General features: G+C 51.1%; 219 protein-coding genes, 2 tRNA genes, 1 other RNA gene, 65 pseudogenes and 1 riboswitch (2 of these 288 only partly in view). Of the genes and pseudogenes, 147 read left to right on the top strand and 140 right to left on the bottom strand.

Annotation, left to right across the window (positions count from 1 at the left end; genetic code table 11):
• From ACD630_RS13105 to lpdA, 6 genes are all read left to right on the top strand, one after another.
• A protein-coding gene (locus tag ACD630_RS13105) for a hypothetical protein (protein WP_430359304.1) crosses the window boundary here: on the top strand, window positions 1-182 show its end. The gene continues 208 nt to the left of window position 1, outside the view; the window shows 182 of its 390 coding nt (coding positions 209-390); its start codon lies off the left edge, out of view; the stop codon is at window positions 180-182.
• Window positions 175-354 carry a hypothetical protein gene (locus ACD630_RS13100; protein WP_430359303.1) on the top strand — a complete coding sequence of 60 codons (180 nt, stop codon included), beginning with the start codon at window positions 175-177 and terminating at the stop codon, window positions 352-354. The genes ACD630_RS13105 and ACD630_RS13100 overlap by 8 nt, the downstream gene beginning before the upstream one ends.
• 425 nt (window positions 355-779) lie before the next feature.
• Window positions 780-1544, top strand: a complete 765-nt coding sequence (pdhR, locus tag ACD630_RS13095; protein ID WP_196907846.1) for a pyruvate dehydrogenase complex transcriptional repressor PdhR — start codon at window positions 780-782, stop codon at window positions 1542-1544.
• A gap of 169 nt (window positions 1545-1713) precedes the next feature.
• Window positions 1714-4377 (top strand): pyruvate dehydrogenase (acetyl-transferring), homodimeric type, encoded by a 2664-nt coding sequence (gene aceE, locus ACD630_RS13090; protein ID WP_430359302.1) that lies wholly within the window; start codon window positions 1714-1716, stop codon window positions 4375-4377.
• Between the two features lie 13 nt (window positions 4378-4390).
• The gene (gene aceF / locus ACD630_RS13085) at window positions 4391-6241 is read left to right on the top strand and encodes a pyruvate dehydrogenase complex dihydrolipoyllysine-residue acetyltransferase (protein WP_430359301.1); all 1851 of its coding nucleotides are present in this window, start codon (window positions 4391-4393) and stop codon (window positions 6239-6241) included.
• Window positions 6242-6457: 216 nt separating this feature from the next.
• A complete protein-coding gene (gene lpdA, locus ACD630_RS13080; RefSeq protein WP_430359300.1) occupies window positions 6458-7882 on the top strand; it encodes a dihydrolipoyl dehydrogenase in 1425 nt (474 codons plus the stop codon).
• A 100-nt stretch (window positions 7883-7982) separates the two neighbouring features.
• Here the strand turns inward: lpdA and ACD630_RS13075 are convergent.
• The 4 genes and pseudogenes from ACD630_RS13075 to ACD630_RS13060 all read right to left on the bottom strand — a co-directional run.
• A pseudogene (locus ACD630_RS13075) lies at window positions 7983-8827 on the bottom strand (IS5 family transposase).
• A gap of 203 nt (window positions 8828-9030) precedes the next feature.
• Window positions 9031-9186, bottom strand: a pseudogene (locus ACD630_RS13070) (IS630 family transposase); the annotation flags it as partial.
• Window positions 9187-9245: 59 nt separating this feature from the next.
• A complete protein-coding gene (locus tag ACD630_RS13065) occupies window positions 9246-10286 on the bottom strand; it encodes an IS481 family transposase (RefSeq protein WP_430359299.1) in 1041 nt (346 codons plus the stop codon).
• A 104-nt stretch (window positions 10287-10390) separates the two neighbouring features.
• Window positions 10391-11263: pseudogene (locus tag ACD630_RS13060) on the bottom strand (IS630 family transposase); the annotation flags it as partial.
• Window positions 11264-11624: 361 nt separating this feature from the next.
• On the opposite strand from ACD630_RS13060, the gene tusE reads away from it, so the two are divergent.
• Window positions 11625-11954 carry a sulfurtransferase TusE gene (tusE, locus tag ACD630_RS13055; protein WP_291969618.1) on the top strand — a complete coding sequence of 110 codons (330 nt, stop codon included), beginning with the start codon at window positions 11625-11627 and terminating at the stop codon, window positions 11952-11954.
• A 7-nt stretch (window positions 11955-11961) separates the two neighbouring features.
• Here the strand turns inward: tusE and ACD630_RS13050 are convergent.
• Window positions 11962-12054 (bottom strand): annotated as a pseudogene (locus tag ACD630_RS13050) (acylphosphatase); the annotation flags it as partial.
• A 45-nt stretch (window positions 12055-12099) separates the two neighbouring features.
• Between ACD630_RS13050 and ACD630_RS13045 the strand changes: the two are divergent.
• From ACD630_RS13045 to ACD630_RS13035, 3 genes and pseudogenes are all read left to right on the top strand, one after another.
• Complete coding sequence (locus ACD630_RS13045; protein ID WP_430359298.1) at window positions 12100-12387, top strand: hypothetical protein; 288 nt, start codon at window positions 12100-12102, stop codon at window positions 12385-12387.
• 56 nt (window positions 12388-12443) lie between these two features.
• A pseudogene (locus tag ACD630_RS13040) lies at window positions 12444-13461 on the top strand (IS5 family transposase).
• A gap of 160 nt (window positions 13462-13621) precedes the next feature.
• Window positions 13622-14662, top strand: a pseudogene (locus tag ACD630_RS13035) (IS481 family transposase).
• A gap of 206 nt (window positions 14663-14868) precedes the next feature.
• Here ACD630_RS13035 and ACD630_RS13030 read toward each other — a convergent pair.
• The 5 genes and pseudogenes from ACD630_RS13030 to yieE form a co-directional block, all read right to left on the bottom strand.
• Window positions 14869-15222 (bottom strand): annotated as a pseudogene (locus ACD630_RS13030) (transposase); the annotation flags it as partial.
• Window positions 15223-15271: 49 nt separating this feature from the next.
• Window positions 15272-15412 (bottom strand): winged helix-turn-helix domain-containing protein, encoded by a 141-nt coding sequence (locus ACD630_RS13025; protein WP_430359297.1) that lies wholly within the window; start codon window positions 15410-15412, stop codon window positions 15272-15274.
• Complete coding sequence (locus ACD630_RS13020) at window positions 15375-15647, bottom strand: IS630 transposase-related protein (RefSeq protein ID WP_430359296.1); 273 nt, start codon at window positions 15645-15647, stop codon at window positions 15375-15377. Before ACD630_RS13020 ends, ACD630_RS13025 begins: the two co-directional genes overlap by 38 nt.
• A gap of 28 nt (window positions 15648-15675) precedes the next feature.
• Window positions 15676-17157, bottom strand: coding sequence for an amino acid permease (locus tag ACD630_RS13015; protein WP_430359295.1), 1482 nt, complete (start codon window positions 17155-17157; stop codon window positions 15676-15678).
• Window positions 17158-17300: 143 nt separating this feature from the next.
• Entirely contained in the window at window positions 17301-18173 is an 873-nt protein-coding gene (gene yieE, locus ACD630_RS13010; protein ID WP_430359294.1) for a DNA-binding transcriptional regulator YeiE, read from the bottom strand.
• Window positions 18174-18324: 151 nt separating this feature from the next.
• Between yieE and ACD630_RS13005 the strand changes: the two are divergent.
• Window positions 18325-18627, top strand: a pseudogene (locus tag ACD630_RS13005) (hypothetical protein); the annotation flags it as partial.
• 21 nt (window positions 18628-18648) lie between these two features.
• On the opposite strand, the gene ACD630_RS13000 reads toward ACD630_RS13005, so the two are convergent.
• From ACD630_RS13000 to mtr, 9 genes and pseudogenes are all read right to left on the bottom strand, one after another.
• Window positions 18649-18777 (bottom strand): hypothetical protein, encoded by a 129-nt coding sequence (locus ACD630_RS13000; RefSeq protein ID WP_430360138.1) that lies wholly within the window; start codon window positions 18775-18777, stop codon window positions 18649-18651.
• 92 nt (window positions 18778-18869) lie between these two features.
• Window positions 18870-19793: pseudogene (locus tag ACD630_RS12995) on the bottom strand (IS5 family transposase).
• 64 nt (window positions 19794-19857) lie between these two features.
• The gene (locus ACD630_RS12990) at window positions 19858-20289 is read right to left on the bottom strand and encodes a transposase (protein WP_430360034.1); all 432 of its coding nucleotides are present in this window, start codon (window positions 20287-20289) and stop codon (window positions 19858-19860) included.
• Window positions 20211-20678 (bottom strand): IS630 transposase-related protein, encoded by a 468-nt coding sequence (locus tag ACD630_RS12985; protein ID WP_430359293.1) that lies wholly within the window; start codon window positions 20676-20678, stop codon window positions 20211-20213. The genes ACD630_RS12990 and ACD630_RS12985 overlap by 79 nt, the downstream gene beginning before the upstream one ends.
• Window positions 20679-20870: 192 nt before the next feature.
• Window positions 20871-21446 (bottom strand): bifunctional murein DD-endopeptidase/murein LD-carboxypeptidase, encoded by a 576-nt coding sequence (mepS, locus tag ACD630_RS12980; protein WP_430359292.1) that lies wholly within the window; start codon window positions 21444-21446, stop codon window positions 20871-20873.
• Between the two features lie 387 nt (window positions 21447-21833).
• Entirely contained in the window at window positions 21834-21971 is a 138-nt protein-coding gene (locus tag ACD630_RS12975) for a hypothetical protein (protein ID WP_430359291.1), read from the bottom strand.
• Between the two features lie 18 nt (window positions 21972-21989).
• A pseudogene (locus ACD630_RS12970) lies at window positions 21990-22771 on the bottom strand (site-specific integrase); the annotation flags it as partial.
• Window positions 22772-22980: 209 nt separating this feature from the next.
• A pseudogene (gene yeiP / locus ACD630_RS12965) lies at window positions 22981-23553 on the bottom strand (elongation factor P-like protein YeiP).
• Between the two features lie 131 nt (window positions 23554-23684).
• The gene (mtr, locus tag ACD630_RS12960; protein WP_430359290.1) at window positions 23685-24935 is read right to left on the bottom strand and encodes a tryptophan permease; all 1251 of its coding nucleotides are present in this window, start codon (window positions 24933-24935) and stop codon (window positions 23685-23687) included.
• Between the two features lie 146 nt (window positions 24936-25081).
• On the opposite strand from mtr, the gene ACD630_RS12955 reads away from it, so the two are divergent.
• From ACD630_RS12955 to ACD630_RS12935, 5 genes and pseudogenes are all read left to right on the top strand, one after another.
• Entirely contained in the window at window positions 25082-25309 is a 228-nt protein-coding gene (locus ACD630_RS12955; RefSeq protein ID WP_430359289.1) for an IS630 transposase-related protein, read from the top strand.
• Between the two features lie 15 nt (window positions 25310-25324).
• The gene (locus ACD630_RS12950) at window positions 25325-25618 is read left to right on the top strand and encodes an IS630 transposase-related protein (RefSeq protein WP_430359288.1); all 294 of its coding nucleotides are present in this window, start codon (window positions 25325-25327) and stop codon (window positions 25616-25618) included.
• A pseudogene (locus ACD630_RS12945) lies at window positions 25542-25961 on the top strand (transposase); the annotation flags it as partial. The gene ACD630_RS12950 and the pseudogene ACD630_RS12945, both read left to right, overlap by 77 nt.
• 28 nt (window positions 25962-25989) lie before the next feature.
• Complete coding sequence (locus ACD630_RS12940) at window positions 25990-26160, top strand: hypothetical protein (RefSeq protein WP_430359287.1); 171 nt, start codon at window positions 25990-25992, stop codon at window positions 26158-26160.
• Between the two features lie 32 nt (window positions 26161-26192).
• A complete protein-coding gene (locus ACD630_RS12935) occupies window positions 26193-26447 on the top strand; it encodes a YkgJ family cysteine cluster protein (protein WP_430359286.1) in 255 nt (84 codons plus the stop codon).
• Between the two features lie 19 nt (window positions 26448-26466).
• Here the strand turns inward: ACD630_RS12935 and ACD630_RS12930 are convergent, their stop codons facing one another.
• A complete protein-coding gene (locus ACD630_RS12930) occupies window positions 26467-27645 on the bottom strand; it encodes a sugar efflux transporter (RefSeq protein WP_430359285.1) in 1179 nt (392 codons plus the stop codon).
• Window positions 27646-27958: 313 nt separating this feature from the next.
• On the opposite strand from ACD630_RS12930, the gene ACD630_RS12925 reads away from it, so the two are divergent.
• The 8 genes and pseudogenes from ACD630_RS12925 to ACD630_RS12890 all read left to right on the top strand — a co-directional run.
• Complete coding sequence (locus ACD630_RS12925) at window positions 27959-28123, top strand: sigma factor-like helix-turn-helix DNA-binding protein (RefSeq protein WP_430359284.1); 165 nt, start codon at window positions 27959-27961, stop codon at window positions 28121-28123.
• Between the two features lie 78 nt (window positions 28124-28201).
• Complete coding sequence (locus ACD630_RS12920) at window positions 28202-28669, top strand: IS630 transposase-related protein (RefSeq protein WP_430359283.1); 468 nt, start codon at window positions 28202-28204, stop codon at window positions 28667-28669.
• Window positions 28582-29025, top strand: coding sequence for an IS630 family transposase (locus ACD630_RS12915; RefSeq protein WP_430360033.1), 444 nt, complete (start codon window positions 28582-28584; stop codon window positions 29023-29025). The genes ACD630_RS12920 and ACD630_RS12915 overlap by 88 nt, the downstream gene beginning before the upstream one ends.
• Window positions 28937-29230 carry a hypothetical protein gene (locus tag ACD630_RS12910; RefSeq protein ID WP_430359282.1) on the top strand — a complete coding sequence of 98 codons (294 nt, stop codon included), beginning with the start codon at window positions 28937-28939 and terminating at the stop codon, window positions 29228-29230. The genes ACD630_RS12915 and ACD630_RS12910 overlap by 89 nt, the downstream gene beginning before the upstream one ends.
• A 17-nt stretch (window positions 29231-29247) precedes the next feature.
• Window positions 29248-30378, top strand: coding sequence for a fused PTS fructose transporter subunit IIA/HPr protein (fruB, locus tag ACD630_RS12905; protein WP_430359281.1), 1131 nt, complete (start codon window positions 29248-29250; stop codon window positions 30376-30378).
• Window positions 30375-31316 (top strand): 1-phosphofructokinase, encoded by a 942-nt coding sequence (gene fruK, locus ACD630_RS12900; RefSeq protein WP_430359280.1) that lies wholly within the window; start codon window positions 30375-30377, stop codon window positions 31314-31316. Before fruB ends, fruK begins: the two co-directional genes overlap by 4 nt.
• 16 nt (window positions 31317-31332) lie before the next feature.
• Window positions 31333-33021, top strand: a complete 1689-nt coding sequence (gene fruA / locus ACD630_RS12895; RefSeq protein WP_430359279.1) for a PTS fructose transporter subunit IIBC — start codon at window positions 31333-31335, stop codon at window positions 33019-33021.
• A gap of 192 nt (window positions 33022-33213) precedes the next feature.
• Window positions 33214-33936: pseudogene (locus ACD630_RS12890) on the top strand (IS256 family transposase); the annotation flags it as partial.
• Here ACD630_RS12890 and ACD630_RS12885 read toward each other — a convergent pair.
• From ACD630_RS12885 to ACD630_RS12870, 4 genes and pseudogenes are all read right to left on the bottom strand, one after another.
• Window positions 33906-34073, bottom strand: coding sequence for a hypothetical protein (locus ACD630_RS12885; protein WP_430359278.1), 168 nt, complete (start codon window positions 34071-34073; stop codon window positions 33906-33908). The pseudogene ACD630_RS12890 and the gene ACD630_RS12885 overlap by 31 nt on opposite strands.
• A gap of 36 nt (window positions 34074-34109) precedes the next feature.
• Window positions 34110-34559: pseudogene (locus ACD630_RS12880) on the bottom strand (TIM barrel protein); the annotation flags it as partial.
• A 22-nt stretch (window positions 34560-34581) separates the two neighbouring features.
• Complete coding sequence (locus ACD630_RS12875) at window positions 34582-34770, bottom strand: hypothetical protein (protein ID WP_430359277.1); 189 nt, start codon at window positions 34768-34770, stop codon at window positions 34582-34584.
• A gap of 359 nt (window positions 34771-35129) precedes the next feature.
• Window positions 35130-35234: a hypothetical protein gene (locus ACD630_RS12870; RefSeq protein WP_430359276.1), complete on the bottom strand. Its 105-nt coding sequence runs from the start codon at window positions 35232-35234 to the stop codon at window positions 35130-35132.
• Between the two features lie 42 nt (window positions 35235-35276).
• Between ACD630_RS12870 and ACD630_RS12865 the strand changes: the two genes are divergently transcribed.
• From ACD630_RS12865 to yejF, 5 genes are all read left to right on the top strand, one after another.
• Window positions 35277-35447 carry a transposase gene (locus tag ACD630_RS12865; RefSeq protein ID WP_430359275.1) on the top strand — a complete coding sequence of 57 codons (171 nt, stop codon included), beginning with the start codon at window positions 35277-35279 and terminating at the stop codon, window positions 35445-35447.
• 191 nt (window positions 35448-35638) lie between these two features.
• Entirely contained in the window at window positions 35639-37447 is a 1809-nt protein-coding gene (locus ACD630_RS12860) for an extracellular solute-binding protein (protein WP_430359274.1), read from the top strand.
• 9 nt (window positions 37448-37456) lie between these two features.
• On the top strand, window positions 37457-38551 hold the full coding sequence (locus tag ACD630_RS12855; RefSeq protein ID WP_430360032.1) for a microcin C ABC transporter permease YejB: 1095 nt from the start codon (window positions 37457-37459) through the stop codon (window positions 38549-38551).
• Window positions 38548-39573, top strand: coding sequence for an ABC transporter permease (locus tag ACD630_RS12850; RefSeq protein ID WP_430359273.1), 1026 nt, complete (start codon window positions 38548-38550; stop codon window positions 39571-39573). Before ACD630_RS12855 ends, ACD630_RS12850 begins: the two co-directional genes overlap by 4 nt.
• A 1-nt stretch (window position 39574) precedes the next feature.
• Window positions 39575-41170, top strand: a complete 1596-nt coding sequence (gene yejF / locus ACD630_RS12845; protein WP_430359272.1) for a microcin C ABC transporter ATP-binding protein YejF — start codon at window positions 39575-39577, stop codon at window positions 41168-41170.
• Between the two features lie 36 nt (window positions 41171-41206).
• Here the strand turns inward: yejF and ACD630_RS12840 are convergent, their stop codons facing one another.
• The 4 genes from ACD630_RS12840 to ACD630_RS12825 all read right to left on the bottom strand — a co-directional run bounded on the left by ACD630_RS12840 (window position 41207) and on the right by ACD630_RS12825 (window position 43350).
• Window positions 41207-41566 (bottom strand): YejG family protein, encoded by a 360-nt coding sequence (locus tag ACD630_RS12840; RefSeq protein WP_430359271.1) that lies wholly within the window; start codon window positions 41564-41566, stop codon window positions 41207-41209.
• A 376-nt stretch (window positions 41567-41942) separates the two neighbouring features.
• Entirely contained in the window at window positions 41943-42551 is a 609-nt protein-coding gene (locus tag ACD630_RS12835) for a hypothetical protein (RefSeq protein WP_430359270.1), read from the bottom strand.
• A gap of 82 nt (window positions 42552-42633) precedes the next feature.
• Complete coding sequence (locus ACD630_RS12830; protein ID WP_430359269.1) at window positions 42634-42759, bottom strand: hypothetical protein; 126 nt, start codon at window positions 42757-42759, stop codon at window positions 42634-42636.
• A 15-nt stretch (window positions 42760-42774) separates the two neighbouring features.
• Window positions 42775-43350, bottom strand: coding sequence for a hypothetical protein (locus tag ACD630_RS12825; protein WP_430359268.1), 576 nt, complete (start codon window positions 43348-43350; stop codon window positions 42775-42777).
• A gap of 201 nt (window positions 43351-43551) precedes the next feature.
• Here ACD630_RS12825 and ACD630_RS12820 point away from each other — a divergent pair.
• A pseudogene (locus tag ACD630_RS12820) lies at window positions 43552-44172 on the top strand (IS6 family transposase); the annotation flags it as partial.
• A 53-nt stretch (window positions 44173-44225) separates the two neighbouring features.
• Here ACD630_RS12820 and ACD630_RS12815 read toward each other — a convergent pair.
• Window positions 44226-45149, bottom strand: a pseudogene (locus ACD630_RS12815) (IS5 family transposase).
• A gap of 75 nt (window positions 45150-45224) precedes the next feature.
• Between ACD630_RS12815 and ACD630_RS12810 the strand changes: the two are divergent.
• Window positions 45225-45308: pseudogene (locus tag ACD630_RS12810) on the top strand (IS6 family transposase); the annotation flags it as partial.
• A gap of 281 nt (window positions 45309-45589) precedes the next feature.
• On the opposite strand, the gene ACD630_RS12805 reads toward ACD630_RS12810, so the two are convergent.
• A complete protein-coding gene (locus ACD630_RS12805) occupies window positions 45590-46135 on the bottom strand; it encodes a metal-dependent hydrolase (RefSeq protein WP_430359267.1) in 546 nt (181 codons plus the stop codon).
• A 207-nt stretch (window positions 46136-46342) separates the two neighbouring features.
• Here ACD630_RS12805 and ACD630_RS12800 point away from each other — a divergent pair.
• A pseudogene (locus tag ACD630_RS12800) lies at window positions 46343-47233 on the top strand (Rpn family recombination-promoting nuclease/putative transposase).
• Here ACD630_RS12800 and ACD630_RS12795 read toward each other — a convergent pair.
• Entirely contained in the window at window positions 47230-47403 is a 174-nt protein-coding gene (locus ACD630_RS12795; RefSeq protein ID WP_430359266.1) for a tail fiber assembly protein, read from the bottom strand. The pseudogene ACD630_RS12800 and the gene ACD630_RS12795 overlap by 4 nt on opposite strands.
• 336 nt (window positions 47404-47739) lie before the next feature.
• Between ACD630_RS12795 and ACD630_RS12790 the strand changes: the two genes are divergently transcribed.
• The 7 genes and pseudogenes from ACD630_RS12790 to ACD630_RS12760 all read left to right on the top strand — a co-directional run bounded on the left by ACD630_RS12790 (window position 47740) and on the right by ACD630_RS12760 (window position 50492).
• Window positions 47740-47964, top strand: a complete 225-nt coding sequence (locus ACD630_RS12790; RefSeq protein WP_430359265.1) for a DinI-like family protein — start codon at window positions 47740-47742, stop codon at window positions 47962-47964.
• A 114-nt stretch (window positions 47965-48078) separates the two neighbouring features.
• Window positions 48079-49014, top strand: a pseudogene (locus ACD630_RS12785) (IS481 family transposase); the annotation flags it as partial.
• A 31-nt stretch (window positions 49015-49045) separates the two neighbouring features.
• Window positions 49046-49513, top strand: coding sequence for an IS630 transposase-related protein (locus ACD630_RS12780; protein ID WP_430359264.1), 468 nt, complete (start codon window positions 49046-49048; stop codon window positions 49511-49513).
• The gene (locus tag ACD630_RS12775) at window positions 49426-49866 is read left to right on the top strand and encodes a transposase (RefSeq protein WP_430360002.1); all 441 of its coding nucleotides are present in this window, start codon (window positions 49426-49428) and stop codon (window positions 49864-49866) included. Before ACD630_RS12780 ends, ACD630_RS12775 begins: the two co-directional genes overlap by 88 nt.
• 16 nt (window positions 49867-49882) lie before the next feature.
• Window positions 49883-49999, top strand: a pseudogene (locus ACD630_RS12770) (IS481 family transposase); the annotation flags it as partial.
• A gap of 66 nt (window positions 50000-50065) precedes the next feature.
• Entirely contained in the window at window positions 50066-50260 is a 195-nt protein-coding gene (locus ACD630_RS12765) for a hypothetical protein (RefSeq protein WP_430359263.1), read from the top strand.
• A gap of 1 nt (window position 50261) precedes the next feature.
• Window positions 50262-50492: a hypothetical protein gene (locus ACD630_RS12760; protein WP_430359262.1), complete on the top strand. Its 231-nt coding sequence runs from the start codon at window positions 50262-50264 to the stop codon at window positions 50490-50492.
• 30 nt (window positions 50493-50522) lie between these two features.
• Here ACD630_RS12760 and pgpB read toward each other — a convergent pair whose 3' ends face one another.
• Complete coding sequence (gene pgpB / locus ACD630_RS12755; protein WP_430359261.1) at window positions 50523-51290, bottom strand: phosphatidylglycerophosphatase B; 768 nt, start codon at window positions 51288-51290, stop codon at window positions 50523-50525.
• A 308-nt stretch (window positions 51291-51598) separates the two neighbouring features.
• Between pgpB and ribA the strand changes: the two genes are divergently transcribed.
• Entirely contained in the window at window positions 51599-52198 is a 600-nt protein-coding gene (gene ribA, locus ACD630_RS12750) for a GTP cyclohydrolase II (protein WP_430359260.1), read from the top strand.
• Between the two features lie 88 nt (window positions 52199-52286).
• Here ribA and ACD630_RS12745 read toward each other — a convergent pair.
• The 5 genes and pseudogenes from ACD630_RS12745 to epd all read right to left on the bottom strand — a co-directional run.
• A pseudogene (locus ACD630_RS12745) lies at window positions 52287-52637 on the bottom strand (aconitate hydratase); the annotation flags it as partial.
• 236 nt (window positions 52638-52873) lie between these two features.
• Window positions 52874-53737 carry a small-conductance mechanosensitive channel MscS gene (gene mscS, locus ACD630_RS12740; RefSeq protein ID WP_430359259.1) on the bottom strand — a complete coding sequence of 288 codons (864 nt, stop codon included), beginning with the start codon at window positions 53735-53737 and terminating at the stop codon, window positions 52874-52876.
• Window positions 53738-53887: 150 nt separating this feature from the next.
• Window positions 53888-54964: a class II fructose-bisphosphate aldolase gene (gene fbaA / locus ACD630_RS12735; RefSeq protein WP_430359258.1), complete on the bottom strand. Its 1077-nt coding sequence runs from the start codon at window positions 54962-54964 to the stop codon at window positions 53888-53890.
• A 136-nt stretch (window positions 54965-55100) separates the two neighbouring features.
• Window positions 55101-56264 (bottom strand): phosphoglycerate kinase, encoded by a 1164-nt coding sequence (gene pgk / locus ACD630_RS12730; protein WP_430359257.1) that lies wholly within the window; start codon window positions 56262-56264, stop codon window positions 55101-55103.
• A 76-nt stretch (window positions 56265-56340) separates the two neighbouring features.
• Window positions 56341-57357, bottom strand: coding sequence for an erythrose-4-phosphate dehydrogenase (epd, locus tag ACD630_RS12725; RefSeq protein WP_430359256.1), 1017 nt, complete (start codon window positions 57355-57357; stop codon window positions 56341-56343).
• Between the two features lie 621 nt (window positions 57358-57978).
• On the opposite strand from epd, the pseudogene ACD630_RS12720 reads away from it, so the two are divergent.
• Window positions 57979-58161: pseudogene (locus ACD630_RS12720) on the top strand (IS256 family transposase); the annotation flags it as partial.
• A gap of 4 nt (window positions 58162-58165) precedes the next feature.
• Here ACD630_RS12720 and ACD630_RS12715 read toward each other — a convergent pair.
• The gene (locus tag ACD630_RS12715; RefSeq protein WP_430359255.1) at window positions 58166-58990 is read right to left on the bottom strand and encodes an IS630 family transposase; all 825 of its coding nucleotides are present in this window, start codon (window positions 58988-58990) and stop codon (window positions 58166-58168) included.
• Window positions 58991-59025: 35 nt separating this feature from the next.
• Here ACD630_RS12715 and ACD630_RS12710 point away from each other — a divergent pair.
• Together ACD630_RS12710 and ACD630_RS12705 are read left to right on the top strand one after the other, a co-directional pair.
• Window positions 59026-59577: pseudogene (locus tag ACD630_RS12710) on the top strand (IS256 family transposase); the annotation flags it as partial.
• Window positions 59578-59655: 78 nt separating this feature from the next.
• Window positions 59656-60579 (top strand): annotated as a pseudogene (locus tag ACD630_RS12705) (IS5 family transposase).
• Window positions 60580-60810: 231 nt separating this feature from the next.
• Here ACD630_RS12705 and ACD630_RS12700 read toward each other — a convergent pair.
• From ACD630_RS12700 to nfsA, 3 genes are all read right to left on the bottom strand, one after another.
• Window positions 60811-61290: a YbjN domain-containing protein gene (locus ACD630_RS12700; protein ID WP_430360031.1), complete on the bottom strand. Its 480-nt coding sequence runs from the start codon at window positions 61288-61290 to the stop codon at window positions 60811-60813.
• Between the two features lie 107 nt (window positions 61291-61397).
• On the bottom strand, window positions 61398-62276 hold the full coding sequence (rimK, locus tag ACD630_RS12695) for a 30S ribosomal protein S6--L-glutamate ligase (RefSeq protein WP_430359254.1): 879 nt from the start codon (window positions 62274-62276) through the stop codon (window positions 61398-61400).
• A gap of 18 nt (window positions 62277-62294) precedes the next feature.
• Window positions 62295-63017, bottom strand: coding sequence for an oxygen-insensitive NADPH nitroreductase (gene nfsA, locus ACD630_RS12690; RefSeq protein ID WP_430359253.1), 723 nt, complete (start codon window positions 63015-63017; stop codon window positions 62295-62297).
• Window positions 63018-63326: 309 nt separating this feature from the next.
• Here nfsA and ACD630_RS12685 point away from each other — a divergent pair, with 309 nt between their 5' ends.
• From ACD630_RS12685 to ACD630_RS12665, 5 genes and pseudogenes are all read left to right on the top strand, one after another.
• Window positions 63327-63794 carry an IS630 transposase-related protein gene (locus tag ACD630_RS12685; RefSeq protein WP_430359252.1) on the top strand — a complete coding sequence of 156 codons (468 nt, stop codon included), beginning with the start codon at window positions 63327-63329 and terminating at the stop codon, window positions 63792-63794.
• Window positions 63707-63919 (top strand): transposase, encoded by a 213-nt coding sequence (locus ACD630_RS12680; RefSeq protein WP_430360030.1) that lies wholly within the window; start codon window positions 63707-63709, stop codon window positions 63917-63919. The genes ACD630_RS12685 and ACD630_RS12680 overlap by 88 nt, the downstream gene beginning before the upstream one ends.
• Before the next feature lie 64 nt (window positions 63920-63983).
• Window positions 63984-64907 (top strand): annotated as a pseudogene (locus ACD630_RS12675) (IS5 family transposase).
• Window positions 64908-65018: 111 nt separating this feature from the next.
• Complete coding sequence (locus ACD630_RS12670) at window positions 65019-65210, top strand: transposase (protein WP_430359251.1); 192 nt, start codon at window positions 65019-65021, stop codon at window positions 65208-65210.
• A gap of 23 nt (window positions 65211-65233) precedes the next feature.
• Window positions 65234-65485 (top strand): GrxA family glutaredoxin, encoded by a 252-nt coding sequence (locus ACD630_RS12665; RefSeq protein WP_430360029.1) that lies wholly within the window; start codon window positions 65234-65236, stop codon window positions 65483-65485.
• A gap of 63 nt (window positions 65486-65548) precedes the next feature.
• Here the strand turns inward: ACD630_RS12665 and ACD630_RS12660 are convergent, their stop codons facing one another.
• Complete coding sequence (locus ACD630_RS12660; RefSeq protein ID WP_430359250.1) at window positions 65549-65896, bottom strand: inner membrane protein YbjM; 348 nt, start codon at window positions 65894-65896, stop codon at window positions 65549-65551.
• A gap of 378 nt (window positions 65897-66274) precedes the next feature.
• Between ACD630_RS12660 and ACD630_RS12655 the strand changes: the two genes are divergently transcribed.
• Window positions 66275-67963, top strand: coding sequence for an aspartate:alanine antiporter (locus ACD630_RS12655; RefSeq protein WP_430360028.1), 1689 nt, complete (start codon window positions 66275-66277; stop codon window positions 67961-67963).
• Between the two features lie 239 nt (window positions 67964-68202).
• Complete coding sequence (gene deoR, locus ACD630_RS12650) at window positions 68203-68904, top strand: DNA-binding transcriptional repressor DeoR (protein ID WP_430360027.1); 702 nt, start codon at window positions 68203-68205, stop codon at window positions 68902-68904.
• Here the strand turns inward: deoR and ACD630_RS12645 are convergent.
• The 3 genes and pseudogenes from ACD630_RS12645 to ACD630_RS12635 all read right to left on the bottom strand — a co-directional run.
• On the bottom strand, window positions 68901-70070 hold the full coding sequence (locus ACD630_RS12645; protein WP_430360026.1) for a serine hydrolase: 1170 nt from the start codon (window positions 70068-70070) through the stop codon (window positions 68901-68903). The genes deoR and ACD630_RS12645 overlap by 4 nt on opposite strands.
• Before the next feature lie 249 nt (window positions 70071-70319).
• Window positions 70320-70472 (bottom strand): annotated as a pseudogene (locus ACD630_RS12640) (hypothetical protein); the annotation flags it as partial.
• A gap of 94 nt (window positions 70473-70566) precedes the next feature.
• Window positions 70567-70962 (bottom strand): annotated as a pseudogene (locus ACD630_RS12635) (PQQ-dependent sugar dehydrogenase); the annotation flags it as partial.
• A gap of 231 nt (window positions 70963-71193) precedes the next feature.
• Between ACD630_RS12635 and rimO the strand changes: the two are divergent.
• Together rimO and sanA are read left to right on the top strand one after the other, a co-directional pair.
• Window positions 71194-72531, top strand: a complete 1338-nt coding sequence (gene rimO, locus ACD630_RS12630; protein ID WP_430359249.1) for a 30S ribosomal protein S12 methylthiotransferase RimO — start codon at window positions 71194-71196, stop codon at window positions 72529-72531.
• A gap of 232 nt (window positions 72532-72763) precedes the next feature.
• The gene (sanA, locus tag ACD630_RS12625; RefSeq protein ID WP_430360025.1) at window positions 72764-73537 is read left to right on the top strand and encodes an outer membrane permeability protein SanA; all 774 of its coding nucleotides are present in this window, start codon (window positions 72764-72766) and stop codon (window positions 73535-73537) included.
• 37 nt (window positions 73538-73574) lie between these two features.
• Here the strand turns inward: sanA and yeiB are convergent.
• From yeiB to ACD630_RS12610, 3 genes and pseudogenes are all read right to left on the bottom strand, one after another.
• Window positions 73575-74836 (bottom strand): annotated as a pseudogene (gene yeiB, locus ACD630_RS12620) (DUF418 domain-containing protein YeiB).
• A 68-nt stretch (window positions 74837-74904) separates the two neighbouring features.
• Complete coding sequence (gene folE / locus ACD630_RS12615; protein WP_222160407.1) at window positions 74905-75573, bottom strand: GTP cyclohydrolase I FolE; 669 nt, start codon at window positions 75571-75573, stop codon at window positions 74905-74907.
• 384 nt (window positions 75574-75957) lie between these two features.
• Window positions 75958-76296, bottom strand: a pseudogene (locus ACD630_RS12610) (methyl-accepting chemotaxis protein); the annotation flags it as partial.
• A 70-nt stretch (window positions 76297-76366) separates the two neighbouring features.
• Here ACD630_RS12610 and ACD630_RS12605 point away from each other — a divergent pair.
• Both ACD630_RS12605 and ACD630_RS12600 read left to right on the top strand, forming a co-directional pair.
• Window positions 76367-77191: an IS630 family transposase gene (locus ACD630_RS12605; protein WP_430359248.1), complete on the top strand. Its 825-nt coding sequence runs from the start codon at window positions 76367-76369 to the stop codon at window positions 77189-77191.
• Window positions 77192-77209: 18 nt separating this feature from the next.
• Window positions 77210-78460 carry an IS256 family transposase gene (locus ACD630_RS12600; RefSeq protein ID WP_430359247.1) on the top strand — a complete coding sequence of 417 codons (1251 nt, stop codon included), beginning with the start codon at window positions 77210-77212 and terminating at the stop codon, window positions 78458-78460.
• On the opposite strand, the gene ACD630_RS12595 is transcribed toward ACD630_RS12600, so the two are convergent.
• Both ACD630_RS12595 and ACD630_RS12590 read right to left on the bottom strand, forming a co-directional pair.
• Window positions 78430-78687: an IS630 transposase-related protein gene (locus ACD630_RS12595; protein WP_430359246.1), complete on the bottom strand. Its 258-nt coding sequence runs from the start codon at window positions 78685-78687 to the stop codon at window positions 78430-78432. The genes ACD630_RS12600 and ACD630_RS12595 overlap by 31 nt on opposite strands.
• Before the next feature lie 35 nt (window positions 78688-78722).
• A pseudogene (locus ACD630_RS12590) lies at window positions 78723-79199 on the bottom strand (methyl-accepting chemotaxis protein); the annotation flags it as partial.
• A 238-nt stretch (window positions 79200-79437) separates the two neighbouring features.
• A riboswitch (Lysine riboswitch) is annotated at window positions 79438-79645 on the bottom strand.
• 181 nt (window positions 79646-79826) lie between these two features.
• Here ACD630_RS12590 and pgi point away from each other — a divergent pair.
• Both pgi and ACD630_RS12580 read left to right on the top strand, forming a co-directional pair.
• Window positions 79827-81476: a glucose-6-phosphate isomerase gene (pgi, locus tag ACD630_RS12585; RefSeq protein ID WP_430360024.1), complete on the top strand. Its 1650-nt coding sequence runs from the start codon at window positions 79827-79829 to the stop codon at window positions 81474-81476.
• Window positions 81477-81531: 55 nt separating this feature from the next.
• Window positions 81532-81873 carry a DUF4156 domain-containing protein gene (locus ACD630_RS12580; protein ID WP_430359245.1) on the top strand — a complete coding sequence of 114 codons (342 nt, stop codon included), beginning with the start codon at window positions 81532-81534 and terminating at the stop codon, window positions 81871-81873.
• A gap of 56 nt (window positions 81874-81929) precedes the next feature.
• On the opposite strand, the gene epmB is transcribed toward ACD630_RS12580, so the two are convergent.
• Window positions 81930-82961 carry an EF-P beta-lysylation protein EpmB gene (gene epmB, locus ACD630_RS12575; protein WP_430359244.1) on the bottom strand — a complete coding sequence of 344 codons (1032 nt, stop codon included), beginning with the start codon at window positions 82959-82961 and terminating at the stop codon, window positions 81930-81932.
• 40 nt (window positions 82962-83001) lie between these two features.
• Here epmB and efp point away from each other — a divergent pair, with 40 nt between their 5' ends.
• The gene (gene efp / locus ACD630_RS12570) at window positions 83002-83568 is read left to right on the top strand and encodes an elongation factor P (protein ID WP_430359243.1); all 567 of its coding nucleotides are present in this window, start codon (window positions 83002-83004) and stop codon (window positions 83566-83568) included.
• A 103-nt stretch (window positions 83569-83671) separates the two neighbouring features.
• Entirely contained in the window at window positions 83672-84712 is a 1041-nt protein-coding gene (locus ACD630_RS12565; protein ID WP_430359242.1) for an IS481 family transposase, read from the top strand.
• Between the two features lie 59 nt (window positions 84713-84771).
• On the opposite strand, the pseudogene ACD630_RS12560 reads toward ACD630_RS12565, so the two are convergent.
• The 3 genes and pseudogenes from ACD630_RS12560 to ACD630_RS12550 all read right to left on the bottom strand — a co-directional run.
• Window positions 84772-85203: pseudogene (locus tag ACD630_RS12560) on the bottom strand (hypothetical protein); the annotation flags it as partial.
• Between the two features lie 28 nt (window positions 85204-85231).
• Entirely contained in the window at window positions 85232-85462 is a 231-nt protein-coding gene (locus ACD630_RS12555; protein WP_430359241.1) for a hypothetical protein, read from the bottom strand.
• A 1-nt stretch (window position 85463) separates the two neighbouring features.
• Entirely contained in the window at window positions 85464-86192 is a 729-nt protein-coding gene (locus tag ACD630_RS12550) for a transposase (protein WP_430359240.1), read from the bottom strand.
• Between the two features lie 110 nt (window positions 86193-86302).
• Between ACD630_RS12550 and ACD630_RS12545 the strand changes: the two genes are divergently transcribed.
• The gene (locus ACD630_RS12545) at window positions 86303-87553 is read left to right on the top strand and encodes an IS256 family transposase (protein WP_430359239.1); all 1251 of its coding nucleotides are present in this window, start codon (window positions 86303-86305) and stop codon (window positions 87551-87553) included.
• Here ACD630_RS12545 and ACD630_RS12540 read toward each other — a convergent pair.
• Window positions 87523-87780, bottom strand: coding sequence for an IS630 transposase-related protein (locus ACD630_RS12540; RefSeq protein WP_430359238.1), 258 nt, complete (start codon window positions 87778-87780; stop codon window positions 87523-87525). The two genes, ACD630_RS12545 and ACD630_RS12540, sit on opposite strands and share 31 nt — an antisense overlap.
• A 32-nt stretch (window positions 87781-87812) precedes the next feature.
• Between ACD630_RS12540 and ACD630_RS12535 the strand changes: the two are divergent.
• Together ACD630_RS12535 and ACD630_RS12530 are read left to right on the top strand one after the other, a co-directional pair.
• Window positions 87813-88535, top strand: a pseudogene (locus ACD630_RS12535) (IS256 family transposase); the annotation flags it as partial.
• Window positions 88536-88934: 399 nt separating this feature from the next.
• Complete coding sequence (locus ACD630_RS12530; RefSeq protein ID WP_430360023.1) at window positions 88935-89594, top strand: DedA family protein; 660 nt, start codon at window positions 88935-88937, stop codon at window positions 89592-89594.
• Between the two features lie 242 nt (window positions 89595-89836).
• Here ACD630_RS12530 and ACD630_RS12525 read toward each other — a convergent pair whose 3' ends face one another.
• Together ACD630_RS12525 and ACD630_RS12520 are read right to left on the bottom strand one after the other, a co-directional pair.
• A complete protein-coding gene (locus ACD630_RS12525) occupies window positions 89837-90061 on the bottom strand; it encodes a hypothetical protein (RefSeq protein WP_430359237.1) in 225 nt (74 codons plus the stop codon).
• A 195-nt stretch (window positions 90062-90256) separates the two neighbouring features.
• Window positions 90257-91354, bottom strand: coding sequence for a hypothetical protein (locus ACD630_RS12520; RefSeq protein ID WP_430359236.1), 1098 nt, complete (start codon window positions 91352-91354; stop codon window positions 90257-90259).
• 19 nt (window positions 91355-91373) lie between these two features.
• Between ACD630_RS12520 and ACD630_RS12515 the strand changes: the two are divergent.
• From ACD630_RS12515 to ACD630_RS12455, 13 genes and pseudogenes are all read left to right on the top strand, one after another.
• Window positions 91374-91547 (top strand): annotated as a pseudogene (locus tag ACD630_RS12515) (aldo/keto reductase); the annotation flags it as partial.
• 34 nt (window positions 91548-91581) lie between these two features.
• Window positions 91582-92403 (top strand): IS630 family transposase, encoded by an 822-nt coding sequence (locus ACD630_RS12510; RefSeq protein ID WP_430359235.1) that lies wholly within the window; start codon window positions 91582-91584, stop codon window positions 92401-92403.
• A gap of 19 nt (window positions 92404-92422) precedes the next feature.
• A pseudogene (locus ACD630_RS12505) lies at window positions 92423-92962 on the top strand (aldo/keto reductase); the annotation flags it as partial.
• A 399-nt stretch (window positions 92963-93361) separates the two neighbouring features.
• The gene (locus ACD630_RS12500; RefSeq protein ID WP_430359234.1) at window positions 93362-93733 is read left to right on the top strand and encodes an IS630 transposase-related protein; all 372 of its coding nucleotides are present in this window, start codon (window positions 93362-93364) and stop codon (window positions 93731-93733) included.
• 9 nt (window positions 93734-93742) lie between these two features.
• Window positions 93743-94186 carry an IS630 family transposase gene (locus tag ACD630_RS12495; RefSeq protein ID WP_430360022.1) on the top strand — a complete coding sequence of 148 codons (444 nt, stop codon included), beginning with the start codon at window positions 93743-93745 and terminating at the stop codon, window positions 94184-94186.
• Window positions 94176-94409, top strand: a complete 234-nt coding sequence (hypC, locus tag ACD630_RS12490; RefSeq protein ID WP_430360021.1) for a HypC/HybG/HupF family hydrogenase formation chaperone — start codon at window positions 94176-94178, stop codon at window positions 94407-94409. The genes ACD630_RS12495 and hypC overlap by 11 nt, the downstream gene beginning before the upstream one ends.
• Before the next feature lie 84 nt (window positions 94410-94493).
• On the top strand, window positions 94494-96413 hold the full coding sequence (locus ACD630_RS12485; RefSeq protein WP_430360020.1) for an FTR1 family iron permease: 1920 nt from the start codon (window positions 94494-94496) through the stop codon (window positions 96411-96413).
• Window positions 96414-96463: 50 nt separating this feature from the next.
• Window positions 96464-96994 (top strand): iron transporter, encoded by a 531-nt coding sequence (locus tag ACD630_RS12480; RefSeq protein WP_430360019.1) that lies wholly within the window; start codon window positions 96464-96466, stop codon window positions 96992-96994.
• Between the two features lie 80 nt (window positions 96995-97074).
• Window positions 97075-98496: a Fe-S-containing protein gene (locus tag ACD630_RS12475; protein WP_430359233.1), complete on the top strand. Its 1422-nt coding sequence runs from the start codon at window positions 97075-97077 to the stop codon at window positions 98494-98496.
• Between the two features lie 2 nt (window positions 98497-98498).
• Window positions 98499-99803, top strand: coding sequence for an ABC transporter permease (locus ACD630_RS12470; RefSeq protein ID WP_430359232.1), 1305 nt, complete (start codon window positions 98499-98501; stop codon window positions 99801-99803).
• Window positions 99793-100947 carry an ABC transporter permease gene (locus ACD630_RS12465; protein ID WP_430359231.1) on the top strand — a complete coding sequence of 385 codons (1155 nt, stop codon included), beginning with the start codon at window positions 99793-99795 and terminating at the stop codon, window positions 100945-100947. The genes ACD630_RS12470 and ACD630_RS12465 overlap by 11 nt, the downstream gene beginning before the upstream one ends.
• 4 nt (window positions 100948-100951) lie before the next feature.
• Window positions 100952-101650, top strand: coding sequence for an ABC transporter ATP-binding protein (locus ACD630_RS12460; RefSeq protein ID WP_430359230.1), 699 nt, complete (start codon window positions 100952-100954; stop codon window positions 101648-101650).
• A complete protein-coding gene (locus ACD630_RS12455; protein WP_430359229.1) occupies window positions 101637-102137 on the top strand; it encodes a TlpA family protein disulfide reductase in 501 nt (166 codons plus the stop codon). Before ACD630_RS12460 ends, ACD630_RS12455 begins: the two co-directional genes overlap by 14 nt.
• 47 nt (window positions 102138-102184) lie before the next feature.
• On the opposite strand, the pseudogene ACD630_RS12450 reads toward ACD630_RS12455, so the two are convergent.
• From ACD630_RS12450 to ACD630_RS12440, 3 pseudogenes are all read right to left on the bottom strand, one after another.
• Window positions 102185-103253, bottom strand: a pseudogene (locus tag ACD630_RS12450) (DMT family transporter).
• Between the two features lie 117 nt (window positions 103254-103370).
• Window positions 103371-104186: pseudogene (locus tag ACD630_RS12445) on the bottom strand (AraC family ligand binding domain-containing protein).
• Window positions 104187-104530: 344 nt separating this feature from the next.
• Window positions 104531-104695: pseudogene (locus tag ACD630_RS12440) on the bottom strand (transposase); the annotation flags it as partial.
• A 257-nt stretch (window positions 104696-104952) separates the two neighbouring features.
• Between ACD630_RS12440 and rsuA the strand changes: the two are divergent.
• From rsuA to ACD630_RS12425, 3 genes are all read left to right on the top strand, one after another.
• Entirely contained in the window at window positions 104953-105654 is a 702-nt protein-coding gene (gene rsuA, locus ACD630_RS12435; protein WP_430359228.1) for a 16S rRNA pseudouridine(516) synthase RsuA, read from the top strand.
• Window positions 105655-105827: 173 nt separating this feature from the next.
• The gene (locus ACD630_RS12430; RefSeq protein ID WP_430359227.1) at window positions 105828-107009 is read left to right on the top strand and encodes a Bcr/CflA family multidrug efflux MFS transporter; all 1182 of its coding nucleotides are present in this window, start codon (window positions 105828-105830) and stop codon (window positions 107007-107009) included.
• A gap of 146 nt (window positions 107010-107155) precedes the next feature.
• Window positions 107156-107308, top strand: a complete 153-nt coding sequence (locus tag ACD630_RS12425; protein WP_430359226.1) for a hypothetical protein — start codon at window positions 107156-107158, stop codon at window positions 107306-107308.
• Between the two features lie 118 nt (window positions 107309-107426).
• On the opposite strand, the pseudogene ACD630_RS12420 reads toward ACD630_RS12425, so the two are convergent.
• A pseudogene (locus ACD630_RS12420) lies at window positions 107427-107825 on the bottom strand (tyrosine-type recombinase/integrase); the annotation flags it as partial.
• Window positions 107826-107885: 60 nt separating this feature from the next.
• Window positions 107886-108428 (bottom strand): hypothetical protein, encoded by a 543-nt coding sequence (locus tag ACD630_RS12415; RefSeq protein WP_430359225.1) that lies wholly within the window; start codon window positions 108426-108428, stop codon window positions 107886-107888.
• A 231-nt stretch (window positions 108429-108659) separates the two neighbouring features.
• Between ACD630_RS12415 and ACD630_RS12410 the strand changes: the two genes are divergently transcribed.
• Window positions 108660-108735 (top strand) — tRNA-Phe (locus ACD630_RS12410).
• Between the two features lie 107 nt (window positions 108736-108842).
• Here ACD630_RS12410 and ACD630_RS12405 read toward each other — a convergent pair.
• The 5 genes from ACD630_RS12405 to ACD630_RS12385 all read right to left on the bottom strand — a co-directional run bounded on the left by ACD630_RS12405 (window position 108843) and on the right by ACD630_RS12385 (window position 110670).
• Entirely contained in the window at window positions 108843-109106 is a 264-nt protein-coding gene (locus tag ACD630_RS12405) for a hypothetical protein (RefSeq protein WP_430359224.1), read from the bottom strand.
• Window positions 109103-109438 (bottom strand): hypothetical protein, encoded by a 336-nt coding sequence (locus ACD630_RS12400; protein ID WP_430359223.1) that lies wholly within the window; start codon window positions 109436-109438, stop codon window positions 109103-109105. Before ACD630_RS12400 ends, ACD630_RS12405 begins: the two co-directional genes overlap by 4 nt.
• Entirely contained in the window at window positions 109435-109962 is a 528-nt protein-coding gene (locus ACD630_RS12395; protein WP_430359222.1) for a lysozyme, read from the bottom strand. Before ACD630_RS12395 ends, ACD630_RS12400 begins: the two co-directional genes overlap by 4 nt.
• Window positions 109959-110237 (bottom strand): hypothetical protein, encoded by a 279-nt coding sequence (locus ACD630_RS12390; RefSeq protein WP_430358462.1) that lies wholly within the window; start codon window positions 110235-110237, stop codon window positions 109959-109961. The genes ACD630_RS12395 and ACD630_RS12390 overlap by 4 nt, the downstream gene beginning before the upstream one ends.
• Window positions 110238-110343: 106 nt before the next feature.
• Window positions 110344-110670, bottom strand: a complete 327-nt coding sequence (locus ACD630_RS12385; protein ID WP_430360018.1) for a tail fiber assembly protein — start codon at window positions 110668-110670, stop codon at window positions 110344-110346.
• Between ACD630_RS12385 and ACD630_RS12380 the strand changes: the two genes are divergently transcribed.
• Both ACD630_RS12380 and ACD630_RS12375 read left to right on the top strand, forming a co-directional pair.
• Window positions 110662-111027: an IS630 transposase-related protein gene (locus tag ACD630_RS12380; RefSeq protein ID WP_430359085.1), complete on the top strand. Its 366-nt coding sequence runs from the start codon at window positions 110662-110664 to the stop codon at window positions 111025-111027. The two genes, ACD630_RS12385 and ACD630_RS12380, sit on opposite strands and share 9 nt — an antisense overlap.
• Window positions 110951-111400, top strand: a complete 450-nt coding sequence (locus ACD630_RS12375) for a transposase (RefSeq protein ID WP_430360017.1) — start codon at window positions 110951-110953, stop codon at window positions 111398-111400. Before ACD630_RS12380 ends, ACD630_RS12375 begins: the two co-directional genes overlap by 77 nt.
• Before the next feature lie 40 nt (window positions 111401-111440).
• Here the strand turns inward: ACD630_RS12375 and ACD630_RS12370 are convergent.
• Window positions 111441-112540: pseudogene (locus ACD630_RS12370) on the bottom strand (IS5 family transposase).
• Between the two features lie 39 nt (window positions 112541-112579).
• On the opposite strand from ACD630_RS12370, the gene ACD630_RS12365 reads away from it, so the two are divergent.
• Both ACD630_RS12365 and pheA read left to right on the top strand, forming a co-directional pair.
• A complete protein-coding gene (locus tag ACD630_RS12365; protein WP_430359221.1) occupies window positions 112580-113317 on the top strand; it encodes an IS110 family transposase in 738 nt (245 codons plus the stop codon).
• A 331-nt stretch (window positions 113318-113648) separates the two neighbouring features.
• Window positions 113649-114806: a bifunctional chorismate mutase/prephenate dehydratase gene (pheA, locus tag ACD630_RS12360; protein WP_430360016.1), complete on the top strand. Its 1158-nt coding sequence runs from the start codon at window positions 113649-113651 to the stop codon at window positions 114804-114806.
• A 44-nt stretch (window positions 114807-114850) separates the two neighbouring features.
• On the opposite strand, the gene tyrA is transcribed toward pheA, so the two are convergent.
• The 3 genes and pseudogenes from tyrA to ACD630_RS12345 all read right to left on the bottom strand — a co-directional run bounded on the left by tyrA (window position 114851) and on the right by ACD630_RS12345 (window position 117245).
• Window positions 114851-116065, bottom strand: coding sequence for a bifunctional chorismate mutase/prephenate dehydrogenase (tyrA, locus tag ACD630_RS12355; RefSeq protein ID WP_430359220.1), 1215 nt, complete (start codon window positions 116063-116065; stop codon window positions 114851-114853).
• Window positions 116066-116071: 6 nt separating this feature from the next.
• Window positions 116072-117130 (bottom strand): annotated as a pseudogene (locus ACD630_RS12350) (3-deoxy-7-phosphoheptulonate synthase).
• Entirely contained in the window at window positions 117105-117245 is a 141-nt protein-coding gene (locus ACD630_RS12345) for a hypothetical protein (RefSeq protein ID WP_430359219.1), read from the bottom strand. Before ACD630_RS12345 ends, ACD630_RS12350 begins: the two are co-directional and overlap by 26 nt.
• Window positions 117246-117341: 96 nt before the next feature.
• On the opposite strand from ACD630_RS12345, the gene ACD630_RS12340 reads away from it, so the two are divergent.
• Window positions 117342-117707 carry an IS630 transposase-related protein gene (locus ACD630_RS12340; RefSeq protein ID WP_430359218.1) on the top strand — a complete coding sequence of 122 codons (366 nt, stop codon included), beginning with the start codon at window positions 117342-117344 and terminating at the stop codon, window positions 117705-117707.
• Between the two features lie 61 nt (window positions 117708-117768).
• Window positions 117769-118080, top strand: coding sequence for a transposase (locus ACD630_RS12335; RefSeq protein WP_430360015.1), 312 nt, complete (start codon window positions 117769-117771; stop codon window positions 118078-118080).
• A 40-nt stretch (window positions 118081-118120) separates the two neighbouring features.
• Here ACD630_RS12335 and ACD630_RS12330 read toward each other — a convergent pair.
• A pseudogene (locus tag ACD630_RS12330) lies at window positions 118121-119044 on the bottom strand (IS5 family transposase).
• Between the two features lie 74 nt (window positions 119045-119118).
• On the opposite strand from ACD630_RS12330, the pseudogene ACD630_RS12325 reads away from it, so the two are divergent.
• Window positions 119119-119760: pseudogene (locus ACD630_RS12325) on the top strand (site-specific integrase); the annotation flags it as partial.
• 15 nt (window positions 119761-119775) lie between these two features.
• Here the strand turns inward: ACD630_RS12325 and ACD630_RS12320 are convergent.
• Window positions 119776-119852, bottom strand: a tRNA-Arg gene (locus ACD630_RS12320).
• 248 nt (window positions 119853-120100) lie between these two features.
• Between ACD630_RS12320 and ACD630_RS12315 the strand changes: the two are divergent.
• Both ACD630_RS12315 and tcdA read left to right on the top strand, forming a co-directional pair.
• Window positions 120101-120324, top strand: a pseudogene (locus ACD630_RS12315) (molybdopterin dinucleotide binding domain-containing protein); the annotation flags it as partial.
• A 91-nt stretch (window positions 120325-120415) separates the two neighbouring features.
• Window positions 120416-121237: a tRNA cyclic N6-threonylcarbamoyladenosine(37) synthase TcdA gene (tcdA, locus tag ACD630_RS12310; RefSeq protein WP_430359217.1), complete on the top strand. Its 822-nt coding sequence runs from the start codon at window positions 120416-120418 to the stop codon at window positions 121235-121237.
• 80 nt (window positions 121238-121317) lie between these two features.
• Here the strand turns inward: tcdA and ACD630_RS12305 are convergent, their stop codons facing one another.
• The 3 genes from ACD630_RS12305 to ACD630_RS12295 are packed head-to-tail and all read right to left on the bottom strand — an operon-like array spanning window position 121318 to window position 122212.
• A complete protein-coding gene (locus tag ACD630_RS12305) occupies window positions 121318-121563 on the bottom strand; it encodes a hypothetical protein (protein ID WP_430359216.1) in 246 nt (81 codons plus the stop codon).
• Window positions 121475-121909 carry a transposase gene (locus ACD630_RS12300; RefSeq protein WP_430360014.1) on the bottom strand — a complete coding sequence of 145 codons (435 nt, stop codon included), beginning with the start codon at window positions 121907-121909 and terminating at the stop codon, window positions 121475-121477. The genes ACD630_RS12305 and ACD630_RS12300 overlap by 89 nt, the downstream gene beginning before the upstream one ends.
• A 42-nt stretch (window positions 121910-121951) precedes the next feature.
• Window positions 121952-122212, bottom strand: a complete 261-nt coding sequence (locus ACD630_RS12295) for an IS630 transposase-related protein (RefSeq protein ID WP_430359215.1) — start codon at window positions 122210-122212, stop codon at window positions 121952-121954.
• Window positions 122213-122324: 112 nt separating this feature from the next.
• Here ACD630_RS12295 and ACD630_RS12290 point away from each other — a divergent pair.
• Window positions 122325-123350 (top strand): annotated as a pseudogene (locus tag ACD630_RS12290) (IS630 family transposase).
• Between the two features lie 30 nt (window positions 123351-123380).
• Here the strand turns inward: ACD630_RS12290 and ACD630_RS12285 are convergent.
• From ACD630_RS12285 to ACD630_RS12275, 3 genes and pseudogenes are all read right to left on the bottom strand, one after another.
• Window positions 123381-123581, bottom strand: a complete 201-nt coding sequence (locus ACD630_RS12285; protein WP_430359214.1) for an IS630 transposase-related protein — start codon at window positions 123579-123581, stop codon at window positions 123381-123383.
• A 33-nt stretch (window positions 123582-123614) separates the two neighbouring features.
• Window positions 123615-124151 (bottom strand): annotated as a pseudogene (locus tag ACD630_RS12280) (SLC13 family permease); the annotation flags it as partial.
• Between the two features lie 328 nt (window positions 124152-124479).
• The gene (locus tag ACD630_RS12275) at window positions 124480-125157 is read right to left on the bottom strand and encodes a YtjB family periplasmic protein (protein WP_430359213.1); all 678 of its coding nucleotides are present in this window, start codon (window positions 125155-125157) and stop codon (window positions 124480-124482) included.
• A 141-nt stretch (window positions 125158-125298) separates the two neighbouring features.
• Between ACD630_RS12275 and serB the strand changes: the two genes are divergently transcribed.
• From serB to nadR, 3 genes are all read left to right on the top strand, one after another.
• On the top strand, window positions 125299-126279 hold the full coding sequence (serB, locus tag ACD630_RS12270; protein WP_430359212.1) for a phosphoserine phosphatase: 981 nt from the start codon (window positions 125299-125301) through the stop codon (window positions 126277-126279).
• A 17-nt stretch (window positions 126280-126296) separates the two neighbouring features.
• On the top strand, window positions 126297-127679 hold the full coding sequence (gene radA / locus ACD630_RS12265) for a DNA repair protein RadA (protein WP_430359211.1): 1383 nt from the start codon (window positions 126297-126299) through the stop codon (window positions 127677-127679).
• A 96-nt stretch (window positions 127680-127775) separates the two neighbouring features.
• Window positions 127776-129035: a multifunctional transcriptional regulator/nicotinamide-nucleotide adenylyltransferase/ribosylnicotinamide kinase NadR gene (gene nadR / locus ACD630_RS12260; protein ID WP_430359210.1), complete on the top strand. Its 1260-nt coding sequence runs from the start codon at window positions 127776-127778 to the stop codon at window positions 129033-129035.
• 11 nt (window positions 129036-129046) lie between these two features.
• Here the strand turns inward: nadR and ACD630_RS12255 are convergent, their stop codons facing one another.
• The 3 genes from ACD630_RS12255 to zapA form a co-directional block, all read right to left on the bottom strand.
• On the bottom strand, window positions 129047-129652 hold the full coding sequence (locus ACD630_RS12255) for a 5-formyltetrahydrofolate cyclo-ligase (RefSeq protein WP_430360013.1): 606 nt from the start codon (window positions 129650-129652) through the stop codon (window positions 129047-129049).
• Between the two features lie 30 nt (window positions 129653-129682).
• A non-coding RNA gene (gene ssrS / locus ACD630_RS12250) (6S RNA) lies at window positions 129683-129866 on the bottom strand.
• A gap of 114 nt (window positions 129867-129980) precedes the next feature.
• Window positions 129981-130310, bottom strand: coding sequence for a cell division protein ZapA (gene zapA / locus ACD630_RS12245; RefSeq protein ID WP_430360012.1), 330 nt, complete (start codon window positions 130308-130310; stop codon window positions 129981-129983).
• Window positions 130311-130497: 187 nt separating this feature from the next.
• Between zapA and ACD630_RS12240 the strand changes: the two genes are divergently transcribed.
• The 4 genes from ACD630_RS12240 (at window position 130498) to ubiI (ending at window position 134937) form a co-directional block, all read left to right on the top strand.
• The gene (locus ACD630_RS12240) at window positions 130498-131082 is read left to right on the top strand and encodes a YecA family protein (protein ID WP_430359209.1); all 585 of its coding nucleotides are present in this window, start codon (window positions 130498-130500) and stop codon (window positions 131080-131082) included.
• Between the two features lie 76 nt (window positions 131083-131158).
• The gene (gene pepP, locus ACD630_RS12235) at window positions 131159-132508 is read left to right on the top strand and encodes a Xaa-Pro aminopeptidase (RefSeq protein ID WP_430359208.1); all 1350 of its coding nucleotides are present in this window, start codon (window positions 131159-131161) and stop codon (window positions 132506-132508) included.
• A 5-nt stretch (window positions 132509-132513) separates the two neighbouring features.
• Complete coding sequence (gene ubiH / locus ACD630_RS12230; RefSeq protein ID WP_430359207.1) at window positions 132514-133692, top strand: 2-octaprenyl-6-methoxyphenyl hydroxylase; 1179 nt, start codon at window positions 132514-132516, stop codon at window positions 133690-133692.
• A gap of 24 nt (window positions 133693-133716) precedes the next feature.
• Window positions 133717-134937, top strand: a complete 1221-nt coding sequence (ubiI, locus tag ACD630_RS12225) for an FAD-dependent 2-octaprenylphenol hydroxylase (protein ID WP_430359206.1) — start codon at window positions 133717-133719, stop codon at window positions 134935-134937.
• 233 nt (window positions 134938-135170) lie between these two features.
• On the opposite strand, the gene ACD630_RS12220 is transcribed toward ubiI, so the two are convergent.
• Window positions 135171-135674: a TIGR00645 family protein gene (locus ACD630_RS12220; RefSeq protein ID WP_430359205.1), complete on the bottom strand. Its 504-nt coding sequence runs from the start codon at window positions 135672-135674 to the stop codon at window positions 135171-135173.
• 133 nt (window positions 135675-135807) lie between these two features.
• On the opposite strand from ACD630_RS12220, the gene ACD630_RS12215 reads away from it, so the two are divergent.
• Window positions 135808-136512: an RBBP9/YdeN family alpha/beta hydrolase gene (locus tag ACD630_RS12215; protein ID WP_430359204.1), complete on the top strand. Its 705-nt coding sequence runs from the start codon at window positions 135808-135810 to the stop codon at window positions 136510-136512.
• 57 nt (window positions 136513-136569) lie between these two features.
• Here ACD630_RS12215 and barA read toward each other — a convergent pair whose 3' ends face one another.
• Window positions 136570-139344, bottom strand: a complete 2775-nt coding sequence (barA, locus tag ACD630_RS12210) for a two-component sensor histidine kinase BarA (protein WP_430359203.1) — start codon at window positions 139342-139344, stop codon at window positions 136570-136572.
• 60 nt (window positions 139345-139404) lie between these two features.
• On the opposite strand from barA, the pseudogene rlmD reads away from it, so the two are divergent.
• The 7 genes and pseudogenes from rlmD to ACD630_RS12175 all read left to right on the top strand — a co-directional run.
• A pseudogene (gene rlmD / locus ACD630_RS12205) lies at window positions 139405-140905 on the top strand (23S rRNA (uracil(1939)-C(5))-methyltransferase RlmD).
• Window positions 140906-140914: 9 nt separating this feature from the next.
• Window positions 140915-143146, top strand: a complete 2232-nt coding sequence (gene relA / locus ACD630_RS12200) for a GTP diphosphokinase (protein WP_430359202.1) — start codon at window positions 140915-140917, stop codon at window positions 143144-143146.
• A 226-nt stretch (window positions 143147-143372) separates the two neighbouring features.
• Window positions 143373-144125, top strand: a pseudogene (gene mazG, locus ACD630_RS12195) (nucleoside triphosphate pyrophosphohydrolase).
• A gap of 349 nt (window positions 144126-144474) precedes the next feature.
• Window positions 144475-146112: a glutamine hydrolyzing CTP synthase gene (pyrG, locus tag ACD630_RS12190; protein WP_430359201.1), complete on the top strand. Its 1638-nt coding sequence runs from the start codon at window positions 144475-144477 to the stop codon at window positions 146110-146112.
• A gap of 80 nt (window positions 146113-146192) precedes the next feature.
• On the top strand, window positions 146193-147488 hold the full coding sequence (gene eno, locus ACD630_RS12185; RefSeq protein ID WP_430359200.1) for a phosphopyruvate hydratase: 1296 nt from the start codon (window positions 146193-146195) through the stop codon (window positions 147486-147488).
• 185 nt (window positions 147489-147673) lie between these two features.
• A pseudogene (locus ACD630_RS12180) lies at window positions 147674-148462 on the top strand (helix-turn-helix domain-containing protein); the annotation flags it as partial.
• Window positions 148457-149213, top strand: a pseudogene (locus ACD630_RS12175) (MFS transporter); the annotation flags it as partial. The pseudogenes ACD630_RS12180 and ACD630_RS12175, both read left to right, overlap by 6 nt.
• On the opposite strand, the pseudogene ACD630_RS12170 reads toward ACD630_RS12175, so the two are convergent.
• The 3 genes and pseudogenes from ACD630_RS12170 to ACD630_RS12160 all read right to left on the bottom strand — a co-directional run.
• Window positions 149163-149894 (bottom strand): annotated as a pseudogene (locus ACD630_RS12170) (IS630 family transposase); the annotation flags it as partial. The pseudogenes ACD630_RS12175 and ACD630_RS12170 overlap by 51 nt on opposite strands.
• Before the next feature lie 58 nt (window positions 149895-149952).
• Window positions 149953-150876, bottom strand: a complete 924-nt coding sequence (locus ACD630_RS12165; RefSeq protein WP_430359199.1) for an IS5 family transposase — start codon at window positions 150874-150876, stop codon at window positions 149953-149955.
• Between the two features lie 56 nt (window positions 150877-150932).
• The gene (locus tag ACD630_RS12160; RefSeq protein ID WP_430359198.1) at window positions 150933-151082 is read right to left on the bottom strand and encodes an IS630 transposase-related protein; all 150 of its coding nucleotides are present in this window, start codon (window positions 151080-151082) and stop codon (window positions 150933-150935) included.
• Window positions 151083-151119: 37 nt separating this feature from the next.
• Between ACD630_RS12160 and ACD630_RS12155 the strand changes: the two are divergent.
• Window positions 151120-151299: pseudogene (locus ACD630_RS12155) on the top strand (tyrosine-type recombinase/integrase); the annotation flags it as partial.
• Window positions 151300-151371: 72 nt separating this feature from the next.
• Window positions 151372-151470: pseudogene (locus tag ACD630_RS12150) on the top strand (hypothetical protein); the annotation flags it as partial.
• A 161-nt stretch (window positions 151471-151631) separates the two neighbouring features.
• Here the strand turns inward: ACD630_RS12150 and fre are convergent.
• On the bottom strand, window positions 151632-152333 hold the full coding sequence (fre, locus tag ACD630_RS12145; protein WP_430359197.1) for an NAD(P)H-flavin reductase: 702 nt from the start codon (window positions 152331-152333) through the stop codon (window positions 151632-151634).
• 54 nt (window positions 152334-152387) lie between these two features.
• Window positions 152388-153875, bottom strand: coding sequence for a 4-hydroxy-3-polyprenylbenzoate decarboxylase (gene ubiD, locus ACD630_RS12140; RefSeq protein ID WP_430359196.1), 1488 nt, complete (start codon window positions 153873-153875; stop codon window positions 152388-152390).
• Between the two features lie 147 nt (window positions 153876-154022).
• On the opposite strand from ubiD, the gene rfaH reads away from it, so the two are divergent.
• Window positions 154023-154511, top strand: coding sequence for a transcription/translation regulatory transformer protein RfaH (rfaH, locus tag ACD630_RS12135; protein WP_430359195.1), 489 nt, complete (start codon window positions 154023-154025; stop codon window positions 154509-154511).
• Between the two features lie 81 nt (window positions 154512-154592).
• On the opposite strand, the gene hemB is transcribed toward rfaH, so the two are convergent.
• The 10 genes from hemB to ACD630_RS12085 all read right to left on the bottom strand — a co-directional run bounded on the left by hemB (window position 154593) and on the right by ACD630_RS12085 (window position 164294).
• Window positions 154593-155615, bottom strand: a complete 1023-nt coding sequence (hemB, locus tag ACD630_RS12130) for a porphobilinogen synthase (protein ID WP_430359194.1) — start codon at window positions 155613-155615, stop codon at window positions 154593-154595.
• A gap of 15 nt (window positions 155616-155630) precedes the next feature.
• Window positions 155631-156413, bottom strand: coding sequence for a 3'-5' ssDNA/RNA exonuclease TatD (gene tatD / locus ACD630_RS12125; protein ID WP_430359193.1), 783 nt, complete (start codon window positions 156411-156413; stop codon window positions 155631-155633).
• Window positions 156414-156520: 107 nt separating this feature from the next.
• Window positions 156521-157303: a Sec-independent protein translocase subunit TatC gene (gene tatC, locus ACD630_RS12120; protein WP_430359192.1), complete on the bottom strand. Its 783-nt coding sequence runs from the start codon at window positions 157301-157303 to the stop codon at window positions 156521-156523.
• Between the two features lie 3 nt (window positions 157304-157306).
• Entirely contained in the window at window positions 157307-157897 is a 591-nt protein-coding gene (gene tatB / locus ACD630_RS12115; RefSeq protein WP_430359191.1) for a Sec-independent protein translocase protein TatB, read from the bottom strand.
• A gap of 3 nt (window positions 157898-157900) precedes the next feature.
• Entirely contained in the window at window positions 157901-158182 is a 282-nt protein-coding gene (tatA, locus tag ACD630_RS12110; protein ID WP_430359190.1) for a Sec-independent protein translocase subunit TatA, read from the bottom strand.
• A 240-nt stretch (window positions 158183-158422) separates the two neighbouring features.
• Complete coding sequence (ubiB, locus tag ACD630_RS12105) at window positions 158423-160066, bottom strand: ubiquinone biosynthesis regulatory protein kinase UbiB (RefSeq protein ID WP_430359189.1); 1644 nt, start codon at window positions 160064-160066, stop codon at window positions 158423-158425.
• The gene (ubiJ, locus tag ACD630_RS12100; protein ID WP_430359188.1) at window positions 160063-160671 is read right to left on the bottom strand and encodes a ubiquinone biosynthesis protein UbiJ; all 609 of its coding nucleotides are present in this window, start codon (window positions 160669-160671) and stop codon (window positions 160063-160065) included. The genes ubiB and ubiJ overlap by 4 nt, the downstream gene beginning before the upstream one ends.
• A gap of 24 nt (window positions 160672-160695) precedes the next feature.
• Window positions 160696-161451, bottom strand: coding sequence for a bifunctional demethylmenaquinone methyltransferase/2-methoxy-6-polyprenyl-1,4-benzoquinol methylase UbiE (ubiE, locus tag ACD630_RS12095; RefSeq protein ID WP_430360011.1), 756 nt, complete (start codon window positions 161449-161451; stop codon window positions 160696-160698).
• Window positions 161452-161714: 263 nt separating this feature from the next.
• On the bottom strand, window positions 161715-163265 hold the full coding sequence (gene rmuC / locus ACD630_RS12090; protein ID WP_430359187.1) for a DNA recombination protein RmuC: 1551 nt from the start codon (window positions 163263-163265) through the stop codon (window positions 161715-161717).
• A 204-nt stretch (window positions 163266-163469) separates the two neighbouring features.
• On the bottom strand, window positions 163470-164294 hold the full coding sequence (locus ACD630_RS12085) for an IS630 family transposase (RefSeq protein ID WP_430359186.1): 825 nt from the start codon (window positions 164292-164294) through the stop codon (window positions 163470-163472).
• A 31-nt stretch (window positions 164295-164325) separates the two neighbouring features.
• Here ACD630_RS12085 and ACD630_RS12080 point away from each other — a divergent pair.
• A pseudogene (locus ACD630_RS12080) lies at window positions 164326-164526 on the top strand (hypothetical protein); the annotation flags it as partial.
• Window positions 164527-164606: 80 nt separating this feature from the next.
• Here ACD630_RS12080 and bcp read toward each other — a convergent pair.
• From bcp to ACD630_RS12065, 3 genes and pseudogenes are all read right to left on the bottom strand, one after another.
• Entirely contained in the window at window positions 164607-165074 is a 468-nt protein-coding gene (gene bcp, locus ACD630_RS12075) for a thioredoxin-dependent thiol peroxidase (protein ID WP_430359185.1), read from the bottom strand.
• Between the two features lie 2 nt (window positions 165075-165076).
• A pseudogene (gene gcvR / locus ACD630_RS12070) lies at window positions 165077-165226 on the bottom strand (glycine cleavage system transcriptional repressor); the annotation flags it as partial.
• Window positions 165195-165944 (bottom strand): IS630 family transposase, encoded by a 750-nt coding sequence (locus tag ACD630_RS12065; protein WP_430360010.1) that lies wholly within the window; start codon window positions 165942-165944, stop codon window positions 165195-165197. The gene ACD630_RS12065 and the pseudogene gcvR, both read right to left, overlap by 32 nt.
• A 79-nt stretch (window positions 165945-166023) precedes the next feature.
• On the opposite strand from ACD630_RS12065, the pseudogene ACD630_RS12060 reads away from it, so the two are divergent.
• Window positions 166024-166947, top strand: a pseudogene (locus ACD630_RS12060) (IS5 family transposase).
• A 40-nt stretch (window positions 166948-166987) separates the two neighbouring features.
• On the opposite strand, the gene ACD630_RS12055 reads toward ACD630_RS12060, so the two are convergent.
• Window positions 166988-167140 carry a helix-turn-helix domain-containing protein gene (locus ACD630_RS12055; RefSeq protein WP_430359184.1) on the bottom strand — a complete coding sequence of 51 codons (153 nt, stop codon included), beginning with the start codon at window positions 167138-167140 and terminating at the stop codon, window positions 166988-166990.
• A 95-nt stretch (window positions 167141-167235) separates the two neighbouring features.
• Window positions 167236-167568, bottom strand: a pseudogene (locus tag ACD630_RS12050) (ACT domain-containing protein); the annotation flags it as partial.
• Window positions 167569-167791: 223 nt separating this feature from the next.
• Here ACD630_RS12050 and dapA point away from each other — a divergent pair.
• The 9 genes and pseudogenes from dapA to ACD630_RS12005 all read left to right on the top strand — a co-directional run bounded on the left by dapA (window position 167792) and on the right by ACD630_RS12005 (window position 175275).
• Window positions 167792-168670 (top strand): 4-hydroxy-tetrahydrodipicolinate synthase, encoded by an 879-nt coding sequence (gene dapA / locus ACD630_RS12045; RefSeq protein ID WP_430359183.1) that lies wholly within the window; start codon window positions 167792-167794, stop codon window positions 168668-168670.
• 16 nt (window positions 168671-168686) lie between these two features.
• Window positions 168687-169724: an outer membrane protein assembly factor BamC gene (bamC, locus tag ACD630_RS12040; RefSeq protein WP_430359182.1), complete on the top strand. Its 1038-nt coding sequence runs from the start codon at window positions 168687-168689 to the stop codon at window positions 169722-169724.
• A 128-nt stretch (window positions 169725-169852) separates the two neighbouring features.
• Window positions 169853-170566, top strand: coding sequence for a phosphoribosylaminoimidazolesuccinocarboxamide synthase (gene purC, locus ACD630_RS12035; protein ID WP_430359181.1), 714 nt, complete (start codon window positions 169853-169855; stop codon window positions 170564-170566).
• Window positions 170567-170759: 193 nt separating this feature from the next.
• On the top strand, window positions 170760-171212 hold the full coding sequence (locus tag ACD630_RS12030; protein ID WP_430360009.1) for a DUF441 domain-containing protein: 453 nt from the start codon (window positions 170760-170762) through the stop codon (window positions 171210-171212).
• Window positions 171213-171225: 13 nt separating this feature from the next.
• A complete protein-coding gene (locus tag ACD630_RS12025) occupies window positions 171226-173307 on the top strand; it encodes a tRNA(Met) cytidine acetyltransferase TmcA (protein ID WP_430359180.1) in 2082 nt (693 codons plus the stop codon).
• Between the two features lie 63 nt (window positions 173308-173370).
• The gene (locus ACD630_RS12020) at window positions 173371-173955 is read left to right on the top strand and encodes a TIGR00730 family Rossman fold protein (protein ID WP_430360008.1); all 585 of its coding nucleotides are present in this window, start codon (window positions 173371-173373) and stop codon (window positions 173953-173955) included.
• A 120-nt stretch (window positions 173956-174075) separates the two neighbouring features.
• Window positions 174076-174141 carry an NUDIX domain-containing protein gene (locus ACD630_RS12015; protein WP_430360007.1) on the top strand — a complete coding sequence of 22 codons (66 nt, stop codon included), beginning with the start codon at window positions 174076-174078 and terminating at the stop codon, window positions 174139-174141.
• 413 nt (window positions 174142-174554) lie between these two features.
• Window positions 174555-174674, top strand: a pseudogene (locus tag ACD630_RS12010) (esterase); the annotation flags it as partial.
• Window positions 174675-174696: 22 nt separating this feature from the next.
• A complete protein-coding gene (locus tag ACD630_RS12005; protein WP_430359179.1) occupies window positions 174697-175275 on the top strand; it encodes a LysR substrate-binding domain-containing protein in 579 nt (192 codons plus the stop codon).
• 85 nt (window positions 175276-175360) lie between these two features.
• Here the strand turns inward: ACD630_RS12005 and ACD630_RS12000 are convergent, their stop codons facing one another.
• Window positions 175361-176407, bottom strand: coding sequence for a LacI family DNA-binding transcriptional regulator (locus ACD630_RS12000; RefSeq protein ID WP_430359178.1), 1047 nt, complete (start codon window positions 176405-176407; stop codon window positions 175361-175363).
• 351 nt (window positions 176408-176758) lie between these two features.
• Between ACD630_RS12000 and ACD630_RS11995 the strand changes: the two genes are divergently transcribed.
• Genes ACD630_RS11995 through ACD630_RS11985 form a run of 3 tightly spaced genes read left to right on the top strand, consistent with a single transcriptional unit; the run spans window position 176759 to window position 179223 of the window.
• The gene (locus tag ACD630_RS11995) at window positions 176759-177466 is read left to right on the top strand and encodes a metal ABC transporter ATP-binding protein (RefSeq protein ID WP_430360006.1); all 708 of its coding nucleotides are present in this window, start codon (window positions 176759-176761) and stop codon (window positions 177464-177466) included.
• Window positions 177463-178314, top strand: coding sequence for a metal ABC transporter permease (locus ACD630_RS11990; RefSeq protein WP_430359177.1), 852 nt, complete (start codon window positions 177463-177465; stop codon window positions 178312-178314). Before ACD630_RS11995 ends, ACD630_RS11990 begins: the two co-directional genes overlap by 4 nt.
• 30 nt (window positions 178315-178344) lie before the next feature.
• Entirely contained in the window at window positions 178345-179223 is an 879-nt protein-coding gene (locus ACD630_RS11985) for a metal ABC transporter substrate-binding protein (RefSeq protein WP_430359176.1), read from the top strand.
• A 21-nt stretch (window positions 179224-179244) separates the two neighbouring features.
• Here ACD630_RS11985 and ACD630_RS11980 read toward each other — a convergent pair whose 3' ends face one another.
• Window positions 179245-180576: a D-serine ammonia-lyase gene (locus tag ACD630_RS11980; protein ID WP_430359175.1), complete on the bottom strand. Its 1332-nt coding sequence runs from the start codon at window positions 180574-180576 to the stop codon at window positions 179245-179247.
• Between the two features lie 426 nt (window positions 180577-181002).
• Between ACD630_RS11980 and ACD630_RS11975 the strand changes: the two genes are divergently transcribed.
• The gene (locus tag ACD630_RS11975) at window positions 181003-182607 is read left to right on the top strand and encodes an EAL domain-containing protein (RefSeq protein ID WP_430359174.1); all 1605 of its coding nucleotides are present in this window, start codon (window positions 181003-181005) and stop codon (window positions 182605-182607) included.
• A gap of 33 nt (window positions 182608-182640) precedes the next feature.
• On the opposite strand, the pseudogene ACD630_RS11970 reads toward ACD630_RS11975, so the two are convergent.
• From ACD630_RS11970 to ACD630_RS11950, 5 genes and pseudogenes are all read right to left on the bottom strand, one after another.
• Window positions 182641-182901 (bottom strand): annotated as a pseudogene (locus ACD630_RS11970) (DeoR/GlpR transcriptional regulator); the annotation flags it as partial.
• Between the two features lie 14 nt (window positions 182902-182915).
• Window positions 182916-183737, bottom strand: a complete 822-nt coding sequence (locus ACD630_RS11965) for an IS630 family transposase (RefSeq protein ID WP_430359173.1) — start codon at window positions 183735-183737, stop codon at window positions 182916-182918.
• Window positions 183738-184025: 288 nt separating this feature from the next.
• Window positions 184026-185084 carry a nickel/cobalt transporter gene (locus ACD630_RS11960; RefSeq protein WP_430359172.1) on the bottom strand — a complete coding sequence of 353 codons (1059 nt, stop codon included), beginning with the start codon at window positions 185082-185084 and terminating at the stop codon, window positions 184026-184028.
• Window positions 185075-185749 (bottom strand): DUF1007 family protein, encoded by a 675-nt coding sequence (locus ACD630_RS11955; protein ID WP_430359171.1) that lies wholly within the window; start codon window positions 185747-185749, stop codon window positions 185075-185077. The genes ACD630_RS11960 and ACD630_RS11955 overlap by 10 nt, the downstream gene beginning before the upstream one ends.
• A gap of 177 nt (window positions 185750-185926) precedes the next feature.
• Window positions 185927-186337, bottom strand: a pseudogene (locus ACD630_RS11950) (MFS transporter); the annotation flags it as partial.
• Between the two features lie 104 nt (window positions 186338-186441).
• Here ACD630_RS11950 and ACD630_RS11945 point away from each other — a divergent pair.
• Window positions 186442-187650 (top strand): IS256 family transposase, encoded by a 1209-nt coding sequence (locus tag ACD630_RS11945; protein WP_430360005.1) that lies wholly within the window; start codon window positions 186442-186444, stop codon window positions 187648-187650.
• A 181-nt stretch (window positions 187651-187831) separates the two neighbouring features.
• Here the strand turns inward: ACD630_RS11945 and ACD630_RS11940 are convergent, their stop codons facing one another.
• Complete coding sequence (locus ACD630_RS11940) at window positions 187832-188197, bottom strand: IS630 transposase-related protein (RefSeq protein WP_430359170.1); 366 nt, start codon at window positions 188195-188197, stop codon at window positions 187832-187834.
• The gene (locus ACD630_RS11935) at window positions 188198-188338 is read right to left on the bottom strand and encodes a hypothetical protein (RefSeq protein ID WP_430359169.1); all 141 of its coding nucleotides are present in this window, start codon (window positions 188336-188338) and stop codon (window positions 188198-188200) included.
• Window positions 188339-188647: 309 nt separating this feature from the next.
• Here ACD630_RS11935 and spy point away from each other — a divergent pair.
• Window positions 188648-189137: pseudogene (spy, locus tag ACD630_RS11930) on the top strand (ATP-independent periplasmic protein-refolding chaperone Spy).
• 174 nt (window positions 189138-189311) lie between these two features.
• A complete protein-coding gene (locus tag ACD630_RS11925; protein WP_430359168.1) occupies window positions 189312-189677 on the top strand; it encodes an IS630 transposase-related protein in 366 nt (121 codons plus the stop codon).
• A 185-nt stretch (window positions 189678-189862) separates the two neighbouring features.
• Here ACD630_RS11925 and ACD630_RS11920 read toward each other — a convergent pair whose 3' ends face one another.
• Window positions 189863-191077: an IS256 family transposase gene (locus ACD630_RS11920; protein ID WP_430359167.1), complete on the bottom strand. Its 1215-nt coding sequence runs from the start codon at window positions 191075-191077 to the stop codon at window positions 189863-189865.
• An 81-nt stretch (window positions 191078-191158) separates the two neighbouring features.
• Between ACD630_RS11920 and ACD630_RS11915 the strand changes: the two genes are divergently transcribed.
• Together ACD630_RS11915 and ACD630_RS11910 are read left to right on the top strand one after the other, a co-directional pair.
• On the top strand, window positions 191159-191347 hold the full coding sequence (locus tag ACD630_RS11915) for a hypothetical protein (protein ID WP_430359166.1): 189 nt from the start codon (window positions 191159-191161) through the stop codon (window positions 191345-191347).
• 474 nt (window positions 191348-191821) lie between these two features.
• Complete coding sequence (locus ACD630_RS11910) at window positions 191822-193000, top strand: tyrosine-type recombinase/integrase (RefSeq protein WP_430359165.1); 1179 nt, start codon at window positions 191822-191824, stop codon at window positions 192998-193000.
• On the opposite strand, the gene ACD630_RS11905 is transcribed toward ACD630_RS11910, so the two are convergent.
• Together ACD630_RS11905 and ACD630_RS11900 are read right to left on the bottom strand one after the other, a co-directional pair.
• Window positions 192997-193185: a helix-turn-helix transcriptional regulator gene (locus ACD630_RS11905; protein WP_291969447.1), complete on the bottom strand. Its 189-nt coding sequence runs from the start codon at window positions 193183-193185 to the stop codon at window positions 192997-192999. The genes ACD630_RS11910 and ACD630_RS11905 overlap by 4 nt on opposite strands.
• Window positions 193182-194566 (bottom strand): annotated as a pseudogene (locus tag ACD630_RS11900) (SNF2-related protein). The gene ACD630_RS11905 and the pseudogene ACD630_RS11900 overlap by 4 nt, the downstream one beginning before the upstream one ends.
• Window positions 194567-194683: 117 nt before the next feature.
• Between ACD630_RS11900 and ACD630_RS11895 the strand changes: the two are divergent.
• Complete coding sequence (locus tag ACD630_RS11895; protein ID WP_430359164.1) at window positions 194684-194926, top strand: hypothetical protein; 243 nt, start codon at window positions 194684-194686, stop codon at window positions 194924-194926.
• A gap of 79 nt (window positions 194927-195005) precedes the next feature.
• Window positions 195006-195886 (top strand): annotated as a pseudogene (locus tag ACD630_RS11890) (DNA adenine methylase).
• A 325-nt stretch (window positions 195887-196211) separates the two neighbouring features.
• Here the strand turns inward: ACD630_RS11890 and ACD630_RS11885 are convergent.
• Together ACD630_RS11885 and ACD630_RS11880 are read right to left on the bottom strand one after the other, a co-directional pair.
• Window positions 196212-196724 carry a hypothetical protein gene (locus ACD630_RS11885; RefSeq protein ID WP_430359163.1) on the bottom strand — a complete coding sequence of 171 codons (513 nt, stop codon included), beginning with the start codon at window positions 196722-196724 and terminating at the stop codon, window positions 196212-196214.
• A 105-nt stretch (window positions 196725-196829) separates the two neighbouring features.
• Window positions 196830-197015 (bottom strand): ORF6N domain-containing protein, encoded by a 186-nt coding sequence (locus ACD630_RS11880; protein ID WP_430359162.1) that lies wholly within the window; start codon window positions 197013-197015, stop codon window positions 196830-196832.
• Between the two features lie 117 nt (window positions 197016-197132).
• On the opposite strand from ACD630_RS11880, the gene ACD630_RS11875 reads away from it, so the two are divergent.
• A complete protein-coding gene (locus ACD630_RS11875; RefSeq protein ID WP_430359161.1) occupies window positions 197133-197537 on the top strand; it encodes a hypothetical protein in 405 nt (134 codons plus the stop codon).
• On the opposite strand, the gene ACD630_RS11870 is transcribed toward ACD630_RS11875, so the two are convergent.
• The 10 genes from ACD630_RS11870 to ACD630_RS11825 form a co-directional block, all read right to left on the bottom strand.
• Window positions 197524-197775, bottom strand: coding sequence for a hypothetical protein (locus ACD630_RS11870; RefSeq protein WP_430358488.1), 252 nt, complete (start codon window positions 197773-197775; stop codon window positions 197524-197526). The two genes, ACD630_RS11875 and ACD630_RS11870, sit on opposite strands and share 14 nt — an antisense overlap.
• On the bottom strand, window positions 197772-198041 hold the full coding sequence (locus tag ACD630_RS11865) for a VRR-NUC domain-containing protein (protein WP_430359160.1): 270 nt from the start codon (window positions 198039-198041) through the stop codon (window positions 197772-197774). The genes ACD630_RS11870 and ACD630_RS11865 overlap by 4 nt, the downstream gene beginning before the upstream one ends.
• Window positions 198025-198255 (bottom strand): ANR family transcriptional regulator, encoded by a 231-nt coding sequence (locus ACD630_RS11860; RefSeq protein ID WP_430358487.1) that lies wholly within the window; start codon window positions 198253-198255, stop codon window positions 198025-198027. The genes ACD630_RS11865 and ACD630_RS11860 overlap by 17 nt, the downstream gene beginning before the upstream one ends.
• A gap of 5 nt (window positions 198256-198260) precedes the next feature.
• The gene (locus ACD630_RS11855; protein WP_430358486.1) at window positions 198261-200363 is read right to left on the bottom strand and encodes a DNA polymerase I; all 2103 of its coding nucleotides are present in this window, start codon (window positions 200361-200363) and stop codon (window positions 198261-198263) included.
• Window positions 200364-200426: 63 nt separating this feature from the next.
• On the bottom strand, window positions 200427-201188 hold the full coding sequence (locus ACD630_RS11850; RefSeq protein WP_430359159.1) for an antA/AntB antirepressor family protein: 762 nt from the start codon (window positions 201186-201188) through the stop codon (window positions 200427-200429).
• Window positions 201189-201540: 352 nt separating this feature from the next.
• Entirely contained in the window at window positions 201541-202089 is a 549-nt protein-coding gene (locus tag ACD630_RS11845) for a DUF2815 family protein (RefSeq protein ID WP_430358484.1), read from the bottom strand.
• A gap of 11 nt (window positions 202090-202100) precedes the next feature.
• Window positions 202101-203339: a DUF2800 domain-containing protein gene (locus tag ACD630_RS11840; RefSeq protein ID WP_430358483.1), complete on the bottom strand. Its 1239-nt coding sequence runs from the start codon at window positions 203337-203339 to the stop codon at window positions 202101-202103.
• Between the two features lie 3 nt (window positions 203340-203342).
• Window positions 203343-204038: a hypothetical protein gene (locus ACD630_RS11835; RefSeq protein ID WP_430358482.1), complete on the bottom strand. Its 696-nt coding sequence runs from the start codon at window positions 204036-204038 to the stop codon at window positions 203343-203345.
• 8 nt (window positions 204039-204046) lie between these two features.
• Complete coding sequence (locus ACD630_RS11830; protein ID WP_291973386.1) at window positions 204047-204190, bottom strand: hypothetical protein; 144 nt, start codon at window positions 204188-204190, stop codon at window positions 204047-204049.
• 357 nt (window positions 204191-204547) lie between these two features.
• Complete coding sequence (locus ACD630_RS11825; RefSeq protein ID WP_430360004.1) at window positions 204548-205177, bottom strand: LexA family protein; 630 nt, start codon at window positions 205175-205177, stop codon at window positions 204548-204550.
• Between the two features lie 112 nt (window positions 205178-205289).
• Between ACD630_RS11825 and ACD630_RS11820 the strand changes: the two genes are divergently transcribed.
• The 9 genes from ACD630_RS11820 to ACD630_RS11780 all read left to right on the top strand — a co-directional run bounded on the left by ACD630_RS11820 (window position 205290) and on the right by ACD630_RS11780 (window position 213310).
• A complete protein-coding gene (locus tag ACD630_RS11820; protein WP_430359158.1) occupies window positions 205290-205511 on the top strand; it encodes a helix-turn-helix domain-containing protein in 222 nt (73 codons plus the stop codon).
• Window positions 205512-205514: 3 nt separating this feature from the next.
• The gene (locus tag ACD630_RS11815; protein WP_430359157.1) at window positions 205515-207773 is read left to right on the top strand and encodes a VapE domain-containing protein; all 2259 of its coding nucleotides are present in this window, start codon (window positions 205515-205517) and stop codon (window positions 207771-207773) included.
• Between the two features lie 217 nt (window positions 207774-207990).
• Complete coding sequence (locus ACD630_RS11810; RefSeq protein ID WP_430359156.1) at window positions 207991-208272, top strand: hypothetical protein; 282 nt, start codon at window positions 207991-207993, stop codon at window positions 208270-208272.
• 84 nt (window positions 208273-208356) lie between these two features.
• A complete protein-coding gene (locus tag ACD630_RS11805; protein WP_430358478.1) occupies window positions 208357-208593 on the top strand; it encodes a hypothetical protein in 237 nt (78 codons plus the stop codon).
• 234 nt (window positions 208594-208827) lie between these two features.
• The gene (locus ACD630_RS11800) at window positions 208828-209274 is read left to right on the top strand and encodes a hypothetical protein (RefSeq protein ID WP_430359155.1); all 447 of its coding nucleotides are present in this window, start codon (window positions 208828-208830) and stop codon (window positions 209272-209274) included.
• 235 nt (window positions 209275-209509) lie between these two features.
• Complete coding sequence (locus ACD630_RS11795) at window positions 209510-211141, top strand: portal protein (RefSeq protein WP_430360003.1); 1632 nt, start codon at window positions 209510-209512, stop codon at window positions 211139-211141.
• Window positions 211138-211359: a hypothetical protein gene (locus ACD630_RS11790; RefSeq protein ID WP_430358476.1), complete on the top strand. Its 222-nt coding sequence runs from the start codon at window positions 211138-211140 to the stop codon at window positions 211357-211359. The genes ACD630_RS11795 and ACD630_RS11790 overlap by 4 nt, the downstream gene beginning before the upstream one ends.
• 6 nt (window positions 211360-211365) lie before the next feature.
• Complete coding sequence (locus ACD630_RS11785; RefSeq protein ID WP_430359154.1) at window positions 211366-212154, top strand: hypothetical protein; 789 nt, start codon at window positions 211366-211368, stop codon at window positions 212152-212154.
• A gap of 250 nt (window positions 212155-212404) precedes the next feature.
• Window positions 212405-213310 (top strand): phage capsid protein, encoded by a 906-nt coding sequence (locus ACD630_RS11780; protein ID WP_430358474.1) that lies wholly within the window; start codon window positions 212405-212407, stop codon window positions 213308-213310.
• Between the two features lie 56 nt (window positions 213311-213366).
• On the opposite strand, the gene ACD630_RS11775 is transcribed toward ACD630_RS11780, so the two are convergent.
• The 3 genes from ACD630_RS11775 to ACD630_RS11765 are packed head-to-tail and all read right to left on the bottom strand — an operon-like array spanning window position 213367 to window position 214766.
• Window positions 213367-213495 (bottom strand): hypothetical protein, encoded by a 129-nt coding sequence (locus ACD630_RS11775; RefSeq protein ID WP_430358740.1) that lies wholly within the window; start codon window positions 213493-213495, stop codon window positions 213367-213369.
• 15 nt (window positions 213496-213510) lie between these two features.
• Entirely contained in the window at window positions 213511-213681 is a 171-nt protein-coding gene (locus ACD630_RS11770; protein WP_430359153.1) for a hypothetical protein, read from the bottom strand.
• Window positions 213612-214766 (bottom strand): hypothetical protein, encoded by a 1155-nt coding sequence (locus tag ACD630_RS11765; protein WP_430359152.1) that lies wholly within the window; start codon window positions 214764-214766, stop codon window positions 213612-213614. Before ACD630_RS11765 ends, ACD630_RS11770 begins: the two co-directional genes overlap by 70 nt.
• A 59-nt stretch (window positions 214767-214825) precedes the next feature.
• Between ACD630_RS11765 and ACD630_RS11760 the strand changes: the two genes are divergently transcribed.
• From ACD630_RS11760 to rplI, 5 genes are all read left to right on the top strand, one after another.
• The gene (locus ACD630_RS11760; RefSeq protein ID WP_430359151.1) at window positions 214826-215089 is read left to right on the top strand and encodes a hypothetical protein; all 264 of its coding nucleotides are present in this window, start codon (window positions 214826-214828) and stop codon (window positions 215087-215089) included.
• A 191-nt stretch (window positions 215090-215280) separates the two neighbouring features.
• Entirely contained in the window at window positions 215281-215673 is a 393-nt protein-coding gene (rpsF, locus tag ACD630_RS11755; RefSeq protein ID WP_430359150.1) for a 30S ribosomal protein S6, read from the top strand.
• A gap of 5 nt (window positions 215674-215678) precedes the next feature.
• A complete protein-coding gene (priB, locus tag ACD630_RS11750) occupies window positions 215679-215999 on the top strand; it encodes a primosomal replication protein N (protein ID WP_430359149.1) in 321 nt (106 codons plus the stop codon).
• A gap of 4 nt (window positions 216000-216003) precedes the next feature.
• Window positions 216004-216231: a 30S ribosomal protein S18 gene (gene rpsR, locus ACD630_RS11745; RefSeq protein ID WP_000135199.1), complete on the top strand. Its 228-nt coding sequence runs from the start codon at window positions 216004-216006 to the stop codon at window positions 216229-216231.
• Between the two features lie 41 nt (window positions 216232-216272).
• Window positions 216273-216722 carry a 50S ribosomal protein L9 gene (gene rplI / locus ACD630_RS11740; RefSeq protein ID WP_196907796.1) on the top strand — a complete coding sequence of 150 codons (450 nt, stop codon included), beginning with the start codon at window positions 216273-216275 and terminating at the stop codon, window positions 216720-216722.
• 129 nt (window positions 216723-216851) lie between these two features.
• Here rplI and ACD630_RS11735 read toward each other — a convergent pair.
• Window positions 216852-217384: pseudogene (locus ACD630_RS11735) on the bottom strand (IS5 family transposase); the annotation flags it as partial.
• A gap of 94 nt (window positions 217385-217478) precedes the next feature.
• On the opposite strand from ACD630_RS11735, the gene ACD630_RS11730 reads away from it, so the two are divergent.
• On the top strand, window positions 217479-217640 hold the full coding sequence (locus ACD630_RS11730) for a helix-turn-helix domain-containing protein (RefSeq protein ID WP_430359148.1): 162 nt from the start codon (window positions 217479-217481) through the stop codon (window positions 217638-217640).
• On the opposite strand, the pseudogene ACD630_RS11725 reads toward ACD630_RS11730, so the two are convergent.
• The 5 genes and pseudogenes from ACD630_RS11725 to ACD630_RS11705 form a co-directional block, all read right to left on the bottom strand.
• Window positions 217608-218531 (bottom strand): annotated as a pseudogene (locus ACD630_RS11725) (IS5 family transposase). The gene ACD630_RS11730 and the pseudogene ACD630_RS11725 sit on opposite strands and share 33 nt — an antisense overlap.
• A 56-nt stretch (window positions 218532-218587) precedes the next feature.
• Complete coding sequence (locus tag ACD630_RS11720) at window positions 218588-218680, bottom strand: helix-turn-helix domain-containing protein (RefSeq protein WP_430359147.1); 93 nt, start codon at window positions 218678-218680, stop codon at window positions 218588-218590.
• A gap of 77 nt (window positions 218681-218757) precedes the next feature.
• Window positions 218758-219507 (bottom strand): 16S rRNA (guanine(1516)-N(2))-methyltransferase RsmJ, encoded by a 750-nt coding sequence (gene rsmJ / locus ACD630_RS11715; RefSeq protein ID WP_430359146.1) that lies wholly within the window; start codon window positions 219505-219507, stop codon window positions 218758-218760.
• Complete coding sequence (gene prlC / locus ACD630_RS11710) at window positions 219504-221546, bottom strand: oligopeptidase A (protein ID WP_430359145.1); 2043 nt, start codon at window positions 221544-221546, stop codon at window positions 219504-219506. Before prlC ends, rsmJ begins: the two co-directional genes overlap by 4 nt.
• Window positions 221547-221780: 234 nt before the next feature.
• Complete coding sequence (locus tag ACD630_RS11705; protein ID WP_430359144.1) at window positions 221781-222047, bottom strand: DUF2623 family protein; 267 nt, start codon at window positions 222045-222047, stop codon at window positions 221781-221783.
• 23 nt (window positions 222048-222070) lie between these two features.
• Between ACD630_RS11705 and ACD630_RS11700 the strand changes: the two are divergent.
• From ACD630_RS11700 to ACD630_RS11690, 3 genes and pseudogenes are all read left to right on the top strand, one after another.
• A pseudogene (locus ACD630_RS11700) lies at window positions 222071-222768 on the top strand (IS5 family transposase); the annotation flags it as partial.
• 34 nt (window positions 222769-222802) lie between these two features.
• The gene (locus tag ACD630_RS11695; RefSeq protein ID WP_430359143.1) at window positions 222803-223270 is read left to right on the top strand and encodes an IS630 transposase-related protein; all 468 of its coding nucleotides are present in this window, start codon (window positions 222803-222805) and stop codon (window positions 223268-223270) included.
• A complete protein-coding gene (locus tag ACD630_RS11690) occupies window positions 223183-223623 on the top strand; it encodes a transposase (RefSeq protein ID WP_430360002.1) in 441 nt (146 codons plus the stop codon). The genes ACD630_RS11695 and ACD630_RS11690 overlap by 88 nt, the downstream gene beginning before the upstream one ends.
• A gap of 114 nt (window positions 223624-223737) precedes the next feature.
• On the opposite strand, the gene ACD630_RS11685 is transcribed toward ACD630_RS11690, so the two are convergent.
• The 3 genes in view from ACD630_RS11685 to ACD630_RS11675 are tightly spaced (at most 47 nt apart) and all read right to left on the bottom strand, a layout consistent with a single transcriptional unit that may run on beyond the window.
• Window positions 223738-223956, bottom strand: coding sequence for a protein SlyX (locus tag ACD630_RS11685; RefSeq protein ID WP_430360001.1), 219 nt, complete (start codon window positions 223954-223956; stop codon window positions 223738-223740).
• A 47-nt stretch (window positions 223957-224003) separates the two neighbouring features.
• Window positions 224004-224435: a transposase gene (locus ACD630_RS11680; RefSeq protein WP_430360000.1), complete on the bottom strand. Its 432-nt coding sequence runs from the start codon at window positions 224433-224435 to the stop codon at window positions 224004-224006.
• A protein-coding gene (locus tag ACD630_RS11675) for an IS630 transposase-related protein (protein WP_430359142.1) crosses the window boundary here: on the bottom strand, window positions 224357-224485 show its 3' portion. It continues 288 nt past the right edge of the window; the window shows 129 of its 417 coding nt (coding positions 289-417); its start codon lies off the right edge, out of view; it ends in the stop codon at window positions 224357-224359. The genes ACD630_RS11680 and ACD630_RS11675 overlap by 79 nt, the downstream gene beginning before the upstream one ends.

Below are 224485 nucleotides of genomic sequence, written 5' to 3'. Positions count from 1 at the left end.
CTCAACGGGCTTATGGCCGAAGAAAACATATAGAAAGGGAAATACCCAGCCTATATGGAAAGCAATGGCAGACCGCTCTCATCGATTATTGCCATGCACATGATGTATTGAAAGCGTATCAACATGCCTTGAAAAAAGAGACCCATGATGGGTGTCTCTGGCCGAACGGCGTTGATGAGTGACATCATCCAATCTATTGATGCGTATCATGCAAGGTACAGCACTTACACCAAGCGGGCAGAAAAGACTGCCGATCACCTAACCAACCTCAAGATGAAATCAATGGCCTATAACGTGGCGATTAACAATGTTAATCGTCAAATCGAGAGAGTAAAATTGATGGGTAATAGCTGATTTTTATCGGCAAAAGTGAGGAGGGTGGTGATGTTGTGTATAGGTTTTTGTTGCTGAAAATATCACCATTCGGAAAAAGAAGAATGTTAACAATAAGTATCATCATCGCCAATGTTATGGTATTCCTTTGATTTTTAATTTAAATAAAATGAATTTTTATTCATTTTATTGCAGATTGAACGGTTCAGCATCGATTGGTTTTCGTTTCATAAAAGTTAAAACATTTATAGGGTTGAAGCCGCTACTTGCTAGTGAATATAGGGTTTTGACCTAATCGGATCGTGCAATTGTTAAAATTTGGTGGAGAACATGATTTAGCGCAACGTCCGTATGGACAGAAGGTGAATACTTTGTTACTTTAGCGTCACGTTTTTGAAATTGGTATTACCAATTGACTCCGCGCACTTCGCAGAGAAACACTTACCATGGCCTATAGCAAGATCCGTCAGCCCAAACTGTCAGATGTGATTGAACAACAGCTGGAGTTTTTGATCCTCGAAGGAACCTTGCGCCCCGGCGAGAAACTCCCCCCGGAGCGCGAACTGGCGAAACAGTTTGATGTCTCCCGTCCTTCTTTGCGAGAAGCCATCCAACGTCTGGAGGCAAAAGGCCTGCTGCTACGTCGTCAGGGTGGGGGAACGTTTGTCCAGAACAACCTGTGGCAAAGCGTGAGTGATCCGTTGTCGGAACTGCTGAGCACCCATCCTGAATCTCAATTTGATCTGCTGGAAACCCGTCATGCGCTGGAAGGCATTGCTGCCTACTATGCGGCGTTGCGTGGTACGGAAGAAGATTTCCAGCGTATCCGTGAGTGCCATACCCAGATTGAGCAGGCGCGTGCTTCTGGCGATCTGGTCGCGGAGTCAGAAGCTGTTATGCATTATCAAGTGGCTGTCACAGAAGCAACGCACAATGTGGTTTTGCTACATTTGCTACGCTGTATGGGACCGTTACTGGAACAGAACGTGCGGCAGAATTTTGAATTGTTGTACCTGAGCCGAGAAGTTCTGGCCCAGGTAAGCAGTCATCGCGCCGGGATTTTTGAGGCGATTGTCGCTCGCGAACCTGAAAAGGCACGCGAAGCGTCGCATCGTCATCTGGCGTTTATTGAGGAAGTACTGCTGGATCTTAACCGGGAACATAGCAGAAGAGAGCGTTCGCTACGTCGGCTCCAGCAACGCAAGGATTGAGCGCTCTGATTGGGGCGTTTAACGCGTAAATGACGAGATTGGACCTGTCTTACTGTGCTTTGACAACTGTCGATGATACGGCAGCCGTCAGTGATATGACGACAATGACAGAGTACAGCAAGACAGGCTCCAGAAAATTAACTGATTAGAAACAGATAAGGAATACACCATGTCAGAACGTTTGAATAATGACGTGGATCCGATCGAAACTCGCGACTGGCTACAGGCGATCGAATCGGTTATCCGTGAAGAGGGTGTTGAACGTGCGCAGTACCTGATCGATCAGGTATTGTCAGAAGCGCGCAAGGGTGGCGTAAACGTAGGGGTAGGCAGTGCCGTTAGCAACTACGTAAACACCATTGCTGTGGAAGACGAACCCGCCTATCCGGGTAACCTGGACCTTGAGCGCCGCATTCGTTCCGCTATTCGTTGGAACGCCATCATGACCGTGCTGCGCGCATCCAAGAAAGATCTGGAACTGGGTGGCCACATTGCGTCCTTCCAGTCTTCCGCGACCTTCTACGAAGTGTGCTTTAACCATTTCTTCCGTGCACGCAGTGCTCAGGATGGCGGCGATCTGGTGTATTTCCAGGGCCATATCTCTCCGGGCATCTATGCACGTGCCTTCCTAGAAGGGCGTCTGACCGAAGATCAGATGAACAACTTCCGTCAGGAAGTACACGGCCAGGGGCTTTCCTCTTATCCGCACCCGAAATTGATGCCGACCTTCTGGCAGTTCCCGACCGTCTCCATGGGGCTGGGTCCAATTGGTGCTATTTATCAGGCTAAATTCCTGAAATATTTGGAAAACCGTGGTCTAAAAGACACGTCCAAACAAACCGTTTACGCCTTCCTAGGCGACGGTGAAATGGATGAGCCGGAATCCAAGGGGGCTATCACCATCGCGACCCGCGAGAAACTGGACAACCTAGTCTTCGTGATCAACTGTAACCTGCAACGTCTAGACGGACCAGTTACTGGTAATGGCAAGATTATCAACGAGCTGGAAGGCATCTTCGGTGGTGCTGGCTGGCAAGTGATCAAAGTCATGTGGGGCGAGCGTTGGGACGAACTGCTGCGTAAAGACACCAGCGGTAAACTGGTCCAACTGATGAACGAAACCGTTGACGGTGACTATCAGACGTTCAAATCCAAAAACGGTGCCTACGTGCGTGAGCACTTCTTCGGCAAATACCCGGAAACGGCTGCGCTGGTTGCCGACTGGAGCGACGATCAGATTTGGGCCCTCAACCGCGGTGGTCACGATCCGAAGAAAGTCTTTGCTGCACTGAAAAAAGCGCAAGACACCAAAGGCAAACCGACCGTTATTCTGGCGCACACCATCAAAGGTTATGGTATGGGTGATGCGGCAGAAGGCAAAAACATCGCTCACCAGGTCAAGAAAGTTAACATGGACGGCGTGCGTTACTTCCGCGACCGCTTCAATGTGCCGGTGGCTGATGCTGACATCGAAAAACTGCCGTTCATCACTTTCGACAAAGATTCTGATGAATACAAATACCTGCATGAGCGCCGTCAGGCTCTGGGTGGTTACCTGCCGTCTCGTCAGCCGAACTTCGACGAGAAACTGGAGCTGCCGACTCTGGAAGATTTCAGCTCTCTGCTGGAAGAGCAAACCAAAGAAATCTCCACCACCATCGCCTTTGTGCGTGCCCTGAACGTGATGCTGAAGAACAAGTCGATCAAAGATCGTCTGGTTCCGATCATCGCTGACGAAGCGCGTACCTTCGGTATGGAAGGTCTGTTCCGCCAGATCGGTATCTACAGCACGAACGGCCAGCAGTACACCCCGCAGGACCGTGAGCAGGTGGCTTACTACAAAGAAGACCTGAAAGGTCAGATCTTGCAGGAAGGCATCAACGAACTGGGTGCAGGCTCATCTTGGCTGGTGGCGGCAACGTCTTACAGCACCAACAACCTGCCGATGATCCCGTTCTACATCTACTACTCCATGTTCGGGTTCCAACGTATTGGCGACCTGTGCTGGGCAGCGGGTGACCAACAGGCGCGCGGCTTCCTGGTCGGCGGTACTTCTGGCCGTACCACGCTGAACGGCGAAGGTTTGCAGCACGAAGATGGTCACAGCCACATTCAGTCGCTGACCATCCCGAACTGCATTTCCTACGATCCGTCCTTCGCTTACGAAGTGGCTGTGATCATGCAGGACGGTCTGGAGCGCATGTACGGTGAAGCGCAGGAAAACGTCTACTATTACATCACCACGCTGAACGAAAACTACCACATGCCAGCCATGCCGCAAGGCGCGGAAGAAGGTATCTGTAAGGGTATCTACAAACTGGAAACGGTAGCGGGTGCGAAAGGCAAGGTTCAGCTGCTGGGCTCGGGTTCTATCCTGCGTCACGTTCGCGAAGCGGCACAGATTCTGGCCAACGACTACGGCATCGGTTCCGATGTTTACAGCGTGACTTCCTTCACGGAGCTGGCGCGCGATGGTCAAGACTGCGAACGCTGGAACATGCTGCACCCGACCGACGCACCGCGCGTACCGTACATTGCTCAGGTGATGAACGATGCACCGGCTGTTGCGTCCACTGACTACATGAAACTGTTCGCCGAGCAGGCACGTACTTACGTTCCGGCCAGCGATTACCGCGTACTGGGTACTGATGGCTTCGGTCGTTCTGACAGCCGTGAAAACCTGCGTCACCACTTCGAAGTGGACGCTTCCTACGTAGTAGTTGCCGCACTGGGTGAATTGGCTAAACGCGGTGAAGTTGAAGCTTCTGTGGTGGCTGAAGCCATCAAGAAATTCAACATCGATCCTGAAAAAGTTAACCCGCGCTTAGCATAAGAGGGAAAGAGTAATGGCTATCGAAATCAACGTACCGGATATCGGTACAGATGAAGTTGAAGTCACCGAGGTGATTGTGAAGGTGGGCGACAAAGTAGAAGCTGAACAGTCGCTGATTACCGTGGAAGGCGACAAAGCCTCCATGGAAGTGCCTTCTCCTCAGGCTGGCGTGGTGAAAGAGATCAAAGTGGCTGTCGGCGATAAAGTGGCGACGGGCAAACTGATCATGGTCTTCGACGCTGAGGGTGCGGCAACTGCGGCACCGGCTCCGGCGGCAGCCGCCAGCGCAGCGAAAGAAGTGGCCGTGCCGGATATCGGTGGTGATGAAGTTGAAGTTACTGAAATCATGGTGAAAGTGGGTGACAGCGTGAGCGCTGAGCAGTCGCTGATCACTGTGGAAGGTGACAAGGCTTCCATGGAAGTGCCAACACCGTTCGCGGGCGTGGTGAAAGAGATCAAAATTAACACCGGCGACAAAGTGAAAACCGGCTCGCTGATCATGGTGTTTGAAGTCGCAGGCGCTGCTGGCGCGGCAGCTCCGGCCCAGCAAGCGGCGCCGGCTGCTGCTCCTGCCGCTGCGGCATCTGATCCGAAAGAAGTGAACGTACCGGATATCGGCGGCGACGAAGTTGAAGTCACTGAAGTGATGGTGAAAGTCGGCGACAAAATTGCCGCTGAACAATCTCTGATCACCGTAGAAGGCGACAAAGCCTCTATGGAAGTTCCGGCACCGTTCGCGGGCACTGTGAAAGAGATCAAAGTCAGCACTGGCGACAAAGTGAAAACCGGCTCGCTGATCATGGTATTTGAAGTGGAAGGCGCTGCGCCTGCCGCCAAACAAGAAGCCGCTCCGGCAGCGCAACCGGCGAAAGCCGCTGCACCTGCACCGGCTGCTGCCAAGGCAGATGCCAAAGGCGAGTTCGCTGAAAACGATGCTTACGTTCACGCAACGCCGGTTATCCGCCGTCTGGCGCGTGAGTTTGGCGTAAACCTAGCGAAAGTGAAGGGCAGCGGCCGTAAAGGTCGTATCCTGCGCGAAGACATCCAGGCTTACGTGAAAGACGCGGTTAAACGCGCTGAATCTGCACCTGCGGCGAGCGCAGCGACCGGTGGTTCTCTGCCGGGTCTGCTGCCGTGGCCGAAAGTGGACTTCAGCAAGTTCGGTGAAGTGGAAGAAGTTGAACTGGGTCGCATCCAGAAGATCTCTGGTGCCAACCTGAGCCGTAACTGGGTGGTTATCCCTCACGTTACGCACTTTGACAAAACCGATATCACCGATCTGGAAGCGTTCCGTAAACAGCAGAACGTCGAAGCGGAAAAACACAAACTTGATGTGAAGATCACCCCTGTGGTGTTCATCATGAAAGCCGTTTCGACTGCGCTTGAGCAGATGCCGCGTTTCAACAGCTCGCTGTCTGAAGATGCTCAACGTCTGACGCTGAAAAAATACATCAACATCGGTGTTGCCGTTGATACGCCGAATGGTTTGGTGGTTCCGGTGTTTAAAGACGTGAACAAGAAAGGCATCATCGAGCTGTCTCGCGAGCTGATGGCTATCTCCAAGAAAGCCCGTGATGGCAAGCTGACTGCGGGCGAAATGCAGGGTGGTTGCTTCACCATCTCCAGTATTGGTGGCCTCGGTACCACGCACTTCGCACCGATCGTCAACGCGCCGGAAGTGGCTATCCTAGGTGTGTCCAAGTCTGCGATGGAACCGGTCTGGAACGGTAAAGAGTTTACGCCGCGTCTGATGATGCCTATCTCTCTGTCCTTCGACCACCGTGTCATTGACGGTGCTGATGGTGCTCGCTTTATCACCATCATCAACAACACCTTGTCTGACATCCGCCGCCTAGTGATGTAATCGAAAAAGCCGGCCTTACGGTCGGCTTTTTTCTGATAAGCTGTTATTTGTTACAGCTGTCAGTGATTAAGAACAAATCGTTAGTTGCTTGTTGTTTCAAAATTGTTAACGATTTTGTAAACTACAGTGGCAAAAGACACGTCCCGGTGGAAGAGGGCGTTAAGACTCAATAATAATGACGTCACAGACCCGCCGGAAATCAATTAAGAGGTCATGATGAGTACAGAAATTAAAGCTCAGGTAGTGGTACTGGGTGCTGGCCCTGCGGGTTACTCTGCGGCGTTCCGCTGCGCGGACCTAGGGCTGGAAACCGTACTGGTAGAGCGCTACTCCACGCTGGGTGGTGTGTGTCTGAACGTGGGCTGTATCCCTTCTAAGGCGTTGCTGCACGTAGCAAAAGTTATCGAAGAAGCGAAAGCGCTGGCGGAGCACGGTATCGTGTTTGGCGAACCGCAAACCGACATCGACAAGATCCGTCTGTGGAAAGAGAAAGTTATCACCCAGTTGACGGGCGGTCTGGCCGGTATGGCGAAAGGCCGTAAAGTGAAAGTGGTCAACGGTCTGGGTAAATTTACCGGTGCGAATACGCTGGAAGTTGACGGTGCCGAAGGCAAAACCGTGATCAACTTTGATAACGCAATCATCGCCGCAGGTTCTCGTCCGATTCAGCTGCCGTTTATTCCTCATGATGACCCGCGCGTATGGGATTCCACCGATGCGCTGGAACTGAAAAACGTTCCAGGACGTCTGCTGGTCATGGGCGGCGGTATTATCGGTCTGGAAATGGGCACCGTGTACCATGCGCTGGGCTCTCAGATCGATGTGATTGAAATGTTCGATCAGGTGATCCCGGCTGCGGATAAAGACATTGTTAAAGTCTTCACCAAGCGCATCAGCAAGAAATTCAACCTGATGCTGGAAACCAAAGTCACGGCGGTAGAAGCCAAAGAAGACGGTATCTACGTTTCGATGGAAGGCAAGAAAGCCCCTGCGGAACCGCAGCGTTATGACGCGGTGCTGGTGGCTATCGGCCGTGTGCCGAACGGTAAAAACCTCGATGCCGGTAAAGCAGGCGTGGAAGTTGACGAGCGTGGCTTTATCCACGTTGACAAACAATTGCGCACCAACGTGCCGCACATCTACGCTATCGGCGATATCGTCGGTCAGCCAATGCTGGCGCACAAAGGCGTACATGAAGGTCACGTGGCCGCTGAAGTTATCGCGGGCAAAAAACACTACTTCGATCCGAAAGTGATCCCGTCCATTGCCTACACCGAACCAGAAGTGGCATGGGTTGGTCTGACAGAGAAAGAAGCGAAAGAGAAAGGTATCAGCTTCGAAACGGCGACCTTCCCGTGGGCGGCGTCTGGCCGTGCCATCGCTTCTGACTGCGCGGACGGCATGACCAAGCTGATTTTCGACAAAGAAACGCATCGTGTTATTGGTGGGGCGATTGTCGGCACCAACGGCGGCGAACTGCTAGGTGAAATCGGTCTGGCGATCGAAATGGGCTGTGATGCGGAAGACATCGCACTGACCATTCACGCTCACCCGACGCTGCACGAATCTGTTGGCCTAGCGGCTGAAGTGTTCGAAGGCAGCATCACCGACCTGCCGAACCCAAAAGTGAAGAAAAAATAAGTTTTCAGGTTTGCAGGCATGAAAATCCGGCGCTTAGACGCCGGATTTTTTTTATCTCTGTTTTATCCCCGACAAAAGCTAGCACGCTAGGGTGTGTCCCTTAATTGCGTAACCGGCGGTAAAACAAGCGGATACAGCCCAGTTTCACCATTGCTAGATAGTTTCTTGCCATTTTTTCATAACGTGTGGCGATCCGTCGATATTCCTTTAAACGGCCAAAACACCTTTCCACAACGTTGCGACGGCGATAAGCATCACTATCAAGTTACGAGCGTCCATCTGAAGCCAGTTTTTTATTTGATTTTCGGGGAATAACCGTTTTTATCCCTCTTTTTTTCAACTCGTTACGTAGTGCATTCCCAGAGTAGGCTTTGTCAGCCAGTACTGCATGGCCACGACGCTTCATGCTGCCGTTCTGGCGTTGCACGCCAATTCCGTCCAGGAGTCGTAACGCAAACAGGCTTTCGTGACCCTGCCCAGCACTCAGTTCGATGTTTAGCAGGATGCCGCTTCCGTCAGTCGCCATGTGGATTTTGGTGCCATAACCACCTCGTGAGCGACCCAGGCTATTATCGTTGGTAATATCGAGATGTTTTTTTGAGCGCCAGCCGCACATTTGAGCGCACGGATATTACTGCCATCCAGCGCAGTGGCTGACCAGTCAACAACTCCATGAGTATCAAGAAATGAAAGTAACTTATTGAAAATAATGTTAATAATTCCAGACTTTGACCATCTGTTGAAACGGTTATAAACGGTTTTCCATGGGCCATAACGTTCAGGTAAATCACGCCATGGTGCGCCTGAACACAGTATCCAGAACATGCCGTTGAAGATTTTTCTATGTTCTGCCCACGGCCGGCCGGCCCGCGGAGATGTCAAAACGGTTGGCAACAAGGGCTCAATGATTGCCCATGCTTCATCAGAAAGATCGTAGCGAGCCATAATAAAAAGTGTCGTAGAAACAGATGGATACTATAGATCAAGCAATTAAGGGACACAGCCTAGTATTGTTAGTAAACTCTGTAATACGAATCATTTAAGACTAATCTGACTTGATTGTAAATCCTACTCCCAAATAAGTAATGTTTGATCTACAACAAGAAAAATTTTATTCAATAAAATAATGCAAATATACCCAATAAACCTTAAGATACAGGTTTGAGCACCTGAAAACGATCGTGAATTCTGGACGTCAGCGAGTCCGCTATTTCTGGTAGCGTATTGTTGAAAAAATTGAATATTGCATCCCGAAAATCGCGGGTGTTTTCAAAATAGCGATTATTCCGTGCATGCTCATTTATCTGTACTAGCTCAGACCTGATCTGACAGTTACCGATTATTTATACAGGTGTCTGTCAGATTACATCTGGTTCAGATTCTTTTCTGCCCAGATCCGTTTTCCATCGAGTAAACTGGCCATCGGCGTACGCCCGCAGCACATTTTTCCCTGATGAGTTCGCTCATTATTGTAATGCCACAACCAGTTGTCCAGATCTACCTGCAGACTTTCCAGGTCTCCATATAACTTCTTGCCGAACGTAACCTGATAAAAATCCTGCAAAATGGTTTTATGGAAGCGCTCGCAGACGCCGTTCGTCTGCGGAGACATCGCCTTCGTTTTCGTATGCTCGATATCGTTGATAGCCAGATAAAGCTGATAATCATGCTGCTCCACTTTACCACAGTACTCCGTACCCCTGTCGGTCAGTATTCTCAGCACCGGCAGTCCCTGAGTCTCGTAGAACGGGAGTACGCGATCATTGAGCAGGTCGGCGGCGGTGAGCGGTGTTTTATTCGTATACAGCTTGCAGTGCGCCACTTTCGAGTACGTATCCACGAACGTCTGCTGGTAGATACGGCCCACCCCCTTCAGATTGCCCACGTAGAAGGTGTCCTGCGAGCCCAGATACCCGGGATGTGCCGTCTCGATTTCACCGCAGGCCTCATCATCGTGCGCCTTCTTCTCCAGGGCTGCGATTTGAGCGTCGGTAAGGACAATGCCTTCTCTGGCGACCTTTTCCTCAAGCGCCTTCAGGCGTTTACGGAAGTTCTCCAGGTCGTGTCGTTGCCAGATGGAGCGCACGCCGCTGCCGGAGATAAACACGCCTTTTTTACGCAGCTCATTATTGGTCCGGTGCTGCCCATGGGGCGGGAACTCAATAGCATAATCAACAACCGCGCGTTCAGTGGCTTCGTCGGCGCGGTTCTTCAGGTTCGGAACCCGGCGGTTCTGGTTAACCAGCGCATCAATGCCGCCTTCAGCAGCCAGTTCCTGATAACGGTAAAATGTATCGTGTGACACGCCCATGCTCTTGCAGGCTTTTGATACGTTACCGAGTTCTTCGGCGAGATTGAGCAGGCCGGCTTTGTGTTTGATAATGGGATTGTTAGTATGAAGCATGAGAGTTACCTCGCGTTTTGTTTAAGGATTAGACACCCATATCAAAACCGGTAACTCTCAACCTTTCAAGGTCCAGTGTCAGATCTAGTCGCGACTAATACAATCATCACTTTCCGCAGGCGTTCTATCACGTTCAGATTCGGACTGTAAGGCGGTAAATAGTGAAGCTCTATGTTCACGACAAAGGCCCAATCCTTAATCAATTGGGTTCGGTGATAACCCGCACCGTCCAGTATTACATGGATTCTCTGTCGGTAATCAGGGTAACGTTTGCGTATCTCAATGAAAAAACGAGCAATGTTGTAGTCATTAATTGTTTTGTAATCGTGAATAACCGTACCGCCGATATCGCTCAGATTCAGCGCACCCAGTATATTCAGACGGGTTCGACTTCTCCTTGTTTTAACTGACTTTTTATACCCTTTTCGTATCCATCCATAACTGAGCTTTGTGGCTTGTGTCGGATGAACCGCATCGATAAACAGAATCGGCTCATTGCCGGCTGTTTTCTTTAAATTCTCATAATATTCAATGAAATGCTTCTGATTTTCTTCACTGAATTTATGGGGGACGCCCGCCGGTTTTTTGTAGGAGAAACCATGACGGTGCAACCACTTGTTCATGCCGGGAATACTGAATCGGATAGCCCAGCGATGTTCGACATAAGCCACGATGTCGTGGGTATGATGGAAGAGATGTTGAGATAACTAGCTGATTAAGAGCGCAGTCTTTTCAGCACAAAGCCGACTTGCAGACCCACCGTTTTCAGGTTTAAGTTTGCGAGTGTTGACGTAATCGTTGATATGTTGGTTTACCGTCGTTTCGTGCAGACGCAGAGCTTGCGCAATCATCGCAGAGCTCCAGCCTTCGGAGGCCAGCAGGACGGCTTTGATGCGATCACAAACACGCTTATCACGACTGGTGTCATGAAGGTGTTCGAGTTCGGCTTTTTGCTTGTCGGTAATAAATATCTTCATAGTGGGTGAGCATGATCTTCTTACCGCGTAAAATCAAGCATCTTCAATGATCACGGGTATATATAGCCAAGCGACATTATTTTGATAACAATTAGCTGTATTTTTTGCCACATATCAGGGCATTGGCTGTAATCATTTTTAAGTCGGTTGGCTATAACTTGTTCGTGAGCTTGTTGAGCATTTTAGGCATCATGCGCAACGACTAACCGGATTGAGGCTTCTGCCTTTATCATTGCATTGATGTAACGGGCCTGAGTGTGGCGTCTCTGCCGCTCAGGCCTTTTTATTCCCCCCTGCTCCCCCATTCTTCCGACTGAATTTCTTTGCTACACTTCGCTTAAAACAGGGGTTACGAGGCACTATGTTGGAGTTTGAAGGGCGTTTTATAGAAACGGATGCACAGGGATACTTGCTTAACAGCGCTGATTGGAGTGAGTCTCTCGCACGGCTACTGGCAAAGCAGGAAGATATCGCGTTAACGGATGCGCATTGGGAAGTGGTGCGCTTTGTTCACCACTTCTATCTAGAGTTCAACACCTCACCGGCGATTCGCATGCTGGTAAAAGCGATGGCACAAAAGTACGGCGAAGAAAAAGGTAATAGCCGCTACCTGTATCGGCTCTTCCCGAAAGGCCCCGCCAAACAGGCAACCAAAATTGCAGGACTACCTAAGCCGGTAAAATGTATCTGATATTCGGCTAATAGCGGATTGAAAAACCCGTGTAATCCATCATCACGTAGGGCTCGACAAGAACGCGCTCAACACGAGCACTGCTCGCTCCCCCCCTTTTAGCCCCATAGGTATCTACACATCTTTTGCAATATCTGCTATTACGTTGCTGCATGATCTCAACTTATCCATCGGCGGGATTGATGCCCGCCTTAACCGGCGTTATCAGCGTCTGCTTAAGCAACACATGACTCCCGCAGCACCATTGGCGTCAGCCGTTAAAGACCTTGCTTGCGGGCAGAAAACAACATTCGCCACTACTCAGGCCGTTTGGCGTTTTTTTAATATAGCCACCCGACTTAATTTTGATTACACCATATGGACTGAGAACAAAATCTCTGTATCGCAACCACTCTCTCTTTTTTTGCTTTTTGCGGCTTTGTTGAATAAATAGAACTTTTGGGTAATCATCGGAGCAGATCAACACAGCTGTTTCAAAATCAGGTCTCCATGGCAAAACAAAATTTTAAAATCACCAACTGGCCCTCTTATAACAAGGCCCTCAAGCAGCGCGGTTCTCTAACCGTATGGCTAGATGAATCAGCCATTGCTGCATGGACGGAAAAAAACACTACTGAACGGCGTGGACGACCGCTCCACTACTCAGATATGGCCATCACCACAGTCCTGATGATGAAACGCGTGTTTGGCCTTTCATTGAGGGCTTTACAGGGTTTTGGTGACTCGATTTTTAAACTGATTAAATTGTCGCTCCATTGTCCAGACTATTCGCTGCTCAGCAAGCGAGCAAAGACAGTGAACATCAGCATAAAAACGCCAACCCGTGGTGAAATCTCACATCTGGTCATTGATAGAACCGGCCTGAAGGTCTTTGGCGAAGGCGAATGGAAAGTCCGGCAGCATGGTGCCGACAGACGCAGGGTATGGCGTAAGCTGCACCTGGCAGTAGACAGTGTGACGCATGAGATTATCTGTGCGGATTTGTCGCTCAGTGGTACGACTGATGCCCAAGCTCTACCGGCGCTGATAAACCAGACCCACCGGAAAATCAGAGAGGCATCGGCTGACGGCGCTTACGATACAGTTTACTGCTATGATGCTCTGCTGAGGAAGAAAATATAGCCAGGCGACATTATTTTGATAACAATTAGCTGTATTTTTTTGCCACATATCAGGGCATTGGCTGTAATCATTTTTAAGTCGGTTGGCTATAAGGCCGCTTATCCCGCCACGAAGGGGGGCGCAATATTGGCAAGATCGCTACCACGAGCGTAACCACGCTGTTGCAAATCAGCGCATTAGTGGTAGTAACGCTATCTGGAAAAAGAAAGTGGGCTATCACCGGCGCTCAGTGGCTGAAACGGCCATGTTCCGGTTCAAAAGGCTTCTGGGTGGTCATCTAAGTCTGAGAGACTACGATGGTCAGGTGGGTGAAGCCATGGCCATGGTCAAAGCGCTTAACCTGATCACGCTATTAGGAATGCCGAACAGTATTCGCATCACGTAACAATCGACCCGTATGGGGCGCAGTCGTTACAAGTTCTGATCGGCTTTGTTGAATAAACTGTATTAGTCGCGACTAGATCTGACACTGGACCTTGAAAGGTTGAGAGTTACCGGTTTTGATATGGGTGTCTAATCCTTAAACAAAACGCGAGGTAACTCTCATGCTTCATACTAACAATCCCATTATCAAACACAAAGCCAGCCTGCTCAATCTCGCCGAAGAACTCGGTAACGTATCAAAAGCCTGCAAGAGCATGGGCGTGTCACGCGATACATTTTACCGTTATCAGGAACTGGCTGCTGAAGGCGCCATTGATGCGCTGGTTAACCAGAACCGCCGGGTTCCGAACCTGAAGAACCGCGCCGACGAAGCCACTGAACGCGCGGTTGTTGATTATGCTATTGAGTTCCCGCCCCATGGGCAGCACCGGACCAGTAATGAGCTGCGTAAAAAAGGCGTATTTATCTCCGGCAGCGGCGTGCGCTCCATCTGGCAACGACACGACCTGGAGAACTTCCGTAAACGCCTGAAGGCGCTTGAGGAAAAGGTCGCCAGAGAAGGCATTGTCCTTACCGACGCTCAAATCGCAGCCCTGGAGAAGAAGGCGCACGATGATGAGGCCTGTGGTGAAATCGAGACGGCACATCCCGGGTATCTGGGCTCGCAGGACACCTTCTACGTGGGCAATCTGAAGGGGATGGGCCGTATCTACCAGCAGACGTTCGTGGATACGTACTCGAAAGTGGCACACTGCAAGCTGTATACGAATAAAACACCGCTCACCGCCGCCGACCTGCTCAATGATAGCGTACTCCCGTTCTACGAGGCTCAGGGACTGCCGGTGCTGAGAATACTGACCGACAGGGGTACGGAGTACTGTGGTAAAGTGGAGCAGCATGATTATCAGCTTTATCTGGCTATCAACGATATCGAGCATACGAAAACGAAGGCGATGTCTCCGCAGACGAACGGCATCTGCGAGCGCTTCCATAAAACCATTTTGCAGGATTTTTATCAGGTTACGTTCCGCAAGAAGTTATATGGAGACCTGGAAAGTCTGCAGCTAGATCTGGACAACTGGTTGTAGCATTACAATAATGAGCGAACTCATCAGGGAAAAATGTGCTGCGGGCGTACGCCGATGGCCACTTTACTCGATGGAAAACGGATCTGGGCAGAAAAGAATCTGAACCAGATGTAATCTGACAGACACCTGTATAAATAATCGGTAACTGTCAGATCAGGTCTGAGCTAGTACAAATAAACATATTTTATGCTGCACCCCCGGTGAAACGACAGATCCTCGCAACGCAAAATCATGCAGTTAGGCCTCATAAGAAAACTGTAAACCTGAGGTGACAAGCATTTTCTACCAAAACTGGCTTGGCAAAACAGCATGACTCACTATTATTCAACAAAGCCGCTTTTTGCTTGTGCCCATTTATGCTCAATGGGGTTAAGATCTGGCGAATATGTAGGCAAATACTCCACCATATACCCTGCATCGATGATGACTTGTTGAATATTATGTTTTTTGTGAAAAGTTGCATTGTCCATCACGATTACACTGTTTTTAGGGAGTACTGGGATAAGGACTTGTGTGACCCAGGAATAGAAAACATCGCTGTTAATATTGATATCAAATAATCCGATAGCAAACAGCGTTGTGCCTAATAAAGCGCCGATAACATTTGTTCTTCCCTTGGCTCCCCCGTTCTTCAGGCCAAAACACCGTTGACCTTTTGGGGAATAGCCGTGAGTCCGTGGGGTATCGTGTTAAAAACCACTTTCATCAATAAAAACAATAGGCTTACCTTTTTTCATACTGTTGTATTTTTTGTTGAAATGCTCGCCGGGCGCTTTCGTCGGCTTTCGGATGACGTAGCGTTTTTTTATAGGTCAATCCCAACTTTTTAAGAGCGTGCCAAATGGCCTTCTGAACAAACGCCAAAACGCTCTGCACGTTCTTTTTGGTAAGCATCTGGATATGGTTCAACATCTTTCATCAACTCGGATTTATCGATCTTTCGCTGACGCGTGGTCGATGCTTTTGACGCTGTTTGATTAATCCAACGCGATACAGAGGCAGGGCCAATCCGAAATTGCTTCGCTGTTTCTCGGATACTCAACCCTTCTTCTTCCCGTGTAGATATCACTTTACGTCTAAAATTAATTGAATAGCTCATTTAAATAATGTAATCAAAATTAAGTCGTTTAGCTATATTTGTGAAAGTCAGGAAAAGTCATTTTTGAATATTTAACAAAACGCGTCCCGCGAGACAATTTATAACCGAACCAAATCAGCAAAAATAATGGAATGCCAATATAGGTTGCGGTGACGCCATACCAGTCAATGTTATCTTGCAAAAATGCCTGGTAGTTTTGCCCCAGAGTGATCAGCAGACAAAGCACAAACGCGAAGATCGGCCCAATCGGAAAGAATCCCGAGCGGTATGGCAGCGCGTTAAGATCCACCCCTTGCTGCACATAGCCACGACGGAAACGATAGTGGCTAATCGCAATCCCCAGCCAGGCGATAAAACCGGTCATGCCGGAGGTATTCAGCAGCCAGAGGTAGACCGTTTGGTTACCAAACATCGAGGTCAAGAAACAGAGTCCCGCCACAACGGTGGTCGCATACAGCGCATTGCGCGGGACGCCGCCTTTCGAGAGTTTGGCAAACATACGCGGCGCTTTGCCTTCCTGCGCCAGAGTAAAGAGCATACGTGTTGAAGCGTACATTCCGGAGTTACCCGCAGAGAGCACCGCCGTCAGGATCACTGCATTCATCACCGCCGCCGCCGACAGCAACCCGGCATTCTGGAACACCAGCGTAAACGGGCTAACCGTAATGTCTTTTACATCATTACGCAGCAAGTTGGGGTCGGTATAAGGAATAATCAGGCTGATAATCAGAATGGCAAACACGTAGAACAGCAATATACGCCAGAACACCTGACGAATGGCACGTGGAATATTTTGCGCAGGATATTTTGACTCGCCTGCCGCTACGCCGATCAGTTCCGTGCCCTGAAAGGAGAAACCGACAATCATCGTCACGCCAATCATCGCGGAGAAGCCACCAGAAAAAGGCGCATCGCCAATTTGCCAGTTGTGCCAGCCTGCGTTCTCTGCACCGCGCAGAATGCCAACGATCATCAGCACGCCAACGGCGATAAAGACCACGACGGTAACCACTTTGATCAGTGAGAACCAATACTCGGCCTCACCAAACCCTTTTACCGAGATGTAGTTAAGCAGAAACATCAAGACTAAAAACATGGCGCTCCAAATCCAGCCGGAAACCTCAGGGAACCAGTAGCCCATCACCAGCTGCGCCGCGACCAGATCGACGGCTATCGTCACCGCCCAGTTATACCAGTAGTTCCATCCGAGCGCGAAGCCGAAACCCTCTTCTACGTATTTGGCAGCGTAAGTGGAAAACGATCCTGAAACGGGCATAAATGCGGCCAGTTCGCCTAGGCTGGTCATCAAAAAGTAAACCATCAGCCCGATAAGCGCATAGGAGAGCAGCGCCCCACCGGGGCCGGCCTGCGAAATGGTCGCGCCTGAAGCGACAAACAGCCCGGTGCCGATGGATCCGCCAATGGCAATCATGGTGAGATGCCGCGCTTTAAGCTCACGGCGCAGCGTAGGCGCGCCCTGAGATGTGCTATGTAATTGTTGCAGACCCATAATATCCTGCGCTCTATCTAAAATGAGGCGGGATTGTAGCAAATCGTTTTCTACAGAATCGCTATCATTATCGAGTTATAAGAGAGCTTCATAACTGCCTCGCCATCATTAGCAATAAGAAAGTCGAATGGCCGCAGTTAACTCTACTTTGCTGGCTGACAGTATTCCAGAAAGCGTTGCAACACATTGGAAAGGTGTTTTTGTCTGTGGTGCACCAGATAAAGTGTACGCACCAAGCGCGGTTGCTCCAGCTGCAACGCCACCAGTGACTCCGCAGCCAACTGATCGGCAATGACACGACGTGACAGGCAACTGATACCAATGCCGTGACGCACGGCATGCTTGATCGCCTCGGAGTTCCCCAACTCCATCACCAGTTTAAAATGGGGTAATTGTGCCAAGAGCTGGTGATCCAATACTTCCCTCGTGCCTGAGCCACGTTCACGCAAGATCCACGGTGCTTCCGCTAGCATCGGGACGGTAAGCGTTTGCTGTACGAGAGGATTCTCAGGGGCGCAAAAGACCACAAGTTCATCCTCCAGCCAAGGTTGCGTCACCAAATCCGGATGATGACAAGGCCCCTCGATAAAACCGAGATCGACGCTGAATTCCGACACCGCCATCACCACATCCTGGGTGTTGCCCACATGCAGCTCAAAAGGGATAGAGGGATAATCACGGCGATAGCGGGCAATCATGGCAGGCAACAGATAGTTACCAATGGTGCTGCTGGCGAACACGCGTAACGCACCATTCTCTTGCTGGAACATTTTTTCTATCTCCAGCGACTGCTCCAGGATGGCCAACGCTTTTGGATAAAGCAATCGCCCATGCTCATTCACCACCAACCGCTTACCGACGTGATCGAACAGTTGTACGCCCAGTTGCGTTTCCAAATCCGATAACGCTGCGCTCACGGCAGACTGAGAAAGGGCCAGCATAACGGACGCTTGTGTGCTCGATCCGCTTTTCAGGACCTCTGCAAAAACTTCAAGTTGTCTTAACGTGATGTGCATCGTTAGCCCTTACCGGAAATATAGCCAACCGACATTATTTTGATAACAGCCAGCTATGCTTTTTTGCCGCATATCAGGGTATCTGTTGTAATCATTTTTAAATCGGTTTGCTATAGCAATAGGTTATAAGCATATAATCAATTTCTCTTTTATGGCTACTCATCATAGGCTGTGTTCCTGGTTAGCTCGACTTCAAACAGGTATTACAATGGCATCTCTTTTTATAATTCAAGGTGATAAATCTATCCACCCGCTTTTACGCAAGCTACTTGGCCTGCTTTTTATTGCCCTTATGACCGCCGGGTTTCTGCAGCTGACCGCGCTCCCTTCGGTTGCCCACATGGAATTGGGTTCACTGACCCTTGCCATGGTGGGCGGCGCATTGATTGGCAACACGCTTTACCCACGCCTGCAACGCTACTGTGATGAGGGTGTTAATTGCTCAAAGCATCATCTGCTGCGTTTGGGCATTGTGCTATATGGTTTTCGTCTCAGCCTGCAACATATAGCCAAGCGACTTAATTTTGATTACACCATATGGACTGAGAACAAAATCTCTGTATCGCAACCACTCTCTCTTTTTTTGCTTTTTGCTTGTGCCCATTTATGCTCAATTGGGTTAAGATCTGGCGAATATGTAGGGCTTTGTTGAATAAATCAGAACTTGTAACGACTGCGCCCCATACGGGTCGATTGTTACGTGATGCGAATACTGTTCGGCATTCCTAATAGCGTGATCAGGTTAAGCACTTTGACCATGGCCATGGCTTCACCCACCTGAGCATCGTAGTCTCTCAGACTTAGATGACCACCCAGAAGCCTTTTGAACCGGAACATGGCCGTTTCAGCCACTGAGCGCCGGTGATAGCCCACTTTCTTTTTCCAGATAGCGTTACTGCCGCTAATGCGCTGATTTGCAACAGCGGGGTTACGCTCGTGGTAGCGATCTTGCCAATATTGCGCCCCCCTTCGTGGCGGGATAAGCGGCCTTATCTTCTTCCTCAGCAGAGCATCATAGCAGTAAACTGTATCCTAAGCGCCGTCAGCCGATGCCTCTCTGATTTTCCGGTGGGTCTGGTTTATCAGCGCCGGTAGAGCTTGGGCATCAGTCGTACCACTGAGCGACAAATCCGCACAGATAATCTCATGCGTCACACTGTCTACTGCCAGGTGCAGCTTACGCCATACCCTGCGTCTGTCGGCACCATGCTGCCGGACTTTCCATTCGCCTTCGCCAAAGACCTTCGGGCCGGTTCCATCAATGACCAGATGTGAGATTTCACCACGGGTTGGCGTTTTTATGCTGATGTTCACTGTCTTTGCTCGCTTGCTGAGCAGCGAATAGTCTGGACAATGGAGTGACAATTTAATCAGTTTAAAAATCGAGTCACCAAAGCCCTGTAAAGCCCTCAATGAAAGGCCAAACACGCGTTTCATCATCAGGACTGTGGTGATGGTCATATCTGAGTAGTGGAGCGGTCGTCCACGCCGTTCAGTAGTGTTTTTTTCCGTCCATGCAGCAATGGCTGATTCATCTAGCCATACGGTTAGAGAACAGCGCTGCTTGAGGGCCTTGTTATAAGAGGGCCAGCTGGTCATTTTAAAATTTTGTTTTGCCATGGAGACCTGATTTTGAAACAACTGTGTTGATCTGCTCCGATGATTACCCAAAAGTTCTATTTATTCAACAAAGCCAATATGTAGGCAAATGCTCCACCATATACCCTGCATCGATGATGACTTGTTGAATATTATGTTTTTTGTGAAAAGTTGCATTGTCCATCACGATTACCCTGTTTTTAGGGAGTACTGGGATAAGGACTTGTGTGACCCAGGAATAGAAAACATCGCTGTTATAGCCAAGCGACATTATTTTAATAACAATTAGCTGTATTTTTTGCCACATATCAGGGCATTGGCTGTAATCATTTTTAAGTCGGTTGGCTATAATATTGATATCAAATAATCCGATAGCAAACAGCGTTGTGCCTAATAAAGCGCCGATAACATTTGTTCTTCCTTTGGCTCCCCCGTTCTTCAGCCCAAAACACCGTTGACCTTTTGGGGAATAGCCGTGAGTCCGTGGGGCATCTTGTGGAAAACCACTTTCATCAATAAAAACAATAGGTTTTCCTTCTTTTTCATACTATTGTATTTTTTGTTGAAATGCTTGCCGGGCGCTTTCGTCGGCTTTCGGATGACGTAGAGTTTTTTATAGGTCAATCCCAGCTTTTTAAGAGCTTGCCAAATGGCCTTCTGACAAACGCCAAAACGCTCTGCACGTTCTTTTTGGTAAGCATCTGGATATGGTTCAACATCTTTTATCAACTCGGATTTATCGCTCTTTCGCTGACGCGTGGTCGATGCTTTTGACGCTATTTGATTAATCCAACGCGATACAGAGGCAGGGCCAATCCGAAATTGCTTCGCTGTTTCTCGGATACTCAACCCTTCTTCTTCCCGTGTAGATATTACTTTACGTCTAAAATCAATTGAATAGCTCATTTAAATAATGCAATCAAAATTAAGTCGTTTAGCTATGTCAGAGAGTTGAACAGCTTTTCATCAAGCGTTACGTTCAGCCTAGAGCGCGGCGGTTGGTGTATGCCTCATCATGATAAAAAAAATGCCGCTGATTAAGCGGCGCTCTGTTTTCGTTTTGCACATCAAGGGAAATGTGACTAACTGGTCATACCGTTAACTGGTGGCGCCTTTGCTGAAAATGCGACGACCTTCCTGATAACGTTTGTTCCAGTAGGCATCGTCCATGCTGGAAATCATCACACCCGCACGGGTGGAGGCATGAACAAACTGGTTATTACCAATGTAGATGCCAACGTGACGACCGGTGGAACCAGCCCGGAACAGCACCAAATCGCCGGGGCGAAGTTTGCCGCGCTGAACCTGAATGCCCGATTCCTGCTGTTCATAAGTCGAACGTGGGAGTTCCATGCCAAATTGTTCACGGAAGGTACGTTGAACAAAGGCAGAACAATCAATACCTTTGCGGCCGTCACCACCTAAACGATAACGTACACCTTTCCAACTGGCATATTGATCCATCAGTTTGGATTTGATGTCCAGGTTACGCACCATGGCTTCAAATTCGTCCTGAGAGGCCTGCAATAAAAGACTGTCTTTATCATTTATTGCAGAACGATCAGTTTGTGCTTGATGAGATCCTGTATTTGTACAGGCAGATAGCGCAAGTGCCATCGCCAAGGCGGGAATTGCCCGCCAGATATATCTCAGGCTCGGTTGAGATTTGACCATTATCGTTATGTTCCCTTGATTTCCTTAACGACCACCATCGTCATGTGTGCAACTACGCCATATATAAACGCCGAAACGAGAGTCAGACTAAAACAGAGTTTTACTTGGACCAACCACTTGAGGATGAAAATGTGTGGAATCGCACATAATTTCTTCCATTCCAAGAATAACCGCGTTCGGTAAAACTCAAACTTTACCGAGACCACCCTAACGCTCCGGCGATTGCAAGCCTTTTTAGGCTTTGTTGAATAAACATATTTTATGCTGCACCCCCGGTGAAACGACAGATCCTCGCAACGCAAAATCATGCAGTTAGGCCTCATAAGAAAACTGTAAACCTGAGGTGACAAGCATTTTCTACCAAAACTGGCTGGCAAAACAGCATGACTAACTATTATTCAACAAAGCCGTCTTTTTATGGAAATTCTTTATAAGAATTAATGATGTAATATAGCCAAGCGACTTAAAAATGATTACAGCCAATGCCCTGATATGTGGCAAAAAAATACAGCTAATTGTTATCAAAATAATGTCGCTTGGCTATAACGGTATCAGTATATGGTTACCGTCTTTCTTTCGGGGATCCTTCCTATCTCTTACCATCACGGCCTTTTGCTTCTCGTCGATATCATCCCAGCGAATACGACATACCTCTCCAATACGCATACACGACAATATTGAAAAGTTGAGAATATCCACAAAAGGAATAGCTGCCGCACGATGTTCTTGCCGCGTCCGAAGTCCCGCCTCTAGGCGCGCCAACTCATCACCGACGGGGCGACGACTGCGCCGCTGTGATTTCCCAACCATCCCTAAGTTAACCAATATCACGCGCGCATCAACGACCAGATTTGCCGTGTACTCGATACCAAAAATTGGTTTAGCGGCGGAAAGTACGGAAGAAAGGTAGCTTAAGTCGTGGGAAACTGTCGCCGGGCCAGCACCAGCACCTGCTCGCAAGCGCCCATGCTCAACGACATCATTAACAGACAGGTCCGCCAGTGTAATCTCTGCGATATCACAATCCACCAGCATATTGAGAACATAGCTCTTTGTACGTCCTGCTTTGCCGGCTAAGTCCGGATCGTTGAGGTACTTCATCAGCAGCTGACGAACAGTTATTTGGCTTGCATCTGAATCGGACGGGACACCATGCTCCTCAAGTTCAGCAGCACGACGGGTACCCTAGGTCTTTGCTACAGCTAATTTCCCAACGTTTTACTTTCGCGGTAAAGGTGTTTACCCTGCTCCTTCACGCCCACTGTGCAGCGGTATCTGACTGACCCATCTGCGCGAGGGCGTTTAGCAATCGTAAAGTAGGCCATTTCGTTATTTTCTCCGCATATCAGGACACCAAATTGTGGTGTCTCTTATGGTGTCCCGTGAATGCAAAAATATAACAAAACCGCCCAAAATGCTCGAGAAAATGACAGAAGTAAAAAACCCTACAAACAGCGTAATGACTAAGAACAGTGATAGTTTTAGCCTGAATCGCTTCTCCATCGCGCCAGTCAATGACCGGCGCGAGAGAGACTTAGTCGGCGCGGCCCATATAGCGACGCTCGGCGATATGAATACGAATGTTTTCACCTGCGCTCAGGTATTCTGGCACCTGAACCACCAGACCGGTGCTCATGGTCGCCGGTTTGTTGCGGGCGCTGGCTGAAGCACCTTTGATGCCTGGTGCGGTCTCTACAATTTCCAAATCTACCGTTTGCTGCAGTTCCAGCGCCAAGATTTGTCCATCCTAGGTCAGTACCTGAATGCCCGGCATCCCGCCTTCCGGTATAAACAGCAGTCCATCTTCAATTTGCTCTTTTTTGAAGATATACGGCGTGTAATCTTCATCATCCATAAAGACGTACTCATCACCGTCCATATAGGAAAACGTGACAAAACGGCGTGTCAGGGTGATGGTATCGAGAATGTCGTCACCCTTGAAACGTTCCTCAACCTTCAGGCCGGTACGTACATCGGAGAAGCGCATTTTGTACAACGTGCTGGCACCGCGAGCGCTGGGGCTTTGGATGTCGACATCCTTTACCAACAGCAGCTTGCCACCGTAATTGATCACCATGCCACGTTTGATTTCGTTCGCTCTTGCCATGAAAAAAACCTGTTATAAAGAAAAAGACATTTTTGTGGCGACACGTTACTCGCGCCGCTAAATTCAGGCAAGCGGCATTTTATCATCCGCTCGCGCATTCATCGCAGTCGTTCTATTTTATAGCAGGTCGGTCAGGCGTACACCGGCAGAGCGCCCAATAGTGTAAGCAGGTGCGCCACGATGTTAATGGCGCCAAACGCCAGAACGATAACCACCAGCCACATTCCACCTGGTGCGCGATAGGTCGTGCTATCAGGAGCAAAGCGCTTGCGGGCGGCGGCGACCATACAGGCAGGAATGATCACTGCCCACAGCGTCGCCGCCAGCCCTGCGAAACCGATGGCATGCAGAAAACCATCCGGATACAGCAAGGCGGCAAGCGTTGGCGGAATAAAGGTGATGCTGGCTGCCTGTGTACGGCCTCGTGGTGTATCTGCCAGTGAAAAAGAGTCTTGAATATAGTCAAACAGTCCCAGGGATACGCCGAGGAAGGAACTGGCCAGTGCCATATAAGAAAAGGCGTTCAGCAAGGGGATCAGATAGGCACTTTGCGCAGTGTTGCCCATGTGCTGAAGTAAATTGCCGATGTTACCGCCCTCGGCGACCACGGCTTTAAATCCTTCACGTGGAATGTTGCCTTGAATCACATACTGCCACAGTAAATAGATCGCCAGTGAAAGTAAGGTGCCGTAGAACAGGCTGCGCGCCACCGTGCGCCCGTCCTTGTGATAGTACTTCACCAAACCGGGTACATTGCCATGGTAGCCAAAAGAGGCCAACAGGTAGGGTAGCGCTGCCAGTGCATAGGGAAAGTAGGGCGCATCCGCGGGCGCGCTCATCAACAGACGAGGGGGGTTGACCTGAGTGAGCAGGTCGCTCACTGACAGCACAAAAGTAATCACCATACCGCCAATCAGAAGAGTACTTAGCCGATCCACGGCGCGCGTGGAGAGCCAGACAGTAAAGGCAACCAGTAGAGAAAATATTAACCCTGATGTAGCGTGCCCTATGGGAAAAACATCTGCCAGCGTGTGCGTGATGATTGAACCACCCGCTGAGATATAGGCATAGGTTAAAATATAAAGTACAAAGGCCACGGACAGACCGTTCAGGGTATTCCAATGTTTCCCGAGCAGATCTTTCACCATGGTATGGAAGCTGGCACCGGCGGGGTAGTGCAGGTTGGTTTCCAGGATCATCAGTCCGGAGGCAAACATGCAAAACCAAGTGGCAACCAGCAACAGCACCGAGCCACTAAACCAGACACCGCCGGTAACAATCGGAATCGAAAACATGCCTGCACCTACGGCAGTGCCAGCAATGATCATGGCTCCGCCAAAGGCAGAGCGCGAACGAGAAAGCGGGAAAACGTCGGCTGACATTGCAGCTCCAAGGTAAAGTCATTGTACTAGTTTAATGATACAAGAAACTTATGGTTAAGTAAATCGTCGATCTGCCAGTAAAACGTGAAATAGCCAACGCTTATGACGATATAGCTAAACAACTTAATTTTGATTACATTATTTAAATGAGCTATTCAATTGATTTTAGACGTAAAGTGATATCTACACGGGAAGAAGAAGGGTTGAGTATCCGAGAAACAGCGAAGCAATTTCGGATTGGCCCTGCCTCTGTATCGCGTTGGATTAATCAAATAGCGGCTTTGTTGAATAATAGTGAGTCATGCTGTTTTGCCAGCCAGTTTTGGTATAAAATGCTTGTCACATCAGATTTACAGTTTTCTTATGAGGCCTAACTGCATGATTTTGTGTTGCGAGGATCTGTCGTTTCACAGGGAGTGCAGCATAAAATATGTTTATTCAACAAAGCCTCAAAAGCATCGACCACGCGTCAGCGAAAGAGCGATAAATCCGAGTTGATAAAAGATGTTGAACCATATCCAGATGCTTACCAAAAAGAACGTGCAGAGCGTTTTGGCGTTTGTCAGAAGGCCATTTGGCAAGCTCTTAAAAAGCTGGGATTGACCTATAAAAAAAACTCTACGTCATCCGAAAGCCGACGAAAGCGCCCGGCAAGCATTTCAACAAAAAATACAACAGTATGAAAAAGAAGGTAAACCTATTGTTTTTATTGATGAAAGTGGTTTTCCACACGATACCCCACGGACTCACGGCTATTCCCCAAAAGGTCAACGGTGTTTTGCCCTGAAGAACGGGGGAGCCAAGGGAAGAACAAATGTTATCGGCGCTTTATTAGGCACAACGCTGTTTGCTATCGGATTATTTGATATCAATATTAACAGCGATGTTTTCTATTCCTAGGTCACACAAGTCCTTATCCCAGTACTCCCTAAAAACAGGGTAATCGTGATGGACAATGCAACTTTTCACAAAAAACATAATATTCAACAAGTCATCATCGATGCAGGGTATATGGTGGAGTATTTGCCTACATATTCGCCAGATCTTAACCCCATTGAGCATAAATGGGCACAAGCAAAAAAAGAGAGAGTGGTTGCGATACAGAGATTTTGTTCTCAGTCCATATGGTGTAATCAAAATTAAGTCGCTTGGCTATAAAGGCGGGGGAAATGGTAAATTTCTCTGCATTACGCTGGTGTTATCGGGCAAATTTGCTAGGCTTTAGCAGCCATTAAACCCGCCTTGCGAGTAAACAGGATGGAATGTCGTTCAGGCTGTGGGGCCTGCTGTATTGCTCCGTCAATCTCCAGTCCGTTGCCGGGAATGCCGGAGGGGAAACCCGCCAACGTACGCTGCCTGCACCTTGATGCCGCGATGCGCTGTGGCTTGTTTGGCTCGCCGTTGCGACCTGCGGTGCGCGCGACGCTGCAACCGCAGGCGGAGATGTGTATGACAACGCGGGATGATGCGCTGACTTATCTTTTACAGCTTGAGGCAGAAACGGCTCCCTGATAGGGGCAGTATCGTTTGTTTATACGTCCTTGATTTTCCACATACAGTAAGCCGCTCCCACGCTCATCAGCAGGGAAATAGAGAAGACGGCGTGATAACCCCAAAATTGTGCCACGATGCCGGCCAGCGATCCGGAAATGATCCAACCTACGCGCGTGGTGTTGGTAAATAGCGTGGTGGCGGTGCCCGCTTGCCCTAGCATTAAATCCTGAAAATAGAGCATGCCGATACCTGCCAAAATACCGATAAAAATGGCGTTCAGCATTTGTAATCCTAACAGCACCCACTCTGCGCTGAACAGCACCAGCCCGACATAAAAAAGCAGTCCTGCGCCGACGGCAATGCGCATCAAAATGCGTTTACCAACGCGTTTTGCCACATAGCCCGCAATCAACATAACAGGAATTTCCAGCCCGGCCGCCGTGCCCATCATGATCCCTGCCAGCTTCTCAGACAGCCCCAGTGCGTTGACTACATATAAAGGCATCGTAATCAGGTAAACCCCGTTACAGGTCCACATGGCGGTGCAAGCGAAAAAAAGCAGCAGCGTGTCATGTCGATTCTGACGCGGTGATGTCAACGTCGTGTCTGTTTGCAAGGCCGATTTCTGCATTGAGGGGAGCAGAAAGGTCACCAGCGCGCCACACAGCAAAAATACCACTGCTGCGGTGAGGTACATCACTGGGAAGCCAAAACCCAGCGCCAGGGCAAAAGCCACCGGCGGGCCGATCACCCAAGACAGGGAGATCTGGGTACGCATCACTGAGCTAAACATCGCGGCTTCGCCCCCGGTACGATCGGCGTGCTCGCGCGCCAACGCGAATAGCTGTGGGTTAGCGGTCGAACCAAAGCTTGAGAGAAGGACGCCGAGAATCAGCAAGATAAAGTAATTACGGTTCCAGGCATACAGCACGCATCCCAGTGCACCCAGTATGCAGCAGTGCAGAATCAGCCGTTTACGGTCGCCCTGCTTGTCGGAGCGTGTGGCCAGCATTTGGCTCACGACAATGCCGATAACAGCACTACCCGTGTAGTAGAGCCCCACCATCAGCGGGTTTACTTTCACTTCGGTCGAAAGGAACAGGCTCAACGTTGGCAATTGCAATGCCCCGGCAATACCGGTCAGGAAAGCAATGACCAGGAATGCAAAGGAGGTCAGATCGGGCTGACGCCGCAATACGGAGTTCAATATAGACATAATTAACAATCTAGGGCAGTGCGTTTGTGTGTCAGAAAACGTATGGAAGATACGCGCGTGCAAAAAACGTGCAAGATGAGAGTCAGTACCGTTTGAGTCAGAAAATGCAAACCGTGATACCACAGCGCGCGTATTTTACGCGAGCTGTGCGCTTTCTGAAAAGATGCTTCATCTTTTTTGCTTCAGCAAGCCTTCAGCTGGTGCGACTTTCTATAGCCAACCGACATTATTTTGATAACAGCCAGCTATGCTTTTTTGCCGCATATCAGGGTATCTGTTGTAATCATTTTTAAGTCGGTTGGCTATAGATCGCATGCTCAGTACGCTGTCTGCCAAGGCTAGGCAGGCGTTTCTTTGGGGGCATATTGATGGACTGACGTACCAGCAAGTGGCCGATCGCCTTGCTGTCTGCGATCGTATGGTGAAAAAATACATGGCACAGGCGATGTTCGCTTGCCTGACCTGTAAGGATCGCTAATTTCGGCCATGCGATCTGACGATATTCCTCAGGATGTGTTCTATAGCTAAACGACTTAATTTTGATTGCATTATTTAAATGAGCTATTCAATTGATTTTAGACGTAAAGTGATATCTACACGGGAAGAAGAAGGGTTGAGTATCCGAGAAACAGCGAAGCAATTTCGGATTGGCCCTGCCTCTGTATCGCGTTGGATTAATCAAATAGCGTCAAAAGCATCGACCACGCGTCAGCGAAAGATCGATAAATCCGAGTTGATGAAAGATGTTGAACAATATCCAGATGCTTACCAAAAAGAACGTGCAGAGCGTTTTGGCGTTTGTCAGAAGGCCATTTGGCACGCTCTTAAAAAGCTGGGATTGACCTATAAAAAAACGCTACGTCATCCGAAAGCCGACGAAAGCGCCCGGCAAGCATTTCAACAAAAAAACAACAGTATGAAAAAGAAGGTAAGCCTATTGTTTTTATTGATGAAAGTGGTTTTCCACACGATACCCCACGGACTCACGGCTATTCCCCAAAAGGTCAACGGTGTTTTGGCCTGAAGAACGGGGGAGTCAAGGGAAGAACAAATGTTATCGGCGCTTTATTAGGCACAACGCTGTTTGCTATCGGATTATTTGATATCAATATTAACAGCGATGTTTTCTATTCCTGGGTCACACAAGTCCTTATCCCAGTACTCCCTAAAAACAGTGTAATCGTGATGGACAATGCAACTTTTCACAAAAAACATAATATTCAACAAGTCATCATCGATACAGGGTATATGGTGGAGTATTTGCCTACATATTCGCCAGATCTTAACCCAATTGAGCATAAATGGGCACAAGCAAAAAAAGAGAGAGTGGTTGCGATACAGAGATTTTGTTCTCAGTCCATATGGTGTAATCAAAATTAAGTCGCTTGGCTATACTATGAATTCAGCATGCTCAATGGCTAAAATGTGCGTGATGTCAAAAATTCATCACATGAAATACGTGGAATATTTGCATAAAAGCAACATTAGGCCCAGACTTAGTGAAACGTTTCAGCCATCCTTTTCTTTGCATTGTTCGCCATTCGTGGCCTTATATCTTTATTTGTTTACTGAAGCGATTCAATAAAAGCGGAGAGGAGCGTCATGTTCCAGTTATCACAGAAAGATATTCATATGGGTGCGGCTGCCAGCGATAAGCAGGACGCTATCCAGCAAGTGGCGGCCGCACTGGCTGCTGGCGGGGGTGTCAGCCCTGCGTATGTCGAGGGCATGTTGCAGCGTGAACTGAAAACGTCGACCTATTTAGGTAATGGTATTGCTATTCCACACGGCACAGCTGATACGCGTGATCTGGTGCTGAAAACTGGTGTTCAGGTGTTTCAATTTCCGCAGGGGATCGCTTGGGGAGAGGAGACCGCCTATGTGGTGCTGGGCATCGCAGCTCGCTCGGACGAGCATCTGGCGTTATTGCGTCAGCTAACCCATGTGCTGAGCGACAAAAACGTTGCAGCGCGTATGGCAAAAACCGCGTCAGCAGAAGAGTTGCGCAGTTTGCTGATGGGGGAGCAGCAGAGCGCGGATTTCCGTTTTGATACCTCGTTGATCACGTTGGACGTTGCCACGGACAGCCTGCTGACGTTACAGGCGTTGAACGCGGGTCGTTTGCAGCAGGTCGGTGCCGTTGATGCCGGGTTTGTCAGCGCGGTCGTCAGCCAGAAGCAGCTTTATCTGGGACAAGGCGTGTGGTTGAGCGATAACGCACAGGGCAATCTGGCGAGTGCTGTCGCTGTAAGCCGCCCAGTCACCGCGTTCACCGCCTATGACGAGCCGGTGGCACTGCTGATTACGGTTGCCGCCGCGGATGAACAAGCGTTGGCCCCTATCGATTATTTAAGCAACCTGTTGATCGCACAGAAAGCTGAACGCTTGCTGAATGCTGATGCTGCCACGCTGCTGGCATTGCTGACCAGTGACGTACCGGAAGAAAACGATGTGCTGACCGCAGATTACACCATCCGCAACGAGCACGGGTTGCACGCCCGCCCGGGAACCATGCTGGTGAATGTTATCAAACAGTTCACCAGTGAGATCACGGTGACCAACCTTGATGGAGCCGGTAAACCGGCCAACGGGCGCAGCCTGATGAAGGTGGTGGTGCTGGGCGTTAAAAAGGGCCATAAGCTGCGTTTCACCGCAGTGGGCAGCGATGCTGAACAGGCATTGGCGGCGATTGGCGAAGCAATTAATTCTGGATTAGGAGAGGGCGCAGCATGAGCAGGCGAGTTGCCACCATTACCCTGAATCCCGCGTATGACCTAGTGGGATATTGCCCCGAAATTGAACGGGGTGAAGTCAACCTGGTGCAAACGGCGGGTCTTCATGCCGCAGGCAAAGGTATTAATGTTGCCAAGGTGCTGAAAGACCTCGGGATTGACGTCACGGTGGGTGGATTTCTGGGCAAAGACAATCAGGACGGCTTTCAGCAATTGTTCAGCGAACTGGGCATTTCCAACCGTTTTCAGGTTGTCCCCGGTCGCACGCGTATCAACGTCAAGCTGACAGAAAAAGCCGGTGAAGTGACCGATTTCAACTTCTCCGGGTTCGATGTCACACAACAAGACTGGCAGCGCTTCGTCAATGACTCGCTCAGTTGGTTAGGGCAGTTCGACATGGTTGCCGTCAGTGGTAGCTTGCCCGCAGGCGTCGATCCGGATGCGTTTACTGATTGGATGTCACGTCTGCGGACCCAATGTCCTTGCATTATTTTCGACAGCAGCCGTGAGGCGCTGGTAGCGGGGCTGAAAGCCGCGCCCTGGTTGGTGAAACCCAACCGTCGTGAGCTGGAAATCTGGGCTGGCCGCAAGTTGCCCACGCTGGAAGATGTGGTAGACGCTGCCCATGCGCTGCGTGAGCAAGGTATCGCTCATGTGGTGATCTCGTTGGGGGCGGAAGGTGCCCAGTGGGTTAATGCCTCGGGTGCCTGGTTGGCCAAGCCACCGGCTTGCGATGTTGTCAGCACCGTAGGTGCCGGTGATTCCATGGTCGGCGGATTGATTTATGGCCTGTTAATGCGTGAATCGAGTGAACACACCTTACGATTGGCAACCGCAGTGGCTGCGCTGGCCGTAAGCCAAAGCAATGTTGGCATTACCGATCGACCTCAGCTGGCCGCGATGATGGCGCGTGTCGACCTGAAACCCTTCAATCACTAACAGCAAGAGATAGATCATGAAAACGCTGTTGATAATAGATAAATTACTGGGGCTTGCCAGAAGCCACCTAGTGAAAAAACTGCTCGGCGCGGCGGCTGCGAAAGCGGACCTGACGCTGACTGACAAGATCGATGAAAGCGAACTGGTGATAGTCCTAGGCGGTGTACTGTCTGCTGACAGCGCGCTCAATGGCAAAAAGGTGTATGTCGGTGATATTGAACTGGCAGCAAGTCAGCCAGAACAATTTCTGACGCAGGCAAAAGCAAAGGCGGAGCCGTATCAGGCCCCTGCGGCGGCTACGGTGAGTGCACCTTCAGTGCCGCGTATCGTGGCGGTGACGGCGTGCCCGACCGGCGTGGCTCACACCTTTATGGCGGCAGAAGCCATCGAGCAGGAAGCGAAAAAACGCGGCTGGTGGGTGAAAGTGGAAACGCGCGGCTCCGTTGGTGCGGGTAACGCTATCACGTCGGAAGAAGTCGAGCAGGCCGATCTGGTTATCGTGGCAGCGGATATTGAAGTGGATCTGTCGAAGTTTGCCGGCAAAAAAATGTACCGCACCTCAACCGGTCTTGCGTTGAAGAAAACGGCGCAGGAACTGGATAAAGCGCAGGCGGAAGCTATCGTTTACCAGCCAACAGCGCAAAGTGGTGCACAACCAGCCAGTGCCGAACAGAAAAAGGGTGGCACTGGACCGTACCGCCATTTGCTGACGGGCGTGTCCTATATGCTGCCGATGGTGGTGGCGGGTGGTTTATGTATTGCGCTTTCTTTTGTGTTTGGTATCGAGGCGTTTAAACAGGAAGGCACGCTGGCTGCCCACCTGATGAAGATCGGGGGCGGCTCCGCGTTTGCTCTGATGGTTCCGGTGTTGGCGGGTTATATCGCATTCTCCATTGCTGACCGTCCCGGTCTGGCACCGGGGATGGTCGGCGGTATGTTGGCCGTGAGTACCGGCGCGGGATTCCTTGGTGGCATTATCGCTGGCTTCCTGGCGGGTTACCTGGCGAAAGCGCTCAGCGACCATGTCAAGCTACCGCAAAGCATGTCAGCTTTGAAGCCGATACTGATTATTCCGCTGGTGGCGACGCTGATTACCGGCCTAATCATGATCTACGTGGTAGGTACTCCGGTGGCGAAGATCCTGACGGGCTTGACCAGCTGGTTGCAATCCATGGGCACGGCTAACGCAGTGATTCTGGGGGCAATCCTAGGCGGCATGATGTGTACCGACATGGGCGGTCCGGTGAACAAGGTGGCCTATGTATTTGGTACCACACTGCTCAGTAGCCAGATTTACGCGCCGATGGCGGCCGTTATGGCCGGAGGCATGGTTCCGCCGTTGGCGATGGGCCTTGCGACGTTGGTGGCCGCGAAGAAATTCAGCGCGTCCGAGCGTGAAGGGGGTAAAGCAGCGTTTGTGCTAGGCCTGTGCTTTATCTCTGAAGGTGCGATCCCTTACGCGGCCAGTGACCCGATGCGCGTACTACCGTGCTGTATTCTGGGCGGAGCCGTTACCGGGGCGCTGTCGATGGCCGTGGGCGCACACCTGATGGCACCGCATGGCGGGTTGTTTGTGTTGTTGATTCCTAGAGCGATCACGCCGGTACTAGGCTACCTGTTCGCGATTCTGGCGGGCACAGCGGTGGCGGGTCTGCTGTATGCCGTGCTGAAACGCCCTGACGAACAGCTGGTGAAAGCGGCGTAAGTGGTAAGTAAAAACTGAACGTAATGCAAAAGCGCCAGCCGTAAGGCTGGCGCTTTTTTATGCGGTTTGTGGCTTCAGCCAAGCAATTTCATCAGCCCAGATATAGCCAACCGACTTAAAAATGATTACAGCCAATGCCCTGATATGTGGCAAAAAAATACAGCTAATTGTAATCAAAATTAAGTCGCTTGGCTATACAGCCATGTCAGGCAAGATGATCGCCTTTGCCTGCTGGTCATTATCGGCGTCACTGAGCATGGACGTAAGGAGCTGGTTGCGGTCGAAGATGGTTATCGAGAGTCAGAAGCAAATTGGGCCGAACTTCTTAATGGTCTGCGAGCACGTGGCCTAACCGTATCTCCCAAGCTGGCTACGGGAGACGGTGCCCTTGGTTTTTGGAATGCAATGGCAAAGATATTCCCGGACACGCAGCACCAACGCTGTTGGGTGCACAAAACCGCTAATGTGTTGGCTTCACTCCCCAAAGCCATGCAACCGAAAGTTAAGGCTGAGCTGCGGGAGGTTTGGCTAGCAGAGAGCCGCGAGGCCGCTAATGAAGCCTTTGATGTTTTGTTGGCAAGGTTTTCAGCGAAGTATCCTGCAGCGATGAAGAAGCTTGAGAAAGCTCGAGAAGAACTGCTGGCATTCTACGACTTCCCGTCAGAGCACTGGGCGTCAATAAGAACGACAAATCCGATTGAATCGGCTTTTGCGACTGTGAGGCTACGAAGCAGAGGCGCGAAGAACGGTGGTTCGAGAGAAACAAGCCTGTCAATGGTATTTAAGCTGCTCCAGTCAGCTCAGAAAAGCTGGAACCGACTAAGAGGATTTGACCTGCTGACCCTGGTTGTAAGCAACGTCCAATTTAAGGATGGAGAACAGATTCACGAAGCATCAGAGCGGAACGTAGCCTGATCGCCATACACCAGATTTGCTAATAACTCTACAGAGGCAGGGCCAATCCGAAATTGCTTCGCTGTTTCTCGGATACTCAACCCTTCTTCTTCCCGTGTAGATATCACTTTACGTCTAAAATCAATTGAATAGCTCATTTAAATAATGTAATCAAAATTAAATCGTTTAGCTATATCCTCGACGTCCTCGATGATTGCCGCCAGATGTTCAAAGCGGAATCCTAGGTTGGTGCCTTGGAGTGGCATTGAGAGCAATATTGATCGACTCGGCAATGCATGCCAGACAGTCACGCTCATCAATCTGTTTTAAATGGCTGCCGGGATGAGGTGAAAGTTAAGTAATGACAGCCCCAATTGTTGGCAACGCGCCATTTCATCAATAAAAGCGCTGCGTGATTTCTCCAACGCCTCTGTGTCCGGATGACCGAGGTTGATCAGATAGCTGTCGTGCGGAAGGATCTGCCCCGGTTGGTAGCCGTACTGCTGGCAGGCGGCCTTGAACTGCGCAATGACCGTTTCGGATAACGGTGCGGCCTGCCATTGGCGCTGATTTTTGGTGAACAAGGGCTTTGTTGAATAAACATATTTTATGCTGCACCCCGGTGAAACGACAGATCCTCGCAACGCAAAATCATGCAGTTAGGCCTCATAAGAAAACTGTAAACCTGAGGTGACAAGCATTTTCTACCAAAACTGGCTTGGCAAAACAGCATGACTCACTATTATTCAACAAAGCCGTGAACAAGGCAAATGCGGTTGCCTTAAGTTCGTGGGCTCTAATGACCGCATGATCCACACCGCCGGCAGCGCTGACGTGTGCGCCTACATATTTCATGCTGTTCTCCTTATTGTTCTGGCGCACAGTATGCCACTGTTATTAACCAAAGGTGATCGCTTGAACTAAAAAGCGTAACAACATGCTAAGCGCGCAGCGCAAAAAAGGCGCATTTATGCCAACAACGCCGTGATGCCAAGGTTGATACTGGCACCGCCAACAATCAGCTAGATAAACAGTAATAGCGCCAGCAGCAACGGTTTGGTACCTGCACGGCGTACGGCGCTGAGGCGGGTTGTCACGCCCAAAGCGCCCATCGCCAATAACAGATTATCAATCTGGTTGACGGTGGTTAACTAGGTATCCGGCAGCCAATGGCACGAATTAAACCCGGCTACGGCGATAAAACCCACGGCAAACTAGGGGAAGGCCATTGGCGCTTTTTCTGTTGTGCTGCTGGTGCGGCGTTGCAGAAATCCCCCCAATAGCATCAGAAATGGAGCCAGCAGCATGACGCGTAACATCTTGCTAATAACTGGGGTGTTTTCAACCTGCGGTGAAATGCTGTGGCCTGCCGCTACAACCTAGGCCACTTCGATGCAGGGTATATGGTGGAGTATTTGCCTACATATTCGCCAGATCTTAACCCCATTGAGCATAAATGGGCACAAGCAAAAAGCAAAAAAAGAGAGAGTGGTTGCGATACAGAGATTTTGTTCTCAGTCCATATGGTGTAATCAAAATTAAGTCGCTTGGCTATATTAAAGTAGGTTACGCGTAATTTTCATGGTAAAAAGGGACGCGCTGATCTATTACCCATAGGCGGCAACATCGGTTTGACCTATATTCAAGTGATCCAAATGAAAATCACCGCAACTTTGGTCTAATGCCAGATCATTGCACGGCTTTGCAGGAGAAACACAGCGCAATGCTAAAACGTGTGGCCACCCTAGCTTTGCTCGGTTCTCTTTGTTGGGGAGCCCTTGCCGACACCATCCAACAGAACACCTCGTTCGCCTTGTTGGGAGAGCCTAAATATCCCGAGGGATTCACGCATTTTGGTTACGTCAATCCTGACGCCCCCAAAGGGGGGAACATCACGCTCAGCACTCTGGGAACGTATGATAACTTCAACCGTTTTGCGTTACGCGGCGTGGCGGCTGAGCGTACCGAACGCCTGTACGATACGCTGTTCACTTCATCTGATGATGAGCCGGGTAGCTTTTACCCGCTGATTGCACTGCATGCACGCCATGCTGACGATTTTCGTTGGATGGAAGTGGAACTGAACCCCAAAGCCACGTTTCAGGACGGCTCACCGATTTTAGCCTCTGATGTGGCCTTCACCTTCACTATGTTTATGACACAAGGGGTTCCACAGTTCCGCGTGGTGTACAAAGGCGTCACGGTGACTGCTATCGGGCCGCGCAACGTGCTGCTGGAAATGCCTGAGCCGGATAAAGAACGGCTGCTGGGACTGCTGACATTACCCGTTATGCCTGAAAGTTTCTGGAAAAATCACAGTCTTGCCGATCCGTTGTCCTATCCCCCACCGGCCAGTGGCCCCTACCGCATCACCTCCTACCGCACCGGCCAATATGTGACCTACAAACGGGTACAAGACTATTGGGGTGCCGATCTTCCGGTGAATCGCGGTTTGAATAATTTCGACCAAATCCGTTACGACTACTATCTGGATGACAGTGTCGCGCTGGAAGCGTTCAAAGCGGGCGCTTTCGATCTGCGTGTCGAAGGATCCCCCAAGCACTGGGCAACGCAGTATCAGGGCGGTAACTTCGCTCGGGGTTATATCGTCAAGCGCGATCGGACAAATCAAGCGGCGCAGGATACCCGCTGGCTGGTGTTCAATATAGATCGTCCGCTGTTTCAGGATCGCCGCATCCGACAAGCCATTGGGCTTAATTTTGATTTTAACTGGATGAACAAGGCGTTCTATTACAACGCTTATCAGCGCGTTAACAGCCTGTTCCAAAACACAGAATATGCCGCGCAAGGTACCCCCAGCCCAGAGGAATTAAAATGGCTGGAGCCGCTCAGGGACAAAATACCGCCTGAAGTCTTTGGCCCCAGCTTTCAACCACCAGAGAGTGATGGCAGCGGCTACGATCGCGCCCATTGGCAACAAGCTTTACAGCTGCTTGAGGAAGCGGGCTGGGAATTGAAAAACCAGAAGTTGGTCAATCGCAAAAACGGACAACCATTTACCTTCGAATTATTGCTCCCCAGCGCTGCCAACGTGCAGTACGTACTGCCGTTCCAGCAAAATCTTAAACGTTTGGGCATCGACATGAAGCTGCGCCTGATTGACAGCGGGCAGTTCACCAATCGTCTGCGTGCCCGGGATTTTGATATGCTCGCCCGCCTTTACCCGGCAAGAATTTATCCGGATGGCAACCTGAAATTTGGCTGGCATACCAAATACCTCGACTCAACCTATAACACAGCGGGCGTGAGCGATCCGGCCATTGATGCACTTATTGAGCAAATCGATGCGCATCAAGGCAATAAGGCGGAATTGCTGGTATTAGGCCGCGCGCTGGATCGGGTGGTGACCTGGAATCAATTTATGATCCCCATGTGGTACTCCAATCACGATCGCTACGCTTACTGGGATAAATTCGCCATGCCAGCAACCCGACCGGCCTATACGTTAGGGTTGGATAGCTGGTGGTACGATGCACAGCGGGCGCAGTCATTGCCGCCTGAACGCCGTTAAGGAGCCATGGTGGGAACCTATTTACTACGCCGACTTTTGCTGGTGATCCCCACGCTGTGGGCCATTATTACCATTAACTTTTTTATTGTGCAGATAGCCCCAGGTGGCCCGGTTGATCAGGCTATTGCCGCCATCGAGATGGGTCATGGCAGCGGGTTTGGTGCCGGTGGCGGCATGGATGGGGCGATGGGGCGCAGCGGCGGTGGCACGCTGACCGTGGAAAATGCCTACCGTGGCGCTCGCGGGCTGGACCCAGAGGTGATTGCGGAGATCACCAAACGTTACGGGTTTGATAAGCCGATTCACGAGCGCTATTTCACGCTGCTGTGGAACTATGCCCGATTGGATTTTGGCGATAGCCTGTTTCGCGGCTCCTCGGTGATGGAGCTTATCAAGCAGAGTATGCCGGTTTCTATCACGCTGGGATTATGGAGCACGCTGATCATTTATCTGGTCTCAATCCCGCTTGGCATCAAAAAGGCGGTCAAGAACGGTACACCGTTTGATACCTGGAGTAGTACCCTGATTATTGTCGGCTACGCTATCCCGGCGTTCTTGTTTGCCATCTTGCTGATTGTGCTGTTTGCCGGCGGCAGCTATCTGGACTGGTTCCCGCTGCGCGGACTGGTATCGAGTAATTTCGACACCCTGCCTTGGTACAGTAAAATCACCGATTATCTGTGGCACATCACGCTGCCCGTACTGGCAACGGTGATTGGCGGCTTTGCAACGCTGACCATGCTGACCAAAAACTCGTTTATGGACGAGATTCGCAAGCAATATGTGGCCACCGCACGTGCCAAAGGGCTGGACGAAAACAGCATTCTGTACCGCCATGTCTTCCGCAACGCCATGCTGCTGGTGATTGCCGGGTTCCCGGCGACCTTTATCAGCATGTTTTTCACCGGTTCGCTGCTGATTGAAGTGATGTTCTCACTCAACGGGCTGGGTCTGTTGGGTTATGATGCCACACTGCAACGCGACTACCCGGTGATGTTTGGTACGCTCTACATCTTCACGTTAATTGGTCTGCTGTTGAATATTGTCAGCGATATGACCTATACGCTGGTCGATCCGCGCATTGATTTTGAGGGACGCCAATGAGCCGAATCAGCCCAATAAATTTGGCGCGCTGGGCCCGTTTTCGCGCCAATCGCCGTGGCTACTGGTCACTGTGGATCTTTCTGGTGTTGTTTACCCTCAGCCTGTTCGCCGAACTGCTGGCCAATGACAAACCGCTGCTGGTGCGCTACGACAACCGTTTCTATACGCCATTGCTGGTGAATTACCCTGAAACCACCTTCGGCGGCCAGTTTGCCACCACCACTGATTTTCGCGATCCCTACGTGGCGGCACGTATCGCGCAACATGGCTGGAGTATCTGGCCGCCGATCCGTTATCGCTACGATACCATTAACTATGCCACTACCCAGTCATTCCCCTCCCCGCCTTCCGGACTGAATTGGCTCGGCACAGACAGTCAGGGAAAAGATGTGGTAGCGCAAGTGCTGTACGGCTTTCGCATTTCCCTGCTGTTTGGGCTTTCACTGACCTTGTTCTCCAGCCTGATTGGCATTGTGGTCGGCGCAACGCAGGGTTACTACGGTGGCAGGCTCGATTTGTGGGGGCAGCGCTTTATCGAAGTTTGGTCGGGCATGCCGACCCTGTTCCTGATTATCTTGCTGTCCAGTGTTATCCAACCTGATTTCTGGTGGCTGTTGGGCATCACTATCCTGTTTGGCTGGATGAGCTTGGTGAGCGTGGTACGCGCAGAATTCCTGCGAACCCGTAATTTCGACTACATTCGCGCGGCACAGGCGATGGGGGTAAACGATCGGGTAATCATGATGCGCAGTATGCTGCCTAACGCCATGGTCGCGACGTTAACATTTCTGCCCTTTATTTTGTGCAGCTCAATCACTACCCTTACATCGCTCGATTTTCTGGGGTTTGGACTTCCACTCGGTTCGCCCTCACTGGGGGCACTGCTGCTGGAGGGCAAGAACAATCTTCAGGCTCCCTGGCTCGGCATTACCGTATTTCTGGTGTTGGCAACCCTGTTGTCGTTACTGATTTTTATTGGCGAAGCGGTGCGCGACGCTTTTGATCCCAGCAAGGCACATTGATATGAATCAAACTCCGTTGTTACAGATTCAGGATCTCAGCATCGCGTTTCACCAGGGTGAGCAGGTGCATCAAGTGGTGGATTCAGTATCCTTCAACGTCGAGCGCAGTGAAACGCTGGCGCTGGTGGGTGAATCCGGCTCGGGCAAGAGTGTCACTGCGCTGTCGGTGCTGCGCCTGCTGCCTTCTCCACCGGTTATCTATCCTCAAGGGGATATCCTGTTTGACGGTGAATCGCTGCTGCATGCGCCAGAAACACGGTTACGCGAACTGCGCGGCAACCGTATCGCCATGATCTTCCAGGAACCGATGGTGTCACTTAACCCGCTGCACAGCATTGAAAAGCAATTGATGGAAGTGTTGACGTTGCACCGTGCAATGACACGAGACGTTGCGCGCAGTGAAGTGCTTACCTGTTTGGATCGCGTTGGCATACGGCAGGCACACACGCGCCTGAAGGACTTTCCTCATCAGCTGTCGGGCGGTGAACGCCAGCGGGTGATGATCGCGATGGCCCTGCTGATGCAGCCAGATTTGCTGATTGCTGATGAGCCAACTACCGCGCTGGATGTCACCGTACAGGCACAAATCCTCACCTTGTTGCGTGAACTGAAACACGAGTTAGGTATGAGCCTGCTGTTCATCACGCATAACCTGAATATCGTCAAGCAACTGGCAGACAAGGTTGGCGTGATGCAGGGTGGGCGCTGCGTAGAACAAAATCGTTGCCGTGACCTCTTTGCCGCGCCGCAGCACAGCTACACCCGAGAGTTGCTGGATGCCGAACCCTCCGGTTCCGCGCTGCCTCTGCCGGATGATACACCGACGCTGCTACGCGTAGAAAAGCTCTCGATTTCATTTCCCATCAAGCGTGGGCTATTGCGCCGTACAGTGGCAGAAAAAACCGTCATCAATGGGTTGAATTTCACCTTACGTCGTGGCGAAAGTCTGGGACTGGTGGGGGAATCCGGTTCAGGGAAAAGTACTACAGGACTGGCATTGTTACGGCTCATCGCCTCACGCGGTAACATTGTGTTTGATGAACAACCGCTGCACCAATTTAATCGCCGTCAAATGTTACCACTGCGTAGCCAGATCCAAGTGGTGTTTCAGGATCCCAATTCGTCGTTGAATCCACGGCGCACCGCGCTGCAAATTATCGAAGAAGGGCTGAAAGTGCACCAGAAGATGAGTACCTCCGATCGAGAACAGCGGATCATTGAGGTGATGCGCGAAGTCGGCCTTAATCCCGAATTTCGTCACCGCTACCCGTCTGAATTCTCCGGTGGCCAGCGGCAGCGTATTGCTATCGCTAGGGCGCTAGTGCTTGAACCCGCACTACTGATCCTTGACGAACCCACCTCGTCACTGGACAGAACCGTACAGGCGCAGATTCTGACATTATTGAAAACCTTGCAGCAAAAACGCCAACTGGCTTATCTGTTCATTAGCCATGACCTACAGGTGGTGCGTGCGCTGTGCCATCAGGTTATCGTGCTGCGTCAAGGTGAGGTGGTAGAACAAGGGCGTTGTGAACAAGTTTTTTCCGCGCCTCAGAGCGCCTATACACAAGAGCTGCTGCGCATGGCTACCCTGTAGAGGCACACGCGCCATGTCATGGCAGAAGCACGGCGTTTAAAACGGATAGAGCGCACTCAGGGGTTCCGCGATGGCGACGCCCATATTTTTAAGACGACACAATGCTGTACTTTCATCATCGCGGTGTAAAAACAGACAGGGTTCCCCTTCCCATTCCAACACGGCACAAGCAATCTGAATTTCAGCCAGGGACTGGTTCAACTGACGTAAAATAACCCAAGCTATTTCACCATCGTGGCTTAATAATTTAAAGCCAATCAGGTTGTTGTCCTCATCTCGTCCCCGCAGGGGAATACCGCTCAGCGGAATCGGTTCCACCTTGATACCAGCGAAGCCCGATAGCCAACGATAACTTTGCGGCAAACGATGCACTACCGAAAGTTGGAGAGTGTCCACTATTACTTTCCCTCAGGTATGATGATGGTGAACAAACGCAATGACATTGGCGTCAAAGAAAAAACGTTTACTCTTAGTGTCCAAATATGGCGGCACTGCTGAATGAGCATTTCTACAAGAATCCGTGTTGCAACAGTCATAAGTCACCCTTCTTAGCGAATGGAAATGATTGCAATACTGATTAATGCCACGTTGATCACATTTTAAGATTTTATAGGTTGCCCTATATTTAACGCTTTCCCTGCAATATCTCAACCACTTTTATTTACATTGTTCACTTTCAAATCATACATTTTACATTTTTAGAACAACATTCCAAAAAAAGACAATGTGACATCGATAACACTTGACCGTGAACAAAAAGGAAAGATAAAAATTAATGGAGCCCGACGTTGAAGGCATAGGTATCTACACATAATAAAGGGTTAAAAACCACCATAGCTAAGTGGGCAAGTTCTTCCGGGGTATAGTCTGCTAATAACGTCAAGGTATTTAGCAGGATGGATAGTCCGGCAAGCAGCGCTGGGGCGCTTTCTTTACACCCTCGTTTTTGTTGTCGTCCGGATAATCGGCAAATTAACTGACGGGCTGCCGCATTGTCGTCTCCTTCAGCGCGTTGCAGCCGCCATACCAGCACACATGCCATGCTAGCTATCAATAACCTGCGTAGCAGGGCACCAGCACTGCGCTGAAGGCATTTTTCTACATCATGACCGGCACCTTTCAGCAGCTTAAAAAAGGATTCAATACCCCAGCGCCAGTAATACCAGCGAGCGACTTCCGCGCTGGTGATCTCGTTGCTAACGTTTGTGAGCAGCGTCCAGCGTCCGATAAATTTACCGTGAGTATCGGTAAGGCGAACCACAACTAATCTGAGTGTCAGAGCTACGCCTGGCTGAACTTTCACTCGCCGTCCGGTGTTCTTGTCTTTCCGCTTCGGTTTTGCTGTTCGCGTTATGATCACGGATGTTTCCCCGATCTCCATATTGGCTTTTTTCCCTTTCCAGCCAACCTGTCCGTTTGCAATAAATGGCAGATCGTCTGCAATTTCACCAATTTTACGGGTGTCACCGCCCCACTCGGCCCGATGCCCTTCCTTTCCCCGGATAAGCCAACATATAGCTAACCGACTTAAAAATGATTACAACAGATACCCTGATATGCGGCAAAAAAGCATAGCTGGCTGTTATCAAAATAATGTCGGTTGGCTATATTCCCTGGGAGCTTAATGTGCGCATATGCCCGATAGAGTTACCTTCACGGTCAATGAGATGAACTAACTTCTTTCCGGTATCAAGAGACTCAACGCGGGCGATATCAGCCGTCAAAGCATCCATATGAGTCAGACTCTCAGACAAGCCCTCGGTTAGCGTTGAACGACAACCCGCCCTATCGGTTAGAGTTTGAGACAGGGGCGCTATTGGTAAACCATTTGCAGCATCAACCAGTAGGCGGGTTTGTAGTTCATAACCGACGTCGCCACCATGCGTCATTTTCAAACGTTCTTCTTTCCCATTGTGGGTACGAAACTGTAAATGAGACCAGTCGTGAACGACGGGAGCGTATGGATGCGGGCTAAGTGCAACCTGCCGGAGAGCCAGCGAAATAATCGGTTCATTGAGCTGACTGAAGCTAATACGTTCATTATTAAAAAAACGCCAAACGGCTTGAGTAGTGGCGAATGTTGTTTTCTGCGCGCAGGCAAGGTCTTTAACGGCTGACGTCAATGGTGCTGCGGGAGTCATGTGTTGCTTAACCAGTGGTTCCCTGCATTCTATGCGCATTTTGTGGCGACACAAATACGACACAAAAAATCCTACCTGATAACGCATATTGCTCAGCTAGCCTCAACAGCCTTTATGGTATTGGGGGGCTTTCAATCACCTCGTTATACACATCTCTGTTCGTGCCTGAACGCGCGTAGGGTTCTGTCGCATTAAGGAGTCATCAGGTAATATGCTATTTTTTTGCGATGTTACCTGCCCATGTCTCTGATTCGAAAATCCTTCAAACGCCTGCATTATCCCGTCGATATTATTGCTCAGTGTGTACGCTGGTACCTGGCTTACTCACTTAGCATGCGAAATTTGGAAGAGATAATGGCTGAGCGGGGGATTGTCGTTGACCATTCCACGCTTCACCGTTGGGTCATCCTGCTGGTACCACGCCTGGATAAGGTGTTTCGCCGGCATAAACGCAATCCTGACCGACGGTGGCGAATGGACGAAACCTACATCAAAATCAAAGGTCAGTGGCAATACCTGTACCGTGCAGTCGACAGTACGGGGCAGACCATCGACTTTCTGCTGACCGCTAAGCGGGATGTGGCAGCTGCTCTGCGTTTCTTCCGCAAGGCTATCCGGCACCACGATGAACCTGAAGTGGTGACCATTGATAAAAGTGGTGCTAATACGGCGGCTCTGGGCACACTTAACGCGGGTAAAGCTGATGAAGAAACCATTACCGTCAGGCAAAGCAAATATCTGAACAACCTTGTTGAACAGGACCACCGGAACATCAAACGGCGGATACGGCCGATGCTGGGATTCAAATCATTTCGCCGGGCGCAGACGATACTGGCCGGCATTGAGTTAATCCATATGATAGGCTTTGTTGAATAAATCAGAACTTGTAACGACTGCGCCATACGGGTCGATTGTTACGTGATGCGAATACTGTTCGGCATTCCTAATAGCGTGATCAGGTTAAGCGCTTTGACCATGACCATGGCTTCACCCACCTGACCATCGTAGTCTCTCAGACTTAGATGACCACCCAGAAGCCTTTTGAACCGGAACATGGCCGTTTCAGCCACTGAGCGCCGGTGATAGCCCACTTTCTTTTTCCAGATATCGTTACTACCGCTAATGCGCTGATTTGCAACAGCGGGGTTACGCTCGTGGTAGCGATCTTGCCAATATTGCGCCCCCCTTCGTGGCGGGATAAGCGGCCTTATTTTCTTCCTCAGCAGAGCATCATAGCAGTAAACTGTATCCTAAGCGCCGTCAGCCGATGCCTCTCTGATTTTCCGGTGGGTCTGGTTTATCAGCGCCGGTAGAGCTTGGGCATCAGTCGTACCACTGAGCGACAAATCCGCACAGATAATCTCATGCGTCACACTGTCTACTGCCAGGTGCAGCTTACGCCATACCCTGCGTCTGTCGGCACCATGCTGCCGGACTTTCCATTCACCTTCGCCAAAGACCTTCAGGCCGGTTCCATCAATGACCAGATGTGAGATTTCACCACGGGTTGGCGTTTTTATGCTGATGTTCACTGTCTTTGCTCGCTTGCTGAGCAGCGAATAGTCTGGACAATGCAGCGACAATTTAATCAGTTTAAAAATCGAGTCAACAAAGCCCTGTAAAGCCCTCAATGAAAGGCCAAACACGCGTTTCATCATCAGGACTGTAGTGATGGCCATATCTGAGTAGTGGAGCGGTCGTCCACGCCGTTCAGTAGTGTTTTTTTCCGTCCATGCAGCAATGGCTGATTCATCTAGCCATACGGTTAGAGAACAGCGCTGCTTGAGGGCCTTGTTATAAGAGGGCCAGTTGGTGATTTTAAAATTTTGTTTTGCCATGGAGACCTGATTTTGAAACAACTGTGTTGATCTGCTCCGATGATTACCCAAAAGTTCTATTTATTCAACAAAGCCCATATGATACGCAAAGGGCAGTATCAGCATCCGCAGGGAGATGGGTTGTCACCAGCAGAACAATTTTATCTGTTGGTTGCCTGAGAAACAGGCAACGCAACTTTTGCTGACTTACCGCCGTTAACGCGACACAGCCGCATTTTATGCCAAAAATGGCATGAAAAAACAGCATGATTACCTATTATTCAACAACACCCCTCATTTCATGAAATCAGAAGTTTGGCGGCGCTAGGGCACCTCGAAAAACCTCATGCTCGATAATTATCGGCGGTAAGCTACAGTAGAATCAAAAGAAATTGTTTGTTTTCTGTGCGCAATATGCGCAAAAATATTCTAATTGGAGGATGAGTAATCGTTTTTAAAAATCAAAAGTGAAAGAGTCTAGGTTTTTCGAGGTGCCCTATTAATATATCGAAGGGATACAGGAAAGCACACGCCAGTACGAATGCACAAAATACCCGTTCCCACAGAGGATATTTACTCGGGCTCAATATTGGAATACAAAAACGCCAACGACATGGCCATAGCAACGGTACTCCTGCTGGTGTTAACATATCGGCTACAACATGGCTAATATATCCAACGACCATGCCATGGACGAAGTCTATCGGTATTGAAATGATAATTCGTGACAAAAAGCCTGAAAAAAGAAATGTGCAGCACCCTGCAATAGCCAAAAAACTGTGGGTAATACCTCTATGACCGAACACCTTGGCAATAGGTATAGAAAGCCATTTTAATCGCTGACCTAACAAAGATTTAGGGTGATCAATGTCTGGCAGAAGGCAGGTCAATATTCCACCAATAATAATATGCCCCCAGTTCCCTTGAGCTAAGACTGGTGATAACTCCAATTTCTTCGCAAAAATAGCGCTTGCTAAAGCAAAGATGAAATGCCCGCCAGCAGTCATAGTAACCACACATAGCTATACTTGAATATAATTATTTATTCGCATGCATTATGCATATAAAAAGTTAAATAATCAATAGGTTACTCAGTAAAAAAGCTCCGACCACGCTAGATAGCTGCTGATGACATCCGTGAGAAGCGATCCGGCTTATTTGAGCTTCAGTAGTTTCAATGGTAGGTCATCCCCTTAACGCGGTATACTACACCCATGACAAAATCCTTTCTCTCAAAACATGACTCCCTGTTCAAAAAATTCCTCGGCGATATCACGGTCGCCCGAGACTTTCTGGAAATCCATTGCCTCCTCATCTACGGGAACGCTGCGATTTCAGTACGCTGGCAATGGAGTCGGGCAGTTTTATCGAAGACGACCTGCGCACCCAGTGTTCGGATATGCTCTATTCCGTGCAGACAAAAACGGGGAAAGGCTATATCTACACATTGATCGAGCACCAGAGTAGGCCCGAGAAGTTGATGGCGTGGCGTTTAATGCGTTATAGCATGGCAGCCATGCAGCGGCACCTGGAGCAAGGCAACGAGACCTTGCCCGTGGTCATCCCGCTCCTGTTCTACCACGGCACCACGTCGCCCTACCCCTACAGCACCCAATGGCTCGATTGCTTTGCTGACCCTGAACTAGCAGAATCAGTCTATACACAGGCATTCCCGCTGGTTGATATCACCGCCATGTCGGATGATGAAATACTGTCCCATCGGCGGGTAGCCCTGCTGGAATTTGTGCAAAAACATATTCGTACACGGGACATGCTGGAATTAGCCGGAGATATTGCTCGCCTGCTCAATCTGTGGGCGATACCCAAAGAGCAGTTCCGTAGCCTGATGTACTATGATGTACTATATTGTTGGTCGAGGTGAAACCTCAGACACCCGACAGTTTTTACATACCATAGCAGCACAGACACAAGATTATCAGGAGGATGTCATGACGATTGCGAAACAGCTACGGCAGGAAGGCGAGCATAGCGCCTCGCTCAAAATTGCAAGGCAAATGCTTACCCGAGGAATTAATCGTGATGCCGTTAAAGCGTGCACCGGCCTGTCCGACGACGAACTGGCAAGCCTCGACGACCGACGCTAATTCCCCGTTTTTTCACCTTCAGGCACTTCCGGCCACGCAATATCAGGCGCTGTGCGGACATCTACCCGGTAAAGCAGCACATGGTATTTTTTCCACGCAATAAGGGCTTTGTTGAATAATAGTGAGTCATGCTGTTTTTCCAGCCAGTTTTGGTAGAAAATGCTTCTCACCTCAGGTTTACAGTTTTCTTATGAGGCCTAACTGCATGATTTTGCGTTGCGAGGATCTGTCGTTTCACCGGAGGGGCAGCATAAAATATGTTTATTCAACAAAGCCCGCGATAAGCTGCCCCCTTTTTGCCTCTGTGGCCATATCGAGGTCTACCGCATCTCCGGTTGATGAAATACATCAATAATAACAACAAATTAAAAATATAATGGTGTCCTATCGGTGTCCCCACCGTAAATAACATCCCGTTCATACCCCCCACTTTTTCTATCAGCCGCCCTTGATAACTGGTTATACATACAGTATAAATATCTCATTATCTTAATGAGGATCTCGCCATGAAAGTCGAAGTTACGATCGCTAAAGAGAAGAAGCTACCTAAAGGTGCAGTTGAAGCATTACAAAAGGAGTTTGGCCGCAGACTGGAATCCCGGTTCCCCGACTGCCAATTAACAGTGCGTAGAGCGGGTAGTGATGGATTAACGGTATTCGGTGGGGATAAGGACGAGGTGAGTGAACTGCTACAGGAAACGTGGGAATCGGCGGACGATTGGTTTAATTGATTGTCATTTACATGTATTAGTCGCGACTAGATCTGACACTGGACCTTGAAAGGTTGAGAGTTACCGGTTTTGATATGGGTGTCTAATCCTTAAACAAAACGCGAGGTAACTCTCATGCTTCATACTAACAATCCCATTATCAAACACAAAGCCGGCCTGCTCAATCTCGCCGAAGAACTCGGTAACGTATCAAAAGCCTGCAAGAGCATGGGCGTGTCACGCGATACATTTTACCGTTATCAGGAACTGGCTGCTGAAGGCGCCATTGATGCGCTGGTTAACCAGAACCGCCGGGTTCCGAACCTGAAGAACCGCGCCGACGAAGCCACTGAACGCACGGTTGTTGATTATGCTATTGAGTTCCCGCCCCATGGGCAGCACCGGACCAGTAATGAGCTGTGTAAAAAAGGCGTGTTTATCTCCGGCAGCGGCGTGCGCTCCATCTGGCAACGACACGACCTGGAGAACTTCCGTAAACGCCTGAAGGCGCTTGAGGAAAAGGTCGCCAGAGAAGGCATTGTCCTTACCGACGCTCAAATCGCAGCCTTGGAGAAGAAGGCGCACGATGATGAGGCCTGCGGTGAAATCGAGACGGCACATCCTGGGTATCTGGGCTCGCAGGACACCTTCTACGTGGGCAATCTGAAGGGGGTGGGCCGTATCTACCAGCAGACGTTCGTGGATACGTACTCGAAAGTGGCACACTGCAAGCTGTATACGAATAAAACACCGCTCACCGCCGCCGACCTGCTCAATGATAGCGTACTCCCGTTCTACGAGGCTCAGGGACTGCCGGTGCTGAGAATACTGACCGACAGGGGTACGGAATACTGTGGTAAAGTGGAGCAGCATGATTATCAGCTTTATCTGGCTATCAACGATATCGAGCATACGAAAACGAAGGCGATGTCTCCGCAAACGAACGGCATCTGCGAGCGCTTCCATAAAACCATTTTGCAGGATTTTTATCAGGTTACGTTCGGCAAGAAGTTATATGGAGACCTGGAAAGCCTGCAGGTAGATCTGGACAACTGGTTGTGGCATTATAGCTAAAAGACTTAATTTTGATTACATTATTTAAATGAGCTATTCAATTGATTTTAGACGTAAAGTGATATCTACACGGGAAGAAGAAGGGGTGAGTGCCCGAGAAACAGCGAAGCAATTTCGGATTGGCCCTGCCTCTGTATTGCGTTGGATTAATCAAATAGCGTCAAAAGCATCGACCACGCGTCAGCGAAAGATCGATAAATCCGAGTTGATAAAAGATGTTGAACCATATCCAGATGCTTACCAAAAAGAACGTGCAGAGCGTTTTGGCGTTTGTCAGAAGGCCATTTGGCCAGCTCTTAAAAAGCTGGGATTGACCTATAAAAAAACGCTACGTCATCCGAAAGTCGACGAAAGCGCCCGGCAAGCATTTCAACAAAAAATGCAACAGTATGAAAAAAAGGAAAAACTATTGTTTTTATTGATGGAAGTGGTTTTCCACACGATACCCCACGGACTCACGGCTATTCCCCAAAAGGTCAACGGTGTTTTGGCCTGAAGAACGGGGGAGCCAAGGGAAGAACAAATGTTATCGGCGCTTTATTAGGCACAATGCTGTTTGCTATCGGATTATTTGATATCAATATTAACAGCGATGTTTTCTATTCCTGGGTCACACAAGTCCTTATCCCAGTACTCCCTAAAAACAGGGTAATCGTGATGGACAATGCAACTTTTCACAAAAAACATAATATTCAACAAGTCATCATCGATGCAGGGTATATGGTGGAGTATTTGCCTACATATTCGCCAGATCTTAACCCCATTGAGCATAAATGGGCACAAGCAAAAAGCAAAAAAAGAGAGAGTGGTTGCGATACAGAGATTTTGTTCTCAGTCCATATGGTGTAATCAAAATTAAGTCGCTTGGCTATACAATAATGAGCGAACTCATCAGGGAAAAATGTGCTGCGGGCGTACGCCGATGGCCACTTTACTCGATGGAAAACGGAGCTGGGCAGAAAAAAATCTGAACCAGATGTAATCTGACAGACACCTGTATAAATAATCGGTAACTGTCAGATCAGGTCTGAGCTAGTACAGATTAGTTGTGGTTCGCCTTACCGATACTCACGGTAAATTTATCGGACGCTGGACGCTGCTCACAAACGTTAGCAACGAGATCACCAGCGCGGAAGTCGCTTGCTGGTATTACTGGCGCTGGGGTATTGAATCCTTTTTTAAGCTGCTGAAAGGTGCCGGTCATGATGTAGAAAAATGGCTTCAGCGCAGTGCTGGTGCCTAGCATGGCATGTGTGCTGGTATGGCGGCTGCAACGCGCTGAAGGAGACGACAATGCGGCAACCCGTCAGTTAATTTGCCGATTATCCGGACGACAACAAAAACGAGGGCGTAAAGAAAGCGCCACAGCGCTGCTTGCCGGACTATCCATCCTGCTAAATACCTTGACGTTATTAGCAGACTATACCCCGGAAGAACTTGCCCACTTCGCTATGGTGGTTTTTAACCCTTTATGATGTGTAGATACCTATGCATCATAAGAGGGGTCACTGATGCTCCTTTTTCACGTCATCATCACTTTGCTTTTCCTGAGGCGATCGCGTTAATGGACCACACCAGCGCTGCGCCAGTGTACAAGCCAGCACCACCAACACCCAGCTCATCAGGGTCGCCGCAATCAAATCCTGCGGCCAGTGCATGCCCAACGCCAAACGACTGGCCATTACCCCCGACGCCCACACCATCAATACCACCACGGTTTTATAGTGCCGCCGCGCCCACAACAACCCTACCGCCAGCAACGCCCAGGTTGCCGCGAATAGGGTATGCCCTGACGGGAAGGCAAAACCCGTTTCAAATTGCCAATGGGCTCGCAGCCATTCAGGTATCTGCGTCTGTGCGCTCAGTTGTTCCGCCACCAGCCGCGCACGCTCGGGGCGTGGCAAAGAATAGAAATAGCGTTCATCGACCTGATACACTTTTTCCAACCAGACCACAAAGGGGCGCGGCTCCTGAAGCCGCTCTTTAATTAACGACTTCATGCCCTGACCTACCAGTACAGTCAGTGCCATGATTGCCAACACGCCCAGTGCCGGTTTGAAACGAAAACGTAAGCACCACAGAAACCAGCGCGCCAACAGCGCGCTGGTCACTATCCCCCAAGGTCGCGTCACCGTTTCCGTGACCCAGAACAGTCCGCGAAGCCACAGTCCCTGTGTTTCAGGTTGCCATTGCCAGCCGCTCAACCCTACGGCAACCGGCAATATCAGCAAAATTCCCGCACCGAGGGCAGTGCGTTTGGCAATGTCGTACATAGCTTCCCCTGTTTCACCTTTCACTCACCAACGCAGAAAAACACGGTTAAAGAGTGGGTGTAAATCACAATTTTTCATAAAGTTATCATGAAATCTCCCCGCCTTCGTCAATGGAACGTAAACTACTCCATCGTTATGTCAGTACCTGTGCTGCTGTACAAACATCGTGCTGTGGCACAAACCTGATGAATACATGCAGAACACCTGCGCGGTTTGCGTTTGGTTTTATTGCGCAATGGCGTTTTTACTGGTTAATTGCGTTATCCGGCAGTAGGATATGCTCAATCTTTTTGTGTTGGAGATGTAAAATGCAGCTTAAACGGGTGGCCGAAGCAAAATTACCCACCCCCTGGGGCGATTTCCTCATGGTAGGATTCGAAGAGTTAGCCACAGGACACGATCACCTCGCGCTGGTTTTCGGTGATATCTCCGGTCCAGCGCCTGTTCTGGCACGTGTCCATTCCGAATGTTTAACCGGTGATGCATTGTTCAGCTTGCGCTGCGATTGCGGATTCCAACTGGAAGCCGCATTGTGCCATATTGCTGAAGAGGGGCGGGGTGTGCTGCTCTATCACCGACAAGAAGGGCGTAATATCGGCTTGTTGAACAAGATTCGTGCCTATGTGTTACAAGACCTGGGGGCCGATACCGTCGAAGCAAATCATCAACTCGGGTTTGCGGCTGATGAGCGCGACTTCACGCTATGTGCGGATATGTTCAAGCTATTGGGCGTGAATGAAGTACGTTTGCTGACCAACAATCTGCAAAAAGTAAAAATCCTCAACGATGCAGGCATCAACATTGTTGAACGAGTGCCGTTAGTCGTGGGACGCAACCCTAAAAATGAGCGCTATCTGGCAACGAAAGCGGCCAAAATGGGCCATATGTTGGATCTCCCTCCGCGTTAATGTGTGTCTATAGTGACTTGCCGCTATCAACAACACACTGACGTTGCTATCGGGGCCTTCGGGCCCCGATATTTCCGCCCACTGACCATCACAACATCTTGCGAATGACGTAGTGCAAAATACCACCGTGCTGATAATAGGTCAGGGTATCGATACGGCAACGAGTTTGAATAACCTGCACGTGTCCCTGACTGTCCGTGAGGGTGACGTCCACCGTAGCTCCCGGCATCAAGGCTTGCAGGCCCGCTATCGAGATACGCTCTTCCCCCGTCAGCCCTAAGGTTTTACGCGTCACGCCGGGAGCAAACTCCAGCGGTAAAATCCCCATGCCAATCAAATTGGAGTGGTGGATGCGCTCAAACGACTCCGCAATCACCACTCTGACCCCGAGCAACCGCGGCCCTTTTGCTGCCCAGTCACGGCTGGAGCCCGAGCCGTATAGCCAAGCGACATTATTTTGATAACAATTAGCTGTATTTTTTTGCCATATATCAGGGCATTGGCTGTAATCATTTTTAAGTCGGTTGGCTATATCAATTTTCATAACGCGACACATATCAACCAATAACGACGGTTAGGGTAGGTCGATACGCTGGCTGTTTTTTTGCTTTTCGAGTGAAAGCGTTTAGGCATCCGTGCGCTTAGCACCGGATGCCTAAAAAGGACTAACGAAAATTACGCCTTGGTTGATGTTGACGGGTGTTGATGCAAATGCACATCCATTTGCGGATAAGGAATGCCGATCTGGTGCTCATCCAACGCCCGTTTAAAACTTTCTAACAGATCCCATTTCACCGCCATGGCATCACCGTTGCTCGTCCAGACCCATACGACAAAATTCAGTGATGACGCGGCCATTTCATTCAAACGGATGGTGACACCACGCTCATGCTGGATGCGCTTATCAGCCGCGACGATATCCCCCAGCACCGTTTTGACCTGGTCAATATCAGCATCATAGGCCACGCCAACGATAATTTCAGTGCGTCTGTCCGGCTCACGACTGCTGTTAATGATGTTTCCGGCAATGATTTTCCCATTGGGAACAACGATGATTTTACCATCCGGCGTACGCATCGTAGTGGAGAAGATCTGCACCTGCGTCACCGTACCAGAAACCCCGCCCAGATCGACAAACTCACCGGTACGGAACGGGCGGAACATCACCAACAGTACACCAGCCGCGAAGTTTGACAGCGAGCCTTGCAGCGCCAAACCCACTGCTAAGCCAGCGGCACCCAGCACCGCAATCACCGATGCGGTTTGCACGCCAATACGGCTCAATACTGCAATCAGCGTAAAGGTAATAATCCCGTAACGCACCAATGCAGCGAGAAAATCCGCCACGGTGGTATCAATGCCACGCGCCACCATCACTCTGCTGATACCGTTAGATACCACACGCGCCACCAGCAAGCCGATGAGCAAAATGATAATGGCGGCCACCACGTTCACCGCATACTGAATCAGCAGAGCCTCATTATTGACCACCCATTGCCCCATACGGCTCAGGCTTTCGGTCACATCCAGTTCTTCCATTTGCACTCTCCCCTTTTTTGCATTTCACCCTTTGAAAGGGATGGTTCACACCCAAAATGGCCGCAAAGCGGGCCAGAAAAAATTAAGGCTCCTGATAAAAGGAGCCTCTTATTTTCATGCATTGCTTATCAATGCACTTATTAATATAGATTACAGTACGTCGATCGTGTTCAGTTCTTTAAACGCTTTTTCTAAACGAGCCACCATGGTTGCCTGACCAGCACGCAGCCAAACGCGCGGATCGTAGTACTTCTTGTTCGGCTTGTCTGCGCCTTCCGGGTTACCCAACTGACCTTGCAGGTAGCCTTCGTGCTTTTTGTAATACGCCAGCACGCCTTCCCAGGTTGCCCATTGGGTGTCGGTGTCGATGTTCATTTTGATCACACCGTAGCTCACCGCTTCGGCGATCTCTTTTGCCGTAGAGCCGGAACCGCCGTGGAACACGAAGTCCAAGCTGTTATGCGGCAAGTTGAATTTCTTGGAGACATATTCCTGCGAATTGTGCAGGATTTTCGGCGTCAGTTGCACGTTACCCGGTTTGTATACGCCATGCACGTTACCAAACGATGCCGCGACGGTGAAACGCGGGCTGATGGCGTGCAATTTTTCGTAGGCGTAAGCCACGTCTTCCGGCTGGGTGTAGAGTGCGGAGTTATCAAGGTGGCTATTGTCCACGCCATCTTCTTCACCGCCGGTGCAACCCAGTTCGATTTCCAGCGTCATGTTGATTTTTGCCATGCGCTTGAGGTATTCGCTGCAAATCTCGATGTTCTCTTTCAGAGACTCTTCCGACAGGTCGATCATGTGGGAGGAGAACAGCGGTTTGCCGGTTGCGGCAAAGTGTTTTTCACCGGCTTCCAGCAGGCCATCCAACCAAGGCAGCAGTTTTTTCGCACAGTGGTCAGTGTGCAGGATAACAGGAATGCCGTAGTGTTCAGCCATCAGGTGAACGTGTTGTGCGCCAGAGATGGCACCGAGGATAGCGGCTTTCTGACCTTCCGCTTTCAGGCCTTTACCCGCTGTAAACGCGGCCCCCCCGTTAGAGAACTGAACGATAACCGGTGCGCGAACTTTCGCTGCCGCTTCCAGCACCGCATTGACGGAGTCAGTACCGACGCAGTTGACTGCGGGCAGAGCAAAGCCATTTTCCTTTGCTACTGCGAAAACTTTCTGAACGTCATCGCCAGTGATGACACCAGGTTTTACGAAATCAAAAATTTTAGACATGTTAAGTGTCCCGTCTCGTTGGCCGTGGAGGGTTGAGATAATTGACTACGGGCCGGACGCACAGCGTCCGAACCCACCGTTGCCCACTCGAAGAGGGAGCAACGGGTTGCCGGGTGACACCCCCGGCAAAGCGGCATTACTGCTTAGCACGCTCTTCCAGCATGACTACCGCAGGCAGTTTTTTACCTTCCACGAACTCCAGGAAAGCACCGCCGCCGGTAGAAATATAAGAAATCTTGTCTGCAATACCGAACAGGTCAATCGCGGCCAGCGTATCGCCACCGCCAGCGATGGAGAACGCTTCGCTGTCTGCAATCGCCTGAGCGATGATTTCAGTCCCTTTGTGGAAGTTCGGGAATTCGAACACGCCAACCGGGCCGTTCCACAGGATAGTCTTGGCGTTTTTCAGAATATCGGCCAGACGCTCAGCGGAGACATCCCCCAAGTCCAGAATCTGTTCATCATCTTTGATGGCAGTAACAGACTTCAAGGTTGCGGTTGCGGTTTCGGAGAATTCCGTCGCCACGCGCACGTCGCTCGGTACCGGAATATCACAGGTTTCCAGCAATTTTTTCGCTTCAGGGATCAGATCCGCTTCGTACAGCGATTTGCCCACGTTGTGACCCTGTGCCGCCACGAAGGTGTTGGCGATGCCGCCGCCGACGATCAGCTGATCAGCAATTTTGGACAATGAGCCCAACACGGTCAGTTTGGTAGACACTTTAGAACCGCCGACGATAGCCACCATAGGACGCTCTGGGTTGCTCAGCGCTTTACCCAACGCTTCCAGTTCGTCTGCCAGCAGCGGGCCTGCACAGGCGATATCAGCAAACTTGCCTACCCCGTGCGTAGAAGCCTGAGCGCGGTGCGCCGTACCAAAAGCATCCATGACGAACACGTCACACAGCGCTGCGTATTTCTTCGACAGCTCTTCGTCGTCTTTCTTCTCGCCTTTGTTGAAGCGAACGTTTTCCAGAACCACCAACTCGCCTTCGGCAACATCAACGCCATCCTGATAATCCTTCGCCAAACGAACTGGAGAAGAAATTTTATCTTTCAGATAGTTAACAACCGGCAGCAGGGAGAATTCTTCGTTGTATTCCCCTTCGGTCGGGCGTCCCAGGTGGGAAGTCACCATGACACGCGCGCCTTGTTTCAGGGCGATTTCAATGGTCGGCAACGACGCACGGATACGCGCATCAGACGTCACTTTACCTTCTTTAACCGGCACGTTCAGATCCGCACGAATCAGTACGCGTTTACCCGCCAGATCCAGATCGGTCATCTTAATTACAGACATGGTGAATCCTCTTGTTGATTCTCTTATAAAGTTGTGTAATCAAGATTAAAATCCCTGTAAATTCAATTACATATAACTAAAAACCGCAGACTGCCATCGCGCGTGTTGTATCCAGCATACGATTGGCGAAGCCCCATTCGTTGTCGCACCAGACCAACGTTTTTATCAGGTGCGATCCACTGACCCGCGTCTGCGTACCGTCGACAATGGCACTGTGCGGATCGTGATTAAAATCAGCTGAAACTAGAGGTAATTCCGTATAGTCAACTATACCACGAAATGCTCCATGCGCTGATTTTTGAAAAAGTTCATTGATTTCATTAACATTTATCGCTTGCCTTACCGTTACGCTTAAATCAATAGCTGTGACATTGATGGTTGGCACGCGTACCGAAATCGCCTCAAAACGGTCAGTAAACTGCGGGAAGATACGCGTAATGCCTGCCGCCAGTTTGGTATCCACGGGAATGATGGACTGGCTGGCCGCGCGGGTGCGACGCAAATCGCTGTGGTACGCGTCAATCACCGGCTGATCGTTCATCGAAGAGTGGATCGTGGTGACTGTGCCGCTTTCAATGCCGAACGATTCATCCAGCAATTTAATAATGGGAATAATGCAGTTGGTGGTACAGGAGGCGCTAGACACAATGTGGTGTTCTGGCTTCAACGTATCGTGATTGACGCCAAACACCACGGTGGCATCAATATCGTTGGTACCGGGGTGAGAAAACAGCACCTTCTTCGCACCGGCGGCCAGATGTGCTTCGCCGTGCGCACGACTGCCATAGACGCCGCTGCAATCAAGCACCACGTCGACACTCAACGCGCGCCAAGGCAGCCCCTCAATTTCACGCTGATGCAATAGCAGAATGGCGTCATAGCCCACGTAGAGCTGGTCACACTCCTGGCGCACATCCCAGGCGAAGCGTCCATGGCTAGTGTCATATTTAAGCAGGTGTGCCATACCTTCCGCGCTCGCCAGCTCGTTGATCGCCACCACGCTCATATCGGCCCAGCTTCCGGATTCGTACAGCGCCCGTAACACGCTGCGGCCAATACGACCAAAACCGTTTATCGCAATACGAATTGTCATCACATTCTCTGTATCAAGCTGAACACCCGAATTATGTAGGGTATATACCCGTCATACTTCATGTTGCAGGTGTGTTGGCTGCGCTCACTCACCCGAATCACTTACCTGAGTAAGCTCATCAGGATTCACTCACTTGCCACCTTCCTGTAACATGAATTATTTAGGGTATAGAATAATCAGTACCAACAGCGGAATAAACTGTTAAGTAAGACTATTTTTGGGCAACCCCCCTGCCCTTGACGATCCATCTGCGGGATAAATTCGCCGCTATTCGGGATCAATCGCCCTAATTACGCCAACTGAAACGCTTCAGCTAGCATAATGCAAATTTTCATCAAAAGAAATATCTCGGCCAGAGCGCTTGCAGAACAGTGACGTAGTTCAAAGAAAAGGGTAAATCAGCATGACAAGAAACGGTGTCTTGCCATGCAAACCGATGTATAGCCAACCGACTTAAAAATGATCACAGCCAATGCCCTGATATGTGCCAAAAAAATACAGCTAATTGTTATCAAAATAATGTCGCTTGGCTATATCGGCGCCTTATTAGAGCCTGTAGACGAGATTGTGTAATTGCCTGATTTTGATATGTTCAATCCAACATCAAAAGCAGGTTACTTTATGGACGAAAAACAGTTACAGGCTCTGGCTAACGAGCTGGCCAAAAATCTCAAAACCCCTGACGCTCTCAAGCAGTTTGATCGCCTGCTGAAAAAGATCAGCGTTGAAGCTGCCCTTAATGCTGACATGACCCATCACCTCGGGCATGAGAAGCACCAGTCCAAATCTGGAACTATATCAAAGCGACTTAATTTTGATTACACCATATAGACTGAGAACAAAATCTCTGTATCGCAACCACTCTCTCTTTTTTTGCTTGTGCCCATTTATGCTCAATGGGGTTAAGATCTGGCGAATATGTAGGCAAATACTCCACCATATACCCTGCATCGATGATGACTTGTTGAATATTATGTTTTTTGTGAAAAGTTGCATTGTCCATCACGATTACCCTGTTTTTAGGGAGTACTGGGATAAGGACTTGTGTGACCCAGGAATAGAAAACATCGCTGTTAATATTGATATCAAATAATCCGATAGCAAACAGCGTTGTGCCTAATAACGCGCCGATAACATTTGTTCTTCCCTTGGCTCCCCCGTTCTTCAGGCCAAAACACCGTTGACCTTTTGGGGAATAGCCGTGAGTCCGTGGGGTATCGTGTGGAAAATCACTTTCATCAATAAAAACAATAGTTTTGCCTTCTTTTTCATACTGTTGTATTTTTTGTTGAAATGCTTGCCGGGCGCTTTCGTCGGCTTTCGGATGACGTAGAGTTTTTTTATAGGTCAATCCCAGCTTTTTAAGAGCTTGCCAAATGGCCTTCTGACAAACGCCAAAACGCTCTGCACGTTCTTTTTGGTAAGCATCTGGATATGGTTCAACATCTTTTATCAACTCAGATTTATCGCTCTTTCGCTGACGCGTGGTCGATGCTTTTGACGCTATTTGATTAATCCAACGCGATACAGAGGCAGGGCCAATCCGAAATTGCTTCGCTGTTTCTCGGATACTCAACCCTTCTTCTTCCCGTGTAGATATCACTTTACGTCTAAAATCAATTGAATAGCTCATTTAAATAATGTGATCAAAATTAAGTCGTTTATCTATACGTTTATTTCTGGGCCGATGGCATATACAGCCATGTCAGGCAAGATGATTGCCTTTGCCTGCTGGTCATTATCGGCGTCACTGAACATGGACGTAAGGAGCTGGTTGCGGCCGAAGATGCTTATCGAGAGTCAGAAGCAAACTGGGCCGAACTTCTTAATGGCCTGCGAGCACGTGGCCTAACCGTATCTCCCAAGCTGGCTACGGGAGACGGTGCCCTTGGTTTTTGGAATGCAATGGCAAAGATATTCCCGGACACGCAGCACCAACGCTGTTGGGTGCACAAAACCGCTAATGTGTTGGCTTCACTCCCCAAAGCCATGCAACCGAAAGTTAAGGCTGAGCTGCGGGAGGTTTGGCTAGCAGAGAGCCGCGATGCCGCTAATGAAGCCTTTGATGTTTTGTTGGCAAGGTTTTCAGCGAAGTATCCTGCAGCGATGAAGAAGCTGGAGAAAGCTCGAGAAGAACTGCTGGCATTCTACGACTTCCCGTCAGAGCACTGGGCGTCAATAAGAACGACAAATCCGATTGAATCGGCTTTTGCGACTGTGATGGGCTTTGTTGAATAAATAGAACTTTTGGGTAATCATCGGAGCAGATCAACACAGTTGTTTCAAAATCAGGTCTCCATGGCAAAACAAAATTTTAAAATCACCAGCTGGCCCTCTTATAACAAGGCCCTCAAGCAGCGCGGTTCTTTAACCGTATGGCTAGATGAATCAGCCATTGCTGCATGGACGGAAAAAAACACTACTGAATGGCGTGGACGACCGCTCCACTACTCAGATATGACCATCACCACAGTCCTGATGATGAAACGCGTGTTTGGCCTTTCATTGAGGGCTTTACAGGGCTTTGGTGACTCGATTTTTAAACTGATTAAATTGTCGCTCCATTGTCCAGACTATTCGCTGCTCAGCAAGCGAGCAAAGACAGTGAACATCAGCATAAAAACGCCAACCCCTGGTGAAATCTCACATCTGGTCATTGATGGAACCGGCCTGAAGGTCTTTGGCGAAGGCGAATGGAAAGTCCGGCAGCATGGTGCCGACAGACGCAGGGTATGGCGTAAGCTGCACCTGGCAGTAGACAGTGTGACGCATGAGATTATCTGTGCGGATTTCTCGCTCAGTGGTACGACTGATGCCCAAGCTCTACCGGCGCTGATAAACCAGACCCAGCGGAAAATCAGAGAGGCATCGGCTGACGGCGCTTAGGATACAGTTTACTGCTATGATGCTCTGCTGAGGAAGAAAATAAGGCCGCTTATCCCGCCACGAAGGGGGGCGCAATATTGGCAAGATCGCTACCACGAGCGTAACCACGCTGTTGCAAATCAGCGCATTAGCGGTAGTAACGCTATCTGGAAAAAGAAAGTGGGCTATCACCGGCGCTCAGTGGCTGAAACGGCCATGTTCCGGTTCAAAAGGCTTCTGGGTGGTCATCTAAGTCTGAGAGACTACGATGGTCAGGTGGGTGAAGCCATGGCCATGGTCAAAGCGCTTAACCTGATCACGCTATTAGGAATGCCGAACAGTATTCGCATCACGTAACAATCGACCCGTATGGGGCGCAGTCGTTACAAGTTCTGATTTATTCAACAAAGCCAACAATTAGCTGTATTTTTTTGCCACATATCAGGGCATTGGTTGTAATCATTTTTAAGTCGGTTGGCTATAACTCTTGGCAGTGGAATATATCGAAAAAAAAGATTTTTAGCAGAATAAACCAAAGGCGACAGGGAAATAAGAAAAAATGATTGCTGCCCGTAGGCAGCAACAGAATCAATGCAGACTGTGTGACAGAGTGCGCGCAGGAGAGGTCTCTTCTTCTTCACCGAGAAACAGCATATTGTTAGCACAGGCTTCCAAAATAACCATGGAGATCTGCTCTTCTGACTGCTGCATAAAGTGTCGGAACTGCTCAATGACCACGCCTGCCACCACGTCGAGCGTCTGACAAACGATAAGCTTTGGCAGATTATCGTCTTGCACATCAAGAAAGGCTTTCACCGTCAAGGAGCTGGCATTGATTTGGCTCAGGTTGCCCGCCAGTGAAATCAAGGCGCTGGGCTTCACCTCGGCCAGCGCAGAAAATAAAACAACACCGTCCACCAGATCGACCTTGGCATCGAAAATACCATCGAAATTCTGCATATGGGGCAAATGCAACGCCTGACAGGAGTCACATTCAAAATAGAGAATATTGAGTTGATCCAACCACCGCCGCAGCAGATTCAGATCCGGAACGATGAGTGAATCCATCATAATTTGCCTCATTTGCGCCTGTAACGTAAAAACCTTACTAGCTTACGTAAAATTTGCGTACGATACCAATAGAAAAGCGGGATTGCCTATCATGCTGGTGATATTCAATCGCGCGCATACTGCTCAATGAAATCCATCATCATGTCGGCAATATCCAGTTGAGTAGTGCGTTCTATCCCTTCCAGACCGGGTGAAGCGTTTACCTCCATCACCAGCGGCCCACGCGTCGCGCGCAAAATATCCACGCCCGCCACGCTCAAGCCCAGTGTTTGCGTTGCTTTCACTGCAATGGCACGCTCACGCTCCGTGATAATGACCGGGTGCGCGGTGCCGCCACGGTGCAAATTGGAACGGAAATCCCCTTCTTTGGCCTGACGTTCGATGGCCGCGACGACTTCATTGCCAATCACCAGACAGCGGATGTCCCTACCCTGCGCCTCGCGCACATACTCCTGAACCAGGATGTGCGCATTCAGGCCGCGAAATGCATCAATCACGCTTTCGGCCGCCTGACGCGTTTCCGCCAACACCACACCTATCCCCTGAGTACCCTCCACCAGTTTAACCACCAGCGGTGCTCCGCCCAGCATATCGATCAGATCGCTGGTATCGTCCGGTGAATGCGCAAAACCGGTGATTGGCAAATCGATGCCCTCGCGCGCCAGCAGCTGCAGCGAATGCAACTTATCCCGTGCACGAGTGATTGAGAGCGCGTTGTTCAACGCAAAGCTTCCCAGCATTTCAAACTGGCGCAACACTGCGGTGCCGTAAAAGGTAATTTGCGAGCCGATGCGAGGAATTACCGCATCGTATTTTACCAACTGGCGGCCGCGATAATGCACCGTAGGTGCAGCAGAGTTGATGTTCATATAGCACGAGAGCGGATCAATAATATCAACAACGTGCTTGCGGACTTCTGCGGCCTCACGCAGCCGCTTGCAGGAGTACAGACTGCCGTCCCGTGATAAAATGGCGATCTTCATCAGTTCCTCACCCACGTTTTAGCGGATTGCCCAGCCTTGCTGATGCAAGTAGTCCAGAATAAAAGGCCTCAGCTCTTTTTGCAGTGTGCGCTGCACGTGCTCACTCCAGGTGTCGCGACGACGATTACTACCACGCTGCTGGTAGTAATCTCCTAATTGCTGGTCATACTGTGCCAACGCCGCTTTATCTAACGGTTGATAACCATTCTCGTGTACCACCAGCGAGGCGGGCAAGCGCGGTTTGAGATCGGGCGTCGCGGCAGGGTAGCCCAGACAGAGGCCAAATAGCGGTAAGACTTGCGGTGGCAACGCCAACAACGCGGTAACATCGGCAATGTGATTGCGAATACCGCCGATGAATACCCCGCCCAGCCCCAGCGATTCAGCCGCGACCAGTGCGTTCTGCCCCATCAGCGCTGTATCTACACATCCCAGCAGCAGTTGCTCTGCCATCCCGGTTTGCGCCTGCGGGAAAATGTCTAGGTGGCGATGGAAATCGGCACAAAACACCCAAAACTCGGCGGCGGCGGCTACATGCTGCTGATCGCCACAATAATGGGCCAACGTTTGGCGCAGCGTAGGATCGGTAATGCGAATAATGGAGCTGCATTGTAAAAAACTCGAACTGGACGCGCTCTGGGCAGCAGCAATAATGGCGTCGCGCGCATCTGGCGCAATGGGCTGTGTGCTAAAAGCACGAATAGATCGATGGTTTAGCAGCAGATCGATAGTTGGCGTCACGCTTCGTGTCCTTATGATGGTGTGTCCTGAAGATCGCGGGGTCGGCTGAGTGAACCGGATAACCAGGCGCTTAGCAGGCAGTATAAGTCAGCCGTCGCAGCTGACCAATGCTGCTCAGCGTATGTTATGTGGTTTGATAGCCATCACATATTAATGTAACAGGGATTTACTACTTTTTTCAGCGCAGATGGGGGCATAGTAGCCCCACAGAAAGACGAGGATAATATCGTTTACAGCCTTTTGTTTTGATCAGGAGTTAACATTTTTGCTGTTATAGCTAAACGACTTAATTTTGATTACATTATTTAAATGAGCTATTCAATTGATTTTAGACGTAAAGTGATATCTACACGGGAAGAAGAAGGGTTGAGTATCCGAGAAACAGCGAAGCAATTTCGGATTGGCCCTGCCTCTGTATCGCGTTGGATTAATCAAATAGCGTCAAAAGCATCGACCACGCGTCAGCGAAAGAGCGATAAATCCGAGTTGATAAAAGATGTTGAACCATATCCAGATGCTTACCAAAAAGAACGTGCAGAGCGTTTTGGCGTTTGTCAGAAGGCCATTTGGCAAGCTCTTAAAAAGCTGGGATTGACCTATAAAAAAACGCTACGTCATCCGAAAGCCGACGAAAGCGCCCGGCAAGCATTTCAACAAAAAAACAACAGTATGAAAAAGAAGATAAACCTATTGTTTTTATTGATGAAAGTGGTTTTCCACACGATACCCCACGGACTCACGGCTATTCCCCAAAAGGTCAACGGTGTTTTGGCCTGAAGAACGGGGGAGCCAAGGGAAGAACAAATGTTATCGGCGCGTTATTAGGCACAATGCTGTTTGCTATCGGATTATTTGATATCAATATTAACAGCGATGTTTTCTATTCTTGGGGGCTTTGTTGAATAAATAGAACTTTTGGGTAATCATCGGAGCAGATCACCACAGTTGTTTCAAAATCAGGTCTCCATGGCAAAACAAAATTTTAAAATCACCAGCTGGCCCTCTTATAACAAGGCCCTCAAGCAGTGCGGTTCTCTAACCGTATGGCTAGATGAATCAGCCATTGCTGCATGGACGGAAAAAAACACTACTGAACGGCGTGGACGACCGCTCCACTACTCAGATATGACCATCACCACAGTCCTGATGATGAAACGCGTGTTTGGCCTTTCATTGAGGGCTTTACAGGGCTTTGGTGACTCGATTTTTAAACTGATTAAATTGTCGCTCCATTGTCCAGACTATTCGCTGCTCAGCAAGCGAGCAAAGACAGTGAACATCAGCATAAAAACGCCAACCCCTGGTGAAATCTCACATCTGGTCATTGATGGAACCGGCCTGAAGGTCTTTGGCGAAGGCGAATGGAAAGTCCGGCAGCATGGTGCCGACAGACGCAGGGTATGGCGTAAGCTGCACCTGGCAGTAGACAGTGTGACGCATGAGATTATCTGTGCGGATTTGTCGCTCAGTGGTACGACTGATGCCCAAGCTCTACCGGCGCTGATAAACCAGACCCACCGGAAAATCAGAGAGGCATCGGCTGACGGCGCTTAGGATACAGTTTACTGCTATGATGCTCTGCTGAGGAAGAAAATAAGGCCGCTTATCCCGCCACGAAGGGGGGCGCAATATTGGCAAGATCGCTACCACGAGCGTAACCCCGCTGTTGCAAATCAGCGCATTAGCGGTAGTAACGATATCTGGAAAAAGAAAGTGGGCTATCACCGGCGCTCAGTGGCTGAAACGGCCATGTTCCGGTTCAAAAGGCTTCTGGGTGGTCATCTAAGTCTGAGAGACTACGATGGTCAGGTGGGTGAAGCCATGGCCATGGTCAAAGCGCTTAACCTGATCACGCTATTAGGAATGCCGAACAGTATTCGCATCACGTAACAATCGACCCGTATGGGGCGCAGTCGTTACAAGTTCTAATTTATTCAACAAAGCCATTCCTAGGTCACACAAGTCCTTATCCCAGTACTCCCTAAAAACAGTGTAATCGTGATGGACAATGCAACTTTTCACAAAAAACATAATATTCAACAAGTCATCATCGATGCAGGGTATATGGTGGAGTATTTGCCTACATATTCGCCAGATCTTAACCCCATTGAGCATAAATGGGCACAAGCAAAAAGCAAAAAAAGAGAGAGTGGTTGCGATACAGAGATTTTGTTCTCAGTCCATATGGTGTAATCAAAATTAAGTCGCCTGGCTATATTTTTGGCCGCCTTGGCTGCCCTTACTGTGTTCGCGCCAAAGCGCTGGCAGAAAAACTGACCGAACAACGTGACGACTTCAGTTTCCGCTACGTTGATATTCACGCAGAAGGAATCACCAAAGACGACCTTTCTAAAACCGTGGGTAAGCCGGTTGAGACGGTTCCGCAGAGCTTTTTGGACGAAAAACACATTGGCGGTTGCACCGATTTCGAAGCCTATGCCAAAGCGAACCTGAACCTGTTTCAGTAAAACGGTAACGCATCGACAACATACTGACCAAAGGCGCACCCTGCGCCTTTGGTGTTTTTATCTTCAGCTAAAATACCGCTGGCACGAGGCGTAGACGAACAAAAACCCCATCGCGCCCATCAGACTCCAGAACACGGCGCTCATCACATAGGCCAATTCCTGCCAGAACGAGTTTATCGGTGTGCGCCAAAAATGCAGGATAATCAGGCACAGCGGCATGGCCATCAGTGCGCAGAGAAAGGGATAACGCAAGCGGCCGCGTGCCGATAAACCGCTGGCTACAATGCCGGGCAGCAAAAACAACAGCATTCTAGGCTCTCCCCGAAATCCCGTTTCCGTTGTGGAAAAGACATCCATTTTTTGACTCAAAAACACCACGGTAAACAACAAAAAACAGCAGGTTGCACCCACCCCTTATTGCTTCCCATATTCGCCTCTCTTTGCCCCACGCCGACATCGCAAGACGAGGTCGAGTAAGGTGTATTTAATCGGAACAACATCGGAATATCCCTGATATAACAACAAGCAAGGCGGCATCACTTTTTATAAAACAAAGGCTGGCTGTAACACAAACACCCAACTAAAATGGCAGCACTCTTGCTACGCTTCAGGCAATTTATTTTCAGGAAACGGATGGTACCTGTGCCGAATCACGCGCTTTCTCTGCCGGATTCTTCACGCTCTGTTCCGCCATTGCCCTACAGTGAGTATTCTGAGTGAATGGCAATAAATTTAGCCCTTACCTTCATTAATATCAAGAACTTAATAGTAAACAACACGTTACAGGCCATGAATATAAACGTCGCTGAGTTGTTAAACGGGAATTACATACTGCTGTTATTTGTGGTGCTCTCATTTGGGCTGTGCTTGGGGAAAATACGGCTAGGCAGCGTTCAACTGGGTAATTCCATTGGTGTTTTAGTGGTGTCGTTATTATTAGGGCAGCAACATTTTGCCATAAATACCGATGCGCTGAATCTTGGTTTTATGCTGTTTATTTTTTGCGTCGGTATCGAAGCTGGCCCTAATTTTTTCTCCATTTTTTTTCGTGACGGTAAAAACTATTTCGCCCTGGCCTTAATGTTGGTCAGCTCAGCGCTGGTGCTGGCACTGCTGTTGGGCAAGCTCTTCGGTTGGGATATCGGCCTGACAGCAGGCATGCTGGCGGGGGCAATGACGTCAACGCCCGTGCTGGTCGGAGCAGGAGATGCGCTGCGCAATGCTAACAGTGTCGATCCGCAGCTCAGCGTCGAGTTGGATCACCTGAGCCTTGGCTATGCGCTTACCTATCTGATCGGTCTGGTCAGCCTGATTTTTGGCGCGCGCTATCTGCCGAAACTGCAACATCAGGATCTGCCGACCAGCGCGCAACAAATCGCGCGTGAACGCGGCCTCGATCCCGACAGCCAACGTAAAGTGTACCTCCCCATTATCCGTGCTTATCGCGTCGGACCGGAGCTGGTCGCCTGGGCTGACGGAAAAAATCTGCGCGAGCTGGGCATTTACCGGCAAACCGGCTGCTCCATTGAGCGTCTGCGCCGTAACGGCATTCTCGCCACGCCCGATGGGGATGCCACCTTGCAACTGGGTGATGAAATTGCGCTGGTGGGCTACCCGGATGCCCATGCTCGCCTCAATTCCAATTTCCGTGACGGCAAAGAAGTGTTCGATCGCGACCTGCTCGATATGCGCATCATCACCGAAGAGATAGTGGTCAAAAACAACAACGGAGTTGGCAAACGCCTCAGCCAGCTAAAACTGACCGACCACGGCTGCTTTTTAAACCGCATCGTACGCAACCAGATCGAAATGCCCATTGATGACGGCGTGGTGCTGAACAAAGGGGATGTACTACAGGTGAGTGGCGATACCCGGCGGGTGAAAAGCATCGCCGATCGCATCGGGTTTATTTCCATCCACAGTCAGATTACCGATCTGCTCGCGTTCTGCGCCTTCTTTATCATCGGCATCATGGTCGGGCTTATCACCTTCCAGTTCCGTAACTTCAATTTTGCCATTGGCAGTGCAGCCGGATTGCTGTTTGCCGGGATCATGCTGGGCTTCCTACGCGCAAACCACCCGACCTTTGGCTATATCCCACAGGGCGCGCTGAATATGGTAAAAGAGTTTGGTCTGATGGTGTTTATGGCGGGCGTTGGCCTGAGCGCTGGCAGCACCATCGGCACAAGTTTTGGCTCCGTGGGCGTACAAATGTTGTTTGCAGGACTGGCGATCAGCCTGATCCCGGTGGTGGTCTGTTTCCTGTTTGGTGCCTATGTGCTACGCATGAATCGTGCGCTGCTGTTTGGTGCCATTATGGGTGCGCGTACCTGTGCGCCCGCCATGGATATCATCAGTGATACCGCACGCAGTAATATCCCGGCGCTCGGCTATGCGGGCACTTATGCCATCGCCAACGTGTTGCTGACATTAGCCGGTTCGCTGATTGTCATTATCTGGCCTGAACTGCCGTTTTAAGCGGGTTGAAAAAAATTGTCACTATTCTTTAAATAAAACCGAACTTTTTCGCATGCAGAGCGTCTGAATAAGTGCCGCTGCTTTTCTTTGAAATCCCCTTATTGAGGAGCCCGTCGTTCCCGCCTTTTCAGGTTCAAGAATGATGGGCCTTTTCTTTTCTTACCCACCAGACTTCTCTTTGCGACCCGATTCTATTGGATGGTACTATTTACGCCGGACTCACAGGGGATCACCACACGATGGAAACACGGCGCGCAGCACGGATCAACAAACTGACTCAGGCATTGAAGAATGGCGATCGGCTGCACTTGAAACAAGCGGCAGAATTGTTGGACGTATCCGAAATGACCGTGCGTCGCGACCTGAACGCCACGCCAGCCAGCGAGATTCTCTTGGGCGGCTATGTGGTTAACGATCCGCAGAGCAGCGCCATGGGTCACTACTTTGTGTCCGATCAGCAGAACCAGCAGGTGCCGGAGAAACGTGTGGCGGGCCGTCTGGCGGCACAACTGGTCGAGGCGGGCAACACCGTTTTTTTTGACTGCGACACCACCCTGCCCTTTGTTATCGATGCCATCGATGAAGATCTGCCGTTTACCGCTGTCTGCTACTCCCTGAACACCTTTCTGGCACCGCAAGCCAAACCCGCTGCCAAAGTCATTTTGTGCGGCGGGGAATTCCACCCCGATAATGCGATTTTCACGCCGCTGACCCGGCAGAGTGAACTGGACCCGATCTGCACCAACAAAGCGTTCATCTCGGCGGCAGGGTTCGATCTCAAGCGGGGAGCAACCTGTTTTAATTTTGCAGAGCTGGATATCAAACACCGGGCGATGGCGCTATCTCAGCGCACTACTCTGGTGGCAGACTGCGCCCCGCAGGGCACCTATCAGGATTTCGCGCTCGACAACGGCATCATGCTGATCTATCCCGGCTGTTAAAACCAGCCGCCAAACCATTTGGTCAGGGTTAGCCATATCGCATCCCACAGTCGCCCGAACATACCGGCTTCAGGCACGTCATCCAGCACCACCAGCGGTCGTTGGGCAATCACTTTGCCATCCAACTGGAAATCCACGGTACCGACTGCCTGGTTTTTCGCCAACGGAGCCTGTAGATGTGGAGACGTCAGAGTAAAACTGGCTTTCAGGTTGCGCATTTGCCCTTTAGGCACCGTCAGTGTGACATCGTCAGCAACCCCTAACCGTGCTTCACTCTGCGCACCGTACCAGACACGCTGTGTGGTAAACGTGGTATTTGCCTGAACTAGCGTGACTGTTTCGAAGAAGCGGAAACCCCAAGTCAGCAGCTTTTCGCTATCGCGAAAACGAATGGCATCCGTCGGTGCGCCCAGTACCACAGAAATTAACCGCATGTTACCTTCCGTCGCGGATGCCACCAGATTGTGTCCAGCACCACTGGTATGCCCGGTTTTGATGCCGTCAACATTCAGGTTGCTGCTCCACAACAAACGGTTGCGGTTGGGCTGCTTAATGTTATTGAAGGTGAATTCTTTTTCTTTATGCAGGGCATACTCTTCCGGCACATCGCGAATCAACGCCTGCCCCAGCAGCGCCATATCACGCGCCGTGCTGTACTGGCCAGCAGCATCCAGTCCGTGCACGGTGAGAAAATGGGTATTGGTGAGGTTGAGTGATTTGACATAGTTGTTCATCAGGCTGACAAACGCATCCTGACTGCCCGCCACATAGTCGGCCAACGCAATGCTGGCATCATTGCCCGATTGGATAACGATGCCTTTATTCAGTTCCAAAACCGGAATTTTATCGCCGGGTTTCAAAAACATCAGAGACGATCCCCGCAGCACCGGATTACCCGTTGCCCAAGCATCTTTACCGACGGTAACCAGATCGTCTGGTTTAATTTTTTCCGTTTTTATCGCCTGACCGATAACGTAGCTTGCCATCATTTTCGTCAGGCTGGCGGGATCTAGTCGCTCATCCGCTCGCTGTTCCGCAAGAACCACGCCGCTGTGGTAATCCATGAGAATAAAGGCTTTAGCTTCGATCTGCGGCGCGGCAGGTGCCTGTTCGGCGTATACGTGTGGGGTTAGCGCCAGCCACAGCAGCGTTGCGCTGCATAGCATCAAGCGGGAGCACGCGGCCTTGGAAAATCGCGCTTGGGGGAAATGGGCCGTGGTGTTCATGCGTCCTCCATGTCGTAAGTCGTGCAGTTAATCTGATCAGATTTCGATATTCTTTGCAACGAATGGCAATAAGCTGTAAACGTTACCGCCCGCCGCCCGACAATGAAACGCCCTACTCTGTAAAGATACTCAAAGAAATGAAAACGTCTAGAAAATACGCTCATTTATAAATATGTTATGAGAGTTATCTCATGGAAGGAAGGGATAACCGACAAGCGGCATGCGCCGATCGCGTTTATCCGCACACTTGGCAAACCAGTCACCCAGCATCTGCACCACTTGCAGCAGAATAACCAGCGCCACCACGGTCACCACCATCACCTGCGTTTCATAGCGGTAATATAGCCAACCTACTTAAAAATGATTACAGCCAATGCCCTGATATGTGGCAAAAAAATACAGCTAATTGTTATCAAAATAATGTCGCTTGGCTATAATCCTCAGATAAACGCCCATAGCCCACGGCTGTACCCGCGTTGCCATAATCGCCCACTTCGGCAAAGCTCAGGTAAATGCGACGGCTTTGTGCAAAATCCGGGACTAAAGCGACTTCCAGCAAGCCTCCCTGAGAGTTGGCAAATACCGCCGATACGCCTTCAATCGGTGCAGAAAGCCCCTTTCCCTCCTGCCAGTGCCGCAATTGCCCGGCACGTTCAGTGATCAACATGCCATTATTTCCCGGCAAGAAGGCCAGTGACCAGGGGTGGTCCAGTTTATCTTGCAACTCGGTCACCGTAGGCTGTGCCACCAGCAACGGCGTTGCCACAGTAAGCACAAATAACAGCAAACCGCGAGCAAGGGCAGTAACGATGCGGGTCAATGGAAACAGCATGGTAGGGCTCCTTGGCAAGGCATTTCACTAACTGTAGGCAGCGTGACCATGGCACACAAAAAAAGCGGCGACGTTTTACTTTTCTTGACGTTAGCGCGTCCAGAACACGTAAATCGCGCACCTGATAGCACATGTCGCCACGTTCTCGCATTACCCCCACACTTAGCTGTATAATGTTTGCCGTAATGCCATTAAAATCCCGCGCCATTGATGCAAAGTGAGTAACGTTGAATGTCCCACACAAAAACACCTGTCGCCGCGCCGAAAGTCGGTTTTGTCAGTCTCGGTTGCCCGAAAAACCTAGTCGATTCCGAGCGTATCCTGACCGAATTACGCAATGAGGGCTATCAGGTTGTGCCAACCTACGATGACGCCGAAGTGGTTATCGTCAATACCTGCGGTTTCATCGACAGCGCGGTGCAAGAGTCGCTGGAAACCATTGGCGAAGCACTGAACGAAAACGGCAAAGTGATCGTTACCGGTTGCCTCGGTGCCAAAGAGAACCAAATCCGTGAAGTGCACCCGAAAGTGTTGGAAATCTCTGGGCCGCACAGCTATGAGCAGGTGATCTCGCATGTGCATCACTATGTTCCCAAACCGGCGCACAATCCCTTTACCAGTCTGGTACCGGCGCAGGGCGTCAAGCTGACCCCCAAGCATTATGCCTATCTGAAAATTTCTGAAGGCTGCAACCATCGCTGCACCTTCTGCATCATTCCGTCGATGCGCGGTGATTTGGATAGCCGCCCCATTGGCAGCGTGCTGGATGAAGCCAAACGCCTGGTTGAAGTGGGTGTGAAAGAGCTGCTGGTGATTTCTCAGGATACCTCGGCCTACGGTGCCGATGTAAAACAGCGCACTGGCTTCTGGAACGGACAACCTGTAAAAACCAGCATGGTCAGCTTATGTGAACAGCTTGCCTCACTGGGCGTGTGGGTGCGGTTGCACTATGTTTACCCCTATCCACATGTGGATGACCTGATCCCGTTGATGGCCGCAGGCAAGATCCTGCCCTATCTGGATATTCCATTGCAGCATGCCAGCCCGAAAATTCTCAAGCTGATGAAACGTCCCGGTGCGGTAGAACGCACGCTGGGGCGAATCAAACAGTGGCGCGCGATGTGTCCCGAGCTGACGCTGCGCTCCACCTTTATTGTCGGTTTTCCCGGTGAAACCGAAGAAGATTTCCAAATACTGCTCGATTTTCTGAGCGAGGCGCGGCTGGATCGCGTGGGCTGTTTCCAATACAGCCCGGTTGAAGGCGCAACGGCAAACGAACTGCCGGATCAGGTGCCGGAAGCGATCAAGGAAGAACGTTTTCATCGCTTTATGGCGCTGCAACAGCGTATCTCCGCGGAGCGCTTGCAGGAGAAAATCGGCCGCACATTGCGCGTACTGATCGATGAAGTGGATAACGAAGGCGCGATTGGCCGCAGCATGGCCGATGCTCCGGAAATCGATGGCAGTGTCTACCTTAACGGCGAAACCAACGTCAAAGTGAGCGATGTTGTCCAAGTGGTTATCGAACACGCCGATGAATACGACCTGTGGGGCCGTCGGGTAAACTAACCGGGTCTTTTACAGCATAAACCGACCTGCTGACAGAGATGGGAGCACTGTCTTAGCTAGGTTTCTCATCAACCTCTCCGGTTCGCTGGCCGGTTTTTTTGCCTGCTTTTCGCGCATTCGCACAACAATCAATAAATAATCGGCTATTACCTTGGCTATGGCTTGCTTACGCCAGACGGGTAAAGTAGCCTTTGTTCATGATCATTTTTCTCATTTTGATACCCGTATGAGCATATGGAAGCGCCTGATAGTCGGTTCAGGTATTGTTCTTTGCGTATCATTACTGTCAACATTCGCTCTGGACCGGTGGATTGGCTGGAAAACTGCTCCCTACATCTATGACGATTTAGCTGCACTGCCGGAGCGTCAAGTGGGAGTAGTGCTGGGCACGGCAAAATATTACCGTGTTGGCGCATTGAATCAGTACTACCTGTTCCGTATTCAGGGGGCTATCAATGCTTACAACGGTGGGAAAGTCAGCTATTTGCTGCTCAGCGGCGACAACGCGCTACAAAGTTATAATGAGCCAATGACCATGCGGCGCGATTTGATCGCGGCAGGCATTTCACCCAGCGACATTGTGCTTGATTACGCGGGGTTCCGCACGCTGGACTCCATTGTGCGCACGCGCAAAGTGTTTGATACCAACGATTTCACGATTATTACCCAACGCTTCCACTGTGAACGCGCGCTGTTTATCGCTATGTATATGGGCATTCAGGCACAGTGTTATGCGGTACCCTCACCGAAAAACATGATGACGATCCGGCTGCGTGAGGTGGGTGCACGACTAGGGACGCTGTTCGATCTCTACATTCTCAAACGCGAACCCCGCTTCCTTGGTCCATTGGTGCCTATCCCGGCAGAGCACAAAATTGCCAAGGATGAGCCTGATTATCCTGCTGTCCCCCCCGAATTGCTCAGTACGTTAGGCAATCCACCCGCTGAAAAAGAGCATGACAGTAGCACCGACGCAAACGGCGCTAGCACACCACAACAACCATAATGTGGGGCCCACTATCAGACGAGGGTATCGTGCCAGATTAGCGCGAAGGCCCGGCAACCAGCCTCGTTAAACGTCGCCATCCCCACTCCAGCGGACCTTGTTCGAAATTACGCAGCCAGTAGTGCGCCGCTAAACCGTTAATCAACCAGATAAATGGCACAATGCCCAGCAATTGCAAACGGTCGAACTGCATAAAACCGCCCCAGTGATAAAAGAATCGGGTGCAGATCAGCGTCTGCAACAGATAGCTACTCAACGCCATCCGTCCGATGTCTCCTATCCAGGAGGATACCCGCCATTGTCGTAACGTTGACCAATACCCGTAGCAGAGTGCCAGATAACCGATCGCCTGAATCGGCGCGGCAATATCGCGAGGAATTTGCAGCAACAGCCCGCTCCAGCGGTACTCCCAGGCAAGATGCCACTGCAACACCATGCCGACGGCATCAATCAATAATCCCCCTGCGATGAACCACAGCACAACCTTGCGATAGTGCGCCGTACTGAATTCACCGCGCAGCCAACCGCTGCGCATCAACCCGGCCCCCAACAGTAACAAGCCTGCCAGCAGCCAACCATATTGCACACCCAGCGACAATAAACTCTCGATCAGCAGATCCACGCGATTGCGCCACGCTTCTACGCCCCCCAGTTGGAGCCAATAGGCCTCGTAGGGCATGTCTGCATCACCCGGCAACCAGTAACGCCCCGGTTCCGGGCTGAAAATCTGGCTTAACACCACCAGCATGCCAACGCCTACGGCGTACATTACCGTGCCCATACGTATAGCCAACCGACTTAAAAATGATTACAGCCAATGCCCTGATATGTGGCAAAAAAAATACAGCTAATTGTTATCAAAATAATGTCACTTGGCTATATCAGCATGCGGCTGCTGTCCGCCTGTCTAATCATGGCATAGCAGAGCAAACCGATCAGGCCGTAATCCAGCAAAATATCGCCATCCCACAGAAAAATTCCGTGCAACAAGCCAATCAGCATCAACCAGAACAGACGCGCATGCACCCAACGAGCACCTCGCTGCAGCAGCAGCTGTAAGCCTGCACCAAACAACAAGGCGAACAATGTCAGAAACTTCGCCTGCGCCAGCAGATCCATCACAGCCTAGGTCAGAGCATCACGCAGTGCGGGATAACCAGCGTAAGCAGGGTTAAGATAGGCAGCTTTGGGCAGACCGAATGCGGTGATATTGAGCAATAAGATGCCCAATACGGCAACGCCACGCACGAAATCCAACGTGGCGATACGGCGCGGCGATGACAGCGAGTGAGACTTCATAGGCGTTTGTGCCAATCCAATGGGACGCATGCCGCCGACAGCCACACCCGGTGGCTGCGGCACAACGATCAGTGCTGGTGGTGGCGCACGGCGCGCAAGAATTCCTGACGCGTATTCTGGCTTGATTTGAACAAACCACCCAGCGATGTGGTGGTTGTCGCACTGGTCGCATCACAAATACCGCGTGCCTTGACACAGTAGTGCACGGCATCAATCGATACGGCGACGTTGCTGGTGCCCAGCAGAGTTTGCAACGCGACAAGAATCTGCTGGGTCAAACGCTCTTGTACCTGCGGACGCTGTGCAAAAAACTGCACGATACGGTTGATCTTCGACAGGCCAATCACCCCTTCCTTCGGAATATAAGCGACGGTTGCCTTGCCATCAATGGTGACAAAATGATGCTCGCAGGTGCTGGTCAGTGTGATATCGCGCACGGTAACCATTTCATCCACTTTCATTTTGTTTTCAATGATGGTGATTTTTGGAAAATTGGCATAGTCCAACCCGGCGAAAATTTCGTCCACATACATTTTTGCGATGCGATGCGGCGTTTCTGCCAGGCTGTCATCTTGCAGATCGAGACTCAGCAGATTCATGATTTCGGTCATGTGTTCGGCGATGCGCGCCTTGCGGGTAGCGGCATCCAGTAGCGCACCGCGCAGCGGGGTTTCCAGACCGCGCGCCAGCAACGCTTCATGAACCAGTGCCGCTTCGCGACTCAACGTGGGGGTCATTCTCTTTCTTCTCCGGCAGGTGTGACATTCCAAGCGCGTTCACCCTAGTGGAGTGACGCAGGATTATCCAGTGATTGTACTTCATCATGGGTGAAATAGGTTCAACTTCATGCCGGGGGATAACGGAGCGTGGAAAGAAAAAAAGCGCCAGATTTATCTGACTGGCGCTGAGGTTGCTGACAAACCACCCTACTCCCACCGTCATGCCCGCGAAGGCGGGAATCTCTTGCCGAAAAGATGCGTTTATTCAGACAGGAATCCCCGGCTTTCGCAGAGGATGACGAGGGAGGAAATGACGTTGTCATCAGTCTGAGCGTCAGACGAGTCCGTCTGACGCCATAGGATAACAGGTTGCTTATGGCGGCAGTGTTACGCCGCTGGTCGTCAGAACGTCTCCCAGTTATCGTTTGCTGAGGCACTTTTCTTGCTGCTGGTTAACAGTGCAGGCGCGGGAGTCGCACTTTTACGCGGCAGCGCAACGGCAAGTAACAGATGTTTATCCTGCCCAGAGAGTTTGAACAGCGCAACGGCTTCGGTAAGCTGACGCGCCTGATCCTCCAGCGATGCAGCCGCCCCCGCCAATTGCTCCACCAGCGACGCATTCTGCTGCGTCACGCCGTCCATCTCAGCAACCGCTTGTCCGACCTGACTGATACCACGACTCTGCTCATCAGATACATTGGCGATCTCCCCCATCAGATCGTTAACCCGCGTCACCACAACAATAATGGCATTCATCACATCGCCGGTTTGAGCTATAGCTAAACGACTTAATTTTGATTGCATTATTTAAATGAGCTATTCAATTGATTTTAGACGTAAAGTGATATCTACACGCGAAGAAGAAGGGTTGAGTATCCGAGAAACAGCGAAGCAATTTCGGATTGGCCCTGCCTCTGTATTGCGTTGGATTAATCAAATAGCGTCAAAAGCATCGACCACGCGTCAGCGAAAGAGCGATAAATCCGAGTTGATAAAAGATGTTGAACCATATCCAGATGCTTACCAAAAAGAACGTGCAGAGCGTTTTGGCGTTTGTCAGAAGGCCATTTGGCAAGCTCTTAAAAAGCTGGGATTGACCTATAAAAAAACGCTACGTCACCCGAAAGCCGACGAAAGCGCCCAGCAAGCATTTCAACAAAAAATACAACAGTATGAAAAAGAAGGTAAGCCTATTGTTTTTATTGATGAAAGTGGTTTTCCACACGATACCCCACGGACTCACGGCTATTCCCCAAAAGGTCAACGGTGTTTTGGCCTGAAGAACGGGGGAGCCAAGGGAAGAACAAATGTTATCGGCGCGTTATTAGGCACAACGCTGTTTGCTATCGGATTATTTGATATCAATATTAACAGTGATGTTTTCTATTCCTGGGTCACACAAGTCCTTATCCCAGTACTCCCTAAAAACACTGTAATCGTGATGGACAGTGCAACTTTTCACAAAAAACATAATATTCAACAAGTCATCATCGATGCAGGGTATATGGTGGAGTATTTGCCTACATATTCGCCAGATCTTAACCCCATTGAGCATAAATGGGCACAAGCAAAAAAAGAGAGAGTGGTTGCGATACAGAGATTTTGTTCTCAGTCCATATGGTGTAATCAAAATTAAGTCGCTTGGCTATACCCCATGAAAAAGTCTACCCTACAGGTCTCCGCAGAGCCAGATATTGCCGGTGATCCCTTGCATGAACTCATTCGTAATGGTGCCAGGCAGCTGATAGCTGCCGCCGTTGAGGTTGAGATCGAAGCCATGCTGCAACAACATGCTGAACGCCGCCTTGACGACGGGCGTCATGCTGTCGTTCGTAACGGCTATTTTCCACACCGAACCATACAGACGGGTATTGGGGATGTTGAAATTAAAGTGCCTAAGGTCAGGGAGCGCAGCGGCAACGGAATATGCTTCAACAGCGAGTTGTTGCCGCCTTATCTGAAACGTGCAAAAAGCGTCGAAGAGTTGCTACTATGGCTGTACCTGCGAGGCATATCCACCGGTGATTTTCACGAAGCCCTGAGGGCGCTTCTCGGTGAAAAAGCTAATGGCCTCTCTGCCAGTATCATCAGCAGACTGAAACAGCAGTGGCTTGAAGAGCACAGGCAATGGTGCCTGCGTGATTTAAGCGATACGTGCTACGTTTATTTCTGGGCCGATGGCATATACAGCCATGTCAGGCAAGATGATCGCCTTTGCCTGCTGGTCATTATCGGCGTCACTGAGCATGGACGTAAGGAGCTGGTTGCGGTCGAAGATGGTTATCGAGAGTCAGAAGCAAACTGGGCCGAACTTCTTAATGGCCTGCGAGCACGTGGCCTAACCGTATCTCCCAAGCTGGCTACGGGAGACGGTGCCCTTGGTTTTTGGAATGCAATGGCAAAGATATTCCCGAACACGCAGCACCAACGCTGTTGGGTGCACAAAACCGCTAATGTGTTGGCTTCACTCCCCAAAGCCATGCAACCGAAAGTTAAGGCTGAGTTGCGGGAGGTTTGGCTAGCAGAGAGCCGCGATGCCGCTAATGAAGCCTTTGATGTTTTGTTGGCAAGGTTTTCAGCGAAGTATCCTGCAGCGATGAAGAAGCTGGAGAAAGCTCGAGAAGAACTGCTGGCATTCTACGACTTCCCGTCAGAGCACTGGGCGTCAATAAGAACGACAAATCCGATTGAATCGGCTTTTGCGACTGTGAGGCTACGAAGCAGACGCGCGAAGAACGGTGGTTCGAGAGAAACAACCCTGTCAATGGTATTTAAGCTGTTCCAGTCAGCTCAGAAAAGCTGGAACCGACTAAGAGGATTTGACCTGCTGACCCTGGTTGTAAGCAACGTCCAATTTAAGGATGAAGAACAGATTCACGAAGCATCAGAGCGGAACGTAGCCTGATCGCCATACACCAGATTTGCTAATAACTCTTGTTCAACATCTTTTATCAACTCGGATTTATCGATCTTTCGCTGACGCGTGGTCGATGCTTTTGACGCTATTTGATTAATCCAACGCGATACAGAGGCAGGGCCAATCCGAAATTGCTTCGCTGTTTCTCGGATACTCAACCCTTCTTCTTCCCGTGTAGATATCACTTTAACTCTAAAATCAATTGAATAGCTCATTTAAATAATGTGATCAAAATTAAGTCGTTTAGCTATACCTGCTCGGAGCCTTTACCCACCCGTTGTACCGACTCGGCAATCAGCGTTTCAATCTCTTTAGCCGCCTGAGCGCTGCGCTGTGCCAGATTGCGTACCTCACCGGCGACGACCGCAAACCCACGCCCTTGTTCACCCGCTCGTGCGGCTTCCACCGCAGCGTTCAACGCCAAGATATTGGTTTGGAACGCGATGCCGTTAATCACACTGGTAATATCAGCAATCTTTTTCGAACTGGTGGTGATGCTGGCCATGGTTTCTACCACGTCAGAGGCCACTTCGCCACCGCGCCGCGCGGCCACTGCCGCATCTTGCGAAAGCGTACTCGCCTGATGCTCGTTGTCGGCATTCTGCTTCACCGTGGCGCTCAATTGCTCCATGCTGGCAGCGGTTTCGGCCAAAGCAGCGGCCTGCTGTTCGGTACGCGCCGAGAGATGGTTATTCCCACTCCGAATCTTGCTCGAGCCTTGATATAGCCAAGCGACATTATTTTGATAACAATTAGCTATATTTTTTTGCCACATATCAGGGCATTGGCTGTAATCATTTTTAAGTCGGTTGGGTATAGTTGTAGACATAAATAAAAAACACCTCGTGTCAGGGGCGCTGTGGCGATAACAGTTGTCTCACATCAGCTGTCCATAAAATCAGCCTTGGCACAAGGAAAGAGCGGTAAGCAGGGAGCAGGCGTAGATAAGTAATCATCACTACGGTACACCTAGAAGAGCTCCACCTTGCTGAACGTGCAGTTTACATTGATAGCCTGCACGTTGCTGGTGACAACCCAGAGGATTCAGCCCCTGTAGTCGATGATGGCATTCCCATATTGCCCATCATCTCGGCGGCGCTCCCCCTGGTTTATCGTCACTGGATTTACGGATCCTCGGATAAATTACCTAGGCGGCGCTCCTCTTCTGGCTTATGCAACCGCCTTCGGCGTGGATGCATAAGTTTACGCTTACAAGTAACGGGTTATCTTGCGGCTGTCAACCAGTAACCGCAGGGAAATGCGTAATTGCAAGAAAAGGGATCGCAACTGGTGGTATAAGGGATACAATCGATTCAGCCTTAGCGATTTTATTATCGGAGACAAGAGTGTTGTTATGAAAAATATCAATCCCAGCCAAACTGCCGCATGGCGCGCTCTGCAACAGCATTTTTCCACGATGGAACAGGTGCAAATCAGCGAACTGTTTGCTCAGGACCCGGATCGTTTCTCACGCTTTTCCGCCACGTTTGATGACCTGATGCTGGTGGACTACTCCAAGAACCGTATTACCCAGGAAACGCTGGATAAGTTGCTCAGTCTGGCGCGCGAAACGCAGCTGAGCGAGGCCATTGCCTCGATGTTCTCTGGTGAGAAAATTAACCGCACCGAAGATCGCGCGGTACTGCACGTTGCGCTGCGTAACCGTAGCAATACGCCCATTGTGGTGGATGGCAAAGATGTGATGCCAGAGGTCAATGCGGTATTGCAGAAGATGAAAGGCTTTAGCGAGCGTATCATCAGCGGTAGCTGGAAAGGCTATACCGGCAAGGCGATTACCGATGTGGTGAATATCGGCATCGGTGGTTCGGATCTCGGCCCCTTCATGGTGACGGAAGCGCTGCGGCCGTTTAAGAACCATCTTAACATGCACTTCGTGTCCAACGTTGATGGCACACACATCGCTGAAACCCTGAAAACGCTGAACCCGGAAACCACGCTGGTGCTGGTTGCCTCAAAAACCTTCACCACGCAGGAAACCATGACCAACGCCCATTCGGCGCGCGACTGGTTCCTGAAAACCGCGCAGGATGAGCAGCATGTTGCCAAGCATTTCGCCGCGCTCTCCACCAATGCCAGCGCGGTCAGCGCATTCGGTATTGATACCGCCAATATGTTTGAATTTTGGGATTGGGTCGGCGGTCGCTACTCTCTGTGGTCTGCCATCGGATTGTCGATTATCCTCTCTATCGGTTTTGACAACTTTGAGCAATTGCTGAGCGGCGCGCACGCCATGGATCAGCACTTTGCCACCACGCCTATCGAGAAAAACCTGCCAGTGATGTTGGCGCTGATCGGGATCTGGTACAACAATTTCTTTGGCGCGGAAACTGAAGCGATCCTGCCTTACGATCAGTACATGCACCGTTTTGTGGCCTACTTCCAGCAGGGCAACATGGAGTCCAACGGTAAGTATGTCGACCGCGACGGTAATCCAGTGACCTACCAAACCGGGCCGATTATCTGGGGCGAGCCGGGTACTAACGGGCAGCATGCGTTTTATCAGTTGATTCACCAAGGGACAAAACTGGTGCCGTGTGATTTCATCGCACCGGCGGTGAGTCACAACCCGTGGTGCGATCACCACGGTAAGCTGCTCTCTAACTTCTTTGCCCAGACTGAAGCGCTGGCATTTGGTAAATCCCGTGAGGTGGTGGAGGCCGAGTTTGCCGCGCAGGGAAAAACGGCGCAGCAGGTTGAGCATGTTGCACCGTTCAAAGTGTTTGAGGGCAATCGTCCAACCAACTCCATCCTGTTGCGCGAAATAACGCCTTACAGCCTGGGCTCGCTTATCGCGCTGTATGAACACAAGATCTTCACCCAGGGTGCGATTCTGAACATCTATACTTTCGATCAGTGGGGTGTTGAGTTGGGCAAACAACTGGCCAACCGCATTTTGCCGGAATTGGAAAATGACCAGCCGGTGAGCAGCCACGACAGTTCGACCAACGGTTTGATTAACCGCTTTAAAAACTGGTGCGCCTGAGTCGTGGACGCCGATAGGGGTATATCCCCCTTTTGTCATCAACATGGAGGGATGTATGCAGAAATGTGCTTTATTGAGCATCGCCGTGGCGGTTTTACTGGCAGGATGCAGCACCAGCAAGGAATTGAGTTCAGCCGGGCAGTTGGTCAAGTTTACTGATAAGCAACCCGGCAGCGAATGCCGTCTGGTGGGGCAGGTGACAGGCTCGCAGTCCACTTGGTTAACGGGTCATGATGAGGGTAACGCTCAGCGCGGCGCGGCCAACGATCTGCGTAACAAGGCGGCGGCGCTCGGCGGTAACGTCATCTATGGCGCCACCAGTTCCAGCGAAAGCTTCTGGTCGAGCTTTGCACCGCTTGATAGCAAGCTGGTCGGGCAGGTTTATCACTGCCCCTAAGCGACAGGCCTTCACAGGCGGATGCTTGCTGAGCTGCCGTCTGTGAAGAATTTCTGTTAGTTGGGCTTCAGCAGCTGCAAATCCAGCAGCGTTTTGCTGGCTTCTCCGCCAATCTCGCGCGTCAAACGCGGTACCAGATAGCCGGAGACCTGCGACAGCAGTTTTTTCATGATGTTGCGTGCTTCTTCATCGCTCACCAGAAAATGCGCTGCGCCTTGTACTTTGTCCAGCACGTGCAGGTAGTAAGGCAGTACGCCTGCGTTAAACAGCGCGTTGCTCAGCGCCGCAAGCGTCGAGGCGTTATCATTCACGCCGCGCAGCAATACGCTTTGATTCAGCAGCGTAACGCCAGCCTGACGCAAACGTGCCATACTTTCACTCAGTTCGCTGTCAATTTCGTTGGCATGGTTGATGTGTGCCACCAGCAGTACGCGAAGGCGCGTTTGCGATAAGCGTTGACACAACACCTCGGTAATTCGCGCCGGGATCATCACCGGCAACCGGCTGTGAATACGCAGGCGTTGCACGTGGGGAAGGGTTTCCAGTTCGGTGATAAGCCAGTCCAACTCATGGTCTTTCGCCATCAGCGGATCGCCTCCGGAGAAAATAATTTCATCCAGTTCAGGATGCTGGCGAATATAGTCCAGCGCCTGACGCCAGTTGCTCTTGTTGCCCTGATTGTCCTGATAGGGAAAGTGGCGACGGAAGCAATAGCGGCAGTTGACCGCGCAGCCGCCTTTGACCAGCAACAAGGCGCGGTTGTGGTATTTATGGAGTAATCCAGGCACCACGCTGTGCTGTTCATCAAGCGGATCGACGCTGAACCCGGGAGTTACCTCGAATTCGTCCTGTGCAGTCAGTACTTGCAGCAATAGCGGATCGAGAGGGTCCCCTTTGCGCATCCGCGCGGCAAAGGACCAAGGTACGCGTAGGGGAAATAGCGTGTGCGCTTGTGCCCCTTTACGTAGCTCAGTGTGGTCATCCAGCGCCAAAAAGTGCAAAAGTTGGAGAGGGTCGGTAATGACATCCGCAAGTTGATGCAACCAATCTTCTCTGGGATGGGGTTTTAGGGTTACAATGTGTGCCATTTTTTGGCTGAGTACCAGTATCAAATAGTAGAGGGCCTTTATGGCGACTTATTTTAGCAACGATTTTCGTTCCGGTCTTAAAATCATGTTTGAAGGCGAGCCTTACGCTGTCGAATCCAGTGAATTCGTTAAGCCAGGTAAAGGGCAGGCTTTCGCGCGCGTGAAAATGCGCCGTTTGCTGACCGGCAAACTGATTGAAAAAACCTTCAAATCCACCGACAGCGCCGAAAGTGCTGATGTGGTCGATATGAACCTGACCTACCTGTATAACGACGGTGAGTTCTGGCATTTCATGAACAATGAAACGTTTGAACAACTGGCCGCTGATTCCAAAGCTGTTGGCGATAACGCCAAATGGCTGCTGGATCAGGCTGAATGTATCGTGACGTTGTGGAACGGCCAACCGATTTCGGTAACGCCGCCAAACTTCGTGGAACTGGAGATCGTGGATACCGATCCGGGTCTGAAGGGCGATACAGCAGGGACTGGCGGTAAGCCGGCAACGTTGACCACAGGTGCCGTTGTAAAAGTGCCGTTATTTGTTCAGATTGGCGAAGTGATCAAAGTGGATACGCGTTCTGGCGAATACGTTTCCCGCGTGAAATAGCTGTATTAGTCGCGACTAGATCTGACACTGGACCTTGAAAGGTTGAGAGTTACCGGTTTTGATATGGGTGTCTAATCCTTAAACAAAACGCGAGGTAACTCTCATGCTTCATACTAACAATCCCATTATCAAACACAAAGCCGGCCTGCTCAATCTCGCCGAAGAACTCGGTAACGTATCAAAAGCCTGCAAGAGCATGGGCGTGTCACGCGATACATTTTACCGTTATCAGGAACTGGCTGCTGAAGGCGCCATTGATGCGCTGGTTAACCAGAACCGCCGGGTTCCGAACCTGAAGAACCGCGCCGACGAAGCCACTGAACGCACGGTTGTTGATTATGCTATTGAGTTCCCGCCCCATGGGCAGCACCGGACCAGTAATGAGCTGTGTAAAAAAGGCGTGTTTATCTCCGGCAGCGGCGTGCGCTCCATCTGGCAACGACACGACCTAGAGAACTTCCGTAAACGCCTGAAGGCGCTTGAGGAAAAGGTCGCCAGAGAAGGCATTGTCCTTACCGACGCTCAAATCGCAGCCTTGGAGAAGAAGGCGCACGATGATGAGGCCTGCGGTGAAATCGAGACGGCACATCCTGGGTATCTGGGCTCGCAGGACACCTTCTACGTGGGCAATCTGAAGGGGGTGGGCCGTATCTACCAGCAGACGTTCGTGGATACGTACTCGAAAGTGGCACACTGCAAGCTGTATACGAATAAAACACCGCTCACCGCCGCCGACCTGCTCAATGATAGCGTACTCCCGTTCTACGAGGCTCAGGGACTGCCGGTGCTGAGAATACTGACCGACAGGGGTACGGAATACTGTGGTAAAGTGGAGCAGCATGATTATCAGCTTTATCTGGCTATCAACGATATCGAGCATACGAAAACGAAGGCGATGTCTCCGCAAACGAACGGCATCTGCGAGCGCTTCCATAAAACCATTTTGCAGGATTTTTATCAGGTTACGTTCGGCAAGAAGTTATATGGAGACCTGGAAAGCCTGCAGGTAGATCTGGACAACTGGTTGTGGCATTACAATAATGAGCGAACTCATCAGGGAAAAATGTGCTGCGGGCGTACGCCGATGGCCACTTTACTCGATGGAAAACGGAGCTGGGCAGAAAAGAATCTGAACCAGATGTAATCTGACAGACACCTGTATAAATAATCGATAACTGTCAGCTCAGGTCTGAGCTAGTACACATCACCCATTGAGCCTGTCGCTTCCTGGCCTTTTTCGCCCAGTACGCGCACAATCTGGTCCAGCTCTTCGCTACTGTAGCCGAACTGCTTCTGGTAGGTTTCCAGCAGGTTGTCATCCAGCTTACAGCTGCCGACCTGATCGTCCGGCAGTTATTCAAACGGCACCAGACGCTTGACGTTGCGTTCCATCCACTCTTTGTACGGGGGGCGGCCTTTGAGGTCGTTGTCGGTTTCGTTGGAGTGCAGAATGCGGCCTTCGAGGGTATCGATAACCATCAGTTCGCCGGGGCCAACGCAGCCTTTTTCCACCACTTCGTCCGGCTGATAATCCCAAATCCCCACTTCAGAGGCATAGGTATAGCCAACCGACTTAAAAATGATTACAACAGATACCCTGATATGCGGCAAAAAAGCATAGCTGGCTGTTATCAAAATAATGTCGGTTGGCTATATCTACACATCATAAAGGGTTAAAAACCACCATAGCTAAGTGGGCAAGTTCTTCCGGGGTATAGTCTGCTAATAACGTCAAGGTATTTAGCTGGATGGATAGTCCGGCAAGCAGCGCTGGGGCGCTTTCTTTACGCCCTCGTTTTTGTTGTCGTCCGGATAATCGGCAAATTAACTGACGGGCTGCCGCATTGTCGTCTCCTTCAGCGCGTTGCAGCCGCCATACCAGCACACATGCCATGCTAGGCACTAGCACTGCGCTGAAGCCATTTTTCTACATCATGACCGGCACCTTTCAGCAGCTTAAAAAAGGATTCAATACCCCAGCGCCAGTAATACCAGCGAGCGACTTCCGCGCTGGTGAGCTCGTTGCTAACGTTTGTGAGCAGCGTCCAGCGTCCGATAAATTTACCGTAAGTATCGGTAAGGCGAACCACAACTAATCTGAGTGTCAGAGCTACGCCTGGCTGAACTTTCACTCGCCGTCCGGTGTTCTTGTCTTTCCGCTTCGCTTTTGCTGTTCGCGTTATGATCACGGATGTTTCCCCGATCTCCATATTGGCTTTTTTCCCTTTCCAGCCAACCTGTCCGTTTGCGATAAATGGCAGATCGTCTGCAATTTCACCAATTTTACGGGTGTCACCGCCCCACTCGGCCCGATGTCCTTCCTTTCCCCGGATAAGCCAACATATTTCCTGGGAGCTTAATGTGCGCATATGCCCGATAGAGTCACCTTCACGGTCAATGAGATGAACTAACTTCTTCCCGGTATCAAGAGACTCAACGCGGGCGATATCAGCCGTCAAAGCATCCATATGAGTCAGACTCTCAGACAAGCCCTCGGTTAGCGTTGAACGACAACCCGCCCTATCGGTTAGAGTTTGAGACAGGGGCGCTATTGGTAAACCATTTGCAGCATCAAGCAGTAGGCTGGTTTGTAGTTCATAACCGACGTCGCCACCATGCGTCATTTTCAAACGTTGGAGTTATGCTCATTTCTGGTGTACGGGGTTTCGGGGAGGGTGGCGTATCCTGCTGATTGATTTCGTGGATGATTTCAACAACAGAGAGATGATACCCCATGAAAAAGTCTACCCTACAGGTCTCCGCAGAACCAGATATTGCCGGTGATCCCTTGCATGAACTCATTCGTAATGGTGCCAGGCAGCTGATAGCTGCCGCCGTTGAGGTTGAGCTCGAAGCCATGCTGCAACAACATGCTGAACGCTGCCTTGACGACGGGCGTCATGCTGTCGTTCGTAACGGCTATTTGCCACCGCGAACCATACAGACGGGTATTGGGGATGTTGAAATTAAAGTGCCTAAGGTCAGGGAGCGCAGCGGCAACGGAATATGCTTCAACAGCGCGTTGTTGCCGCCTTATCTGAAACGTGCAAAAAGCGTCGAAGAGTTGCTACCATGGCTGTACCTGCGAGGCATATCCACCGGTGATTTTCACGAAGCCCTGAGGGCGCTTCTCGGTGAAAAAGCTAATGGCCTCTCTGCCAGTACCATCAGCAGACTGAAACAGCAATGGCTTGAAGAGCACAGGCAATGGTGCCTGCGTGATTTAAGCGATACGCGCTACGTTTATTTCTGGGCCGATGGCATATACAGCCATGTCAGGCAAGATGATCACCTTTGCCTGCTGGTCATTATCGGCGTCACTGAGCATGGACGTAAGGAGCTGGTTGCGGTCGAAGATGGTTATCGAGAGTCAGAAGCAAACTGGGCCGAACTTCTTAATGGCCTGCGAGCACGTGGCCTAACCGTATCTCCCAAGCTGGCTACCGGAGACGGTGCCCTTGGTTTTTGGAATGCAATGGCAAAGATATTCCCGGACACGCAGCACCAACGCTGTTGGGTGCACAAAACCGCTAATGTGTTGGCTTCACTCCTCAAAGCCATGCAACCGAAAGTTAAGGCTGAGCTGCGGGAGGTTTGGCTAGCAAAGAGCCGCGATGCCGCTAATGAAGCCTTTGATGTTTTGTTGGCAAGGTTTTCAGCGAAGTATCCTGCAGCGATGAAGAAGCTGGAGAAAGCTCGAGAAGAACTGCTGGCATTCTACGACTTCCCGTTAGAGCACTGGGCGTCAATAAGAACGACAAATCCGATTGAATCGGCTTTTGCGACTGTGAGGCTACGAAGCAGACGCGCGAAGAACGGTGGTTCGAGAGAAACAACCCTGTCAATGGTATTTAAGCTGTTCCAGTCAGCTCAGAAAAGCTGGAACCGACTAAGAGGATTTGACCTGCTGACCCTGGTTGTAAGCAACGTCCAATTTAAGGATGAAGAACAGATTCACGAAGCATCAGAGCGGAACGTAGCCTGATCGCCATACACCAGATTTGCTAATAACTCTTGTTCAACATCTTTTATCAACTCGGATTTATCGATCTTTCGCTGACGCGTGGTCGATGCTTTTGACGCTATTTGATTAATCCAACGCGATACAGAGGCAGGGCCAATCCGAAATTGCTTCGCTGTTTCTCGGATACTCAACCCTTCTTCTTCCCGTATAGATATCACTTTACGTCTAAAATCAATTGAATAGCTCATTTAAATAATGTGATCAAAATTAAGTCGTTTAGCTATACAGCCATGTCAGGCAAGATGGTCGCCTTTGCCTGCTGGTCATTATCGACGTCACTGAGCATGGACGTAAGGAGCTGGTTGCGGTTGAAGATGGTTATCGAGAGTCAGAAGCAAACTGGGCCGAACTTCTTAATGGCCTGCGAGCACGTGGCCTAACCGTATCTCCGAAGCTGGCTACGGGAGACGGTGCCCTTGGTTTTTGGAATGCAATGGCAAAGATATTCCCGGACACCCAGCACCAACGCTGTTGGGTGCACAAAACCGCTAATGTGTTGGCTTCACTCCCCAAAGCCATGCAACCGAAAGTTAAGGCTGAGCTGCGGGAGGTTTGGCTAGCAGAGAGCCGCGATGCCGCTAATGAAGCCTTTGATGTTTTGTTGGCAAGGTTTTCAGCGAAGTATCCTGCAGCGATGAAGAAGCTGGAGAAAGCTCGAGAAGAACTGCTGGCATTCTACGACTTCCCGTCAGAGCACTGGGCGTCAATAAAAACGACAAATCCGATTGAATCGGCTTTTGCGACTGTGAGGCTACGAAGCAGAGGCGCGAAGAACGGTGGTTCGAGAGAAACAACCCTGTCAATGGTATTTAAGCTGCTCCAGTCTGCTCAGAAAAGCTGGAACCGACTAAGAGGATTTGACCTGCTGACCCTAGTTGTAAGCAACGTCCAATTTAAGGATGGAGAAAAGATTCACGAAGCATCAGAGCGGAACGTAGCCTGATAGCCATACACCAGATTTGCTAATAACTCAAAATCAATTGAATAGCTCATTTAAATAATGTAATCAAAATTAAGTTGTTTAGCTATATCGGGCTTGAAGACTGTGATGATATGATCGATGATTTGACAGCCGGATTCAACAGAATTCACAAAGTGTGACGGCGATATCTCTTGATATGGCTGCAGTGGTGTGTGTAAAGCGTGTATGATGAACGGAATAAGCAAGACAAAAAAACCGCTTTACACGAATAACAGAGCTTATGTCTGTCGCCGAAAGGCGTTCGTATTGGCGACACTAAGATCTTGGCCCTACGCTATTGCTTAGCGACACAGATTGATCCGTTCGACATTTGTGCGAGCAGGGTTGTGCTTTGGGCCCCTACACCTGGCAGGAAGTAATATGAGTGTGGTTCACGACATCATTCAGGCGCTGTGGCAGCAAGATTTCAGTGCGTTGGCCGATCCCAATGTTATCTGGGTTATCTATGGCATTCTTTTCACGACATTGTTTCTGGAAAATGGCTTGCTGCCAGCCTCGTTTCTGCCGGGAGACAGCCTGCTGTTGCTCACCGGGGCCATGATCGCCAAAGGTGTGATGAGTTTCGTGCCCACCATGTGCCTGCTTACTGTCGCAGCCAGTCTCGGCTGTTGGCTCAGCTACCTGCAAGGTCGCTGGTTGGGGGATACGCGCATCGTGAAAGGGTGGCTGCTGCAACTGCCCGCACACTATCACCAACGTGCCTACCATATGTTCCATCGTCACGGTCTGGTGGCGTTGCTGATTGGCCGTTTTCTGGCTTTTATCCGCACCCTGTTGCCGACCATGGCGGGCATTTCTGGCCTTAACAGCCTGCGTTTTCAGTTGTTTAACTGGCTCAGCGGCTTTCTGTGGGTGTTTGGTATCGTCACACTGGGTTATGCCATTAGCCATGTGCCACTGGTCAAGCGCTATGAAGACCAAGTGATGACCGCGCTGATCATTCTCCCCATTGTGTTGCTGATCAGTGGATTGGTTGGCATGCTGGTGATGTTGTGGCACAAAAGGCGCTCCGCCGCCTAACGCGGGATCTTTCTAGGCTATTCTGCAACGATAACCGCTACTATCTGATTTTCTTGATGTTACGCGCAAGAAAAGCAGGTACCGTTATATCTCCTCGCCGCTTTGCTGCTATTTTCGGCTAGACTTAACCGACATGTCCTGTCCATTACGAACAGGGTTGAAGGGGTACCATTCATCACCGTATCCGGTGGCTGAAATCCAACCGAGCCCTTGCCGACCTCGGCAGCATAGGTATCTACACATCATAAAGGGTTAAAAACCACCATAGCTAAGTGGGCAAGTTCTTCCGGGGTATAGTCTGCTAATAACGTCAAGGTATTTAGCAGGATGGATAGTCCGGCAAGCAGCGCTGGGGCGCTTTCTTTACGCCCTCGTTTTTGTTGTCGTCCGGATAATCGGCAAATTAACTGACGGGCTGCCGCATTGTCGTCTCCTTCAGCGCGTGCAGCCGCCATACCAGCACACATGCCATGCTAGCTATCAATAACCTGCGTAGCAGGGCACCAGCACTGCGCTGAAGCCATTTTTCTACATCATGACCGGCACCTTTCAGCAGCTTAAAAAAGGATTCAATACCTCAGCGCCAGTAATATAGCAAACCGACTTAAAAATGATTACAGCCAATGCCCTGATATGTGGCAAAAAAATACAGCTAATTGTTATCAAAATAATGTCGCTTGGCTATACCAGCGAGCGACTTCCGCGCTGGTGAGCTCGTTGCTAACGTTTGTGAGCAGCGTCCAGCGTCCGATAAATTTACCGTGAGTATCGGTAAGGCGAACCACAACTAATCTGAGTGTCAGAGCTACGCCTGGCTGAACTTTCACTCGCCGTCCGGTGCTCTTGTCTTTCCACTTCGCTTTTGCTGTTCGCGTTATGATCACGGATGTTTCCCCGATCTCCATATTGGCTTTTTTCCCTTTCCAGCCAACCTGTCCGTTTGCGATAAATGGCAGATCGTCTGCAATTTCACCAATTTTACGGGTGTCACCGCCCCACTCGGCCCGATGCCCTTCCTTTCCCCGGATAAGCCAACATATTCCCTGGGAGCTTAATGTGCGCATATGCCCGATAGAGTCACCTTCACGGTCAATGAGATGAACTAACTTCTTCCCGGTAGCAAGAGACTCAACGCGGGCGATATCAGCCGTCAAAGCATCCATATGAGTCAGACTCTCAGACAAGCCCTCGGTTAGCGTTGAACGACAACCCGCCCTATCGGTTAGAGTTTGAGACAGGGGCGCTATTGGTAAACCATTTGCAGCATCAAGCAGTAGGCGGGTTTGTAGTTCATAACCGACGTCGCCACCATGCGTCATTTTCAAACGTTCTTCTTTCCCATTGTGGGTACGAAACTGTAAATGAGACCAGTCGTGAACGACGGGAGCGTATGGATGCGGGCTAAGTGCAACCTGCCGGAGAGCCAGCGAAATAATCGGTTCATTGAGCTGACTGGAGCTAATACGTTCATTATTAAAAAAACGCCAAACGGCCTGAGTAGTGGCAAATGTTGTTTTCTGCGCGCAGGCAAGGTCTTTAATGGCTGACGCCAATGGTGCTGCGGGAGTCATGTGTTGCTTAACCAGACGCTGATAACGCCGGTTAAGGCGGGCATCAATCCCGCCGATGGATAAGTTGAGATCATGCAGCAACGCAATAGCAGATATTGCAAAAGATGTGTAGATATAGCAAAGCGACATTATTTTGATAACAATTAGCTGTATTTTTTTGCCACATATCAGGGCATTGGCTGTAATCATTTTTAAGTCGGTTGGCTATACCGCCGCGATTTACAAAAACGAAGCAGGCGTTGGAGAGGCGCTACAGGCCAGCTCGCTGCCCCGCGCTCAGCTGTTTATCACCACCAAACTGTGGAATACCGATCAGTCCGATCCGCAAAAAGCGCTGGAAGAGAGCCTGCAAAAACTGCGGCTGGATTTTGTCGATCTCTATAGCTAAACGACTTAATTTTGATTACATTATTTAAATGAGCTATTCAATTGATTTTAGACGTAAAGTGATATCTACACGGGAAGAAGAAGGGTTGAGTATCCGAGAAACAGCGAAGCAATTTCGGATTGGCCCTGCCTCTGTATCGCGTTGGATTAATCAAATAGCGTCAAAAGCATCGACCACGCGTCAGCGAAAGAGCGATAAATCCGAGTTGATAAAAGATGTTGAACCATATCCAGATGCTTACCAAAAAGAACGTGCAGAGCGTTTTGGCGTTTGTCAGAAGGCCATTTGGCAAGCTCTTAAAAAGCTGGGATTGACCTATAAAAAAACTCTACGTCATCCGAAAGCCGACGAAAGCGCCCGGCAAGCATTTCAACAAAAAATACAACAGTATGAAAAAGAAGGCAAAACTATTGTTTTTATTGATGAAAGTGATTTTCCACACGATACCCCACGGACTCACGGCTATTCCCCAAAAGGTCAACGGTGTTTTGGCCTGAAGAACGGGGGAGCCAAGGGAAGAACAAATGTTATCGGCGCGTTATTAGGCACAACGCTGTTTGCTATCGGATTATTTGATATCAATATTAACAGCGATGTTTTCTATTCCTGGGTCACACAAGTCCTTATCCCAGTACTCCCTAAAAACAGGGTAATCGTGATGGACAATGCAACTTTTCACAAAAAATATAATATTCAACAAGTCATCATCGATGCAGGGTATATGGTGGAGTATTTGCCTACATATTCGCCAGATCTTAACCCCATTGAGCATAAATGGGCACAAGCAAAAAGCAAAAAAAGAGAGAGTGGTTGCGATACAGAGATTTTGTTCTCAGTCCATATGGTGTAATCAAAATTAAGTCGCTTGGCTATATCTGATCCACTGGCCGGTGCCGGATCAGGATACTTATGTTGATGCCTGGCGCGGCCTGCTGCGTTTGCAGGAGCAGGGGCTGGTGAAAAGCATTGGCGTGAGCAATTTTCATCCACACCATTTACAACGCCTGAAAGCTGAAACCGGCGTATTCCCGGTCATCAATCAGGTTGAGCTACACCCTCTGTTCCAGCAGCGCCAATTACACGCCTGGAATGCCACGCACCAGATTCAAACCGAGTCCTAGAGTCCGCTGGCACAAGGAGGAGAAGGGGTATTCGAACAGCCGCTGATCCGTCAGCTCGCGCTGAAATACGGCAAAACGCCTGCGAAGATTGTGATCCGCTGGCACCTAGATTCTGGTCTGGTGGTGATACCGAAATCCGTTACCCCCGCGCGCATCCGAGAAAATTTTGATGTGTTCGATTTCCGTCTCGACAAAGACGAACTGGGCGAGATCGCCAAGCTGGATGCAGGCAAACGGCTGGGACCAGACCCGGATGTCCCACGCACCACGTTTCCGACCAAAGACTAACGTGGTTTCCGCCACTGTGAGTGGCGGAAATCCTTTTTTCCGCTGCACTCGCCCCGCTCTTAAGATCGCTATCAAATAACAATCAGAATTCCCTCCAACATTAACAGACACCAAACGAGCTTCCCGCATCCATTGATAGGGTAAAGACCCTATTATATTACATGCTTCATGGCGCAGTTCAGGCGTTCGAGTATAGCCAACCGACTTAAAAATGATTACAACAGATACCCTGATATGCGGCAAAAAAGCATAGCTGGCTGTTATCAAAATAATGTCGGTTGGCTATAATACCCAAACCCTATGAATGATGGAGATGTTACCGATGAAAAATGCAATCAAATATCTGCTCTTGGCGAGCATATTATAGCTAAACGACTTAATTTTGATTGCATTATTTAAATGAGCTATTTAATTGATTTTAGACGTAAAGTGATATCTACACAGGAAGAAGAAGGGTTGAGTATCCGAGAAACAGCGAAGCAATTTCGGATTGGCCCTGCCTCTGTATCGCGTTGGATTAATCAAATAGCGTCAAAAGCATCGACCACGCGTCAGCGAAAGAGCGATAAATCCGAGTTGATAAAAGATGTTGAACCATATCCAGATGCTTACCAAAAAGAACGTGCAGAGCGTTTTGGCGTTTGTCAGAAGGCCATTTGGCAAGCTCTTAAAAAGCTGGGATTGACCTATAAAAAAACGCTACGTCATCCGAAAGCCGACGAAAGCGCCCGGCAAGCATTTCAACAAAAAATACAACAGTATGAAAAATAAGGCAGACCTATTGTTTTTATTGATGAAAGTGGCTTTCCAGACGATACCCCACAGACTCACGGCTATTCCCCAAAAGGTCAACGGTGTTTTGCCCTGAAGAACGGGGGAGCCAAGGGAAGAACAAATGTTATCGGCGCCTTATTAGGCACAACGCTGTTTGCTATCGGATTATTTGATATCAATATTAACAGCGATGTTTTCTATTCCTGGGTCACACAAGCCCTTATCCCAGTACTCCCTAAAAACAGTGTAATCGTGATGGACAATGCAACTTTTCACAAAAAACATAATATTCAACAAGTCATCATCGATGCAGGGTATATGGTGGAGTATTTGCCTACATATTCGCCAGATCTTAACCCCATTGAGCATAAATGGGCACAAGCAAAAAAAGAGAGAGTGGTTGCGATACAGAGATTTTGTTCTCAGTCCATATGGTGTAATCAAAATTAAGTCGCTTGGCTATACAGCGTGGGTAGATGTATGCGGTGTTAAGCGTGAAGTGAATGTTGCGCTGGTGGCGGATGGCGTTGCCAGTCTGATCGGCAGTTGGGTGTTGGTACACGTCGGGTTTGCCATGAGTCGGTTGGATGAACAGGAAGCGCTCGACACGCTGGCAGCATTGCGCCAAATGGAAGAGGTAGAGCACGATGTTACAATGTTTCTGAAACAGTGAGCCCTTTTGTGATTTACGTCAAGAAATGTGGATGTTAAAATGTGATAACGAAAATAATTCTCATTGTCGATGACTATCGTATTTATGTTTATTTGGCAGAAGTGTTTGACTGTACTGTTTTTTATGTTCTCCAGTTTGTCGGCGTTAGCCGCAACGGATTACAACACCTTCATCCATGATATTCAGGGCCGCCTAGATAAGACCGCTGAACTCTACCAGCAGCAGAAGCCGGATGAAGCCCGTACCGAAGTTCAGATGGCCTACTTCGAGGTGTTTGAGAACTTGGAAGGGCCGATTCGTATCAACATCTCCGCGCAGAAAAGCTATCAACTGGAAGCCACCTTTGGTGAAATTCGCCGTATGATTGGCGAAGGTAAGCCGCAAGCCGACATTCAGGCCAAGGTGAACTGGCTGAAAGGCGAGTTGGATCGCGTGTTGCCGGTGTTGACTGACGGTCACAAATTAGTGGCGCAGGAGCAGCACGGGGCTTATGGCAACCGCGATATCGCCCTCTACTGGCAGCAAAGTTTCAAAACCATTGACGATGGGTTGGCACAGGCAGTGGCTCACTATCAGGCGGGCGACTATCAGAAAGCCAGTCAAAGCGTACAGCAGGCACACTATCAGGGATTTAAAAACTCCGAGATGGAAATGTCGGTGCGCCAAAACCGCTCCTCGCAGCAAGCTGCCTCAATCAACCAGCAATTCAGCGCACTGATTGCGCTGACCGCTCAGCCGAATCAAATGAGCGAAGTGGCTTATCGGGTCACCACGCTGTTGCAAGATATCGAAGATGTGCTGCCGGGCTTGTCCACCACCCGCGACGACCAGCCGGTATCAGCGGCACCGGATAGCAGCATCGCAGGCGCTGACGTCCCGGATGCGGACTGGGCCAGCGTAGTGAATAACATCAACCAGGCTATCGCAGCGGCGATTGCACAGTATGAAAGCGGGCAGGCAAAACCGGCCATTATGGCGGTGCAGGATGCCTACTTCGATCTGTTTGAAGCCAGCGGTATGGAGAACAAAGTCGGCTCGCGTGATTTCTCATTCAAATCCACGCTGGAAGGCTACTTCACCCGACTGGTCAGTATGATGAGCGCCGGACAGCCAGTTTCTGAGCTGCATGCGCAGGCCGGTGCGATGCAACAGGACTTGGCTAACGCGGTCACTATGCTTGACAGTGGCAGTGAAACGCACTGGAGCCTGCTGATTTACAGTCTGTTGATCATCGTGCGCGAAGGGCTGGAGGCGCTGCTTATCGTGGCGGCCATTGTCGCCTATCTGGTGAAAAACAATCACCATGACAAGCTGCCGTTGATCCGCCAGTCGGTGTACGTGGCGCTGGTGTGCAGCGTATTGACCGCCGTGCTGTTCCAGATGCTGTTCAGTAATTCCGGTGCCAGCCGTGAATTGCTGGAAGGGTTCACCATGCTGATTGCGGTGGTGATGTTGTTCAGCATGAGCTATTGGCTACTGTCGAAAGTCGAAGCCCGACATTGGAAAGCGTATCTGGAAGGAAAGCTGTCGCACTCCCTGAGCAGCGGTTCGGTAATTGGTTTGTGGCTGACCAGCTTCCTGGCGGTGTACCGCGAAGGCGCGGAAACGGTACTGTTCTACTTTGCGTTAGTGGGTGATGCCAGCAACATGGCGGGGCACCTCTCTATTTTGGCGGGCTTCCTGATTGGCTGCGTGATATTGCTTATCGCTTATCTGGTGATGCACTTTACCGTAGTCAAACTGCCGCTGAAACCCTTCTTCATGTTTACCGGCTGTTTCATGTATCTGATGGCGTTTGTGTTCGCCGGTAAAGGGGTACTGGAGTTAATTGAAGGCAAGCTGTTTGAGCCGACGCTGTTGACGTGGGTTCAGGAAATCAGCGTGTTGGGGATCTACCCCTACGTCGAAACGCTGATACCGCAAGTCGTATTGGTGTTCGCTGCTCTGGCCGCGCTGTGGATTATGCGTCAGCGCGCTGAGACGTTCGAATACCGGAAGCAATGATAAGCAAAAATCAAAAACAACATGATATTGATGATATGAGGATCGGTTTGATGAAGATGCAAAAAAGTTTGATTGCCAGCGCGATTATTGCCGGAGTATTAACGGCACCTGCCGCGTTCGCGTTTACCGAACATCCGGCTGGCGAGCCGATCACCATTAACGAACTGGAGATCGCTGCGGTCTACTTGCAGCCGATTGACATGGAACCGCGCGGCATGGGTCTGCCAGCGGCTAAATCCGATATTCACCTGGAAGCCGATATCCACGCTGTGGAGGGTAACAAAAACGGCTTCGGTGCAGGCGAATGGATGCCGTACCTGACTATCGCTTACACCTTGGTGAACACCGATACCGGTGCCAAACAGGAAGGCACCTTCATGCCGATGGTGGCGAGCGATGGCCCGCACTACGGTGCCAACATCAAGATGATGGGCGTAGGTAACTACAAAGTGACCTACCACATTGAGCCACCGTCAAAAGCCGGTATGCACCGCCATACCGATGGCGAAACCGGTGTTGGCCGCTGGTGGAAATCGTTTGATGTCAGCTATGACTTCAAATACGTTGGTCTGGACAAATAATCCGATCCTAGATTGCGTAAGGCCGTTACGGAAACTCCCCCTGCCGCCCTGGGCGCGGGGGCTTCGCCTGAGTGTGCGTTATGAGTAGTTTTTTTGTTACCGTGCTACAAGCGTTTTTACCTGTTGCACTGCTGTTAGGGCTCCACTGGAGTCACCGTTCTGCTCCTCGTCTGCGCCCGCTAGTGTGGACCACGCTACTGGCGTTGCTGGTCGGTACGTTGGTGGGAATTCGCCTGCCTTCCAGTCAAACCGTTCAACTCATCTTTACCGTGATTCAAGTGGTCGCGCTGGCGCTGTTTTTACTGAGCCAATTCACGCAGAGTAGCAAACTCAGCTACCTCTGGCAGGGGACATTGATCATCGGGGCCGCCGTGCATTGGGGCGACGATCCCAATCTAACGGCACTCACTACCACTCATGTGGTGAACACCGATTTACTGTTGAACATCAGCGCGGTGATTCTGGCCTTTGGTTGGGTCGCTTTTAGTGCTGTGCTGTGCAGCATGATGGCGCGGCGTTTACCGCGTCTGCGCTGGCCGCTACTGCTGCTGCTGGTGGCATTGCTGGTGCTGCCGCTGAGCGGCGGTCTGATGTTACTGTTGATGAAGCTGCAAGCGCTGGGTTTGACCAAACCGCGCCTGAGCTTTGTGGCGCGCGTCACCAATAACGGCGCGGCGCTTAACTATTTCTGTGCACTGCTGTTGGGGCTGCTATCGGCCGGTTTCATGTTGCCGTTGCTGAAAACCCGTCAGCAGATGCAGGCAACCGATGAGGCGATAGCCAAGCGCAAGGCAACGGCTGATTACCGGAATACACGCCGGACCTTTACCGCCGCGTTGCTGGCGCTGCTGGTGGTGACGCTGGGGCAGCTTTATTGGGACAAAGTGGCATCGCAGCCTCCGCGTTTATCGGAAGCGCAACCCGTAACACTGGGCCCGGATAGCAAAGTGCATATTCCTATCGAGCAGGTGCGTGACGGCAAACTGCACCGTTTTGTCTGGATTGCTGATGACGGCAAAGCCGTTCGCTTCTTTGTGATTAACCGCTATCCCGACCGACTTCGCCTTGGCGTGGTGTTTGATGCTTGTCTGCTGTGTGGCGATCAGGGTTACGTGATGGAAGGCAATCAGGTGATTTGTGTGGCTTGCGGTGTGCGGATCTTTATTCCTTCCATCGGTAAAGCTGGTGGATGTAACCCGGTACCGATTGAAGGCTGGAGCAACGACGACAACGAACTGGTGATCAGCTACGCGTCGCTGGCGGTGGGAGCGAACTACTTCACCACCGTGGTTTTCATGGATGTGGTGGATCCGGTTGACGGCAGCAAGCTGACCAACCTGAAAGCCGAGCACAAATACCGCTATGCCGGGAAGACCTACTTCTTTGCATCGGAAGCCAACTACAACAAGTTCCGTGACAATCCCCGCAGCTTTGTGACAGCACATCCAGCGGGTAATACCGAGTCTGCGACGGATAACGCCGCAGCGGACGAGGAGGAATAATCATGTTATGGCGCATGCTACGTCAGTCATGGAGTCGCAATGTGCGGCGCAAATCGCTGGCGATATTGACGGTGTTTCTGGCTGCCGGGTTGATCTCAGCGCTGCTGGCGGTATCGATCGATATTGGCGACAAAATGGCGCGCGAGCTGAAATCCTACGGTGCCAATATTCTGGTTGAACCCGCCGGTCAGGCAGCGCTGCCTGCGCTCTTTGGTGAAAATAGCAATCCGCTGGCCAGTGAAGAGTTTCTTGATGAATCAGAACTACTCAACATCAAGGATATCTTTTGGCGTAACAATATTGTCGGCTTTGCACCGCTGCTCAGCGGGGATGTGATCGTTGCCGGCAAGCACATTTCCGTGCTCGGCACCTTCTTTTCTCAACCGATCACCATCCCGGATGAAGAGGATTACCACACCGGACAACAGAGCCTCAGCCCTTACTGGCAGGTGACCGGTAATTGGCCTACTGAACCGGTGAGCGAAAGCGCCTTGCTGAGCGGGCAGGGGATTGACGTGCTGGCGGGAAAACAACTGGCACAGCAAAACGGCTGGCAGGTGGGGCAAACGTTACGTTTACAAGGGCCTGAACGCACGCTGGATGTGCGTATCAGCGGCATTCTTGCCAGCGGTGGCGATGAAGAGAACCGCTTGGTGATGCCGCTGGCAGCGGTGCAGAACATGCTGGGACTGGAAGGCAAGATTCAGGCCGTGCGTGTGTCTGCACTGACGGTGCCGGAAAACGAGCTGTCACGCCGGGCGCGGGAGAATCTCGAAGCGCTCAACGCGGAAGAGCATGACTTGTGGTATTGCACCGCTTACGTGTCGTCGATTGCCCACCAGTTGGAAGAAGCCATATCAGGATCGGTGGTTCGGCCTATCTGGCAGGTGGCGGCGTCAGAAGGTGTGGTGATCGACAAGATTCAGTTGCTGCTGGGCGTGGTGACCTTTGCCGCACTGGTCGCTGCCGCCATGGGCATCGCGTCCTTGATGACCAGTACCATCATGGAGCGTTCCAAGGAAATCGGTTTGATGAAAGCGCTCGGCGCACGGCAGTGGCAGATCATGCTGCTGTTCTATCTTGAAGCGGCGATGAGCGGCTTGCTCGGCGGCGCATTAGGATGTATTGCAGGTTGGGGATTGGCGCGTGCGATTGGCTTGATGCTGTTTGGCGTACCGCTCAGTTTCGCTTGGGTGGTGATCCCGTGTGTACTGGTGATCGCCATGCTGATTGCCGTTATAGGCACTTGGTTCCCGGCGCGGCGCATTGCCCGACTCTACCCGGTGGAGGTGCTGTATGGCCGTTAAACACTCGGGTTCAGAGCGTAGGATCGGCAGTATGTTCTGGCGACTGGTGATTCGCGCATTGCGCTTGCGCATGCAGCGTGTCAGCGTGGTGTTTGCTGCACTGACCGTCGGTGCCGCCATCGTTACCGCCATGTCGGCGGTGTACTTTGATATCAACGCCAAAATGAGCCAGGAGCTGCGTACCTTTGGTGCCAACTTTTATATTGGCCCGGCACACGGTGGCTCCCTGGCACAAAGCGGCTTTCAGCCGATTCTCGACAACGCTCCGCCGGGGTTAATCAATGCCACCAGCCCGTATTTGTACGGTATGGCGCGTACCGAGTTGGAAAAAGTGGTGTTGATGGGCGTGTGGTTTGATGCGCTGCGCCAACTCTCTCCCTACTGGCAGGTAACCGGTGACTGGATTGGCGTTAAGTTTGACGATCGTAACGCGATGATCGGCGTCAAGCTGGCGGAACGACTGCATGTCAAAGTCGGCGATAATGTTACGCTGATCGATGGCAGCGAGCGTCAGCGCCTGCGTATCAAAGGGATTGTTGAAGCAGGTGACGCTACCGATAATATGCTGATTGTGAATCTAGAGCTGGCGCAAAAATGGTTGCAAAAGGAAGGCACCATCAGTAACGCCCTGTTGAGTGTCAGCAACGATCTGGGGCAGGTGGATCGCTTTGCCGCCAGCCTGCAACAACAATATCCTGACCTCGAGATCCGGCCTATCCTGAAAGTTTCCGCCTCGGAAGGGCAGGTGCTGGACAAGATTAAAGGGCTGATGGGATTGGTTTCTGCCGTTATTCTGGTGCTCTCTTCGCTGTGTGTGAACACCACCTTGATGGCGATTGTCGGTGAGCGTGCCAAAGAGTTTGCGTTGCAGAAAGCGTTGGGCGCGAACGGCAAAGATATCGTACGCCAGATGTTGGCAGAAACCGGTGTGATTGCGCTTGCGGCGGTAGTGTGTGGTTGCCTGCTCGGTTATCTGTTGGCACAGGTGCTGGGACTGACGGTGTTCAATGCCAGCATTTCGCTGCGTGCGCCGGTGCTGCCGTTAACGCTGCTACTGTCCTTGCTGGTGGCCGCCGCTGCCGCTGTGTTTCCTACCCGGCGCGCGATCCACGTCGAGCCCGCAAAAGTGTTAAAAGGGGAGTGATTCAATGGGTGTTGCACATAACCCGCAAGAGGCGGTGATTGAAACCCGCCAGCTGTACAAACGCTTCGGGCAGGTCACTGCGCTGGAAAACATCAATATCCGTATTCAGCGCGGTGAATTTGTCGCCATCATGGGCGCATCCGGCTCGGGGAAAACTACGCTGATGAATATCCTGACCTGCCTCGATACCGTGACGGAAGGGCAGGTGCTGCTGGATGGCGTCTATGCTGCGGCGCTGGATGAAGAAGGGCGGCGACGCTTTCGCGCGGACAAAATCGGGCTGGTGTTTCAGCAGTTCCACCTGATCCCGTTTCTCACTGCGCTGGAAAACGTGATGCTGGCACAGCATTACCATAGCGTGATGGATGAAACCGCGGCGCGCCAAGTGCTGGCGCAGGTCGGGCTGGAGCATCGAACCGATCACCTGCCGAGTCAGCTTTCCGGTGGGGAACAGCAGCGCGTCTGTATTGCTCGCGCGCTGGTGAATGAGCCGCCGGTGATCTTTGCCGATGAACCGACCGGTAATTTGGATGAAGAGAACGAACAGCGCGTGCTGGCGCTGTTGCAGGATCTACATCATCAGGGACGTACCATTGTCATGGTGACGCACAACCCGGAACTGGGGTGTTTTGCCGATCGTATTATCCGCTTGCAGCACGGCAAGTACCTGAGCGAGGAGGTTCAACAACATGCAGTGGCGTAAACTGATAACGCTAGGGTGTCTGATAGGCGCGCTGGCACTGCTGTCGGCCTGCAAAGAAGAGCAGGTACAGGTTGGCGCACGCGCACCTGCGCTGGCGGCCTACGATCTGGCCGGACAACAGGTGGAACTGGCACACTGGCAGGGCAAACAGATTTATCTCAACTTTTGGTCTTCTGGCTGTGGTGGTTGTCTGGCAGAGATGGCCACGTTGGAGAAATTGAGCAAAACCTACGCGGATAACGTGGTGGTGCTCGCGGTGAATACCGATCCTGATGGTGTGGATATTGCTGCACTGTTGGCGCAGCAGCACATTAGCTACCCGGTCATTCGTGACCAGCTGGGCATTACCAAGGAACGCTATCAGGTGGTGGGTACGCCAACCTCGTTCATGATTGACGCGTCGGGTAAAGTGACAGCCCAGCATGAAGGTGCCCGCAATGAGCAACAGTTAACGGCGCTGTTCAAACAACTCGCCACCGGGGCCTAATCCCCTTTAGCTCGTGGCGCAGGGGGAACTCTGCGCCGCCTTCGGGTTTATTTTTCCGGCACAGCCGTATCCACCTTCACCACGACAGGTTTTGGTTTGATGCGCATGGCACCCACCACACCCACCAACAAACAGAAGATGCCGCACAGTGTCAGCAGCGGTGGCCACGCCTGACGCAGCATAAAGGTGTAGGTCAGCCCGGCCAGCATTTCGAATACGATCAACGGTCCAACCAGCACTGTCGGCAGACGTTGACTGGCCTGATTCCAGCAGAAGGTGCCAAGCCAGGAGCAGAGCAACCCAATCGCTAGCATTAAGCCAATAAACACCAGTGGGCGCGGGCCAAACGGTAGGGAAAAATCCGGTTTGGTCAGGGCGAGTTGTCCGCTGACAATCACATAGGCCAGCAAGGCCATGGGTAACGTCACCATCCCTTGTGCGGTGGCCCAAGTGGTGGATTTTTTATCCAGATTACGGTGCAGCCAGCGTGCATTACGCAGCGGATACCAAGTCCAGCAGATGACCGCGATAATCGCCATGCCGAGCCCACTCAGATAACGCTCCATATCGACCTGCTGATTCTGAGCGCTCAGTTCTGCCAGATTCACGCATAACAGCCCAAGCAAAATCAGCAGCAGCGGTGGCGTTAATCGCCGCTAGGAGAGCATGCCTTCCTGCCGCCCGTACAGCAGATTAGCGGTAACGGCAATCACCACCGGCAGCGTGCCGATAATCATGGTAGAGACGGGAGCGCCGGTACGCTGAATAGCGCTGGCAAGGAAAAAGTAATAGAGCAGATTACCCACCGCTGAAAGCTTCAGCGCTTCGATCCAGTCCGCACGGTTCAACCGACGCAGACGTTTCCTGTCAGCCCATGCCAATGGCAGCGCTATCAGCCCAAACACCACATATAGCCAAGCGACATTATTTTGATAACAATTAACTGTATTTTTTTGCCACATATCAGGACATTGGCTGTAATCATTTTTAAGTCGGTTGGCTATAACGGCCCGCAGACTGCAACGCGGCAGGGTATTCCGGCACCATCAACGGGCCCACAAAAATAAGCCCCCACATCAAACCCGCCGTCAGGGCGAAAACGATACCGCTTAACATATCACACCCGTTACCCATTTATGCTTGAAGGGCCAAGCCCTTGTGTTGTCGTATCACGGGAAGCCTAACCGGTAAGCCGAATGACATAATGACATATTGTAGGATATTGCGCTTTTTTTAGCGGAGGCGGCCGTGCGGCATAACCTGTTTTTGATAGCGAACTGGCGTAATGCCATAACGCTGGGCAAAGGTGCGCGTCAGATGGGCCTGATCCGTCAGCCCAACCTCCGCCGCCACCTGTGCGGCGGGCATGCCGTGGCACAGAAATTGTTTGGCCCGCTGTAAACGAATCGCCATCAGCATTTGGTGTGGGGTGACGTGATAGTGCGCTTTAAAGCGCCGCTGAAAATGATAAGGGCTGAGGGATGCGACGGCGGCTAACTCGTTAAGCGTGATGGCCTGAGCAAAGTTATCGTTAAGGTAGTGCTTTACTTCGTCAAAGCGCGACAGACCTTGCGTTTGTAACGGCTGTGCTACGCGGGCAAAGGGACGAAAAAGATCGATGATGCTCAGCTGTCACAAGCCAGCGGGTCGTGAGCACGCCACAGTGCGGCCAGCAGCGCAGAAAGTTGGCGGGCTGCCAGTGGGTCATGCCGCACCACATCGCTAAACCACCAGCCTTGCTCAGCAGAGATCACCTCCAACTGTGTGGGATCGATATAGATCATGCGATAACGCCATCCTTCCTCGCCGACAGCCTGCCCAGTATGCAGTTCATCTGGATTCATCAACACCAGCGTATCCTGCGCTGCCACGTGCTGAGCCCCCCGATAGCGAAACTGGCTCGGCACCAAAGTCGATAGTACCGATACCAAAGGCGTCATGGGTATGGGGTTCAAAAGCACAGTGGGCAATGTGCGCCTGATATAATTCAACGCCGGGTTGCTGCGGCACATGACGAAATTGCGCGCGATCCAATGGACCTTGGAACATCTCGCGATCGACGCCTTCTTTTTTATCCAACAGCGAGAGAGGGGCGTTATTCATGTGCAGGTCCATGACGTATTTTTGAAGGAGTAAGACCGGATTTATCTAAATCATAACAAAAAGATTTATCGAACCGCGAAAGAAATTAAACCCACATAAAGAGTGATTATTTTAATGCATTGATTATAAATGTTTTTGTTTCTTTATGCATCAAAGAATATTGCTCAGATGGCCACGGCTTATTTTCTTAGTAGAAAATAATATAGCCAAGCGACATTATTTTGATAACAATTAGCTGTATTTTTTTGCCACATATCAGGGCATTGGCTGTAATCATTTTTAAGTCGGTTGGCTATATCTGAGTAGTGGAGCGGTCGTCCACGCCGTTCAGTAGTGTTTTTTTCCGTCCATGCAGCAATGGCTGATTCATCTAGCCATACGGTTAGAGAACTGCGCTGCTTGAGGGCCTTGTTATAAGAGGGCCAGTTGGTGATTTTAAAATTTTGTTTTGCCATGGAGAGCTGATTTTGAAACAACTGTGTTGATCTGCTCCGGTGATTACCCAAAAGTTCTATTTATTCAACAAAGCCTATATTTTTATGCGCCAGGGGCGAACCTTCGCCTACGGTTAATGAAAAGCAATCGCACATTTTGTGCGTATCCATGATCACAGATGGGGGAAAACGTCGGACATTCTAGGAGCAATCGTCATCACTCGCTATACTACGACATGATTTTCCTTCCTTAACACAGACAGGCACTTGATTTTCTCATGCGATTGGACAAATTTTTATCCCAGCAACTCGGGATCAGCCGTGCATTGGTAGCACGGGAGCTGCGTGCGCAGCGCGTTACCGTTGATGGTGAGGTGGTTAAAAGCGGCGCATTCAAATTGGCACCTGAACATCAGGTTGAGTTCGATGGCAACGCGCTGGTGCAGCAGAATGGCCCGCGCTACTTCATGCTTAACAAGCCGCAAGGGTACGTGTGTTCAACGGAAGATCCGGATCACCCGACCATTCTCTATTTTATCGATGAACCAGTTGCGCACAAACTGCATGCTGCGGGTCGACTGGATATTGACACCACCGGACTGGTATTGCTGACTGACGATGGACAATGGTCGCACCGCATTATGTCGCCCAAGCATCACTGTGAAAAAACCTATCTGGTCACGCTCGAACTGCCGCTGGCAGAGGATACGGCACACCAGTTTGAGCTGGGGGTGCAACTGCACGGTGAAAAATCGCTGACCAAACCCGCGCAACTGGAAAAGCTGGATGACCATCAGGTCCGGTTAACCATCAGGGAAGGGCGCTACCACCAGGTCAAACGGATGTTCGCCGCCGTGGGAAATCGCGTGGTTGAGTTACACCGTGAGCGCATTGGTGCCATTGCACTGGATGACACGCTGGAGCTGGGCGAGTATCGCGCACTGACGGAAGAAGAAGTGGCCAGCGTTTTGCCGCATTGAGGCGATTTGCGCCATACTGCATGCAGTATGCGTTATCCGCTTGTCATCCACCTTATGTAAACACGATGCGCCGCTGAACCGGTCATCAAGCCTATTTCAACCGTCACCGTGGTGGAGGCCTGCCGCTGCGGTGAATTTTTTTGTTTTGCGGGCAACACGCTGGGAGACATGCAGTGGGGAAAGCGCCATCACATAGTGGCTTGATTTTTATTCTTGGCTTGTTGTCGATGCTGACACCGTTTGCCATCGATATGTACCTGCCGGCGCTGCCGGTGATTGCCAAAGAGTTCGGCGTGGAGCCGGGCCAGGTGCAGATGACGTTAAGCGCCTACATCATGGGGTTTGCTATCGGTCAGTTATTCTATGGCCCGATGGCGGACAGCCTAGGACGTAAACCCGTGATACTGGGGGGAACGCTGATCTTTATGTTGGCTGGCGTGGCCTGCGCGCTGGCGCAAACCATTGAGCAGCTTACCGTGCTGCGGATGCTGCACGGCTTGTCTGCGGCTGCGTCTGCGGTGGTGATTAATGCGCTGATGCGTGACACCTTCGCCAAAGATGAATTTTCGCGCATGATGTCATTTGTGATGCTGGTCATGACGGTCGCACCGCTGTTGGCGCCGATGTTGGGCGGCGTGTTGCTGCTATGGTTTAGCTGGCATGCGATTTTCTGGACGCTGGCCGGACTGTCACTGATTGCCTCGGTGCTGGTGATGCGCTTTGTCAAAGAGTCGTTGCCGGTAGAAAAACGCCAGCCGTTCCATTTTCGTACCACCGCCGGGAATTTCGCCTCCCTGTTTCGCCACAAAAAAGTCTTTAGCTACATGGTGGCAAGCGGGTTTTCGTTTTCTGGCATGTTTTCTTTTTTAAGCTCTGGTCCTTTTGTCTATATCGATCTCTACGGTGTGTCTCCGCAGCATTTCGGCTATTACTTTGCCCTGAACGTGGTCTTTCTGTTCCTGACCACCTACACCAATAGCCGTGTGGTGCGCCGCTTGGGCACGAATCAAATGTTTCGCATCGGGCTGCTGATACAGTTTGTTGTCGGTATTGCGTTGGTGGTTATCTACGCGTTGGATCTGGGCTTCTTGCCGTTGGTGTTGGGAGTGGCTATCTATGTCGGCTGTATTGCGATGGTGATGTCAAATGCCATGTCCGTGATACTGGGTGATTTTCCACATATGGCGGGCACTGCGTCCTCGCTGGCTGGCACGCTACGCTTTGGCATGGGCGCACTGGTCGGAAGCCTGCTGTCACTGGTGAGTTTTACCAGCGCCTGGCCGATGATCGTCTCCATGTCACTCTGTTCCATTGCTGCCTTCCTGCTTTACGGTTACGCAGCCCGCTCTCGCTGATTCCGTCCCTTTTTTCTATTTGCCGCAGTGATGCGACAAATGGAACCCTCTCGTTGCTGACCTTCAACGCATAGGTATCTACACATCTTTTGCAATATCTGCTATTACGTTGCTGCATGATCTCAACTTATCCATCGGCGGGATTGATGCCCGCCTTAACCGGCGTTATAGTCAAACGACTTAAAAATGATTACAGCCAATGCACTGATATGTGGCAAAAAATACAGCTAATTGTTATCAAAATAATGTCGCTTGGCTATATCAGCGTCACTAAAGAACCTCAAATGACACAAAACTAAGCGCGAGCGTGGATAATTTGTTTATTTACAGTGTATTACGTTTGGAACTTCGATCTTTTAAGCCGTAGGTCATAGGTTCGAATCCTATAGTGCGTACCATTTAAATCAACAAGTTATGCTATTCACCGAGCGCTATACTTTCCAAAAGTGCCAGATTAGTGACATCGCCCGCCAAGACTTCGTCAATTTTTCTGGCATGTTCGGTTAAGTGAACCGGTGATAAATGAGCGTAACGTTGTACCATCTCGATACTCTCCCAGCCCCCCATTTCTTGCAATGCAGACAGGGGCACGCCTGACTGAACTAACCAACTTGCCCAGGTATGTCGCAGATCATGAAATCTGAAGTCAGTTATTCCCACTCTCCGTTTACCTGTGTTCCATGCAGAATTGTCATCCACTCGCATTTTTCGTACTGCTGCTGTAGCCCCGCCTCCAAGAGGTGTATGTGCTTTGGTGTGAACAAAGACAAAGCGTGAGTGCCTGCCTATCTGATCGCGAAGCACTTTGCAGGCAGTATAGCAAAGCAACTTAAAAATGATTACAGCCAATGCCCTGATATGTGGCAAAAAATACAGCTAATTGTTATCAAAATAATGTCGCTTGGCTATATCAGCCGTCAAAGCATCCATATGAGTCAGACTCTCAGACAAGCCCTCGGTTAGCGTTGAACAACAACCCGCCCTATCGGTTAGAGTTTGAGACAGGGGCGCTATTGGTAAACCATTTGCAGCATCAAGCAGTAGGCTGGTTTGTAGTTCATAACCGACGTCGCCACCATGCGTCATTTTCAAACGTTCTTCTTTCCCATTGTGGGTACGAAACTGTAAATGAGACCAGTCGTGAACGACGGGAGCGTATGGATGCGGGCTAAGTGCAACCTGCCGGAGAGCCAGCGAAATAATCGGTTCATTGAGCTGACTGAAGCTAATACGTTCATTATTAAAAAAACGCCAAACGGCCTGAGTAGTGGCGAATGTTGTTTTCTGCGCGCAGGCAAGGTCTTTAACGGCTGACGCCAATGGTGCTGCGGGAGTCATGTGTTGCTTAACCAGACGCTGATAACGCCGGTTAAGGCGGGCATCAATCCCGCCGATGGATAAGTTGAGATCATGCAGCAACGTAATGGCAGATATTGCAAAAGATGTGTAGATATCTATGCCGTCTTTCGGAGGATGTATTGCGTTTTGCACTATGCCGCAAAAACGGTGCACTGACCTGATAGAACCGGGGTCACAACGCTGAGAAATGCGTCATCCTGACTGAAAAGTCGGCAATCAACGTGGTTTTGATGCTTTTCCTGCACAAACCCGTTGACGGCAAGCGGCCAATACGGTTTAATGCGCCCCGTTGCCCGGATAGCTCAGTCGGTAGAGCAGGGGATTGAAAATCCCCGTGTCCTTGGTTCGATTCCGAGTCCGGGCACCATATTTTCAAGGGGTTACATACGTAGTCCCTCATCTTTCAGAATATTTCAGAATACCCGTTCAGAATTCCCCATTTCACAATGTGCATAATCATTCAATCAAAACCTATTAATCTCGACACGCATAAACCGCCGCTTCTAATTCCTTCTCGTAGCCTATACGCTGGTGACGTTCTGCACGTAGCGCGCGCATCTGCTGATCGATGGGCGCACCGATTTTTAACTGCTCTACAGCGAAAGCCGGTTTTGATACCTCGGCAGTTTTACACGGTACCGGCACAGGAACTTTAACCTCGACATAAACAGGATAAGGGCGCGGCGTTTCACCACAACCCGCCAGCACCAAAACACCCACCAGAATTACGCGATTCATTTCGAACGCTCCCGCCGTAGCTCATCATCAAACGCCGCTGCGCATGCTTCACCCATGGTTTGTTCAGACAGAACGGCATTCGCGGCGGCATACTCCGTTTGTGCCGATTTGCGGGCTTCCTCTTGTTTTGCTTTTGCACTGGCTTCTCGCAGGTCGGCTAAAAGTTTTAATGCCGCCAGGCCGTTCTGGCGCTTCTCCGTTTTGCAGGTTGTCAGCAGCCCATTGAGGTTATCAATGGTGGGTTGGTAGTGGCGCGCCGCCAGCCAGGCACCCGCGCCGACGATGGACGCCAGCGCTAACAGGAAAACAACAAGTCGCGTAGCCGTGTTCATTTATCCAGCCCCCAGCAGGTTAATGCAGATTCCTGCTCGCGCCGTTCAATCTGCCCGTAACAGTTGTTTGAGCGGATACGGCAATCTTTCCCACCGTCCCAAATCCAGCGCTTAATTTCTTTACAGGCACCAATCAGATCGCCTGCATTTAATTTGCGGTAGAACGTTGATGTGAAGCAATTAGCCGGGCCGATATTCCACGGACAAAATGAGGCAATGCCGACTTTCTGAGGTTCGTTGAGCGGCACGCTAACGTTGCGCTCCACCCAATCGAGCGCCTTTTTCTGCTCTATGGCATCAACTTTTGCGCACTGCTCAGCGGTCAGCTTCATGCCCTTCACTACCGGCTTGCCATCTACCCGCATTACACCACCGCAAATCGTCCATACACCACCATCTGGGTATGCAATTAAATGGTTGCCCTCTTTTTCATCAAGAAATCGGTCAAGAATAACCGATGCGGGAGCGCCGGCCAGTATGAGCCCGAAAATGACGGCACTTAGCCGCGTCTTTAAGGCACTCATTTCTGCTCTCTTAATGTTTTTTTCAGGTGGGAAATTATTTCGACAAGCACGTCAGGCTCTACGTTGTACTTACCATCGGCTATTTGTTCCAGAATGTCAGTTTGTCGCCGGGCTTCCGATGCGAGCGCCTTGTTTTTTCTGTCGTTTGAGCGATAGGTGTAGACCGTGAAGATTGCCGTAAAAACTGCACCCGCGGCAAAGATAATATCCTGTAGTGACAGCGCTGCCAGTACGCCCGTCAACCAGCCCCAAAAGTATGACCCTTTGTCATTCATTTGCATACGCATCCCGTGTCTGTTGGTAATGCGTATGCTCGACTGTTATGCGTTCGGTTTCCTGACTAAAGGTTGATTGTCTATGATGCCGTTTGCGACCTCAGCATCACTGGCGGCCTGAGTCTGGCGCTTCCGGCCACGCAATATCAGGCGCTGTGCTAACGTCGATACGGTTAAGCAGCACGCGGTATTTTTTCCACGCGACAAGCTGCGCCCTTTCTGCCTCCGTGGCCATATCGAGGTCTGCTGCATCCTGTAGCGGCTGAATTCGCGCATTCGCAACGGTCAACCGTGACGCTAATTCCTGCTTTGCCGCCTGCTGCGCCGCCTGGACTTCTGCTTTGTGCTGGGCCGCTTTGTCTGTTACCCATTCCTTTCCGTTCCAGGTATAGATAAACGACTTAATTTTGATTACATTATTTAAATGAGCTATTCAATTGATTTTAGACGTAAAGTGATATCTACACGCGAAGAAGAAGGGTTGAGTATCCGGGAAACAGCGAAGCAATTTCGGATTGGCCCTGCCTCTGTATCGCGTTGGATTAATCAAATAGCGTCAAAAGCATCGACCACGCGTCAGCGAAAGAGCGATAAATCCGAGTTGATAAAAGATGTTGAACCATATCCAGATGCTTACCAAAAAGAACGTGCAGAGCGTTTTGGCGTTTGTCAGAAGGCCATTTGGCAAGCTCTTAAAAAGCTGGGATTGACCTATAAAAAAAACGCTACGTCATCCGAAAGCCGACGGAAGCGCCCGGCAAGCATTTCAACAAAAAATACAACAGTATGAAAAAGAAGGCAAACCTATTGTTTTTATTGATGAAAGTGGTTTTCCACACGATACCCCACGGACTCACGGCTATTCCCCAAAAGGTCAACGGTGTTTTGGGCTGAAGAACGGGGGAGCCAAGGAAAGAACAAATGTTATCGGCGCTTTATTAGGCACAACGCTGTTTGCTATCGGATTATTTGATATCAATATTAACAGCGATGTTTTCTATTCCTGGGTCACACAAGTCCTTATCCCCGTACTCCCTAAAAACAGGGTAATCGTGATGGACAATGCAACTTTTCACAAAAAACATAATATTCAACAAGTCATCATCGATGCAGGGTATATGCTGGAGTATTTGCCTACATATTCGCCAAGCTTTGTTGAATAAATCAGAACTTGTAACGACTGCGCCCCATACGGGTCGATTGTTACGTGATGCGAATACTGTTCGGCATTCCTAATAGCGTGATCAGGTTAAGCGCTTTGACCATGGCTTCACCCACCTGACCATCGTAGTCTCTCAGACTTAGATGACCACCCAGAAGCCTTTTGAACCGGAACATGGCCGTTTCAGCCACTAAGCGCCGGTGATAGCCCACTTTCTTTTTCCAGATATCTTTACTACCGCTAATGCGCTGATTTGCAACAGCGTGGTTACGCTCGTGGTAGCGATCTTGCCAATATTGCGCCCCCCTTCGTGGCGGGATAAGCGACCTTATTTTCTTCCTCAGCAGAGCATCATAGCAGTAAACTGTATCCTAAGCGCCGTCAGCCGATGCCTCTCTGATTTTCCGGTGGCTCTGGTTTATCAGCGCCGGTAGAGCTTGGGCATCAGTCGTACCACTGAGCGACAAATCCGCACAGATAATCTCATGTGTCACACTGTCTACTGCCAGGTGCAGCTTACGCCATACCCTGCGTCTGTCGGCAACATGCTGCCGGACTTTCCATTCGCCTTCGCCAAAGACCTTCAGGCCGGTTCCATCAATGACCAGATGTGAGATTTCACCACGGGTTGGCGTTTTTATGCTGATGTTCACTGTCTTTGCTCGCTTGCTGAGCAGCGAATAGTCTGGACAATGGAGCGACAATTTAATCAGTTTAAAAATCGAGTCAACAAAGCCCTGTAAAGCCCTCAATGAAAGGCCAAACACGCGTTTCATCATCAGGACTGGCTTTGTTGAATAATAGTGAGTCATGCTGTTTTGCCAGCCAGTTTTGGTAAAAAATGCTTGTCACCTCAGGTTTACAGTTTTCTTATGAGGCCTAACTGCATGATTTTGCGTTGCGAGGATCTGTCGTTTCACCGAGTGTGCAGCATAAAATATGTTTATTCAACAAAGCCATCAGGACTGTGGTGATGGCCATATCTGAGTAGTGGAGCGGTCGTCCACGCCGTTCAGTAGTGTTTTTTTTCCGTCCATGCAGCAATGGCTGATTCATCTAGCCATACGGTTAGAGAACCGCGCTGCTTGAGGGCCTTGTTATAAGAGGGCCAGTTGGTGATTTTAAAATTTTGTTTTGCCATGGAGACCTGATTTTGAAACAACTGTGTTGATCTGCTCCGATGATTACCCAAAAGTTCTATTTATTCAACAAAGCCTATTCGCCAGATCTTAACCCAATTGAGCATAAATGGGCACAAGCAAAAAGCAAAAAGCAAAAAGCAAAAAGCAAAAAGCAAAAAAAGAGAGAGTGGTTGCGATACAGAGATTTTGTTCTCAGTCCATATGATGTAATCAAAATTAAGTCGGTTTGCTATATAGCAAACCGACTTAAAAATGATTACAGCCAATGCCCTGATATGTGGCAAAAAATACAGCTAATTGTTATCAAAATAATGTCGCTTGGCTATATTTACCTCAACGGGGAAATTGATGAAATCGATAAGGAACTGAAAACCCACCTTGCGGAGGATGAAACTGCCCAACGCCTGCTGACCATTCCCGGCGTCGGGCCGATAACAGCGAGCCTGTTAGCCACCCCCCTGGGGGATGGTAAAAACCATGCCAGCAGCCGTGATTTTGCGGCTTCGACAGGGCTGGTTCTCCGTCAGTACAGCACGGGTGGGAAGACGACACTGATGGGCATCAGCAAGCGGGGTGACAAGAATCTGCGACGGCGGCTGGTGCAATGCGCGCGGGTGTTTATGCAGCGGCTGGAACACAACCCAGGGCGTCTGGCAGAGTGGGTTAAAAAGCAGCTTGTCAGCCATCACTCGAATGTGGTGGCGTGTGCGCTGGCGAACAAACTTGCGCGGATAGCCTGGGCGGTGACAGTCCATCAGGCGGCGTTCAGCAAATAAAAGAGCCACCGAAAAAAAATCGCTGGCTCAGTGAGTTAACAGATTACTTTCTGGTTTTGCGACGACAGATAATTGATGACATGAACGGCATATCGGCCTGCTGATGAACCTGACATAAAAAATGGCTCTATGAAGCCGAGGCTTTTTTAAGGTTCGGCAGGTGCGGAACTCATCGTGGCGCGGGCATTAATGCCCACCAGACGCCGAATAGATTTACGCAAGCCCATCATAAATCAAAATCTGTGTTGCAAAAACGGGGGTGACCATAGATTTTTATGCACTTATTTATACGCACTGTATGGATAAAAATGAGTTTACAGGTAACACAACCATGACAGACAACCCTTTACTGGCCTTACGTGAACGTATCACCGAGTTGGATTTAAAACTGCTTGAACTGCTGGCCGAACGGCGAGAGTTGGCATTGGAAGTGGCACGCGCAAAGTTACATACGCACCGCCCGATTCGCGACAAAGAACGAGAAAGAGATTTGCTGGATAAGCTCATCGCAGCGGCAAAATCTCATCATCTTGATGGGCATTATATTACGCGCCTGTTTCAACTAATTATTGAAGACTCAGTGCTAACGCAGCAGGCGCTGTTGCAGCACCATCTTAACCCCACCGGAGCCCACTCGGCGCGTGTCGCCTTTCTTGGCCCCAAAGGCTCCTACTCCCATCTAGCTGCCCGGCAGTATGCCGCACACCATTTTGAACAGTTGGTTGAGTGCGGCTGCCAGAAGTTTCAGGATATCTTCGCGATGGTGGAAACCGGCCAAGCCGACTACGGCGCTCTCCCCATTGAGAACACCACATCGGGTGCAATCAATGACGTGTACGATCTATTGCAACATACCGGGCTGTCGATTGTGGGCGAACTTACCCACCCCATCGATCACTGTATGCTGGTCGCTACCGACACTGATTTAAGCCAAATTACGACCGTCTACAGCCATCCACAACCCTTCCAGCAGTGCAGCCATTTTATCCAGCGTTATCCACAATGGAAAATCGAATATTGTGAAAGCACGGCGGCTGCGATGGAAAAAGTCGCATCATTGAATTCACCCCACGCCGCCGCGCTGGGCAGCGAGGCCGGTGGATTACTTTATCAATTGCGCGTGCTGGAACATAACCTGGCAAACCAGACCCAAAACACCACCCGCTTTATCGTGTTGGCACGTAAGCCGATTGATGTCTCTGAGCAAGTCCCCGCCAAAACCACCTTAATTATGGCGACGGGTCAGCAATCGGGAGCATTGGTGGAAGCACTGCTGGTGCTGCGCGAACACAGCATCATTATGACAAAACTGGAATCTCGTCCTATTTACGGTAACCCTTGGGAAGAGATGTTTTATATTGATGTGCAGGCTAACCTGCGCGGGGATGGATTACAAAAAGCACTGAAAGAGTTATCGGGCATCACACGCTCACTGAAAGTGCTCGGCTGTTACCCCAGTGAGAACCTCGTCCCCGTTGAGATGCACTGAGTGTAGCGCTCCCAGCTGCCTGGCTGGGAGCGCCTCTCCGCTATCTAGATGCGGCTGTCGTTAGCCTGTTTCAGCAAGGCTCGACTTTCCACCTGAAAACGCTTGGCATAATCACCAAACCAATGCTCTACTTTCTTGAAGCTGGCGATAAACGCCGCCTTGTCTTTGCCTTCCAACAGTGCAATCGCTTCACCAAAACGGGCGTAATAGCGTTTGATCAAGGCCAGATTATTTTCGGATGACATGATGATATCGGCATAAAGCTGCGGGTCTTGTGCGAACAGCAGCCCTACCATCACCAGCTCGAACCGGTAAATGGGTGAAGACAATGCAAGTAATTGCTCAAGCTGCACATTCTCTTCCGCCAAATGCAACCCGTAGGCAAAAGTGGCAAAGTGACGCAACGCCTGAATAAACATCATATTTTGATCGTGTTCAACCGCACTGATGCGATGCAGCCGGGCGCCCCATACCTGAATTTGCTCCAACAGCCATTGATACGCTTCAGGCTGGCGAGCATCGCAATACACCACGACTTGCGTGGCAAGGCTACCGCTGTCTGGTCCAAACATCGGGTGTAAACCTACGACCGGGCCAGAATGTGCCGCCAGCATCGCCTGCAACGGCCCATTTTTCAGCGAAGCCAGATCCACCAGAATATAGCCAAGCGACATTATTTTGATAACAATTAGCTGTATTTTTTGCCACATATCAGGGCATTGATTGTAATCATTTTTAAGTCGGTTGGCTATACAATCCTCCAGCAAACGCGGTAACTGTGTAATCACCTGTTCCGTCACGTGAATGGGCACACTAACGATCACCATACCAGCATCCGCCAACAGGCTGTCAGCCTGCGGCCAATCGTCTTTTTCCAACAGCCTTACTTCATAGCAGGACAGACGCAACATTTTTTCGAACATACGCCCCATCTGCCCGCGTCCACCCACAATGACGACAGGCCGCAGCTGCGAACACAGTGTTTTAAAGCCGTTGTCATTTTCACTGGCGTAGGATTCTCGCATCACCCGGCGCAGAACGTCCTCAATGAGATCCGCTGGCACGTTGAGGGCCTCGGCCTCTTCACGACGAGAACGCAGCATCGCAGCCTCGCGATCGGGAGCATAGATAGGGAGACCATAGCGGCTTTTTACTTCTCCGACTTCTGCCACTAATGCCAGCCTGCACGCCAACAAACCAAGCAGCGCCTTATCCACCTCATCAATCTGATCCCGCAACGCGGTCAGTTCTGCAACCATGTTCTGTTATTCTCCCAACGATGAACGGCGTACCGCACCTAGCTCCTGATGCACCGATCTCAGCAACGCATCGGTGCTTTCCCAATTGATACAGGCATCCGTCACCGATACACCATATTGCATTGCCGAACGCGGTTTTTCCGACGACTGATTGCCTTCATGAATATGACTTTCCAGCATCATGCCAATAATGGAACGGTTACCCGCTTTAATTTGCTCAACAATGGATGACACCACCTGCGGTTGGCGACGGTAATCTTTATTCGAGTTGCCATGGCTGCAATCTATCATGAGTGAAGGCGTTAAGCCCGCAGCCTGCATCTGTTTTTCACATTCCGCTACGTCTTGTGCGCTGTAGTTAGGCTGCTTGCCGCCACGCAAAATAACATGACCGTCGCTGTTACCCTGAATTTGCAGCAGGCACACCTAGCCGGTTTGGTTGATACCCACAAAACGGTGCGGCATTGCTGCGGCTTTCATCGCATTAATGGCCGTGCCCAGGCTTCCATCGGTGCCGTTCTTGAAACCCACTGGCATCGAAAGGCCAGAAGCCATTTCGCGGTGCGTTTGCGATTCAGTGGTCCGCGCACCAATCGCTGACCAACTGAACAGATCGCCCAGATATTGTGGACTGTTGGGATCCAACGCTTCTGTCGCCAAAGGCAGCCCCATGTTCACCAAGTTTAGCAGCAGCTCACGTGCAATGTGTAACCCCGCCTCCACGTCGAAGGAGCCATCCATGTAGGGGTCATTGATAAGACCTTTCCAACCTACAGTAGTACGCGGTTTTTCAGAGTAAACGCGCATTACGATATACAACCGATCGTTCAATTCGGCTGATAGCGTATGCAAGCGGCGGGCATACTCCAACGCAGCATCCGTGTCGTGAATGGAACAGGGTCCACACACCACCAATAACCGGTTATCGCGACCGTGGATAATATCGGAAATGGTACGACGTGCCGTGGCAATGGCCTGCTCTTCTTGCACATTGAGCGGAAATTTTGCCTTGAGCTCATCGGGCGTAATCAGTACTTGTTCATCGGCAATATAGCCAAGCGACATTATTTTGATAACAATTAGCTGTATTTTTTTGCCACATATCAGGGCATTGGCTGTAATCATTTTTAAGTCGGTTGGCTATATTGATGTTGTTGAGCGAATCTTTTTGCATGTTCATTTTCCTGGACAGTTCTTGAGTAGCGTAGCGCGTTTTCCGCCGCCACATTGAGTTCAAGATATAGCTAAACGACTTAATTTTGATCACATTATTTAAATGAGCTATTCAATTGATTTTAGACGTAAAGTGATATCTACACGCGAAGAAGAAGGGTTGAGTATCCGGGAAACAGCGAAGCAATTTCGGATTGGCCCTGCCTCTGTATTGCGTTGGATTAATCAAATAGCGTCAAAAGCATCGACCACGCGTCAGCGAAAGAGCGATAAATCCGAGTGGATAAAAGATGTTGAACCATATCCAGATGCTTACCAAAAAGAACGTGCAGAGCGTTTTGGCGTTTGTCAGAAGGCCATTTGGCAAGCTCTTAAAAAGCTGGGATTGACCTATAAAAAAAACTCTACGCCATCCGAAAGCCGACGAAAGCGCCCGGCAAGCATTTCAACAAAAAATACAACAGTATGAAAAAGAAGGTAAGCCTATTGTTTTTATTGATGAAAGTGGTTTTCCACACTATACCCCACGGATTCACGGCTATTCCCCAAAAGGTCAACGGTGTTTTGGCCTGAAGAACGGGGGAGCCAAGGGAAGAACAAATGTTATCGGCGCTTTATTAGGCACAACGCTGTTTGCTATCGGATTATTTGATATCAATATTAACAGCGATGTTTTCTATTCCTGGGTCACACAAGTCCTTATCCCAGTACTCCCTAAAAACAGGGTAATCGTGATGGACAATGCAACTTTTCACAAAAAACATAATATTCAACAAGTCATCATCGATGCAGGGTATATGCTGGAGTATTTGCCTACATATTCGCCAAGCTTTGTTGAATAAATCAGAACTTGTAACGACTGCGCCCCATACGGGTCGATTGTTACGTGATGCGAATACTGTTCGGCATTCCTAATAGCGTGATCAGGTTAAGCGCTTTGACCATGACCATGGCTTCACCCACCTGACCATCGTAGTCTCTCAGACTTAGATGACCACCCAGAAGCCTTTTGAACCGGAACATGGCCGTTTCAGCCACTAAGCGCCGGTGATAGCCCACTTTCTTTTTCCAGATATCGTTACTACCGCTAATGCGCTGATTTGCAACAGCGGGGTTACGCTCGTGGTAGCGATCTTGCCAATATTGCGCCCCCCTTCGTGGCGGGATAAGCGACCTTATTTTCTTCCTCAGCAGAGCATCATAGCAGTAAACTGTATCCTAAGCGCCGTCAGCCGATGCCTCTCTGATTTTCCGGTGGCTCTGGTTTATCAGCGCCGGTAGAGCTTGGGCATCAGTCGTACCACTGAGCGACAAATCCGCACAGATAATCTCATGTGTCACACTGTCTACTGCCAGGTGCAGCTTACGCCATACCCTGCGTCTGTCGGCACCATGCTGCCGGACTTTCCATTCGCCTTCGCCAAAGACCTTCAGGCCGGTTCCATCAATGACCAGATGTGAGATTTCACCACGGGTTGGCGTTTTTATGCTGATGTTCACTGTCTTTGCTCGCTTGCTGAGCAGCGAATAGTCTGGACAATGGAGCGACAATTTAATCAGTTTAAAAATCGAGTCAACAAAGCCCTGTAAAGCCCTCAATGAAAGGCCAAACACGCGTTTCATCATCAGGACTGTTGTGATGGCCATATCTGAGTAGTGGAGCGGTCGTCCACGCCGTTCAGTAGTGTTTTTTTCCGTCCATGCAGCAATGGCTGATTCATCTAGCCATACGGTTAGAGAAGCGCGCTGCTTGAGGGCCTTGTTATAAGAGGGCCAGTTGGTGATTTTAAGATTTTGTTTTGCCATGGAGAGCTGATTTTGAAACAACTGTGTTGATCTGCTCCGATGATTACCCAAAAGTTCTATTTATTCAACAAAGCTCCAAGAAACCGGTTAGTAAACGCATACGCTGGCTGACGAGAGAGGAAGCATCACGCCTCATTGAATGCATGCCGGAGATTATCAGACCCGTTGTGGTTTTCGCTCTTTCGAGCGGGTTACGCCGATCAAACATTCTCGATCTCGAGTGGGCACAGGTTGATATGCAGAGAAAGGTTGCCTAGATCAATCCAGAAAACGCCAAAGCGGGCAATGCTATTGGCGTGGCTCTGAATGATACGGCATGCCGGGTGCTGAAGGGGCAGATCGGAAAGCATTCTCGCTGGGTGTTTGTCCACACCAAGGCAGCAACGAGAGCAGACGGAACCAAGACAGCTGCTATACGTAAAATGTGGTGTGACGATAATAGCGCATGGAAAGTCGGACTTAAACGTGCAGGTATAGAAGATTTCCGCTTCCACGATTTGCGGCACACCTAGGCAAGTTGGCTGATTCAATCTGGCGTTCTACTTTCTGCTTTGCAGGAGATGGGCGGGTGGGAATCTATCGAAATGGTCCGCCGTTATGCACACTTGGCACCCAACCACCTTACTGAACATGCGCGTAAAATTGATTCACTTTTAGGTAGTAACGACACAAATACGACACAAGGTGAAAATCAGGTAGGTTTGAAGTTAGCATAACCCATTGTTTTTAAATGGTACGCCCTATAGGATTCGAACCTATGACCTACGGCTTAGAAGGCCGTTGCTCTATCCGACTGAGCTAAGGGCGCATAGCGAGATGCGGTTGTGTCGTTTGATAACAGTGGGCTGGATTATACCCACACGCCTCAGTGAGTCAACGAATTTGGCCCGATTTTCTGCCGTACGGTGAATCACTGTACAGTTCTATTGCTGAGCCCACCATTCAGTATGCTGTGTGTTAAAGCCGTTATAACCAAGCGACATTATTTTGATAACAATTAGCTGTATTTTTTTTCCACATATCAGGGCATTGTCTGTAATCATTTTTAAGTCGTTTGGCTATATTTATGCCGGTGTCCGCGTGACCGAAGGGGTGGCTCTTGGCGTAGTGATCATGTCTACCGGTGCCTGGTTCGAGCCGGGTTTCGGTCAGAAAGAGTGGCACGCGGTGGAGCAGTCCGGCAATGCCAACGTGCTGACGCTGGATATTGGCTTGGCACCTCACCGCTCACGCAGGGGTCTAATGCCATGAGCTGCCTAGTGGATGTAGCGGCAGGCTGATTTTCATCACACCAGTAGCGCAACAGGCCCGATCGCTTTATGATCGGGCCTGTTTTTTTACAGCAGTTATCAGAGTTAAGGGTTAGTGGTCATGAGTGGTACGTTATCCGAAGCCTATCTGCAACGCTTCAGCGGCACAGCGCGGTTATACGGTCAGCAGTCGTTGGCGCTGTTCGCACAGGCGCACGTGTGTGTTATCGGCATTGGCGGCGTAGGCTCCTGGGCCGCAGAGGCGCTGGCGCGTACCGGCATTGGTGCGATTACGCTGATTGATATGGATGACGTCTGTGTCAGCAACACCAACCGGCAGATTCACGCGCTGCGCGAGCATACCGAACAGGCGAAAACGGAAGTGATGGCGGAGCGTATCCGTGCCATTAACCCTGAATGTCAGGTTACCTGCGTGGATGATTTCGTTACGGTGGATAACGTGGCGGAATATCTCAACCGTGGCTTCAGCTATGTGATTGATGCGATTGACAGCGTGCGCCCGAAAGCGGCGCTGCTGGCATACTGTCGCCGTTATAAAATTCCGGTCGTGACGACCGGCGGGGCTGGTGGGCAAATCGATCCGACACGCGTCAGCGTGGTGGATCTCGCCAAAACCATTCAGGACCCGCTGGCGGCCAAGCTGCGTGAGCTGCTTAAACACGATTTCAACGTGGTCAAGAACAGCAAAGGCCGCTTAGGCATTGACTGCGTATTTTCCGATGAGCCTCTGGTGTACCCACAGGCAGATGGATCGGTGTGCGCATCGCGCAGCACGGCGGAAGGGGTAAAACGTATGGATTGCGCCTCTGGCTTTGGGGCTGCCACCATGGTGACCGCGACCTTTGGATTTGTTGCGGTATCCCACGCGTTAAAGAAAATGATGGCGAAGGCGGCGCGCGAAGTGCAGCAGGTTGGTTCCTGAGCGGTACGACAATCGCTGCGTAGATGCTGAGGACGACCCAAAAAAATAGCGTAAAGCCGCATGATTTGAATGGGTTGACGTTATAGCGCGTAAAAAATAACGGTGAGGGGAACGAGACCACAGGGTGAGCGGCAGGACGCCGCGAAAGTCAGCGCCGAGTCGGGAACACGTCGCTGGCGGCCCGCCAGTGGGCTCGGGCCCCAAAGGCACCGGGTAGCGGCGTTATAGCCAAGCGACTTAATTTTGATTACACCATATGGACTGAGAACAAAATCTCTGTATCGCAACCACTCTCTCTTTTTTTGCTTGTGCCCATTTATGCTCAATGGGGTTAAGATCTGGTGAATATGTAGGCAAATACTCCACCATATACCCTGCATCGATGATGACTTGTTGAATATTATGTTTTTTGTGAAAAGTTGCATTGTCCATCACGATTACCCTGTTTTTAGGGAGTACTGGGATAAGGACTTGTGTGACCCAGGAATAGAAAACATCGCTGTTAATATTGATATCAAATAATCCGATAGCAAACAGAGTTGTGCCTAATAAAGCGCCGATAACATTTGTTCTTCCCTTGCCTCCCCAGTTCTTCAGGCCAAAACACCGTTGACCTTTTGGGGAATAGCCGTGAGTCCGTGGGGTATCGTGTGGAAAACCACTTTCATCAATAAAAACAATAGGTTTACCTTCTTTTTCATACTGTTGTATTTTTTATTGAAATGCTTGCCGTGCGCTTTCGTCGGCTTTCGGATGACGTAGCGTTTTTTTATAGGTCAATCCCAGCTTTTTAAGAGCTGGCCAAATGGCCTTCTGACAAACGCCAAAACGCTCTGCACGTTCTTTTTGGTAAGCATCTGGATATGGTTCAACATCTTTTATCCACTCGGATTTATCGCTCTTTCGCTGACGCGTGGTCGATGCTTTTGACGCTATTTGATTAATCCAAGGCTTTGTTGAATAATAGTGAGTCATGCTGTTTTGCCAAGCCAGTTTTGGTAGAAAATGCTTGTCACCTCAGGTTTATATACCCGTGATCATTGAAGATGCTTGATTTTACGCGGTAAGAAGATCATGCTCACCCACTATGAAGATATTTATTACCGACAAGCAAAAAGCCGAACTCGAACACCTTCATGACACCAGTCGTGATAAGCGTGTTTGTGATCGCATCAAAGCCGTCCTGCTGGCCTCCGAAGGCTGGAGCTCTGCGATGATTGCGCAAGCTCTGCGTCTGCACGAAACGACGGTAAACCAACATATCAACGATTACGTCAACACTCGCAAACTTAAACCTGAAAACGGTGGGTCTGCAAGTCGGCTTTGTGCTGAAAAGACTGCGCTCTTAATCAGCTAGTTATCTCAACATCTCTTCCATCATACCCACGACATCGTGGCTTATGTCGAACATCGCTGGGCTATCCGATTCAGTATTCCCGGCATGAACAAGTGGTTGCACCGTCATGGTTTCTCCTACAAAAAACCGGCGGGCGTACCCCATAAATTCAGTGAAGAAAATCAGAAGCATTTCATTGAATATTATGAGAATTTAAAGAAAACAGCCGGCAATAAGCCGATTCTGTTTATCGATGCGGTTCATCCGACACAAGCCACAAAGCTCAGTTATGGATGGATACGAAAAGGGCATAAAAAGTCAGTTAAAACAACGGGAAGTCGAACCCGTCTGAATATACTGGGTGCGCTGAATCTGAGCGATATCGGCGGTACGGTTATTCACGATTACAAAAAAATTAATGACTACAACATTGCTCGTTTTTTCATTGAGATACGCAAACGTTACCCTGATTACCGACAGAGAATCCATGTAATACTGGACGGTGAGGGTTATCACCGAACCCAATTGATTAAGGATTGGGCCTTTGTCGTGAACATAGAGCTTCACTATTTACCGCCTTACAGTCCGAATCTGAACGCGATAGAACGCCTGTGGAAAGTGATGAATGAGCATACACGGAATAATCGCTATTTTGAAAACACCCGCGATTTTCGGGATGCAATATTCAATTTTTTCACCAATACGCTACCAGAAATAGCGGACTCGCTGACGTCCAGAATTCACGATTGTTTTCAGGTGCTTAAACCTGCATCTTGAGGTTTATTGGGTATAGTTTTTTTATGAGGCCTAACTGCATGATTTTGCGTTGCGAGGATCTGTCGTTTCACCGGGGGTGCAGCATAAAATATGTTTATTCAACAAAGCCTTAATCCAACGCGATACAGAGGCAGGGCCAATCCGAAATTGCTTCGCTGTTTCTCGGATACTCAACCCTTCTTCTTCCCGTGTAGATATCACTTTACGTCTAAAATCAATTGAATAGCTCATTTAAATAATGTAATCAAAATTAAGTCGTTTAGCTATATACACCATCCCCATATCCGCATGGAATGCGGTCACCAGCGCCGTGGAGCTAGGCTGAGGAGGGAACAGGCTGTGCGCCGTGGTTGCGGCGGCAACCATGGTGATACCCAATTTCAGGAAAGGGATTTTTGCTTCTCGGGCAATACTGATAACCAAAGGTGCTAAAATCAGGAAAGCCACTTCATAAAACATGGCCAAGCCAAAAATTAATCCGATAACCAAAATAGCCCATTGGACTTTCTGCGGCCCGAATCTTTTCAGTAGCGTTGATGAAACCCGCTGCGCCGCACCGGAATCCACCATCAATTTACCCAGAATGGCACCAAACAAAATAATTAATGCCAAATGCCCAAGCGTACTGCCGACGCCGTTTTCAATCGATTTACCAATTGCCTCAAGTGGTAACCCTTCACACACACCGACAAACATTGCCGCGAGCAGCAGTGCCAACATCCCGTTAATTTTAAATTTCATATTTAAAATTAACAGCAAAACGACGCCCAGAGCCACCCATATAATGGGCAGCGCCTCAATGATAAAATTCATATTTTCCCCGTCAACATTGAATAAAAAACAAAATTAGTCAGACATTTCTTTTCTACATATATGAACATAACAAAATATAGCATACCAATTAAGCGCCCGTAATGCGCCAAAAACTGTGATGGAGATTAAAATTTTTTTATAAGGGAAAATGACCACAGAGATGATGTGATTGAAATCACAAGAATAAATGTAACGTATACGACAAACACGCAATTAATGAGAAATGTATTATACCAATAAGGCAGGAATGGTAACCAAAAGCCGAGAAGTGCCACAGCAGCACGCCACAACGCGCGCCACCGTTACTGATCTATAGTTATGACTCAGGCTTGTCCGTTTTTTCTTCCAGCACAGGCGATGAGGTATTCTCGTCATCTTCCTTTACCGGTGTGTTGGCGGTGAGCAGATAGGGTGACTGCTGCCAGCGGCTGCGACGGTGCTGCAACAGCGTGCGGGCCAGAATAATGCCGATCGCTAACGCCAGCAGAATCATCAGGCGCAAGATATTGGTAGTGTTATCGACCTGCTTGGCTTCGGTCGCCAACACGTGAGTATCGAGCGTCATGCGCAGAAACCCGATCGGGCCATCCTTGCCGTTGATGGGCTGCACAATCTGGTGGTTGAAATAACTCCCCACCCGCTTGCCATCCAGCGCCAGCCGATCGCGCACCACAACCTCTTCTCCAGTACGGGCAATCAATGAACCGTCCTGCTGATAGAGTGCCGCGTCGAGAATGCGACTATTTTGCGTTAACTGCGCCAGCATTGTGCTGATTTTCTGGCTGTTATCATCGTTGCTTTCCATCAGCGGCGTCAGGCTGAATGCCACCTGCCGCGCCAGCGTGCGTGCAATGTCTTCAAGCTGCTCGGAACCCGCCATTTGATGACTCAGGCTGAAATAGGACGCCCCCTGCATCAATGCAACCAGCAGCGCCAAGCAGATCAGTACAATAGCGGTGCGGTGTAAGCGGAATTTTAACCGGGTGTGGACCATGAGAATCCCTGAGCGATTTGCATACTTTCATGTTGCCAGAAGCGATAGCGATAGGGTAGCTTGTTGCCCTGTTTTCTGAGTGATGTTCTGTTATGTTTACCTGCGTCAATACGCGCTATTTTTGCCAGAAGAGGATGCCCCATGCCGAATAGTCAGACCTACCGCGATCTCCCTAACGAGATTAACTGTTGGCCGGGACTGCCGTTATCACTCAGCGGTGATGATGAAGTGATGCCGCTCGACTATCGCGCGGGGGACACCGGCTGGCTGCTGTACGGCGACGTACTGGATAAAAACTTGCTTTCGCGTTACCAGCGCAAGCTCGATGCGGTGATGGTAATCGTCAGCGCCTGGAACGTGGAAGATTATCAGGTGGTGCGTTTGGCCGGTTCGCTCACGCCACGCGCCACTAAACTGGCTCATGAACTGGGGATGGATGTGGCACCGATGTGCAACACCCCGACGCTGCGTGCGCCCGGTTTACTGGTGATGGACATGGATTCCACCGCCATTCAGATTGAGTGTATTGATGAAATCGCCAAACTGGCCGGCACCGGAGAGAAGGTGGCGGCGATCACCGAACGGGCGATGCGCGGTGAGTTGGATTTCTCCGCCAGTCTGCGCGAGCGCGTGGGCACCCTTAAGGGAGCCGATGCTGATATCCTGCAAAAAGTGCGCAAAAATCTGCCGCTGATGCCGGGGCTGACCTACATGGTAGAGCAGTTGCAGGCGGCGGGCTGGCACATCGCCATTGCGTCCGGCGGCTTCACCTATTTCGCCGATCATCTGAAAGAGAAACTCGGCCTGGTGGCGGCAGTGGCCAACGAAATGGGTTTGCGCGACTGTAAGCTGACCGGCGAAGTGGTAGGCCCGATCGTCGATGCCAAATATAAAGCCAAAACCCTGCGCCAATTGGCGGAGAAGCTGGAGATCCCCGAAGAGCAGACCATTGCCATCGGTGACGGGGCCAACGATCTGGTGATGATCAAGGCATCCGGGCTCGGCATCGCCTATCATGCCAAACCCAAAGTGAATGAGCAGGCCCCCGTCAGCATCCGTCACGCCGATTTGACCGGCGTAATGTGCGTACTGAGCGGCAGCCTGCGGCACGAAAAACGCTAAGAGCAGTGAGGTGAACCGTGGCAAAAGCCGTTAAACGCGCCTTCGTTTGCAACGAATGTGGTGCAGATTATCCGCGCTGGCAGGGCCAATGCAGCGCCTGTAACGCTTGGAACACCATTACCGAAGTGCGGCTGGCCGCCGCCGCTACGTCTCGCACCGATCGCCGTACTGGCTATGCGGGCGACCATGAAGGCATCAGCCGCGTACAAAAACTCTCTGATATCAGCCTAGAAGCGCTACCGCGTTTTTCCACCGGCTTTAGCGAGTTCGATCGCGTGTTGGGTGGCGGCGTGGTGCCCGGCAGCGCCATTCTGATCGGGGGCAACCCCGGTGCGGGGAAAAGTACCCTGCTGCTGCAAACATTGTGCAAACTCTCTGAACAGATGAAAACCCTGTACGTCACAGGAGAAGAGTCGCTACAGCAGGTGGCGATGCGCGCACACCGCTTGGGCCTGCCAACCCAGCATCTCAATATGCTGTCCGAAACCAGCATCGAGCAAATCTGTCTGATCGCCGAACAGGAGCAGCCCAGGCTGATGGTGATCGACTCGATTCAGGTGATGCATCTGGCCGATATCCAATCCTCACCCGGCAGCGTGTCACAGGTGCGGGAAACCGCCGCCTATCTCACCCGCTTGGCCAAAACGCGCGGTGTCGCTATTGTGATGGTGGGCCACGTTACCAAAGATGGTTCATTGGCTGGCCCCAAGGTGCTGGAGCACTGCATTGACTGCTCCGTGCTGCTCGACGGTAATGCAGATTCCCGTTTTCGTACCCTGCGCAGCCATAAAAACCGTTTCGGTGCCGTCAATGAATTGGGAGTGTTCGCCATAACCGAGCAGGGATTGCGCGAAGTCAGCAACCCCTCTGCCATTTTTCTCAGCCGGGGTGATGAAGTGATGTCCGGCAGCTCCGTTATGGTGGTGTGGGAAGGCACGCGTCCTCTGCTGGTGGAGATTCAGGCGTTGGTGGATCACTCGATGATGGCCAATCCTCGCCGCGTCGCCGTCGGTCTGGAACAGAACCGACTTGCGCTCCTGCTCGCCGTGTTACACCGCCACGGCGGACTGCAAATGGCGGATCAGGATGTGTTCGTGAACGTGGTTGGTGGTGTAAAAGTCACCGAAACCAGCGCCGATCTGGCACTGCTGCTATCGTTGGTCTCCAGCCTGCGCGACAGGCCGCTGCCGCAGGATCTGGTGGTGTTCGGCGAAGTGGGGCTATCCGGCGAGATAAGGCCAGTGCCCAGCGGTCAGGAACGTATTTCCGAAGCGGCCAAACACGGCTTCAAGCGCGCCATCGTCCCGCATGCCAATGCGCCAAAACGCCCCCCCGCCAACATGCAGGTGTTTGGCGTGAAAAAGCTGACTGACGCACTGGCGATCCTCGACGATCTTTAACGCCTAACCTGCGGGAACATGCGTGCAGGTTGAGAATGCTTGTGGTATCTTGGTTTAGCATGCTAAACACACGTGCTAAACCAAGAGTGCCTGACAATGTCATCTTTTGATTACCTGAAATCCGCCATCCGCAAGAAAGGGTGTACCCTTCAGCAGGTTGCCGACGCAACCGGTATGACCAAGGGCTATCTCAGCCAATTGCTGAATGCCAAGATCAAAAACCCCAGCGCTCAAAAGCTGGAAGCGCTGCACCGTTTTCTGGAACTGGAATTTCCCCGCCACGACAAAACCATCGGGGTGGTGTTCGGAAAGTTTTATCCTCTGCATACCGGCCATATCTACCTGATCCAGCGCACCTGTAGTCAGGTTGATGAATTGCATGTGATCCTGGGTTACGACGGATCACGCGACAGCCTGCTGTTTGAGCACAGCGCCATGTCGCAGCAGCCCACCGTAAGCGATCGTCTGCGTTGGCTGCTACAAACTTTCAAATATCAGAAGAATACCCGCATTCACGCCTTTAACGAAGAAGGCATGGAGCCTTACCCGCACGGCTGGGATGTATGGAGTCGCGCTATCAAGGCCTTTATGCAAGAGAAGGCGATTGAACCCAACTTTGTCTATACCAGCGAAGCCAAAGATGCCCCGCAGTACCGCGAACAGTTAGGCATCGACGCGGTGTTGGTTGACCCAGAACGCTCATTTATGAACATCAGCGGCGCACAGATCCGTCACGATCCGTTCCGCTATTGGGATTATATTCCCACCGAAGTGAAGCCCTTTTTCGTGCGCACCGTTGCCATTCTCGGCGGCGAATCTAGCGGTAAATCGACGCTGGTCAACAAGCTCGCCAATATCTTCAATACCACCAGCGCCTGGGAGTTTGGCCGGGACTATGTCTTTTCCCATCTGGGCGGCGACGAGATGGCGCTGCAATATTCCGACTACGACAAAATCGCGCTAGGACAAGCTCAATACATTGATTTTGCAGTGAAATATGCCAATAAAGTGGCCTTTATCGATACTGATTTCATTACCACACAGGCATTTTGCAAGCAGTATGAAGGACGCGAACACCCTTTTGTCCAGGCGTTGATTGACGAATACCGGTTTGATCTGGTGATTCTGCTGGAAAACAATACGCCGTGGGTCGCGGATGGTTTACGTAGCCTGGGTAGCAGTACCGCACGCAGCGCGTTCCAAACGCTACTCAAAACCATGCTGGTGAAGAATAACGTCCCTTACGTACACGTAACCGAATCAGATTATGATTCGCGCTTCCTGCGCTGCGTGGAACTAGTACAACAAATGCTGTCGCACCGTACGTCTGGCGGGCCAGATACGGCGACGCTGTAATCAACGACGGATTACCACTGCCAGCGGCGAGAGGGGGTTAGAATGGCGGGCAACGGGATGTCCCACGCTTCGTTCGGGATGGCATCGACCTGCTGGCAGTCATGGGCCAAGCCAATCGGGTATGGCCCCCGCTGTTGCCAGCGCTGTAAGGTCCGGTCATAAAACCCGCCGCCCATGCCCAGCCGTTGTCCCTGCGCATCGAACGCCACCAACGGCGTAAACAGTACATCGAGTTGGATTAGCGGCAACACGCGGCGCACATCCAGACGCGGCTCAAAGATCTTCAGGCGATTCTTCACCAGCGGTGTCTGCGCATCGTAGTGTAAAAACAGCAAATGTCCCGGCGAAAACGGGTGCAGTACCGGCAGATACACCGCCTTTCCCTGCTGCCACAAACGGGCAATCAACGGCTGGGTATCCAGCTCACCGTCAAACGACAAAAACAGCGCAATCCGCTGTCCCTGCTGCACTTCAGGTTGTTCCAACGCACGTTCGGCAATCTGCTGGGCAAACCGGGCTTGTTGTTCCTGCGTGAGCGCACGGCGCAGCTGACGCACGCGATCGCGTATGGCCTGACGCTGTTGCTGTGGCAAAATGGGCATGGACGCAGAAGTCATAGACAATAACAGGGAAAAGAAAGGAGAGAAGGGATCTCCGAGATGCCGCCGCAGGTGGTAACCCTTGAACCCTTGGTTCAAGGTGAACATACCGTCGCAACCTTAAGGCTTCTCGGACGAACCGAGCATGCTCACCGGCTGCGGAGCGTTACATTCTGTTGGTTTGAAATATCGGCTCAGGGGACTGACCCGCAGACAAACACCTCAGAGAAATTTTATTCTTTACTGTGAATAACTCTATCACGCTTTATAGCGAAAAACATCGGGCAACTAACAAAAATCAATTTAAAAAACCAAAACGCGGAGCAAGGCGCTAGCCCCTCTCGACTCACTCGAAAAGCGTGCCCTGACGCTCGGTTATGCGCCCTTGTTCCAGCAAAGCCTGCTCGATGGTCTGCTGCAACATACGGATGCGCTGCTCCATATTTGCCGCGTAATCACGCGTTTTCAAGCGCTCTTGTGCCAATTCATGGCACACGTTAAGTGCAGCGATAAACACCAATTGTTCCGTGTTGGTCACGCGTGTGCGCACTTTGAGATCCTGCAACCGCTGGTTAAGATCTTCCGCAGCCTGATTCAACGCTTCCTGTTGTTCCGGCGGACAATTGACTCTTAAGGAACGGCCAAAGATTTGAATATCTACTGGTTGTGCAGACATGCCCCTTTCCTGCCTCATTTCGTTTTCTGCGCCGCAGAAAAAATTCATATCACGGACTGGCGACAGCCCCTTCACGCGGGCGCCACTATAATAACTCAACATAGAAGAAACAAGCCCTTTCTGGCATAGCAGCCGAGCTTGGTGGTAGCATAACACGATACCAACCCGCCAACGATGAACAAAGCACATGTCCATAGAAACCACGTATCCCGGCTATGAAACCCTAGACGTGTTCCTGACACAGCAACAAGTTGCACTGACGGCAGCGGAAATGCACGGGCTTATCAGCGGTATCCTGTGCGGGTGCAACACCGATGACAGCTGGGAAACGTTGTTACACGAACTGACTAACGATGGTCTGGCGTTCTCTCACTTGGTTTCTCAGCCGCTGCAAACGCTGTATCAGGTCACTAAAGAAACTCTAGAAGAGAGCGAATTTGAATTCCAACTGCTGCTACCGGATGACGACAACACGGCGGTAAGCGTGTTTGATCGTGCCGACGCGCTGGCCGGATGGGTCAATCACTTTCTACTCGGGCTGGGCGTCGTTCAGCCACGTCTGAACAAGGCGCAGGGCGAATTGAAAGAAGCCATCGACGATTTGCGCAATATTGCCCAGCTTGGCTATGACGAAGATGAAGATCAGGAAGAGCTGGCGCAATCGCTGGAAGAAATCATCGAATACGTCAGAGTTTCCGCCATTCTCTGCCACAGTGAATATACACGCCCGGTACAGACAGTACCGGAGAAGAAAAAACCAACGCTACATTAATCGCGCATCCAGCCTTACCCGCAGGGGTTCCCACGCAGGAGGGAATTACCGAATGCGCATCACACAGGAGCAGGTGATGATTCAACAAGACGCTTTTGGTCAGGAATATACTCGCCGCCGCCAGCAGTTGCTCGAAAAAATGGCTCCCGCCAGCGCGGCGATATTTTTTGCCGCACCGGAAGCCACGCGCAGCGCTGACAGTGAGTACCCTTATCGTCAGAACAGCGATTTCTGGTACTTCACCGGATTTAACGAGCCGGAAGCGGTGCTGTTACTGGTAAAAAGCGATGAGCACCATCACCACACCGTCCTGTTCAACCGCGTGCACGATGTCACGGCGGAAATCTGGTTTGGACGCCGTCTGGGGCAGGAAGCGGCCCCTTCGCGCTTGAATGCCGATCGCGCCTTGCCATTTAGCGACATCAATGCGCAGTTGCACCTGCTGCTCAACGGACTGGACGTGATTTACTACGCACAAGGGCTGTACGAGTACGCGGACCGCCTGCTGTTCAACGCACTGGAGACGCTGCGAAACGGCACGCGTCAGGGGCTTATCGCACCGCCGACGCAGACCGACTGGCGCCCCTGGGTGCACGAGATGCGCCTGTTTAAATCCCCGAAAGAGCTAGAGCTGATGCGTCGGGCTGGAGAGATCACCGCCAAGGCCCATACTCGCGCCATGACAAGCTGTGAACCTGGGATGTACGAATACCAATTGGAAGGGGAAATTCATCATGAATTTACCCGCCACGGTGCGCGCTATCCTTCGTATAACACAATTGTCGGCAGCGGTGATAACGGCTGTATTCTGCACTACACCGAAAACGAACGGCAAATGCACGAGGGCGATTTGGTGTTGATTGACGCGGGCTGCGAATATCAGGGCTATGCCGGTGATATCACGCGGACCTTCCCGGTAAGTGGAAAATTCAGCCACCCGCAGCGCGCGATTTACGATATTGTGCTGGCTTCACAGCGCAAAGCGCTGGCGCTATTCAAACCCGGTGTCAGCATTCGTGAAGTGAATGAGCAGGTGATTCGTATCATGGTCGAAGGGTTGGTTAAACTCGGCGTGCTGAAAGGTAGCGTCGATGAACTGATCGCCGAACAGGCACACCGCGCGTTCTACATGCACGGACTCAGCCATTGGCTGGGGCTGGACGTGCACGATGTTGGCGATTACGGCACGTCAGAGCGCAGCCGTTTGCTGGAACCCGGCATGGTACTCACCGTCGAACCGGGGCTCTATATCGCGCCAGACTCCAAAGTGCCCCATGAATATCGCGGCATCGGTATCCGCATTGAGGATGACATTCTGATTACTGACAGCGGTAACGAAGTATTGACGGCGGGCGTCGTAAAAGACGCCGACGACATTGAAGCGTTGATGGCACAGGCCCGTGCCGTACGCCAGGCAGCGAGATAATCGCGATGACGATCCTGATAGTTGGCGGAGGCATGGCGGGAGCAACGCTGGCACTGGCCATTTCCTCCCTTTCCGGCGGCACCCTACCCGTCGAGGTGATAGAAGCACACTCGCCGCTGGACAGCGCGCATCCCGGCTTCGACGCCCGCGCTATCGCGCTGGCTCAAGGCACTGTGCAGCAGCTTAAGCGTATCGGCATCTGGCAAACTATCGCCAGCGAAGCGGAACCCATCACCGCGGTGCACGTCAGCGATCGCGGCCACGCCGGTATGGTCAACATGCAGGCCAGTGATTATCGTACCGCCGCATTGGGTTACGTGGTTGAGCTACATCAGGTTGGTCAAACCCTGTTTCGGTTACTCCACAGTGCGCCAGGCGTACGCGTGCACTGCCCACGCAAGGTAGTACACGTTGAACGCAGTGCCGAACAGGCCACCCTGCAACTGGATGACGGCAGTACGCTGTGCGGGCAGCTCTTGGTGGCAGCAGACGGCTCCGCCTCCGCGCTGGCTCGGGCCTGCGGCATGCAGTGGCAGACAGAGGAGTATCCGCAGTTTGCCGTTATTGCCAACATCCGCACCCGCTTGCCTCATGCGGGAAAAGCCTTTGAGCGCTTTACCCCTGACGGCCCGTTAGCACTATTACCCATGCGCGGTGGACGCAGTTCGTTGGTATGGTGCCACCCGTTATCAAACCAGACGCAGGTGAGCGCCTGGAGCGAGGCCGAATGCCGCGCTGCGTTGCAACGCGCCTTTGGCTGGCGATTGGGCGCAATTACCCACATCGGCGAACGTCACACCTATCCGCTGCGACTGGTGACGGCGGCACGGCATATCGCGCACCGCGTGGCGCTGGTGGGCAATGCGGCGCAAACGCTGCACCCGATTGCCGGACAGGGGTTCAATCTCGGGCTGCGCGACGTGATGTCGCTGGCAGAAACCCTGACACAGGCCGCCACGCAACAGGAAGAAACCGGCAGCTATCGCGTGCTGAGCCGCTATGCCCAGCGCCGAGAACCCGATCAGCAGGCGACCATTGCGCTGACAGACGGTCTGGTACGCCTGTTTGCCAACAGTGTTACCTCGCTGGAAGTGGGTCGCAATCTGGGTTTGATGACCATGAATACCGTTGCGCCCGTGCGTGATACCTTTGCACGCCGCACGTTGGGTTGGGTCGATTGTTAATGCAAGCAACAGGAAACAGGGCTTATGCAATCATTTGATGTGGTTATCGCGGGCGGCGGCATGGTCGGTCTGGCATTAGCCTGCGGGCTGCAACAATCCGGGCTACGCATTGCCGTTCTGGAACAGCGTACGCCACCACAGACGGCCGCGGACGGGGCTTATGCGCTGCGCGTCTCCGCCATTAACGCGGCCAGCGAATGCCTGCTGCGTCATCTCGATGTCTGGCAAGCGATCGAAGCACAGCGCATCAGCCCCTATAACGCCATGTACGTGTGGGACAAAGACAGCTTTGGCAATATCCATTTTGAGGGCGAGGCCCATGGTTTTTCCCGCCTCGGCCACATTATCGAAAATGATGTCATTCAACGCGCCCTGTGGCAACGAGCCGAAAAAGCAAAAGACATTACCCTAGTGGCACCGGCGGTATTGCAGCAGGTGGCCTGGGGCGAGAACGAAGCATTTATCACGCGGGACGATGGCACCATGCTCACGGCGCGCCTAGTGGTCGGCGCAGACGGTGCGCACTCCTGGCTACGTCAGCAGGCCGATATCCCACTGACGTTCTGGGATTACGGTCATCATGCACTGGTGGCAACGGTACGCACCGAACGCCCGCACGACGGCGTGGCACGCCAGGTGTTCCACGGCGATGGCATTCTGGCGTTTCTGCCGTTGGCGGAGGCAAACCTGTGCTCGATTGTCTGGTCGCTGCCACCGTTGCAGGCAGAATCCATGCTGGCACTGCCCAAGGAGGCTTTCGATCAGCAATTGGCGATCGCCTTTGACACGTATCTTGGGCGGTGCACCACCATCAGTGCCCGGCAAACACACCCGTTAACCGGACGCTATGCGCGCAGCTTTGCCGCGCATCGACTGGCGCTGGTGGGCGATGCTGCACATACCATCCACCCTCTGGCCGGACAGGGCATCAACCTCGGGTTTATGGATGTCTCCACGCTGATCGCCGAAATCAAACGCTTACAGGGGCAAGGTAAGGATTTCGGGCAATACCTCTACCTGCGACGCTATGAACGCCAACGTAAGCACAGTGCCGCGCTGATGTTGGCCAGCATGCAAGGGTTCAGGGAACTGTTTAACGGAGAGAACCCAGCGAAAAAATTGCTACGGGATATTGGCCTGACGCTGGTGAACCGCCTGCCGGGGGTGAAACCGGTGCTGCTGCGTCAGGCGATGGGATTAAATGACCTGCCGGAATGGCTGGCGCACACCGCTACGCCGCAGTAAGTAAAACGGTACGCCAGAGCGGACGAACTGTCAGACCGCTGGCAAAGTCACTTTCCTCCTCGTCATCCTCGGCGAAAGCCGGGGATCTCTGTGAGAAGAAACGCATTTCATCTGCACGAGATTCCCACCTTCGCGCGAATGACGGAGGTGGCGGAAATGCCGGAGGTCGGGAAGCGTTACTGTTTTCGGTAGGTTTGTCAGTAAATTCTCGGTACGCCTGAGGGGGCGTACCGTTAACATTGCTTCTTTTCGTGACGCCTCGCTTTGTCCAGATAGCCCATCAGAAACGCCGACAACACAAACGTCAGGTGGATAATCATATACCACATCAGCTTGTTATCCTGCGTATTGCGCGCATCCATAAACACGGGCAGCAAATGAATGGAAGAGATGGCGACGATCGATGCCGCCACTTTATTTTTGAGTGAGCCGGAATCCATTTTGCCGAGCCAGCTCAGTTTCTCCCGATCCTCATCAATGTTCAGCGTCGAAACAAAGTTCTCATAGCTAGACAGCATCAGCATTACCAACAGACCGCCTACCAGCGTCATGTCAATCAGCGACAGCAGTACTAGGATCAGATCGGCCTCTGCCAATGCAAAGACGCTTGGCAGAATGTGAAACACTTCCTGGAAAAATTTGAGCATCAGCGCCAGTAACCCGAGCGACAGTCCTAGGTAGATCGGGGCCAGCAACCAACGCGAGGTGTACATCAGGTTTTCAATAAAACGTTCCATAGTTCTTCTTTTCGCAGGTGAATAACCACCGTCGCGTAATGGGCACACGACGGCAAAACGCACAGTTTACTGATCGACCACTGAACCATCTATAGTCAACCGACTTAAAAATGATTACAGCCAATGCCCTGATATGTGGCAAAAAAATACAGCTAATTGTTATCAAAATAATGTCGCTTGGCTATATATGAACAAATTCGTCGCGCTACTCCTTTCGATGGCAGCCGCCTTGTCGGGCTGTACCTCTCCCGTAAACACACAGCAGTCAAACAGGCATATCTACATTGTTCACGGATACGACGCTTCACCGTCAGAGCATTGGTTCGCGTGGCTGAAAAGCGAGATGGAGAAAACGGAAGCCAGGGTGTCGATCATTGATTTACCCACCCCTGACGATCCCCAACCGCAGGCGTGGCAACGGGCCCTCGAAACACAGGTGACATCGCTGGATAGCAACACCTATTTTGTCGCGCACAGTCTTGGCAGCATTACGCTGTTGAGATTCCTTGAAAAACACCCGGGCAACGCACCTATCGGCGGCTATATTCTGGTTTCCGGTTTCAATGAGCGTCTGCCGACGCTTCCGCAGCTCGACCGCTTCATAAAACCGGATATTGATTATGGCAAACTGGTGCAGAGGGCAAGCAGCCGCGTTGTCATCTCTGCACCTGATGATAGTGTGGTTCGTTACCGATTCAGTCAGGCGTTGGCGAAATTCCTTGATGCCCGGTTCATTACGGTTGAGCAGGGTAACCACTTTCTGGCAAGTGATGGATTTACCGAATTCCCTCTGGTGCTGGCTGAGCTACAGAAGGCCATAGCCGCATCAGGGCGGTGAGCCGCTGGCGTCAGACGAGCAGCAGAATCAGGATACGCTCGGCACAATGCCTGTGGGCTACGAGAAATGCGCCTGCGCAGCCCGCCGTACATTGGCGATTTCGTCGAGCAATTCCAACCACTCCTGCTCCAGTTCCAGCACGTCCGTTCCCTTACGCAGTGCGGTTTCCAGCGTGTAACACAGTTGCTTCAAGCGTGGCACGCCGCTGTAGCCGCAACTGCCGTGCAGTTTATGAATCAGAGGCAGTGTATCTGCCACCGGGTGGCCCGCCAACAGCGTTTCGATGTGTTGCTGCACGTCGGGCAGGGAATCCAGCAGCATTTGCAGCAGATCGCGCGCCAGATCGGGTTTATTCGCTGCCTGACGGGTTGCCAGCGACCAGTCGAGCGAGAGCTGGCTGTCATCATGTTCAGCCAGCAATTGCGCCATGCTGCCGTTCTCGCTCTCAATCGGTATACCCGGTTGTTGGGTATAACGCGTCAATACCGACGCCAGCATCTGCTCATCAATCGGTTTAGCCAGATAACCATCCATTCCCGCTTGCAACAATGATTTGCGCTCGTCACTCAGCGAATGGGCGCTGACCGCAATAATCGGCGTAGTAGCGTGGCGGGAAAGCTGACGGATGTGTTCGCTGGCGCGAATGCCATCCATGCCGGGCATTTGGATATCCATCAGGATGACGTCGATATCCTGCATTGCCGCCTGTGCGATAGCCTCTTCACCGCTGTCGCACAGCAGGGTGTTTTCCACCTGCTCTTCCAGCAGCGTGCCGATCAGTTTCAGGTTAGCCGGATTGTCATCCACCGCCATCACACACAGCGGCAAGCGCTGTATGGGCAGCGTTGCTGGTTGCGTTGCTGGCAGCAACGATAGCTGCTGGATCAACAGACCTTCCTGTATTAAGGGCAACAGGCGTACCGAGGAAAGGGGTTTACTCAGACAGGCGTGGATACCGAAGGATTTCAACTGTTCAGCATCCATTTGTGCCAGACTGGGCAAGGCCAAAATAACACAAGCTGCTTTGCGGCTCATGTCGCGCAACTGTGAGGTGTAATCCAGCAAGTTATTACGATGCCGAACGGGAACGCCGAGCAGCAAAATATCGAAATGTTGCGGCGGTAACTGTTCAAGGGTCACGCTAAAGTGCACCTGCAACGGCGTTTGCCCCAGAATATCTAATCCGGCTTGCGCGGCGGAGGCGTTGGCTTCCACATAGGCAATGCTGTGTCCTTGCAGTACGGAGAGATTGTTCTCTGCCATGCTGCTGTGCGGATCGCAGGTTAACGTAATGTGGAACCAAAAGGTGGAGCCTTGGTTTACCGCGCTTTGGAAGCGAATATCGCCGCCCATCTCTTTCACCAGTCGCTGGGTGATAACCAGCCCCAGCCCGGTGCCGCCATGGCGGCGGGAAATGCTGGTATCTGCCTGCCGAAATGCCTGAAACAACTGTGTCTGCTGTCCCTCGGCGATGCCAATACCGGTATCTCGGATCTGAATTTCCAACTCCAGCTGTTTATGGCTTTGACGGTGGCGTTCAATGCGGATATCGATATTGCCCTTTTCGGTGAATTTGATGGCATTGCTCAGCAGATTGGTGATCACCTGTTGCAGACGCATCGGATCGCCGATAAAACGTTCGGGTACGCCTGACTGAATGTTGAGCGTCAGCTCTAATCCCTTCTCATGGGCAGTGTGCGCCAACAGCGTGATGACATCATCCAGCGTGTTATGCAATGAGAATGGGATGTTTTCCAACACAAGTTTGCCCGCTTCGAGCTTGGAGAAATCCAGCACGTCATTGATGATGGTCAGCAGGTTGTTGGCGGAACGCTCGATAGTGCGCAAATAGTCGGTCTGGGTTGCGGTTAACGTAGTTTTCAGCGTTTGACGGGTGAAACCGATCACGCCGTTAAGCGGGGTACGCAGCTCGTGCGACATGTTGGCTAAAAACTCGGACTTGATACGCGCGGCCTCTTGCGCCCGCTTTTTCGCCAAATCCAGCTCGACGTTCTGGATCTCCATCTGTTCCAGCGTCTCTCTCAGATCGTAAGTGGCCTGATCGATGTTTTGCCGCATCTCCTCGTGGTAGGCCGTCAGGGACATCGCCATGGCGTTAATGCCATTCTTCAGCATATCCAACTCGCCCAGCATGCACCCTTCTGCACGGCTGTCCAATTGACCGCGCCGGATACGATCGACGGTATCCACCATATTGTGTATCGGCATGGTGACATCACGCACCAGACGGTAGGCGAACAGACCTGCAATCGCCATGCACAGCAGCATCAACAGCGTGGCGATAAAGGTCTCCTGATACTGTTGCAGCACGATGGAGTCGGTATCCAGCTCCAGCAACACATACCCCACGGTCGCGCCGGGGCGCTCAACCTTGCCCGCATGACGGGTGAATTCCGGGCCGATGGTGATAGGCATATGCAGTAACAGCTTGTCATCAACCTGGTGAGAATGTAGCTCTGACGGCATCGACTGCTGTTTTACCGCATCAATCAGTTGGGTGATATGGCGCGAATCGGTGCTGAATAACACCTGATGTTGTGCGTTAGTGATGATAATGGCGCGTACAATGTCGGAATGACGCCGATGCAGCATATTGATTAGCTGCTGAATCATCTCCTGCTGGTTGGCTACCAGCGAATAGGCAGCGACGGCGGAAAGCGGCTCAATAATACTGGCCCCCGCGCTGGCAAGCTGGTCCTGCAACTGATTGCTGCGGTGAATAACGAAGAAGGTACTGAGCAGCAACCCGATAATCAGTGTCGGAGCCAGAATCAGTATCATCATGCGGGCACGCAGACTGTATTTGGTCATGAGGTTCCAATGTGGGAGAATTAGGCACAGATGTTCAGCTTAAAGACACAATAGCAAACTATGGCGCAATTCTACTCTCCAAACCTGCGTGTGACGACCCGGCAAACCATTAACGTGACCGATCTCGATCCCTTCGGACAGGGTGTAGCGCGTCATCAAGGCAAAACCGTTTTCGTGCCCGGCGCGCTGCCGGACGAGCAGGCGGAAGTCCGGCTGACCGAGGATAAACGTCAGTATGCGCGTGCTGAACTTAAACGGCTGCTGACGCGCAGTGCGCAACGTGTGGAAGCGCGCTGTCCGCACTTTGGCGTGTGCGGTGGCTGTCAGCAGCAGCATGCCGATGTCGCGTTGCAACAGCGTAGCAAATCGGCCGCGCTGCAAAAGCTGATAACGCGAGAAACCGGATAAACGCTGATGGATATTGGACTGATTGCGGGGCCGGCCTATAGTTACCGTCGGCGTGCGCGTCTTGCGTTATATAGCCAACCGACATTATTTTGATAACAGCCAGCTATGCTTTTTTGCCGCATATCAGGGTATCTGTTGTAATCATTTTTAAGTCGGTTTGCTATACTTTTTGACGGGAGACAAACCTGCGTCAGCGGGTGGAAAAGCAGCAGCCCGCGCCAAATCAGTGCCTCAACCCGCGTCGGGTTTGCGCATGGGATACCGCCAGGAGCAATCGCACGATGTGGTGGATATCGCGACCTGCCCGGTGTTGGCACCGGAACTGAATGCACTGTTAGCCCCACTGCGTCACTGCCTCAGCCAGTTGCAAGGGGTGAAACGGCTCAGCTATGTGGAACTGGTGCTGGCGGATAACGGCCCGCTGCTGGTGTTGCGCCATCTTGATGCCCTGAGCGCGGTGGATACCGATGCTTTACGCGCGTTTTCCGCAGCCCAGCAGGTGGCTATCTATCTGGCACCGGAGGCTGATATCGTCATCCCTCTGACGGGCGAAACGCCGGTTTATCGTGTGAACGACATGACGCTCGCCTTCAGCCCGCGCGACTTTATTCAGGTCAATGACGCGGTGAATCAGCAGATGGTGGCACAGGAACTGGCGTGGCTGGATGTACAGCCGCAAGACCGTATTCTGGATCTGTTTTGCGGCATGGGCAATTTCACATTGCAGCTGGCAACGCGTGCGGCAGAGGTGATCGGTGTCGAAGGTGTGCCGGCGCTGGTGGAGAAAGGACGAGAGAATGTGCGCCGTAACGGCTTGTCTAACGTCACATTTTCTCACCAAAATCTCGACGAGGATGTGGCACAACAGTCTTGGAGCGCCTAGGGATTTGATAAGATACTGCTAGATCCGGCACGCGCCGGGGCGGCGGAAGTGATGCCGCAAATTGTTAAACTTGCACCACAGCGTGTGGTCTATGTTTCGTGTAACCCCACCACGTTGGCGCGGGACAGTAAAGTGCTGTTGGCCGCAGGTTACACGTTGGCGCAGGTCGCCATGTTGGATATGTTTCCTCACACCGGCCACCTTGAATCGATGGTACTGTTTTTGCAGCGTTCTGGTAAGGCGGCACGCTCTGGCAAAGCGGCATTGTAGGGAGAGTTTATGGTTGCGGTAAGAAGTGCGCATTTGAATACGGACGGCGAGTTTGTGCCAGATGCCTGGATTGCATCGTTGGGCATCAATAATCAGCAGTCGTGTGAACGCTTAGCCGAGACCTGGCGCTATTGTGAACAGCACACGCAGGGGCACCCCGATACGATGTTGCTGCTGTGGCGCGGTATTGAAATGGTGGAGATCCTCTCCACACTCAGCATGGACAACGACAGCATGCGCGCGGCGATGCTGTTCCCGTTGGCTGACTCCGGCGTGGTGGATGAAGACACGCTGCGTGACGCTTTTGGCAAGAATATCGTCGATTTGGTGCACGGCGTGCGCGATATGGATGCGATTCGTCAGCTGAAAGCGACGCAACACGATTCCGTTGCCTCCGAGCAGGTAGACAATATCCGCCGTATGCTGCTGGCGATGGTGGAAGATTTCCGCTGCGTGGTGATCAAGCTGGCGGAGCGCATTGCGCACCTGCGTGAAGTGAAAGATGCGCCGGAAGAAGAGCGCGTGCTGGCGGCCAAGGAATGTACCAACATCTACGCGCCTTTGGCGAACCGCCTCGGTATCGGCCAGCTCAAGTGGGAGCTGGAGGATTTCTGTTTCCGTTATCTGCATCCGGATGAATACAAAAAAATCGCCAAACTGTTGCACGAGCGACGTATTGACCGTGAACAGTATATTGACGATTTTGTTAAAACCCTGCGCACCGCGATGGCGGGAGAGGGCGTCAAGGCTGAAGTCTATGGCCGACCCAAGCATATCTACAGCATCTGGCGCAAGATGCAGAAAAAATCCCTGTCGTTTGATGAACTGTTTGATGTGCGCGCCGTGCGTATTGTGGTTGAACGCTTGCAGGATTGCTATGCGGCGCTCGGTATCGTTCACACCCACTACCGTCACCTGCCCGACGAGTTCGACGATTACGTGGCAAACCCGAAGCCTAACGGCTACCAGTCCATCCACACGGTGGTATTGGGGCCGAGGGGCAAAACCCTTGAAATCCAGATTCGCACCAAACAGATGCATGAAGATGCAGAATTGGGTGTTGCTGCGCACTGGAAATACAAGGAGGGCGCGGTTGCGAGGGGACGCTCCGGTTACGAAGGGCGCATTGCCTGGCTGTGCAAGCTGCTCACTTGGCAAGAAGAGATGGCCGATTCAGACGAAATGCTGGACGAAGTACGCAGCCAGGTGTTCGACGATCGTGTCTACGTGTTTACGCCAAAAGGCGACGTGGTCGATCTGCCAATCGGCTCTACGCCGCTGGATTTTGCCTACCACATTCATAGCGATATTGGGCATCGCTGCATCGGGGCCAAAATTGGCGGGCGCATTGTGCCCTTTACCTACCAGTTGCAAATGGGCGATCAGATTGAAATCATCACTCAGAAGCAGCCGAACCCGAGCCGCGATTGGTTGAACCCGAACCTAGGTTATATCACCACCAGCCGTGGCCGTTCCAAGATCCATAACTGGTTCCGCAAGCAAGATCGTGACAAGAATATCCTAGCAGGGCGCCAGATTCTGGATAACGAGCTGGAACATTTGGGGATCAGCCTCAAAGCGGCAGAGAAGCTGCTGCTACCGCGCTATAACATCAACTCGCTTGATGAACTGTTGGCCGGTATTGGCGGCGGGGATATTCGCCTTAACCAGATGGTGAACTTCCTTCAGGCGCAGCTCAATCAGCCCAGCGCTGAGGAGCAGGATCGCGAAGCGCTGCGTCAACTTACCCAGCAGAAAGCGCCAGCGCAGAACAGCCGCAAAGACAGCGGCCGTATTGTGGTAGAAGGGGTTGGCAATCTGATGCATCATATCGCGCGGTGCTGCCAGCCGATCCCGGGCGATGAGATCATCGGTTTCATTACGCGCGGACGCGGTATCTCTATCCACCGCGCTGACTGTGAGCAGCTGGACGATCTGCGCAGCCATGCGCCTGAGCGGATTGTCGATGCCGTCTGGGGGGAAAGCTACTCCAGCGGCTATTCGCTGACGGTGCGCGTAACCGCCAACGATCGTAGTGGGTTACTGCGCGATATCACCACCATTCTGGCAAACGAAAAGGTGAACGTGCTGGGCGTGTCCAGCCGCAGTGATACCAAACAGCAGATAGCGGTGATCGACATGGAGATCGAGATCTACAACCTTCAGGTATTGGGACGGGTGCTGGCGAAGCTCAACCAACTGCCGGATGTCATTGACGCGCGTCGCCAGCAAGGGGCGTAATTTTTTACGTAGGTCCTCACTTTGTCATCCCCGCGTAGGCGGGGATTTATCACGGAATATACTCAAAATAATTCGCGTTGCAGGAAGGCGGCCAGTGAGGGAATCCTCAGGTAAGTGATTCGGTCAGCGAAAGCAGTCAACGCACCTGCAACATGAGGTATGACGGGTATAAACGCGTTTCTCCAGTAAGGGGGGCACGCGATTTTTATTGATTCAGGAATCAGGCATGACAGCAGCGGCTATTGAACGTCTTCTTTCCATTATGAATACATTGCGCGATCCGAAAAACGGTTGCCCGTGGGATCGCAAACAAACCTTTGACACGATCGCGCCCTACACGCTGGAAGAGACCTACGAAGTGTTGGATGCTATTGCGCGTTAGGATTTCGACGATCTGCGCAGCGAATTGGGCGATCTGTTGTTTCAGGTGGTGTTTTACGCCCAGATGGCGCAAGAGCAGGGGGTGTTTGATTTTTCTGCGGTATGCGACGCTCACCGACAGTGACGCGGAGCTTGCCAACTGGGAGCAAACCAAAGCCTAGGAGCGCGCTGAAAAAGCCCTATACTCTGCGTTGGACGATATTCCTGACGCGTTGCCCGCTTTGATGAAAGCGTACAAAGTCCAGCAGCGTTGTGCGTCAGTCGGTTTCGACTGGAACAGTCTGGGGCCAGTGGTCGACAAAGTGTATAAAGAGATTGATGAAGTGATGTATGAAGCCCGGCAGGCAGTCGTCGATGAAGAGATGAAGAAAAGCTGGCCGAAGAAGTGGGCGATTTATTGTTTGCTACGCTCAATCTCTCACGCCATCTTGGTCAAAAAGCCGAAAATGCGCTTCAGGCAGCAAACCGCAAATTCAGCCGCCGTTTCCGTCAAGTAGAACAAATTGTTATCGCCTCGGGAAAAACAGTTGAACAGGCGACGCTTGAGGAAATGGACGCGGCTTGGGAACAGGTAAAACGTCAAGAAAAGGCCAGTTAAGATATTTTTATCGTATTACTGCATTTTTTTGGTGGCTTTGTTATTTATCTTTATGATTTTTAATCCGATGTTTCATGCCATTTGTGCGTGATACATCGGTTTAGCCACGACGTTATGATCGCCACAATGATGAAAAGCAACATTTGTAGCCTTCATCAGGTTCAGGTATACTACTTTCCCGTCTTGGTACTCCATCGTTATACCCGTCATACTTCAAGTTGCAGGTACGTTGGCTGCGCTCGCTCACTCTAGTCACTTACTTGAGTAGGCTTCTAGGGATTCGTTTGCTTGCCGCCTTCCTGCAACTCGAATTATTTTGGGTATATAAACCTAAACTCTCAGGTTCAGCATGACAACTAATTATATTTTTGTGACCGGCGGGGTCGTATCCTCTCTGGGTAAAGGCATTGCCGCAGCCTCTCTGGCGGCTATTCTCGAAGCCCGTGCCCTCAACGTTACCATCATGAAACTGGACCCGTACATCAACGTGGATCCGGGCACGATGAGCCCAACGCAGCACGGTGAAGTGTTTGTCACCGAAGACGGCGCGGAAACCGATCTTGACTTGGGCCACTACGAACGCTTTATCCGTACCAAAATGACGCGCCGCAACAACTTCACCACCGGCCGTATCTACTCTGATGTGCTGCGCAAAGAGCGCCGTGGCGACTACTTGGGTGCAACCATTCAGGTGATTCCGCACATTACCAATGCCATTAAAGAACGCATCATTGAAGGCGGTGAAGGCCATGACGTGGTGCTGGTGGAAATCGGCGGCACCGTCGGCGATATCGAATCTCTGCCGTTCCTTGAAGCGATTCGGCAGATGGCGGTGGAAGTGGGCCGCGAGCATACCCTGTTCATGCACCTGACGCTGGTACCGTACCTGGCGGCAGCAGGCGAAGTGAAAACCAAGCCGACTCAGCACTCGGTAAAAGAGCTGCTTTCTATCGGTATTCAACCGGACGTGCTGATTTGCCGTTCCGATCGCACAGTGCCCGCCAACGAGCGTGCAAAGATTGCTTTATTCTGTAATGTGCCGGAAAAAGCAGTAATCTCCTTAAAAGATATTGATTCGATTTATAAAATCCCGGCGCTCTTGAAATCGCAGGGATTGGACGATTATATTTGTAAACGATTCAGCTTGAGTTGCGCCGAAGCAGACCTGTCCGAATGGGAACAGGTTGTCTATCAGGAAGCCAATCCGGGTGGTGAAGTCACCATTGGTATGGTCGGCAAATATGTCGCACTGCCGGATGCCTACAAGTCGGTGATCGAAGCCCTGAAGCACGGCGGGCTGAAAAATCGCCTGACCGTCAACATCAAGCTGATCGATTCGCAGGATGTAGAAACCCGCGGCGTCGAAGTTCTCAAAGATCTTGATGCTATCTTGATCCCAGGGGGATTCGGCTACCGCGGTGTTGAAGGTAAAATCATGGCGGCGCGTTACGCCCGTGAGAATAGTATCCCTTATCTGGGCATTTGCCTGGGAATGCAGGTCGCTTTGATGGAATTTGCCCGTAACGTTGTGGGTATGGAAGCGGCAAACTCTACGGAATTTGTGCCAGACTGTAAGTACCCGGTTGTTGCGCTGATCACCGAATGGCGTGATGAAGACGGTAACCTTGAGGTGCGCAGTGAAGAGAGCGACTTGGGTGGCACCATGCGCGTGGGCGGTCAACCGTGCCACTTGGCGGAAGGCAGTCTGGTGCGCGAGATGTACGGTGAGGCAACCATTATTGAACGCCACCGTCACCGCTATGAAGTGAATAACATGCTGTTGAAACAAATTGAAGCGGCGGGATTGCGTGTTGCTGGTCTTTCCGCCGACCGCAAGCTGGTGGAGATTGTTGAACTCCCTGAGCATCCATGGTTCGTGGCCTGTCAGTTCCATCCGGAATTTACGTCGACGCCACGAGATGGGCATCCCCTGTTTGCCGGTTTTGTTAAAGCCGCTGGCGCGTATCAAAAGCGTCAGGTGAAGTAAGGGTTTTTCAGCAACGCGCGGTCCAGTACCGCGCGTTGTTCGTCTAAGGTTTTAGTTTAACTTGTACTGAGGAAAATCTAATGTCCAAAATCGTTAAAGTCATTGGCCGTGAAATCATCGACTCACGCGGAAACCCGACCGTTGAAGCGGAAGTGCACCTGGAAGGTGGTTTCGTTGGTCTGGCTGCTGCTCCATCAGGCGCTTCCACAGGCTCTCGCGAAGCGCTGGAACTGCGTGATGGCGACAAATCCCGTTTCCTGGGCAAAGGAGTAACCAAAGCCGTTGCCGCTGTGAACGGACCGCTGGTGCAGGCAATTCTGGGCAAAGATGCCAAAGATCAGGCTGCCATCGACCAGGTAATGATCGACTTGGACGGTACTGACAACAAATCCAACTTTGGTGCTAACGCCATTCTGGCGGTGTCTCTGGCTAACGCCAAAGCAGCAGCAGCATCCAAAGGTCAACCGCTGTACGAACACATCGCTGAACTGAACGGCACCCCGGGCAAATTCTCCATGCCTCTGCCGATGATGAACATCATCAACGGTGGCGAACACGCTGACAACAACGTTGATATTCAAGAGTTCATGATTCAGCCGGTTGGCGCGAAAACGGTGAAAGAAGCGATCCGTATCGGTTCTGAAGTGTTCCATCACCTAGCGAAAGTGCTGAAAGGCAAAGGCCTGAACACCGCTGTTGGCGACGAAGGCGGCTACGCGCCGAACTTGGGCTCCAACGCAGAAGCACTGGCTGTTATCGCTGAAGCGGTAAAAAATGCCGGTTACGTGCTGGGCAAAGACGTTACGCTGGCTATGGACTGTGCCGCTTCTGAGTTCTACAACAAAGAAACCGGCAACTACGAACTGAAAGGCGAAGGCAAAACCTTCACTTCTCAAGAGTTCACTCACTATCTGGAAGGTCTGACCAAAGAGTACCCGATCGTTTCTATCGAAGACGGTCTGGACGAATCTGATTGGGACGGTTTTGCTTACCAGACCAAAGTACTGGGCGACAAAATCCAGCTGGTTGGTGACGACCTGTTCGTAACCAACACCAAGATCCTGAAAGAAGGCATCGAAAAAGGCATCGCTAACTCCATCCTGATCAAATTTAACCAGATCGGTTCTCTGTCCGAAACTCTGGCTGCTATCAAGATGGCGAAAGATGCGGGCTACACTGCCGTTATCTCTCACCGTTCTGGCGAAACCGAAGACGCTACCATCGCCGATCTGGCGGTAGGTACTACGGCTGGTCAGATCAAAACCGGTTCCATGAGTCGTTCTGATCGCCTTGCCAAGTACAACCAGCTGATCCGTATCGAAGAAGCACTGGCTGGCCGTGCTGCATTCAACGGTCTGAAAGAAGTGAAAGGCTAGGCGTAATCGCCTGTCTGCTGCCGGGACTTATCGCCCGGCTATCGAAGCCCGGAAACGTGTATGCATCTCCGGGTTTTATTATTTGTATTAGTCGCGACTAGATCTGACACTGGACCTTGAAAGGTTGAGAGTTACCGGTTTTGATATGGGTGTCTAATCCTTAAACAAAACGCGAGGTAACTCTCATGCTTCATACTAACAATCCCATTATCAAACACAAAGCCGGCCTGCTCAATCTCGCCGAAGAACTCGGTAACGTATCAAAAGCCTGCAAGAGCATGGGCGTGTCACGCGATACATTTTACCGTTATCAGGAACTGGCTGCTGAAGGCGGCATTGATGCGCTGGTTAACCAGAACCGCTGGGTTCCGAACCTGAAGAACCGCGCCGACGAAGCCACTGAACGCACGGTTGTTGATTATGCTATTGAGTTCCCGCCCCATGGGCAGCACCGGACCAGTAATGAGCTGCGTAAAAAAGGCGTGTTTATCTCCGGCAGCGGCGTGCGCTCCATCTGGCAACGACACGACCTGGAGAACTTCCGTAAACGCCTGAAGGCGCTTGAGGAAAAGGTCGCCAGAGAAGGCATTGTCCTTACCGACGCTCAAATCGCAGCCCTGGAGAAGAAGGCGCACGATGATGAGGCCTGCGGTGAAATCGAGACGGCACATCCCGGGTATCTGGGCTCGCAGGACACCTTCTACGTGGGCAATCTGAAGGGGGTGGGCCGTATCTACCAGCAGACGTTCGTGGATACGTACTCGAAAGTGGCACACTGCAAGCTGTATACGAATAAAACACCGCTCACCGCCGCCGACCTGCTCAATGATAGCGTACTCCCGTTCTACGAGGCTCAGGGACTGCCGGTGCTGAGAATACTGACCGACAGGGGTACGGAGTACTGTGGTAAAGTGGAGCAGCATGATTATCAGCTTTATCTGGCTATCAACGATATCGAGCATACGAAGGGTAAACGCTTTGGCCGCCGTAACTTCTTTATTTTGCTCGGTATTCCCTGTATGTTTAGCTACAGTTTTATGTGGGTGGGCGACATGGGGTACTGGTACTATCTGCTGACCTATTTGGTGTTTGATGTGGTCTACACCATGATTCTGGTACCGTATGAAACGCTGGTACCAGAAATGACCGATGATTTTAAACAGAAAACCAAATTCTCCGGTGCACGTATTGCGCTGGCGCAGCTTTCTGCCATTCTGGCGGCGTTCCTGCCAGGCATTCTGCTCAGTCACTTTGGCAAAGACAACTCCATTCCCTTCTTCTACTCAAGACTGGTGTTCTCGGTGATTTGCGCCACAGTGCTGACGCTGGTCTATTTCTTTACTTGGGAACGGCCGAGCGAAGAGATGTCAGCGGCGTCACTACAGGCAGAAAAGGAACTCACTGACGCTGGGACAAAGCCTGAAGCGCTTGAGCGTCGAACTCTCTTCCACGCTGCGCATTCGTATTTTCCGTCAACATCTCGGGATGTACCTCGGCGGCTACATTGCACAGGACGTGTTTAATGCGGTGTTCACCTACTACGTCGTCTTTGTACTGATGCAAAGCCCCACGGTGGCTTCCAACCTGATGGGTACCATGGCTATCCTGCAATTCCTAGCGGTGATTTGCATGATCCCGCTGTGCATTCGCTTCGGACCGGCTCCCTCTTACCGCTTAGTGGTTTGCCTGTTCGGTCTGGCGGCGATGTCTTACGGCGTGCTCTATAGCCAAGCGACTTAATTTTGATTGCACCATATGGACTGAGAACAAAATCTCTGTATCGCAACCACTCTCTCTTTTTTTGCTTTTTGCTTGTGCCCATTTATGCTCAATGGGGTTAAGATCTGGCGAATATGTAGGCAAATACTCCACCATATACCCTGCATCGATGATGACTTGTTGAATATTATGTTTTTTGTGAAAAGTTGCATTGTCCATCACGATTACCCTGTTTTTAGGGAGTACTGGGATAAGGACTTGTGTGACCCAGGAATAGAAAACATCGCTGTTAATATTGATATCAAATAATCCGATAGCAAACAGCGTTGTGCCTAATAACGCGCCGATAACATTTGTTCTTCCCTTGGCTCCCCCGTTCTTCAGGCCAAAACACCGTTGACCTTTTGGGGAATAGCCATGAGTCCATGGGGTATCGTGTGGAAAACCACTTTTATCAATAAAAACAATAGGCTTACCTTCTTTTTCATACTGTTGTTTTTTTTGAAATGCTTGCCGGGCGCTTTCGTCGGCTTTCGGATGACATAGAGTTTTTTTATAGGTCAATCCCAGCTTTTTAAGAGCTTGCCAAATGGCCTTCTGACAAACACCAAAACGCTCTGCACGTTCTTTTTGGTAAGCATCTGGATATGGTTCAACATCTTTTATCAACTCGGATTTATCGATCTTTCGGGCTTTGTTGAATAAATCAGAACTTGTAACGACTGCGCCCCATACGGGTCGATTGTTACGTGATGCGAATACTGTTCGGCATTCCTAATAGCGTGATCAGGTTAAGCGCTTTGACCATGACCATGGCTTCACCCACCTGACCATCGTAGTCTCTCAGACTTAGATGACCACCCAGAAGCCTTTTGAACCGGAACATGGCCGTTTCAGCCACTAAGCGCCGGTGATAGCCCACTTTCTTTTTCCAGATATCGTTACTACCGCTAATGCGCTGATTTGCAACAGCGGGGTTACGCTTGTGGTAGCGATCTTGCCAATATTGCGCCCCCCTTCGTGGCGGGATAAGCGACCTTATTTTCTTCCTCAGCAGAGCATCATAGCAGTAAACTGTATCGTAAGCGCCGTCGGCCGATGCCTCTCTGATTTTCCGGTGGCTCTGGTTTATCAGCGCCGGTAGAGCTTGGGCATCAGTCGTACCACTGAGCGACAAATCCGCACAGATAATCTCATGCGTCACACTGTCTACTGCCAGGTGCAGCTTACGCCATACCCTGCGTCTGTCGGCACCATGCTGCCGGACTTTCCATTCGCCTTCGCCAAAGACCTTCAGGCCGGTTCCATCAATGACCAGATGTGAGATTTCACCACGGGTTGGCGTTTTTATGCTGATGTTCACTGTCTTTGCTCGCTTGCTGAGCAGCGAATAGTCTGGACAATGGAGCGACAATTTAATCAGTTTAAAAATCGAGTCACCAAAGCCCTGTAAAACCCTCAATGAAAGGCCAAACACGCGTTTCATCATCAGGACTGTGGTGATGGCCATATCTGAGTAGTGGAGCGGTCGTCCACGCCGTTCAGTAGTGTTTTTTTCCGTCCATGCAGCAATGGCTGATTCATCTAGCCATACGGTTAGAGAAGCGCGCTGCTTGAGGGCCTTGTTATAAGAGGGCCAGCTGGTGATTTTAAAATTTTGTTTTGCCATGGAGACCTGATTTTGAAACAACTGTGTTGATCTGCTCCGATGATTACCCAAAAGTTCTATTTATTCAACAAAGCCTCTATTTGATTAATCCAACGCGATACAGAGGCAGGGCCAATCCGAAATTGCTTCGCTGTTTCTCGGATACTCAACCCTTCTTCTTCCCGTGTAGATATCACTTTACGTCTAAAATCAATTGAATAGCTCATTTAAATAATGCAATCAAAATTAAGTCGTTTAGCTATATCAGGACTAACGTGGCAAGGAAAAGCCCCTTCATTTCACGAAATCAGGAGCCTTGCAGCGCGTCTCTACACTAATGAGAAAGGGAGGGATTATGCGCAAAAACTGCTGGGACATAAGTCATCCGAGATGAATGATAGGTACCGGGATGTAAGAGGGTCGGAGTGGGGTGAGATTGAATAGTTTCGACTAAATTTCGAGTAATTTCGATCAATTGCTTGTAACTCTCTGAATCTAAATGCCATAATTTTCATCCCGCTGTTTAACGAACAGCTGGAACTGCACGATGGGCGGATGTGGGTCTCTGACCGTCCGGGATTGGGCTTCACCATCAGCGAGCAGGCGCGGCGCTAGACGGTGCAAACCTGTGAATTCAAGTAATCGGTAGCGCATCCCATTGCGGCTCGTGCGGGTCTGCCTAGTCACAACGTAAGATGCTTTGGTGCACCTTTAGCACACGTGCTGTTTCCATCCGTTGATGAACTCCATCGGAAACAGCACGTTTTTTAAGGCACTCAAATGAAGGAGAAGGCGTCGCTGTAGAGGTGGTCAATCAACGCACCACGCTCGTTGCAGAAGCGCTCGCGGGCAATTTTTGCCATTTCAAAGCGCCCTGCAATGTAGATATCATGACCTGACAGTGTGCCGTAATCCTGCAATACCGTGCTAAGTACCGTACCCGTTCTGCCACACCACTCCTGTTCCAGCTGCTCAACCACAGGGATAACCTTCAAGTTCGCGTGTTGGCTCGCCAGAGCCTGTAGCTCGGTCAAATCATACAGATGCTTGATCTCCCGCCCTCCCCAGTAGATCGCTATCTCGCGCTCAGGTTGATGTGCCAGCACCGTCAGCAGGATAGAACGTGCATAAGAGAACCCCGTGCCGCCGGCAATCAGGATCAGCGGACGATCGCTCTCTTCGCGCAACCAAGCCTCACCGTGGGGGATATCCACCGTCAGCGCGCGCTCTTTCAGAATACGATCCATCACCGCCATCGCATACAAGTTCAGCTCTGAGGCACCCACGTGCAGCTCGATAAACTGCTGTTCCATCGGCGTTGATCCCATTGAGAACGGGCGCTTATCACGCTCATCCATTACCACCATCAAATACTGACCGGCACGGAAAGAGAAAGGGGCTTCCGGCAACAAACGTACCCGATAAACCGTATCCGTTATCGCCTCTACGGATGTCACTTTACAGCTCAATGTTGTCATGCATTCCCTCTAAGGGTGATAAAAGCAAAACGAGTAACAGCGGCACACCATACATCAAGCACGCGGTGGGCTGTCGTTAAAAATGGCAAGCTCATCCCATATGGCATCAATACGGGCACACACATCAGGATCCTTCTTGATGGGATGCCCCCACTCGCGCTGAGTTTCAGCGGGCCACTTATTGGTGGCATCCAGTCCCATTTTGGAACCCAGCCCCGACACCGGCGACGCGAAATCCAGATAGTCTATTGGCGTATTTTCCATCAATACCGTATCTCGTGCCGGGTCCATACGGGTGGTAATCGCCCAGATAACATCTTTCCAGTCACGCGCATTGATGTCGTCATCGCAGACAATGACAAACTTGGTATACATAAACTGGCGCAGGAAAGACCATACGCCCATCATCACCCGTTTGGCATGACCGGAGTACTGTTTTTTCATGGTGACGACTGCCAGACGGTAGGAACACCCTTCCGGCGGCAGGTAAAAATCGACAATTTCCGGGAATTGCTTTTGCAAAATCGGCACGAACACTTCATTCAGCGCCACCCCTAATACGGCGGGTTCATCGGGTGGGCGTCCGGTATAGGTGGAGTGGTAAATGGCGTCCTGACGCTGCGTCACATGCGTAACGGTAAACACCGGGAAGTTATCCACCTCATTGTAATAGCCGGTGTGATCGCCATACGGCCCTTCCGCCGCCATTTCTCCCGGTTCAATGTACCCTTCCAGCACAATTTCTGCGCTGGCGGGCACTTCCAAATCATTGGAGAGACATTTCACCACTTCGGTTTTATAACCGCGCAGTAGCCCGGCAAAGGCGTATTCGGAAAGCGTATCTGGCACCGGGGTTACTGCAGCAAGGATAGTCGCCGGATCGGCACCGAGCGCGACAGAAACCGGGAAGCGTTGACTGGGATTTTCCTGACACCACTCCTGGAAATCTAACGCGCCGCCGCGATGAGATAACCACCGCATGATCAGCTTATTTTTACCAAGCACTTGCTGGCGATAAATACCGATATTCTGACGCGCCTTGTGCGGCCCGCGAGTAACCGTTAAGCCCCAAGTGATCAAGGGAGCAGCATCTTCCGGCCAGCACTGCATCACAGGAATACGAGTCAGATCGACGTCTTCCCCAGACCAGACCTGCTCCTGACAAGGAGCCGATGACAGCCGTTTGGTGGGCATATTGAGCACCTGACGGAATTTGGGCATGTTTTCCATCAAGTCTCGGAATCCTTTGGGCGGCTCAGGCTCTCTCAAAAAGGCCAGCAGCTTGCCGACATCACGCAGCGCCGTCACGCTATCCTGTCCCATGCCCATTGCCACCCGCTCCGGGGTGCCAAACAGGTTGCACAGCAGGGGCATGGTATAACCGGTGGGATTTTCAAACAGCAACGCCGGACCGCCCGCACGCAGCGTTCTGTCGGCAATCTCCGTCATTTCCAAGTGGGGGCTGACAGGGTGACGAATGCGTTTCAGTTCCCCCTTCTGTTCAAGAAGCGCGAGAAATTCACGTAACTCACGATATTTCATGCTGATTGTCAATGCAGTCTGTGAAAACGACATTATAAGGTTTCTTGCCAATTCTGTCGCTTCCTCATGCCGCTATTTATCCACACAGGGTTTTGTTATGCTTCCCTGCAATGCTCATCGACTGACAGATCATCGACACAACACATTATGGAAGCTTGGTATTTATTGTATTGCAAACGTGGGCAGCTGCTGCGCGCCAAGGAACATCTTGAACGCCAAGCCGTTAACTGCCTGAGCCCGATGATTAAAATGGAAAAGATCGTGCGGGGAAAACGCGCGGAAGTTAGCGAGCCACTGTTTCCCAACTACCTGTTTATTGAATTCGATCCCGAACGCATCCATACCACCACGATTGCCGCCACACGGGGCGTCAGCCACTTTATCCGTTTCGGCGCTCTGCCTGCCGTCATCCCCCTGACCGTCATTACCGAACTGACACAACACCCGGTACAGATGATTCACGATCCACAAACACCGTATCCCGGGGACACCGTGCTGATCACCGAAGGGGTGTTTACCGGGCTACAGGCGATTTACAGTGAACCTGACGGTGAAGCACGCTCCATGCTGCTGCTCAATTTTCTCAACAAGCAGGTGCCGCAAAGCCTCGATAATCGCCAGTTCAAAAAGCTGTAGTCAGGCGTAACCGACAAAATAAACGCCGCCGGTAAGAACACTCACGGACGGCGAACGGACAGGTCTGAGCGGATAGGACGATTAGCGGGAAAGCTGTTCGTCACGCAGCCATTGTGCGACCTGCTTGGCAAAATAGGTCAGTACTCCGTCTGCCCCTGCGCGTTTGAAGCACAGCAGTGACTCCATCACCAGCGGCTGCTCCTGAAGCCAGCCGTTGCGAATGGCCGCCATGTGCATGGCATATTCACCAGAGACCTGATAGGCAAAGGTCGGCACGCCAAACGTTTCTTTAACACGATGCAGCACATCAAGATAGGGCATACCGGGTTTCACCATCACCATGTCCGCGCCTTCCTGCAAATCCTGGGCAACTTCCTGTAAGGCTTCATCCCCGTTGGCCGGGTCCATCTGATAGGTTTTTTTGTTACCCCCCTTCAGATTGCTTGCCGAACCTACCGCATCGCGGAAAGGCCCATAGTAGCAAGACGCATATTTTGCCGAGTAAGCAATGATCTGGGTGTTCACCAGATGCTGCGCTTCCAACTCGGCGCGTATGGCACTAATGCGGCCATCCATCATGTCGCTTGGTGCAATGATTTCTGCCCCCGCTTGTGCATGACACAGCGCCTGACGCACCAGAACGGATTTGGTGATGTCATTGATCACATAGCCATCCTCATCAATAATGCCGTCTTGCCCATGCGTGGTATAAGGATCCAGGGCAACGTCTGTCAGCAACCCCAGCTCCGGCACTGCATCTTTGAGCGTGCGGATCACACGCGGCACCAGCCCTTCGGGGTTATAGGCTTCTTCAGTGTTCAGCGACTTCTTGTCGGTATCGATCACCGGAAACAGTGAGAGCACCGGGATACCCAGCTTGGTGAGTTCTTCCGCCTCTTTCACCAGTAGATCGAGCGTCATGCGGTATACGCCCGGCATCGAAGACACTTCCTGACGCTGATTTTTGCCTTCCATCACAAAGACAGGATAAATAAGGTCATTGACCGTCAACTGATTTTCAGCAACAAGGCGACGGCTGAAATCATGACGGCGTAAACGGCGCAGGCGACGGTCGGGAAAAGCGCCAGGAAAAACATTGCTCATAATTATTCTCCAGAATCATGGCAGCCGGAAAATCCGGCGTGCGTTTTCATCTACTTTTTGCCCCAACATACTGGCGTCTTCATCGCGCCAAGCAGCAACCTGCTGAACGATATGCGGCAAAAAGCAGGGTTCATTACGCCGGGATGCAGGTTTTGGTGATAAATCCCGGGGTAACAAATAGGGCGCGTCTGTTTCCAATAACAGGCGGTCGATGGGAATCTGTTTTAGCAGATGGCGAAGTGCAATTCCGCGTCGCTCATCGCACACCCAACCGGTGATGCCAATCGAAAGCCCAAGACGCAAGCACTCATCCAACTCCTGTTCAGTCCCCGTGAAACAGTGCAGCACTGCTCCCGGCAGCTTATCCAACCAGGGGGAGAGTAGCGCGATAAAACGCTCATGGGCGTCACGACAATGCAAGAATACGGGTAACTCCCGCTCTGCGGCCAACGCTAACTGCGCGGAAAAAGCGTGTTCCTGCTCATCAGGCGTTGAGAAATTGCGATTAAAGTCCAGTCCACACTCGCCCAGCGCTACCACTGCAGGCTGTTGCGCCAACTGCGAAATCCGTTCCGCCACCGCCGTCGACCAACTACTGGCATCATGGGGATGCACACCCGCCGTCGACCAGCAATAGTCTGGGTATTCCTGTGCCAGCGCCAGCGCCTGCTCACTTTCATGCAGGTTGGTTCCGGTGATGATCATTCCACTTACCGCAAACGCCTGAGCACGCTCAATGACCAGAGCACGATCGTGAGCAAATTGGCTATTGGTCAGATTGACGCCGATATCAAACATGGACATTCCTGAATGGTAATGACACTCCCGCTCCGGCGAGCGTGTCCCGAAGGGAAGCAGATGCAGATTGGAGGAAATCCCCGCCTAAGCGGCGATAACAACAGGATTCAGGACGATGGATCTTCGTTGCTTTCTTCTGCCTCGCGCTCTTCCGCCTCATACTGACGGCGTCCTTTCCCCACGTAAAAACGTGAGCAGAACAGGCCGACTTCAAACAACAGGTACATCGGAATAGCTAACAACGTCTGTGAGAACACGTCCGGCGGCGTCAGCAGCATACCGACAACGAAAGCGCCAACCAGCACATAAGGCCGCTTCTTCTTCAAATCTTCCGTGTTGGTCACACCGCTCCAGCACAGCAGTACAATAGCAATAGGTACCTGGAAAGAGACGCCAAACGCCATAAACAGCGCCATCACGAAATCGAGGTAGTTATTGATATCAGTGGCGATTTGCACACCCTGTGGCGCTGTCTTGGCAAAAAAGCCAAACGCCAGTGGGAACACGACAAAGTAGGCAAATGCCATACCCGCATAGAACAGCAGGCTGCTGGAGAACAGCAACGGCATCATCAGGCGACGTTCATGTTTGTACAGCGCTGGAGCGATAAACGCCCAGACTTGATACAACACCAACGGTGCAGCGACAAACACCGACACGATCATCGTGAGTTTAATCGGCGTAAAGAACGGGGAAGCCACATCGGTGGCAATCATACTGGCCCCGGCAGGCAGTTGTTCAATAAGCGGTGCCGAGACAATCTGATAGATGTCGTTAGCAAAAAAAACCAGCACGACAAATACGCCCAGCACACAAAGAATGCTGTTTAACAGGCGCTTGCGAAGCTCAATCAGGTGACTGATTAACGGTTGTGTATCTTCAACGACCATAGATTAGCGTTCATCAGCAGAGGGTTGGGAAGGCGCGACAGCCGGAGCAGGCGCTGCACGCTTATTGGGTACATCATCGGTCGGTGCCACGGCAGCGACAGCTGGCGTATTGTCAGGCACAGCCGTTGCAGAAGGCGCTTCTGGTGCGCGATTCACTGCCGCAGGCGGTGCCACATCGATAAGGGATGAGGATGGCGAAGAGGCTTGCTCGGTGCTGATAACCCCATCATGAGCTGCTTCAGCATCAGCCAGCGGTTTATGTGGCACCTCACCCAGCTGCGCCGTGGCGCTGTCACCGGGTTTCACATATCCGCGCCACATCGCGTCCGCCGCGTCTTTGAGTTCGTCCATAGAGGCTTTCAGCTCTGGGGAAAGGTTTTTCAGGCTAGCCTGCTCCACCTTCTTCAAACTGTCCTGCAACTCTTGCAACTTCAACTCTTGGGTCAGCTCATTTTGCACCGTAGACGCCAGCGAGCGCAGCGTTCTGACCCAACCAGCAATCGTTTTAACCGCAACAGGCAGGCGTTCAGGCCCGAGTACTACCAGGCCGATCACCATTATGAGCATCAGCTCACCAAATCCGATATCAAACACCGATTATACCTGCTCTTTATGCTGGCTCTTCGTTTCTTCTGATTTTGCGTTAGCCTGTTGTTCCGTGATGGACTTCGTCGCGAAATCGGCATCCTGCTGTGTTTTTTCATTCTGGTTTGCAGATGCGCTGTCAGCGTACGAAGGTTGGTCATCGCTGATGGCTTTTTTAAAGCCTTTAATCGATGCGCCCAAATCGGAGCCTAGCGTTCTCAGCTTGTTAGTACCAAACAGCACCACCACGATCACCGCAATGATCAACAAGTTCCAAATACTAATACCACCCATACCAATTACCTCTTTTCTACAAAGGGGAGTTATCTATCATCTTTCACACCGCAAACGTTCGTGTGTGCATTTTGTCCAAAAACGAGTCACCGCGCGTTATTCTTACCTAGAGAATGCATGCCCAGAGGATGTGCTCGGTTTGCGTTTCCTGCAACGCCTTTTTCCTGTGGCGGAAAGGCATATAAGGTCAAAACCGTAACTATTATGTACGGCTATTAATAGCGCCTGTCATGATCTGCTTCAACGTGTACGATGCCAACCAATGACCCAGCTCACAACACCAGCGGCCATTAACCCCGCCGAAATCACTTCCGGGAGATCCTGACGCCCCACCAACATGAGTAACCCAGCCAGCAGCAACGTCGCGCCAACACCAAGTAAATAATGCGACTGGCTTTGACGCACTCGCTGCACGCACAGTTCATCTGTCAGTTGTGTCACACTGCGACGCAGCAGCCGATGCTGCCGCAAACCATCGTAAATCAACTCGGGAATTTCCGGCAGTTTTTCCGCCCAGAAGGGGGCCTTTTCTTTCAATCCGCGAATCAGTGCAGCAACCCCCATTTGATCTTTCAGCCACGACTCCAGAAAAGGCTTGGCTGTTTTCCATAAATCCAGCTGCGGGTAAAGCTGGCGGCCTACACCTTCAACGTAGAGCAACGTCTTTTGCAACAAGACCAACTGTGGCTGCACTTCCATGTTGAAGCGGCGCGCGGTATTGAACAAGTTTAATAACACATGCCCAAAGGAGATCTCTGCCAACGGCTTTTCAAAAATGGGTTCGCACACGGTGCGAATCGCAAATTCAAACTCTTCAACATTAGTATCGGCAGGCACCCAACCGGAATCCACATGCAGTTCAGCAACGCGACGATAATCGCGATTGAAAAAGGCAATGAAGTTTTCTGCCAGATAGCGCTTATCTTCTTTGTTCAATGACCCAACGATGCCACAATCAATACCGATATATTGTGGGTTTTCAGGGTGTTCATAGCTGATAAAAATATTTCCCGGATGCATATCGGCGTGGAAGAAGCTGTCGCGGAACACCTGAGTAAAGAACACCTGCACGCCACGCTCCGCCAGCAGCGGCATATTGGTGCCGTTGGCTTTCAGCGCCTCAACGTCTGAGACCGGAATACCGTAGATACGCTCCATCACCAGCATGTTTTCACTGCAATAATCCGAATAGATTTCCGGAATATACAGCATCGGGCTGCCATCAAAGTTACGGCGCAATTGAATGGCATTTGCCGCTTCACGCAGCAGGTTTAATTCATCAAGCAGGGTTTTTTCGTACTCATGCACGACCTCTCGCGGGCGCAAGCGTCGTCCATCCGGTAACAGCATCGGCAACCAGCCCGCCAAACGGTTCATCAGCCGCATATCAGCCTTGATGACAGGGAGGATATCAGGACGAATGACCTTGATAACCACTTCCTGGCCATTTGTTTTGAGCCGCGCAGTATGTACCTGTGCGATAGATGCAGAGGCCAGTGGCACTATTTCAAAATCATCAAACCAGCTTTCGAGTGGAATGCCCCCCATCGAAAGTTCGATCTGCTCACGAGCCAGTTTACCGTCAAAAGGATCGACGCGATCCTGAAGGATAGCGAGCTGATCGGCAATCTCCGGTGGAAAAAGATCGCGTCGAGTAGAGATCATCTGACCGAACTTGATCCACACCGGGCCCAATTCCTGCAACGCCAAACGCAAACGTTCACCAAGCGGTTTGTCCTTATGTCGGTTTGGCATCCAGAACAGGAATTTGCGCCAGATACGCAACGGTAAGGTGATGCGCAAATGCGGGATCAATTCATCGAGCCCATAGCTCAACATGACGCGAATAATGTGGTAAAGGCGTAGCAATTCACTTGGCGTCATGCGGCAGACTCCAGCTTCGCCAGTCGTGCCGCCAGCGTATCGACGTCATCGCTTAACGCGGCCACTTCATCATACCACCAGGCCGCTTCTAAACGCCCAGGCGTAAGCCGCCACTCTTCCGTTACGGTTTCTGCCAAATAACGCCGCTGGCGATCGAACAAACGGGCCGCACCGCGAAACGCGCCTTGTACTGTCTGACCAATGCCTTGCGCAAAAACATCGCCCGTGTAAGGCGCAAGCCACTCTGCAGGGTCGCACTCTGCCAAATCCAATAGATTGACAAGGTGTTGGACAACCTGCATATCCCCTTCAATGAGCAGTTCACCACGACGCATCAGCGATGAAAGCTGCTGGCGATCGCGCAACGTGAGCAATGCGGGTATCCGGGTTTCTAACTGACAATCCGCCGTATCAGCCCACTGGCTTACCACATCAACGCGGTGCTCACCAAAGACCAATACCAGCGGCACTGGCAGTTCTGCTAACACAATTTTGAGCGTTTTTCCCTGTAGTCGCTGGCGCGCCGCTTTCAAGCTACGTTCGCGAAAAAGCAGGCTATTTAACGCCGTTTCCAGCGCGGCAGTCAGCACAGACGTTATCAGCATCAGCGTTTCCCACTATAAAACAACTTAAAATTTGAACCCACGGTGTAACGCGACAATGCCTCCCGTGAGGTTGAAGTAGTTTACACTGTCAAAGCCCGCATCCACCATCATGCCCTTCAGCGTTTCCTGATCCGGATGCATACGTATCGATTCCGCCAAATAACGGTAGCTGCCCGCATCTTTGGTCACCATATCGCCAATACGCGGCAAAACATGGAATGAGTAGAAATCGTAGACTTTGCTGAGCGGTTTCAACGTCGGTTTGGAAAACTCCAGCACCAGCAAACGGCCGCCGAGCTTCAGGACGCGGAACATGGAGCGCAGCGCTTTGTCTTTATCCGTCACGTTGCGTAAACCGAAAGAAATGGTGATGCAGTCAAAGTAGTCATCCGGGAAGGGCAGCGCCTCCGCATTGGCCTGCACATAGCTGACGTTATCAATAATCCCCAGATTGCGGAGCTTTTCGCGTCCCACTTTCAGCATGGAAGCATTGATATCGGCCAGCACCACTTCCCCCGCTTCGCCGACCAGACGTGAGAATTTAGCCGTCAAATCCCCCGTTCCGCCCGCCAGATCCAGCACGCGCTGGTCGCGCCGGACGCCGCTGCACTCAATGGTAAATCGTTTCCAGGCACGATGAATCCCGAAGGACATCAAATCGTTCATCAGGTCATATTTTCCCGCTACGGAGTGAAATACGCCCGCTACCATGGCCTCTTTATCGTTTTTATCGACAGTACGAAAACCAAAATGCGTGGTTTTCTCCGGATCGTTCGTCATGTTCTTCGCCCTACTTTTCCAAATCAGAATTGTGGTCAATCCCCTTTGCGCACTCTCGGCTAGACTCACCGCTCACATTGCGCTGTCGAGCGTTATGCGCAACACGAGCTTGGCGTGTCTGTGTGCGTTTCGCATCAACAATCGAAGGGGTACATCGAATTTTGAAACTACCCCTTAATGGGGAGAGTGTAACAGACCAGGCTTAAAAACCCATCGCTCTTATGCACTGAATAAAGTTGTAAAACGTGAACATACGCAACGCATCACAGCTTGTTCGATATTCCCACGTCTGCACTGGCAGGTTGTTCTCCGCTGGTCGGGATGTCAGTTTGCATTGCTTCAGGCTGCTGAGACAGCCGCCCGGTCTCGTCGTTAGCCTCAGCAGAGAGCAGCGCTTGCTCTGCCACGTTGGTGCTTATGGTACGCTTAACCTCAACACCAAGGGAACGGAAACCTTCTACCTGGGCTATCAGATTGCCGCGCCCGGAAGCCAGTTTGTTCATAGCCTGCCGATAGCTAACCTGTGATTTATCCAGATTTTGCCCCAACGCCGCCATGTCTTCCACGAAGAGACGCAGTTTATCGTACAGCCGAGAGGCACGATCGGCGATCTGCTGCGCATTGCGGCTTTGCTGTTCATAACGCCACAGATTGGTGATGGTTCGTAACGCGACGAGCAGCGTGGTAGGGCTTACCAACATGATGTTGTGTTGCAGGGCTTCGCTGATCAATTCAGGATGGCGGTCGATAGCAACCAGAAAGGCAGGCTCGACGGGGATAAACATCAGCACATAGTCCAACGAGCGCAGCCCCGGCAATTGCTGATAGTCCTTATTGCTCAGCAGACGGATATGCCCGCGCACGGAGGCGATATGCTCGCTGAGTGCGCTGGCGCGTTCCCCGTCGTCCTCACTGTTAAAGTAGCGCTCATAGGCCACCAGCGACATCTTGGCATCAATCACCACATCTTTGCCCTGCGGGAGACGAACGATCACATCCGGCTGCATGCGTCCGTTTGCGCCCGTCTGGATACTGACCTGCGTTTGGTATTCATGGCCTTCACGCAGGCCCGAAGCCTCAAGCACGCGTCCCAGCACCACTTCGCCCCAGTTCCCTTGGGTTTTATTATCGCCTTTCAAGGCTTTCGTCAGGTTGACCGCTTCTCGCGCCATTTGCACGTTGAGTTGCTGCAGCTGGCGAATTTCATGCGCCAGCGTGTGGCGCTCACGCGCTTCACTGCCGAACCCCTCTTGGACCTGACGACGAAAACCGTCCAGTTGTTCCCGCAGCGGCGTCAGCAGTTTATCAAGGCTCTGTTGATTTTGTTCATCCACCCTGCGACCGCTGTGCTCAAAAATCCGGTTAGCCAGATTTTCAAACTGTGTCGTCAGGCGTTGCTCACTGTTGATTAACAAGCGCTGTTTTTCCTCAGCAGCGAGGCGCGTCTCTTCCAAACGGATGGTGACTTCACGCAGTTCCGCTTCCTGCGCACCGTTTGCTTCGCGCAGCGCGCGCAATTCCTGGTTGAGCTGGTTGCACTCCTCTTGCAACCGGGAGATGACCAGCAGCTTTTCCTGATGGGCGGTGAGTTTACCGTGCATCAAACGCAGTTCCATATCATCCTGACGCAGGCGCTGTTCGTCCTTATCACGCGCAAGCTGAAGCTCACGTACCGCGCTTTGCGCCTGCTGTAACGCTTGTTCTTGTATACGTTGTTCCGTTTCTTGCCGGGCGCGGCGTTGCTGGTAACGCAGACTGGCAACCAGCCATCCCACCAGCACGCCGCCTACACAGTAAAAGAGGGTGATATCCACGTCGCATTCCTTTCGTTATCGCCACTGTCCGTTAAGGTAAAGTGATACTGTATGTATGTCCAGAAAGAATAACGCAGGCCAACGTAAAGCGGCATCGTTGTCGGCGGTGAAATGGTTAAAATGCGAGGCGTCTTGTGTTATGGCTTATGGTTATTGGCTGAATAAAAAAGGGCCGGAAATCCGGCCCTGATATAGCTAGGCGACTTAACTTTGATTACACCATATGGACTGAGAACAAAATCTCTGTATCGCAACCACTCTCTCTTTTTTTGCTTGTGCCCATTTATGCTCAATGGGGTTAAGATCTGGCCAATATGTAGGCAAATACTCCACCATATACCCTGTATCGATGATGACTTGTTGAATATTATGTTTTTTGTGAAAAGTTGCATTGCCCATCACGATTACCCTGTTTTTAGGGAGTACTGGGATAAGAACTTGTGTGACCCAGGAATAGAAAACATCGCTGTTAATATTGATATCAAATAATCCGATAGCAAACAGCGTTGTGCCTAATAACGCGCCGATAACATTTGTTCTTCCCTTGACTCCCCCGTTCTTCAGGCCAAAACACCGTTGACCTTTTGGGGAATAGCCGTGAGTCCGTGGGGTATCGTGTGGAAAACCACTTTCATCAATAAAAACAATAGGTTTACCTTCTTTTTCATACTGTTGTTTTTTTGTTGAAATGCTTGCCGGGCGCTTTCGTCGGCTTTCGGATGACGTAGAGTTTTTTTTATAGGTCAATCCCAGCTTTTTAAGAGCTTGCCAAATGGCCTTCTGACAAACGCCAAAACGCTCTGCACGTTCTTTTTGGTAAGCATCTGGATATGGTTCAACATCTTTCATCAACTCAGATTTATCGCTCTTTCGCTGACGCGTGGTCGATGCTTTTGACGCTATTTGATTAATCCAACGCGATACAGAGGCAGGGCCAATCCGAAATTGCTTCGCTGTTTCTCGGATACTCAACCCTTCTTCTTCCCGTGTAGATATCACTTTACGTCTAAAATCAATTGAATAGCTCATTTAAATAATGTGATCAAAATTAAGTCGTTTAGCTATAGAATCACTGAACAGCGTGATCCGGCATGCAATCAAGAAACGCAAGGTGTTCCCGACTGATGACTTGGTGAAGAAGGTCGTATGGCTGGCAATCCAGGCGGCATCACAGAAATGGACGATGCCCTTACAGGACTGGCGTATGGCAATGAGTCGCTTTATTATCGAGTTCGGTGACCGCCTTAACGGTCACTTCTGAGGAAAGGCATTTACACAAAATCTTAAACAGGCTCAAAAACACCGACACCATAACAGTGCCGGTGGATACTTGGCGCGCTATCAGGCGCTTTTCAGATAGTTCAGTACGATATCGTGGTGATCGCTGGTTTTGAAATCATCAAACACGTGCGCCACTTTACCGTCTTCATCAATCAAAAAGCTGATACGGTGGATGCCGTCGTAGGTTTTTCCCATAAATGTCTTTTCGCCCCACACGCCGAAGGCTTGTGAGATCTGATGATCTTCGTCGGACAACAACGTAAAGTTCAGCAGCTCTTTTTCCGCAAAGCGAGACAGTTTTTCCGGTTTGTCGGTGCTAATACCCAACACTTCCACGCCATGTTTCTTCAGATCGTCCATGTTGTCACTCAAACCGCAGGCTTGCACGGTACATCCCGGCGTCATCGCTTTAGGGTAAAAATAGACCAACACTTTTTGTCCCTGGAAGTCGGTTAAATTTACTTGTTCGCCATCCTGGTCGGGCAAGCTAAATTTCGGTGCGGTATCACCGGCTTTCAGTGTGTTCATCACTACTCTCCATCTTTCTTTTCATACTGTGGATAGTTCACGACGCTAATACTGCCTTGTGCGTGCAGTTCTGTACATAGCTGATGAAAGGCTGGCTCAATAATTGCGCCATTAAACGTTTCAGAGCTGTGTGCGGTGATTTGAATATATATAGCCAAGCGACTTAATTTTGATTACACCATATGGACTGAGAACAAAATCTCTGTATCGCAACCACTCTCTCTTTTTTTTGCTTTTTGCTTGTGCCCATTTATGCTCAATGGGGTTAAGATCTGGCGAATATGTAGGCAAATACTCCACCATATGCCCTGCATCGATGATGACTTGTTGAATATTATGTTTTTTGTGAAAAGTTGCATTGTCCATCACGATTACACTGTTTTTAGGGAGTACTGGGATAAGGACTTGTGTGACCCAGGAATAGAAAACATCGCTGTTAATATTGATATCAAATAATCCGATAGCAAACAGCGTTGTGCCTAATAAAGCGCCGATAACATTTGTTCTTCCTTTGGCTCCCCCGTTCTTCAGGCCAAAACACCGTTGACCTTTTGGGGAATAGCCGTGAGTCCGTGGGGTATCGTGTGGAAAACCACTTTCATCAATAAAAACAATAGGTTTACCTTCTTTTTCATACTGTTGTATTTTTTGTTGAAATGCTTGCCGGGCGCTTTCGTCGACTTTCGGATGACGTAGCGTTTTTTTATAGGTCAATCCCAGCTTTTTAAGAGCTTGCCAAATGGCCTTCTGACAAACGCCAAAACGCTCTGCACGTTCTTTTTGGTGAGCATCTGGATATGGTTCAACATCTTTTATCAACTCGGATTTATCAATCTTTCGCTGACGCGTGGTCGATGCTTTTGACTCTATTTGAGGCTTTGTTGAATAAATAGAACTTTTGGGTAATCATCGGAGCAGATCAACACAGTTGTTTCAAAATCAGCTCTCCATGGCAAAACAAAATTTTAAAATCACCAACTGGCCCTCTTATAACAAGACCCTCAAACAGCGCGGTTCTCTAACCGTATGGCTAGATGAATCAGCCATTGCTGCATGGACGGAAAAAAACACTACTGAACGGCGTGGACGACCGCTCCACTACTCAGATATGACCATCACCACAGTCCTGATGATGAAACGCGTGTTTGGCCTTTCATTGAGGGCTTTACAGGGCTTTGGTGACTCGATTTTTAAACTGATTAAATTGTCGCTCCATTGTCCAGACTATTCGCTGCTCAGCAAGCGAGCAAAGACAGTGAACATCAGCATAAAAACGCCAACCCGTGGTGAAATCTCACATCTGGTCATTGATGGAACCGGCCTGAAGGTCTTTGGCGAAGGCGAATGGAAAGTCCGGCAGCATGGTGCCGACAGACGCAGGGTATGGCGTAAGCTGCACCTGGCAGTAGACAGTGTGACGCATGAGATTATCTGTGTGGATTTGTCGCTCAGTGGTACGACCGATGCCCAAGCTCTACCGGCGCTGATAAACCAGACCCACCGGAAAATCAGAGAGGCATCGGCTGACGGCGCTTAGGATACAGTTTACTGCTATGATGCTCTGCTGAGGAAGAAAATAAGACCGCTTATCCCGCCACGAAGGGGGTCGCAATATTGGCAAGATCGCTACCACGAGCGTAACCCCGCTGTTTCAAATCAGCGCATTAGCGGTAGTAACGCTATCTGGAAAAAGAAAGTGGGCTATCACCGGCGCTCAGTGGCTGAAACGGCCATGTTCCGGTTCAAAAGGCTTCTGGGTGGTCATCTAAGTCTGAGAGACTACGATGCTCAGGTGGGTGAAGCCATGGCCATGCTCAAAGCGCTTAACCTGATAACGCTATTAGGAATGCCGAACAGTATTCGCATCACGTAACAATCGACCCGTATGGGGCGCAGTCGTTACAAGTTCTGATTTATTCAACAAAGCCCAAAGCCTCTATTTGATTAATCCAACGCGATACAGAGGCAGGGTCAATCCGAAATTGCTTCGCTGTTTCTCGGATACTCAACCCTTCTTCTTCCCGTGTAGATATCACTTTACGTCTAAAATCAATTAAATAGCTCATTTAAATAATGTAATCAAAATTAAGTCGTTTAGCTATATCACTTTACGTCTAAAATCAATTGAATAGCTCATTTAAATAATGTGATCAAAATTAAGTCGTTTAGCTATGTGCGGTGAATCAGCCAGTTCAACCTTGACCCATACCGTCGAGGGCATCGGCGGGCGAGCCTAGGATTCCGTGCGCTTCATCACGATCAACAATTCCATTTCCGCCCCTTTGAGCGGCAGCGTGGATTCGATAAGCGTGATGGCATTCCAACTTCCCGACAGCAGCATGATGAACGTGAACTCTTTGCCCAGCATCGCAAGACGACTATCTTCAATATTACAGCCACAGCTACTGACGTGACGTGTGATGGCGTTCACAATCCCGGGACGATCGACGCCGAGGGCGGTGATAACCAGAAAATGTTCTTGTTGGCTCGGCAAAATCTTGCTTCCTCTGCATCGGGTTGAGAGTAACATGGTAAACACAAAAAACTGTATGGGGTAATTTTGAGTTTGTTCTGCGTGCGTTTTCCGGCGCCGCCGTCAGTCGCGGCACGCAGAAAGAAAAAAACCGCATGTCAGACGCCGACAACGCGGTTGCGCGCTTGCTTTTGCAGTGAAGTCAAAAGTACCATGAAGAACTTGTTTTTGGAGGGGATGGCGAATGTTTACGGGAAGTATTGTTGCACTGGTTACGCCGATGGACGACAACGGAGCCGTCGATCGTGCAAGCTTGAAAAAACTTGTTGATTATCATGTTGCTAGCGGAACCGTGGCGATAGTGTCTGTCGGAACCACCGGAGAGTCCGCCACCTTGAGCCATGATGAACATGGCGATGTGGTGGTGATGACGCTGGAACTGGCAGACGGACGTATCCCGGTGATAGCCGGAACGGGTGCCAATGCGACGTCGGAAGCCATCTCTCTCACCAAGCGTTTTCACGGTACCGGCGTGGTGGGCTGCCTGACGGTAACCCCTTACTACAACCGCCCGACGCAGGAAGGGTTGTTCCAGCATTTTAAAGCGATTGCCGAGCACACCGATTTACCGCAGATTTTGTATAACGTACCGTCGCGTACCGGTTGTGACATGCTACCGGAAACCATCGCTCGTCTTTCCGAAGTAAAAAATATTGTTGCGGTTAAAGAAGCTACCGGGAACTTAAGCCGTGTGAGTCAGATCCAAGAGTTGGTTGATGATAAATTCATTCTGCTGAGCGGTGATGACGCCAGCAGCTTGGATTTTATGCAACTCGGTGGTCGAGGCGTGATTTCCGTGACGGCGAACATTGCAGCGTGGGAAATGGCACAGCTGTGCGCACTGGCGGCACAAGGTGATTTCGCTGCAGCGCGCCGTTTAAATCAACGCCTGATGCCACTGCATCAGAAATTATTTGTTGAACCTAATCCGATCCCAGTGAAATGGGCATGCAAGGCATTAGGATTGATGGCGACTGATACGCTTCGCTTGCCGATGACACCACTGACTGACACCGGTCAGGCGGTGATGGAGCGCGCATTGAAGCAAGCTGGTTTGCAGTAACCCTTAGGGAGATTTGATGACTTCTTCAGTGCAAAAGTCCATGGTGGCAAAAGTGGTTGGTTTGTCGCTGGTTATGCTGTTAGCAGCATGTTCTAGCGATCAGCGTCACAAACGTCAGGTCAGCGGCGATGAGTCCTATTTGAAAGCGCCACAACCGAGGACGTTAGTGGCACCGGCGGGAATGATCCTTCCGGTGCAGAATGGGGATTACGAGATCCCGGCAGCCTCATCAACCGGTGAGTTGGGTAAAGCGTTAGATATTCGTCCTCCTCTCCAGCCATTGGCGTTGTTAAGCGGATCGCGCACGCAAATTTCCGGTGATACAGCCACCTTGCTGATCGAAAACAGCGCGCAGGCGAACCGTCTGTGGCCGCAGGTGGTGCAAATCATTCAGGACAAGGGCTATGTGATTGCCAGCCGTCAGGATGCTTCGCAGACGCTGACCAGCGATTGGATCTTCTGGCCGCGTGACGATGAAAGTGTGCCGTACCGCGCACGTTATCAGATCTCCGTTCAACCTCAAGGGTATCAGGTCGCGGTTGTCGTGAAACTGCTCGGCCTCGAAGTGCAGAATACGTCGGTAGCAGAGGCGCTTCAGGTGCAACGTTATACCAGTCTGATGGCCAATACTCTGTCAGACGCGTTGGAGAAACAGGCAGCCGCACGTGAGAATGCGCAGGTCAATCGCGCAGTCGGTACGCTGGACGTGCTGAGCGGTGCCGATGACAGCGGTCTGCCGTTGCTGGTGGTGCGTGGTCCTTATTCAGTGGTCTGGGATCGTCTTCCTGCCGCGCTGGAAAAAGTCGGCATGAAGGTGAACGATCGCAGCCGTCCGCAAGGCTCCATCGCGGTGACCTACAAAGCACCGGGCAGCAGCGCTTGGGAACATCTGGGGGCGAAAGACCCTGAATTGACCAACGGTGATTACAAATTGCAGGTTGGCGATCTGGGTAACCGCAGTACGTTGCAGTTTATCGATGCGAAAGGGCATACGCTCAGCCAGTCGAAAAATGACGCGCTCGTCGCCGTCTTCCAAGCGGCACTCAGTCACTAACAGCAAGGGCCGGTCACATCCTGCCCTTCTTTATTTGGCCCGGCGAATGCCGGTATTTTTATTGTTAATCAAGTATTAAATCATCGGGCCTGTTGTAGGAGGCCCACAACTGTGTGGAGTAATAAAAGATGCAAAAGCTAGCTGAGTTGTATCGCGGAAAAGCGAAAACAGTCTACACCACTGAAGATCCCGATCTGTTGGTGCTGGAGTTTCGCAATGATACGTCAGCCGGTGATGGCGCGCGCATTGAACAGTTTGATCGTAAAGGTATGGTGAACAACAAGTTCAACCATTTTGTCATGAGCAAACTGGAAGAAGCGGGCATCCCGACGCAAATGGTCAAGTTGCTGTCCGACAACGAAGTGCTGGTGAAAAAGCTGGAAATGGTGCCGGTAGAGTGCGTGGTACGTAACCGTGCTGCCGGTTCTCTGGTGAAACGCCTGGGTGTGGAAGAGGGCATTACCCTGAATCCGCCACTGTTTGACCTGTTCCTGAAAAATGACGCCTTGCACGATCCGATGGTAAATGAGTCTTACTGCAAAACCTTTGGTTGGGTGAATGAAACCCACTTGGCGCGCATGAAAGCACTGAGCTACAAAGCCAACGACGTGCTGAGCAAGCTGTTTGATGACGCGGGCTTGATTCTGGTGGATTTCAAACTGGAATTCGGATTGTTCAAAGGTGAAGTGGTGCTGGGTGATGAGTTCTCCCCAGACGGCAGCCGCCTGTGGGACAAGCAAACCCTGAACAAGATGGACAAAGACCGTTTCCGTCAAAGTCTGGGTGGCTTGATTGAAGCCTATGAAGAAGTTGCACACCGTCTTGGCGTAAAATTGGACTAAACGCGCAATCGTTTTCGTATTGAAGCATTGCGCGCGCGCCGTTGCCTGCCATTCTCTGCACTAAGCGGAGAATGGCAGTTTACCCGTACCAATGTGGGTATTGGGCTAATTAGCGGTGTCAAAACAGTGCTATCATCTGAGTCTTGAATGAAACCGATATCTTGACTTCAGCATGGCAGGAAAACCCTTCCTCATGACTTCTTTTGATCCCACGCTTCTGATCCTGCTCGGCCTTGCAGGACTCGGTATTATCAGCCACAACATGACGGTCACTTGGGCGATGTTGGTGCTGCTGGCGGTACGCTTGACGCCGCTGAACGGTTATTTCCCGCTGCTGGAAAAATATGGATTGAGCATCGGGATACTGATTTTGACCATTGGCGTGATGGCCCCGATCGCCAGTGGGAAAATCAGTGCCCATGACTTCTTTCAGGCGTTCCTTAACTGGAAATCGCTGGTAGCGATTGCGGTGGGCGTTGCGGTTTCCTGGCTCGGTGGTCGCGGCGTTTCTCTGATGAGCAATCAACCTTCCGTGGTGTCGGGATTGCTGATTGGCACTGTGGCCGGCGTCGCGTTGTTCCGCGGCGTGCCAGTAGGTCCGCTGATTGCGGCAGGTCTGCTCTCGTTGTTGATTGGCAAATCCTGAGAACGGTATTGGCATGTCTGAGCTCATCACCCCAAACCTGCTCAGTGCTGACGCGAACGGCGATCCTGCGCTGCTGCGGCATGTTGGCGTGCGCCGCCTGCTGGTGGTCAGCGGCGAGGCGCATTGGGTGCAAAGGCAGGCGGAAGCACTGTGCCGACAGACGCCGGGGGATTGGCTTTGGCTGGGGGGCATGCAACCTGACAGCATACCCTTTAGCAAAGCGCGGAGGCTACTGGGGCAAGAGTATCAGCATGCCGTCTTTGATGCTCGCAGTGGGCTGGATGTAGAAGCGCTGGCGATCGTGGCTGGCACTTTGCGTGCGGGCAGTTGGCTACTGCTGCTGGTTCCGCCTTGGCACGCGTGGGCACAACAGCCCGATGCTGATAGTTTGCGCTGGAGTGGGCAGTCTCAGGAGATAGCCACACCGAATTTCATTACGCATTTTCAGCAGCAACTGCTTGCGGACGATGAGGTCACGCTGTGGCGGCAGGGAGAGGAGGGTGCCATAAAGCCGCTCACTCCTCGTGCGCTGTGGCAACCTGTCAACGGTGACCCAACGCCACAGCAGCAGGCATTGCTGACACGTCTACGGGATGCGGCACCGGGCGTTTATGTGATTACTGCGGCGCGCGGGCGCGGTAAATCGACGCTGGCAGGAATGCTGGCCGCGCAGTGTACGGGGGGCTGTTGGGTGACATCACCTTCCCGTGAAACTGCCGCTCAGCTGCTACATTGCGGTGGGGCTGAATTGCCGTTTTGGTCTCCAGACGCTCTGCTTGCACATTGCCAATCGTCATCAGTGCCGCCGCTCGACTGGCTGTTGATTGATGAGGCAGCGGCGATCCCTGCGTCAGTGTTGCAGGCACTGGTAAGCCATTTCCCTCGCGTGTTGATGCTCACTACGGTGCAGGGGTATGAAGGGACGGGACGTGGCTTTCTGCTGAAATTTTGTGCCTCTCTGCCGCGGTGTGACATGCTGACGTTGGATCAACCGCTGCGCTGGGTCGCAGACGATCCACTGGAGCGTTTTTTGGACGATGCTCTGCTTTTTCGTGACACGTTTACTGATGTCGATGCCCTGAATCCGGCAACTGCGCGATTACCTGCTGTTGTCACAAAACGTTTGGCGCCGGCGTGGTTGAGTGAATCGGCGGGTTTGCATCGGTATTATGCCTTATTGTGCAGCGCGCATTACCGCACCTCGCCGCTTGATTTGCGGCGCTTGCTGGATGCGCCCAGCATGCATCTCTACGGCGCTCAGCGAGGCGAAGCAGTGTGCGGCGTAGCTTGGTGGGTCGATGAAGGCGACCTGTCGCCAGCGTTAGCGCATGAGGTGTGGGCGGGCCGCCGTCGCCCGCACGGCAATCTGGTGGCACAATCGCTGGCGGCGCACGGTGATGAGTGGCAAGCCCCTTGTTTACGCTCGCGGCGTATCAGCCGTATCGCGGTTGTCGCAGAGCAGCGGCGCAGCGGTATTGGTCATGCACTGATTGCTGCACAACGGGACACCGCGAGCGATGATGGTATTGATTTTCTGTCGGTCAGCTTTGGCTATCAGCCGGAACTGTGGGCATTCTGGCAGGCGTGCGGGTTTAGGCTGGTGCGCATTGGCAGCCATCGCGAGGCGAGCAGTGGCTGCTATAGCGCGATGGCGATTTTGCCTATCAGTGAGGAAGGACGACAATTGGCGACGCGTGCCGAATGGCGTCTTGCTCAGGAGTGGCCTGCCTTGCGTCGTATTATTCCTCTGGCGCTGCCGTTGCAACTGCCGATGACCGAGCTTTCTATACTCGAAGATGCCGAATGGCGCAGCCTGGCCGGATTTGCTTTTGCGCAGCGCGGCATGGAGCCCACCTTTGCCACGTTGACACGTCTGCTGGGGCGCTCGGGGTTGCCGCTGCCCGCATTGCGCATGCTCAATGCTTATCCGCACGATCCAGAGCGTGGTGTGACGGTGTTTTCATTAAGCGGTAAAAAAGCTCTGTTACAACGCTGGCGTGATGAGACGGCTCAGGCACTTGCCGAGCTTGATGCCGCAGTCTGTGCTCGTTGGCAACGCTGGACGCAACCAGATGGTTTCCGGCTGAATAAATAAGTGCCTGGTGTAATGGACCGGTTTGCCGGCATACGTAGTAATCGACATGGAAAAGAGCGACATATTATGGTGATGGGAATTTTTTGCGGTTCAAGTGCGGGAAGTGACACCGCCTTTATTGATGCAGCGCGGATGACGGGAAAAACCCTAGCGCAGGCCGGTATCGCCATTGTTTATGGCGGTGGTCGTGTCGGGTTGATGGGCGCGGTTGCGGATGCGGCTCTGGCGCAGGGCGGGGAGGTGATCGGTGTCATGCCGCACCTGTTGGCCGATCAAGAGCTTTCTCATCCGGGCCTGACCACGCTGCATGTGGTGGAAAACATGCATGAGCGTAAAGCCAAAATGGCACAGATTGCCGATAGTTTTATCGCGATGCCGGGTGGCCCAGGGACGATGGAAGAAATTTTCGAGCAGTGGACCTGGGCGCAATTGGGGATTCATGACAAACCCTGCGCGTTTCTCAATGTTAACGGTTATTTTGACCCACTGAAAACCATGAATGAAACGATGGTCAGACAGGGGTTTATGAAGCAACACTATGCCGATATGCTCACATTTTCTGACAGTATTGAGGATATTCTCCGCGTTTTCGCTGCCTATACGCCGCCGCCGCATAAGTGGACTCCTGCGTTTCGTCAGGTAGGGTGAGATGCCGATGGAGACGTCCTGTGTGATTCGCATCGCCGCTGCAGTGATCACCGATGCAACAGGTGCCTGTTTGCTGGTGCGCAAACAGGGCACCACCGCGTTTATGCAGGCGGGGGAAAAATGGAACCCGGAGAAACGCCAGAACAGGCGCTGGTGCGCAAACTGAAACAAGAGCTGTCGATTTAGATTGCGATAGCGGATCTGACGTATCTTGGTTATTTTTCCGATCAAGCGGTCAATGAGCTTGGGTATGTTGTTGAAGCCGAGGTGTACCGTGTGTAGGGTGTGAATAGCGTCGTAACCCCGGCGGCTGAAATTGCCGAAATCGCCTGGGTTAACCCAAAAACGCCGACGACGCTGCCTCTGGCCCCGTTGACTCAGCAACAATATATTGCCCCTCGCTGCCGCATTTTGACGCTGTTGTGACAGGCTGGCCGCCGCGTCAGCCTGGTATTTCTCTTTTTCGCTCCTGCCTATGGGGTGAAGTTCGTGAGGGCGGGTCATTGGAAATAATGGAATGACTTGTTCAATAAATCCCAATAGCACGTGATAACCGCAGGGGTATCATTAAAGAATACCATGACAAAACGGGACATATCATGAGCGATGCAATTACAGTACAACAACCGGAGCAGGCGCAGCGTTTGGTCTTGCTGTTTCACGGTGTTGGCGACAGCACCAACGGCATGGCGGCACTGGGGCGTTATTTCGCCGATGCTTTAGGAGGTTGATCGCGTCGAAATGCTGCTTGCCAGTACCACAGCAGAACCCGCAGGCCTGCTAGCAGTAAGCGTACCGCCGCTGCTCGGCGCGCAGGTCGTCACCCCCACCCTGTTGGCGCTGTGCCAGCAGTGGCCGCAATTGAGTATCAGTGTTTCACCCTCTGTCGACATGGCCGACTTGTTCGATGGATCAGTCGATCTTGCCGTGCGTGTAGGAGAGGTGCCGGATGCGGCGGGGATTGTCGCCAAAAGGTTAGGCACGCAACGCATCGTCCTGTGCGGCACGCTAGGCTACTTTGCTCAGTCACCACCGCTTCACGGCATAGATGACCTCCATCGCCACATCCTGATCGGTACGCTGAAAGAGGGCTATGCGGCCCCCTGGCACTTTCAGTTGGCGGACAAAACACACCGAGTGATGACACCTGATACCCGTTTATTGCTGGATGGCGCACTGCTGACTCTCAACGCCATCAAGGCAGGATACTGCCTCGGCAGAGTGCCCTACTGGTTAGTCAAGGAGGAACTCGAGCGCGGCGTGCTGGTTAGCGTTTTGGACGAGGTTATTGCCGGACATTTGCCCGTTCATGCTCTATGACGGGCAACACCGGTGATGTTGCCCCGCTTTCGTCTGGCAATAGATGCGCTGGTCGAGGCCACCACCGCACGATTTTAGTAGGCAATCAAGGGAGTGTGCTGAGGCACTTTACCGATTCTCGCACCACCAAATGTCCGGTCAATTCAACATGCTGTGTCACCCCCAGCGACTGTGCGGGAACCAGCTGCTGGGTTAATAGTTGCAGTGTGGCTCTCGCAAGCGCATCAAGCGGCATGTGCACCGTAGTCAGTGATACCGGCAGCATATCCAGTGGCAAAATATTATCCATACCCACCAACGACATATCATCTGGAACGCGAATACCACGCTGTGCCAGCGCATCCACCACGCCCACCGCCTGATTGTCCGCCGCGCAAAAAATCGCAGTCACACCAAGGCGGTCAGGATGTGCGGAAAGCCAGCGCAGCATGGCGTCACGCGCGGTGAGGGGGTGGAAATCAGGCAAAGCCAGAATCAGTGACTCATCGACAGCAATTCCTGCCTCCAGCAAGGCATCACGGTAGCCGCGTTCCCGCTGCTTAATAGTGATGCAAGACGACCAGGTTAAATGCAGAATTCGCCGATGTCCGTGTTCTATCAGATGACGAACGGCACAGACTGCGGCGGCATAGTTAGCGGGAGTAACGCGGTTTAAACGCATGGAAGGATCTTCACCGTTGATCAGCACGGCAGGTATTCCACTTTTCACCACCGCCTGCAACAAGGGGATACGCTCGTCATTGACGATCACAATGCCACTCTGCCGCATACCTTGCAGCGATGCACTCATTTGCTCTTCCGTCATGGCGTCATGCTCCGAGGGAAATGGACGCAGTCGGATATTACGCTGTACGCACAATGTCTTGAGCGCATTGATCAATGACAGGGAAACCAGATTGTAATCACTTTCCAGCATCAGGTTGCGCGGCGCGGCCAACAGAACATGGCGCAAGGGATCCAAAGCTTCGGCCACCGGTTTCGCCAATTTATGCAGCGGATAGCCCTGTTCAGCGGCAATCGCCAGTATCTGCTGTTTGACTTTGGCACTGATCGGCGCAGTACCATTTAATACACGAGAAACCGTACTGATAGAGACGCTTGCACACTCCGCGATATCCTTTAATGTTGCCATTATTCCTTCATCCCTGTGTTTGCGAGGCTCACGATAGACGGTTTTAGCAAGAAATCACTCAATGCATCAGCCCCCTTTCCTATCGCTTATCTCTACACTGTCGAGGGTTAACGCAATAACAACCATAAGAACATTTGCACGCAGACTAGGGCCAAAGCCACCATGTCACATTCTCTTACGTCTTTCTGGTGGCGCTTGAAATGCTATATTATAACATAACAATAAATTTCTCTCTGTATGGCACTCGCGAGTGAGCTTCTATTATTCTCTTTCCGTCTGGGCGCGTATCAGCATTGCGCTGGCGCTGTTGGCGTTGTTATGGGCGCTGGTCGCCTGGGCGGTATCGCTACCATGATCGCACTGCACAACCTCACATTCGGCTACATCGCATCTTCACCGCTTGGCACGCTGAGCGGCAGCTTCAGCGCGGGTTCACTGACGGCCATTGTCGGTGAAAACGGCAGTGGAAAATCGACGCTGTTAAAAACCCTTGCAGGACTAATTCCTCCCTTAGCGGGCTCGTTGACGCACGATGGCAACGCCGTACCGCGCATTGGCTATTTGCCACAGCTGTCGGAGTTCGATCGCCAGTTTCCGTTGAGCGTCATGGATTTGGTGTTGATGGGCAGCCTGCCGCAACGCGGCCTGTTCGGTGGCCTCAATAGTCTCTGGCGGCGTAACGCATATGCCGCATTGGAAGCAGTTGCGATGGCCGCGTTCGCCACCCGTCCTATCGGCCATTTATCGGGAGGCCAGCTACAGCGCGTCCTGTTTGCACGCTTGCTGTTGATGGACGCACCGGTGCTGCTGCTCGATGAACCGTTTACTGGTGTTGATGCCGAAACAACACAGGCTCTGCTGGCCTTGATCCACCAACGTCATGAGCAAGGATGCACCGTTCTGGCGGTGCTGCACGATCGTGACATTGTCGACCGCCATTTTCCGCTGGTGCTACAGCTCAACGCCGCAGGCCATCGCTGGGGCGCAACCCACGATATATTCACCTCGGCACACCCCGCGCCCCACGGCACGCAGGCGCGGATCAGGGCGGTAGTATGATGACAACAAATCTCCTTTCACCGCTGGTGGAGTTCGGGTTTATGCGGCGCGCACTGGTGGGATGTATCGCGCTCACGCTCAGTGCCACGCCGCTGGGTTGCTTTTTGTTGCTACGCCGCATGAGTTTGATCGGCGATGCGCTATCGCACGCGGTGCTGCCCGGCGTCGCCATTGGGTATCTGCTCTCCGGCATGTCGCTGTTGGCAATGGGGACCGGCGGGTTTATCGCCGGGCTGATCGTGGCGCTGCTTTCCGGTTTTGTTAGTCGTAACACGGCGTTAAAAGAGGACGCCAGCTTCGCCGGGCTCTATCTGGGTTCGCTAGCGCTCGGTGTGACGTTAGTGTCACTGCGCGGCTCCAGCGTTGATCTGCTACACGTGCTGTTTGGATCAATTTTGGCGGTCGATCGCGGTGCGTTGATCGATATCGGCCTGATCTGTTCGGTCTCGATACTGCTGTTGGCATGTCTCTATCGTGCGCTAGTGATCGAATCATTTGATACCACCTTTATGCAGCTCGCCTCACCGCGAGGACGTACGCTGATCCACGCGTTATTTCTCGCACTGGTGGTGCTCAATTTGGTGGCAGGGTTTCAACTGCTGGGCACGCTGATGACGGTCGGCATGATGATGCTACCCGCGACCTGCGCCCGTTTCTGGACAGCTCGCTTGCCCGTCATGCTGGCGGTCTCAGTGCTGGTAGGCATTGCGTCCAGCCTTATCGGCCTGCTGTGGTCCTACTATGCCTCACTGCCTGCCGGACCTGCCATCATCCTGACTGCCACGCTGTTTTTCGCGGTCTCGGTCGCCTTCGGCGCTGAGGGCGGCATGCTTCGCCTGCGCCGCTAATACCATCCACATGTCATCAATGAGGACATCATGAAACATCCTGTTATCGCACTGGCACTTTCCAGCCTGTTATTCAGCACGTTTGCGATGGCGAAGCCGTTGCAGGTTGTCGCTAGCTTTTCCGTTTTAGGCGATATGGTCAGCCACATTGGCGGCGATCGCATCGTCGTCACCGATTTGGTCAAGCCCAACGGCGATCCCCATGAATTCGAACCCTCGCCGCAAGACAGCAAAACGCTCGCGAGCGCGGATCTGGTTGTTGTTAACGGACTAGGCCTGGAGGGTTGGTTAACGCGTCTGGTATCCGCTTCCGGTTATCAAGGAAAAGTGGTGACCGCCTCGCAGGGCATCCACACATTGGCAATGGAAGAAGAGGGTAAAACCCAGACCGATCCGCACGCCTGGAACAGCGCAGCGAACGGGATTATCTACGCGCAGAATATCATCGATGCGCTAGCCAGCGCGGCCCCGCAGGATGCTGACTATTTTCGTCAGCAGGGAAAAGCCTATATTCAGCAACTTCAGGCGCTGGATAATTATGCCAAGAAAACCTTCTCTGCCATTGCACCAGAAAAACGCAAAGTGCTTACCAGCCACGATGCGTTTGGCTATTTCAGCCAGGCCTATGGCGTAACCTTCCTGGCACCGCTGGGTTATTCAACGGAAACGGAGGCCAGCAGCAAACAGGTTGCTGAGCTTATTCGCCAGATCAAACAAGAGAAGGTCGACAGCTACTTTATCGAGAACCAGACGGATCCTCGTTTGGTGAAACAGATAGCTAGCGCCAGCGGCGCACAACCGGGCGGTGAACTCTACCCGGAAGCATTAACTGACAGCAATGGCCCTGCCGCCAGCTACACCGCTGCGTTCAAACACAATGTGGACACCCTTGCCGCCAGCATGAAGTAAACGGGGCATCTGGCGCACGGGTTATTTCGCCCCGTGCGCCAGATATTTCTGCATCTCCGCGTCCGGCACCATGCCACCGCCCGTCGCCCACACCAGATGCGTTGCCTGTTGCATCGCCGAAGCAGATAACGACAAACGCGACAGGTATTCCGCGTTGCCTGCCACGCGCCACGGCCCGGCCATTCCAGCCAACGCCGAGGGCTCCAGACAGAGTGCTTCGGTTTGCGCCAGCATCGCCAGCAAGCGATACATTTCGTCATCGCTCAGCGTGTAATAACCGTCAATCAACCGCGCCATGGCACGTCCAACAAAACCGGATGGACGTCCCACCGCCAATCCATCGGCCGCCGTCAGGTTATCGATGCCCAAATCCTGCACCGCAATCCCGTCGTGCAAGCCGGTGTACACGCCCAGCAGCATACAGGGCGAGTGCGTTGGCTCAGCAAAAATACAGTGTACGTGATCGCCAAACGCCAATTTCAGACCGAACGCCACCCCGCCCGGCCCACCGCCCACGCCGCACTGCAGGTAGACAAACAGGGGGTGTTCCGCGTCTACCACCATGCCACGCTCAGCAAACTGGGCTTTGAGGCGACCGCCAGCAACCGCATAGCCAAGAAACAGCGAGCGAGAATTCTCGTCATCAATAAAAAAGCAGTAGGGGTCGTCCTGTGCGGCTTTGCGTCCTTGTTCAACGGCGACGCCGTAATCCTGTTGATATTCCACGACGTCAACGCCGTGTGCGCGCAATCTGTCCTTTTTCCATTGGCGCGCATCCGCCGACATGTGTACCGAAACCTTGAAGCCCAAGGTCGCCCCCATAATTCCGATCGACATACCGAGATTGCCGGTCGACCCCACGGCAATACGGTATTGGCTAAAGAAGTGCCGCGCATCTTCGCTCGCCAGCTGACGATAATCATCCGTGACGGTAATCAATCCCGCCTGTAATGCCAATTGTTCCGCGTGTACCAGCACTTCATAGATACCGCCGCGCGCCTTTATCGAGCAGGAAATCGGCAAGTGGCTATCTTTTTTCAGCCACAGTTTTCCAGGCAATGCCCTGTCGTATCGTGCATCCAGCGCGGTTTGCATCGCGGCGATGTCAACCATATCGGACTCAATGATGCCTTCACTCGCCGCCAACGCGGGAAAAACCTGGCGGAGATAGGGAGCAAAACGGCGTAAGTGCGCATCCGCCGCCTGCACATCCGCGAGCCCAAGCCCGACGTAGGACAATCCCTCGACAAGCGTGGTGCTCTCCGGGTTAAACCAGGTTACGTCACGCAGCGCAACTAGGCATGCCATGAGCGGATCGCGCTCAATCAGCGTTTTGATGTAAATATCAACCATTGTTTCCCTGTCTCCCTTTCGCCCAATGCTTCGAAAACCATACGCCGAATCCCAACCGGGATCACCTGCATCAGCATCCCCCCACGAGGCCAAAAAAACGTACCGACGCGCGATGTCGATACGGATATCTGTATAAAAAACCTAACACTTCAAGTAAGTTATATTAATTAAAAAATTACCCTGATTGATAATCGGCATTTATAATTATCATTCTCAGCAACGTCGATAGCATGGCAGGGTACAGAGACGGTATTCAGTGGCTTATAACAACCACCCACTGCGTTATCTTGCAACCGGTTCAACACATACAGGTTAAACATTGCGTCATGCGACAAACTGAAACACCTTTTCTCAAGCCACTGTAGACATGGCCGATAACTTCACCAGATTGGCAAGGATGCGATATCTGAATCCACATGCCGAGTTATGTTCATCACCACTAATTGGATAATAACGATGCTATCCTCCAACAATGCCGGATTATTGTTCAGATTAATCATTTTCATGCTGCTCAGCGCGGTATTGGCGCTGTTCATTGGTCAATCCTTTATTGCGCAGTCAGAACAAAAGCGCTTGGTGAGCTACGCGCAAGAGGTGTTAGCGCAAGGGGTCGCCGTCGCGCAAGAAAGTCGTGACACCATGCAGCGCATACTGTTATTGGGCAATCTCCCCTGCTCCGATGCCGACCTGCGCGAACTACGCCTGCTGTCCTTTTACGCGCTTAATCTGCGCGACGTGGGACGCATCGAAAACGATCGTCTGATCTGCTCTGCGGGGTGGGGAAGACTGAATCCCCCTATCCCGCTGTTTCCGCCCGATCTGACGACATCAACGGGCACACAGCTGTGGACCGCCATGGAAAGGCTGGTTGACCCTAGGATCACCGCCGATATCGCCAGCAACGGAGGCGTAGCGACGATCACCGCTTCGGCTGCTTTTCGCCGCTATTCACAACCTCCACAGGGATACAGCGCCACCTTAATCAATAAGAATCTCGACCACCCCTACCAAACCTTCGGTTCCCTGACACTTCCTCATAAAGAAGACTTAAGCAGATTAAAAAACGGTTGGCTCACCTTGGGTACACGCCATTTTTTCACCTGCTCAAACAGCTTTGATATCTGTGTGCTGGCGCAGTTTGAGGACGCGGGAGTGATATATCGCCCATGGTATGTGATAGCGGGCATCATTCTGATGGGGGCAGCATTAGGCGGCAGCTTCACGCTGTGTTACTCGCTTTACCGTGAAAAGCGGCACTCCCTGCCCTGCCAACTGGAACGGGCCCTGAAGAACGATCAGCTGCGCGCCCACTACCAGCCATTGGTCAGCCTTACCACGCGCTCGCTGATTGGCGTTGAAGCCTTGGTGCGCTGGCGCAACGGCGCGGGTGAGGAAATTTCGCCAGAGGTGTTCGTGCGCATTGCAGAAGAAAACGGCATGATCGATGAGCTAACCCGAGCCATCACCCGCTGTGCAATTCGGGACATGCGACCTTATCTGACGCAACCATCGTCTTTTACGCTCAGCATCAACCTTGCTGTAAGTGACATCATCTCTCCCTACTACCACCGCTTTTTGCAGCGTGAGTGCGAGCGCAACGGGGTGATGCGCGAGCGTGTTATTTTAGAACTGACAGAACGCTCTACCGCATCTCCGCAGTTACTGGAGGTTGCACTGCAATCGTTGCAGCAGCAAGGGCATAAAATCGCGCTGGATGATTTTGGCACCGGCTATTCAAACTTGGATTACCTGAGCCGTTTCTCATTCAATCTGGTGAAGATAGATAAGATTTTTGTCGGCGCGATCGGCACAGATTCCGTCAATGCCGCCTTCACCGATGTGCTGTTCTCTTTGGTACAAAAACTGGATGCCAGCATCGTGGTGGAAGGGGTGGAAACGCAGGAACAGGCCGCTTATGTGGCGCGACACTGCCCGAATGCAATTGTGCAAGGGTGGTATTTTGGCCGACCTGCGAGCATTGATCAGTTTGTCGAACCTGAACATTATCGCTGCCCGCCCATTGAATCATAACCTGAGCCGCGTGATGCAAAGCGGCACAAGACGTTACACCAAATGCAGTTGCACCGGCTGCGCGTGCAGCAGTTGCTGCGTCTCCGGTGCCAGCGCGCTGTCGGTAACGATGTCAGTCAGTGCCGTGAGCGGCGTAACGCAAAACAACGAATAGGCGCCGTACTTGCTGCTGTCGGCCAGCAGCACGCGGCGGCTGGAATTCATGCCCAGATCCTGTTTCACCCCGGCTTTCTCTTCGGTTGGCGTGGTGATGCCTTTTTCCATACTCCATGAGTTGCAACTGATATAGCCAAGCGACTTAATTTTGATTACACCATATGGACTGAGAACAAAATCTCTGTATCGCAACCACTCTCTCTTTTTTGGCTTTTTGCTTGTGCCCATTTATGCTCAATGGGGTTAAGATCTGGCGAATATGTAGGCAAATACTCCAGCATATACCCTGCATCGATGATGACTTGTTGAATATTATGTTTTTTGTGAAAAGTTGCATTGTCCATCACGATTACACTGTTTTTAGGGAGTACTGGGATAAGGACTTGTGTGACCCAGGAATAGAAAACATCGCTGTTAATATTGATATCAAATAATCCGATAGCAAACAGCGTTGTGCCTAATAAAGCGCCGATAACATTTGTTCTTCCCTTGGCTCCCCCGTTCTTCAGGCCAAAACACCGTTGACCTTTTGGGGAATAGCCGTGAATCCGTGAGGTATCGTGTGGAAAACCACTTTCATCAATAAAAACAATAGGTTTGCCTTCTTTTTCATACTGTTGTATTTTTTGTTGAAATGCTTGCCGGGCGCTTTCGTCGGCTTTCGGATGGCGTAGAGTTTTTTTATAGGTCAATCCCAGCTTTTTAAGAGCTTGCCAAATGGCCTTCTGACAAACGCCAAAACACTCTGCACGTTCTTTTTGGTAAGCATCTGGATATGGTTCAACATCTTTTATCAACTCGGATTTATCGATCTTTCGCTGACGCGTGGTCGATGCTTTTGACGCTATTTGATTAATCCAACGCGATACAGAGGCAGGGCCAATCCGAAATTGCTTCGCTGTTTCTCGGATACTCAACCCTTCTTCTTCCCCTGTAGATATCACTTTACGTCTAAAATCAATTGAATAGCTCATTTAAATAATGTAATCAAAATTAAGTCGTTTAGCTATATAGCCAACCGACTTAAGAATGATTACAACAGATACCCTGATATGCGGAAAAAAAGCATAGCTGGCTGTTATCAAAATAATGTCGGTTGGCTATAGCTATCCAATGTAGCGTTTTCTTCATTTTTATCCCTGATTTTTATATGGACAATGAGACTCATTATCACCTTTAAAATAATATGCTGCGCGCCAGAGCAGACGCAATGGCTTTTTGACGTCAGGCACGTTCAGAGAGAAAAACCAGAATCAGGCACGTCAGGAGAACGGACGGATACCACCGGTAATGGCAGGTTGTGCCGAGAGATAAAGCAGAATCCCCACGCCAAACAGTAACATACCACCCGCCAGCGACAACGTGCTCCAAGCGGTCTGTTGCCACAACATAGGCGCACGTGAGCGACCCATACGTTCAATCACGCGGCGGCAAAAGAACACCAGCAGCGCCAACACCGAGAGGGTAATGGCCGTGCCCAGCGCCATGGCGAGCGCAGAAGCAACGCCCCAAGCAAACACGCCGATCACTTTGGAGAACAACAGCACCAAGATGGCCCCCGAGCAGGGACGCAACCCCATAGCACACACAATCGCCACTCGGGTACGCCAGCCATCACCACGTTGCAATTCCTCCTGGGAGGGGAGATGACGATGGCCACAACCACATACGCCATCATCTGTCACGGGCGATAACGGCGCTAACGGTAGCGGGTGCGCCTGTGCGGTTAACACGTGAATACGCTGAATATTGGGTTTGCTGGCATGTCGGGCATGGGTAATCGCCGCCCACAGACGTTTAAGGGCGCGCACGCTGAGCCACAACCCCAGTAGCGCCACCAGCATAAAACTGGTCTTTTCCATCCAGAAACTGCTGGCGTGCAGTGCCCGGCTGGAGAGTTGCAAAACCCCCAACGTGACGCTCACTAACCCAATCGCCATCATGCCTTGCAGCAGCGAGGATGCCAGCATCAGTTTCAGACTATTTTTAAGCTGCGTCGGATGGGTGGCAAGGTAGGTGGCGATCACCACTTTACCGTGTCCCGGCCCCACCGCGTGCAAGATGCCGTAGACCAGACTGAACGCCAGCAGGCTCAGCCCCGCCTGATGCGGCTGTTCGTGCACCGCCTCAAGCAGCGCTGACATCTGTTGATGCATCACCTTCTGCCAGGCAACGCTTTGCAGCAGAATATTCGGCCAGTAGCGCAGCACCACCTGAGCCCCCAGCGACAACAGCAGTAAAAAAACCACTAACGGGCACAAGCCAAGACACAGTCTCAAGGTGTGATGAGGTTTTCGTTTTTCAAACACAGTCAGTGGCATTCCAGCGTAATTTGTTGTGCAAACTGTTTGCCCAGCGCCAGATCCTCATCGAGGGCATCGGTTTTATCCAGCGACAGCGCATAAGAACGTAAATCAGCGCTGGGTTTCGGGGTAAACAGCGCTGTTTTACAGTGTTCCGCCAGCACAGGCGCGAGGCGGACAGCGTTTTTATCCTGATAGGACATATCGACAAAATAGGTCGGGTCATAGGTAGAAATCTGTAGCGGCGCGCCTTTTAAAGGCTGCGGATGCGCAAGCGGCAGCACAAACTCCAGCACCGCTTTGTTACCTTGCCGCGACAGATGATATTCTGTCGGCAGCGGTTGAAATTTCACCGCCGCGTTATCCCGGTAGATCTCAGTAAAATAGTGCTGGCCCAACACGTTCGCCATCACTTCCGCCGCCAGCTTTTTCCAGATTTCAGAGTCACTTTTCGCCTTGCCCGCATCGTAGAGCAGATCTGCTGAGGTGATTGGGTCCATCGTCCAGTGCATACGCAACCCGGTGATGGTGTCATTGTCACCTTCAACCGTGGTTTGGATATCAATAAAACTGTGGGGATGCGCCCACACCGAAGGCGAGGCAAGCGACAGCATCGAGAACAAAACACCCCACCGCCACCCTAACCGAGCACAACAGCGACCGAAAGTGTTATAAAGTAACATAATGTATCATCTCTTGACGCAGATAATGACACCCGGACTTTCCAAGTGTCAGACTGATGACAAAATCACTTTACCTCGTCATCCTATTCCAAAATGAACCTGATACTCGGTTTATGCGTGCTGAACGGGCGTTGCGGGTCGCAAAAACAGAGCGGGAACCACTAGCGCCGCCATCATCTAGAAGGTAGCGTGTTGAAGATGTTCAAACAAAAATCCCGACACCACCGTCATCACCGCAATGCTGCCGCCCATTGCCAGTACCGAGTAGACGGCCTGCAAACGCAGCACGTCGCCACCGCTACGCGCAGAGATAAAGCGCATGGCGGCTAGGTGGCACAGGGTAAAGGTACCGCAGTGCAATACCTGTATCACAATCAGCTAGGGTAGCGCTACGGTGGCCCCCATCAGCCTCCAGCGAACAATGCCTGCCACCGCTGACAGCAGCAACAGATCGCGGGCGCTGAAACGCGCAAACCAGCGTTTGCTGAACATAAACACCACCACCTCAGCCACCACCCCCAGCGACCACAAATAGCCTATCACCGCTGGCGAATACCCGGCATCCTGCCAGTAGATATAGCCAAGCGACTTAATTTTGATTACACTATATAGACTGAGAAGAGCCTGTACACGAGATTGTGTAATTGCCTGATTTTGATATGTTCAATCCAGCATCAAAAGCAGGTTACTTTATGGACGAAAAACAGTTACAGGCTCTGGCTAACGAGCTGGCCAAAAATCTCAAAACCCCTGACGCTCTCAACCCGTTTGATCGCCTGCTGAAAAAGATCAGTGTTGAAGCTGCCCTTAATGCTGAAATGACCCATCACCTCGGGCATGAGAAGCCCCAGTCCAAATCTGGAACTAACACGCGCAATGGCTACTCCACAAAGACTGTTACCACCGGCGATGGTCCGCTGGAACTGCGTACACCACGTGATCGTGATGGTTCCTTTGAACCGCAACTGGTGAAGAAGAACCAGACCCGGATCACCGGGATGGATAACCAGATTTTATCGTTGTATGCCAAAGGGATGACCACCCGCAAAATTGCCGCTGCGTTCAAAGAACTGTATGACGCGGATGTCTCACCCGCCCTGGTATCGAAGGTCACCGATGCCGTTATGGAGCCGGTTGTTGAATGGCAAAACCGCCCCCTGGATGCGGTTTATCCCATTGTTTACCTTGACTGTATCGTTCTAAAAGTCCGGCAGGACAGCCGCGTTATCAATAAGTCTGTGTTCCTGGCGCTGGGTATCAATATCGAAGGCCAGAAAGAGCTACTGGGGATGTGGCTGGCCGAAAATGAAGGCGCAAAGTTCTGGCTGAACGTGCTGACAGAACTGAAAAACCGTGGCCTGACCGACATCCTCATTGCCTGTGTGGACGGCCTGAAAGGGTTCCCGGATGCCATCAACACGGTCTACCCGGAAGCCCGCATCCAGCTGTGCATCGTGCACATGGTGCGCAACAGTCTGCGCTTCGTTGCCTGGAAGGACTATAAGGCGGTAACACGCGACCTCAAAGCAGTGTATCAGGCTCCAGCCGAAGAGGCCGCGCTTCAGGCGCTGGTGACGTTCGGTGGGACATGGGATCACCGCTATCCGCAGATAAGCCGGAGCTGGCAGTCAAACTGGGCCAACCTGTCGACATTCTTCTCGTACCCGCAGGAACTTCGCAAGGTAATCTACACGACGAACACTATAGAATCACTGAACAGCGTGCTCCGGCATGCAATCAAGAAACGCAAGGTGTTTCCGACTGATGACTCGGTGAAGAAGGTCGTATGGCTGGCAATCCAGGCGGCATCACAGAAATGGACGATGCCCTTACAGGACTGGCGTATGGCAATGAGTCGCTTTATTATCGAGTTCGGTGACCGTCTTGACGGTCACTTCTAAAGGCATTTACAGAAAATCTTAAACGGGCTCTAATAAAGCGCCAATAACATTTGTTCTTCCCTTGGCTCCCCAGTTCTTCAGGCCAAAACACCGTTGACCTTTTGGGGAATAGCAGTGAGTCCGTGGGGTATCGTGTGGAAAACCATTTTCATCAATAAAAACAACAGGTTTGCCTTCTTTTTCATACTGTTGTGTTTTTTTGTTGAAATGCTTGCCGGGCGCTTTCGTCGGCTTTCGGATGACGTAGAGTTTTTTTATAGGTCAATCCCAGCTTTTTAAGAGCTTGCCAAATGGCCTTCTGACAAACGCCAAAACGCTCTGCACGTTCTTTTTGGTAAGCATCTGGATATTGTTCAACATCTTTTATCAACTCGGATTTATCGATCTTTCGCTGACGCGTGGTCGATGCTTTTGACGCTATTTGATTAATCCAACGCGATACAGAGGCAGGGCCAACCCGAAATTGCTTCGCTGTTTCTCGGATACTCAACCCTTCTTCTTCCCGTGTAGATATCACTTTACGTCTAAAATCAATTGAATAGCTCATTTAAATAATGTAATCAAAATTAAGTGGTTTAGCTATATTCATTGCCAGATTGGCTGAATAGAGTGCGAAACAGAGTTGCCCGCCAAGCTGATAGGCTTGCGCTGGCAATGATGTTGGTACTGCCTGCGTTTTCTTGTTCATAAAATACAATCTATATAGATAAAGATTAAATAGCAAGCGATTTAAGTGCGAAAAACTTTGTTTTTTGATAATGAATTGATTTTATTAATTTTATATTTTCATTGTTACCTAGACTAAGAGGGCCTTAACGTTTTTCTTACGGGGTTTACATAGTTTCTCCGCATTCTCCACATTTGACGCAATTGTGGAGACGGAACTTGCAGAGATTTATCCTTACGCTAATTAACTCGAAGTTGCACTGTCTATACTCAACACCGTCAAGACGACAATCGTCGTTAACGAGTAAACTGGAAAGAGAGAGATAGCACTATGCGTAAACTGACAGCGATTCTGGTGGCATCTACATTGGCGTTTGGCGCAGCGGGTATTACGCATGCCAATGATGCTCAAAAAGGCCATGGTCATGAAACTCGTATGATGAAAGGTGAACGCGGTGGCCCTCGCGCCGGCATGCATGAGGAGTGGATGCTTAAAGATCTCAACCTGACCGAGGCGCAGAAAAAGCAGGTTGGGGATATCATTCGTGATGCGCGCGATAACATGCGCAAAGTGATGCAGGATGAACACCGTGCCATGCGTGATGTGATTGCGGCAGACACGTTCGATATGGCGAAAGCCCAAGCGCAGGTCAAATAAGCAGGATGAGATTCATAAAGCGCGGATGGTAAGCCGCCTGGAAACGCAGAACAAGATTTATAACGTTCTGACGCCGGAGCAGAAAAAGCAGTTTAACGAAAATTTTGATAACCGCATCAATCACAAGATGACGGAACCCGCTGAGAAGACTGCTGCTAAGTAATTCAGCCTTTCTCTTCTGACAACCGCCTTACTCACCGTGTAAGCCCGTTTATGGGGTAACCGATGAGAAGGCGGTTTTTTTACGCCAGAGACGCTCACCGGCCACCGGTTAACGTGCGAGTAACGTAAGCCACTCATTATAGATAAACGACTTAATTTTGATTACATTATTTAAATGAGCTATTCAATTGATTTTAGACGTAAAGTGATATCTACACGGGAAGAAGAAGGGTTGAGTATCCGAGAAACAGCGAAGCAATTTCGGATTGGCCCTGCCTCTGTATCGCGTTGGATTAATCAAATAGCGTCAAAAGCATCGACCACGCGTCAGCGAAAGATCGATAAATCCGAGTTGATAAAAGATGTTGAACAATATCCAGATGCTTACCAAAAAGAACGTGCAGAGCGTTTTGGCGTTTGTCAGAAGGCCATTTGGCAAGCTCTTAAAAAGCTGGGATTGACCTATAAAAAAACTCTACGTCATCCGAAAGCCGACGAAAGCGCCCGGCAAGCATTTCAACAAAAAAACACAACAGTATGAAAAAGAAGGCAAACCTGTTGTTTTTATTGATGAAAATGGTTTTCCACACGATACCCCACGGACTCACTGCTATTCCCCAAAAGGTCAACGGTGTTTTGGCCTGAAGAACTGGGGAGCCAAGGGAAGAACAAATGTTATTGGCGCTTTATTAGAGCCCGTTTAAGATTTTGTGTAAATGCCTTTCCTCAGAAGTGACCGTCAAGGTGGTCACCGAACTCGATAATAATGCGACTCATTGCCATACGCCAGTCCTGTAAGGGCATCGTCCATTTCTGTGATGCCGCCTGGATTGCCAGCCATACGACCTTCTTCAGCGAGTCATCAGTCGGAAACACCTTGCGTTTCTTGATTGCATGCCGGAGCACGCTGTTCAGTGATTCTATAGCGTTAGCGTTCGTCGTGTAGATTACCTTGCGAAGTTCCTGCGGGTACGAGAAGAATGTCGACAGGTTGGCCCAGTTTGACTGCCAGCTCCGGCTTATCTGCGGATAGCGGTGATCCCATGTCCCACCGAACGTCTCCAGCGCCTGAAGCGCGGCCTCTTCGGTTGGAGCCTGATACACTGCTTTGAGGTCGCGTGTTACCGCCTTATAGTCCTTCCAGGCAACGAAGCGCAGACTGTTGCGCACCATGTGCACGATGCACAGCTGGATGCGGGCTTCCGGGTAGACCGTGTTGATGGCATCCGGGAACCCTTTCAGGCCGTCCACACAGGCAATGAGGATGTCGGTCAGGCCACGGTTTTTCAGTTCTGTCAGCACGTTCAGCCAGAACTTTGCGCCTTCATTTTCGGCCAGCCACATCCCCAGTAGCTCTTTCTGGCCTTCGATATTGATACCCAGCGCCAGGAACACAGACTTATTGATAACGCGGCTGTCCTGCCGGACTTTTAGAACGATACAGTCAAGGTAAACAATGGGATAAACCGCATCCAGGGGGCGGTTTTGCCATTCAACAACCGGCTCCATAACGGCATCGGTGACCTTCGATACCAGGGCGGGTGAGACATCCGCGTCATACAGTTCTTTGAACGCAGCGGCAATTTTGCGGGTGGTCATCCCTTTGGCATACAACGATAAAATCTGGTTATCCATCCCGGTGATCCGGGTCTGGTTCTTCTTCACCAGTTGCGGTTCAAAGGAACCATCACGATCACGTGGTGTACGCAGTTCCAGCGGACCATCGCCGGTGGTAACAGTCTTTGTGGAGTAGCCATTGCGCGTGTTAGTTCCAGATTTGGACTGGGGCTTCTCATGCCCGAGGTGATGGGTCATTTCAGCATTAAGGGCAGCTTCAACACTGATCTTTTTCAGCAGGCGATCAAACGGGTTGAGAGCGTCAGGGGTTTTGAGATTTTTGGCCAGCTCGTTAGCCAGAGCCTGTAACTGTTTTTCGTCCATAAAGTAACCTGCTTTTGATGGGATTGAACATATAGCCAAACGACTTAAAAATGATTACAGCCAATGCCATGATATGTGGCATTGGCTGTAATCATTTTTAAGTCGGTTGGCTATATCGGATTATTTGATATCAATATTAACAGCGATGTTTTCTATTCCTGGGTCACACAAGTCCTTATCCCAGTACTCCCTAAAAACAGTGTAATCGTGATGGACAAGGCTTTGTTGAATAATAGTGAGTCATGCTGTTTTTCCAGCCAGTTTTGGTAGAAAATGCTTGTCACCTCAGATTTACAGTTTTCTTATGATGCCTAACTGCATGATTTTGCGTTGCGAGGATCTGTCGTTTCACCGAGGGTGCCGCATAAAATATGTTTATTCAACAAAGCCGATGGACAATGCAACTTTTCACAAAAAACATAAAGTCAAAATAATTGCGATACCCCATCTGCCGGGCAAAACGGTTACGCAGGGTAATCAGCTCAGGGAAACCATGGTGTAATAACCACTGTTCCACATCGCGCAGGGCCTGTTGCGAACTTTGGCGATAAGATTCATTGTCGTTGGTCGCCTGATTGGTGATGCGCCATCTATTGTTCCGGTGGTGTTCTTGAGTGTCCATTTTTCACTTAAAAATAGAAATGTTAGCGCCATTTATTGTCCGATCTGATCCATCTAAAACCGTTGCGATCCGTGCCTAAAACGGGTACATATCCGGGTATCTTAAGTTGGTAACGGGTATCTATGAAACTCAATGCGCGACAGATTGAAACAGCAAAACCCGGTGACAAGGATTACAAACTGCCGGATGGTGACGGGCTGTTTTTGCTGATAAAAACCAGTGGTGCCAAATACTGGCGCTACCGTTACATCTTTGCCGGCAAGGAAAAAATGTTGGCAATCGGCGTCTACCCTGCGGTATCCCTCGCCGCTGCACGACGGAAACGCGATGAGGCCCGGCAAAATGTGGCTGCGGGCATCGATCCCGTGAAAGTAAAAAACTATGGTGCTTCGGCGGCAGCGGCGAAAACCATTACCTTTAAAGAGATTGCCATCGAATGGCATGAATTTAAAAAAAACCGCTGGTCCCCTCGCTATGCTGCCGACATTTTAGAAGCGTTCGGCAAAGACATCTTCCCGGCGCTGGGCAATCTTGCGGTTGCGGAGATTGAGCCAGTAATGATGCTGGCGGCATTGCGTAAAGTTGAAGCACACGGCGCCACAGAGAAAGCGGCCAAAACGCGGTGCTGGTGTGGTGAGGTTTTCCGCTATGCGGTGGCAACCGGACGGGCTAAGTTTAACCCTGCCGGGGAGCTGAAAAGCGCCATGGTGAAACACAAGTCTACGCGGCATCCTTTTCTGCGCGTCGACCAATTGCCGGACTTCCTCATGGCGGTGGATGGTTACACTGGCAGCATAATAACGCGCTTGGGCTTGCAAATTCTTATGCTCTCTGGTCTACGTACGCAGGAGCTACGCTATTCACAGTGGGACTGGGTGGATCTTGATGGGGAAAAGCTGTGGTCAATACCGGCTGAGGTGATGAAGATGAGCCGACCACACATTGTACCGCTGTCATCGCAACTGATTGCCCTGTTGCGTGAACTCAAGACACTGAGCGGACGGTATAGGAATATGTTCCCCGGAAGGAATGATCCCTCAAAGGTGATGAGCAACAACACGATTAACCGGATGATAGCGACCATCGGCTATAAGGGAAGGGTAGTAGGGCATGGTTTCCGGCATACGATGAGCACAGTACTCAATGATCAGGGGTTTAACCCCGATTGGATTGAGCTGCAACTCGCACACGTGGACAAAAATGTGATTCGTGGAACCTATAACCAGGCCCTATATCTGGATGGACGGCGGGAAATGATGCAGTGGTACGCGGACTATATCGATCACTTGAGGCTGATTTAAAGAAACTGTTTTTTCCACGCTTCGATCTCGCCGCGTACCCAGCGCGCGGTACGGGTGCCGAGCTTTTTTTGCTTGGGAAATTCACCATTACTGATGCGCAGGTAAATGCAGGATTTTTTTAACCCTACGCTGCGTTCCACTTCTTTAATCGTTATCAGGTCGGTGTCTGAAATTATCGGTGTCATGCTCTGCCCCTTTTCTTCATGGCTTCCAGCAGGATATCCTGCACGTTGCGTTTTGAATCGCGCCGTTCCATCACCAGTTCGTCTACGGTATCGGCGGCGATAATATGGTGTATCCATACCGGGCGGTTATGCCCCGCCTGTATCTGGCGTGTTGGCCCGATACGTTCGATAATTTGTTGGTACTGTTCCAGATCCCACCAGTGCGAGAAAAACACCAGGATGTTTCCGCCATCCTGTAAGTTAAGGCCGTGGCCTGCGCTAGCTGGATGAGCGAATAGCACCGGGATTTTACCGGCATTCCAGTCGCGCAGCGTCTGTGGATCGGAATCAAGCTGTTTACCCTTTGGAAAGGCTTTCAATAAACGGGCTAAATCGCTTTTAAAGTGGTAGGCAACCAGCACCGGCATACCGCCAGATTCGGCAATCACGCTTTCCAGCGCTTGCAACTTGGCGTCGTGGATTTCTGACCAGGTACCTTTGTCGTCGGTATAGATAGCGCCGCTGGCGATTTGCAAACACTTCACGGTTTTTGCGGCGGCGTTTGGCGCTTCAATGCCGTCACCATCCAGTTCCAGAAACATCTCCTTTTCCATTTCCTGATACTGCTGGCGTGCCTTGGGCGGCATTTCCACGCGGATCACGTTATGGATCGGTTCCTCAATAACAAACCAGTCGGCGGCATCCAGTGAGATCGTCACATCGCGTAGCGCGGCCTGTATCTCATCCTGCGAATGGGGAAAGGGTTCCAGCTTTGGCCGGGAAACTGGATTGCGTTGAACCAGCGCGAGGTAAATGCGCCGTATGTGCGCCCCAGGCGCTGGCCCTGATCGACAAACCACGCTTGCCCCCACAGGTCTACCAGACCGTTTGGTGCTGGCGTGCCGGTGAGATTGCCCCAGCGGTGGACATGCTTATGTGCGACCTTGCCAAGTGCTGCCGCACGTTTGCCGCCGCCGCGCAATCGAAAGGATTTAAGCCGGGTGCTCTCGTCGCCAATTACGCTGGCGAACGGCCAGCGCTCACCCAGCGTTTCAACCAGCCATACCAGGTTGTCGTAGTTGGTGGTAAAAACGCTGGCGTTGCTGTTCGTCAGCGCTGCCAGCCGTTCTTTTACGCTGCCCATAATGGGCTGGATCTCGATATTGCGCAGATGACTCCATTTGTTGGCTTCATCCGGCCACGTTGACCGTGCCACGCGCAGCGGCGCAAGAACCAACACCGGTTGGGTTTCGGCTCCGCACATAAAGAGATCTTCCAGCGTAGTCAGTGTGGCAACTGTTTTACCCATACCCATGCCTGCCCACACGTTGCAGCGCGGATTATTAATGAGGAAACTGGTGATTAATTCCTGATATGGCCGTGGGGTGTATGGTTTTGTCATTTTCAGCCTCAGAATGGCTTTGTTGAATAATAGGTAATCATGCTGTTTTTCCATGCCAGTTTTGGTTGAAAATGCTTGTCATCTCAGGTGTACACTTTTCTCATGAGGCCTAACTGCATGATTTTACGTTGCGAGGATCCGTCGTTTCACTGGGCTGCCAGCATAAAATCTATTTATTCAACAAAGCCGGAACAAGTAAAAGGGCGTGTTAAAGATAATCCCTATCGATATTGGGTCGATAAACACTTAGTGGAATCCAACAGTTTCAAGCATGAATTAATCAAAAATCTTAAAATTATTATGACAAATGGACATGGCGTTGACTCTGCTACTATCACTTCGTATCTGCCTAGCAACTGATTGATTGCAAAGGGCTTTATGGGATGGCCATAAAGCCCTTTTTTGGATATACTTTAGAACTGACATGTAGAGGTATCATATGCGTTTTAACACCCCACTTCGCTATCCTGGCGGCAAAGGCAAGCTTTCAAATTTCATGCTTCGGATTATTGAAGATAATAAGCTTTCGCCTATACATTATGCAGAGCCATATGCTGGAGGGGCTGGTTTAGCGCTGAAGCTTTTACATTTAAATGTAGCTGAAAAAATCATTCTTAATGATATTAATATTTCTGTTTATGCCTTTTGGCACACTGTATTAAATAATGCAGACCACCTGTGTGCTTTAATTGAAGGAACTGAAGTCACAATGAATGAGTGGTTCAAACAGAAAGAAATAATTAATAATCCCAAAGGCCATGATATGCTAACAATTGGTTTTTCTTCCTTTTTTCTTAATAGAACAAATCGTTCTGGAATATTAAAAGGCGGTGTGATTGGTGGTAAAAATCAAGAAGGGCAATGGAAGCTTGATGCTCGCTATAACAAAAGTGAGTTAATTTCCCGGATAAAGAAAATATCAAAAAACCGTGAAAGAATAGACTTGTATAACATGGATGCAATTGATTTCATAAAAAAATAGTTGTTCAATTGCCGAAGAAATCATTAACATATTTAGACCCGCCATATTACATAAAAGGTAAGGGATTATATATCAACCATTATGAACATGGTGACCATCTTAATGTTGCAAAAGTAGTACAGAATGATATTAAAACACCATGGATTGTTTCTTACGATAATACTCCTGAGATCCAAGGTATGTATAAGGCATCATCATTAGTGTATGGAATAAACTACAGTGCTCAAGATCGATATAAGGGCTCAGAAGTGATGTTCTTCAGTAAACGATTGAAGGTCTTTAAAACCGATGATCCAACTAAGGTAAAAGCACCTGCCATTAAAAATGCTATGAGCTAGACGACTACACCCGGACAGAGGAAGCGCCGTAAAAGAGCCGCAGTATATTCACTTTTTAATAAATTATTTATAATCAATAAGATAAAAAATTTCGGTCGCAGGTTCGAATCCTGCACAACCCACCATGCTACCCCTTTTGTCAAGCGGAACGGCTTTGTTGAATAATAGTGAGTCATGCTGTTTTGCCAAGCCAGTTTTGGTAGAAAATGCTTGTCACCTCAGGTGTACACTTTTCTTATGAGGCCTAACTGCATGATTTTGCGTTGCGAGGATCTGTCGTTTCACCGGGGGTGCAGCATAAAATCTATTTATTCAACAAAGCCCCTCAGAATAGTTTCGCTATATCCACGTCGTAGACTTCCAGCCATGCTTCACGGGGGTAGCATAAAATTCGTGCATCCGTGGACTCATCCCAGTAGTAGGATTCCATCGCGTCATGTTCGTCCTGCCATGTGGTGAGTTGGCGGTAGCTGTACCAGTTACCTGTGGCGCGCCACACTGAGCGTACTGACGCATAGTCTTTGCTGGCACCCAGCAAAGCCGCCATTTCTTCGCGTTCTTTTATCGCCTTATTGGCTATACGCTGGTAAACAGCATTACGCTGGCAGGCGGTGGCTTCCCGTTTTTCGCTGATCTGCGCTTTGGTGCGTACAGCTTCATCGCGCTCGAAAGTAATCAGCTGAACAGCCTTGCGCTCCTTGCCCCATGCGATCGCCGCTTCTGCCGGGTCGAGGAAGTTTGGTAGGCCAAGATCCACAGGGGATTTTTGTTCGCGTAAGCGGAAGTAGTTATCTTCCAGCGCCTCATACCATTCCCACGCCTGGTCGGTCTCCAGCATCTTGGCATGACGTGATGCCCCGCGCTCAGTCCAGAGTGTGAGGCTAGTTGTATGTTTATTAACCGCGTGACTTAATGTCACGTGGTTCTTAAGCTCTTGTAATTCCTAGCCTTCTACCTTGAAGTAGTGTTTCCCTTCGATGAAGCGGTTTTTATTGCGTTTGAAATTCTGACGTACGCTATCTACTTCAGCTCCATACCCCTGAGCTAGTAGCTCGGTCGTAATTACGCGCTGGCCCTGATATTCGATAACGGGCAGTTGGGTATTCTGGATAGTGATAATTTTGGTCATGGCAATGTCTCCATAATTAAACAGATGGGGTTAAAAGGTATGGGGGGGCTAACTTGCAAAATTTTGCAGGTTGGCGGTTAGATCGCTTACACTTGGCTTAACGCAGGAGGATTTCCCATGGGCCAAGTTGCATTTGATACATTGCAGGCATCGGAAGAGCTTGAGACTGCTGGCATTTCCAGAGAGCAGGCGCGGGCGATCTCGCTCGTCGTACGCAAGTCTCATGAGGTGGCGGATGTGGCTACAAAGGCTGATATTGCCGAGGTAAAGCGCGATATCGCTGATGTCCGTAAGGATCTATCCGCAGAGATAGCCGATGTCCGTAAGGACATGGAAGCTCGCTTCGAGAAGAACGAAGCTCAGATGCAGGCTCGCTTCGAGAAAACTGAAGCTCAGATAGCCTTACTCCGTAAAGATGTTGAACATACTGCAAATGGATTATTGATAAAACTGAGTGCTGTGATTCTCGCTATCGCCGGTCTGGCATCAACCATTGTCACGGTGGTAATTAAACTGCTTTGATTTTACACCCCCCTTCCTGCGTCAGGCGGCTAACCTGTTTGCGCAGCCGCCTGTTGTCTTCCGCCATATACCCAATCACCGCCCTGAGCGTCTGCGTTTCCCAGTCCTCGTTAGGCTGTCTGCCCAGACTGACCAGATAGCGGGCATCGTCTATACTCTCGCCGCCGTTGGTGATGGCGACGACCTCGCCCATATTGGGGTGTCTGAAGGTCAGCACCCGTGCGTTATCCAGTTTCATTGAATACCCTCCATATTTTTGCTGTCCAGCACAACCACGGTAAAACCCAGCGCGCGCATCCGGTTGTGTTCCCGAAGTTGATCTGCCCGTGGCTTCTCGCCAGGAGCTTTGCATTCAACGAAAACGAGACGGCCACCAGGTAGCAGTACCAGCCGATCAGGAACAGAGCGGCGTCCGGGGGACACAAACTTGTAGGCAATACCGCCCGCTTTTTTCACTTCCGCTACAAGGTGCTTTTCGATGGTGGATTCACGGATGTAAGCCATCGGTAACCGCCTCTTTCAGTTTGTCCCGCCCGATCTGCATCAGGCAAAAGTCAGAGCGGTTTTCGCTCCACATTTGGTTTAGCGGGTTACGCGCTGACCGGTTTGCTTTCGCCCATATTTTGGCGGCGCGGCGGTAATCGCCCTCGCGTTCAATTTGTGCAGCTTCACGCGCAGCACGGAAATAAAGCGGATTGTCATTTTTTTTAAAAGACATAAGGGTTACTCCTTACGGTAGCGGTAGGCCTCGAACCCGCCAGCAGACAGTGGTAGGTCTAAAGCCCATGCGGGGTTAGTTGCGAGCAGGATGCTCAGGTGTTCGTGGGAGTAATCAGAATGGTCTGGCGCTTCCGTTAAAATCTCGTCATGCACCGTCAGTATGATGTCGTAACCGTTGTCCTCCACACCGGGCATATTCGCGGCCATCACATCACGGGCGGTAGCCTGGGTTACGTTCTCTGCCAGCTTGCCGCCGTAGGTTTGCAGGCGTTGCCATTTCCGGCTGTAGGTGTTGATGCCCATGTAGCTGATCTTGCCGCTGTCGTCGATACGTGCGCCGGGATAACAGACCGCCCGGCCAGAGGGAAGCTGAATACGTAGCCAGCTTCCGTCGCGGCGAAGCTTTAATTTGCGGCAGGAAATGGTTATGCCGGGTGTGGCAATGGCGCGGCGGGTGGCCTGGTCGATCTCCTTCCAGAAGCTGAATGTTGCCGTGTGGGCTTCGCGCCAGAGGCGTTTAAAAGAGTCGCAAACAACATAAGCGCGTTTTGACAGTCCGTAGGTTCGCTTCTGTTTTACCGACCATTCATATGCACGGATAGCTTCATCCAGAATGTTGCGCGGAATATTGGCGATAGCGGCGGAGGCCATTTCTTCGAGGTCGATGTTGTACGCCAGCGAGAACGTCAGAAATGCGCCAACGCCCCCTTCATAGCCCAGCGCCAGCTCCTGCACCTTGCCGACCTGACGCTGATCTTTGTCCACTTCATCCGGGTGGACGCCGAAAGATTTTGCATAGGCCAGTTTGTACAGGTCATGGCCAGCGCGGATCGCCTCGCCTTTTTCATCGGTACCGATGATGGTGTCATAATCCCGGAACGCCTGTAGCTTCCACTTCTCCCCGGCTAACCACGCCAGTACGCGCCCCTCGATGTTGCTAAGGTCAGATACCACCAGTTTTTTATCGGCAGGGGCCATGATGCAGCCGCGCAACGCTGAACTGGTCAACTGCATCACATCGTCGTAAAGCAGGTCGGCGCACCCGGCTTTCAGTGCTTCAATACCACAGTCAATGTCGGCTTGTTTCAGCATTGGTCTGGGTAAATTTTGCGGCTGAAATAAGCGCCCGGCCCAGCGGCCTGTGCGCGATGCCCCACAAAACTGCAATGTGCCGCGCAGACGTCCGTCACGGCTGACGCCTTTCATCAGGGTTTTGTATTTACTGGTGCTGGTGGAGCTGGCCTGTAGGCGGATAGCGAGTAATTCACGAAGTTCAAACGGTAAATCAGGATCGTTAACCCGGCGCTGCAAGGTGCTGGCCTGCATATCGGGCAGTTCGATACCAAAGGCTTCTGCTATGTGTTTCAGCATGGCGTCACGCTGTGTTGCCGCTTGCACCGCGTTGTCCGTGAGCTCCCGCGTTCGTTTGGCCAGAACCTTCTGTTCACTGTCAACCGCCGTCACCGCTGCTTCTGCGAGGGGGACATCCATGAATACGCCGCGATCATTGATACGCTGATCCCGGTGCCAGAGCGCCAGTTCCTGACCTGAGTAATTCCAGGCAGGTAGCTTTTTGTCGATCTCACGCATGGCATCAATATCCAGTCCGGCGTACTCAACGAATCGCTGCCACTCGACAGGGTGTGTTTTCGCGCTAGCGCGGCGGATAGCGCTGTTTTTGGGTCGAGGCTTGCAGAATAGCTGGATCAGTTGCTTACCAGCCTTATCCTTGGCTTTATCCTGCGAAACACTGAGAATGTCACACAGATCGCCCAGCGATCCCGGCAGGCCGTGCGCCAGCGCCCTGACCATTGTATCCCGCCAGCGCTCAACGCCACCGGCAGCTATACCCGGCATGGCGTGATTTAATACCGTGCGGTCGAAATATGAATTATGGGCGTAAATCAGCCCATCAGGATTGGCTAATGCGGTTCGAAGCGCCGTGGGCATGGGCTTTCCGCGGGTCACGTCCCATACCTGCACGGGGTCAGTATCAATAGCCCAGGCAAAAAGCATGATCTCAGCCTCCTCTGTATACGCATGGGTACCGTTTTTGATAGGCACCTCGCTGAAGGTTTCAAGATCGAGATAAAGACGTTCAGGCATGACCATGCCTCCGTATTAAAATCGGTTACAAAAAGCCCCTGGCAGAGCAGGGGCTGGGATAAATTAGCGGGGTAGTTTTGGCGGTATGTATTTGCCGATACGTGATTCTATTGTTGGTAAAACACACATGCTGTCGTTGAACCGGTCGTGCAGAAGGTATACCAGTTTTGAGTCCATGACCTCGAGGGCAGGACGCAGACGGGATCGCCAGATTTCATCAATACGCCTGAAATTATGCAAAACGGCGTGCAGATTGCCAATAAACATTTCTTTCTCGGCATCGCTGATCTCTGGCTGGACTTTCAGAATTCGCTTCACATTGCCATTCTTGTAGAAGAGTTGCTGCGCTGCGACTGCGTCGTCCACTGTCGGGTAAACTCCGATATAAACGTTCTTTTCACCGTTCCATACATAAGCCCTGTAAGGGTTGTATTTGCTCTGGTGATGGTAAACCATCTTAGGCAGGCATTCCCTGTGTGGAGCAATGACCGTTGAGGATTGTTGGTGCAACTTCTTCTCACATTCGATGAAGTAGCGTCGCACCTGACGGCCTTGCTCGTTGCGCTCAACCATCGCCAGTTCTTTAGCAGTGTCGAGGGTGAGCTGGTAGTCCTTTCTGCGACGCCCGACAGTTTTCGCCGAATCTGGCGAAAATACGATGTAGTCTAGATTTGCGGTAAACCCGTACTCTGAAATTCGCTCACGAATCCAGTTGGAAAAGTCGCGGCCTACATTCAAAAAAGTATGAAGATCGCGAGCATTACAAAGAAGAATGGAATCGTTTGCAATGGTGCCATTAAAAACAGGGATGAGCTGGTCGTTCATAGTGATTTTCCTTCTAACGAAAGTTAATCACCACCACAGAGTTGCTAATCTCATAGGGTGGTGAACCGACGGGGTTAGCAATACCGGGTTAGAAGGAAACCGGCGCGCCGAAGCGCCCCCGCCAGCCCACCATAATTCAGGTGTGACTGTACAAACGACATTAAAAAAGACGCTGGCGCGTCTGGTGTCGCCTTCTAACATCCGGGTTGCTAATCCCGATCTCCATGAGGGAGATTCGGGAAGCATAAACCGGAATCAGGAGGCGGGTCAAGATTAGAGGTGTTTTGCAAAAAGGGATAGTCTTTGCAAAACACCCGGCGCGGGGCCAGGTGATCAGGGGTGTGACTGCGGGTTAAATCAACGCTTCTGCGTCGGCGCCTTCGCTCATATTCTCGAAGTCATCCGGCGTCGCTACACCGCCGCCAGCGAAGGCGTCACCATCGCGCAGGAACTGGACGCCGCCCAGTGACGCGTTAATGCGTTTGCCGAAATTGTTATCCATTGCCCATATATCGATGGTGGCGTTAACGTAGCAACCGGCATACGGCTTGCCATCGGCGGCGGTCAACGCGGAACGAGCACGGTCGATAACCAGTGGTCGGGCTTTATTACTGGCGGAGACAAACTTATTACCGGAATAGCCCTCGTATTCTGCTTTTTCATCGCCATCGTGCAGGCAGACTTTCAGGCCGGTGCGTAAGGATTTAAGAACGCTGTCGGTTTTCGGCCCCCATTTTTCTTTCGCTACCTGAGCGATAGCCGCTTCAATTTCTTTCACGCAGGGATGGTCGGGTGGGAAAATAAATGCAGCGCTAAATCGTGGTTCACCTTCGCCATTAACAGTCTTAGGTTCAAACAGCGCAGGGAAGGCCAATCTTACATTTGATAATTTAACTTTCATCGTGATGCTCCTTAAATGAGGGATTCAGCGGCTTCAACATCGTCAAAGTCGTTTACGGGATTGATAATTAATGCCGGTTTGGGATCGGCTTCTGGCACCATGGCGGGTTTTCCATCAGGGCGGGTAATAATGGCTTCTACCTGTGCCCAGCGGCGCGGATTGTCTTTTTTCAGCAGGTTTTCGGCCTGTTTGGGGCCGATCAGTTTATGCGTGTAAATCTGATTGCCCTTCAGCCTGAACGATTTGAGAAGCGCTTCCGCTTCGCGCTCATCACCCCAGATGCGATTCCCCTGTTTACCCTGAACCAGTTTATAGCCGGAAACGGAGTGCCCATTTTGCAGCAGGTTAAATGCCGCAGAGCGGACGCTTTTACACCAGCTTTCGATATGGTCAATCAGCGGTAGCGTTTCGCCCAGCCATTTCCCATCCGATTCAGCCAGCTTCTGACGGGCAGTGGTCAGTGCGTCTTCCAGAGGCGGCGGGTCGGCTATTTCGCTGAAATCATTTATTAGCGCAGCCGCGACATACTCCGCTTGCACCTGGCATTTACCTCGCCGCTTACACCAGCGGCAGGTTTTCTCTCCGGGGTGATAGGCCGAAGCCGGAATAACATCGGGGCCGTTTTTCCCGGCGTCGTCTGCCAGTTGCAGCACATCGGCAGCGATGGCTTTCACGTTCTGCCCGAACTCCTCCAGATTTTGTACGCTGCATTCGTATTCGCTGAGGTGGTTGATGCGGGGCTGGTGGATAAACATGCGTACACGATGGATGTCGGCGATCAGGCTGACCTGCTCCAGCGCCCCGAGGGCGTAAAGCATGAGCTGGGGGTTTTCGAACGCATCCACTTTCTCATAACCGTATTTGAGGTCGTGGATCTGGAGTTCATCACCGAGGATGATGACCGCGTCCGAAGTACCAAACTGATTGGGTATACCAACGATGTGAGAGAAGTCGCATTTCTGCTCTACCAAGAGTATCGCGCCGGGTTGCTGTGCCAGCGTCCAGACCGCTTCAACGTACTCTCCCACCTTATCAACCATTTCCTGGCTGACCTGCGGGACAGGACTGGCTTTTAACTGAGGTTTCAGCCGGTTACGGAGGATCGTTTCGGCCAGATGATGCGCTGTGGTGCCTTCTTCGGCATAACTCGTCGTTTCATCAGCTTCAAACTGCTCCGCTGCCAGTGCCGCGTTGCAATGTAGCCAGCGGTGAGCGGATGAGGGGGACAGTTTCGCGTGAATATCTGGCATGCCTTATCCCTCCGCCAGCGCCTGTTCTGCGAGCATCACAACGTCTGCCAGATTTTCCTGTGGCACCTGCCCCAGCTTCTGGGCACCGAATTTATTCAGGATGTCTACGGCCTGGTGACGATAACCGCCTGTCGTCAGTTCCATAATCAGGTTTCTCGCCTGCTTGAAAATGTCTTCCGGGGTATCGCCAACGGTGGCTTCTGTTTCCTTTTTGGTCACTGTCGGCTTAACACCTGCGCGTTCATCGCGTGGCATATCCAGCAATAATTCGGCGTATTCGCGACGCTCGGTGATCCCCGGCAACGCATCCCAATGCTCAAGTATCTGGACAGCCAGATTGAATACGTCCTCACCATGCAGTTGGGTTGCGCGCGGCACGCCTTTCAGGGCCATCGTCAGCGCGTCAATCTGCGCATTGCGATCTTTGCCGTTGAGCGTTTCCGTCACGTCAACCGCGGCGGTGATTTTATCGCTGTCCAGATAACGGCCCTCGTTACCGTAGAGCGCCGCCAGCGCAACGGCTACCGGCAGGGGTTGGTCTTCAAGACGGGGTTTTTCCTGTTCCGCTTTTTTGGGGCGGGTGCTGTCTGTTTTCGGTTGTGGTGGAGCAGGGGGAGTAAAGACGTTACCGCTCTGCATTGCTGCGATTAGCTGGCGCATTACCTCAGTATTTTCTTTAATGACTACTTCAAGGCTCATGAGGTACCTCAGGTATAAAGGGTGATCGGAAAACGGGCATTGGGGTTTTGTTCCAGTTCATCGCGCTTACGTAACCAGCGCAGGCGGCGAACGGTGTTATTGACTGGCGCAGTGGCCATCGGGGCGGTTTTAACTTTTTCCTGTTGTTGCATCGTGGTCCTCCTCAGCGAACTTAATAAAGCGCCCGCGACCAGGGCCGACGCTTGATAAATTCACATTTGCTTGAGGGACATGCAGCAAAAAGCATGTCCCTCATCACGTTCCTGTCTCGCATTCCGGTTTCAACGGGTTAGCCAAGACATTCAGCGGGCCACTGAATTGCGGGGGGTGACTGCCCTGTCCAGATTGTTAAAGAGCGGGTGGTTCACTGGCCTTAAAAATACAAGTAAACCTGTAAGTTGGTCAACATGTATTTTGGTAATTATTTGCTATTTATACATATTTACTTGTTTTTTCAGGCAAAATAAAAAGGGGAGACCGAAGTCTCCCCGAATGGATTTGTTTGCTGATTAGCGTTTTCTGCGAAAAATTCTATGCTCTACCATCGTGCCTATTATCTTCATCGGCTTTTCCCACGACCGACAAGTGGGGTAATCGCTATTCAAAGGAACCAGTTCAAAGTCCTCTTTTCCTTGTTGATCTATACCCACTGGTCGGTATTTCTTAAAAGTTGCTTCATGACCGCCGTTGCTGGCTGCCACAAACTCGCCCGGTGTTGGGTACACATTGGCGTCAATGATCACTATATCACCTTCTCTGAATTCAGGCTCCATTGAGTCACCGCGGATACGAAAGGCAAAAGACCTTTCTGACAGTTCAGTAGTCGTTAATACGTACTCGAAATCCCCGTCGATATCCAAATTTTCAGGTGCGGTGAATGCACCTGCCTGAACGTAGCTTAAGATCGGTATTTTTTTCGCACCGTAGTTATAGTCAGGAACTATATCACCCCCAAGCAATAACCATTTTGGATCGCATTCAAGAGCTGCGGCTATGGCGATCAAATTTCTGGGCTTTCTGGTTTTACCATTCTCTATAGCTTCTATCGATTGTTGGGCTACCCCTGCACGCTCCGCGACTTCTGTCTGCGTTAACCGAAGTTCTAAGCGACGTTTTTTAGCTCTGCTGGCAAGGTTCATTTTTAAGCTCCCTTCTCTAGTTTCGATGATTACAGATAATTCTGTATTTGACAAACCAGAGTGCCTGTGAACTAATTACCAGTAAACCTGTAAATGACTGAGGACTTACTTAATGAACGATTCCACTTTGGCGACCCGCATCAAGGAGCGACGTAAAGCCTTAGATATTACCCAAACTGAATTAGCCGAACGCGTTGGGATGAGGCAGCAATCAATTCAGTATCTGGAATCCGGAAAGGGGAACCGTACTAGCTTTATCCTTGAGCTGGCAAAAGTTCTTAGGTGTGATCCCAATTGGTTGTTAAACGGTGAATCAACCGAAGACAGGGCGTAGCCCATGGCCGATAAAGTTAAAAATGGTATCGCGTCGGAAAAGTGGGATCTGGCCGTGGCTTTATTCGGAAGGGAAAACCTGATCCCGATAGCCACCAAAGGGGAACTGTCGCCAAACTCATCACTTGACCCTAAATCAGTGGGTAAGGTCCCGAGCGTTCATAACAGCCGCGATAAAATCGTGGGGTTCAAAGACTGGACTGCCTACAAAGCAAGCGAAGCGGATATCCAGCGATGGAAAAAAAGAGGCTATGGTATTGGCCTCATACTTGGCCGGGATCGCGGCGATGGCTATGGCCTCCACGCTGTGGACGTCGATACCTCAGTCGATGAGCATCAGGATACCGTTTATGAAGAATTGTTCCGTAGGTTGAAGCTCTTTTTACCGTACCGTGGTCGTGGCAATAGCTTACGTCGGGCTTATCTGGTATGGGCACCTCCGGTACCTAAGCACGTTCACGAACTTCCGCCAGAAGACGGCAAGCGAGCAGCGGTCGAGATGCTTGGTGTTGGCCAGCAGGTCGCGATCTTTGGCTTGCACCCATCCGGTTGTGATTACACCTGGTACGATGACCCCCTTATTGGTTGCGAAACAACCCTGAGGTTATCCGATATTCCCGTATTGACATCTGAACAATTCTCGGATTTCTGGTCAGCACTGAACGGGCAACTGCCAGTTATCGACAGCCACATCGCCCGTTCCGGAAGACAGCGTGATCTGTCCGATATTGACCCCAGCGCTACCGATGAGGTGGCGAACTGGCTCGATGCGAACGGCTGGACGTTATCCGTGAGTGCTGATGGTTCGCGCAATTTAAAACCTTTTCGAGATGAGTCTGAATATAGTAACGGTTGTAGCGAAACGTCGATTAAATATTTCCCTGCGGGTACAGGTGGTTTCCAGCAAGGCCATTTCAAAAGCATGCACGCTACCGATCTCGGCCTGAATGATGCTGACTGGCTGGATGGGTATGGTTTCCGCGCTTCTGAGTTTGAGGACGTTTCTGTCGCTGAAAAGGGTGACGAGGTTGCTGAGTATTTGCCATGGCCCAAGTTTACTCGCGATAAAAACGATAAAATTGAAGGTGTTATTTCTAACGTGCTATTGGCGCTAAGACGACCAGATCTCTGTGGTGTGCAGATCCGCCTCGACGAGTTCCGTGATGAGATAATACTGACTACCCCGAAGGGTAAGAACATACAACTGCGGGATGAGTATTACACCAAACTACATACAACTCTTGAAAGTCTAGGCTTCAAGAAATTCGAAGAAGCAGCCATTAAACGTGCAGTTCGTCTAATCGCCTGGGAACACAGGTTTGACTCTCTGAAAGAGTGGGTAAACACACTGCCAGCGTGGGATGGTGTACCACATATCGATACATTTTTTATTCGCCACTGGGGAATAAAAGAGAGTGCCTACACCCGCTCTGTCGGTCGCTACTGGTGGACTTTGCTTGCCGGGAGAGCGTTGCTCCCCGGTATTAAAGGCGATATGGCGGTGATCCTCGTCAGTCAACAGGGAAAGAATAAATCAGAAGGTATCCGTGCTATGGCACCTACGCCTGAACACTATATGGAACTGGACTTCGACAAAAAGGGTGAAGAACGTATACGCGAGATGCGTGGGCATAACGTCATCGAACTTGGCGAGATGCGCGGCATGGATAAGCGGGGTATCGGTGATGTCCGGGTTACTATTTCTACCCGTGCTGATCGTAACCGTGGGCTGTTTCGTGAGCATTACGTCACCTTGCCGCGTCGTTGCGGCTTCATTGGTACTTCCAACTCTGAAACCCCTTTGACAGATACCGAAGGTAATCGTCGCTGGTTGCCTATGACGATCCCTGATGAAACCGAGGGTAAGTTCATCGCTCAAGGCATCGCGGAAGAAAAAATCCAGTTATGGGCTGAGGGCGTTTCGATATTTAAGCGCGAAGGTATCGCCTGGGAACGTGCGGAAACGCTCGCCAAATCAATTCTTGGCGACTATGAAGTTAAGGATGAAGTCTGGACGACCAGTGTCGCCGAATGGCTGGAGCAGGAGACCGTAGAACTTACGGGCGATGGTATTAAATTGAATAGGGAGCGGGTACCTCTGACATCAAAAGACATCCTGATCGATGCCATCGGCTTCAAAGCAACCCAAGTCAAACGGGGTGACGAGATGAGAGTTGCAAAAATTATGAAAGACCTTGGTTACAAAAAACGTCAGCTGCAAAGTTTAGCGGGTAAGCCTTATCACTGGCAAAAGTGCGAATAATTACGAGTTTGTAATATTTTACATATTTACCACTTAACCTACTTAACCTACTTAACTAGTTTACCTATATACGCGTGCGCGCACATGCGCATGTGAGTAAGAATTTTATTTTGCTAAATAGGTTGAATAGTTAAGTAACTTAATGATTTTACACTACTTAACCTTTTAAACGGTAAATGAGGTTAAGTTAACCCAAGGAGCAAGGAGAAAGTGAAAAATGAGTATTTCCAGTGAAAGATTACCAAGTGCTGATACCCTAGCGGGACAAGCGGCAAAAACGGCAAGTGGGTGGATGTCAGACGCAGTAATCGAGATAGATAAGCTTTTTGGAAAGGGATACTCGAAGCAGCACCCTGAGTTAGTCGCAGCTTTCATGCAAACCGCCGGTTTAGATGAGGCCGCAATGCACCTACGGGGGCTTGCGCTTGCACACCAACGGGTTGACGACACGCTAGAAGTGCTTTCAGAGCGGATTACGCAAATTCTGGAAAGAGGGTAACAACTATGCGCGCACGCCGAAAGCTCAATAAAATCGCTTTCTACCCTCGCGCGTGCGCGCGTTTTGTCCTGAGGAGTTCGCACGATGCAAATCGACTGGTTTAACGTCATCATCGATATCGAACGTGCGGGGATGACGCAGCAACAGATAGCGCAAACCCTCCACGTATCCAAGTCAGCGCTGTATGGCTGGAAAGCGGGAGCGGTACCGCGCTACGACGATGGGGAGGCGCTCATTCGCTTATGGGTACTGGTCACAAACAGAGCGCCGCAAGAAATCCCTTACACCCGTTTTTTTCAAAGCCGGTACCGCAAGCGCTAACGTGTCAAAAATACCCGGTTCGTTGCATGATCATGGCGAACGGCGATACCCGCCATTTGTTACAAAAATGTTATTTTCAAAAAGCACCCATTCCGGCGCAGTAAACACGATCTTTTGCGCCCTTCACCCTGTTTTATGCTTGAGCGCCATTTCGTCGATGCGCTTAACAGCCATTATGTTAAATAGCCCCCCGAATCGATTATTTTAGTCGGAAAACCGAACAGGCCTTTACGCATGCTGCAAGCTCCAAATGCCAACGGAGTAAGCAACATGGGTCGACCTAAAAAGCAAATCGAAGTTCCGGGCGAAATCATTACGTCATCGGAGGTGGAGGGTACGGCTAACCCCCCTGAACAACTGAACGCCGCCACCGCTGGCGCAACGGTTATTACTGATGCGGACGCAGATGGTGGAAGCGGTATTGCTACAGACGCTGTCACAGCCCGCAACGCGGCGCTTTCTGGGCTGAACGCCGCCGCCTTTCAAATCATCACTAAATTCGACGCGTATGGCTTTACCGACCTCACGGATCAGCCGTTAACGAACAACCTCGATTTTATCGACCTGGTTAAACAGGCCACCACGCAAACCACCAGTACCGCAGTCACCAACGAGGACAGGCAGCGCAAGCCGCATAAAGCCCCCGTACTGACTGACAAGGGCTGGCACGTTCCCAGCTAAGGAGAATCCGTCATGTGTGGAGGAGGTTCACCCACCGTTGTGCGGTACGACCCAGAAGCGGAAGCCGCCAAAGCAGCAGACGCCGCCGCCAAGGCAGCAAACGCGGATTCAGCCGCACGCCGTAAACGTAAAAAGGGATCATCCCTGCTTGCCACGGGTTCAGAAGGGGCAGCGGATTCCGGCACGTCACTGCTTGCGTCTGGTGCAAGCGGTAAAACCAACTTGGGGGCGTAACGTGGTCAACGAAACAGCCAGCAAAATAATCCGTCGGGCGGATTCACTGAAAGCATTACGCCAGTCCAATGAATCGGCCTGGCGCGAGTGCTTTGATTTCACCTACCCGTTGCGCGGGGCGGGCTTTTCTTCCGATGTACTGGACGCCAGCAGCGCTAAATCCAGGGTGGCGCAGTTGCTGGACGGTACCGCAACGGACAGCACGCGCATTCTTGCCTCGGCGCTTATGTCCGGTATGACGCCCGCTAATGCGCAGTGGATGGATTTAAACAGCGAAAGCCTCACCGACGAGCAAAAAACGTGGCTATCCACCTGCGCAACGCTGGTATGGGAAAACATTCACGCGGCCAATTTTGACGCGGAAGCCTACGAAGCCTGTTTGGATGTGGTTATTGCTGGCTGGTTCGCACTTTACATCGATGAGGACAAGGAGCAGGGCGGCTTTACCTTCCAGCAGTGGCCGCTATCGCAGTGCTATGTCTCATCGTCTCGTCGTGATGGCATTGTTGACACCCTGTATCGCTGCTACCCGTTAACCGCAGAGCAGGCGGTAAAAGAATTTGGCGACAAAAACGTGAGCGACAAAATCCGCGACGAGGCCAAGAAAAAACCTGACGCGAAATTCGATTTTATTCATGCCATTTTTCCGCGTGATACCTATGTGGTCAATGCCCGTCTCGCAAAAAACATGCGCTTTGCGTCGTATCACATCGACGTCCAGGGCAAGTGCACCGCGCGCGAGTCTGGCTATCATGAATTTCCCGTTGCCGTTCCTCGCTGGATGAAGATCCCCGCCAGCGCCTACGGTGTCGGCCCCGTTTATGACGCGTTGCCCGACTGCAAAGAGCTAAACGAAATTAAGCGCATGGAGAAAGCCGCCGCTGACCTGGCGATTTCCGGCATGTGGATCGTGGAAGACGACGGTGTAATAAACCCGCGCACCGTCAAGGTGGGGCCACGCCGCATTATCGTCGCCAACAGCGTGAACAGTATGAAGCCGCTGTTAACCGGTGCCGATTTCAACGTTGCGTTTACGTCCGAAGAAAAACTACGGGCGCAAATCCGCAAGATTCTGATGGCCGACCAGCTACAGCCGCAAGACGGCCCCGCCATGACCGCCACCGAGGTGCATGTGCGCGTGGCTCTGATCCGTCAATTGCTCGGACCCGTGTACGGACGCTTTCAGGCTGAATACCTGCAAATACTGGTTCAGCGTTGTTTCGGCATTGCGTACCGCGCTGGCATCTTCCCCGCCGCGCCTGAGGGGATGGACTCCGCCAATTTTAACGTGCATTACATTTCCCCGCTGGCGCGCGCGCAGAAGCTGGAGGACGTGACCGCCATTGAGCGTGCCGGGGCCAACATTGCGCAACTGGCACAGATTGATCCCGACGTTACCGACCTGCTGGATACCGACTCAGCGGCTCGCGTGGTGTCCGAAGCGCTGGGCGTTCCCGCCAAGGTGATTCGCAGCGCCGACGATGTGGCCCGTTTACGTGAACAGCGCAGACCGGCACAGCAGCAGGCAGCACAACAGCAAATGCTGATGCAGGCAGGGCAGGAAGCGGCAACCTCGGCAGGTAAAGAAGCCGGTTCCGCATTGGTTCAGCAGATGGTAGGGGGAGCACGATGATCTTAAAGGATGCTCGAGCAGAGGATTACAAGCGCGTTTTTGAAGAAACGCCGGGCGGACAGCAAGTGCTGGATGAGTTAACGCGGCGTTTTGGTGGTGCCGTGTACGTCAAGGGGGGCCCTGAAGGTGAACGCCAGACATGTTTTAACGCCGGGCGACGTGATGTGCTCGATTTTATTTTACGCAGGCTTAACGAAGCAGACGAAGAGATGGAGTAAGCAACAATGTGGAAGCTTAAATTCCCGTTCATGAATCAGGCTGGCGAGGGCGAAGGCTCAGGGGGGAGTGATGGTGGTAACGGCGGCGGTGGTAATGCGGGTGGCGAAGGTGGCGGCGCTTTGCTCAATACTGGCGCAGCACAGCAACCGGGCGCGACAGATTGGCTACCGGAAAAATACCGCGTTGTGGGCGAAGACGGTACCCTCAATATTGAAAGCTCTGCCCGCAAACTGGCGGATGCGCATACGCATTTGGAAAAGCGCCTTGGCAGCGGGGACGCGCCGCCAAAAACGGCGGATGAGTATGCACCTAAGGTAGATGCCGAGGGCTTCAATTGGGATGAGTTTAAAGCCGATCCCCAAATGCAGGGCTTCTTAACATCCGCCCACGCCAAGGGGCTAACCAATGACCAGTTAAGCTTTGTGCTCGGTGAGTACATGCAGCGTGTGCCGGAACTGGTGGGCGGTGCCGCACAACGGGATCAGGAAGCCGCCAGCACAGCATTGCGCGAGGTGTGGAAAACCGACGCGGAATTTAACAAAAATATCGGGCTGGCATACCGGGCGTTTAATTCTCTGGCTGATGAGGCCGACAAAGGCCGCATTGACGAGATCGGCAATAACCCGATGGTCATTCGCATGCTGGCAAGAATCGGCGGAGAAATGCAGGAAGATTCCCCCGCTGGCAGTGATATCAATCTGGAAGAGCAACAGACCATTCGTGATTTGATGAAGTCGGATGCCTATATGGATCCGAAACACGCCGATCATGAAAAAGTCTCTGCGCGTGTCTAGGCGTACTACGCGAAAACCTACGGCAACACACCCGTAGCGTAATACTGTGACATGTCACAACAAGCCAGCCTGAGCGCTGGCTTTTTTTATTTGGTCGGGAAACCGAACGCGCACCTTGCGCACAATCACTCTACCAGCCCGGCGTGGTAGCCGGATACCTGATTTCCCGCCGTCTGTAAGCGCCAAGCAGTCGGTGTATTGGGCCGGGAAACCGACACCCCACAGGCGAAACAGAATTGGAGTGCGCATTATGGCTTTTGATGCCAATAAAAGTATGGTCACCGCCGCCTTTGTAACGCAGTTTCATGATTCTTTTGAGATTGCCTCACAACAAAAAGATTCCCGTCTGCAGGCAGCGGTACAGGATCGCGGGCAGATCACCGGTGCGTCGTTCACCATCAACGACATGGGTACCATCGAAATGAACGCCATTACTACGCGTTTCGGTAACACCGTGTGGGATGTGCCGGAAGCCGGCACCCGTAACGCACTGATGGCGGATTACGGTGTGTTCGTTCCTGTCGAAAAGCGCGACCTGCGCAAGCTGATTGCTGACCCTCAGGGGCCCTATCTGCAATTGACGCTGGCCGCCGCCAACCGCCGCAAGGATACGGTGATTTACCGTGCATTGCTGGATGCGGTACCGCGCAAGACGGAAAACAACGGCGCTTACACCAACGTTGCGCTTCCTGCGTCCCAGAAAATTGTAGCGGGTGGCACGGGCTTGACCAAAGCCAAACTGATAGCCGCCAAAGCGATGTTCCGCCGCAACGAGTGCGACGAGCAGAACGGCGAACAGCTTTACATCGCCTACAACGCCGACATGCTGACGCAAATCCTGAGTGACACCACATTGACCAGCGCCGACTTTATGGCGGTCAAGATGTTGCAGGAAGGGTCTGTGTCTAACCACTGGCTGGGCTTCCAGTGGATCGCTTATGAAGCGCTGGATGCTACCAGGGCCGCAAGCGTGACCACTAAAACCACGGTGGCCTGGGCGAAGTCTGCCGTGCATTTCGGTACCGGTGCGGAATATAACGTCGATATCGGTCCGCGTCGTGACAAGAACAACACCATCCAGATTTCCGTGGATGCGTCTTACGGCGCAGGCCGCGCCAACGAGAAGAAAGTGGTTGCGATTGATTTTGTCGCGTAACGCCGCGTGGGTATTGCCGGGGTTTTACCCCATAGGTATCTACACATCATAAAGGGTTAAAAACCACCATAGCTAAGTGGGCAAGTTCTTCCAGGGTATAGTCTGCTAATATAGCCAAGCGACATTATTTTGATAACAATTAGCTGTATTTTTTTGCCACATATCAGGGCATTGGCTGTAATCATTTTTAAGTCGGTTGGCTATAACGTCAAGGTATTTAGCAGGATGGATAGTCCGGCAAGCAGCGCTGGGGCGCTTTCTTTACGCCCTCGTTTTTGTTGTCGTCCGGATAATCGGCAAATTAACTGACGGGCTGCCGCATTGTCGTCTCCTTCAGCGCGTTGCAGCCGCCATACCAGCACACATGCCATGCTAGCATCAATAACCTGCGTAGCAGTGCACCAGCACTGCACTGAAGCCATTTTTCTACATCATGACCGGCGCCTTTCAGCAGCTTAAAAAAGGATTCAATACCCCAGCGCCAGTAGTACCAGCGAGCGACTTCCGCGCTGGTGATCTCGTTGCTAACGTTTGTGAGCAGCATCCAGCGTCCGATAAATTTACCGTGAGTATCGGTAAGGCGAACCACAACTAATCTGAGTGTCAGAGCTACGCCTGGCTGAACTTTCACTCGCCGTCCGGTGTTCTTGTCTTTCCGTTTCGCTTTTGCTGTTCGCGTTATGATCACGGATGTTTCCCCGATCTCCATATTGGCTTTTTTCCCTTTCCAGCCAACCTGTCCGTTTGCGATAAATGGCAGATCGTCTGCAATTTCACCAATTTTACGGGTGTCACCGCCCCACTCGGCCAAATGTCCTTCCTTTCCCCGGATAAGCCAACATATTCCCTGGGAGCTTAATGTGCGCATATGTCCGATAGAGTCACCTTCACGGTCAATGAGATGAACTAACTTCCTCCCGGTATCAAGAGACTCAACGCGGGCGATATCAGCCGTCAAAGCATCCATATGAGTCAGACTCTCAGACAAGCCCTCGGTTAGCGTTGAACGACAACCCGCCCTATCGGTTAGAGTTTGAGACAGGGGCGCTATTGGTAAACCATTTGCAGCATCAAGCAGTAGGCGGGTTTGTAGTTCATAACCGACGTCGCCACCATGCGTCATTTTCAAACGTTCTTCTTTCCCATTGTGGGTACGAAACTGTAAATGAGACCAGTCGTGAACGACGGGAGCGTATGGATGCGGGCTAAGTGCAACCTGCCGGAGAGCCAGCGAAATAATCGGTTCATTGAGCTGACTGAAGCTAATACGTTCATTATTAAAAAAACGCCAAACGGCTTGAGTAGTGGCGAATGTTGTTTTCTGCGCGCAGGCAAGGTCTTTAACGGCTGACGCCAATGGTGCTGGGGGAGTCATGTGTTGCTTAACAAGACGCTGATAACACCGGTTAAGGCGGGCATCAATCCCGCCGATGGATAAGTTGAGATCATGCAGCAACGTAATAGCAGATATTGCAAAAGATGTGTAGATACCTATGGCCTGTGGGGGGGAGCGAGATGGAAAGCCGGGTAAAAACGCGCTTTTCGCTGCTTTTCCAGCAGACGCTGGGCCTGACTGGCATCATGAAGCGTTTGGTTTTTTATCATGGCATGCTCCTGTCATCGTTGCTGAACAACGGTTCCGCTGGAGAGAGCCGCCCGGATTGGATGATAAAAATTGTCGACGTTAACACTGAGGCTGGCAAACGGTCGTGTCGGGTAACTGAGAAGTATATCACGATTATTGGCGCTAACTCGTTAATAATACGTTATTTGTATTGATTTTTGTAAGTTTTGTTTCCAAAAAGCAACACTGAGGCCATGACAAAACGGCGAGAGAACGCCTTGCGCTTATTCACGGGTCTAAGTATACTGACGCGTCATTTTTTCAGCCGCATACACACACGTTCCTTGCTTCCATGGGCCGCGGCTGACCCTGACAGGGGGCTGAAAAATCCGTAAGGAGCTATTCGATGCGTCATTACGAAATCGTATTTATGGTCCATCCTGACCAAAGCGAACAGGTTCCGGGCATGATCGAGCGCTACACTGGTGCTATCACTGGTTCAGAAGGCAAAATCCACCGTCTGGAAGACTGGGGCCGCCGTCAGCTGGCCTACCCGATCAACAAACTGCACAAGGCACACTACGTTCTGCTGAACGTTGAAGCTCCGCAGGAAGTGATCGATGAGCTGGAAACTAACTTCCGCTTCAACGATGCCGTTATCCGCAGCATGGTTATGCGTACCAAACACGCTGTAACTGAAGCGTCTCCGATGATGAAAGCGAAAGACGAACGCCGTGAGCGTCGTGATGAATACGCTGAAGCTGGTGATGATGCTGAAGCTGGGGGTTCTGAAGAGTAATTGCCGTGGCGACCGCTAATCGTCTGGAACTGTCTGGCATGATATGCAAGGCACCGGTACGAAAGCTCAGCCCGTCGGGCATTCCTCACTGCCAGTTTGTGCTTGAACACCGCTCGGTACAGGAGGAAGCCGGACTTCGTCGGCAAGCATGCTGTCGTATGCCCGTGATTGTCAGCGGACGTGAGTCGCAAGCAATTACCCACAGTATAACGGTCGGTATGCACATCAGGGTTCATGGCTTTATTTGCAGCCATCAAGGGCGCAATGGGCTGAACAAACTGGTGTTACATGCCGAGCAGATTGAATTGATAGATTCTGGAGACTAGCCAAATGGCACGTTATTTCCGTCGTCGCAAGTTCTGCCGTTTCACCGCGGAAGGCGTTCAAGAGATCGACTATAAAGATATCGCAACGCTGAAAAACTACATCACTGAAAGTGGTAAAATTGTCCCGAGCCGTATCACCGGTACTCGTGCCAAGTATCAGCGTCAACTGGCCCGTGCTATCAAGCGCGCGCGCTACCTGTCTTTGTTGCCGTACACTGATCGTCATCAGTAATCGGCCACAGTCCACTAACGAGACTTTGAGAGGATAAGGTAATGCAAGTTATTCTGCTTGATAAAGTAGCAAACCTGGGCAGCCTGGGTGATCAGGTAAACGTTAAAGCGGGCTATGCTCGTAACTTCTTGGTTCCGCAGGGCAAAGCTGTGCCGGCAACCAAGAAAAACGTTGAGTTCTTCGAAGCGCGTCGCGCAGAACTGGAAGCCAAACTGGCTGACGTTCTGGCTGCTGCTCAAGCGCGTGCTGCGCAACTGACTGAACTGGGTACTGTTACCCTCGCGTCCAAAGCTGGCGACGAAGGCAAATTGTTCGGTTCTATCGGTACGCGTGACATCGCTGATGCTGTCACCGCTGCTGGCGTTGCTATCGCTAAAAGCGAAGTTCGCCTGCCGAACGGTGTACTGCGTACACTGGGCGACCACGAAGTAAGCTTCCAGGTTCACAGCGATGTGTTCGCTACGCTGAACGTGCTGGTTGTTGCTGAATAAGCAATGCCACGGTGCCTTCGGGCGCTGAGCGTTATGTGTGAAACGCCGACCTTCGGGTCGGCGTTTTGCGTTTTATGGGCTATCAATAAGCACTGCAACGGTGATTGGGCGTATGCTAGGCTGTGTCCCTTAATTGCGTAACCGGCGGTAAAACAAGCGGATGCAGCCCAGTTTCACCATTGCTAGATAATTTTTTGCCATTTTTTCATAACGTGTGGCGATCCGTCGATATTCCTTTAAACGGCCAAAACACCTTTCCACAACGTTGCGACGGCGATAAGCATCACGATCAAGTTGCGAGCGTCCATCTGAAGCCAGTTTTTCATTTGATTTTCGGGGGATAACCGTTTTTATCCCTCTTTTTTTCAACTCGTTACGTAGTGCATTCCCAGAGTAGGCTTTGTCAGCCAGTACTGCATGGCCACGACGCTTCATGCTGCCGTTCTGGCGTTGCACGCCAATTCCGTCCAGGAGTCGTAACGCAAACAGGCTTTCGTGACCCTGCCCAGCACTCAGTTCGATGTTTAGCGGTATGCCGCTTCCGTCAGTCGCCATGTGGATTTTGGTGCCATAAGCACCTCGTGAGCGACCCAAGCTATTATCGTTGGTAATATCGAGATGTTTTTTTGAGCGCCAGCAGCACATTTGAGCGCACGGATATTATAGCTAAACGACTTAATTTTGATTACATTATTTAAATGAACTATTCAATTGATTTTAGACGTAAAGTGATATCTACACGGGAAGAATGAAGGGTTGAGTATCCGAGAAACAGCGAAGCAATTTCGGATTGGCCCTACCTCTGTATCGCGTTGGATTAATCAAATAGAGGCTTTGTTGAATAAATCAGAACTTGTAACGACTGCGCCCCATACGGGTCGATTGTTACGTGATGCGAATACTGTTCGGCATTCCTAATAGCGTGATCAGGTTAAGCGCTTTGACCATGGCCATGGCTTCACCCACCTGACCATCGTAGTCTCTCAGACTTAGATGACCACCCAGAAGCCTTTTGAACCGGAACATGGCCGTTTCAGCCACTGAGCGCCGGTGATAGCCCACTTTCTTTTTCCAGATAGCGTTACTACCGCTAATGCGCTGATTTGCAACAGCGTGGTTACGCTCGTGGTAGCGATCTTGCCAATATTGCGCCCCCCTTCGTGGCGGGATAAGTGGCCTTATTTTCTTCCTCAGCAGAGCATCATAGCAGTAAACTGTATCCTAAGCGCCGTTAGCCGATGCCTCTCTGATTTTCCGGTGGGTCTGGTTTATCAGCGCCGGTAGAGCTTGGGCATCAGTCATACCACTGAGCGACAAATCCGCACAGATAATCTCATGCGTCACACTGTCTACTGCCAGGTGCAGCTTACGCCATACCCTGCGTCTGTCGGCACCATGCTGCCGGACTTTCCATTCGCCTTCGCCAAAGACCTTCAGGCCGGTTCCATCAATGACCAAATGTGAGATTTCACCACGGGTTGGCGTTTTTATGCTGATGTTCACTGTCTTTGCTCGCTTGCTGAGCAGCGAATAGTCTGGACAATGGAGCGACAATTTAATCAGTTTAAAAATCGAGTCACCAAAGCCCTGTAAAGCCCTCAATGAAAGGCCAAACACGCGTTTCATCATCAGGACTGTGGTGATGGCCATATCTGAGTAATGGAGCGGTCGTCCACGCCGTTCAGTAGTGTTTTTTTCCGTCCATGCAGCAATGGCTGATTCATCTAGCCATACGGTTAGAGAAGCGCGCTGCTTGAGGGCCTTGTTATAAGAGGGCCAGTTGGTGATTTTAAAATTTTGTTTTGCCATGGAGACCTGATTTTGAAACAACTGTGTTGATCTGCTCCGATGATTACCCAAAAGTTCTATTTATTCAACAAAGCCTCTATTTGATTAATCCAACGCGATACAGAGGCAGGGCCAATCCGAAATTGCTTCGCTGTTTCTCGGATACTCAACCCTTCATTCTTCCCGTGTAGATATCACTTTACGTCTAAAATCAATTGAATAGCTCATTTAAATAATGTAATCAAAATTAAATCGCTTGGCTATAAAAATCAAAGCGGTGGCTTTTGGTGGTCAGCATCGATTGAGTGGCAATGCCCGCCAGCGGTGGGGCGTAGTCGGGACGTTTTACCACCACGCGCTTTTTCGCCAACGCTCGCGCGGGAGCCAGTAGGGCATCCGCATCGTCGTCCGCGCCCACCAGCGATTGAAACACCCGCATCTCTTTCTTTACCAGCGCACTTTTTTGCCGATGAGGAAACATGGGATCGAGATAGACCACATCCGGTGGCGGCGTAATATCGCTCAGGGCTGTGTGGCTTGAGGCGTGAATCAGTGTCAATCTTTCGCGCAGCCATGAGCCTATCTCGGCATCTTCATAACCACGTCGTAAACCATCGTCGAGTAGCGCAGCAACTACCGGGTTACGTTCCAGCATACGTACACGACAGCCTAACGATGCCAGTACAAAGGCATCACGGCCTAATCCGGCGGTGGCATCTACGACGTCCGGCAGATAATCCTTTTTGATACCGACCGCTTTAGCAACTGCTTCGCCGCGCCCGCCGCCAAAGCGACGGCGGTGGGCCATTGCACCAGAGACGAAATCGACATAAATAGCGCCGAGCTTCTCTTCATCCTGCTTGCGCAACTCCAGACGTTCTGGTGTCAGCACCAGCGCCAGCGTCGCGCTGGGATCGTCCTGCAATCCCCAACGTGTCGCTAATGCATCAAGGGCGCCTCTATCGGCACCCTCTTCGATCAGCAGGCTGATATTCACCCTTTAATACCATAATGGTGCAGCATGGCATCAAGTTGCGGCTCACGCCCACGGAAGCGCTTGAACAGATCCATCGGCGCTTCGGAACCGCCGCGCGACAGGATATTATCTAGGAAAGACTGGCCGGTGGTGCGGTTGAAAATCCCTTCTTCTTCAAAGCGCGAGTAGGCGTCCGCAGCCAGAACATCCGCCCACAGGTAGCTGTAGTAGCCTGCGGCATAGCCGCCTGCGAAGATGTGGCTGAAGGCGTGCGGGAAGCGATTCCAGCTTGGGCTTGGCACGACGGCGACCTTGGCTTTGACATCGGCCAGTGTCGGCAGAATTTGAGCACCTTTTGCCGGATCGTGTTCCGCATGCAGACGGAAATCGAACAGGCCGAACTCAAGCTGGCGCAGGATAAATAACGCCGCCTGATAGTTTTTGGCTGCCAGCATCTTGTCCAGCGTGGCTTGTGGCAGCGGTTCGCCGGTTTCGTAGTGACCGGAGATAAACTCCAACGCTTCCGGCTCCCAACACCAGTTTTCCATAAACTGGCTCGGCAGTTCGACGGCATCCCATGGCACACCGCTAATGCCAGCTACCCCTGCGGTATCGATCTGCGTCAGCATATGATGCAGGCCGTGACCAAATTCATGGAACAACGTGGTGACTTCATCGTGGGTGAACAGCGCGGGTTTACCGTTGACTGGGCGGTTGAAATTACATACCAGATAGGCCACCGGTTTTTGCAGTTCACCGTTGCTTTTGCGCAGGCGTCCCGCACAGTCATCCATCCAAGCACCGCCACGCTTGTGTTCGCGCGCATAGAGATCGAGATAGAAGCTGCCGCGTAGTTCGCCGTTTTCATCAAACAGGTCAAAGAAACGTACTTCGGGGTGCCATACGTCTACGTCGTGGCGCTCTTTGGCTGTGATGCCGTAAATGCGCTTCACCACTTCAAACAGCCCTTCAACCACGCGTTGTTCTGGGAAATAAGGGCGCAGTTGCTCATCACTGATGGTGTAGAGGTGTTGTTTTTGCAATTCGCTGTAGTAAGTGATGTCCCACGGCTGCAGTTCGCCAGCGTCATAATGCGCTTTGGCGAAGGCGCGCAGTTGTGCCAGTTCCGCTTCCCCTTGTGGGCGGGCACGCGTTGCCAGATCGTTGAGGAAATCCAGCACTTGTTGTGGATTTTCTGCCATTTTGGTGGCAAGGGACTTATCAGCGAAGCTGTCAAAGCCTAACAGTTGCGCCAGTTCATGGCGCAGTGTCAGCTCCTCGGCCATCACGTCGCTGTTATCCCATTTGCCCTCATTCGGCCCCTGATCGGAGGCGCGGGTTGCGTAGGCACGATACATCTCTTCACGCAGCGCCTGATTGGCACAGTAGGTCATGACAGGCAGATAGCTGGGGATATCCAGCGTCAACAGCCAACCTTCCAGTCCTTTAGCCTCGGCTTGTGCGGCGGCGGCGGCCAGTGCGCTTTCCGGCATCCCTTCAAGCTGCGCAACGTCAGTGATGTGTTTATTCCAACCCATGGTGGCGTCGAGCACGTTGTTGCTGTACTGCGCGCCCAGTTCAGACAGACGCGCGGCAATTTCGCCATAGCGTTTCTGTTTTTCCGGCGGCAAACCGATACCGGACAGTTCGAAGTCACGCAGCGCATTATCCACCGCTTTTTTCTCCGCGACGCTCAATGTAGCGTAGTGGGATCCTTCTTTCAGGTCGCGATACGCCTGATACAACCCGGTGTGTTGTCCAACCCAGGTGCTGTATTCAGAGAGTAGCGGCAAACATTGCTCATAGGCAGCACGCAGCTCAGGGCTATTTTTCACGGCATTGAGATGGCCGATCGGGGAGAACAGACGGCCCAGACGATCGTCGCTCTCTGCCAGCGGTTGACACAGATTTTCCCAGGTGAACGGTGCACCCTGCGCGACCACGCGCTCAACCGCACTGCGACAGTCTGCCAGCGCAGACTGAACGGCGGGGACGATGTCATCAACAGTGATGGTGGAAAAGGGAGGCAGGGTAAACGGGGTCAATAATGGATTCGTCATATCACGGTCCTATCGTTATGTGTCAGCCAGCGATAAGGGCAGTCGCGCGAGCGGCAGCGCTGGCAAAAAAAAGCGAATTATTGATTAACATGAGGCCAGAAAGGCAAAAATCAATGAACGGGGGAAAATTCCCTGAGCATGTAAAAACCGCGCGTATTGCACACGTCAGCATGGGGTACTGCGCAGGTGTTTCACTGCTATGTAGCGTGCAGTGTGAAGAGAGCGGTATTGTGTTTAATGTGCCATACGTACTGCCTCATTCCTTCCCGACGTATCATAACCGGCATAAAAATAAACCACGGTTTGTGGATTGCCGTATTCACTAAAAAACTCAGCGATACGGTCACGCTCCAGCCCATAGCGCCGTGAGAGCAGACCTGCCTCAAACGCGGCTTTTTGTCGATCGCCCACCGCCTCCGCCAGGTTATACGCATATCCACAGATATAACCGCGTCGATATTCTAGGCTGTGTCCCTTAATTGCTTGAGCTATAGTATCCATCTGTTTCTACAACACTTTTGATTATGGCTCGCTACGATCTTTCTGATGAAGCATGGGTAATCATTGAGCCCTTGTTGCCAACCGTTTTGACATCTCCGCGGGCCTGCCGGTCGTGGGCAGAACATCGAAAAATCTTCAACGGCATGTTCTGGATAACGTGTTCAGGCGCACCATGGCGTGATTTACCTGAACGTTACGGCCCATGGAAAACTGTTTATAACCGTTTCAATAGATGGTCAAAGTCTGGAATCATTAAGATTATTTTCAATAAGTTACTTTCATTTCTTGATGCTCATGGAGTTGTTGACTGGTCAGCCACTGCGCTGGATGGCAGTAATATCCATGCGCTCAAATGTGCGGCTGGCGCTCAAAAAAACATCTCGATATTACCAATAATAATAGCCTAGGTCGCTCACGAGGTGGTTATGGCACCAAAATCCACATGGCGACTGACGGAAGCGGCATCCCGCTAAACATCGTACTGAGTGCTGGGCAGGGTCACGAAAGCCTGTTTGCGTTACGACTCTTGGACGGAATTGGCGTGCAACGCCAGAACGGCAGCATGAAGCGTCGTGGCCATGCAGTACTGGCTGACAAAGCCTACTCTGGGAATGCACTACGTAACGATTTGAAAAAAAGAGGGATAAAAACGGTTATTCCCCGAAAATCAAATGAAAAACTGGCTTCAGATGGACGCTCGCAACTTGATTGTGATGCTTATAGCTAAGCGACTTAATTTTGATCACATTATTTAAATGAGCTATTCAATTGATTTTAGACGTAAAGTGATATCTACACGGGAAGAAGAAGGGGTGAGTGCCCGAGAAACAGCGAAGCAATTTCGGATTGGCCCTGCCTCTGTATTGCGTTGGATTAATCAAATAGCGTCAAAAGCATCGACCACGCGTCAGCGAAAGATCGATAAATCCGAGTTGATAAAAGATGTTGAACCATATCCAGATGCTTACCAAAAAGAACGTGCAGAGCGTTTTGGCGTTTGTCAGAAGGCCATTTGGCCAGCTCTTAAAAAGCTGGGATTGACCTATAAAAAAACGCTACGTCATCCGAAAGCCGACGAAAGCGCCCGGCAAGCATTTCAACAAAAAATGCAACAGTATGAAAAAAAGGAAAAACTATTGTTTTTATTGATGGAAGTGGTTTTCCACACGATACCCCACGGACTCACGGCTATTCCCCAAAAGGTCAACGGTGTTTTGGCCTGAAGAACGGGGGAGCCAAGGGAAGAACAAATGTTATCGGCGCTTTATTAGGCACAATGCTGTTTGCTATCGGATTATTTGATATCAATATTAACAGCGATGTTTTCTATTCCTGGGTCACACAAGTCCTTATCCCAGTACTCCCTAAAAACAGGGTAATCGTGATGGACAATGCAACTTTTCACAAAAAACATAATATTCAACAAGTCATCATCGATGCAGGGTATATGGTGGAGTATTTGCCTACATATTCGCCAGATCTTAACCCCATTGAGCATAAATGGGCACAAGCAAAAAGCAAAAAAAGAGAGAGTGGTTGCGATACAGAGATTTTGTTCTCAGTCCATATGGTGTAATCAAAATTAAGTCGCTTGGCTATAATTTTGGTCATGATGTTCTCTTTTTAGTGTCATCGGAAAAATGTGTGATCTGGCGCAACCGTATAGGCACGGATGCGCCAGCGTTATTGGTTAATAGTGTGGCGGTGGCGTCTCTTCGGACTGCGAGGCGAGAAGAGAAGGGGACGTCGCTTTCAATTTTTCCACTAACAGGCGTAGGTGCTCACGGATTTTCACCATTTCCAATTCATGTTGGACGACCGTCTGATTCAAATCATCAATGGTGAGCTCCTGAAAAGCCAGCTTGCTTTCAAGCATTTCAATACGTTGCTCTAGTTGCGTATGGGGCATTACGATTCCTCTGTATTTTGTCGTATAGCAAAGCGACTTAATTTTGATTACACCATATGGACTGAGAACAAAATCTCTGTATCGCAACCACTCTCTCTTTTTTTGCTTTTTGCTTGTGCCCATTTATGCTCAATGGGGTTAAGATCTGGCGAATATGTAGGCAAATACTCCACCATATACCCTGCATCGATGATGACTTGTTGAATATTATGTTTTTTGTGAAAAGTTGCATTGTCCATCACGATTACCCTGTTTTTAGGGAGTACTGGGATAAGGACTTGTGTGACCCAGGAATAGAAAACATCGCTGTTAATATTGATATCAAATAATCCGATAGCAAACAGCATTGTGCCTAATAAAGCGCCGATAACATTTGTTCTTCCCTTGGCTCCCCCGTTCTTCAGGCCAAAACACCGTTGACCTTTTGGGGAATAGCCGTGAGTCCGTGGGGTATCGTGTGGAAAACCACTTCCATCAATAAAAACAATAGTTTTTCCTTTTTTTCATACTGTTGCATTTTTTGTTGAAA

This window comes from Symbiopectobacterium sp. RP (assembly GCF_050472005.1).
Lineage (GTDB): Bacteria > Pseudomonadota > Gammaproteobacteria > Enterobacterales > Enterobacteriaceae > Symbiopectobacterium.
This window is presented reverse-complemented; position numbering and strand designations above follow the sequence as displayed.

What these genes read in the sequence shown, in the direction of transcription:
- serB (WP_430359212.1), top strand. Translation starts at nt 125,299, where the DNA reads ATGCCGAATAGTCAGACCTACCGCGATCTCCCTAACGAGATTAACTGT.
- ACD630_RS12870 (WP_430359276.1), bottom strand. Translation starts at nt 35,234, where the DNA reads ATGTTACGCGTCATGCTGCTGGCTCCATTTCTGATGCTATTGGGGGGA.
- ACD630_RS12000 (WP_430359178.1), bottom strand. Translation starts at nt 176,407, where the DNA reads ATGGCAACATTAAAGGATATCGCGGAGTGTGCAAGCGTCTCTATCAGT.
- ACD630_RS11855 (WP_430358486.1), bottom strand. Translation starts at nt 200,363, where the DNA reads ATGCCTGAACGTCTTTATCTCGATCTTGAAACCTTCAGCGAGGTGCCT.
- rfaH (WP_430359195.1), top strand. Translation starts at nt 154,023, where the DNA reads ATGGAAGCTTGGTATTTATTGTATTGCAAACGTGGGCAGCTGCTGCGC.
- ACD630_RS12400 (WP_430359223.1), bottom strand. Translation starts at nt 109,438, where the DNA reads ATGAACACGGCTACGCGACTTGTTGTTTTCCTGTTAGCGCTGGCGTCC.
- ACD630_RS12925 (WP_430359284.1), top strand. Translation starts at nt 27,959, where the DNA reads ATGCTCAGTACGCTGTCTGCCAAGGCTAGGCAGGCGTTTCTTTGGGGG.
- ACD630_RS12920 (WP_430359283.1), top strand. Translation starts at nt 28,202, where the DNA reads ATGAGCTATTCAATTGATTTTAGACGTAAAGTGATATCTACACGGGAA.
- rimK (WP_430359254.1), bottom strand. Translation starts at nt 62,276, where the DNA reads ATGAAGATCGCCATTTTATCACGGGACGGCAGTCTGTACTCCTGCAAG.
- purC (WP_430359181.1), top strand. Translation starts at nt 169,853, where the DNA reads ATGCAAAAGCTAGCTGAGTTGTATCGCGGAAAAGCGAAAACAGTCTAC.
- ACD630_RS12850 (WP_430359273.1), top strand. Translation starts at nt 38,548, where the DNA reads ATGAGCCGAATCAGCCCAATAAATTTGGCGCGCTGGGCCCGTTTTCGC.
- ACD630_RS11960 (WP_430359172.1), bottom strand. Translation starts at nt 185,084, where the DNA reads ATGCCACTGACTGTGTTTGAAAAACGAAAACCTCATCACACCTTGAGA.
- ACD630_RS12930 (WP_430359285.1), bottom strand. Translation starts at nt 27,645, where the DNA reads ATGTCTATATTGAACTCCGTATTGCGGCGTCAGCCCGATCTGACCTCC.
- ACD630_RS11845 (WP_430358484.1), bottom strand. Translation starts at nt 202,089, where the DNA reads ATGAAAGTTAAATTATCAAATGTAAGATTGGCCTTCCCTGCGCTGTTT.
- ACD630_RS12475 (WP_430359233.1), top strand. Translation starts at nt 97,075, where the DNA reads ATGAGTAGTTTTTTTGTTACCGTGCTACAAGCGTTTTTACCTGTTGCA.
- ACD630_RS11860 (WP_430358487.1), bottom strand. Translation starts at nt 198,255, where the DNA reads ATGTCTTTTAAAAAAAATGACAATCCGCTTTATTTCCGTGCTGCGCGT.
- bcp (WP_430359185.1), bottom strand. Translation starts at nt 165,074, where the DNA reads ATGAACACACTGAAAGCCGGTGATACCGCACCGAAATTTAGCTTGCCC.
- prlC (WP_430359145.1), bottom strand. Translation starts at nt 221,546, where the DNA reads ATGACGAATCCATTATTGACCCCGTTTACCCTGCCTCCCTTTTCCACC.
- ACD630_RS12790 (WP_430359265.1), top strand. Translation starts at nt 47,740, where the DNA reads ATGAAAGTCGAAGTTACGATCGCTAAAGAGAAGAAGCTACCTAAAGGT.
- ACD630_RS11830 (WP_291973386.1), bottom strand. Translation starts at nt 204,190, where the DNA reads ATGCAACAACAGGAAAAAGTTAAAACCGCCCCGATGGCCACTGCGCCA.
- tcdA (WP_430359217.1), top strand. Translation starts at nt 120,416, where the DNA reads ATGAGTGGTACGTTATCCGAAGCCTATCTGCAACGCTTCAGCGGCACA.
- ACD630_RS12345 (WP_430359219.1), bottom strand. Translation starts at nt 117,245, where the DNA reads ATGAACATGCAAAAAGATTCGCTCAACAACATCAATATAGCCAACCGA.
- rplI (WP_196907796.1), top strand. Translation starts at nt 216,273, where the DNA reads ATGCAAGTTATTCTGCTTGATAAAGTAGCAAACCTGGGCAGCCTGGGT.
- pepP (WP_430359208.1), top strand. Translation starts at nt 131,159, where the DNA reads ATGATTCAACAAGACGCTTTTGGTCAGGAATATACTCGCCGCCGCCAG.
- ACD630_RS13065 (WP_430359299.1), bottom strand. Translation starts at nt 10,286, where the DNA reads ATGCTTCATACTAACAATCCCATTATCAAACACAAAGCCGGCCTGCTC.
- ACD630_RS12520 (WP_430359236.1), bottom strand. Translation starts at nt 91,354, where the DNA reads ATGATTACAGCCAATGCCCTGATATGTGGCAAAAAAATACAGCTAATT.
- ACD630_RS12510 (WP_430359235.1), top strand. Translation starts at nt 91,582, where the DNA reads ATGAGCTATTCAATTGATTTTAGACGTAAAGTGATATCTACACGGGAA.
- bamC (WP_430359182.1), top strand. Translation starts at nt 168,687, where the DNA reads ATGACTTCTTCAGTGCAAAAGTCCATGGTGGCAAAAGTGGTTGGTTTG.
- ACD630_RS12485 (WP_430360020.1), top strand. Translation starts at nt 94,494, where the DNA reads ATGTTTATTTGGCAGAAGTGTTTGACTGTACTGTTTTTTATGTTCTCC.
- ACD630_RS11815 (WP_430359157.1), top strand. Translation starts at nt 205,515, where the DNA reads ATGGCCGATAAAGTTAAAAATGGTATCGCGTCGGAAAAGTGGGATCTG.
- ACD630_RS12565 (WP_430359242.1), top strand. Translation starts at nt 83,672, where the DNA reads ATGCTTCATACTAACAATCCCATTATCAAACACAAAGCCGGCCTGCTC.
- ACD630_RS12500 (WP_430359234.1), top strand. Translation starts at nt 93,362, where the DNA reads ATGAGCTATTTAATTGATTTTAGACGTAAAGTGATATCTACACAGGAA.
- ACD630_RS12340 (WP_430359218.1), top strand. Translation starts at nt 117,342, where the DNA reads ATGAGCTATTCAATTGATTTTAGACGTAAAGTGATATCTACACGCGAA.
- ACD630_RS12985 (WP_430359293.1), bottom strand. Translation starts at nt 20,678, where the DNA reads ATGAGCTATTCAATTGATTTTAGACGTAAAGTAATATCTACACGGGAA.
- ACD630_RS12540 (WP_430359238.1), bottom strand. Translation starts at nt 87,780, where the DNA reads ATGAGCTATTCAATTGATTTTAGACGTAAAGTGATATCTATACGGGAA.
- ACD630_RS11880 (WP_430359162.1), bottom strand. Translation starts at nt 197,015, where the DNA reads ATGACCAAAATTATCACTATCCAGAATACCCAACTGCCCGTTATCGAA.
- ACD630_RS11995 (WP_430360006.1), top strand. Translation starts at nt 176,759, where the DNA reads ATGATCGCACTGCACAACCTCACATTCGGCTACATCGCATCTTCACCG.
- mscS (WP_430359259.1), bottom strand. Translation starts at nt 53,737, where the DNA reads ATGGAAGAACTGGATGTGACCGAAAGCCTGAGCCGTATGGGGCAATGG.
- pheA (WP_430360016.1), top strand. Translation starts at nt 113,649, where the DNA reads ATGACAGACAACCCTTTACTGGCCTTACGTGAACGTATCACCGAGTTG.
- aceE (WP_430359302.1), top strand. Translation starts at nt 1,714, where the DNA reads ATGTCAGAACGTTTGAATAATGACGTGGATCCGATCGAAACTCGCGAC.
- ACD630_RS11920 (WP_430359167.1), bottom strand. Translation starts at nt 191,077, where the DNA reads ATGGACGAAAAACAGTTACAGGCTCTGGCTAACGAGCTGGCCAAAAAT.
- ACD630_RS11910 (WP_430359165.1), top strand. Translation starts at nt 191,822, where the DNA reads ATGAAACTCAATGCGCGACAGATTGAAACAGCAAAACCCGGTGACAAG.
- barA (WP_430359203.1), bottom strand. Translation starts at nt 139,344, where the DNA reads ATGACCAAATACAGTCTGCGTGCCCGCATGATGATACTGATTCTGGCT.
- ACD630_RS12555 (WP_430359241.1), bottom strand. Translation starts at nt 85,462, where the DNA reads ATGGCATGTGTGCTGGTATGGCGGCTGCAACGCGCTGAAGGAGACGAC.
- rimO (WP_430359249.1), top strand. Translation starts at nt 71,194, where the DNA reads ATGTCCCACACAAAAACACCTGTCGCCGCGCCGAAAGTCGGTTTTGTC.
- ACD630_RS11850 (WP_430359159.1), bottom strand. Translation starts at nt 201,188, where the DNA reads ATGAACGACCAGCTCATCCCTGTTTTTAATGGCACCATTGCAAACGAT.
- ACD630_RS12470 (WP_430359232.1), top strand. Translation starts at nt 98,499, where the DNA reads ATGTTATGGCGCATGCTACGTCAGTCATGGAGTCGCAATGTGCGGCGC.
- ACD630_RS12605 (WP_430359248.1), top strand. Translation starts at nt 76,367, where the DNA reads ATGAGCTATTCAATTGATTTTAGACGTAAAGTGATATCTACACGCGAA.
- ACD630_RS13100 (WP_430359303.1), top strand. Translation starts at nt 175, where the DNA reads ATGAGTGACATCATCCAATCTATTGATGCGTATCATGCAAGGTACAGC.
- ACD630_RS12935 (WP_430359286.1), top strand. Translation starts at nt 26,193, where the DNA reads ATGGAATGTCGTTCAGGCTGTGGGGCCTGCTGTATTGCTCCGTCAATC.
- ACD630_RS11870 (WP_430358488.1), bottom strand. Translation starts at nt 197,775, where the DNA reads ATGAAACTGGATAACGCACGGGTGCTGACCTTCAGACACCCCAATATG.
- ACD630_RS11925 (WP_430359168.1), top strand. Translation starts at nt 189,312, where the DNA reads ATGAGCTATTCAATTGATTTTAGACGTAAAGTGATATCTACACGGGAA.
- ACD630_RS12835 (WP_430359270.1), bottom strand. Translation starts at nt 42,551, where the DNA reads ATGGAGATCGGGGAAACATCCGTGATCATAACGCGAACAGCAAAACCG.
- ACD630_RS11965 (WP_430359173.1), bottom strand. Translation starts at nt 183,737, where the DNA reads ATGAGCTATTCAATTGATTTTAGACGTAAAGTGATATCTACAGGGGAA.
- ACD630_RS11685 (WP_430360001.1), bottom strand. Translation starts at nt 223,956, where the DNA reads ATGCCCCATACGCAACTAGAGCAACGTATTGAAATGCTTGAAAGCAAG.
- ACD630_RS12825 (WP_430359268.1), bottom strand. Translation starts at nt 43,350, where the DNA reads ATGCGCATAGAATGCAGGGAACCACTGGTTAAGCAACACATGACTCCC.
- ACD630_RS11825 (WP_430360004.1), bottom strand. Translation starts at nt 205,177, where the DNA reads ATGAACCTTGCCAGCAGAGCTAAAAAACGTCGCTTAGAACTTCGGTTA.
- ACD630_RS12655 (WP_430360028.1), top strand. Translation starts at nt 66,275, where the DNA reads ATGAATATAAACGTCGCTGAGTTGTTAAACGGGAATTACATACTGCTG.
- ACD630_RS12425 (WP_430359226.1), top strand. Translation starts at nt 107,156, where the DNA reads ATGCCCGCCTTAACCGGCGTTATAGTCAAACGACTTAAAAATGATTAC.
- ACD630_RS13020 (WP_430359296.1), bottom strand. Translation starts at nt 15,647, where the DNA reads ATGAGCTATTCAATTAATTTTAGACGTAAAGTGATATCTACACGGGAA.
- pgi (WP_430360024.1), top strand. Translation starts at nt 79,827, where the DNA reads ATGAAAAATATCAATCCCAGCCAAACTGCCGCATGGCGCGCTCTGCAA.
- ACD630_RS11810 (WP_430359156.1), top strand. Translation starts at nt 207,991, where the DNA reads ATGAGTATTTCCAGTGAAAGATTACCAAGTGCTGATACCCTAGCGGGA.
- ACD630_RS11980 (WP_430359175.1), bottom strand. Translation starts at nt 180,576, where the DNA reads ATGGTTGATATTTACATCAAAACGCTGATTGAGCGCGATCCGCTCATG.
- ACD630_RS12875 (WP_430359277.1), bottom strand. Translation starts at nt 34,770, where the DNA reads ATGAAATATGTAGGCGCACACGTCAGCGCTGCCGGCGGTGTGGATCAT.
- fruK (WP_430359280.1), top strand. Translation starts at nt 30,375, where the DNA reads ATGAGCAGGCGAGTTGCCACCATTACCCTGAATCCCGCGTATGACCTA.
- ACD630_RS12860 (WP_430359274.1), top strand. Translation starts at nt 35,639, where the DNA reads ATGCTAAAACGTGTGGCCACCCTAGCTTTGCTCGGTTCTCTTTGTTGG.
- ACD630_RS12700 (WP_430360031.1), bottom strand. Translation starts at nt 61,290, where the DNA reads ATGGATTCACTCATCGTTCCGGATCTGAATCTGCTGCGGCGGTGGTTG.
- ubiD (WP_430359196.1), bottom strand. Translation starts at nt 153,875, where the DNA reads ATGAAATATCGTGAGTTACGTGAATTTCTCGCGCTTCTTGAACAGAAG.
- aceF (WP_430359301.1), top strand. Translation starts at nt 4,391, where the DNA reads ATGGCTATCGAAATCAACGTACCGGATATCGGTACAGATGAAGTTGAA.
- ACD630_RS12670 (WP_430359251.1), top strand. Translation starts at nt 65,019, where the DNA reads ATGGACAATGCAACTTTTCACAAAAAACATAATATTCAACAAGTCATC.
- ACD630_RS12285 (WP_430359214.1), bottom strand. Translation starts at nt 123,581, where the DNA reads ATGAGCTATTCAATTGATTTTAGACGTAAAGTGATATCTACACGGGAA.
- rpsF (WP_430359150.1), top strand. Translation starts at nt 215,281, where the DNA reads ATGCGTCATTACGAAATCGTATTTATGGTCCATCCTGACCAAAGCGAA.
- tusE (WP_291969618.1), top strand. Translation starts at nt 11,625, where the DNA reads ATGTTGGAGTTTGAAGGGCGTTTTATAGAAACGGATGCACAGGGATAC.
- ACD630_RS11770 (WP_430359153.1), bottom strand. Translation starts at nt 213,681, where the DNA reads ATGGCATGTGTGCTGGTATGGCGGCTGCAACGCGCTGAAGGAGACGAC.
- pdhR (WP_196907846.1), top strand. Translation starts at nt 780, where the DNA reads ATGGCCTATAGCAAGATCCGTCAGCCCAAACTGTCAGATGTGATTGAA.
- ACD630_RS12455 (WP_430359229.1), top strand. Translation starts at nt 101,637, where the DNA reads ATGCAGTGGCGTAAACTGATAACGCTAGGGTGTCTGATAGGCGCGCTG.
- ACD630_RS12580 (WP_430359245.1), top strand. Translation starts at nt 81,532, where the DNA reads ATGCAGAAATGTGCTTTATTGAGCATCGCCGTGGCGGTTTTACTGGCA.
- ACD630_RS12780 (WP_430359264.1), top strand. Translation starts at nt 49,046, where the DNA reads ATGAGCTATTCAATTGATTTTAGACGTAAAGTGATATCTACACGGGAA.
- ACD630_RS13015 (WP_430359295.1), bottom strand. Translation starts at nt 17,157, where the DNA reads ATGGGTCTGCAACAATTACATAGCACATCTCAGGGCGCGCCTACGCTG.
- ACD630_RS12295 (WP_430359215.1), bottom strand. Translation starts at nt 122,212, where the DNA reads ATGACTCACTATTATTCAACAAAGCCTTGGATTAATCAAATAGCGTCA.
- ACD630_RS12030 (WP_430360009.1), top strand. Translation starts at nt 170,760, where the DNA reads ATGACTTCTTTTGATCCCACGCTTCTGATCCTGCTCGGCCTTGCAGGA.
- ACD630_RS12165 (WP_430359199.1), bottom strand. Translation starts at nt 150,876, where the DNA reads ATGGCAAAACAAAATTTTAAAATCACCAGCTGGCCCTCTTATAACAAG.
- epd (WP_430359256.1), bottom strand. Translation starts at nt 57,357, where the DNA reads ATGACAATTCGTATTGCGATAAACGGTTTTGGTCGTATTGGCCGCAGC.
- ACD630_RS11775 (WP_430358740.1), bottom strand. Translation starts at nt 213,495, where the DNA reads ATGATTACAGCCAATGCCCTGATATGTGGCAAAAAAATACAGCTAATT.
- pgk (WP_430359257.1), bottom strand. Translation starts at nt 56,264, where the DNA reads ATGTCTGTAATTAAGATGACCGATCTGGATCTGGCGGGTAAACGCGTA.
- tyrA (WP_430359220.1), bottom strand. Translation starts at nt 116,065, where the DNA reads ATGGTTGCAGAACTGACCGCGTTGCGGGATCAGATTGATGAGGTGGAT.
- yejF (WP_430359272.1), top strand. Translation starts at nt 39,575, where the DNA reads ATGAATCAAACTCCGTTGTTACAGATTCAGGATCTCAGCATCGCGTTT.
- ACD630_RS12255 (WP_430360013.1), bottom strand. Translation starts at nt 129,652, where the DNA reads ATGACTTCTGCGTCCATGCCCATTTTGCCACAGCAACAGCGTCAGGCC.
- mtr (WP_430359290.1), bottom strand. Translation starts at nt 24,935, where the DNA reads ATGTCAGCCGACGTTTTCCCGCTTTCTCGTTCGCGCTCTGCCTTTGGC.
- eno (WP_430359200.1), top strand. Translation starts at nt 146,193, where the DNA reads ATGTCCAAAATCGTTAAAGTCATTGGCCGTGAAATCATCGACTCACGC.
- ribA (WP_430359260.1), top strand. Translation starts at nt 51,599, where the DNA reads ATGCAGCTTAAACGGGTGGCCGAAGCAAAATTACCCACCCCCTGGGGC.
- fre (WP_430359197.1), bottom strand. Translation starts at nt 152,333, where the DNA reads ATGACAACATTGAGCTGTAAAGTGACATCCGTAGAGGCGATAACGGAT.
- ACD630_RS11945 (WP_430360005.1), top strand. Translation starts at nt 186,442, where the DNA reads ATGGACGAAAAACAGTTACAGGCTCTGGCTAACGAGCTGGCCAAAAAT.
- folE (WP_222160407.1), bottom strand. Translation starts at nt 75,573, where the DNA reads ATGACCCCCACGTTGAGTCGCGAAGCGGCACTGGTTCATGAAGCGTTG.
- ACD630_RS11875 (WP_430359161.1), top strand. Translation starts at nt 197,133, where the DNA reads ATGGGCCAAGTTGCATTTGATACATTGCAGGCATCGGAAGAGCTTGAG.
- ACD630_RS12685 (WP_430359252.1), top strand. Translation starts at nt 63,327, where the DNA reads ATGAGCTATTCAATTGATTTTAGACGTAAAGTGATATCTACACGGGAA.
- ACD630_RS12595 (WP_430359246.1), bottom strand. Translation starts at nt 78,687, where the DNA reads ATGAGCTATTCAATTGATTTTAGAGTTAAAGTGATATCTACACGGGAA.
- ACD630_RS11975 (WP_430359174.1), top strand. Translation starts at nt 181,003, where the DNA reads ATGTTCATCACCACTAATTGGATAATAACGATGCTATCCTCCAACAAT.
- nadR (WP_430359210.1), top strand. Translation starts at nt 127,776, where the DNA reads ATGTCATCTTTTGATTACCTGAAATCCGCCATCCGCAAGAAAGGGTGT.
- ACD630_RS12215 (WP_430359204.1), top strand. Translation starts at nt 135,808, where the DNA reads ATGTGGCAAAAAAATACAGCTAATTGTTATCAAAATAATGTCGCTTGG.
- ACD630_RS11835 (WP_430358482.1), bottom strand. Translation starts at nt 204,038, where the DNA reads ATGAGCCTTGAAGTAGTCATTAAAGAAAATACTGAGGTAATGCGCCAG.
- epmB (WP_430359244.1), bottom strand. Translation starts at nt 82,961, where the DNA reads ATGGCACACATTGTAACCCTAAAACCCCATCCCAGAGAAGATTGGTTG.
- ACD630_RS11780 (WP_430358474.1), top strand. Translation starts at nt 212,405, where the DNA reads ATGGCTTTTGATGCCAATAAAAGTATGGTCACCGCCGCCTTTGTAACG.
- ACD630_RS12085 (WP_430359186.1), bottom strand. Translation starts at nt 164,294, where the DNA reads ATGAGCTATTCAATTGATTTTAGACGTAAAGTGATATCTACACGGGAA.
- ubiJ (WP_430359188.1), bottom strand. Translation starts at nt 160,671, where the DNA reads ATGCTGATAACGTCTGTGCTGACTGCCGCGCTGGAAACGGCGTTAAAT.
- efp (WP_430359243.1), top strand. Translation starts at nt 83,002, where the DNA reads ATGGCGACTTATTTTAGCAACGATTTTCGTTCCGGTCTTAAAATCATG.
- ACD630_RS12545 (WP_430359239.1), top strand. Translation starts at nt 86,303, where the DNA reads ATGAAAAAGTCTACCCTACAGGTCTCCGCAGAACCAGATATTGCCGGT.
- ACD630_RS12405 (WP_430359224.1), bottom strand. Translation starts at nt 109,106, where the DNA reads ATGAATCGCGTAATTCTGGTGGGTGTTTTGGTGCTGGCGGGTTGTGGT.
- ACD630_RS12530 (WP_430360023.1), top strand. Translation starts at nt 88,935, where the DNA reads ATGAGTGTGGTTCACGACATCATTCAGGCGCTGTGGCAGCAAGATTTC.
- relA (WP_430359202.1), top strand. Translation starts at nt 140,915, where the DNA reads ATGGTTGCGGTAAGAAGTGCGCATTTGAATACGGACGGCGAGTTTGTG.
- ACD630_RS11820 (WP_430359158.1), top strand. Translation starts at nt 205,290, where the DNA reads ATGAACGATTCCACTTTGGCGACCCGCATCAAGGAGCGACGTAAAGCC.
- ACD630_RS11760 (WP_430359151.1), top strand. Translation starts at nt 214,826, where the DNA reads ATGGAAAGCCGGGTAAAAACGCGCTTTTCGCTGCTTTTCCAGCAGACG.
- ACD630_RS12550 (WP_430359240.1), bottom strand. Translation starts at nt 86,192, where the DNA reads ATGACGCATGGTGGCGACGTCGGTTATGAACTACAAACCAGCCTACTG.
- ACD630_RS11895 (WP_430359164.1), top strand. Translation starts at nt 194,684, where the DNA reads ATGATTTTACGTTGCGAGGATCCGTCGTTTCACTGGGCTGCCAGCATA.
- ACD630_RS12365 (WP_430359221.1), top strand. Translation starts at nt 112,580, where the DNA reads ATGATTACCCAAAAGTTCTATTTATTCAACAAAGCCTATTCGCCAGAT.
- ubiH (WP_430359207.1), top strand. Translation starts at nt 132,514, where the DNA reads ATGACGATCCTGATAGTTGGCGGAGGCATGGCGGGAGCAACGCTGGCA.
- tatD (WP_430359193.1), bottom strand. Translation starts at nt 156,413, where the DNA reads ATGTTTGATATCGGCGTCAATCTGACCAATAGCCAATTTGCTCACGAT.
- hemB (WP_430359194.1), bottom strand. Translation starts at nt 155,615, where the DNA reads ATGAGCAATGTTTTTCCTGGCGCTTTTCCCGACCGTCGCCTGCGCCGT.
- ACD630_RS12715 (WP_430359255.1), bottom strand. Translation starts at nt 58,990, where the DNA reads ATGAGCTATTCAATTGATTTTAGACGTAAAGTGATATCTACACGGGAA.
- ACD630_RS12390 (WP_430358462.1), bottom strand. Translation starts at nt 110,237, where the DNA reads ATGAATGACAAAGGGTCATACTTTTGGGGCTGGTTGACGGGCGTACTG.
- fbaA (WP_430359258.1), bottom strand. Translation starts at nt 54,964, where the DNA reads ATGTCTAAAATTTTTGATTTCGTAAAACCTGGTGTCATCACTGGCGAT.
- ACD630_RS12955 (WP_430359289.1), top strand. Translation starts at nt 25,082, where the DNA reads ATGAGCTATTCAATTGATTTTAGACGTAAAGTGATATCTACACGGGAA.
- ACD630_RS11935 (WP_430359169.1), bottom strand. Translation starts at nt 188,338, where the DNA reads ATGAACAAGAAAACGCAGGCAGTACCAACATCATTGCCAGCGCAAGCC.
- dapA (WP_430359183.1), top strand. Translation starts at nt 167,792, where the DNA reads ATGTTTACGGGAAGTATTGTTGCACTGGTTACGCCGATGGACGACAAC.
- pyrG (WP_430359201.1), top strand. Translation starts at nt 144,475, where the DNA reads ATGACAACTAATTATATTTTTGTGACCGGCGGGGTCGTATCCTCTCTG.
- ACD630_RS11885 (WP_430359163.1), bottom strand. Translation starts at nt 196,724, where the DNA reads ATGCTGGAGACCGACCAGGCGTGGGAATGGTATGAGGCGCTGGAAGAT.
- ACD630_RS12005 (WP_430359179.1), top strand. Translation starts at nt 174,697, where the DNA reads ATGCTGCTTGCCAGTACCACAGCAGAACCCGCAGGCCTGCTAGCAGTA.
- ACD630_RS12240 (WP_430359209.1), top strand. Translation starts at nt 130,498, where the DNA reads ATGTCCATAGAAACCACGTATCCCGGCTATGAAACCCTAGACGTGTTC.
- ACD630_RS12160 (WP_430359198.1), bottom strand. Translation starts at nt 151,082, where the DNA reads ATGAGCTATTCAATTGATTTTAGACGTAAAGTGATATCTACACGGGAA.
- ubiE (WP_430360011.1), bottom strand. Translation starts at nt 161,451, where the DNA reads ATGACGAACGATCCGGAGAAAACCACGCATTTTGGTTTTCGTACTGTC.
- ACD630_RS12465 (WP_430359231.1), top strand. Translation starts at nt 99,793, where the DNA reads ATGGCCGTTAAACACTCGGGTTCAGAGCGTAGGATCGGCAGTATGTTC.
- ACD630_RS11955 (WP_430359171.1), bottom strand. Translation starts at nt 185,749, where the DNA reads ATGTTACTTTATAACACTTTCGGTCGCTGTTGTGCTCGGTTAGGGTGG.
- ACD630_RS11785 (WP_430359154.1), top strand. Translation starts at nt 211,366, where the DNA reads ATGTGGAAGCTTAAATTCCCGTTCATGAATCAGGCTGGCGAGGGCGAA.
- pgpB (WP_430359261.1), bottom strand. Translation starts at nt 51,290, where the DNA reads ATGTACGACATTGCCAAACGCACTGCCCTCGGTGCGGGAATTTTGCTG.
- ACD630_RS12600 (WP_430359247.1), top strand. Translation starts at nt 77,210, where the DNA reads ATGAAAAAGTCTACCCTACAGGTCTCCGCAGAGCCAGATATTGCCGGT.
- yieE (WP_430359294.1), bottom strand. Translation starts at nt 18,173, where the DNA reads ATGCACATCACGTTAAGACAACTTGAAGTTTTTGCAGAGGTCCTGAAA.
- mepS (WP_430359292.1), bottom strand. Translation starts at nt 21,446, where the DNA reads ATGGTCAAATCTCAACCGAGCCTGAGATATATCTGGCGGGCAATTCCC.
- ACD630_RS11805 (WP_430358478.1), top strand. Translation starts at nt 208,357, where the DNA reads ATGCAAATCGACTGGTTTAACGTCATCATCGATATCGAACGTGCGGGG.
- ACD630_RS11940 (WP_430359170.1), bottom strand. Translation starts at nt 188,197, where the DNA reads ATGAGCTATTCAATTGATTTTAGACGTAAAGTGATATCTACACGGGAA.
- ACD630_RS11695 (WP_430359143.1), top strand. Translation starts at nt 222,803, where the DNA reads ATGAGCTATTCAATTGATTTTAGACGTAAAGTGATATCTACACGGGAA.
- ACD630_RS11990 (WP_430359177.1), top strand. Translation starts at nt 177,463, where the DNA reads ATGATGACAACAAATCTCCTTTCACCGCTGGTGGAGTTCGGGTTTATG.
- rpsR (WP_000135199.1), top strand. Translation starts at nt 216,004, where the DNA reads ATGGCACGTTATTTCCGTCGTCGCAAGTTCTGCCGTTTCACCGCGGAA.
- tatA (WP_430359190.1), bottom strand. Translation starts at nt 158,182, where the DNA reads ATGGGTGGTATTAGTATTTGGAACTTGTTGATCATTGCGGTGATCGTG.
- ACD630_RS12275 (WP_430359213.1), bottom strand. Translation starts at nt 125,157, where the DNA reads ATGGTCCACACCCGGTTAAAATTCCGCTTACACCGCACCGCTATTGTA.
- ACD630_RS12380 (WP_430359085.1), top strand. Translation starts at nt 110,662, where the DNA reads ATGAGCTATTCAATTGATTTTAGACGTAAAGTGATATCTACACGCGAA.
- ACD630_RS12460 (WP_430359230.1), top strand. Translation starts at nt 100,952, where the DNA reads ATGGGTGTTGCACATAACCCGCAAGAGGCGGTGATTGAAACCCGCCAG.
- tatC (WP_430359192.1), bottom strand. Translation starts at nt 157,303, where the DNA reads ATGGTCGTTGAAGATACACAACCGTTAATCAGTCACCTGATTGAGCTT.
- ACD630_RS11790 (WP_430358476.1), top strand. Translation starts at nt 211,138, where the DNA reads ATGATCTTAAAGGATGCTCGAGCAGAGGATTACAAGCGCGTTTTTGAA.
- ACD630_RS12480 (WP_430360019.1), top strand. Translation starts at nt 96,464, where the DNA reads ATGAAGATGCAAAAAAGTTTGATTGCCAGCGCGATTATTGCCGGAGTA.
- ACD630_RS12760 (WP_430359262.1), top strand. Translation starts at nt 50,262, where the DNA reads ATGGCATGTGTGCTGGTATGGCGGCTGCAACGCGCTGAAGGAGACGAC.
- ACD630_RS12395 (WP_430359222.1), bottom strand. Translation starts at nt 109,962, where the DNA reads ATGAGTGCCTTAAAGACGCGGCTAAGTGCCGTCATTTTCGGGCTCATA.
- ACD630_RS12025 (WP_430359180.1), top strand. Translation starts at nt 171,226, where the DNA reads ATGTCTGAGCTCATCACCCCAAACCTGCTCAGTGCTGACGCGAACGGC.
- ACD630_RS11800 (WP_430359155.1), top strand. Translation starts at nt 208,828, where the DNA reads ATGCTGCAAGCTCCAAATGCCAACGGAGTAAGCAACATGGGTCGACCT.
- ubiI (WP_430359206.1), top strand. Translation starts at nt 133,717, where the DNA reads ATGCAATCATTTGATGTGGTTATCGCGGGCGGCGGCATGGTCGGTCTG.
- ACD630_RS12645 (WP_430360026.1), bottom strand. Translation starts at nt 70,070, where the DNA reads ATGCTATGCAGCGCAACGCTGCTGTGGCTGGCGCTAACCCCACACGTA.
- ACD630_RS11905 (WP_291969447.1), bottom strand. Translation starts at nt 193,185, where the DNA reads ATGACACCGATAATTTCAGACACCGACCTGATAACGATTAAAGAAGTG.
- ACD630_RS11705 (WP_430359144.1), bottom strand. Translation starts at nt 222,047, where the DNA reads ATGGATACTATAGCTCAAGCAATTAAGGGACACAGCCTAGAATATCGA.
- deoR (WP_430360027.1), top strand. Translation starts at nt 68,203, where the DNA reads ATGGAAACACGGCGCGCAGCACGGATCAACAAACTGACTCAGGCATTG.
- ACD630_RS11865 (WP_430359160.1), bottom strand. Translation starts at nt 198,041, where the DNA reads ATGGCTTACATCCGTGAATCCACCATCGAAAAGCACCTTGTAGCGGAA.
- ACD630_RS11985 (WP_430359176.1), top strand. Translation starts at nt 178,345, where the DNA reads ATGAAACATCCTGTTATCGCACTGGCACTTTCCAGCCTGTTATTCAGC.
- lpdA (WP_430359300.1), top strand. Translation starts at nt 6,458, where the DNA reads ATGAGTACAGAAATTAAAGCTCAGGTAGTGGTACTGGGTGCTGGCCCT.
- ACD630_RS12805 (WP_430359267.1), bottom strand. Translation starts at nt 46,135, where the DNA reads ATGACTGCTGGCGGGCATTTCATCTTTGCTTTAGCAAGCGCTATTTTT.
- rsuA (WP_430359228.1), top strand. Translation starts at nt 104,953, where the DNA reads ATGCGATTGGACAAATTTTTATCCCAGCAACTCGGGATCAGCCGTGCA.
- ACD630_RS12055 (WP_430359184.1), bottom strand. Translation starts at nt 167,140, where the DNA reads ATGAGCTATTTAATTGATTTTAGACGTAAAGTGATATCTACACGGGAA.
- fruB (WP_430359281.1), top strand. Translation starts at nt 29,248, where the DNA reads ATGTTCCAGTTATCACAGAAAGATATTCATATGGGTGCGGCTGCCAGC.
- fruA (WP_430359279.1), top strand. Translation starts at nt 31,333, where the DNA reads ATGAAAACGCTGTTGATAATAGATAAATTACTGGGGCTTGCCAGAAGC.
- ACD630_RS13000 (WP_430360138.1), bottom strand. Translation starts at nt 18,777, where the DNA reads ATGGGCACAAGCAAAAAGCAAAAAAAGAGAGAGTGGTTGCGATACAGA.
- ACD630_RS12220 (WP_430359205.1), bottom strand. Translation starts at nt 135,674, where the DNA reads ATGGAACGTTTTATTGAAAACCTGATGTACACCTCGCGTTGGTTGCTG.
- ACD630_RS12885 (WP_430359278.1), bottom strand. Translation starts at nt 34,073, where the DNA reads ATGAGCTATTCAATTGATTTTAGACGTAAAGTGATATCTACACGGGAA.
- ubiB (WP_430359189.1), bottom strand. Translation starts at nt 160,066, where the DNA reads ATGACGCCAAGTGAATTGCTACGCCTTTACCACATTATTCGCGTCATG.
- zapA (WP_430360012.1), bottom strand. Translation starts at nt 130,310, where the DNA reads ATGTCTGCACAACCAGTAGATATTCAAATCTTTGGCCGTTCCTTAAGA.
- ACD630_RS12525 (WP_430359237.1), bottom strand. Translation starts at nt 90,061, where the DNA reads ATGTGTGCTGGTATGGCGGCTGCACGCGCTGAAGGAGACGACAATGCG.
- ACD630_RS11840 (WP_430358483.1), bottom strand. Translation starts at nt 203,339, where the DNA reads ATGCCAGATATTCACGCGAAACTGTCCCCCTCATCCGCTCACCGCTGG.